Annotated in this window: 198 protein-coding genes, 2 tRNA genes and 4 pseudogenes (2 of these 204 only partly in view); 117 read left to right on the top strand and 87 right to left on the bottom strand. The window is 73.2% G+C overall.

All coding sequences use genetic code 11. From position 1 onward, the window contains the following. Positions 1-737: the 3' portion of an FHA domain-containing protein gene (locus AC0OO9_RS09300; protein WP_421454286.1), read on the top strand. It extends 415 nt beyond the left edge of the window; the window shows 737 of its 1,152 coding nt (coding positions 416-1,152); its start codon lies off the left edge, out of view; it ends in the stop codon at positions 735-737. Positions 738-802: 65 nt separating this feature from the next. On the opposite strand, the gene rocD is transcribed toward AC0OO9_RS09300, so the two are convergent. The 4 genes from rocD to AC0OO9_RS09280 form a co-directional block, all read right to left on the bottom strand. Then, entirely contained in the window at positions 803-2,017 is a 1,215-nt protein-coding gene (gene rocD / locus AC0OO9_RS09295; protein WP_484516967.1) for an ornithine--oxo-acid transaminase, read from the bottom strand. Then, positions 2,014-2,829, bottom strand: coding sequence for a dimethylargininase (gene ddaH / locus AC0OO9_RS09290; protein WP_484517897.1), 816 nt, complete (start codon positions 2,827-2,829; stop codon positions 2,014-2,016). Before ddaH ends, rocD begins: the two co-directional genes overlap by 4 nt. Before the next feature lie 341 nt (positions 2,830-3,170). After that, positions 3,171-4,040, bottom strand: a complete 870-nt coding sequence (locus AC0OO9_RS09285) for a thrombospondin (protein WP_484516966.1) — start codon at positions 4,038-4,040, stop codon at positions 3,171-3,173. A gap of 165 nt (positions 4,041-4,205) precedes the next feature. Then, positions 4,206-4,769, bottom strand: coding sequence for a hypothetical protein (locus AC0OO9_RS09280; RefSeq protein ID WP_484516964.1), 564 nt, complete (start codon positions 4,767-4,769; stop codon positions 4,206-4,208). Positions 4,770-5,213: 444 nt separating this feature from the next. Here AC0OO9_RS09280 and AC0OO9_RS09275 point away from each other — a divergent pair, with 444 nt between their 5' ends. Next, a complete protein-coding gene (locus AC0OO9_RS09275) occupies positions 5,214-6,023 on the top strand; it encodes an Fpg/Nei family DNA glycosylase (RefSeq protein ID WP_484516962.1) in 810 nt (269 codons plus the stop codon). Between the two features lie 214 nt (positions 6,024-6,237). On the opposite strand, the gene AC0OO9_RS09270 is transcribed toward AC0OO9_RS09275, so the two are convergent. The 6 genes from AC0OO9_RS09270 to AC0OO9_RS09245 form a co-directional block, all read right to left on the bottom strand. Continuing rightward, positions 6,238-7,116 carry an aminoglycoside phosphotransferase family protein gene (locus AC0OO9_RS09270; RefSeq protein ID WP_484516960.1) on the bottom strand — a complete coding sequence of 293 codons (879 nt, stop codon included), beginning with the start codon at positions 7,114-7,116 and terminating at the stop codon, positions 6,238-6,240. A 177-nt stretch (positions 7,117-7,293) separates the two neighbouring features. Further along, positions 7,294-8,712 carry a WGR domain-containing protein gene (locus AC0OO9_RS09265; RefSeq protein ID WP_484516958.1) on the bottom strand — a complete coding sequence of 473 codons (1,419 nt, stop codon included), beginning with the start codon at positions 8,710-8,712 and terminating at the stop codon, positions 7,294-7,296. A 154-nt stretch (positions 8,713-8,866) separates the two neighbouring features. Further along, positions 8,867-10,246, bottom strand: a complete 1,380-nt coding sequence (locus AC0OO9_RS09260) for an FAD-dependent oxidoreductase (protein WP_484516956.1) — start codon at positions 10,244-10,246, stop codon at positions 8,867-8,869. A gap of 13 nt (positions 10,247-10,259) precedes the next feature. Further along, the gene (locus AC0OO9_RS09255) at positions 10,260-11,408 is read right to left on the bottom strand and encodes a carboxylate-amine ligase (protein WP_484516954.1); all 1,149 of its coding nucleotides are present in this window, start codon (positions 11,406-11,408) and stop codon (positions 10,260-10,262) included. A 148-nt stretch (positions 11,409-11,556) separates the two neighbouring features. Then, a complete protein-coding gene (locus AC0OO9_RS09250) occupies positions 11,557-11,904 on the bottom strand; it encodes a hypothetical protein (RefSeq protein WP_484517896.1) in 348 nt (115 codons plus the stop codon). 38 nt (positions 11,905-11,942) lie between these two features. Further along, positions 11,943-12,413: a hypothetical protein gene (locus AC0OO9_RS09245; RefSeq protein WP_484516952.1), complete on the bottom strand. Its 471-nt coding sequence runs from the start codon at positions 12,411-12,413 to the stop codon at positions 11,943-11,945. A 316-nt stretch (positions 12,414-12,729) separates the two neighbouring features. Here AC0OO9_RS09245 and AC0OO9_RS09240 point away from each other — a divergent pair, with 316 nt between their 5' ends. The 4 genes from AC0OO9_RS09240 to AC0OO9_RS09225 all read left to right on the top strand — a co-directional run bounded on the left by AC0OO9_RS09240 (position 12,730) and on the right by AC0OO9_RS09225 (position 16,911). After that, entirely contained in the window at positions 12,730-13,023 is a 294-nt protein-coding gene (locus AC0OO9_RS09240; RefSeq protein ID WP_311413083.1) for a DUF6412 domain-containing protein, read from the top strand. A gap of 92 nt (positions 13,024-13,115) precedes the next feature. Beyond that, positions 13,116-13,865: a YidC/Oxa1 family membrane protein insertase gene (locus AC0OO9_RS09235; RefSeq protein ID WP_484516949.1), complete on the top strand. Its 750-nt coding sequence runs from the start codon at positions 13,116-13,118 to the stop codon at positions 13,863-13,865. Positions 13,866-13,936: 71 nt separating this feature from the next. Further along, positions 13,937-15,361 carry a carbohydrate-binding protein gene (locus tag AC0OO9_RS09230; protein ID WP_484516947.1) on the top strand — a complete coding sequence of 475 codons (1,425 nt, stop codon included), beginning with the start codon at positions 13,937-13,939 and terminating at the stop codon, positions 15,359-15,361. Between the two features lie 146 nt (positions 15,362-15,507). Beyond that, positions 15,508-16,911 carry a chitinase gene (locus AC0OO9_RS09225; protein ID WP_421454252.1) on the top strand — a complete coding sequence of 468 codons (1,404 nt, stop codon included), beginning with the start codon at positions 15,508-15,510 and terminating at the stop codon, positions 16,909-16,911. A 217-nt stretch (positions 16,912-17,128) separates the two neighbouring features. On the opposite strand, the gene AC0OO9_RS09220 is transcribed toward AC0OO9_RS09225, so the two are convergent. The 3 genes from AC0OO9_RS09220 to AC0OO9_RS09210 form a co-directional block, all read right to left on the bottom strand. Continuing rightward, a complete protein-coding gene (locus AC0OO9_RS09220) occupies positions 17,129-17,785 on the bottom strand; it encodes a DedA family protein (protein ID WP_311412091.1) in 657 nt (218 codons plus the stop codon). A gap of 86 nt (positions 17,786-17,871) precedes the next feature. Then, on the bottom strand, positions 17,872-18,474 hold the full coding sequence (locus AC0OO9_RS09215) for a DUF1349 domain-containing protein (RefSeq protein WP_484516944.1): 603 nt from the start codon (positions 18,472-18,474) through the stop codon (positions 17,872-17,874). Between the two features lie 104 nt (positions 18,475-18,578). Then, complete coding sequence (locus AC0OO9_RS09210) at positions 18,579-19,133, bottom strand: hypothetical protein (protein ID WP_484516942.1); 555 nt, start codon at positions 19,131-19,133, stop codon at positions 18,579-18,581. A 203-nt stretch (positions 19,134-19,336) separates the two neighbouring features. Between AC0OO9_RS09210 and AC0OO9_RS09205 the strand changes: the two genes are divergently transcribed. The 3 genes from AC0OO9_RS09205 to AC0OO9_RS09195 all read left to right on the top strand — a co-directional run bounded on the left by AC0OO9_RS09205 (position 19,337) and on the right by AC0OO9_RS09195 (position 24,190). Then, the gene (locus tag AC0OO9_RS09205) at positions 19,337-20,929 is read left to right on the top strand and encodes a class I SAM-dependent methyltransferase (RefSeq protein ID WP_484516940.1); all 1,593 of its coding nucleotides are present in this window, start codon (positions 19,337-19,339) and stop codon (positions 20,927-20,929) included. A gap of 118 nt (positions 20,930-21,047) precedes the next feature. Continuing rightward, complete coding sequence (locus tag AC0OO9_RS09200) at positions 21,048-22,385, top strand: M23 family metallopeptidase (RefSeq protein ID WP_484516939.1); 1,338 nt, start codon at positions 21,048-21,050, stop codon at positions 22,383-22,385. A gap of 152 nt (positions 22,386-22,537) precedes the next feature. Further along, entirely contained in the window at positions 22,538-24,190 is a 1,653-nt protein-coding gene (locus tag AC0OO9_RS09195; RefSeq protein WP_484516937.1) for an alpha-amylase family protein, read from the top strand. A gap of 49 nt (positions 24,191-24,239) precedes the next feature. Here AC0OO9_RS09195 and AC0OO9_RS09190 read toward each other — a convergent pair whose 3' ends face one another. After that, positions 24,240-25,823 (bottom strand): DUF4139 domain-containing protein, encoded by a 1,584-nt coding sequence (locus AC0OO9_RS09190; RefSeq protein WP_484516935.1) that lies wholly within the window; start codon positions 25,821-25,823, stop codon positions 24,240-24,242. Between the two features lie 112 nt (positions 25,824-25,935). On the opposite strand from AC0OO9_RS09190, the gene fabG reads away from it, so the two are divergent. Continuing rightward, positions 25,936-26,694 carry a 3-oxoacyl-ACP reductase FabG gene (fabG, locus tag AC0OO9_RS09185; protein WP_484516933.1) on the top strand — a complete coding sequence of 253 codons (759 nt, stop codon included), beginning with the start codon at positions 25,936-25,938 and terminating at the stop codon, positions 26,692-26,694. Between the two features lie 142 nt (positions 26,695-26,836). On the opposite strand, the gene AC0OO9_RS09180 is transcribed toward fabG, so the two are convergent. Next, positions 26,837-27,256, bottom strand: a complete 420-nt coding sequence (locus AC0OO9_RS09180) for a hypothetical protein (protein ID WP_484516931.1) — start codon at positions 27,254-27,256, stop codon at positions 26,837-26,839. After that, positions 27,249-27,644, bottom strand: a complete 396-nt coding sequence (locus tag AC0OO9_RS09175) for a hypothetical protein (protein WP_132231162.1) — start codon at positions 27,642-27,644, stop codon at positions 27,249-27,251. The genes AC0OO9_RS09180 and AC0OO9_RS09175 overlap by 8 nt, the downstream gene beginning before the upstream one ends. 303 nt (positions 27,645-27,947) lie before the next feature. Here AC0OO9_RS09175 and AC0OO9_RS09170 point away from each other — a divergent pair, with 303 nt between their 5' ends. The 3 genes from AC0OO9_RS09170 (at position 27,948) to AC0OO9_RS09160 (ending at position 31,600) form a co-directional block, all read left to right on the top strand. Next, on the top strand, positions 27,948-29,357 hold the full coding sequence (locus AC0OO9_RS09170; protein ID WP_484516929.1) for a glycosyltransferase family 2 protein: 1,410 nt from the start codon (positions 27,948-27,950) through the stop codon (positions 29,355-29,357). 90 nt (positions 29,358-29,447) lie between these two features. Continuing rightward, positions 29,448-30,674, top strand: coding sequence for a glycosyltransferase (locus tag AC0OO9_RS09165; RefSeq protein ID WP_484516928.1), 1,227 nt, complete (start codon positions 29,448-29,450; stop codon positions 30,672-30,674). Positions 30,675-31,375: 701 nt separating this feature from the next. Continuing rightward, positions 31,376-31,600: a GntR family transcriptional regulator gene (locus AC0OO9_RS09160; RefSeq protein WP_484516926.1), complete on the top strand. Its 225-nt coding sequence runs from the start codon at positions 31,376-31,378 to the stop codon at positions 31,598-31,600. Between the two features lie 59 nt (positions 31,601-31,659). Here AC0OO9_RS09160 and AC0OO9_RS09155 read toward each other — a convergent pair whose 3' ends face one another. Next, positions 31,660-33,030, bottom strand: a complete 1,371-nt coding sequence (locus AC0OO9_RS09155) for a pentapeptide repeat-containing protein (RefSeq protein WP_484516924.1) — start codon at positions 33,028-33,030, stop codon at positions 31,660-31,662. Between the two features lie 895 nt (positions 33,031-33,925). Between AC0OO9_RS09155 and AC0OO9_RS09150 the strand changes: the two genes are divergently transcribed. Further along, positions 33,926-34,255 (top strand): hypothetical protein, encoded by a 330-nt coding sequence (locus AC0OO9_RS09150; protein ID WP_484516922.1) that lies wholly within the window; start codon positions 33,926-33,928, stop codon positions 34,253-34,255. A gap of 234 nt (positions 34,256-34,489) precedes the next feature. Here the strand turns inward: AC0OO9_RS09150 and AC0OO9_RS09145 are convergent, their stop codons facing one another. Further along, complete coding sequence (locus tag AC0OO9_RS09145; RefSeq protein ID WP_484516920.1) at positions 34,490-34,744, bottom strand: hypothetical protein; 255 nt, start codon at positions 34,742-34,744, stop codon at positions 34,490-34,492. A gap of 515 nt (positions 34,745-35,259) precedes the next feature. Then, positions 35,260-35,709, bottom strand: coding sequence for a mycothiol transferase (locus AC0OO9_RS09140; protein ID WP_484516919.1), 450 nt, complete (start codon positions 35,707-35,709; stop codon positions 35,260-35,262). Between the two features lie 63 nt (positions 35,710-35,772). Here AC0OO9_RS09140 and AC0OO9_RS09135 point away from each other — a divergent pair, with 63 nt between their 5' ends. Next, entirely contained in the window at positions 35,773-36,678 is a 906-nt protein-coding gene (locus AC0OO9_RS09135; RefSeq protein WP_484517895.1) for a Gfo/Idh/MocA family protein, read from the top strand. Between the two features lie 2 nt (positions 36,679-36,680). On the opposite strand, the gene AC0OO9_RS09130 is transcribed toward AC0OO9_RS09135, so the two are convergent. Continuing rightward, on the bottom strand, positions 36,681-36,872 hold the full coding sequence (locus AC0OO9_RS09130) for a DUF2795 domain-containing protein (protein WP_132231166.1): 192 nt from the start codon (positions 36,870-36,872) through the stop codon (positions 36,681-36,683). Between the two features lie 90 nt (positions 36,873-36,962). Between AC0OO9_RS09130 and AC0OO9_RS09125 the strand changes: the two genes are divergently transcribed. After that, complete coding sequence (locus AC0OO9_RS09125) at positions 36,963-38,219, top strand: erythromycin esterase family protein (RefSeq protein ID WP_484516916.1); 1,257 nt, start codon at positions 36,963-36,965, stop codon at positions 38,217-38,219. A gap of 112 nt (positions 38,220-38,331) precedes the next feature. Here the strand turns inward: AC0OO9_RS09125 and AC0OO9_RS09120 are convergent. The 4 genes and pseudogenes from AC0OO9_RS09120 to AC0OO9_RS09105 all read right to left on the bottom strand — a co-directional run. Beyond that, positions 38,332-39,468 (bottom strand): annotated as a pseudogene (locus tag AC0OO9_RS09120) (MMPL family transporter); the annotation flags it as partial. Positions 39,469-39,486: 18 nt separating this feature from the next. Next, positions 39,487-40,554: pseudogene (locus AC0OO9_RS09115) on the bottom strand (MMPL family transporter); the annotation flags it as partial. A gap of 38 nt (positions 40,555-40,592) precedes the next feature. Beyond that, positions 40,593-41,138, bottom strand: coding sequence for a TetR/AcrR family transcriptional regulator (locus tag AC0OO9_RS09110; RefSeq protein ID WP_484516914.1), 546 nt, complete (start codon positions 41,136-41,138; stop codon positions 40,593-40,595). 98 nt (positions 41,139-41,236) lie between these two features. Next, entirely contained in the window at positions 41,237-41,689 is a 453-nt protein-coding gene (locus AC0OO9_RS09105; RefSeq protein WP_484516912.1) for a winged helix-turn-helix transcriptional regulator, read from the bottom strand. 153 nt (positions 41,690-41,842) lie between these two features. Here AC0OO9_RS09105 and AC0OO9_RS09100 point away from each other — a divergent pair, with 153 nt between their 5' ends. The 4 genes from AC0OO9_RS09100 (at position 41,843) to AC0OO9_RS09085 (ending at position 46,925) form a co-directional block, all read left to right on the top strand. Beyond that, complete coding sequence (locus tag AC0OO9_RS09100) at positions 41,843-42,640, top strand: isocitrate lyase/PEP mutase family protein (RefSeq protein ID WP_484516910.1); 798 nt, start codon at positions 41,843-41,845, stop codon at positions 42,638-42,640. A 31-nt stretch (positions 42,641-42,671) separates the two neighbouring features. Beyond that, a complete protein-coding gene (gene ligD / locus AC0OO9_RS09095; RefSeq protein ID WP_484516908.1) occupies positions 42,672-43,631 on the top strand; it encodes a non-homologous end-joining DNA ligase in 960 nt (319 codons plus the stop codon). 359 nt (positions 43,632-43,990) lie between these two features. Further along, a complete protein-coding gene (locus AC0OO9_RS09090; RefSeq protein ID WP_484516906.1) occupies positions 43,991-44,542 on the top strand; it encodes an anthrone oxygenase family protein in 552 nt (183 codons plus the stop codon). A gap of 151 nt (positions 44,543-44,693) precedes the next feature. Beyond that, positions 44,694-46,925, top strand: a complete 2,232-nt coding sequence (locus AC0OO9_RS09085; RefSeq protein ID WP_484516904.1) for an outer membrane protein assembly factor BamB family protein — start codon at positions 44,694-44,696, stop codon at positions 46,923-46,925. A gap of 282 nt (positions 46,926-47,207) precedes the next feature. Here AC0OO9_RS09085 and AC0OO9_RS09080 read toward each other — a convergent pair. The 4 genes from AC0OO9_RS09080 to AC0OO9_RS09065 form a co-directional block, all read right to left on the bottom strand. Continuing rightward, positions 47,208-47,282: transfer RNA gene (locus AC0OO9_RS09080), tRNA-Arg, on the bottom strand. A 264-nt stretch (positions 47,283-47,546) separates the two neighbouring features. Continuing rightward, positions 47,547-48,239, bottom strand: coding sequence for a winged helix-turn-helix domain-containing protein (locus tag AC0OO9_RS09075; protein WP_484516902.1), 693 nt, complete (start codon positions 48,237-48,239; stop codon positions 47,547-47,549). A gap of 231 nt (positions 48,240-48,470) precedes the next feature. Next, positions 48,471-49,133 carry a DUF305 domain-containing protein gene (locus AC0OO9_RS09070; protein WP_484516900.1) on the bottom strand — a complete coding sequence of 221 codons (663 nt, stop codon included), beginning with the start codon at positions 49,131-49,133 and terminating at the stop codon, positions 48,471-48,473. An 8-nt stretch (positions 49,134-49,141) separates the two neighbouring features. Then, complete coding sequence (locus AC0OO9_RS09065) at positions 49,142-50,008, bottom strand: thioredoxin-like domain-containing protein (RefSeq protein WP_484516898.1); 867 nt, start codon at positions 50,006-50,008, stop codon at positions 49,142-49,144. Positions 50,009-50,108: 100 nt separating this feature from the next. On the opposite strand from AC0OO9_RS09065, the gene argS reads away from it, so the two are divergent. The 6 genes from argS to AC0OO9_RS09035 all read left to right on the top strand — a co-directional run bounded on the left by argS (position 50,109) and on the right by AC0OO9_RS09035 (position 60,633). Beyond that, positions 50,109-51,773, top strand: coding sequence for an arginine--tRNA ligase (gene argS, locus AC0OO9_RS09060; protein ID WP_132231177.1), 1,665 nt, complete (start codon positions 50,109-50,111; stop codon positions 51,771-51,773). A 7-nt stretch (positions 51,774-51,780) separates the two neighbouring features. Then, the gene (gene lysA, locus AC0OO9_RS09055) at positions 51,781-53,166 is read left to right on the top strand and encodes a diaminopimelate decarboxylase (RefSeq protein WP_484516896.1); all 1,386 of its coding nucleotides are present in this window, start codon (positions 51,781-51,783) and stop codon (positions 53,164-53,166) included. A gap of 8 nt (positions 53,167-53,174) precedes the next feature. Beyond that, positions 53,175-54,488: a homoserine dehydrogenase gene (locus AC0OO9_RS09050; protein WP_484517894.1), complete on the top strand. Its 1,314-nt coding sequence runs from the start codon at positions 53,175-53,177 to the stop codon at positions 54,486-54,488. A gap of 215 nt (positions 54,489-54,703) precedes the next feature. Then, complete coding sequence (thrC, locus tag AC0OO9_RS09045) at positions 54,704-55,753, top strand: threonine synthase (RefSeq protein WP_357577226.1); 1,050 nt, start codon at positions 54,704-54,706, stop codon at positions 55,751-55,753. A gap of 217 nt (positions 55,754-55,970) precedes the next feature. After that, positions 55,971-59,276 (top strand): efflux RND transporter permease subunit, encoded by a 3,306-nt coding sequence (locus tag AC0OO9_RS09040; protein ID WP_484516893.1) that lies wholly within the window; start codon positions 55,971-55,973, stop codon positions 59,274-59,276. A 112-nt stretch (positions 59,277-59,388) separates the two neighbouring features. Further along, positions 59,389-60,633 (top strand): MFS transporter, encoded by a 1,245-nt coding sequence (locus AC0OO9_RS09035; protein ID WP_484516892.1) that lies wholly within the window; start codon positions 59,389-59,391, stop codon positions 60,631-60,633. A gap of 11 nt (positions 60,634-60,644) precedes the next feature. On the opposite strand, the gene AC0OO9_RS09030 is transcribed toward AC0OO9_RS09035, so the two are convergent. Further along, on the bottom strand, positions 60,645-61,175 hold the full coding sequence (locus AC0OO9_RS09030; RefSeq protein WP_484516890.1) for a hypothetical protein: 531 nt from the start codon (positions 61,173-61,175) through the stop codon (positions 60,645-60,647). A 139-nt stretch (positions 61,176-61,314) separates the two neighbouring features. On the opposite strand from AC0OO9_RS09030, the gene thrB reads away from it, so the two are divergent. From thrB to AC0OO9_RS09015, 3 genes are all read left to right on the top strand, one after another. Then, positions 61,315-62,259: a homoserine kinase gene (gene thrB, locus AC0OO9_RS09025; RefSeq protein ID WP_484516889.1), complete on the top strand. Its 945-nt coding sequence runs from the start codon at positions 61,315-61,317 to the stop codon at positions 62,257-62,259. A gap of 295 nt (positions 62,260-62,554) precedes the next feature. Beyond that, positions 62,555-64,732, top strand: coding sequence for a transcription termination factor Rho (rho, locus tag AC0OO9_RS09020; protein WP_484516887.1), 2,178 nt, complete (start codon positions 62,555-62,557; stop codon positions 64,730-64,732). Positions 64,733-65,680: 948 nt separating this feature from the next. Further along, positions 65,681-69,178 (top strand): phosphodiester glycosidase family protein, encoded by a 3,498-nt coding sequence (locus AC0OO9_RS09015; RefSeq protein WP_484516885.1) that lies wholly within the window; start codon positions 65,681-65,683, stop codon positions 69,176-69,178. Positions 69,179-69,248: 70 nt separating this feature from the next. Here AC0OO9_RS09015 and AC0OO9_RS09010 read toward each other — a convergent pair whose 3' ends face one another. Further along, complete coding sequence (locus AC0OO9_RS09010; protein ID WP_484516883.1) at positions 69,249-70,145, bottom strand: phosphatase domain-containing protein; 897 nt, start codon at positions 70,143-70,145, stop codon at positions 69,249-69,251. Positions 70,146-70,444: 299 nt separating this feature from the next. On the opposite strand from AC0OO9_RS09010, the gene rpmE reads away from it, so the two are divergent. Both rpmE and prfA read left to right on the top strand, forming a co-directional pair. Then, positions 70,445-70,669 carry a 50S ribosomal protein L31 gene (gene rpmE / locus AC0OO9_RS09005; protein ID WP_088998650.1) on the top strand — a complete coding sequence of 75 codons (225 nt, stop codon included), beginning with the start codon at positions 70,445-70,447 and terminating at the stop codon, positions 70,667-70,669. Positions 70,670-70,768: 99 nt separating this feature from the next. After that, positions 70,769-71,857 carry a peptide chain release factor 1 gene (gene prfA, locus AC0OO9_RS09000; protein WP_484516882.1) on the top strand — a complete coding sequence of 363 codons (1,089 nt, stop codon included), beginning with the start codon at positions 70,769-70,771 and terminating at the stop codon, positions 71,855-71,857. Positions 71,858-71,884: 27 nt separating this feature from the next. Here the strand turns inward: prfA and AC0OO9_RS08995 are convergent, their stop codons facing one another. Further along, positions 71,885-73,435: a GGDEF domain-containing protein gene (locus AC0OO9_RS08995; RefSeq protein WP_484516880.1), complete on the bottom strand. Its 1,551-nt coding sequence runs from the start codon at positions 73,433-73,435 to the stop codon at positions 71,885-71,887. 81 nt (positions 73,436-73,516) lie between these two features. Between AC0OO9_RS08995 and prmC the strand changes: the two genes are divergently transcribed. From prmC to AC0OO9_RS08975, 4 genes are all read left to right on the top strand, one after another. After that, positions 73,517-74,455, top strand: coding sequence for a peptide chain release factor N(5)-glutamine methyltransferase (gene prmC, locus AC0OO9_RS08990; protein WP_484517893.1), 939 nt, complete (start codon positions 73,517-73,519; stop codon positions 74,453-74,455). Then, positions 74,455-75,099, top strand: coding sequence for an L-threonylcarbamoyladenylate synthase (locus AC0OO9_RS08985; RefSeq protein WP_484517892.1), 645 nt, complete (start codon positions 74,455-74,457; stop codon positions 75,097-75,099). The genes prmC and AC0OO9_RS08985 overlap by 1 nt, the downstream gene beginning before the upstream one ends. Next, positions 75,100-75,711 carry an arsenate reductase/protein-tyrosine-phosphatase family protein gene (locus AC0OO9_RS08980; protein ID WP_484516879.1) on the top strand — a complete coding sequence of 204 codons (612 nt, stop codon included), beginning with the start codon at positions 75,100-75,102 and terminating at the stop codon, positions 75,709-75,711. Positions 75,712-75,827: 116 nt separating this feature from the next. Beyond that, on the top strand, positions 75,828-77,939 hold the full coding sequence (locus AC0OO9_RS08975; RefSeq protein ID WP_484516877.1) for a transglycosylase domain-containing protein: 2,112 nt from the start codon (positions 75,828-75,830) through the stop codon (positions 77,937-77,939). A gap of 29 nt (positions 77,940-77,968) precedes the next feature. Here the strand turns inward: AC0OO9_RS08975 and AC0OO9_RS08970 are convergent, their stop codons facing one another. Beyond that, positions 77,969-79,462, bottom strand: coding sequence for an SDR family oxidoreductase (locus AC0OO9_RS08970; protein ID WP_484516876.1), 1,494 nt, complete (start codon positions 79,460-79,462; stop codon positions 77,969-77,971). Positions 79,463-79,497: 35 nt separating this feature from the next. Here AC0OO9_RS08970 and AC0OO9_RS08965 point away from each other — a divergent pair, with 35 nt between their 5' ends. The 13 genes from AC0OO9_RS08965 to AC0OO9_RS08905 all read left to right on the top strand — a co-directional run bounded on the left by AC0OO9_RS08965 (position 79,498) and on the right by AC0OO9_RS08905 (position 90,445). Continuing rightward, positions 79,498-80,784 carry a serine hydroxymethyltransferase gene (locus tag AC0OO9_RS08965; protein ID WP_484516875.1) on the top strand — a complete coding sequence of 429 codons (1,287 nt, stop codon included), beginning with the start codon at positions 79,498-79,500 and terminating at the stop codon, positions 80,782-80,784. Continuing rightward, positions 80,781-81,212 carry a Cg1360 family ATP-synthase-associated protein gene (locus tag AC0OO9_RS08960; RefSeq protein ID WP_484516874.1) on the top strand — a complete coding sequence of 144 codons (432 nt, stop codon included), beginning with the start codon at positions 80,781-80,783 and terminating at the stop codon, positions 81,210-81,212. The genes AC0OO9_RS08965 and AC0OO9_RS08960 overlap by 4 nt, the downstream gene beginning before the upstream one ends. Before the next feature lie 164 nt (positions 81,213-81,376). Further along, positions 81,377-81,598, top strand: a complete 222-nt coding sequence (locus AC0OO9_RS08955) for a hypothetical protein (protein ID WP_132231195.1) — start codon at positions 81,377-81,379, stop codon at positions 81,596-81,598. Beyond that, a complete protein-coding gene (gene atpB / locus AC0OO9_RS08950; protein WP_357577212.1) occupies positions 81,599-82,420 on the top strand; it encodes a F0F1 ATP synthase subunit A in 822 nt (273 codons plus the stop codon). A 93-nt stretch (positions 82,421-82,513) separates the two neighbouring features. Next, the gene (atpE, locus tag AC0OO9_RS08945; protein WP_088998660.1) at positions 82,514-82,741 is read left to right on the top strand and encodes an ATP synthase F0 subunit C; all 228 of its coding nucleotides are present in this window, start codon (positions 82,514-82,516) and stop codon (positions 82,739-82,741) included. Between the two features lie 31 nt (positions 82,742-82,772). After that, on the top strand, positions 82,773-83,303 hold the full coding sequence (locus tag AC0OO9_RS08940; RefSeq protein WP_088998661.1) for a F0F1 ATP synthase subunit B: 531 nt from the start codon (positions 82,773-82,775) through the stop codon (positions 83,301-83,303). Beyond that, on the top strand, positions 83,303-84,124 hold the full coding sequence (locus tag AC0OO9_RS08935; protein ID WP_132231198.1) for a F0F1 ATP synthase subunit delta: 822 nt from the start codon (positions 83,303-83,305) through the stop codon (positions 84,122-84,124). Before AC0OO9_RS08940 ends, AC0OO9_RS08935 begins: the two co-directional genes overlap by 1 nt. A gap of 92 nt (positions 84,125-84,216) precedes the next feature. Further along, positions 84,217-85,872, top strand: a complete 1,656-nt coding sequence (atpA, locus tag AC0OO9_RS08930) for a F0F1 ATP synthase subunit alpha (protein ID WP_357577210.1) — start codon at positions 84,217-84,219, stop codon at positions 85,870-85,872. Positions 85,873-85,882: 10 nt separating this feature from the next. Beyond that, positions 85,883-86,812: a F0F1 ATP synthase subunit gamma gene (locus tag AC0OO9_RS08925; protein WP_151452879.1), complete on the top strand. Its 930-nt coding sequence runs from the start codon at positions 85,883-85,885 to the stop codon at positions 86,810-86,812. After that, positions 86,812-88,248: a F0F1 ATP synthase subunit beta gene (gene atpD / locus AC0OO9_RS08920; RefSeq protein WP_132231204.1), complete on the top strand. Its 1,437-nt coding sequence runs from the start codon at positions 86,812-86,814 to the stop codon at positions 88,246-88,248. The genes AC0OO9_RS08925 and atpD overlap by 1 nt, the downstream gene beginning before the upstream one ends. Positions 88,249-88,460: 212 nt before the next feature. Then, positions 88,461-89,603 carry an LCP family protein gene (locus tag AC0OO9_RS08915; protein WP_484516869.1) on the top strand — a complete coding sequence of 381 codons (1,143 nt, stop codon included), beginning with the start codon at positions 88,461-88,463 and terminating at the stop codon, positions 89,601-89,603. An 89-nt stretch (positions 89,604-89,692) separates the two neighbouring features. Then, positions 89,693-89,977 carry a F0F1 ATP synthase subunit epsilon gene (locus AC0OO9_RS08910; protein WP_132231208.1) on the top strand — a complete coding sequence of 95 codons (285 nt, stop codon included), beginning with the start codon at positions 89,693-89,695 and terminating at the stop codon, positions 89,975-89,977. 12 nt (positions 89,978-89,989) lie between these two features. Then, positions 89,990-90,445: a DUF2550 domain-containing protein gene (locus tag AC0OO9_RS08905; RefSeq protein WP_484516867.1), complete on the top strand. Its 456-nt coding sequence runs from the start codon at positions 89,990-89,992 to the stop codon at positions 90,443-90,445. A gap of 204 nt (positions 90,446-90,649) precedes the next feature. On the opposite strand, the gene AC0OO9_RS08900 is transcribed toward AC0OO9_RS08905, so the two are convergent. Next, a complete protein-coding gene (locus tag AC0OO9_RS08900; RefSeq protein ID WP_132231212.1) occupies positions 90,650-91,222 on the bottom strand; it encodes a cob(I)yrinic acid a,c-diamide adenosyltransferase in 573 nt (190 codons plus the stop codon). On the opposite strand from AC0OO9_RS08900, the gene murA reads away from it, so the two are divergent. Both murA and AC0OO9_RS08890 read left to right on the top strand, forming a co-directional pair. Next, the gene (murA, locus tag AC0OO9_RS08895) at positions 91,221-92,660 is read left to right on the top strand and encodes a UDP-N-acetylglucosamine 1-carboxyvinyltransferase (RefSeq protein WP_132231214.1); all 1,440 of its coding nucleotides are present in this window, start codon (positions 91,221-91,223) and stop codon (positions 92,658-92,660) included. The genes AC0OO9_RS08900 and murA overlap by 2 nt on opposite strands. 168 nt (positions 92,661-92,828) lie before the next feature. Continuing rightward, entirely contained in the window at positions 92,829-93,677 is an 849-nt protein-coding gene (locus tag AC0OO9_RS08890; RefSeq protein WP_121399583.1) for a 3-hydroxyacyl-CoA dehydrogenase family protein, read from the top strand. A 15-nt stretch (positions 93,678-93,692) separates the two neighbouring features. On the opposite strand, the gene AC0OO9_RS08885 is transcribed toward AC0OO9_RS08890, so the two are convergent. After that, a complete protein-coding gene (locus AC0OO9_RS08885) occupies positions 93,693-94,877 on the bottom strand; it encodes an MFS transporter (RefSeq protein ID WP_484516865.1) in 1,185 nt (394 codons plus the stop codon). 58 nt (positions 94,878-94,935) lie between these two features. Between AC0OO9_RS08885 and AC0OO9_RS08880 the strand changes: the two genes are divergently transcribed. Beyond that, positions 94,936-95,892, top strand: a complete 957-nt coding sequence (locus AC0OO9_RS08880) for an ArsR/SmtB family transcription factor (RefSeq protein WP_484516864.1) — start codon at positions 94,936-94,938, stop codon at positions 95,890-95,892. A 49-nt stretch (positions 95,893-95,941) separates the two neighbouring features. Here AC0OO9_RS08880 and AC0OO9_RS08875 read toward each other — a convergent pair whose 3' ends face one another. After that, on the bottom strand, positions 95,942-96,787 hold the full coding sequence (locus AC0OO9_RS08875) for an ABC transporter permease (RefSeq protein WP_484516863.1): 846 nt from the start codon (positions 96,785-96,787) through the stop codon (positions 95,942-95,944). Continuing rightward, positions 96,784-97,632, bottom strand: coding sequence for an ABC transporter ATP-binding protein (locus AC0OO9_RS08870; protein WP_484516861.1), 849 nt, complete (start codon positions 97,630-97,632; stop codon positions 96,784-96,786). Before AC0OO9_RS08870 ends, AC0OO9_RS08875 begins: the two co-directional genes overlap by 4 nt. Positions 97,633-97,782: 150 nt before the next feature. Between AC0OO9_RS08870 and AC0OO9_RS08865 the strand changes: the two genes are divergently transcribed. Next, positions 97,783-99,789, top strand: a complete 2,007-nt coding sequence (locus AC0OO9_RS08865; RefSeq protein ID WP_484516859.1) for a protein meaA — start codon at positions 97,783-97,785, stop codon at positions 99,787-99,789. Positions 99,790-99,918: 129 nt separating this feature from the next. Here the strand turns inward: AC0OO9_RS08865 and AC0OO9_RS08860 are convergent, their stop codons facing one another. Together AC0OO9_RS08860 and AC0OO9_RS08855 are read right to left on the bottom strand one after the other, a co-directional pair. After that, entirely contained in the window at positions 99,919-100,221 is a 303-nt protein-coding gene (locus AC0OO9_RS08860; RefSeq protein ID WP_484516858.1) for a DUF1540 domain-containing protein, read from the bottom strand. A 61-nt stretch (positions 100,222-100,282) separates the two neighbouring features. Continuing rightward, a complete protein-coding gene (locus AC0OO9_RS08855; protein WP_484516856.1) occupies positions 100,283-101,218 on the bottom strand; it encodes a polysaccharide deacetylase family protein in 936 nt (311 codons plus the stop codon). A gap of 959 nt (positions 101,219-102,177) precedes the next feature. On the opposite strand from AC0OO9_RS08855, the gene AC0OO9_RS08850 reads away from it, so the two are divergent. Then, on the top strand, positions 102,178-102,774 hold the full coding sequence (locus tag AC0OO9_RS08850; RefSeq protein ID WP_484516855.1) for a hypothetical protein: 597 nt from the start codon (positions 102,178-102,180) through the stop codon (positions 102,772-102,774). 79 nt (positions 102,775-102,853) lie between these two features. Here the strand turns inward: AC0OO9_RS08850 and AC0OO9_RS08845 are convergent, their stop codons facing one another. Then, the gene (locus AC0OO9_RS08845; RefSeq protein ID WP_421454047.1) at positions 102,854-103,471 is read right to left on the bottom strand and encodes a DUF4126 domain-containing protein; all 618 of its coding nucleotides are present in this window, start codon (positions 103,469-103,471) and stop codon (positions 102,854-102,856) included. A 71-nt stretch (positions 103,472-103,542) separates the two neighbouring features. On the opposite strand from AC0OO9_RS08845, the gene nucS reads away from it, so the two are divergent. Further along, positions 103,543-104,202 (top strand): endonuclease NucS, encoded by a 660-nt coding sequence (gene nucS / locus AC0OO9_RS08840; protein WP_421454045.1) that lies wholly within the window; start codon positions 103,543-103,545, stop codon positions 104,200-104,202. A 53-nt stretch (positions 104,203-104,255) separates the two neighbouring features. Here nucS and AC0OO9_RS08835 read toward each other — a convergent pair whose 3' ends face one another. After that, positions 104,256-104,933 (bottom strand): methyltransferase domain-containing protein, encoded by a 678-nt coding sequence (locus AC0OO9_RS08835; RefSeq protein ID WP_393167953.1) that lies wholly within the window; start codon positions 104,931-104,933, stop codon positions 104,256-104,258. A gap of 68 nt (positions 104,934-105,001) precedes the next feature. Continuing rightward, a complete protein-coding gene (locus AC0OO9_RS08830) occupies positions 105,002-106,498 on the bottom strand; it encodes an aldehyde dehydrogenase family protein (protein WP_484516852.1) in 1,497 nt (498 codons plus the stop codon). A gap of 263 nt (positions 106,499-106,761) precedes the next feature. Here AC0OO9_RS08830 and AC0OO9_RS08825 point away from each other — a divergent pair, with 263 nt between their 5' ends. The 7 genes from AC0OO9_RS08825 (at position 106,762) to AC0OO9_RS08795 (ending at position 113,210) form a co-directional block, all read left to right on the top strand. After that, positions 106,762-107,226, top strand: a complete 465-nt coding sequence (locus AC0OO9_RS08825; protein ID WP_484516850.1) for an FHA domain-containing protein — start codon at positions 106,762-106,764, stop codon at positions 107,224-107,226. 99 nt (positions 107,227-107,325) lie between these two features. Then, positions 107,326-108,384 carry an alpha/beta fold hydrolase gene (locus AC0OO9_RS08820; protein WP_484516848.1) on the top strand — a complete coding sequence of 353 codons (1,059 nt, stop codon included), beginning with the start codon at positions 107,326-107,328 and terminating at the stop codon, positions 108,382-108,384. A gap of 189 nt (positions 108,385-108,573) precedes the next feature. Further along, on the top strand, positions 108,574-110,361 hold the full coding sequence (locus AC0OO9_RS08815) for a 3-hydroxyacyl-CoA dehydrogenase family protein (RefSeq protein ID WP_484516846.1): 1,788 nt from the start codon (positions 108,574-108,576) through the stop codon (positions 110,359-110,361). A 40-nt stretch (positions 110,362-110,401) separates the two neighbouring features. Further along, a complete protein-coding gene (locus AC0OO9_RS08810; protein WP_484516844.1) occupies positions 110,402-110,896 on the top strand; it encodes a SigE family RNA polymerase sigma factor in 495 nt (164 codons plus the stop codon). Further along, complete coding sequence (locus tag AC0OO9_RS08805; RefSeq protein WP_484516842.1) at positions 110,893-111,942, top strand: hypothetical protein; 1,050 nt, start codon at positions 110,893-110,895, stop codon at positions 111,940-111,942. Before AC0OO9_RS08810 ends, AC0OO9_RS08805 begins: the two co-directional genes overlap by 4 nt. 65 nt (positions 111,943-112,007) lie before the next feature. Continuing rightward, a complete protein-coding gene (locus AC0OO9_RS08800) occupies positions 112,008-112,334 on the top strand; it encodes a hypothetical protein (protein WP_484516841.1) in 327 nt (108 codons plus the stop codon). A gap of 66 nt (positions 112,335-112,400) precedes the next feature. After that, positions 112,401-113,210, top strand: a complete 810-nt coding sequence (locus tag AC0OO9_RS08795) for an alpha/beta hydrolase (RefSeq protein ID WP_484516839.1) — start codon at positions 112,401-112,403, stop codon at positions 113,208-113,210. Between the two features lie 12 nt (positions 113,211-113,222). Here AC0OO9_RS08795 and AC0OO9_RS08790 read toward each other — a convergent pair whose 3' ends face one another. The 5 genes from AC0OO9_RS08790 to mce all read right to left on the bottom strand — a co-directional run bounded on the left by AC0OO9_RS08790 (position 113,223) and on the right by mce (position 121,033). After that, positions 113,223-114,494 (bottom strand): AI-2E family transporter, encoded by a 1,272-nt coding sequence (locus tag AC0OO9_RS08790; RefSeq protein WP_484516837.1) that lies wholly within the window; start codon positions 114,492-114,494, stop codon positions 113,223-113,225. Positions 114,495-114,798: 304 nt separating this feature from the next. Further along, complete coding sequence (locus AC0OO9_RS08785; protein ID WP_484516835.1) at positions 114,799-117,096, bottom strand: coiled-coil domain-containing protein; 2,298 nt, start codon at positions 117,094-117,096, stop codon at positions 114,799-114,801. Between the two features lie 186 nt (positions 117,097-117,282). Beyond that, a complete protein-coding gene (locus AC0OO9_RS08780; protein ID WP_132231256.1) occupies positions 117,283-118,545 on the bottom strand; it encodes a coiled-coil domain-containing protein in 1,263 nt (420 codons plus the stop codon). Positions 118,546-118,855: 310 nt separating this feature from the next. Beyond that, complete coding sequence (gene ccrA / locus AC0OO9_RS08775; RefSeq protein WP_484516833.1) at positions 118,856-120,211, bottom strand: crotonyl-CoA carboxylase/reductase; 1,356 nt, start codon at positions 120,209-120,211, stop codon at positions 118,856-118,858. A gap of 348 nt (positions 120,212-120,559) precedes the next feature. Then, on the bottom strand, positions 120,560-121,033 hold the full coding sequence (gene mce, locus AC0OO9_RS08770; protein WP_121399562.1) for a methylmalonyl-CoA epimerase: 474 nt from the start codon (positions 121,031-121,033) through the stop codon (positions 120,560-120,562). Between the two features lie 61 nt (positions 121,034-121,094). On the opposite strand from mce, the gene AC0OO9_RS08765 reads away from it, so the two are divergent. From AC0OO9_RS08765 to AC0OO9_RS08740, 6 genes and pseudogenes are all read left to right on the top strand, one after another. Then, the gene (locus tag AC0OO9_RS08765) at positions 121,095-122,294 is read left to right on the top strand and encodes an acetyl-CoA C-acetyltransferase (protein ID WP_484516831.1); all 1,200 of its coding nucleotides are present in this window, start codon (positions 121,095-121,097) and stop codon (positions 122,292-122,294) included. Between the two features lie 102 nt (positions 122,295-122,396). After that, entirely contained in the window at positions 122,397-123,332 is a 936-nt protein-coding gene (gene meaB / locus AC0OO9_RS08760; protein ID WP_393168171.1) for a methylmalonyl Co-A mutase-associated GTPase MeaB, read from the top strand. A gap of 75 nt (positions 123,333-123,407) precedes the next feature. Continuing rightward, complete coding sequence (locus AC0OO9_RS08755; RefSeq protein WP_311412026.1) at positions 123,408-123,821, top strand: Asp23/Gls24 family envelope stress response protein; 414 nt, start codon at positions 123,408-123,410, stop codon at positions 123,819-123,821. Between the two features lie 108 nt (positions 123,822-123,929). Continuing rightward, a complete protein-coding gene (gene icmA / locus AC0OO9_RS08750) occupies positions 123,930-125,618 on the top strand; it encodes a coenzyme B12-dependent isobutyryl-CoA mutase large subunit (RefSeq protein ID WP_311412025.1) in 1,689 nt (562 codons plus the stop codon). Positions 125,619-125,857: 239 nt separating this feature from the next. Continuing rightward, positions 125,858-126,775: a tetratricopeptide repeat protein gene (locus tag AC0OO9_RS08745; protein ID WP_311412024.1), complete on the top strand. Its 918-nt coding sequence runs from the start codon at positions 125,858-125,860 to the stop codon at positions 126,773-126,775. 87 nt (positions 126,776-126,862) lie between these two features. Further along, positions 126,863-127,805: pseudogene (locus AC0OO9_RS08740) on the top strand (arginase family protein); the annotation flags it as partial. A gap of 1,539 nt (positions 127,806-129,344) precedes the next feature. Here AC0OO9_RS08740 and AC0OO9_RS08735 read toward each other — a convergent pair. Continuing rightward, a complete protein-coding gene (locus tag AC0OO9_RS08735) occupies positions 129,345-131,306 on the bottom strand; it encodes a penicillin-binding transpeptidase domain-containing protein (RefSeq protein WP_484516829.1) in 1,962 nt (653 codons plus the stop codon). Between the two features lie 287 nt (positions 131,307-131,593). Here AC0OO9_RS08735 and AC0OO9_RS08730 point away from each other — a divergent pair, with 287 nt between their 5' ends. Then, positions 131,594-136,672: an NAD-glutamate dehydrogenase gene (locus tag AC0OO9_RS08730; RefSeq protein ID WP_484516827.1), complete on the top strand. Its 5,079-nt coding sequence runs from the start codon at positions 131,594-131,596 to the stop codon at positions 136,670-136,672. Between the two features lie 85 nt (positions 136,673-136,757). On the opposite strand, the gene AC0OO9_RS08725 is transcribed toward AC0OO9_RS08730, so the two are convergent. Both AC0OO9_RS08725 and AC0OO9_RS08720 read right to left on the bottom strand, forming a co-directional pair. Beyond that, positions 136,758-137,441 carry a class F sortase gene (locus AC0OO9_RS08725; protein WP_484516826.1) on the bottom strand — a complete coding sequence of 228 codons (684 nt, stop codon included), beginning with the start codon at positions 137,439-137,441 and terminating at the stop codon, positions 136,758-136,760. Between the two features lies 1 nt (position 137,442). Continuing rightward, positions 137,443-138,510, bottom strand: a complete 1,068-nt coding sequence (locus tag AC0OO9_RS08720; RefSeq protein WP_484516824.1) for a hypothetical protein — start codon at positions 138,508-138,510, stop codon at positions 137,443-137,445. Positions 138,511-139,080: 570 nt separating this feature from the next. On the opposite strand from AC0OO9_RS08720, the gene AC0OO9_RS08715 reads away from it, so the two are divergent. After that, positions 139,081-140,859, top strand: a complete 1,779-nt coding sequence (locus tag AC0OO9_RS08715; RefSeq protein WP_484516823.1) for a glycoside hydrolase family 6 protein — start codon at positions 139,081-139,083, stop codon at positions 140,857-140,859. Between the two features lie 111 nt (positions 140,860-140,970). On the opposite strand, the gene AC0OO9_RS08710 is transcribed toward AC0OO9_RS08715, so the two are convergent. The 5 genes from AC0OO9_RS08710 to AC0OO9_RS08690 all read right to left on the bottom strand — a co-directional run bounded on the left by AC0OO9_RS08710 (position 140,971) and on the right by AC0OO9_RS08690 (position 145,237). Further along, positions 140,971-141,336 carry a hypothetical protein gene (locus AC0OO9_RS08710; protein WP_151453314.1) on the bottom strand — a complete coding sequence of 122 codons (366 nt, stop codon included), beginning with the start codon at positions 141,334-141,336 and terminating at the stop codon, positions 140,971-140,973. Positions 141,337-141,423: 87 nt separating this feature from the next. After that, the gene (locus AC0OO9_RS08705; RefSeq protein WP_421453982.1) at positions 141,424-141,732 is read right to left on the bottom strand and encodes a hypothetical protein; all 309 of its coding nucleotides are present in this window, start codon (positions 141,730-141,732) and stop codon (positions 141,424-141,426) included. 16 nt (positions 141,733-141,748) lie between these two features. Then, on the bottom strand, positions 141,749-143,407 hold the full coding sequence (locus AC0OO9_RS08700) for a sodium:solute symporter family protein (protein ID WP_484516820.1): 1,659 nt from the start codon (positions 143,405-143,407) through the stop codon (positions 141,749-141,751). Between the two features lie 236 nt (positions 143,408-143,643). Then, the gene (locus AC0OO9_RS08695; protein WP_484516819.1) at positions 143,644-144,633 is read right to left on the bottom strand and encodes a hypothetical protein; all 990 of its coding nucleotides are present in this window, start codon (positions 144,631-144,633) and stop codon (positions 143,644-143,646) included. Between the two features lie 10 nt (positions 144,634-144,643). Beyond that, on the bottom strand, positions 144,644-145,237 hold the full coding sequence (locus AC0OO9_RS08690; protein ID WP_484516817.1) for a hypothetical protein: 594 nt from the start codon (positions 145,235-145,237) through the stop codon (positions 144,644-144,646). Positions 145,238-145,434: 197 nt separating this feature from the next. Between AC0OO9_RS08690 and AC0OO9_RS08685 the strand changes: the two genes are divergently transcribed. The 9 genes from AC0OO9_RS08685 to AC0OO9_RS08645 all read left to right on the top strand — a co-directional run bounded on the left by AC0OO9_RS08685 (position 145,435) and on the right by AC0OO9_RS08645 (position 156,618). Next, on the top strand, positions 145,435-145,890 hold the full coding sequence (locus tag AC0OO9_RS08685; protein ID WP_484516815.1) for a Fur family transcriptional regulator: 456 nt from the start codon (positions 145,435-145,437) through the stop codon (positions 145,888-145,890). Continuing rightward, on the top strand, positions 145,887-147,377 hold the full coding sequence (locus AC0OO9_RS08680) for a catalase (RefSeq protein ID WP_484516813.1): 1,491 nt from the start codon (positions 145,887-145,889) through the stop codon (positions 147,375-147,377). Before AC0OO9_RS08685 ends, AC0OO9_RS08680 begins: the two co-directional genes overlap by 4 nt. Positions 147,378-147,607: 230 nt before the next feature. Continuing rightward, the gene (locus AC0OO9_RS08675) at positions 147,608-150,484 is read left to right on the top strand and encodes a sensor histidine kinase (protein ID WP_484516811.1); all 2,877 of its coding nucleotides are present in this window, start codon (positions 147,608-147,610) and stop codon (positions 150,482-150,484) included. Then, positions 150,484-150,903: a roadblock/LC7 domain-containing protein gene (locus tag AC0OO9_RS08670; protein ID WP_421453967.1), complete on the top strand. Its 420-nt coding sequence runs from the start codon at positions 150,484-150,486 to the stop codon at positions 150,901-150,903. Before AC0OO9_RS08675 ends, AC0OO9_RS08670 begins: the two co-directional genes overlap by 1 nt. After that, positions 150,893-151,282: a DUF742 domain-containing protein gene (locus tag AC0OO9_RS08665; RefSeq protein ID WP_357578797.1), complete on the top strand. Its 390-nt coding sequence runs from the start codon at positions 150,893-150,895 to the stop codon at positions 151,280-151,282. Before AC0OO9_RS08670 ends, AC0OO9_RS08665 begins: the two co-directional genes overlap by 11 nt. Beyond that, complete coding sequence (locus AC0OO9_RS08660; RefSeq protein WP_421453964.1) at positions 151,263-151,865, top strand: GTP-binding protein; 603 nt, start codon at positions 151,263-151,265, stop codon at positions 151,863-151,865. Before AC0OO9_RS08665 ends, AC0OO9_RS08660 begins: the two co-directional genes overlap by 20 nt. Before the next feature lie 116 nt (positions 151,866-151,981). Beyond that, on the top strand, positions 151,982-153,019 hold the full coding sequence (locus AC0OO9_RS08655; protein ID WP_484516808.1) for a lactonase family protein: 1,038 nt from the start codon (positions 151,982-151,984) through the stop codon (positions 153,017-153,019). Between the two features lie 143 nt (positions 153,020-153,162). Next, entirely contained in the window at positions 153,163-154,923 is a 1,761-nt protein-coding gene (locus AC0OO9_RS08650; protein WP_357578800.1) for a substrate-binding domain-containing protein, read from the top strand. Between the two features lie 213 nt (positions 154,924-155,136). Continuing rightward, a complete protein-coding gene (locus AC0OO9_RS08645) occupies positions 155,137-156,618 on the top strand; it encodes a sugar transferase (protein WP_484516807.1) in 1,482 nt (493 codons plus the stop codon). A gap of 12 nt (positions 156,619-156,630) precedes the next feature. On the opposite strand, the gene AC0OO9_RS08640 is transcribed toward AC0OO9_RS08645, so the two are convergent. Then, positions 156,631-157,761 carry a PP2C family protein-serine/threonine phosphatase gene (locus tag AC0OO9_RS08640; protein ID WP_484516805.1) on the bottom strand — a complete coding sequence of 377 codons (1,131 nt, stop codon included), beginning with the start codon at positions 157,759-157,761 and terminating at the stop codon, positions 156,631-156,633. A gap of 57 nt (positions 157,762-157,818) precedes the next feature. Between AC0OO9_RS08640 and AC0OO9_RS08635 the strand changes: the two genes are divergently transcribed. Then, positions 157,819-158,391, top strand: a complete 573-nt coding sequence (locus AC0OO9_RS08635) for a MarR family winged helix-turn-helix transcriptional regulator (protein ID WP_484516804.1) — start codon at positions 157,819-157,821, stop codon at positions 158,389-158,391. 118 nt (positions 158,392-158,509) lie between these two features. Here the strand turns inward: AC0OO9_RS08635 and AC0OO9_RS08630 are convergent, their stop codons facing one another. Beyond that, positions 158,510-160,180, bottom strand: coding sequence for a PP2C family protein-serine/threonine phosphatase (locus tag AC0OO9_RS08630; RefSeq protein WP_484516803.1), 1,671 nt, complete (start codon positions 160,178-160,180; stop codon positions 158,510-158,512). Positions 160,181-160,307: 127 nt separating this feature from the next. Next, the gene (locus AC0OO9_RS08625; protein ID WP_484516801.1) at positions 160,308-161,546 is read right to left on the bottom strand and encodes an ROK family protein; all 1,239 of its coding nucleotides are present in this window, start codon (positions 161,544-161,546) and stop codon (positions 160,308-160,310) included. A gap of 75 nt (positions 161,547-161,621) precedes the next feature. Between AC0OO9_RS08625 and xylA the strand changes: the two genes are divergently transcribed. The 4 genes from xylA (at position 161,622) to AC0OO9_RS08605 (ending at position 166,903) form a co-directional block, all read left to right on the top strand. Continuing rightward, positions 161,622-162,809, top strand: a complete 1,188-nt coding sequence (gene xylA, locus AC0OO9_RS08620; RefSeq protein WP_484516799.1) for a xylose isomerase — start codon at positions 161,622-161,624, stop codon at positions 162,807-162,809. Positions 162,810-162,820: 11 nt separating this feature from the next. Beyond that, a complete protein-coding gene (xylB, locus tag AC0OO9_RS08615) occupies positions 162,821-164,272 on the top strand; it encodes a xylulokinase (protein ID WP_484516798.1) in 1,452 nt (483 codons plus the stop codon). 40 nt (positions 164,273-164,312) lie between these two features. After that, on the top strand, positions 164,313-165,416 hold the full coding sequence (locus AC0OO9_RS08610) for a DUF5925 domain-containing protein (RefSeq protein WP_484516796.1): 1,104 nt from the start codon (positions 164,313-164,315) through the stop codon (positions 165,414-165,416). A 62-nt stretch (positions 165,417-165,478) separates the two neighbouring features. After that, entirely contained in the window at positions 165,479-166,903 is a 1,425-nt protein-coding gene (locus tag AC0OO9_RS08605) for an MFS transporter (RefSeq protein ID WP_484516794.1), read from the top strand. A gap of 52 nt (positions 166,904-166,955) precedes the next feature. Here the strand turns inward: AC0OO9_RS08605 and AC0OO9_RS08600 are convergent, their stop codons facing one another. The 5 genes from AC0OO9_RS08600 to AC0OO9_RS08580 form a co-directional block, all read right to left on the bottom strand. Continuing rightward, a complete protein-coding gene (locus AC0OO9_RS08600; protein WP_484517891.1) occupies positions 166,956-168,632 on the bottom strand; it encodes a glycoside hydrolase family 13 protein in 1,677 nt (558 codons plus the stop codon). A 60-nt stretch (positions 168,633-168,692) separates the two neighbouring features. Continuing rightward, the gene (locus tag AC0OO9_RS08595; RefSeq protein ID WP_484516792.1) at positions 168,693-169,739 is read right to left on the bottom strand and encodes a LacI family DNA-binding transcriptional regulator; all 1,047 of its coding nucleotides are present in this window, start codon (positions 169,737-169,739) and stop codon (positions 168,693-168,695) included. 61 nt (positions 169,740-169,800) lie between these two features. Further along, positions 169,801-170,769: a carbohydrate ABC transporter permease gene (locus tag AC0OO9_RS08590; RefSeq protein WP_484516790.1), complete on the bottom strand. Its 969-nt coding sequence runs from the start codon at positions 170,767-170,769 to the stop codon at positions 169,801-169,803. A gap of 1 nt (position 170,770) precedes the next feature. Beyond that, positions 170,771-171,820 (bottom strand): carbohydrate ABC transporter permease, encoded by a 1,050-nt coding sequence (locus AC0OO9_RS08585; RefSeq protein WP_132239431.1) that lies wholly within the window; start codon positions 171,818-171,820, stop codon positions 170,771-170,773. Positions 171,821-171,889: 69 nt separating this feature from the next. Continuing rightward, positions 171,890-173,230 (bottom strand): ABC transporter substrate-binding protein, encoded by a 1,341-nt coding sequence (locus AC0OO9_RS08580; RefSeq protein WP_484516788.1) that lies wholly within the window; start codon positions 173,228-173,230, stop codon positions 171,890-171,892. 247 nt (positions 173,231-173,477) lie between these two features. On the opposite strand from AC0OO9_RS08580, the gene AC0OO9_RS08575 reads away from it, so the two are divergent. Then, positions 173,478-174,254 (top strand): peptidoglycan DD-metalloendopeptidase family protein, encoded by a 777-nt coding sequence (locus tag AC0OO9_RS08575; protein WP_421453925.1) that lies wholly within the window; start codon positions 173,478-173,480, stop codon positions 174,252-174,254. 92 nt (positions 174,255-174,346) lie between these two features. Here AC0OO9_RS08575 and AC0OO9_RS08570 read toward each other — a convergent pair whose 3' ends face one another. The 5 genes from AC0OO9_RS08570 to AC0OO9_RS08550 form a co-directional block, all read right to left on the bottom strand. Beyond that, positions 174,347-174,841, bottom strand: coding sequence for a TspO/MBR family protein (locus AC0OO9_RS08570; protein WP_484516785.1), 495 nt, complete (start codon positions 174,839-174,841; stop codon positions 174,347-174,349). A 158-nt stretch (positions 174,842-174,999) separates the two neighbouring features. Further along, positions 175,000-175,143: a GPGG-motif small membrane protein gene (locus AC0OO9_RS08565; RefSeq protein WP_165947907.1), complete on the bottom strand. Its 144-nt coding sequence runs from the start codon at positions 175,141-175,143 to the stop codon at positions 175,000-175,002. Further along, the gene (locus AC0OO9_RS08560) at positions 175,134-175,910 is read right to left on the bottom strand and encodes a metallophosphoesterase family protein (protein ID WP_484516783.1); all 777 of its coding nucleotides are present in this window, start codon (positions 175,908-175,910) and stop codon (positions 175,134-175,136) included. The genes AC0OO9_RS08565 and AC0OO9_RS08560 overlap by 10 nt, the downstream gene beginning before the upstream one ends. A 9-nt stretch (positions 175,911-175,919) precedes the next feature. Next, complete coding sequence (locus AC0OO9_RS08555) at positions 175,920-176,195, bottom strand: hypothetical protein (protein ID WP_132239421.1); 276 nt, start codon at positions 176,193-176,195, stop codon at positions 175,920-175,922. After that, positions 176,192-176,830 carry a nucleotidyltransferase gene (locus AC0OO9_RS08550; RefSeq protein WP_484516781.1) on the bottom strand — a complete coding sequence of 213 codons (639 nt, stop codon included), beginning with the start codon at positions 176,828-176,830 and terminating at the stop codon, positions 176,192-176,194. The genes AC0OO9_RS08555 and AC0OO9_RS08550 overlap by 4 nt, the downstream gene beginning before the upstream one ends. Before the next feature lie 101 nt (positions 176,831-176,931). Here AC0OO9_RS08550 and AC0OO9_RS08545 point away from each other — a divergent pair, with 101 nt between their 5' ends. The 4 genes from AC0OO9_RS08545 (at position 176,932) to AC0OO9_RS08530 (ending at position 181,283) form a co-directional block, all read left to right on the top strand. Next, the gene (locus AC0OO9_RS08545; RefSeq protein ID WP_484516780.1) at positions 176,932-177,699 is read left to right on the top strand and encodes a dTMP kinase; all 768 of its coding nucleotides are present in this window, start codon (positions 176,932-176,934) and stop codon (positions 177,697-177,699) included. A 283-nt stretch (positions 177,700-177,982) separates the two neighbouring features. Further along, positions 177,983-178,897 carry a MurR/RpiR family transcriptional regulator gene (locus AC0OO9_RS08540; RefSeq protein ID WP_484516778.1) on the top strand — a complete coding sequence of 305 codons (915 nt, stop codon included), beginning with the start codon at positions 177,983-177,985 and terminating at the stop codon, positions 178,895-178,897. Continuing rightward, positions 178,894-179,850, top strand: coding sequence for an N-acetylmuramic acid 6-phosphate etherase (locus AC0OO9_RS08535; RefSeq protein WP_484516776.1), 957 nt, complete (start codon positions 178,894-178,896; stop codon positions 179,848-179,850). Before AC0OO9_RS08540 ends, AC0OO9_RS08535 begins: the two co-directional genes overlap by 4 nt. 443 nt (positions 179,851-180,293) lie before the next feature. Next, positions 180,294-181,283, top strand: coding sequence for a sigma-70 family RNA polymerase sigma factor (locus tag AC0OO9_RS08530; RefSeq protein WP_207914530.1), 990 nt, complete (start codon positions 180,294-180,296; stop codon positions 181,281-181,283). A 71-nt stretch (positions 181,284-181,354) separates the two neighbouring features. Here the strand turns inward: AC0OO9_RS08530 and AC0OO9_RS08525 are convergent, their stop codons facing one another. Next, positions 181,355-182,329 (bottom strand): C40 family peptidase, encoded by a 975-nt coding sequence (locus AC0OO9_RS08525; protein ID WP_484516774.1) that lies wholly within the window; start codon positions 182,327-182,329, stop codon positions 181,355-181,357. A 496-nt stretch (positions 182,330-182,825) separates the two neighbouring features. On the opposite strand from AC0OO9_RS08525, the gene AC0OO9_RS08520 reads away from it, so the two are divergent. After that, a complete protein-coding gene (locus AC0OO9_RS08520; protein ID WP_484516772.1) occupies positions 182,826-183,350 on the top strand; it encodes a DUF6232 family protein in 525 nt (174 codons plus the stop codon). 6 nt (positions 183,351-183,356) lie between these two features. Here the strand turns inward: AC0OO9_RS08520 and AC0OO9_RS08515 are convergent, their stop codons facing one another. Together AC0OO9_RS08515 and AC0OO9_RS08510 are read right to left on the bottom strand one after the other, a co-directional pair. After that, entirely contained in the window at positions 183,357-183,686 is a 330-nt protein-coding gene (locus AC0OO9_RS08515; protein WP_311411988.1) for a DUF3817 domain-containing protein, read from the bottom strand. A gap of 26 nt (positions 183,687-183,712) precedes the next feature. Next, complete coding sequence (locus AC0OO9_RS08510; protein WP_484516770.1) at positions 183,713-184,150, bottom strand: hypothetical protein; 438 nt, start codon at positions 184,148-184,150, stop codon at positions 183,713-183,715. Positions 184,151-184,273: 123 nt separating this feature from the next. Between AC0OO9_RS08510 and AC0OO9_RS08505 the strand changes: the two genes are divergently transcribed. From AC0OO9_RS08505 to AC0OO9_RS08495, 3 genes are read left to right on the top strand one after another with little or no spacing between them, the layout of a single operon-like run. After that, positions 184,274-184,600 (top strand): DUF6158 family protein, encoded by a 327-nt coding sequence (locus AC0OO9_RS08505; RefSeq protein ID WP_132239489.1) that lies wholly within the window; start codon positions 184,274-184,276, stop codon positions 184,598-184,600. Then, positions 184,600-184,920 (top strand): hypothetical protein, encoded by a 321-nt coding sequence (locus AC0OO9_RS08500; protein ID WP_311411986.1) that lies wholly within the window; start codon positions 184,600-184,602, stop codon positions 184,918-184,920. The genes AC0OO9_RS08505 and AC0OO9_RS08500 overlap by 1 nt, the downstream gene beginning before the upstream one ends. Before the next feature lie 35 nt (positions 184,921-184,955). Beyond that, positions 184,956-185,492 carry a DUF1360 domain-containing protein gene (locus AC0OO9_RS08495; protein ID WP_132239401.1) on the top strand — a complete coding sequence of 179 codons (537 nt, stop codon included), beginning with the start codon at positions 184,956-184,958 and terminating at the stop codon, positions 185,490-185,492. A 56-nt stretch (positions 185,493-185,548) separates the two neighbouring features. On the opposite strand, the gene AC0OO9_RS08490 is transcribed toward AC0OO9_RS08495, so the two are convergent. The 3 genes from AC0OO9_RS08490 to AC0OO9_RS08480 form a co-directional block, all read right to left on the bottom strand. After that, positions 185,549-185,758 (bottom strand): hypothetical protein, encoded by a 210-nt coding sequence (locus AC0OO9_RS08490; RefSeq protein WP_132239399.1) that lies wholly within the window; start codon positions 185,756-185,758, stop codon positions 185,549-185,551. 133 nt (positions 185,759-185,891) lie between these two features. Then, positions 185,892-186,140 (bottom strand): hypothetical protein, encoded by a 249-nt coding sequence (locus AC0OO9_RS08485; RefSeq protein ID WP_207914538.1) that lies wholly within the window; start codon positions 186,138-186,140, stop codon positions 185,892-185,894. 579 nt (positions 186,141-186,719) lie between these two features. Then, on the bottom strand, positions 186,720-187,817 hold the full coding sequence (locus AC0OO9_RS08480; protein WP_132239395.1) for a 3-deoxy-7-phosphoheptulonate synthase: 1,098 nt from the start codon (positions 187,815-187,817) through the stop codon (positions 186,720-186,722). A 449-nt stretch (positions 187,818-188,266) separates the two neighbouring features. Here AC0OO9_RS08480 and AC0OO9_RS08475 point away from each other — a divergent pair, with 449 nt between their 5' ends. Further along, the gene (locus AC0OO9_RS08475) at positions 188,267-188,482 is read left to right on the top strand and encodes a hypothetical protein (RefSeq protein WP_101415193.1); all 216 of its coding nucleotides are present in this window, start codon (positions 188,267-188,269) and stop codon (positions 188,480-188,482) included. Here the strand turns inward: AC0OO9_RS08475 and AC0OO9_RS08470 are convergent. Beyond that, positions 188,449-189,189, bottom strand: coding sequence for a phosphodiesterase (locus AC0OO9_RS08470; protein ID WP_484516768.1), 741 nt, complete (start codon positions 189,187-189,189; stop codon positions 188,449-188,451). The genes AC0OO9_RS08475 and AC0OO9_RS08470 overlap by 34 nt on opposite strands. 89 nt (positions 189,190-189,278) lie before the next feature. On the opposite strand from AC0OO9_RS08470, the gene AC0OO9_RS08465 reads away from it, so the two are divergent. From AC0OO9_RS08465 to AC0OO9_RS08415, 11 genes are all read left to right on the top strand, one after another. Then, the gene (locus AC0OO9_RS08465; protein WP_484516767.1) at positions 189,279-190,571 is read left to right on the top strand and encodes a M16 family metallopeptidase; all 1,293 of its coding nucleotides are present in this window, start codon (positions 189,279-189,281) and stop codon (positions 190,569-190,571) included. Beyond that, positions 190,571-191,917, top strand: a complete 1,347-nt coding sequence (locus AC0OO9_RS08460) for a M16 family metallopeptidase (RefSeq protein ID WP_484516765.1) — start codon at positions 190,571-190,573, stop codon at positions 191,915-191,917. The genes AC0OO9_RS08465 and AC0OO9_RS08460 overlap by 1 nt, the downstream gene beginning before the upstream one ends. Positions 191,918-192,174: 257 nt before the next feature. Next, entirely contained in the window at positions 192,175-193,200 is a 1,026-nt protein-coding gene (locus AC0OO9_RS08455) for an aspartate-semialdehyde dehydrogenase (protein WP_484516763.1), read from the top strand. A gap of 156 nt (positions 193,201-193,356) precedes the next feature. After that, on the top strand, positions 193,357-193,797 hold the full coding sequence (locus tag AC0OO9_RS08450) for a PPOX class F420-dependent oxidoreductase (RefSeq protein WP_484516761.1): 441 nt from the start codon (positions 193,357-193,359) through the stop codon (positions 193,795-193,797). A 77-nt stretch (positions 193,798-193,874) separates the two neighbouring features. Continuing rightward, positions 193,875-194,291 (top strand): CBS domain-containing protein, encoded by a 417-nt coding sequence (locus AC0OO9_RS08445; RefSeq protein WP_088998745.1) that lies wholly within the window; start codon positions 193,875-193,877, stop codon positions 194,289-194,291. 84 nt (positions 194,292-194,375) lie between these two features. Next, complete coding sequence (locus AC0OO9_RS08440) at positions 194,376-195,071, top strand: hypothetical protein (RefSeq protein WP_484516759.1); 696 nt, start codon at positions 194,376-194,378, stop codon at positions 195,069-195,071. Between the two features lie 121 nt (positions 195,072-195,192). Further along, positions 195,193-195,570: an SCP2 sterol-binding domain-containing protein gene (locus tag AC0OO9_RS08435; protein ID WP_484516757.1), complete on the top strand. Its 378-nt coding sequence runs from the start codon at positions 195,193-195,195 to the stop codon at positions 195,568-195,570. Beyond that, positions 195,570-197,627: an amylo-alpha-1,6-glucosidase gene (locus tag AC0OO9_RS08430; RefSeq protein ID WP_484516755.1), complete on the top strand. Its 2,058-nt coding sequence runs from the start codon at positions 195,570-195,572 to the stop codon at positions 197,625-197,627. Before AC0OO9_RS08435 ends, AC0OO9_RS08430 begins: the two co-directional genes overlap by 1 nt. A gap of 165 nt (positions 197,628-197,792) precedes the next feature. Continuing rightward, positions 197,793-198,551, top strand: coding sequence for a lysophospholipid acyltransferase family protein (locus AC0OO9_RS08425; RefSeq protein ID WP_421453880.1), 759 nt, complete (start codon positions 197,793-197,795; stop codon positions 198,549-198,551). Between the two features lie 125 nt (positions 198,552-198,676). Next, positions 198,677-199,285, top strand: a complete 609-nt coding sequence (locus tag AC0OO9_RS08420) for an isochorismatase family protein (RefSeq protein ID WP_484516753.1) — start codon at positions 198,677-198,679, stop codon at positions 199,283-199,285. Between the two features lie 4 nt (positions 199,286-199,289). Beyond that, positions 199,290-200,270, top strand: coding sequence for a GlxA family transcriptional regulator (locus AC0OO9_RS08415; protein ID WP_484516752.1), 981 nt, complete (start codon positions 199,290-199,292; stop codon positions 200,268-200,270). Here AC0OO9_RS08415 and AC0OO9_RS08410 read toward each other — a convergent pair. The 5 genes from AC0OO9_RS08410 to AC0OO9_RS08390 form a co-directional block, all read right to left on the bottom strand. After that, a complete protein-coding gene (locus tag AC0OO9_RS08410) occupies positions 200,152-200,874 on the bottom strand; it encodes a hypothetical protein (RefSeq protein ID WP_484516750.1) in 723 nt (240 codons plus the stop codon). The two genes, AC0OO9_RS08415 and AC0OO9_RS08410, sit on opposite strands and share 119 nt — an antisense overlap. A gap of 74 nt (positions 200,875-200,948) precedes the next feature. After that, positions 200,949-201,662 (bottom strand): response regulator, encoded by a 714-nt coding sequence (locus tag AC0OO9_RS08405; RefSeq protein WP_484516748.1) that lies wholly within the window; start codon positions 201,660-201,662, stop codon positions 200,949-200,951. Beyond that, complete coding sequence (locus AC0OO9_RS08400) at positions 201,635-202,801, bottom strand: hypothetical protein (RefSeq protein ID WP_484516746.1); 1,167 nt, start codon at positions 202,799-202,801, stop codon at positions 201,635-201,637. The genes AC0OO9_RS08405 and AC0OO9_RS08400 overlap by 28 nt, the downstream gene beginning before the upstream one ends. After that, on the bottom strand, positions 202,791-203,969 hold the full coding sequence (locus AC0OO9_RS08395) for a sensor histidine kinase (RefSeq protein ID WP_484516744.1): 1,179 nt from the start codon (positions 203,967-203,969) through the stop codon (positions 202,791-202,793). The genes AC0OO9_RS08400 and AC0OO9_RS08395 overlap by 11 nt, the downstream gene beginning before the upstream one ends. Before the next feature lie 183 nt (positions 203,970-204,152). Beyond that, positions 204,153-205,046: a septum formation family protein gene (locus tag AC0OO9_RS08390; RefSeq protein ID WP_484516742.1), complete on the bottom strand. Its 894-nt coding sequence runs from the start codon at positions 205,044-205,046 to the stop codon at positions 204,153-204,155. Between the two features lie 182 nt (positions 205,047-205,228). On the opposite strand from AC0OO9_RS08390, the gene AC0OO9_RS08385 reads away from it, so the two are divergent. Further along, complete coding sequence (locus tag AC0OO9_RS08385) at positions 205,229-205,846, top strand: hypothetical protein (protein WP_484516741.1); 618 nt, start codon at positions 205,229-205,231, stop codon at positions 205,844-205,846. Between the two features lie 143 nt (positions 205,847-205,989). Here AC0OO9_RS08385 and AC0OO9_RS08380 read toward each other — a convergent pair whose 3' ends face one another. The 3 genes from AC0OO9_RS08380 to AC0OO9_RS08370 form a co-directional block, all read right to left on the bottom strand. Then, positions 205,990-207,330 (bottom strand): DUF7507 domain-containing protein, encoded by a 1,341-nt coding sequence (locus tag AC0OO9_RS08380; protein ID WP_484516739.1) that lies wholly within the window; start codon positions 207,328-207,330, stop codon positions 205,990-205,992. Between the two features lie 169 nt (positions 207,331-207,499). Further along, positions 207,500-208,315 carry an NHL repeat-containing protein gene (locus AC0OO9_RS08375; protein WP_484516738.1) on the bottom strand — a complete coding sequence of 272 codons (816 nt, stop codon included), beginning with the start codon at positions 208,313-208,315 and terminating at the stop codon, positions 207,500-207,502. Positions 208,316-208,706: 391 nt separating this feature from the next. Continuing rightward, positions 208,707-208,779, bottom strand: a tRNA-Arg gene (locus AC0OO9_RS08370). Between the two features lie 164 nt (positions 208,780-208,943). On the opposite strand from AC0OO9_RS08370, the gene AC0OO9_RS08365 reads away from it, so the two are divergent. Further along, positions 208,944-209,645 carry a hypothetical protein gene (locus AC0OO9_RS08365; RefSeq protein ID WP_484516736.1) on the top strand — a complete coding sequence of 234 codons (702 nt, stop codon included), beginning with the start codon at positions 208,944-208,946 and terminating at the stop codon, positions 209,643-209,645. A gap of 34 nt (positions 209,646-209,679) precedes the next feature. Here AC0OO9_RS08365 and AC0OO9_RS08360 read toward each other — a convergent pair whose 3' ends face one another. Continuing rightward, on the bottom strand, positions 209,680-210,717 hold the full coding sequence (locus AC0OO9_RS08360) for an alpha/beta hydrolase (RefSeq protein ID WP_484516734.1): 1,038 nt from the start codon (positions 210,715-210,717) through the stop codon (positions 209,680-209,682). Between the two features lie 97 nt (positions 210,718-210,814). After that, the gene (locus tag AC0OO9_RS08355) at positions 210,815-211,231 is read right to left on the bottom strand and encodes an HPF/RaiA family ribosome-associated protein (protein WP_132239353.1); all 417 of its coding nucleotides are present in this window, start codon (positions 211,229-211,231) and stop codon (positions 210,815-210,817) included. 374 nt (positions 211,232-211,605) lie between these two features. Here AC0OO9_RS08355 and AC0OO9_RS08350 point away from each other — a divergent pair, with 374 nt between their 5' ends. The 3 genes from AC0OO9_RS08350 (at position 211,606) to AC0OO9_RS08340 (ending at position 215,125) form a co-directional block, all read left to right on the top strand. After that, entirely contained in the window at positions 211,606-212,403 is a 798-nt protein-coding gene (locus AC0OO9_RS08350) for a single-stranded DNA-binding protein (RefSeq protein ID WP_484516732.1), read from the top strand. A 167-nt stretch (positions 212,404-212,570) separates the two neighbouring features. Next, positions 212,571-213,584 (top strand): cobalamin biosynthesis protein, encoded by a 1,014-nt coding sequence (locus tag AC0OO9_RS08345; RefSeq protein WP_484516730.1) that lies wholly within the window; start codon positions 212,571-212,573, stop codon positions 213,582-213,584. Then, the gene (locus tag AC0OO9_RS08340) at positions 213,581-215,125 is read left to right on the top strand and encodes a cobyric acid synthase (protein WP_484516728.1); all 1,545 of its coding nucleotides are present in this window, start codon (positions 213,581-213,583) and stop codon (positions 215,123-215,125) included. The genes AC0OO9_RS08345 and AC0OO9_RS08340 overlap by 4 nt, the downstream gene beginning before the upstream one ends. A gap of 86 nt (positions 215,126-215,211) precedes the next feature. On the opposite strand, the gene AC0OO9_RS08335 is transcribed toward AC0OO9_RS08340, so the two are convergent. Then, positions 215,212-215,613 (bottom strand): rhodanese-like domain-containing protein, encoded by a 402-nt coding sequence (locus AC0OO9_RS08335; RefSeq protein WP_484517890.1) that lies wholly within the window; start codon positions 215,611-215,613, stop codon positions 215,212-215,214. Here AC0OO9_RS08335 and AC0OO9_RS08330 point away from each other — a divergent pair. The 4 genes and pseudogenes from AC0OO9_RS08330 to AC0OO9_RS08315 form a co-directional block, all read left to right on the top strand. Next, a pseudogene (locus tag AC0OO9_RS08330) lies at positions 215,548-216,535 on the top strand (hypothetical protein); the annotation flags it as partial. The gene AC0OO9_RS08335 and the pseudogene AC0OO9_RS08330 overlap by 66 nt on opposite strands. After that, positions 216,528-217,880: a M20/M25/M40 family metallo-hydrolase gene (locus tag AC0OO9_RS08325; protein ID WP_484517889.1), complete on the top strand. Its 1,353-nt coding sequence runs from the start codon at positions 216,528-216,530 to the stop codon at positions 217,878-217,880. The pseudogene AC0OO9_RS08330 and the gene AC0OO9_RS08325, both read left to right, overlap by 8 nt. A 77-nt stretch (positions 217,881-217,957) precedes the next feature. Then, on the top strand, positions 217,958-218,164 hold the full coding sequence (locus AC0OO9_RS08320; RefSeq protein WP_121399432.1) for a hypothetical protein: 207 nt from the start codon (positions 217,958-217,960) through the stop codon (positions 218,162-218,164). An 84-nt stretch (positions 218,165-218,248) separates the two neighbouring features. Further along, positions 218,249-219,829, top strand: a complete 1,581-nt coding sequence (locus AC0OO9_RS08315) for an ATP-dependent DNA ligase (RefSeq protein WP_484516726.1) — start codon at positions 218,249-218,251, stop codon at positions 219,827-219,829. Positions 219,830-219,848: 19 nt separating this feature from the next. Here AC0OO9_RS08315 and AC0OO9_RS08310 read toward each other — a convergent pair whose 3' ends face one another. Then, a complete protein-coding gene (locus AC0OO9_RS08310; protein WP_484516724.1) occupies positions 219,849-220,676 on the bottom strand; it encodes an SURF1 family cytochrome oxidase biogenesis protein in 828 nt (275 codons plus the stop codon). Positions 220,677-220,887: 211 nt separating this feature from the next. Between AC0OO9_RS08310 and AC0OO9_RS08305 the strand changes: the two genes are divergently transcribed. Continuing rightward, entirely contained in the window at positions 220,888-222,276 is a 1,389-nt protein-coding gene (locus AC0OO9_RS08305) for a cobyrinic acid a,c-diamide synthase CobB (protein ID WP_484516722.1), read from the top strand. After that, on the top strand, positions 222,273-222,842 hold the full coding sequence (locus tag AC0OO9_RS08300) for a GNAT family N-acetyltransferase (RefSeq protein WP_484516720.1): 570 nt from the start codon (positions 222,273-222,275) through the stop codon (positions 222,840-222,842). Before AC0OO9_RS08305 ends, AC0OO9_RS08300 begins: the two co-directional genes overlap by 4 nt. Positions 222,843-222,896: 54 nt before the next feature. On the opposite strand, the gene AC0OO9_RS08295 is transcribed toward AC0OO9_RS08300, so the two are convergent. After that, on the bottom strand, positions 222,897-225,029 hold the full coding sequence (locus tag AC0OO9_RS08295; RefSeq protein ID WP_484516718.1) for a transglycosylase domain-containing protein: 2,133 nt from the start codon (positions 225,027-225,029) through the stop codon (positions 222,897-222,899). Between the two features lie 121 nt (positions 225,030-225,150). On the opposite strand from AC0OO9_RS08295, the gene cobC reads away from it, so the two are divergent. Then, the gene (cobC, locus tag AC0OO9_RS08290) at positions 225,151-226,224 is read left to right on the top strand and encodes an Rv2231c family histidinol phosphate aminotransferase CobC (protein ID WP_484516716.1); all 1,074 of its coding nucleotides are present in this window, start codon (positions 225,151-225,153) and stop codon (positions 226,222-226,224) included. Then, on the top strand, positions 226,224-227,367 hold the 5' portion of the coding sequence (locus AC0OO9_RS08285; protein ID WP_484517888.1) for a nicotinate-nucleotide--dimethylbenzimidazole phosphoribosyltransferase. Its footprint extends 50 nt past the window's final position; 1,144 of the gene's 1,194 nt are visible here — the first part of the coding sequence; its start codon is at positions 226,224-226,226; its stop codon lies off the right edge, out of view. The genes cobC and AC0OO9_RS08285 overlap by 1 nt, the downstream gene beginning before the upstream one ends.

Genomic DNA, 227,367 nt, shown 5'->3' with positions numbered 1-227,367 from the left:
CCGGCCGGGTGCTCGCCCCGGTGCCCGGCGCCGGCGGGCCGGCCTTCGTCGCCCACGTCGGCGGCGGGCACACGCCCGTCGCCGGTGACCGGTCACCGGCCGGCGTGAAGCTGCTCGCCCGGCGCTGGCGCTGCGCGGAGCCCGGTTGCGCGCTCTTCGGCGGTGGTGGGGGCGGCGGGGCCTTCGCCGACCTGTCCCGGGTGGTGGAGCGCAGCCCGGCCGGCCAGCCGCCGCCCACGCTGCGCGGCGGCGTGCCGACCTGCCCCCGGCACGGCACCCGGCTCGGCGACGCCGGTCCGCGACCGCGGAGCGCCGTCCTGGCCGTGCGGGTGGGTGGGCTGATCCGCCGACGCTTCGTGCTCACCGAGGACGAGCCGGCGGTGGTCGGCCGCGCCCCCGACCAGGCCGGCGGGATCACGCTCGGGCAGTGGCTCAACGACGAGGCGCGCCGCTGGATCAGCCGCAGCCACGTCCGGTTCGAGCTGCGGGTCGGCGAGGTGATCGTGACCGACGTGAGCACCAACGGCTCGGGCATCCGCCCGGGCGGGTCGATGGCGGAGCCCGACCGGGTCCCGCTGGCGCCGCAGCAGTCCCGGGTGCTGGCCGAGGGCGACATGGTGGAGCTCTACCCCGGGGTGCAGATCGGCCGGCCCGACGAGCTTCCCACCGGCGCCCCCTACACGCCCACGTCGGTCATGGCCGAGGCACCCACGATGGCGATGCGCCTGCCCCGCTGAGCCGCCGGGAGACGACGGCGGGCGCCGGGACCGTGGTCCCGACGCCCGCCCGTGTCGTACGGGGCTCAGCCGGCCAGCACCGCGGCGAGCTGGGCGACCGCGTGGTCGATCTCCTCCTCGGTGATCACCAGCGGCGGGGCGAGCCGGATGGTGGCGCCGTGGGTGTCCTTGGCGAGCACCCCGCGCTCGGCGAGCCGCTCGCACGCCTCCCGGCCGCTCATCAGCGCCGGGTCGATGTCGAGGCCGGCCCACAGGCCCCGCCCCCGCACCGCGACGAGGCCCCTGCCGACCAGCGACCGGAGGCCGGCGTGCAGCCGGGCGCCCAGCTCGGTCGAGCGGCGCTGGAACTCGCCGGTGGCCAGTAGCCGGACGACCTCGGTCGCGACGGCGCAGGCCAGCGGGTTGCCGCCGAAGGTGGAGCCGTGCTGGCCCGGCCTGAGCACGCCGAGCACGTCGGCGTTCGCGGCCACTGCGGAGACCGGCACGATGCCGCCGCCGAGGGCCTTGCCCAGCAGGTACATGTCGGGCGTGACGCCCTCGTGGTCGCAGGCGAAGGTGTCCCCGGTCCGGCCGAGGCCGGACTGGATCTCGTCGGCGATGAAGAGCACGTTCTGCTCGGTGCAGACCCGGCGTACGCCCGGCAGGTAGCCCGCCGGCGGCACGACGACGCCCTGCTCGCCCTGGATCGGCTCGATCAGCACCGCGACGGTGTTCTCGTCGATGGCGGCGGTCAGCGCCGCCAGGTCGCCGTAGGGGACGACCGTGAAGCCCGGGGTGTACGGCCCGAAGTCGGCCCGCGCGTCCTCGTCGGTGGAGAAGCTGACGATGGTGGTCGTCCGGCCGTGGAAGTTCCCCTCGGCCACCACGATGTTGGCCTGCCCCGGCGCGACGCCCTTGACCTGGTAGCCCCACTTGCGGGCGACCTTGATGCCGGTCTCCACGGCCTCGGCGCCGGTGTTCATCGGCAGCACGAGGTCCTTGCGGCACAGCTCGGCCAGCTCCCGGCAGAAGTCGGCGAACTGGTCGTGGACGAAGGCCCGGCTGGTGAGCGTCAGCCGGTCGAGCTGCGCGTGCGCGGCGGCGATCAGCGCCGGGTGGCGGTGGCCGAAGTTCAGCGCCGAGTAGCCGGCCAGGCAGTCGAGGTAGCGGCGGCCGTCCACGTCGGTCAGCCAGGAGCCCTCGGCGGAGGAGATGACCACCGGCAGCGGGTGGTAGTTGTGCGCGGTCCACCGCTCCGCGTCGCGGATCGCCTCCGGCGTCCGCAGCATGTCGTCGATCACTGGCTCGCCTTTCCCTGACGGAGTCGCAACGTGCAGCACTTCGGTCCGCCGCCGGCCTTGCGCAGCTCGGAGAGGTCGACACCGATCGTCTCGTAGCCCCGGTCGCGCAGCTTCGCGGCCAGGCCGGTGGCCTGCTCCGGCAGCACCACGTGCCGGCCGTCGCTGACCGCGTTCAGCCCGAAGACCTCGGCGTCGGCGAGGGTGGCGTGCACCGCGTCGGGGAAGAGCCGGCGCAGCACCGCCCGGCTGCCCGGCGAGAACGCCTCCGGCAGGTACGCCACCGTCCGCTCGTCGAGCACGGTGAGCGCGGTGTCCAGGTGGTAGAAGCGCGGGTCGACCAGCTGCATGGTCACCACGGGGTAGCCGAAGACCTCCTGGAGCTGCGCGTGCGAGGCGTGCGCGGTGCGGAAGCCGGTGCCGGCCAGCAGGAAGTCGCCAGCCAGCAGGATGTCGCCCTCGCCCTCGTTGACGTGCTTCGGGTCGTGCATCTCGAAGCCGGCGGCCTCGAACCAGGCGTGGTAGGCGGGGGCCTCGTCGGCGCGCTGCGGGTCGCGGAACTGCACGGCCATGGCCTTGCCGTCGATCACCGTGCCGCCGTTGGCGGCGAACACCATGTCGGGCAGGCCGGGCACCGGAGCGATCTCCTCGACGGTGTGACCCAGGTCCCGGTAGGTCTGGCGCAGCTGCTCCCACTGCCGAACGGCGAGGTCGGCGTCGACCGGCGCGGTCGGGTCCATCCACGGGTTGATGGCGTAGTCGACGGCGAAGTACGTCGGCCGGCACATCAGGAAGCGCTGGCTGGTGGCGTCCATCGTCATTGTCCTGCTCCCAGGGGTCGGGCGCGCCCGGCCACCTTCGGCCCACGGGCTGGCGCCGTTGCTCAACGTTATGCGCCGTCGATGGTGGAATCCACCGCTGGAAGTTGCGCAGGCCGACGAAACGTTGCGTCTGGGGAGTGCTGGACGATGGTTCGTTGCGTATCGAGCCCTGTCGGTGTGCGCGACCGGAAGGCGGGCCCGGCAAACACTTCGGGGGCGGCGAACCGCCGCCCCCGAAAAAGGGTTGCCCGGCTGGTGAACCACCAGGCTGGTCGGGCGTCGCCGGTGAACCACCGGCGCTGCCGGCGCACCGCCGGCGAGCCGGACAGTGCCCGCTAGAAGCGGTCCACAAACTGTGAGTCAAGCCACTCGCGGAACCGCTGCACCCAGTCCCCGTCGGTGGTCGGCCAGTCGAACTGGCCGGTCATCGCCAGCACGCCGAGCACCACCGCGCCGAGGCCCAGCGCGATGCCGAGCAGCGCGTCGGTCTTGCCGGCGATGTGCCGGCGACGGGTGGCCATCAGGCCCAGCACCGCGAGGACCGCGCCGAGGGCGCCGAGGGCGATGCCGTACCCGGCGAGGCTGCCGGTGAGCACGAAGAGCGCCCCGGCCACGCCGACGATCAGCCCCAGCGTGGCGAGGACGCTGGCCCGGGGCTTCGGGCCGGCGACCACCGCCCGCTCCGGCTCGCGGTCGGGAACGCCGTCGCCGTCGCGGTCGACGGGCCGCTCCACGGTGCGGTCCCGGTCGACGGGCCGCTCCACCGTGTCCCTGTCGAGCGCGCGGTCCCGGTCCGTCCGGGCGCCCAGCGCCGCGTTCCGGTCCAGATCGGTCGTCCGACCGTCGAGGGTCCGTTCGAGGGTCGGGTCGGGCTCGGTGGTCCGGGGGACGCGTCGGTGGTCGTCGTCGGTGGGCCGGGCCGTGGCCGCCCGGGCGACTGCCGCCCGCTCGGCCGCCCGCCGCTCGGCGGCGCCGTCCCGCCCGGCGCCGTCGGGCGCGGCGCTGCTGCGGTACGTCGTCTGCTCGCCGTCGCGGTCGGTGACCACCGGACGGCTGGGCCCGCTGCCGCCGTCCGCGTCGGCCCGCGGTACGCCGTCCCGGCCGGTGCCGGCGGGAGCGTCACGGTCGTCGACGCGGCCGTCGAGGTTCTCGTCCCGTGTCGGCGCCTCTTCCGACCTGCGGGACAGCGAGGGAATCTTCACCACACACACCTCCTCGTGAATGCGTGGTGGCCGATGCAACGACTGCCGCCCACGCGGTACGCCTCTGCAATACCCAGGCGGTCGTTCCGCGACACCGGGCGCGCGCGGCGGGGGGCCGGGTCGGTGCGGAGGACGTTCCGGTCCACGCGTGCAGCCGGGCGCGGCGTCCTACCGCTGCCACGTGTCGAGGGCGCGGACGGCGGTGCGGGCGAAGTCGTCCATGAGGTCCGGGCTGCCGCTGGTGCCCTCCCAGCCCTGGTCGTGGAGCACCGTCGTGGCGTCGTCGACACGGATCACGGCGATCTGGCTGACCGCGTCGCCGCCATTGCGGTCGCCCTGCAGGTCCGTCTGCGGCCAGGTCTGGGTCACGAGCAGGGCCTCGTCGCCGACGCCGGGCAGCGGGCGGGTCCGGACCTCGACGGTGGCCCCCGACCGGCGGAAGGACTGGCACGAGTCGAGCGAGCCGCGCACCCGCCGCAGGTAGTCCGAGGCGCCCTCGCCCTCGAAGGTGAAGATGGTCTGCGTGACCGTGCCGTACGGCACGTTCTCGGGCGGGTCCTCGATCTGCTTGTAGACGTTCAGCATCGAGGCGCTCGCGGTCACCGCCCGACCGCCGGTGCCGAACTCCTCGCCGCACAGCCTGGGTAGGGCGTTCGCGACGGGCGTCGTCGTCCGGGGCGACTTCCGATGCTCCGGCGGCAGTTCGAGGAAGGCCGAGGTGGGAATGGTCACCGGCGCCTTCCCACTGGGCGAGGGCGGCGGAGTCGTGGCGGTGGGCGTCGACGCGGTCGCCGAAGGGGTGGGTGCCGGGCTCTGACCCTGATCGTCGGCCGGGGCGGTGCAGCCACCGCCGAGGCCGATGGCACCGAGCAACGACACACCGAGGGCGGTGGATCGCCGCAGTCTGGTGGCAGGGCGCCGTGGGGTGCGGTGATCCATCGTGGTGCCTCCCTGTGTCGGCCTGTCCGGACCTCTTCCCGGCAGCGGGTCGACCGAAACGAGGGGGCGCCGCCCGGCAGGCGGGCGGCACCCCACGCCGGGGCAGGCCGTATCTATTAGAAGTCGACGAATTCCTCCGCGCCTCCGTCCGGCCCCGCCGACCGACCGGGTGGGGCGCGAGCACCCGCAGCACGCCTCGGTCAGCGGTCCCGCGAGCCGCACGTATCCTTGGCACCCGTGCCAGAGGGACACACCATCCACCGCCTGGCGGCGCGGCACGCCGAGCTGTTCGGCGGGGACAAGCTGCACGCCGCCAGCCCGCAGGGCCGCTTCGCCGAGGGCGCGGCCCGCCTCTCCGGCACCGTCCTGGAGGCCACCGAGGCGTACGGCAAGCACCTGCTGCACCACCACGCGGGCGAGCTGACCCTGCACGTGCACCTCGGGCTCTACGGGAAGTTCGCCGACGGCGTCGGGGAGCCGCCGGAGCCGGTCGGCCAGGTGCGGTTGCGGCTGACCAGCGACCGGCACTGGCTCGACCTGCGCGGCCCCACCGCCTGCGAGCTGCTCACCCCGCCCGAGGTGGCGGCGCTGCGGGCCCGGCTCGGCCCCGACCCGCTGCGCGCCGACGCGGACCCCGAGCGGGCGTACGCCCGGATCTCCCGCAGCCTCACGCCGCTGGCCGCGCTGCTGCTCGACCAGTCGGTGGTGGCCGGCACCGGGCTGATCTTCGTCACCGAGGCGCTGTTCCGGGCCGGACTGCCGCCGACGCTGCCGGGCCGGCGGCTGACCCGCGCCGGCTGGGACGCGCTCTGGGCCGACCTGGTGGCGCTGATGCGGCTCGCCGTCGGCCGCGGCCGCATCGACACCGTCCGCGACGCGCACCTGCCCGAGGCGATGGGTCGCCCCGCCCGCGTCGACCGGCACGGCGGCGAGGTGTACGTCTACCGCCGCCCCGGCGACCCCTGCCACGTCTGCGCCACGCCGGTCAGTCGGGGCGCACTGGCCGGCCGCAACCTCTACTGGTGCCCCACCTGCCAACCGTCCTGACCGCTCCGCCCGCTGTCGCACGCTTCGCGGCACCTCTGTCGAGCTGCCCCGTCCGTGCGGGCGGCTCTGGTGGGTGGCGGCTGGTGGTGGTTGCGCTCCTGTCGAGCTGCCCCGTCTGTGCGGGCAGCTCGACAGGGACGGATGGCAGTGGCCGCGCCATGGCCGGGGTCCGACCGAGGACGGCAGGGACCGGCATCGCCGGGCTCGTCCAGGTTCAGGCCCCGTCGAGCAGCCAGCGGACCACCTCGACCTGGTTGGGGAAGACCTGCCCCTCGCCGATGCTCCAGGCCACCGTCTGCCCGATCGTCCAGCCCCACACCCGCTCCCGGTCCAGGCCCAGCTCCGCGCTGAGCCGGTCCAGCCGGTGCCGGACGGCGTCCGGCGAGTGCCCCAGCTCCGCGCCGCGCACCAGCGGCACCACCCCGAACTCGCGCTCACCGGTCAGCGGCTTCGGGTCGATGACCAGCCACGGCTCCCGGGTCGCCCGCAGCATGTTGCCGGCGTGCAGGTCCTGGTTGACCAGCACCTGCTCGCCCTGGCTGTCGACGAGGTCGGCCAGCAGCCCGAGCGCCGTGTCGATCAGCCGCCGCTCGTACGGCCGCCCGGCCCGCTCCCAGTTGGCCGGCATCCGTTCCCGCCAGCCGGCGGCCTCCTCGGCGAGTGGGGTGAACGGCGCACCGGCCGGTTGCCACAGCCGGGGCAGCAGCCCGACCGCCGCGTCCAGCGCCGCGTCGGCGGGCAGGGTGTGCAGCGGCGTGCCGGGTAGGCACCGCTCGACCAGCAGCGCCCGCCGCTGCGGGTCGTGGGCGAGCAACCGGGCCGCCCCCACCCCGGCCCAGCGCTCCAGTGCCGTCGCCTCGTGGACGCTGTCGGGGTCCGGGTACTGGAGTTTCAGCACCGCCGGGGTGCCGTCGGGCAGCTCCGCCGGCAGGGCCAGCGAGGCGAAGGCGTACGGGAAGGGCGGCCCGAGCCGCAGCGACCAGCGCTCGGCGCAGGCGGCCAAGCGCTCCGGCAGCACCGCCAGCCACTCCCGCCCGGCCGGCGTGCCCCGCACCCAGCCCAGCCCGTCGGGGATCAGGAGTCCGGAATCCACCCGGCCATCCTTCACCAGCGCCCGCCCACCCCGCACCATCGATTCCCCGCCCACCGCCGGTGGTGGTGATCAAGAGGTCCTGGTCCGCAACGGAGATCGAACCGGACGCAAACCTCTTGATCACCGCGTCGGGGAAGAGGCGGGCGGCGGAGGGGAGGAGCGGGGGAGGGAGCGCGGTCAGCGGAGGCGGCGGATGTCGCCGTGGGCGCGGTAGAAGCCGCCCCGGCCGGACTCGCGGACCTGGGTGACCAGGTAGCGTGCGCCCGGCTCGCGGATGCCCTTCGGGAACTGCACGGACCAGTCCCGGTGGTAGCCGGGGGAGACCACGTGCACCCGCAGCCGGCCCCGGTCCTCGACGCACTGCACGACCACGCCGCCGTCGACGTCGCTGGTCACCTCGACCGTCGTCCAGGCCGCCGGCTCCGGCATCCGGGGCGGGGCCTTGACGTCGACCACCTCTGGCACGCTGCCGGCCTCCGCCGCCCGGATCGCCGGCTCGCTGGCGTCGATGCAGGCCAGGTGGCCGCTGGTGGTGACGACGTAGAGCCGATCCTCGTGGTACTGCATCGAGTAGGCCGAGCCGCAGCCGGTGCCGAGCTTCCACAGCCGGTTGCCGGCCGCGTCGAAGCAGTAGATCGAGGACTGGCTGTCGCCGGCGAAGACGAACCGGCCGCCCTCGGCCGTGGCGCAGGAGAAGACCGGGGCGTCGCAGCGGTAGGTGCGCTCGGCGCGACCGTCCTTCGCCAGCCGCACCACCTCCCGGGTGCCGGTGCCCGCGAAGACCGCGTCGCGCTCCTGCCAACCGAAGAGCACCGATCCGGTACGGGTGTGCCACCGCTCCTGGCCCGTCCGCCAGTCGTAGCTGGTCACCCCCTGGGAGTGGCCGTGGTAGAGCGCGTCGGCGTCGCAGCGCACCATCCACGCCGACCGGCCGCGACCCTGCCGGCGCCAGAGGAACTCGTCCTCGTGGTCGACGGCGACGATGCCGCCGCCCGCGTCGGAGACGCCCAGCACCCCGTCGTGGATGTCCAGCCAGTAGATGTCGATCTCCGGCGCGATCTCGTAGGCCACCCGGGGCACCTTGCCGGACAGGTCGTAGACGTTGCCGTCGTCGCAGCCCGCGTAGATCCAGGCGTCGTCGGCGACGATGCACTTCACCCCGTCGGGGAGGCGGACCTGGTCGAGCACCCGGGCGTCGTGGCCGAGCGTGGTGATGACCCCGCGCTCGTTGCCGACCATGCAGCTCTGCCCGTCGACGAAGATGCCGAAGGCGGGGGCGCCGGAGTCGTAACGCCACAGCACCGGGGCGGTGCGGGCGGTCGAGCGGGTGCTGACGATCTGCCGCCGGGAGACGGCGCGCTTCTGCCGCACGCCGCGCACGGCCGGGGCGTACCCCTTGCGGACCTTCTCGCCGATCTTCTTCGCCGCCGCCGCGCGGGCCTTGGCGTTGTCGGCGTAGGCCGTGGTCTTGACCTGGCCCTGGTCGCCGATCCGGCCGTAGCGGACGGTCAGCGCGGCGTCGTCGACGACGACCTCGTAGAACTTGTGCGCACCATCCGCTTCGGACAGTTCGAGGTAGGTCGTCTCCTGCGGCATGGGGGGCCTCCGAGGGGGGTCAGCGACCGGCCTGGCGTGACCGGTGGGGCGCGAGCGGGCACACGCTAACCCCCACCCCCGACAGCCGCACGCGAGGAAGGGCCCCTTCCTACCGCGTACGCGACAGGAAGGGGCCCTTCCTCACACCTGACGCTCAGCGGCCGACGGCGGCCAGGGCGTCGACGGCCTTGCGGGCGGCGATCAGCACCGGATCCCAGACCGGGGCGTACGGCGGGGCGTAGCCCAGGTCGAGCGCGGTCATGTCGTCCACCGTCATGCCGTTCCACAGTGCCACCGCGAGGGTGTCGATCCGCTTGGCCGCCTCGGACCAGCCCACGATCTGCGCCCCGAGCAGCCGCCCGCTGGGCTTCTCCGCGATCAGCTTCACCGTCATCGACCGGGCGCCCGGGTAGTAGCCGGCGCGGTTGGTCGACTCGGCGATCACCGAGACGAACTCGAACCCCGCCGCCGCGGCGTCCTTCTCGCGCAACCCGGTGCGCCCGACCTCCAGCTCACAGACCTTCGTGACGGCGGTGCCGATCACCCCGGCGAAGGTGGCGTACCCGCCGCCGATGTTGATGCCGGCGACCCGGCCCTGCTTGTTGGCGTGGGTGCCCAGCGGCACGTGCACGGGCAGCCCGGTGACCCGGTGCACGGTCTCCACGCAGTCGCCGGCGGCCCACACGTCCGGCACCCCCTGCACCCGCATCCTGCGGTCCACCCGGATCCCGCCGGTGGTGCCCAGCGGCAGCCCGGCCGCCTCCGCGAGCGCGGTGTTGGGGCGTACGCCCAGACCGAGGACGACCACGTCGGCGGGGATGGGCCCCTCGGCGGTGACCACCGCGGACACCCGGCCGTCGGTCTCCTCCAGGCCGGTCACGCCGAGGCCGGTGCGGATGGTGACGCCGATGCCCCGCATCGCGTCCGTGACCAGCTCGGCCATGTCCGGGTCCACGGTGGCCATCGGCTGCTCGGCCTGCTCGACCAGGGTGACGGCGAGCCCGCGCTGGATCAGCGCCTCGGCCATCTCCACGCCGATGTAGCCGCCGCCGATCACCACCGCCCGGCGCGGCCGGGGCTCGGCGTCCAACCAGTCGCGCAGCGCGGCGCCGTCGTCGAGGGTCTGCATCCCGAAGACCCCGCCGGCGTCGGTGTCCGCCCAGCCGGGCTTCTTGGGCACCGCCCCGGTGGCGTACATCAGGGTGTCGAAACGCTCCCGGACCTCGCCGCCGCCGTCGAGGTCCCGGGCGGTGACCTCGCGCCGGTCGAGGTCGATGGCGGTCACCTCGTGGCGGAGCCGGACGTCGATGTCGAACTTCTCCCGGAACGTCTCCGGGTCGCGGGCGATCAACTGGTCCCGTTCGGGCACCAGCCCGCTGATCCAGTACGGAATGCCGCACGCCGAGTACGACGTGAAGTGCCCCCGCTCGAAGGCGACGATCTCCAGGTCGCCGCGGTCCCGCCGGCGTCGCGCCTGCGACGCCGCCGCCATTCCCGCGGCGTCCCCACCGATGACGATCAGCCGTTGCGCCACGTTCACCATCCTGTCACGAGCGGCCCGCGCCACGGGTCTGCCGCGCGACGTCCTCCACCACGTCCACGAGCCTGCCGGTACGCCCGAAGACGGCGCGCTGCCGGGCCGCCCCGGTGCCGTGCCGGCGCAGCCCCGCGACGAGCCCGGTCACCTCGTCGAGGTCGCCGTGCCGTTCCAGCGCCGGGCGCAGCCGCTCGATCAGCTGGTCGAACAGCTCCCAGGCCGGCCGCAGCTCGCCGTCGGTCAGGTCGACGCCGTCCCCCTCCAGCCCGTCGTGGGCCGCCCGCCAGTGCGCGGCGACCAGCAGGTGGTGGTCGGTACGCAGGGCCGGCCGCCCGGCGGCGATGTCGTCCATCGCGGTCGCCACCATGGCCCGGACCAGCGCGGCGACGAGCACCGCGTCGTCCACCGACGGGCAGACGTCGCCGATGCGGATCTCCACCGTCGGGTACTTGGCCGACAGGCGGGCGTACCAGTAGAGCATCCCCTCGTCGAGCATCACGCCGCTGGCGATGAGCTGCCGGATCAGCCGTTCGTAGTGCTCGTGGGACTCCAGGTACGGGGTGGGCGCCACCGACGGCCAGCGCTCCCACTCCACCGACCGCCAGCTCGCGTACCCGGTGTCCTCGCCCCTGGCGAAGGGGGAGTTGGTGGTGACCGCTTGCAGCACCGGCAGCCAGGGCCGGACGTGGTTGAGCACCTGCGCGCCGGTCTCCGGGTCGGGCACCCCGACGTGCACGTGCATGCCGTTGTTGCCGGGGCCGGGGACCAGCAGGCGGAACCGCTCGATCATCCGGTCGAAGCGGGGCTTGTCGACCACCGGGGGCACCGGACCGTCGACCGGACCGGTGCCGATGGCGAGCAGCCGTACGCCGGCCCGCTCGGCCGCGTCGGCGAGCGCGGCCCGCAGCACGCCGAGGGAGTGCCGGATCGAGGAGAGTTCCAGGCCGGGCGGGCTGCCGATCTCGATCTGGCTGGTCTGGAACTCCCGCTCCACCTGACCGCGCAGCTCGGGCGGCACCTGCTCCATGACGAGGTCGACAGCGGGCACCGCGGCCCCGGTGTGCGGGTCGACGAGCAGGAACTCCTCCTCGACACCCACCGTGAGCAGGTCGGTCCCCTCGGCCGTACCGCTCGGAGCCTCCGCCACCTGGCCGGTCATCGTCACCACCGTCCGTTCACGCCCGGCAGCGGTCCGTCCGCGCCGGGTCGGTCAGTGGTTACCCACCGTGCGGAGGCGGAGAAACGCGGCCCGGGCGTGTCGCCCGCCGCGCGCGGGCGAGGGGATCACGCCGCGCGCCACCCGCGGGTCATCGTGGCCCGCGGTCCTCGCCGTCGCGCACCAGGGCGCGGACGCGGCGCAGCGTGGCGTCCGGGGCCAGGATGGCCTCCCGCCACCGCTCCAGCGTCCGGCGCAGGTCCCAGACCGTCGCCCGCAGCTGCCGTTCCTGCTCGCGCGCCGAGTCGAGCTGCGCCCGGGCGAGCAGCGCGGCCTCCTCCAGCTCGGCGACCCGGGTGCGCAGCGGCTGCACCAGCGTGAGGGCGGCGTCGGTGAGGGTGTCGGCGGCGTCCGCCTTGAACTTGCCCCGCTGCACGATGACGGTGGCGATGACGGCGAGGCCGCCGGTGCCCCCGAGCACGCCGAGGACGGAGAGCAGGACCTGCACCCAGTGCGGGGCGGACGGTGCCGAGGTGGTCACGTCCCACCCCTGGCGGAGAAGGTGCCACCGACGGCCACCCCGGCGAGCTGGGCGGCCTGGCCGGCCCGGGTGAGCCGGCGCAGGTCGAGCGCGATCTGGACGGCGCGCCACCCGGAGCCGGCGGCCACCGCGACGACGAACGACATCGCCGCGACCCCCTGCGGGCCGGTGACCACCGCCAGGGCGACGGCGTACATGCCGGTGATCGTGCCCAGCATGAGCACCGACGCGAGTTCGATCCCGAGGCCGGTGGAGAGCCGGCCCGGCCAGAGCACGCCCAGCAGCCCGGCGACGCCGGCCACGATGAGGCCCGACTCCCACCCCGCCTGGATGGGCCCCGGCATCGCCATCTCCACCGACTGCGGCCGGACGTCGAGGACGATCAGGAGGACCCCGCAGACCGGGGCGGTCGCCATGATGGCGATCTCGAAGGGCTGGTGCCTGGAGCGGATTCGGTTGTGGGGCACGGCGGCTCCTAACGATGGCCCGCCACCTCGTCGAGGCGGCCCGTCGGCCGGGGCGGGCGCCCGGTGCCGACGGTGTACCGGGAGGGCCCGCTCCCATCGCCCGGGTCGGCGCGGCATGCCCGACGACGCGGAGGCACACCGGCGACCGAAAAGGACGACATACCGACGTTGGCTGTCGACGCACCAAGTCGTACCACCTCCGCCGCGCCTCCGTCCACCCCGGACCTGTCGTATAAGCGCAGGTCAGGGCCGGTGCGGCGAGGCTTGTCGCGCGAACGGGCCGGGTGGCGTGACAGCGGGTCCTAGGCTGGTCGGCGTGCCGGGGCTGCTGGGGATCGTGCTGGGGACGTGGGCGTACGCCCTCGCCCACCTGACCCTGCTCGCCGACCGCCCGGCCGGGTTGCTCGCCGGGGCCGCGCTCGCCGCGGTGGCGCTGCTCGCCGTCGCGCTCGCGGCGCACGCGGCCGGCGTCGTCGACACGCCCCGGGCCGGCCGCGCCGCCGCCCTGCGGGCCCGGGCCCGCCGCCGCCGGGTGCCGCGGCAGGTCGACCCGGACGCCGCCGGGCGTCCCCGTCCCCGCGCGCCCGGGCCGTTCCCCTCGGCCGCGTAGCACCGCCGCGCGGCTGATTCCGCCGCCATCCGCCCGTCCGGCGACCCGCCTTCCCGCCGGACCGGCACCCGGAATCGACCGAGGGGTCACCCATGCTCGCCTTCGCACCTCTGCACGACGCCGTCGGCGCTGCCGGCCGCGCGCTCACCTGGTTCACCACCCTGCTGGAACCGTTGGCCGGCGACGCGGCCACGGCCGCCGCCATCGTCGCCCTCACCGTCGTCGTCCGGTTGCTGATCTCGCCGCTCACCCTCATGCAGGTCCGCGGGGAGCGGCGTCGCGCGGCGCTCGCCCCCGAGGTCCGCGAGCTTCAGCGGCGGTACGCGGACGAGCCCACCCGGTTGCAGGGCGAACTGTTCGCGCTCTACCGGGCCAACGGCGCCAGCCCGGTGGCCGGCTGCCTGCCGCTGCTGCTCCAGGCCCCGTTCCTGCTGGTGATGTACCGGCTCTTCACCACCGCCGAGGGCGGCACCGGGCTGCTGGCCGAGCGCCTGGCCGGTGTGCCGCTGGGTCACCACCTCGGCGACGGGCTGGTCGGCGGCGCGCTGCCGCTGTTCGGCGCCCTGCTGGCGGCCCTGCTCGGGCTCGCCTGGTGGACGTCGCGGCGGATGCGGCGCGCGGCGGCGGCGACGGGAACGGTGGCCGGTACGCCGACCGAGGGGCCCGGCGCGGCGGTGCTCGGCCGGCTGCTGCCGCTGCTGCCGTACACGACGGTGCTGGTGGCGCTGGTGCTGCCGCTGGCCGCGGTGATCTACCTGGTCACCACCACCGCCTGGTCGGCGGGGGAGCAGGCGGTGCTGCGCCGCCCGCGGCACGAGCCGGCTCGCATCGATGGGCGTTGACATCTGCGGAGCCGGCACGTACAACTCCTGAGAGAGCGCTCTCTCGCCCGTTCCCGCAGAGAGGCACGTCAATGACACCTGCCCCGGCGGCGCCCGCCGCCCTGCCCCCGCGACGCCGGCTGACCCTGGCGTTGACCCTCCTCACCGCCGCCGCGACCGCACTGGTCGGCACGACCGTGACCGCGAACGCCGCCGTCCCGGCGCCCGCGCCCGGCTGGAGCCTGGTGTGGAGCGACGACTTCACCGGTGCGGCCGGCACCCTGCCGTCCGCCGGCAACTGGATCATCGACACCGGCACCAGCTATCCCGGCGGCCCGCCGAACTGGGGCACCGGGGAGATCCAGACGTACACCAACAGCACCGCCAACGTCAGTCACGACGGCGGCGGCAACCTGCGGATCACCCCGCTGCGCGACGCCTCGGGCCGCTGGACCTCGGCCCGGATCGAGACCGTGCGCAGCAACTTCAAGCCGCCGTCCGGCGGCGTGCTGGCCATCGAGGGCCGCATCCAGATGCCCAACGTCACCGGGGCCCAGGCGTCCGGCTACTGGCCGGCGTTCTGGGCGCTCGGCTCGCCGTACCGGGGCAACTACCAGAACTGGCCGGGCATCGGCGAGTTCGACGTGATGGAGAACGTCAACGGCCTCAACTCGGTCTGGGGCGTACTGCACTGCGGCGTGGCCCCCGGCGGGCCGTGCGACGAGTTCAACGGCATCGGCGCGTCCCGGGCCTGCCCCGGCAGCACCTGCCAGTCGGCCTTCCACACCTACCGGTTCGAGTGGGACGCCTCGGCCAGCCCGCAGCAGCTGCGCTGGTACGTCGACGGCCAGCTCTACCACTCGGTCAGCCAGTCCCGGGTCGGCGAGCCGTACTGGTCGCAGATGACCAGCCACGCCGGCTACTTCCTGCTGCTCAACGTGGCGATGGGCGGGGCCTTCCCGAACGGGGTGGCCGGTGGCGCCACGCCGACCGCCGCCACCGTCCCCGGCCGTCCGATGCTCGTCGACTACGTGGCGGTGTACAGCCGGGGTGGCGGCACCACGCCTCCGCCCACGACCCCGCCGCCGACGACGCCGCCGCCCGGTGGGGTACGCGACGCGTACGCGACGATCCAGGCGGAGTCGTTCAACGCGCAGAACGGGGTGCTCGTCGAGGCGTGCGCCGAGGGTGGGCAGAACATCGGCGCGCTGCGCAACGGCGACTGGGTGCGGTTCGACAACGTCGAGTTCGGGGCCACCCCGCCACGCGACTTCGTCGCCCGCGTCGCCTCCGGCGCGGCGGGCGGGGTCAGCGGACTGGTGGAGGTGCGGCTGGACAGCCCGACCGGCCCGACGATCGGCAGCTTCGCGATCGGGAACACCGGTGGCTGGCAGAGCTGGCGTTCGGTTCCCGGCAACGTCGCCGGCCCGACCGGCCGCCGGACGGTCTACCTGACCTTCAGCAGCGGGCAGCCCGCCGACTTCGTCAACGTCAACTGGTTCACCTTCCGCCGCTGAGCCCGTTCCTGCCCGCTGGGTCCCGTGGAGCCCCCGGCCGTCGCCGGGGGCTCCCGTCGGCCTGCTCTGGACAGAAACAGTTAACACTCCTAATAATGGGCGTCAATGTCGATGCCGATGGATGGCGTCCGGGTGTGGAGGGTGTCGTGAAAAGACCTAGATCTCTGGTGTTCTCGCTGGTCACAGCGGTGGTGGCGGCGCTCGGCGCGGTGTGGGTGGCGATGCCCGCGTTCGCCGCCGGGGTGACCGCCAGCTTCGTCAAGACGTCCGACTGGGGATCGGGCTGGGAGGGGAAGTACACGATCACGAACGGCGGCGGGTCCACCGTCGACGGCTGGACCGTCGCCTTCGACCTGCCGGCCGGCACCACTCTCGGCAGCTACTGGGACGCGCTGCTGACCTCGTCGGGCCAGCGGCACACGTTCACCAACCGGTCCTGGAACGGTCGCCTCGCCCCGGGCGCCTCGGTCTCGTTCGGCTTCCTCGCCGCCGGGCCGGGCTCGCCCACCAACTGCCAGCTCAACGGCACGGCGTGCGGCGGCGGCACCAGCCCCACCACCGCGCCGCCCACCACCGCGCCGCCGACGACCGCACCCCCGACCACCCCGCCACCGACCACGCCGCCCCCGACGAGCCCGCCGCCGAACACCGGCCTGCCGAAGCACATCCTCACCGGGTACTGGCACAACTTCGACAACCCGGCCGTCGAGCTGCGGCTGCGTGACGTGCCGGCCGAGTACGACGTCGTCGCGGTCGCCTTCGCCGACGCCACCGCCACCCCCGGCGCCGTCGCCTTCGCCATCGACCCCGGCCTGTCCGCCGCCCTCGGCGGCTACACCGACGCCGACTTCTCCGCCGACGTGCGGACCCTCCAGTCCCGGGGCAAGAAGGTGATCATCTCCGTCGGCGGCGAGACCGGCCGGGTGGCGGTCAACGACGCCGCCTCCGCCGCCGCCTTCAGCGACAGCGTCCACGCGCTGATCCAGCGGTACGGCTTCGACGGCGTCGACATCGACCTGGAGAACGGGCTCAACCCGACCTACATGGCCCAGGCGCTGCGCTCGCTGCGGGCCAAGGTGGGCGCCGGACTGATCATCGCGATGGCTCCGCAGACCATCGACATGCAGTCCCCGGCCACCAGCTACTTCAAGCTGGCGCTCGACATCAAGGACATCCTCACCGTCGTCAACACCCAGTTCTACAACTCGGGGGCGATGCTGGGCTGCGACCGCAACGCCGCGTACGCCCAGGGGACGGTGAACTTCATCGTCGCGCTGACCTGCATCCAGCTGGAGGCCGGGCTCCGCCCGGACCAGGTCGGCCTCGGCCTGCCGGCCGGTCCCGGGGCGGCCGGTGGCGGCATCGTCGCGCCCAGCGTGGTCAACGCGGCGCTGGACTGCCTGGCCCGGGGCACCAACTGCGGCAGCTTCCGCCCGCCGCGCACCTACCCGGGCATCCGCGGCGCGATGACCTGGTCGGTCAACTGGGACGTGAGCAACGGCAACACCTTCGCCCGCACGGTGGCCCCCCACCTGGACACCCTCCCCTGACCCATCCCCACCCTTCCTGACCCTGCCCGCCCCTCCTCCCCGCGTGAAACCGCTCAACAGGGTCGATCATGCAGTTGTGGTGGTCCGTATAAGCCGCTGATGCGGTCACTTCCGGCACCACAACTGCATGATCGGCGCGGCGCGGCGCGGCGCGGCGCGGCGGGGCGGGGTGGGGCGCGGCGGGGCGGGGTGGGGTGGGTGCGGCGGGTGGTGGGAGTCAGGGGGTGGCGTCGGCGTGGGCGCGGCGGCGGCGGGTCTTCTTGATCACCCACCAGGCGATCATCACGACGAAGACGGCGATGATGCCGTAGTCGAACCACTTGCTGTACTGCTCGATCTGCTGCCAGCGGGAGCCGAGCGCGTAGCCCAGGCCGACGAAGAGCGCGTTCCAGATGCCGCTGCCCAGCGTGGTGAACACGATGAACTCCGGCAGCGGCATCCGGTTGGCCCCGGCGGGGATGGAGATCAGGCTGCGGACCACCGGCATCATCCGGCCGAAGAGCACCGCCCACCGGCCGTGTCGCTCGAACCAGCGGTCGGCCTTCTCCAGGTCGTCCAGGTCGACCAGGGGCAGCCGGTCGAGCCAGCGCTTGAGCCGGTCCTCGCCGGCAGCCGCGCCCAGCCAGTAGAGGACGAGTGCCCCGCCCAGGGAGCCGGCGGTGGCGGCGAGCCCCACCAGGACGACGTTGAACCGTCCCTCGCTGGCCAGGTAGCCGGCCATCGCCAGCACGATCTCGCTCGGGATCGGCGGGATGATGCTCTCCAGGGCGACCAGCAGGGCGACGCCGACGGCGCCGGCGGCGTCGATCACCCCCGCCACCCATCCGGTCAGGCCGCCGAGTTCGGTCGGGTCGACGTTCTCGGCGAGTGCCATCGCGATCCTTTCGGCCGGGTCCGATCAGAGACATCTACCCTGCGGCCCGGCCGCCACACCTGCCCGTGAGCCGGGCCACCCCGGGTTCATCCCTCCGGGTGCAGCGCCGCGTCGGCCAGCCCGCGCCGCCAGCTGGTGAACCGGACCCGCAGGCCCGTCCGGGTGGGGGAGCAGCAGTACGGCCCGGCCGTCGCCACCGCGTCCGGGGCCAGCGGTGCGAGCCGGACCAGCCGCCACGGCTCGTCGTCGGCGCGGGCCCGTACGGTGAGCGCGTCCCCGTCGCGGCTGACCCGGACGGTCACCTCCCGCCCGGCCCACCTCGGCACGCCGGCGACCGACCAGTCGGAGACGTCCCGGGTCACCACGGCGCCCACCTGCGGCTCGCCGTCGCTGACCTCCACCCCGGCCTTGATCCAGTTCCGGTCGTCCACCCGCACCAGCACGCCGGCCTGGTCGAACTGCTCGCCGTAGTCGAGCACGAAGGCCACCTCCATCGCCTCGCCGGCGGGCAGCGGCGCGAGCAGCGCCGGGGCGTCGTCGTGGACGAAGCCGTACGAGGTGTGCCGCCACAGGTCGCTGCCCTCGGGCGGCTGCACGAGCAACTCGCCCGCCGGCCCGTTCTCGACCCGCACCGGCTCGTTCCACCACTCACCCTCGGCCCAGTCGACCGGTCGCTCCGCGTCACCCATGCCGGCGACCGTACCGCCGTGGCCCGCCCGGACGCCGGCACGGGCCCGGTCGCGTCGGGTGGTTGCCGGCCGGGGTGACCGCCCGGGGCCGCGTGGCGGTGCCGTCAGCCCGCGTCGCACACGTCCCGGAGGTGCTGGGCGTCGCGGTCCGTCCTGGCCTGCACCGCCTCGTAGTCGCTCGCGACCATGCCGGACAGGATGAAGCGCAGCTCGGAGAAGTCCTGCGACAGTGCCACCGTGGCCTGGTGGACGCCGCCCTCGGCCTGGAGGCTCGCGCCCATCATGCCCTGGTACGCGGTCGTGGCGGCGGCCTGCCGGCTCTGCCTGGTCGAACCCGAGGTCCGGTAGAACCGGTCGACGACGGCGAGCGCCTCTTCACAGCCGGCCGGTTGCAGCGGCGCCAACGACGGCAGCCGACCCGGGGCGGGCGGCCGCGGCGTCCTGGTGACGGGGTGCTCCTTCGTGGCGTCCGCCGTGGGCGTCGTCGTCTGGTCCGGCGGGGTCCGGTCGGGCCTGGCCTGGGCGGGCGTGGTCGGGTCGGGCCCCGCTGACGGCCCCGCTCCGGCTCCCGGGGCCGGCGGCGGCGCGGAGGGCTCCCGTGGCAGCACGTACGTGAGCAGGGTGAGCACGGTGGCCACCACACCGGCGATCGCGCCCACCGCGGCCCAGTCCGGGCTGCGCGACGCGGAGCCGGCTCCGGACGGGCTGCGCCCAGATCGTTGACTGCTGATGTCTCCACAGTAGCGGCGGGCCGGTCCGACGGCGGTCCCCGTTCTCCGCCCGGGGGCTCCCGGCCCGCGGCCGGGTCGATGCCACCCACCCTGCCGCGCGCCGCGCGCGGGGCATCGGCTAGGAACGTGCCATGCCCCGCTACCTGCTCTTTCCCGGCCGCCACCACCTGTTGACCCGCTTCCAGGCCGGGTACCTCCGGCAGCTCGCGGCGCAGGGCGACGACCCCCTCGCCGACGGTGACGGCGCGACCGGGAGCCGGGACGCGGGCGGCGCGACCGGGAGCGAGGACGCGGGCGGCGCGACCGTGGTGTGGGCGGTCACCTCGGCCAATCACGAGAACACCCGGCGCAACCCGGTCCCGTACCACCGGCGGGAGGCGGCGATCGAACGGTTCAGCGTGCTCGCCAGGCTCCGGTCGGTGGTGGTGCCGGTGTTCGACACCGTACCGACCGACAGGTTCGCCGAGGTCACCCTGAAGACCGTCGCGGCGTCCACCGGGTTGGAGCTGACCCCGGCGGACACGGTGGTCGCCTGCTCCACGCCGGAGGTCGCCGCGATGTACGAACGGCTCGGTTTCCGGATCGCCGGGGTGGAGGCCGACGTCGAGCCGACACCGGTCCGGCCGTGGGACGTCCTGCTGCGGCTGGCCGACGACGACCCGTCGTGGCGGGACCTCACCCACCCGGCGACCGTCGACGTGTACCGCCGCTACCGGCTCGACGACCTGGTCCGCTCCGTGGTGAACGACCCGGTGGTCGGCGACGAGGGCGGACTGACCACCACCCGCGACTACCGGACGTACGCCGAGGCGTTCAGCGACGCCGCGCAGCGCAAGTGGGACGCGGTGCGCGAGCACGTGCGACCGGGACGGATCGTCGACGTCGGCTGCGGCGCGGGCGCCGTCCTGGAACTGGCCGACCGGGAGCCGGCCCTGCGGGAGAGCGACCTGATCGGCGTCGAGGTGGCCCGGCACCTGTTCGAGGAGTGCGTCCACAAGAAGGCGCAGGGCGTCTTCGCCAACCCGAACGTCTTCTTCTACCGGCGCAACGTGCTCGGCGGGGCGGTGTTCGCGCCGCGCTCGGTGGACACCACGATGACCTTCGCGCTGACCCACGAGATCTGGTCGTACGGCGAGCGGATGGCCTCGCTGCGCCGGTTCGTGCAGGCCCTCTACGACCACACCGTGCCCGGCGGGGTGTGGATCAACAGCGACGTGTGCGGGCCGGACGGCCAGGACCGGACGGTGCACCTGCGGCTGGCCACGACGGACGGCGTCAACCCGCCGACGCCGCGTGCCGACCTGGCCGCCCTGCCGGCCGGTGAGGTGACGGCGTACGTCGACGCGCTGTCGACCCGGGCCCGGCTGGACCAGTTCGCCGTCGACTACCGGTTCCCGTTCGCGTACCGCCCGGTGGACGGGGCGGACGGCGTGGTCGAGCTGACCCTCGGCGCGGCGATGGACTTCCTCACCCGCAAGGACTACACCGACAACTGGCTGTCGGAGACCCAGGAACAGTTCTGCGGCCTGGAGTACGCCGACTGGAAGTCGCTGCTCACCGACGTCGGCTTCGAGATCGACCCCGCGAGCGCGACGTCCCGCAACGACTGGATCGTCACCAACCGCCTCGCCCCGGTGGCCGCCCTCAGCACCCCGGCCGGCGAACCGCTCGACTGGCCCGTCACCCACGTGCGCCTGATCGCCCGCCGCCCGGTCAACACCTGACGCCCCCGACCCGGACGTCCTCGCCGTCACAGCACGGGCGCGGGGAGGACGCCGGCGACCGCCTCGTCTATCTTGTCTCCGCAGTTGTATCGATGTCGATGAGATCGCGAGGCGTGGCGTGGGCAAGGAGACAGCGGGTAGGCGGCTGCGGGCGCTGACGGTGGCCGCGGCGGTCCTGTGCGGACTTGCGCTCGTGCCGGCGCAGCCGGCGGCCGCGCAGACCGGGGCCATGATCCAGCCGGTGGGCGGGCGGGTCACGGGGGTGTTGTCGAACAGGTGCGGCACCACCGACAGCGACCACTACGGGGTGGACGTCGCGGGGAACGCCGGGATGGCGATCGGGGCCGCCTATCCGGGCACTGTCGCGTTCGCCGGTTGGACCTCCGGCGGGGGCAACTCGGTGACGATCTCGCACGCCGGCGGCTACCAGACCCGCTACCTGCACATGGTGCAGCCGGCCTCGGTCGCGCTCGGGCAGCAGGTCGGGCAGGGGCAGGTGCTCGGGTACGTCGGCAGCACCGGCAACTCGACAGGCCCGCACCTGCACTTCGAGATCCGCCGTAACGGCGCGGTCCACAACATCGCCCCGGCGTACGCCTGCGGCGCCACGGTGACCAAGGGCGCGCCGATCAACCTTCCGTTCCCGGACCTGACGCCGGCCGGGGCCGCTCCCGACCGGTTCGCGTTCGTGAACTCGGCGGGGGTGTTGTACGCGAAGGACGGCGCGTACTCGACGTGGCAGGCGGTCAACGCCGGTGGGGCGACGAGGGTGGTGCTCTCGGGTAACCGGATCGGTTGGGTGCAGGGCGGCAACTTCTATGTCAAGGAGGGTGTCTACGGGCAGTGGTTGACGCTGGCCGGGGGCGGGCAGGTGCGGGACATCGCGGTCAGTGGTGACCGGTTCGCGTTCGTGAACTCGGCGGGGGTGTTGTACGCGAAGGATGGCCTGTACTCGTCGTGGCAGGCGGTGAACTCGGGTGGGGCGACGAGGGTGGTGCTGTCCGGTAACCGGATCGGTTGGGTGCAGGGCGGCAACTTCTATGTCAAGGAGGGTGTCTACGGGCAGTGGTTGACGCTGGCCGGGGGCGGGCAGGTGCGGGACATCGCGGTCAGTGGTGACCGGTTCGCGTTCGTGAACTCGGCGGGGGTGTTGTACGCGAAGGATGGCCTGTACTCGTCGTGGCAGGCGGTGAACTCGGGTGGGGCGACGAAGGTCGTGCTCTCGGGTAACCGGATCGGTTGGGTGCAGGGCGGCAACTTCTACGCCAAGGACGGCATCCAGGGCGGGTGGCTCACCCTGGCCGAGGGTGGGCAGGTCAGCGACGTCGCGGTCGGCGGCGACGACTGGTTCGCGTTCGTCGGCGGCGGGAACTTCTTCGCCAAGCAGGGCGTCTACGCCGGGTGGCTGACGATGGCCGGCGGCGGGCAGGTCGGCGACGTCGACATCGCCACCTGACGGGCCGCGCCCGACGGCCGGGCGGTGCGGGCGAGGTCGTGCCCGCACCGCCCGGCCGTCGCGCTGCCGGCCCTCCTGCCGGGCCACCGGGGAACGCGGAGCGCCGGGCCCCGGTGTTTGCGGGCGGCCGGGATCGGAGACATTAGCCCGGCATGGCTGACAGGTGGTACTCGGAGGCGGTCGTCTACTGCCTCGACATCGACACGTACGCGGACTCCGACGGCGACGGCGTCGGCGACATCCGGGGGCTCATCGGCCGGCTGGACTACCTCGCCCGGCTGGGCGTGACCTGCCTCTGGCTGCACCCCATCCACCCGTCGCCCAACCGCGACGACGGGTACGACGCGACCGACTTCTACAACATCGACCCGCGCTTCGGCACCCTCGGCGACTTCGCGGAACTGCTGCACCAGGCACAGAACCGCGGCATCCGGGTGATCATCGACCTGGTCGTCAACCACACGTCGAACGAGCACCCGTGGTTCCAGTCCGCCCGCTCCTCGCCGGACTCGCCGTACCGCGACTGGTACGTCTGGGCCGACCACGAGCCGAGCGACCGGCACCAGGGCATGGTCTTCCCCGGCGAGCAGCACGAGACGTGGACCTACGACCGGACCGCCAAGGCCTGGTACTACCACCGGTTCTACAAGTTCCAGCCGGACCTGAACTTCACGAACCCCGCCGTCCGCGAGGAGATCAAGAAGATCGTCTCGTTCTGGCTCCAGCTCGGCGTCTCCGGCTTCCGGATGGACGCGGTGCCGTTCATCATCGAGCTGACCGAGCCGGGCAACCCGAACTCGCCGAAGGACTTCGAGTTCCTCACCGAGCTGCGCCAGCACGTGCAGTGGCGCCGGGGCGACGCCGTCCTGCTCGCCGAGGCCAACGTCGAGCCCGACCAGCTGCCGACCTTCTTCGCCGACAGCGGCGGCTCGGGCAACCGCCTGCACATGCTCTTCGACTTCATGCTCAACGGGCGCCTGATGCTGGCCCTGGCGCGGCAGGACCCGGAGCCGATCATCGAGGCGCTGCGGGACACCCCGGCGCTGCCCGAGGGCGGGCAGTGGGCCACCTTCCTGCGCAACCACGACGAGATCGACCTCTCCCGGCTCACCGCCGAGCAGCGCAACCAGGTGTACGCCGAGTTCGGCCCCGACGAGGACATGCGCATCTACGACCGGGGCATCCGCCGCCGGCTCGCCCCGATGCTCGGCAACGACCGCCGCCGCATCGAGCTGGCGTACGCGTTGCAGTTCTCGCTGCGCGGCACGCCGGTGCTGCGTTACGGCGAGGAGATCGGCATGGGGGAGGACCTGTCGCTGCCCGGCCGGGAGGCGATCCGTACCCCGATGCAGTGGTCGTACCAGCCGAACGCCGGCTTCTCCACGGCCGACCCGGAGAAGCTGATCCGCCCGGTGATCGACAAGGGTGAGTTCTCGTACGAGAAGGTCAACGTGACCGCCCAGCGCAGCGACCAGAAGTCGCTGCTCGCCTGGTTCGAGCGGATGATCCGTACGCTGCGCGAGGCCCCCGAGGTGGGCTCGGGCTCGACCACCCACATCGACGTGGCGATGCCGCCGGGCGTGCTGGCGCACCGGGCCGACGGGCGGACCGGCACGATGCTCTTCGTGCACAACCTCGGCACCACCGACGCCGAGGTGGACCTCAGCATGCTGGAGCCCGAGGCGGACCTGCCCATCGACGTCCTCGCCGACCGCAACTACGGCGACGTCGGCAAGCTGGACCGGCTCAAGGTGGCCGGCTACGGCTACCGGTGGATCCGCCTCTGCCGGGGTCGCGGCCTCTGACCCGGTCGCCACGTCGACGGCCGTCCGCCCCACCCCGGCGGACGGCCGGTCACTCCCGCCAGCCGGCCAGCTCGACCCCCTTGGCGATCTCGACCCGGAAACCCATGGCGATCTCGCCGCTCTCGCCCGGCCCGAGCCGGAGCCGCCAGGTCAGCTCGCCCAGCTCGGTGCGCTCGGCCGGCGGCGGGACGAGGGTGGACTCCCGCACGACCACCGCCTCGTCCCGGGACACCGGCAGCTGGTCGCGCACCTCCACGCTCGCCGGCCGGGGCGTGTGGTTGGCCACGCTGATCCGGTACTCCACGTCCCGCCGCCGGGTCGAGCCGAGCGTGGCCCGGGTGTCGGCGCGCCGGCCCAGCTTCCGCTCCACCCGTACCCGGTCGTCCACCCCGAGCGCCAGCTCGGTCTCCTCGCCGGGCGCCCACACCGGCAGCCGGGTGGCCGCGACGAAGTCGGCGCCGTGGAAGACCGCCGCCGGGCCGGGTAGCAGCGTGTGCTCCGAGGTGTTGCGCACCGTCGCACGCAGGTGTGCCTCGGTCGCGCGGACCGGCACGGTCACGTGGTCCAGCCGGGCCGGCAGCTCCAGCACGGCGATGGTGGCCCGGTGGGCGCTGCCGTCCGCCGGCACCGCGACCGGGCGGGCCGGCCGGTAGGTGGCCGCCGTGACCCCCTGCTCGACGGTGGCCACGCTCTCGCGCATCTCGGGGCGCGGCGCGCCGGACCGGGCCACGGCCCCGGCGGGCGGACCGCCGGGCGCCGCGGGGGCCGGCATCGCGCCGAAGCTGGCCGCCCGCGGCATCGGCGGCGGCACCGGCCGGAGCCGGTCGAGATACCAGGGCGTCAGTTCGGGTACGCGGGTCGCCGCCGCCGGCCGGGCCGTCGAGAGTTCGAGTACGCACTCCGGCCAGTCCTCGCCGGTGTCCTGGCTGACCAGCCCGAACCAGGTGACGGTCATGGTGTCGTCGACCAGCCGCAGGTCGTAGGAGGGCTGCCAGCGGGCCCCGTCGACCAGGTAGCTCAGCTCCAGGTCCAGCTCGTCGTCGTCGGCGTCCACCGACACGGTGACCTCGGCGACCAACTGGTCCGGTCTCCGCTTGCCGCGCGTGGCGTCCAGTTGCCGCTCGACGGCCGCCAGCTCCTCGGTCAGGTCGGTACGCTGCCGGGCCAGCGCGCGACGGCGGCGCTGGGAGTCCGCGAGCTGACCGGCGACCGAGTCGGCGAAGGCGGCCACGTCGGTCGGGGCGGCGTCACCGGAGGCCAGCGCGCGGGCGTACGTGCCGCCGGCCCGGTCGGCCAGCCGGGTGAGGAACTGCCCCCGCTGCGTCTCGACCTCGCTCGCGTCGTCGACTTCGGCCAGCGCGTCGGCAAGTTCCCGGCTCCGCTGCTCCAGCTCGTGGACCTGCCCGTCGGTGCTGCGCGCCTGCCGCCACGTCGTGACGTCCACGCCGAGCACGGTGGCGGCGCCCCGGCCGCCGACCCGCAGCGAGTCCCGCCGCAGGCCCATCGGCAACGGTGCGACACGTACGCGGTGCTCACCTGCGGCCAACCGGGTGCTGCCCCGGCGCGTGACCCGGGCGCGGTCCGGATAGACGGTGACCCCGACGACGGGTGCTTCGATCTCCACTGCCTCCACGGCGGCGAGAGTAGCCGGGCGATGCTCGTGACCGGCGTCCCGCGCCGGGCCGGCGTCGGCGTACGGCTGGGTTAAGCTCCTTCGATCGAGCGTAAGTTACCGGGAGGTAGGCATGTCGGAGGAGCAGCGGGTCGCCATCGTCACGGGCGCGGCGCGGGGGATCGGGGCGGCCACCGCCCGGCGGCTGGCGGCCGACGGCCTCGCGGTCGCCGTGGTCGACATCGAGGAGTCGGCGACGAAGGAGACCGTGGACGCGATCGTGGCGGCCGGCGGCCGGGCGCTCGGCGTCGGCGCGGACGTGTCCGACCGGGCCCAGGTCGGGGCGGCCGTGGCGCGGGTCGCCGCCGAGCTGGGCGCCCCGACGGTGCTGGTCAACAACGCCGGCGTGCTCCGCGACAACCTGCTGTTCAAGATGACCGACGCCGACTGGGACACGGTCATGGGCGTGCATCTGCGCGGCGCGTTCCTGTTCAGCCAGGCCGCCCAGAAGCACATGGTCGAGGCGAAGTGGGGCCGGATCGTCAACCTCTCCAGCACCTCGGCGCTGGGCAACCGGGGCCAGGCGAACTACGCCGCCGCGAAGGCCGGCCTCCAGGGCTTCACCAAGACCCTCGCCATCGAGCTGGGCCCGTTCGGGGTGACCGTCAACGCGGTCGCGCCCGGCTTCATCGTCACCGACATGACCGCCGCCACCGCCGCCCGGATGAAGGTCGACTTCGAGGCGCTCCAGAAGCACGCCGAGTCGGAGATCGCGGTACGCCGGGTCGGCCGCCCCGAGGACGTCGCGCACGCCATCTCGTTCCTGGCCAGCGAGGGCGCCTCCTTCGTCTCCGGCCAGGTGATCTACGTAGCCGGCGGCCCCAAGGACTGACCCACCCCCGGCCCCGGTGCCGTCGATCATGCAGTTGTGGTGTACCACGGAAGTGGCGAAGGTGGCCGTAACGGGCGCCATGACTGCATGATCGACGCCGAAAACTCGGGGCGGCGAGGGCGGGGAAGGGTGGGCGGGCGGGTCAGGGTGGGGTGGGGCGGGTGCGCCAGAGCCAGAGCAGGCCGAGGACCGGCAGGACCAGCGGGATGTAGCCGTACCCGCTGCCGAACTGCGACCAGACCGTCTCGTCGGGGAAGAGCTCCGGGTCGGCGAGGCTGAGGGCCCCGACGCCGAGCACCCCGACCAGCTCCACGGCGCAGCACGCGAGGGCGACGCGCCGGCCGGCGGCACCGGCGCGGGCCAGCCCCACCGCCGCGACGATGTAGATGGCGGCGGCGAGCGCCGAGAGCAGGTACGCCACGGGCGCCTCGTCGAACTTCGTGGCGATCTGGAGGCCCGCGCGGCTCGTCGCGGCGATCGCGAAGAGCAGGTAGACCGCGATCAGCAGCCGCCCCGGGCCGGCGTTGGTCCGCGTCGCCTCCGGGGCGCGTACGTCAGCCACCCAGCACCTCCCAGGTCTGCTGGAGCCGTACGACGACCACCGGCGTGACCAGGCAGACCGCGCAGACGATCGCCGAGCCCCAGCGCGTCGGCTCCATCCGGGCCAGCACCCAGGCCAGCGGCGGCAGGCAGACCACCGTGGCGACGTACCCGAAGAAGGCCCCCGGCTCGCCCGGCCGCTCGCCGCCGCCGATGGCCACCAGCGCCACCGCCGCGAGCGCGAGCAGCGCCACCTCCAGCACGGCCAGGCCGGCGAACTGCACCCGGTCCGGTGCGCGGTGCCGCAGCGTGGCGACCAGCGCCCACGCGGCGACGAGGAGCGACAGCACGATCGAGGCGGTCGCGAGGAGCCCGTCCACCGGCGAACCCGCCGACGCCGCGCTGGTCATCGGGGTCGTCCGGGGTGTGTCTCGGTCACCGGCACAGCCTACTAACCCGCGTAGTACACCCCGTCACCCGCCGCCTCCTGTCAGGGGTCCACCCTCCGTCCGTCCCGGCTCCCGGTGGTCCGACGGCGTCGGGCCGGCGGGCGTGGGAGCGTGTTCCGCCGAGGCGGCGACGAATGTCGCCAGAGGACAGTGGGGTACCCCTATTGACCCCTACTCACGGGTAAGCGGAACGTCGCGGACCGTTATTCTCGGGCCATCGTCGCCACACTCGGACGGCACGTTCGTCTGACGGAGAGGATCGCCATGTCGCTGCCCACCATCCCCCCGGCGCTGAGCGTGGTGATGCCGACCTACCAGGATCCGCAGTGCCTCGCGCTGACCCTGCGGGCGCTGACCCGGCAGACGCTGCCGCCGGAGCGCTTCGAAGTGATCGTGGTCCGGGACGGTGGATCGTCCGACGGGTACGCCGCGGCCCTCGCCGAAGGTGCCGGCCTCCGCCTGCGCGTGGTGGAACTCCCCCGGCGCAAGGGCCGCTCCACCGCCCGGAACGAGGGGGCACGGGCTGCCACCGCACCCCTGCTCGTCTTCCTCGACGCCGACTCGTGGGCCGTGCCCGACCTGTTGGAGAGGCACCTGGCGTGGCACAACACGCCCGGCAACGCGGCGGTGCTGATCGGCCGGCGGGACGAGATCGGCCTCGCGGACCTCCCGGCCGTGCTGGCCGGCGAGTCGGACACGATCGCGCGTGCCTTCCCGCACGGTGGCGACCTGCGGTTCGCGACGGGACTTCCGGACGACGGCGGCGACTGGCTGCGGGCCGGCTGGGTGATCGCCTACACGCACAACATCTCGCTCTCCACCGCGCTCTTCACGAAGGTCGGTGGCTACCGCGAGGCGTTCGGTCTCAGCTACGGCGTGGAGGACGTCGAGCTGTTCTACCGCGTGGACCAGAGCCTGCCGGACGGCGTCAACTTCGGCTACGACGACGAGGCCCGGGTCGTCCACCTGCCGCACCACAAGAACATCACCCGCAACTGGATGGAGATGAAGGCCAACTTCCAGCAGGCGGCCAGGTTGTACCCCTGCCTCGAATGGGAGTTCCTCACCGCGGTCATGGGGTACGAGGCGATCCGGCGGATCCTCTACTACCGGTCGCTCGTCGACGAGTGCGTCGAGCGCTCGGCCTGCGCCATCGGGCCCGCCGTCGCGCGCCTCGCCGGCAAGTTGCGGGGACCCAAGGCGCTCTGGATCGGCACCGGCCGCGCCGAGGCGAGGCTGCCCGCCTCGGCGCTCACCTACGACTACTCCGCTCCCGTCGGGCCGGCCAACTTCCACCTGCTCGGCGTGGCCCCACCCATGCCGGCGGGCAGCATGGACGCGGTGGTCAGCGTCGACTTCTGGCGGTACCTGCTGTGGCCGGAGCTCTGCCAGTTCATCTCGGCCTCGGTGCAGTTGGCCGGCGAGGTCCACCTGGTCGCCACCGCCGACGCGACGCCGGGAATGTGCGCCGCCGACCCGCAGACGCTGGACTACCTGCGCCAGGCGCAGGCCGCCGAGTACGTGGCCGAGCTGCGCGCGGTCGAGGGGCTCGGTGACGTGTTGACCCTACGAGCCCGCCAGCCCGTGACCGGCGTCACGCGCCGGGTGCCCGGCCAGGTCCCCGCCAGGACACGACCCACGGCACAGGCGCCGGGGCGTCCCCCGGCGAGGTAGCAGATCGACGGTGCGGCCGGGCCCGACGTGCGGGTCCCGGCTCGCTGCACCGTGCCCGGATCCGTCGCTACAGCCGGAAAGGCGAGCATCATGCGCGTACTGTTGTCGACCCTCGGATCACGCGGCGACGTCCAACCACTGGTGGCGCTGGCATCGCGGTTGAAAGCTCTCGGTCTGCAGGTTCGCCTCTGCGCCCCACCGGACTTCGCCCGGTGGGTGGCCACCTTCAAGATCCCCTTCGTGCCCGTCGGCCCGCCCTGGCGCAGGTCGGCGGCGCCCAGGCCGCGGGCCGCCGTACCCCGCCCGTCGCCGGCGCAGGTGCGTCAGCTGGCGGAGTCCTCCATCGGCATCCAGTTCGAGGTGTTGTCGGCGGCTGCCCGGGACTGCGACGCCGTCGTCGCGTCGACCGGCCTCCAGATCGCCGCCCGCACCGTGGCGGAGAAGCGGGGCATACCGTACGTCTTCTCGGCGTTCTGCCCGGCGGCCCTTCCCTCACCGCACCACGCTCCGCTGCCGCTGCCCGCCCTCGGGGAGGTGCCCGCGCCCGCGTCCGCGGACAACCGCGAGCTGTGGGCCGCCAACCAGCGGCACGTCAACGACACCTTCGGCGAGCCGCTCAACGCGCTCCGGGCGACGATCGGGCTGGTTCCGGTCGAGGACGTCAGCGCCCACATCCACACCGACCAGCCGTGGCTGGCGGTCGACCGGACGCTGGCGCCCTGGCCGGACGCCGCCGACCGGAGCGTCTACCAACCGGGCGCCTGGCTCCTGCCGGACGAGCGGGCGCTGCCGCCCGAGTTGGCGACCTTTCTGGACGCCAGCGACGAGCCGTGCGTCTACGTGGGATTCGGCAGTGTCGCCGCACCCCCGGGCCTGCTGGAGACGGCCGTCAAGGCGGTGCGCGCGGTCGGCTGCCGCCTGGTCGTCTCCCGGGGCTGGGCGCCCCTCTCGCTGGCCGTCCGGGCGCCCGACTGCCTGGTCGTCGGCGAGGTGAACCAGCAGGAGCTGTTCAAGCGGGTGGCCGCGGTGGTCCACCACGGCGGCTCGGGCACCACGACCACGGCCGCGCGGGCCGGGACGCCGCAGGTCGTCATCCCGCAGGTCTACGACCAGCACTACTTCGCGCGACGCGTGTCCGCGCTCGGCATCGGCGGGGCACACTCCGGCGCGGTACCGACCGTCGAGTCGCTGACTGCGGCCCTCAGCGCCGCGCTGCGGCCCGAGGTGGCCGCCCGCGCCCGGGCGTTCGCCGCCGCCATCAGCACCGACGGAGCCCAGCTCGCCGCGGAGCGGTTGACCACCACCCTGCGGAGCTGAGGCTCGCGACCTTCAGGATCGCCGTCCGACAGGAGGAGACCCGACGCGACGGCATGTCACCGGCGGATGGTCCGCGACGACCCGGCGGCGGGGGTGGGCACGTGCCGGCCGGGCGCCGCCGGGAAGCAAGCGGCGCGCGGCCGAACCAGCCGCCACCCTGACCACCGCGCGAAGTGGGCAGTTGACGACAGGCCCCCACTCATCAGGAGGACGCACGCTGAGTTGATCTTGGACTATAGCAGGTCACCGCTTCTGCAACATGATCGACGCAAAGTGTGCGTAGCGCTCCAAAGCCCAATCAAGCTGGGAGCAGGTGTGCGAGTCTTGACACTGTATGCATCCGCCTGCTCGCCACGGCCGATCAGGCGAGGAAGACCAGTGAACGCCCAGGATGCGATGAACTTCAAAGATTTCCCGCGCTGTGGAGACCGGCTCATCGATCGGCATAGCGGGCACCTCTCCCGAGTGATCACAGGTAGGCCGCCGCAGGGGGCAGAGTCCGTGCGTCGTGCTCCCCCACGGCGGAACGACCGGAAGCCCTCGGATTGCTGAAGTCCAGGAGCAACCGACCACTGTCTCACTGTATCCACTGTCTCAGTGTAGTCAAGTTCTCACTGTCTCTACTTCGCTGGGTTGTCGGCTTGTCCTGATCACGTCCGGGCTGGAAGCATGATCACTGCTGAAGTCCAGGAGAGCTGATCATGCCCACCAGACCACCGCACTACCGGCGCGTTGCCGACGACATCGAGCGAAAAATCAGGTCAGGCGAGTTCCCGCCTGGCCGCCAGTTGCCGTCCGTCTCTGAGATCGGAGAGCTTTACAACGTTGCTCGCTCAACTGCGTATCGCGCCGTCAAAGAGCTGCACGCCCGAAATCTAGTTTACGGGCAACAGGGGCAGGGCGTGTTTGTCGCCGGGCCCGAGTAGACAGGGCTAGCGGTCATGCCGGCCCAGCAAAGGCCGGCATGACCGGCACACATAGGGAATTACTGTTCCTGTGACTCGGGATCCGGAATCTTCTCTTCGAGGCCAGGGTCGTCGTCTTCGGATCGCGCAAGGGTCATAGGGCTGACCTTGGGTTCTTCTGAGTCATCCTCCCACCATCCACGATCGGTCGTCTTGAGAACCTCCCCGAAGCCCTCCTCAGCTTCATCGCTAAGGGTGAAATCTCTTGGCCAGCTATGATTGCCAGGCGCATCCACTGCCGCTCTGGCCCCTTGGAATTCCCACACAAACGCTCTAGCCCCGCTGAAGGACACCACCCTATTGAAGGCCACACCAATGAAGTGGCTGTAGGTCAGCCTAGCTGTGTGAAAAATCGCCTCTCCATCAAAGCGAGATCCCTCACAGATGAAGCCGTCGAAGACCGCGCTTGTAAAATTTGCGGTGCCACCAAACCTCATCTGCGAAAAGACCCCCGATTCTTGACAGAAGAACTCGGAGAACTCGGACCGCCCGAATACTCTAGCCCGACTCATGTTTATAGAGGCGACCGCACAACCTCCAAAGTTGACGTGGGTCAAAGCAGCGCCGGTGAGATCCACATCAATTCCCGACCAAAATGCCGGTGACCCAGCGGCCCTGCGAGAACGGCCCTCACCAACAATCTCCGAATACCTCAGGTGTCTTGTCAGAATCTTTTGCGCCGCTAACCGAACCTGGAGTTCATGGTGACGCTTCTCGTCTTCCTCGTCGCGCTTCCCATTGACATACCGAATCCCGTCATGCTGCGGCACGTCGTAGGGCATCCTGAGGTAGGCACAGATCAAATCCACAATTGTTTGTCGGTGTTCAGAATTGTCCTGGGCAACACGTTCAAGTGCGTAGAGCGCAGCCAAGCGAACCGCAGCCTTCTCCGAACCTAGTTGTTCAGCAGCCTTCACGTAAAGCTCAGTAACCCGCTTTTCCGCGGCATCATGCTTGGTATCTTCTGCGATCCGGTTTTTGTACTCCTGGTCGGCATGGTCTACACGCTCTTTGACGTACTGGCGCCGCAGAGCAAGAAAGAGAGCGATAAGGCCACCGGTTCCAGCGCCCACAGCGAGGATGTTGCGGATAACGTCAACGCGAAGCTGCGCCTCACGAACGGCAAGTTCCGGCGAGCTGGGAAGACTCGCCGGAACCTTTGCTGCATCCCACATCAGCCATGCTGCAAAACCCGTGACTATAAGCGCAGCGATCGACAGGATTAGCAAAGTTGCTATATGAATGGGCTTGTAGGTTCGCGGCTTCGGGGTCTTCTCTGGCTTCTTGCCCTGCTTCTGCATTTTCGCCTCGTCAGCAGCACGCTCAGACCAATGCTTACGTAAAGCCATAATCGGCTTAACGCGCTCGTACCACGGGGGACGTTCGAACATTCCTAGATTATCGCGCAAGAGCACAACATCGGTCTAGCTAACCGTCGGTTCGTCCACAGCGGGCGGTGGAGGTATCTCCGCATGCGTGTCGTTTGGCGGAGCGGGCAACTCTTGCAAGCCAGTTCGATTCACTAGCCCACCACGCTCAAGGTTGGCAATCCGCCTTTCCAATGCCCTCATCACGTCGATTAAATCTGGCGCACTTAGATAAGCTGCGCACTTTCATTGCTGCCCGTGACCGGGTGTTGGAGTTTACCTCCCGCCCTGACGGCGTGCGCTTTACGTGACCGGAGTGCGGAGAGCGGGCAGCCCTTCTGTCCGAGGGCCGCCACTTTCTGGGTCACCCACACGCTGAAGTCGGGGGTGCTGTACGGACGCTTCCAGGACTACAGCGGTGCACGCCCCTTGGCGCGTGAGGAGTACAGGAGCCCGACCATCGACGCGTCGATGCTCCCCACTACCCCCCCCGGCTGAACTACCCGGGGGACGACGCGATCACGCTCCAGCGGGTCACGGATACGACCTGTCCGCGCCTCACCTGTCCACGCCTGTCCGCGTCGATGCATGGTCCTCATGTTCACCCAGGTCAAAGTGGGCGTCCGGACAGGCGCGGACAGGTGACATGCCCGGAGCTGTCCGAACAGCTACTCCGGCCAGAGAAGAAAGCCCAGTTCAGCCCCTGTTTTGGCTGTCCCGGACAGCTGCACCTGTCCGGGAGGAGGGGAGCTACGTAGTACTCCCCTCCGTCCGTCCGGGGACAAAGGGACAGGACGGAGCCGGCCAGAGAAGAACAACAAGATCCACACCGACGCGGCGGCCAGAGGGCACCTCTCTCCTGGCCGCCGGGCCATACCCTGGCCGCCTGTGTCAGCACCGTCCGAAGGAGACAGACCGCATGACCGATCCCATCGTGATCTCCGTAGCCAAGCCGCTCTGGACGACCTGGGGGGCGGACCGGAAGCTAACCAGGATGAGCCGACAGGGGCTTGCCATGCGGTCCACGGACCAGCTCCGCGAAGACCTCTCATTCATGGAGGAGACGGCGGAGGACGTGAAAGCGGAGGTGGTATACGGCCTCTGGATGGACGGCTCGCAGAACCTCCCCCGGCCCATCACGGAGAAGGGCCTGGTGCCCGAGGAGGAGTTGTACGCCCTAGGCGAGACGCCGGAAGAGGCCCTGAGGAAGGGCCAGAAGATGCGGGCCAACCTGGCGGCCCGCATCTAGGAGGAGCTGGATAACCGGAACTGACTCCTCCCTGGCCGCCTGGCCCGCTGAGGGGCGGGGCTGGGCGGTCGCCCAACGAATTCCCCAGGCCAGGGACCTTCTTCTTCTGGTTCGGCCCTGGCTAGGCGGGAGGCCTTCCGGGGCCGGAGAGGAATCTCCGGCCCGGGTAACCCCGGCATGATGATGACGTTGGTGAAGCCGGGGCCGGAGATGAAGTCCGGCCCCGGCTCCAGGCTAGGTGCGCCTCCTGCTGGGCCGCCTCCGCAGCATCACCGTGATGGCGCTGATGGCAGCAACACCAACCCCGCCGATCGTGGCGATGGCGGCCTGCCCGACGGCGTCGATCTGCGGGCCGTGCGCCAGGGCAATCCAAAGCACCGCCCCGACCGGCACGAACACCACCAGCACAAGCGCCCAGATCGGGATGTTCTCCGGGCTCAGCAGCCCCCCGGGCTGGTCCTGCCCGGTCTCTCTCGTTACCGTGGTCACCTGGTCTCGTTCCTCCTGATAGCTGGTCCTTGGCTCGGACATTGGTGGACGCGACCGTTCAAGGCGGCCCCCGGGTTGCACCCCGGGGGACCCGCCGCCTTGACCCACTCATGCGGGCCGATCGCTCTGTCCGGAGACTGTATCGCCCGGGTATTACTGAAATCCCGCCCCGCGCGTTCGGCAGATGCCGCCGAACAAACTGCCGAACAAGCGCCGAACACGAGTCACCCCGCTCCGTGCTGGTCAGGTGAGTGCGCTTTGACTGGTCGGGACGCCTCTCGCCATGTCGAAAACCTCCTCCTTCGGGTGGGTGAGCCTGCCCGGGAAGGTCACCTGATGGACCTCGCCGAAGGGTCACCCGGTGGTCGTTTGGATCGCGCCATCGCCACTGATGCAGGCACTGCCTGGGACGCCCATGAACACCTTGCACGTCCCACCCCTGCCGCTGGCGGGCCAGTCGTCCGTCATCGGCGGTTGACTTTCACCACCCACTGCGCTCAGCGCATAACCACAGCTCAGCGCGCCTCGGGACGGGACCGCCTCGCGTGACCGTCCACGGCATCCCCCACGACGACGCCCCGCTGCTCCGCGCCGGCCCGGTCCTCATCGCCGCCATCGTGCGCCTGCCGGGGGCGCCGGAAACCTAGCCGGTTGCCGGCGTCGAGGGCAGCCTGCTCCACCCGCTGGCGGTGGTCCCGCCACCACGGCTCGTCAGCGGGTGGCAGGTTGTCGTTGCCGGGTAGCAGCCCGGCCGCGCCGTCGACCAGCTCGCGCACGATGTCCGCGTGGCCGGCGTGCCGTTGTGTCTCCGCGACGACGTGGACCAGGACGCGGTGCAGCGTGACCGTGGCATCGCCCCACCACGGCACCCGGCCGACGTCGTCGAGCGTGAGGGCTTCGATGGTGGTGTCGGCGTGGAGGCTGGCGCGACGGTACAACGCGGGCGCGCCGACGACATCAGGCACAGGGTCCGGCGTGGCGCATGGCCGCGGGTACCGTGGTGTGACGCGACGACGGTGGAGGTGCTCGTGGTGCGGTTCGGGTTGTTCGGCACCGGTCACTGGGCGGCCGAGACGCACGCCGCGGCGCTGCACGCGCACCCGGGCGTCGCGTTCGCCGGCGTGTGGGGCCGGGACCCGCGCAAGGCCGCGGCCCTGGCCGAGCGCTACGGAGTGCCGGCGTTCGACGACGTCGACGCGCTCATCGACGCCTGCGACGCGGTCGCCGTGGCCCTCCCACCGGACGTCCAGGCCGACATCGCGGTCCGCGCGGCCACCGCCGGCCGGCACCTGCTGCTGGACAAGCCGCTCGCGTTGAGCGTGGCCGACGCCGACCGGGTGGTCGACGCCGCGCAGGCGGCGGGCGTCGCCTCGGTGGTCTTCTTCACCGGTCGCTACCGGCCCGACGTGGCCGCCTTCCTCGCCTCGACGGCCGCCGTCGGCGGGTGGCACACCGCCAGGGCGCTCTGGTTCGCGTCCATCTTCCGGCCCGGCAGCCCCTACGGCGCCTCGTCCTGGCGCCGGGAGCACGGCGCGCTGTGGGACATCGGCCCGCACGCGCTGTCGTTCGTCCTGCCGGTGCTCGGTCGGGTCACCCGCGTCGCCGCGATGGACGGGCCGCGTGGGCTCGTCCACCTGCTCCTCACCCACGACGGGGGCGCGACCAGCACGGTGTCGCTGACCCTGGACGGCCCGCAGGAGGCGGTGGCCCGGGAGTTCGTCTTCTACGGCGAGAACGGCGTCGAGACCGCTCCGGCGGGCCAGGGCGACGCGGCGACCGCCCTCGGGGTGGCGATCGACCAACTGCTGGAGGAGATCGGCTCGGGCACCCGGGACCACCGCTGCGACGTGCGCTTCGGCCGCGAGGTCGTGGCCGTGCTCGCCGCCGCCGAGACCGCCCGCGCCGAGGGGCGCACCGTCGACCTGCCGAGCTGAGGTCAGGCCAGCGTGTTCAGGGCCTCGCTCAGCTCGGCGGGGGAGTCGAACTCCTCCGCCGGCAGGGCCCGGAGCGTCTGGAGCATCGCCGTGCTGACCCCGTTCTCCTGGCCCCAGCGGACCAGGTCCTCCCGGGAGACCGGGTAGTCGAGCCCGGCCAGGTACTCCTGCAACTGCACGCCGGTGACGGTCATGCCGGCGGCCTACCCGCTCAGCCCGCCGGCACACGCCCGCCGATCGACGTTCGGCGGTTTGCTCCGGCGGCGCGCCGGGTAGCCGCCGGCATGCTGGTTCAGCGGCTCGGCGCGCCGAGCGACTTCGACCCGTTGCTGGAGCGCGTCCGGGACGCCCGGATCGTGATGATCGGCGAGGCGACGCACGGCAACTACGACTACTACCGCCTGCGCGAACAGCTCACCCGCCGGCTGATCGCCGAGTGCGGGTTCTCCTTCGTGGCCGTGGAGGGGGACTGGCCCGACTGCGACCGGGTGCACCGCTCGGTGACCGCCGCCCCGGGCGGGGCCGCCGACCCGCGCGTCGCGCTGGAGCGCTTCGAGCGCTGGCCGACCTGGATGTGGGCGAACGCCGAGGTGACCCGCTTCTGCTCCTGGCTGCGGGCGTGGAACGTGGAGCGGCCCCAGGACGCCCGGGCCGGCTTCCACGGCCTGGACGTCTACAGCCTGTGGGAGTCCATGCAGGCGATCTTCGACTACCTCGGCGAGGAGGACCCGGGATCGCTGGAGGCGGCACAGGACGCGTACCGCTGCTTCGAGCCGTACGGCAAGCGGGTCGAGGAGTACGGCATGGCGAGCCGGTTCGTCTCCGCCCGCTGCGAGGAGGAGGTCGTGCGCCTGCTGGCGCGTACCCGCGAACAGGCCGTCGCGGACGGCCCGGACAGCTTCTCGGCCTGGCAGAACGCGGAGGTGGTGGCCGGCGCGGAACGCTACTACCGGGCGATGGTGGGCGGCGGGCCGGAGTCGTGGAACATCCGGGACACGCACATGACGGACACCCTGGACCGGCTGCTGGAGCGCTACGGCCCGGGCGCGCGGGGCGTCGTCTGGGCGCACAACACGCACGTCGGCGACGCCCGGGCCACCGACATGGCCGCCGACGGGATGGTCAACATCGGCCAGTTGGCCCGCGATCGGCACGGCGCCGACGAGGTGGTCCTGGTCGGCTTCGGCGGCTACCGGGGCACGGTGATCGCGGCGCCCCGCTGGGGCTCGCCGGCCGAGGCGATGGTGGTGCCGCCGGCCCGCCCCGGCTCGGTCGAGCACCGGCTGCACGAGTTGATGCCCGAGCGGGCCGTGCTGGTCTTCGGCGGTGACGACCAGCCCGGCTGGGTCACCGGAACCGCCGACCACCGGGCGATCGGGGTGGTCTACGACCCGTCCTTCGAGTCGTGGGGAAACTACGTGCCGACCCGCCTGGGGGAGCGCTACGACGCCCTCATCTGGTGCGACGAGACCACGGCCCTGCACCCCCTCCCGGCCCTCACCACCCCGGGCGAGATGGAGACCTACCCGGCCGGCGTCTGACCCGGGCCCGCCCAGGTCCCGGCGATCATGCAGTCGTGGTGCCCGTTCCAACCGGGTTCGCCGGTTGTGCGGGGCACCACGACTGCATGATCGACCCAAGCGGTGGGGTGGGTCAGGGGTGGGCGGGGGACTTCTCGTCCAGGTGGGCGCGGAGGCCCTCGCCCTCGATGTCGACGTTGGGCAGGATCTTGTCCAGCCAACGGGGGAGCCACCAGGCCCGCTTGCCGAGCAGCGACATCACGGCCGGCACGATGGTCATCCGGACCACGAACGCGTCGATGGCGACGCCGATGGCGAGCGCGAAGCCCATCGACTTGATGACCGGGTCGTCGAGGAAGACGAAGCCGCCGAACACCGAGATCATGATCAGTGCGGCGGCGGTCACCACCCGGGCGCCGTGCCCCATCCCGTTGATGGTCGCCTGCTGCGCGGTGTCGCCGTGCACGAAGTCCTCGCGCATCCGGGAGACCAGGAAGACCTCGTAGTCCATCGCCAGGCCGAACAGGATGCCGATCAGCAGGATCGGCAGGAAGCTGACCAGCGGGCCGGGCGTGTCCAGGCCGACCAGGTCGGCGAGGTGGCCCTGCTGGAACACCGCCACGGTGATGCCGAAGGTGGCGGCGACGGTGAGCAGGAAGCCCAGCGCGGCCTTGACCGGCACCAGCAGCGAGCGGAAGACCAGCATCAGCAGCAGCACCGACAGGCCCACCACCAGCAGCAGGTACACCGGCAGGGCGTCGGAGAGCTTCTCGGAGACGTCGATGCCGATCGCGGTCGCCCCGGTCAGCAGCACGTCGACGTCGGGGAACCCGCCCACCTCCGCACGGATGTCGTTGACCAGGGTCTCGGTGGCCTCGTCGGTCGGGCCGGTCTTCGGCACCACCCCGAGCAGCGCGGTGCGGCCGTCCGGGCTGAGCTGCGGCGGGGCCACCGCGAGGACGTTCTCGGTGCGCTGGATCAGCGCGGTGACCTGCGGAATGGCGGCCGAGGTCGCCTGCGGCGTGTCACCGGCGACCACCACCGCGAGCCGGCCGGTGAAGCCGGGCCCGAAGCCCTCGGTGATCACGTCGTTCGACTCCCGGGCGGCCGAGCCGACCGGCGCGGTGCCCGCGTCCGGCAGCGCCAGCCGCATGTCGGGCGCGGGCAGGGCGAGCAGCCCCAACCCGATCAGCCCGACCAGGATGACCGGCACCCGGAACCGGGTGACGAGGCGCGCCCAGCGGAACCCGAAGCCCGACCGGTCCTCGGCCGGCGGGGTGACCGCGTCGGCGGCGGCGTCGCCCGCCCGGTCCCCGGCCGGGGCGTCCCCGGTCGGCACCGTCGAGCGCAGCTTGCGGGGCAGCACCCGGCGGCCGGCGAAGCCGAGCAGGGCCGGCTGGAGAGTGATCGCGACAAGCACCGCGACGGTGACCGTGCCGGCGGCGGCCAGACCCATCACCGTCAGGAACGGGATGTTCACCACGGCCAGCCCGGCCAGCGCGATGACTACGGTGGCGCCGGCGAAGACCACGGCCGAGCCGGCGGTGCCGACCGCGCGGCCCACCGCCTCGTCCGGTGGCAGCCCCTCCATCAGGTTCTGCCGGTAGCGGGAGGTGATGAAGAGCGAGTAGTCGATGCCGACCGCGAGGCCGAGCATCAGGGCGAGGATCGGCGCGGTGCTGCTCAGGTCGACCACGCTGCTGATCGCGAACAGACCCGCCATGCCGACGCCCACGCCGATCAGCGCGTTGAGCATCGTCATCCCGGCCGCCACCAGCGAACCGAAGGTGACCACCAGGACGATCGCGGCGACCGCCACGCCGATGGCCTCGGTCGAGCCGACCTCCGGCACGCTGCTGAGCACCTCGCCGCCGGGCGCGACCTCCCAGCCCTGGGCCTCGGCCCGCTCGCCGACCTTCTCGTACGCGTCGCGCTGGGCGTCGGTCACCTCGTCGGCGCCGGTGGCGAACTGGACCTGGACCAGTGCGTACCGGCCGTCGGGGGAGACCGCCCCCACCTGGAACGGATCGACGGCGCCGACGACGCCGGGCAGCGTGGCGGCTTCCTGGGTGAGTTCCTTCACCACGGCCTGCCCCTGCGGGCTGGCGAGCGCGCCGTCGGCCGGCGCCTTGAGCGCGATCGTGCCGGTCGCGCCGCTCGCCGCCGGGAACTGCTCGGCGAGCAGGTCCAGGGCGCGCTGCGACTCGGTGCCGGGCATGGTGAAGTTGTCGGCTATCGGGCCGCGCAGGGTCGCGGCGGCGAGGCCGAGACCGACGAGTACGACGAGCCAGATCGCCGCGACGAGTCGCCGCCGGCGCATCGAGCCCCGGCCGAGCCGGTAGAGCAGGGTGGCCATGAGTTCCTTGTCCTCGGTCGTGGATGGTTGGGTACGGATCAGTCGACGGGCTCCAGTGCCCGCCGGGCGAGTGCCAGCAGGGCGGCGCGCAGCTCCTCGTCGGGTATGTCGGCGAACTCCCCGCAGGTCTCGGAGATGCCGGCGAGCAGCACCAGCGCCACGATCCGGGCGGACGGGCGTTCCGGGTGCCCGGCGAGCGCGTCGACCAGGCGCTCGGACATCCGCTGGATGTGCGCGAAGGCGGGCTGCTTGAGCAGCTCCGGGAACTCGCCCCGGAGCAGGGCGATCTCGCGGCGGAAACGGACCGCGAGGTCGACGAAGCCCTCGGCGGCGACCCGTTGGGCGTCCGCGCCGCGATGCGCGCGGATCTGCTCGTCGAGCGCCTGGAGGACGTCGATCGCCGGGGCCATCAGCTCGGTGAGGATGGCCTCCTTGTTGGCGAAGTGGTAGAGCACCGCCGCCTTGGAGCAGCCCACCTCGCGGGCGATGTCCTGCAACGAGGTGCCCCGGTAGCCGGTCGTCGCGAAGCGTCGGGCCGCCGCCGCAAGGATCTCGTCGTGCGTCTCCGGAACCATCCGCGCCATGCCGGCCCACCTCCCGGACCAGCATGCCTGACCGATCGGTCAGACCCTGACCGATCGGTCAGATCGAGGGCGTGGCGTTCCCCACACGCGCCCGAGGTTTACCCCTCCGGGACGGGCGGAAGGTGCCCGCCGTGCGCCCGGTCGTACCTGGCCCGGGCGTCGGCGATCGCGCTGCGGTGCCGTTCCGCCCAGTGGGTCAGGGCCACCAGCGACTCGTGGAGTTCCAGCGCGATCGGGGTGGCGGTGTACTCCACCTTCGGCGGGACGGTCGGGTGGACCTTCCGGTGCAGCAGCCCGTCGCGCTCCAGGTTGCGCAGGGTCAGGGTGAGCATCCGCCGGCTGATCCCCTCCACCCGGCGTTCCAGCTCCGTGAAGCGCACCGGGCCCTGGGAGGCCGCCACGAGGATGCCGATGCTCCACTTGCCGCCCACCCGGTCGAGCACCTCGCGGACCGTGCAGGCCGTGGCCTGGCCGGGGGCGAAGGCCCCGTCGACCGCCCCGCACGCCTCGGACGCCCGCCCGCCGGTGCCGTCGCTGTTTCTCTGCGGCACGCCCATGCCTCCTCACGCTCCGCCCTCATGGTCACAGAGGGTGTTCCCCGCCGACAAACCGCGTCGCCCGTGCGCCGTCGGCGGCGGAGCGGCAAGTCCATCGACACGGATCCGGGGCTGCGGCCCGGGCGCCGGTCCGCCGAGAATCGCCGTATGACCGACGACCTCGCCGTCCGGGCGGCGGCGCTGCGCACGCTGCACCGGCCCGGTGACCCGCTGATCCTGCCCAACGCCTGGGACGCCAGCTCCGCCCGCCAGGTCGCCGCCGCCGGCTTCCCGGCCGTGGCCACCAGCAGCAGCGCCGTAGCCGAGGCGCTCGGCCACGCCGACGGCGAGGCCACCCCGCCGGGGGAGATGTTCGCCGCCGTGGCCCGCCTCGCCCGCGCCGTCGCCGTCCCCGTCACCGCCGACCTGGAACGGGGGTACGGGCTGCGCCCCGCAGAGCTGGTGGAGCGCCTCCTCGACGCCGGTGCGGTCGGGCTCAACCTGGAGGACTCCGACCCGCGTACCGGCCGGTCGGTGGACGCCGGGGCGCAGACCGACCTGCTCGCCGAGGTCCGGGCGGCGGCCGACGCGGCCGGGGTGCCGGTGGTGCTCAACGCCCGCATCGACGTCTTCCTCGCCGGCGGCGACGACCCCGCCGCCCTGCTCCCGGAGGCGGTCCGCCGGGCCACCCGCTACCTCGCGGCCGGCGCGGACTGCGTCTACCCGATCCTGCTCGCCGACCCGGCGATCCTGTCCGAGCTGGTGGCCGCCGTGCCCGGGGCGGTGAACGCGCTCGCCCGCCCCGGCGTCCCCACGGTGCCGGAGCTGGCCGCGCTCGGCGTGGCCCGGGTCAGCTACGGCGGGGGCCTGTACGCCGCCGCCCGCGGGCACACGCAGCGGATGCTCGACGTCGTCCGTGCCGGCGGCGATCCGTTCGCGGCGGTTCGCCCCGCCGCGTCCGGTTGACCGTCGGCCCCCGGGCCGCGAAGGTGGTCGGATGAGTGGCGCTGACGAGACCCGGGACGGGGTGTCGCTGACCAACCTCGACCAGCCGTTGTTCGACGGCGCCGACGCGACCAAGCGGGACCTGGTCGACTACCTCGACGCGGTGCACGAGCGGATCCTGCCGCAGCTGCGCGGCCGGCCGCTGTCGGTGATCCGGGTCCGGCCGGGGCAGCCGCCGTTCATGCAGAAGAACCTGCCGAAGTACACGCCGGACTGGGTGGCCCGCACGCCGGTCTGGGCCGAGGCGTCGCACCGCGAGATCTCGTACGCGCTCTGCGACGACCGGCGCACCCTGCTCTGGTTCGCCAACCAGCGCGCGGTGGAGTACCACCCCACCCTGGCCACGGTCGACGACCTGCACCGCCCCACCCACCTGGTGCTGGACCTCGATCCGCCGGAGGGGGACTCCTTCGCGCTGGCGGTCGCCGCGGCACGGCTGGTCCGGCAGGCGCTCGCCGACGCCGGGCTCGCCGGCGCGGTCAAGACCAGCGGGGCCAAGGGCGTGCACGTCTTCGTGCCGGTCGCGGAGGGCGCCACGGTGGAGGACATGGCCGCCGCGACCAGGGCGGTGGCGGCCCGCGCCGAACGGCTCGATCCGGCGCTGGCCACCACCGCCTTCATCCGCGAGGACCGGGGCGGCAAGGTGTTCGTCGACTCGACCCGGGCCGGCGGGGCGACAGTGGTGGCCGCCTACAGTCCCCGGCTGCGGCCGGGCGTGCCGGTCTCCTTCCCGGTCGACTGGGCCGACCTGGGCGACGTGACCCCGGCCGACTTCACCATCCGCACCGCCCCGGCGCTGACCGCCGGACGCGACCCCTGGGCCGAGCGGCTGCCCGCGCCGCAGCGGCTCCCGGCGGACCTGGTCGCGGAGGGGCACACCATCCCGGTGGCCCGGGTGCAGGCCATGCACGAGGGCAAGCGCCGGGCCCGCGCCCGCCGTGCCGCCGGCTGACGTACGCGCATCAGCCCCGCCCGTCACCGTCGGCCCCTGCCGGTGCCCGCCGCCGTCGCTCGTCCGTCGCCTGTCGCCCGCCGCCGCCGCTCGTCCGTCGCCTGTCGCCCGCCGCCGCCGCTCGTTCCGTCGTCCGTCGCCCGTCGCCCGCCCGGGCTACGTCGGGAGGCGACGGCCCGCCGCGTAGACGGGCGACCGGTCTACGTCGCCGTACGTCCACAGGCGACCCCGCCCTCGCGCCGTCGGGCGGCAGACGGGCCGCGGCGGCCGACCTAGCGTCGACGACGACCCAGCGGACGGCGCCGGGCCGGCCCGGCCGACGGCGCCGGGACGGCGTCGACGGATCGGCAGGAGGACCCATGACCCGCGACAGGCTCACCTGGACGGTGCTCGTCGTTCTGGTGTGGACGGCGATGATGTCGTTCGGCGGCGTCGCCGCCGAGACCGTGATGCTCTACCCGAACATCTTCGGGGACCCGCCGGCGTCGCTGGACCGGGCCCGCGAGTTCCTGGTGGCGGGCGGCCCTAGTGACTACTTCCCGCCGCTCGGCGCGACCGTCGTGCTCGCCTGCCTCGCCGCGGCGGTGCTGACCTGGCGCGACCGCCGGCTGCGCTGGTGGATCGCCGGCGCGGCCGTGGTCTTCGTCGCCTGCGAGTTCCTGTTCTCCGTGTTCTTCTTCTGGCCGCGCAACGAGATCATGTTCGTCGACCCGGTCGGCACGCACTCACCGGAGTACCTGCGTCAGGTCGCGGCCGAGTTCGTCGCCGGGCACCGGGTGCGTCTGGTGGGCGGGGCGGTGACCGCCGCGCTGGCGTTCGTCGCGCTGCTGCGCTGGGCGGGGCGGCCCGGCACGGACCAGGCCGGCCGGGCGGGACGGCGCGCCACGGCCCCGGCCGACCAGATGGCGTGATCCCGGTCCTGCAAGGAAACGAACATTTTTCCGGCGATGTTGACGATCTCCTGCGGATCTCGGCGAGATGTGCAGGAGATCGCTGGTTCGGCGGTCGTGGCCCATGCCACACTTCCCGGCATTTCCCGCGCCCGTCGGAAGGACCGCACCCATGCCATCGCCGACCGCCAACGAACCCGCCCGTCTCCCGATGGACCGCCGCCGTCTGCTCGGCCTGGGCGTCGGCGCGGTCACCGCAGCGGCCACCGGCGCGACGGTCGGCGCCGCGCCCGCGACCGCCGGCCGGCCCGCACCCCGGCCCGGTGGGCCCTGGTCGCCGGGGTTCGCGCTGCTGGGCGACACGCAGATCGACGTGGACCTGCCCGAGCGGACCGAGGGCGTGCGCTGGACGTACGAGCAGATCGCCGCCCGGAACCCGGAGGTCGTCTGCCACGTCGGGGACATCGTCGAGCACGGCTCCGTGGCCGAGTACGACACCTACCTCGACACCATCCCGGCGGCGCTGCGACCCCGGATCCGGCACGTGCCGGGCAACCACGACTGGCGCTGGGACAGCACGGCCGGCGAACGGTACGGGTCGCTGTTCGGGCCGAGCCGGTACTCGTTCGACCACGACGGCCTGCACTTCGTCGCGCTGGACCCGAGCCACCTGCTCCAGGAGCCGGGCGGGTTCGGCGAGTCCGGCATCCGGTGGCTGACCCGCGACCTGGACCGGGTGCCGCGCGGCGTGCCGATCGTCATGCTCTGCCACTTCCCGTTCGGCGGCGACAACTACTACGTCTCCGACCAGGAGCGGCTGCTGCGGCTGCTCGACCGCTACGACGTACGGGCCATGTTCGCCGGGCACGTGCACGCCGAGCAGGTGCAGCGCTTCAACGGGGTGACCCAGTTGGCGGTCGACGACACCCGCGGCTCGGCGATCTACTACTGGGTGCAGCGCACCGACGGCCCCGAGGGTGAGGTGCTGAAGGTCACGGCCGTGCAGCGGGCCGCCGACGGCAGCGCCGAGTCCCGGGCGGTGCTGGACATCCCGATCGCCGGCCCGCGTACCGCCGCCGCGCAGCGACCCCAGGCGGTCTCGCTCGACCCGGCGGGCGCGGCGCTGGCGGTGTCCGTGCGGCTCGCCCCGCACGCCCGCACCGCCAACGTGAAGGCCCAGCTCTATCCGCAGCACACCTACGGGCTCAAGGACGACGGCCAGTGGCGCAACCTGGCCCCCGACGGGGCCGGCCGCCGCTACACCGGCGGGCTGGACCTCACGTCGCTCCCGCCCGGCGAGCACCGGATGACCGTACGGGTCACCGACACCGACGGCGCCTGGCACGAGCAGACCCGCACCTTCGCTCTGCCCGACACCGCCCGGCGGCTGCGCTGGAGCGAGCAGCTCGGCGCGCCGGTGCAGGCGGGCCTGGCGGCCCGGGACGGCCTGCTGGTCGCGGCGACCACCGGCGGGAACGTTCTCGGCGCCCGGCCCACCCGCCGGGGCCTGTCCCGGCGCTGGCAGACCCGGATCGGCGCGGTGTACGGCCGGCCGGCGTTCGCCCCCGACGGCGGGACCGTCTACGTCCCCTCCGACGACCACCGCCTCCACGCCCTCGACGCGGCCACCGGCCGGCGCCGGTTCACCCACGACGCCGGTGCCCCGGTGCTCGGCAGCCCGCTGGTCACCACGGTCGACGGCCGTACCGTGGTGGTGATCTCCGCCGGCGAAACCCGGCAGGCCGTCGACGCGCGCACGGGCGACCCGGTGTGGCGGGTGGCCGGGGAGGGCATGTTCGCCGGGCGCGCCGCCAGCGACGGCACGCGGGTCTACGCCGGCGCAGGTGACGGCAACGTGTACGCCCACGACGCCCGGACCGGTGCCGTGGTCTGGTCCTTCTCCACCACCACCCGCACCACCGCCTACAGCCGCCTCATCTACGGCCCCTGGGCGGACAACCTGGAGGTGCTGCCCAACGGGCTGGTCCTGGTGTCCACCGTGGCCAGCGCGTTCGCGCTGGACCCCGCGACCGGGGAACCCCGCTGGTCGATGGCCGGCTCCTACGTCTACGCCCCGAAGCTCATGCTGGACGGCGGCGACGTGCTGATGTTCGACGACGGCGGTCGCACCGCCTCCCGGGTGGACCCGGCCACCGGCCAGGCCCGCTGGTCAGCCGGGCTGGGTGCCCGCCCGGTCAGCACCGGCGCGGCGATCCACGACGGCGTCGCGTGGACCCCGACGACCACGGGACTGCTGGTCGGGCTCGACGTGGCCACCGGGGCCGTCCGCTCCCGGTTGCAACTGACGACCAGCGCCTACTGCTACAGCCCGCCGGTCGTCATCGGCGACCTGCTGCTGGTCGGCGACCAGGACGGTTTCCTGCACGGCCTCGCCGCCGACTGACCCCCGTGGCGGTGCGGCACCGCATGCTCGACGCGGTGCCGCCCGCCCGCACCCGGTCCGTGGCCGGGTGTCCGCGCGGACGGCGGCTGTGGGCGGCCCGGGTGACACCGCACCCCGGGCCGCAGCAGTGCATCGCTGCGCGGGGAACGGGCTTGCCGCAGCCCCGGACACGGAAATGCCCGACGACACCTGTCGTCGGGCATTTTGCGTGATGGTCGTCGTTCGAAGATCGACGGAGGGGACGGTCAACCTCGGATGAGCGAGACGTTGACTGGTGTGGTGTGGTGCCCCCGGCAGGATTCGAACCTGCGCCCCCGCCTCCGGAGGGCGGTGCTCTATCCCCTGAGCTACGGGGGCTCAGCGACTGGAGAAGACTAGCAAACGTCTCCCCGGAACGCCGAATCGGTGCCGGGTGCCCGCCCTCGTGTCGCCCCGCCCTGCTGGTGTCAGTCGCCGCAGGCCGGTGACGGGTGCCGCCCTGTTCCACCCGCGTCGAATGTCGCTGCCGGAAAGCCCTCCGGCCGGCACGAGTGGAACCTCACGGGTTCCTCCGGGCGCCGGATGCACCCATGACGTTCCACTCGCCGATGCCGCTGGCTGGTGCGGGGGCGGCGCGGGTGGTCAGGCGGCGATGGCGCGGCCGCAGCTCGGCAGCGGGTGCAGCACGATGCGGCGGGGCAGGCGCCGGGGCCATTCGTTGCGGGGCCAGGAGCCGTCGACGATCAGGTGCACGGTCCGCTGCTCCTCGCCGCTGAGCCGCAGCACGAAGTCGCGCGGGAGCGGCGGGTCGACCGACGGGGTGGTGATCATGAAGCGCACCCGGCCTCGGGAGGAGACGGCGGAGATGACGTCCGCCGCGGGCATCGTGCCCCGCAGGCGTACGCGGCCGATCCAGTAGACCTCGGCGAGGTGTTCCTGCGCCGCCCGGGTGATGGCCGGGTACTCGCTGCGCACCCAGCGTTCCACCGCGCCGACGCAGAGGCCGCAGGCCCGTTCCCGGGGCTCCCGGGGGCCCAGCCCCCAGGCCCGCAGGTACGCACCCACGGCCCCGGCGTCCATGGACGGCTCGAAGCGGTGCTGGATGAGTGTGTGCAGGCTCTGCCGCGTCCACAGCTCCTCGTCCAGGCCCAGCTCGTCGGGATGGACGCCCCGCAGGATGTCGATGAGTTCGAGCTCCTGTTCGCGGCTGAGCGTTCCCGGCTCGCCCTGCCGCTGTCCGCGACGGACGGCTGCCACCGCCCCGTCACCGCCGATGGTGTGGCGCCGGCACCAGCTGGTGACCGAACGCCGTGCGTCTCTCAGTGCAACCCCCACGTCCTGCGCAACGAGCCCGAATCGCAACTGGTCACGATATGTGTGGAGAAAACTCTCTTAGTGTCGCAATAGGGTGGATCGTGCATGACCCCGCATACCGCTCAAAGCGGACAGAGGGTGACGGGTGGCCGGCACCCTGAGGGGGCCGGGATGACGAGAGGTCCGCGTCGGCCGGGTGAAGCGGCGGCGACGCGGACCTCTCGATCGGACGACGGTGCGGTGGCGGCGGGGTCAGCCGCCCACCCGCTTCAGCGCGTTCTGGAGATTGGTGAGGTCGTTGCGCTGGGTGTTCTTCATGGTCTGCGCGGTCCTGACGACGTCGGGCTCGTCGCTGACGTCGAGGATGCCGTCGATCATGTGGATGCCGCCCAGGTGATGCTTGATCATCAGTTGCAGGAAGAGGACGTCCAACTCCCGGCCCTCGGCCGCGTGCAGCTTCGCCATCTCCTCGGGGGTGGCCATGCCCGGCATGAGGCCGTTCCTGACCAGACCGGAGCCGTCGGACATCCACGACATCGGCGGCTCGCTACCCGCCGGGTCGAGCCCCCACGAGCGCAGCCACGTGTGCATGGTGCCGATCTCGCCCTGCTGGGAGGTGGCGATGTCGCCGCCGATGCTGCGGACCTCCGGGTCGCTGCCCTCGTCGAAGGCGACCAGGCCCATCTCCACCGCCTGCGCGTGGTGGGTCAGCATGTCCCGGGCGAAGCCCGCCTCCGCCGAGGCGTCGCCCGGCCGGGTGAGCCGGGGGGTCAGCATGCCACCGGCGTACCCGAGGAGCAGCCCGACCACGACGGCCAGGGCCAGCGCGGCCGTGCCCCAGCGGGCCGGCGACCGCCGCTCCTCCGGAGCCGGGCTGGCCGGCTCGCTGGTCTCGGTCATGGTCGGGATGCTCATCGCTCTCCTCAGCCCTGCGGCATCTGCTGGGCGTCGTCGCGCGGCGTGGTGCCGGTGGCGGTGATGCCCTGGCTGCACAGCGCGGTCGGCCCCTCGATCGAGGCGTTGACCCGCAGCGTCTTGATGAACTCGTCGATGCGGCCGTCGTCGGCGTTGTCGACCTTGAGCTGGTAGCCCCAGGCCTGGAGGGAGATCGGCTTGTCCAGCCCCTCGAACGGGCTGAGCATCAGCTTCTCCTTGCCCCGCACCTTGTCGGCGAGCTTCGTCACCTGGTCGGCGGGCAGGTCCGGGCGGTAGGTAATCCAGACCGTGCCGTGCTCCAGGCTGTGCACCGCGTGCTCGTTGGCGATCTGGGCGGGGTAGACGTCACCCATGCAGTTCTGCCAGGCCGCGTTGTGCGGGCCGGCCACCGGCGGAAGCACCGTGTAGGTGAGGGGCCCCGTCTTGTGGTTGCCGCCGGACACGAGGTCCTTGTCCTTCTCGCGGTAGTTGACGATGCCGTCGATCGCGTCCGCCCGGTCCTCCCAGGGCTTGGCGCCCTGGAACGTCGCCCAGGCGCCGTAGCCGATGATCGCCACGGCCAGCACACCCACGGCGACGAAGAGCGCGATCGGCCCCCACGAGCGGCCCTGGCTCACCTTCACCGGGGCGATGGGCTTGCGGCCCTTGCCCCCGGCGCCGGGGCGGGTGCCCGTCGGCTTGCCGGACCCGGCCTTGGCGCCGGTGGAACCGGTCTTCGCGCCGGTGGAACCGGGCTTGGCGCCGCCGGACCCGGTCTTGGCGCCTGCTGCCGGCCGGCCCGCTGCCGGCTTCTTGCCGGTGCTGACCACGTTCGGGCGCCGCTCGGGGCCGCCACCCGGTGTGCTGATGCTCATCGTGCCTCGTCAGGTCGGTCGGTCAGGGGATCCGGCGGGCCGGTCTCACACACTGGGTCGCCGCCGCGGGTGCCGAGTCTACCCCCGATAACATGGATCAGTGACTCCCGCAGAACTCGCCGAGGTCGTCCTATCCGCAGCCCACGCCGTCTTCACCGAGCGTGGCCTGGACCGCTCCGCCCTGCCGGAGCGGACGGCGGTCGAGCGACCTCGCAGCCCCGAGCACGGCGACTACGCCTCCACGCTGGCCCTCCAGCTCAGCAAGAAGGTGGGCGTCCCGCCGCGCGAGCTGGCCACGGCCCTCGCCGAGCAGCTCGGCCGGGCCCCGGGGGTCAAGTCGGTGGAGATCGCCGGCCCCGGCTTCCTCAACATCCGGCTCGACGCGGCTGCCGCCGGCCAGCTCGCCCGCACGATCGTCGAGGCGGGCGAGGCGTACGGGCGCAGCGACCGGCTCGCCGGGCAGCGGATGAACCTGGAGTTCGTCTCGGCGAACCCGACCGGCCCGGTGCACATCGGCGGCGTCCGCTGGGCGGCCGTCGGCGACGCGCTGAGCCGGCTCCTGCGCGCCACCGGCGCCGAGGTCGGGACGGAATACTACTTCAACGACGCGGGCTCCCAGATCGACCGGTTCGCCCGGTCGCTGCTCGCCGCCGCCAAGGGCGAGCCGGCCCCCGAGGACGGGTACGCCGGGGCGTACATCACCGAGATCGCCGACGCCGTCCGGGGCGTCCGCCCCGACGTGCTGGAGCTGGACGACGCCGCCGCCCAGGAGGTCTTCCGGGTCGAGGGCGTGCAGCTCATGTTCGCCGAGATCAAGTCCTCGCTGCGCGGCTTCGGGGTGGAGTTCGACACCTACTTCAACGAGAAGGACCTGCACGACCGGGGCGAGCTGGACCTGGCCCTCCAGCGGCTGCGGGACCAGGGCCACCTCTACGAGTCGGACGGCGCGACCTGGCTGCGCACCACCGACTTCGGCGACGACAAGGACCGGGTGCTGCGCAAGTCCAACGGCGAGTGGACCTACTTCGCCGCCGACTGCGCCTACTACCTGGACAAACGGGAGCGCGGCTTCGACCGCGTCGTGATCATGCTGGGCGCCGACCACCACGGCTACATCGGCCGGATGAAGGCGATGGCCGCCTGCTTCGGCGACGACCCGGAGCGCAACCTGGAGATCCTGATCGGCCAGCTGGTCAACCTGGTCCGCGACGGCGCCCCGGTCCGGATGAGCAAGCGGGCCGGCACGGTGGTGACCCTGGAGGACCTGGTCGACGCGATCGGCGTGGACGCCTCCCGCTACGCGCTCGCCCGCTACTCCAGCGACTCCCCGATCGACATCGACGTCGAGCTGTGGACCCGGGCCACCCGGGACAACCCGGTCTACTACGTGCAGTACGTGGCGGCCCGGACGGCCAGCGTGGGCCGCAACGCCGCCGAGGTGGGGCTGACCCGGGGCGACGCCGAGGCGTTCCGCCCCGACCTGCTCGGCCACGAGAAGGAGAACGAGCTGCTCAAGGCGCTCGCCGAGTTCCCCGCCGTGGTCGCCGCGGCGGCCGAGCTGCGCGGCCCGCACCGGGTGGCCCGCTACCTGGAGGAGCTGGCCGGGGCCTACCACCGGTTCTACGACGAGTGCCGGATCCTGCCGCGCGGCGACGAGGAGACCACCGACCTGCACCGGGCCCGGCTCTGGCTCAACGACGCCACCCGCACCGTGATCGCCAACGGCCTGCGCCTGCTGGGCGTCTCGGCCCCGGAAAGGATGTAGATCGCTGATGCGTGCTCACGAGGCCGGTGCGCTGCACGGTGACATCGGCAGCCGGGGGCCGTCCTGGCTGCGTACCCCGGTCGACGTCAACGCCCTGGTGCCGCAGCTGTGGCCGCGCAACGTCACGCGCGACGGCGACGGCGTGCTCACCGTGGCCGGCCTCGGCGTCCACGACGTCGCGGCCGAGTTCGGCACCCCGGTCTACGTCCTCGACGAGGACGACCTGCGGTCCCGGGCCCGGGACTTCCGCACCGCCTTCGACGGCGTCGACGTCTACTACGCCGGCAAGGCGTTCCTCTGCCGGGCCGTGGTCCGGATGATCGCCGAGGAGGGCCTGCACCTCGACGTGTGCACCGGCGGCGAGCTGGCCACCGCGCTGTCGGCCGGGATGCCGCCCGAGCGGATCGGCTTCCACGGCAACAACAAGTCGGTGGCCGAGCTGACCCGGGCGCTCGACGCCGGGGTCGGCCGGATCATCCTCGACTCGTTCGACGAGATCGGCCGCCTCACCGCGCTCGCCCGCGAGCGGGGCGTCCGCCCCCGGGTGCTGATCCGGGTCACGGTCGGCGTCGAGGCGCACACCCACGAGTTCATCGCCACCGCGCACGAGGACCAGAAGTTCGGCTTCTCCCTCGCGGGCGGGGCGGCGGCCGAGGCTGCCTTCCGGGTGCTCGACGAGGGCGTCCTGGAGCTGCGCGGCCTGCACTCGCACATCGGCTCGCAGATCTTCGACGCCAGCGGCTTCGAGGTCTCCGCCCGCCGGGTGCTCGGCCTCCAGGCGCAGATCCGCGACGCGCGCGGGGTGGAGCTGCCCGAGCTGGACCTCGGCGGTGGCTTCGGCATCGCGTACACGACGCAGGACGACCCGGCCGCCCCGCAGGACCTGGCGAAGCGGCTGCGCCGGATCGTCGAGGCCGAGTGCGCCGCCGAGCGGCTGGCGGTCCCGCACCTGTCGATCGAGCCGGGGCGGGCGATAGTCGGGCCGGCCGTGTTCACCCTCTACGAGGTCGGCACGGTCAAGGACGTCGACGGGATCCGGACGTACGTGAGCGTCGACGGCGGGATGAGCGACAACATCCGTACCGCGCTCTACGACGCGTCCTACTCCGCGACGCTGGCGTCCCGGGCGTCGACCGCCGAGCCGATGCTCGCCCGCGTGGTGGGAAAGCATTGTGAGTCCGGGGACATCGTGGTGAAGGATGAATTCCTGCCCGCCGACGTGCAGCCCGGAGATCTTGTCGCGGTGCCGGGCACCGGCGCCTACTGCCGGAGCATGGCCAGCAACTACAACCACGTACCCCGCCCCCCGGTGGTCGCGGTGCGCGACGGCCAGGCGCGCCTGATCGTCCGGCGGGAGACCGAAGAGGACCTGCTGGCATTGGACGTGGGATGACATCACCTGTGCGCCTGGCACTGCTCGGCTGCGGCACGGTCGGTAGCGAGGTGGTCCGGCTGCTGCACGAGCAGGCGGCCGACCTCGCCGCCCGGATCGGCGCCCCGCTGGAGATCGCCGGCATCGCCGTACGCCGTCTCGGCCGCGACCGGGGCGACCTGCCCGTCGACCCGGCCCTGTTCACCACCGACGCGCTCGGCCTGATCAAGCGCGACGACGTCGACGTGGTGGTCGAGGTGGTCGGCGGCATCGAGCCGGCGCGGGGCTGGCTGGTGGAGGCGCTGCGGGCCGGCAAGAGCGTGGTCACGGCAAACAAGGCGCTGCTCGCCGAGGACGGCGCCGCCCTGCACGACGCGGCGGCCGAGGGCGGCGGCGACCTCTACTACGAGGCGTCCGTGGCGGGGGCGATCCCGCTGCTGCGCCCGCTGCGCGAGTCGCTGCACGGCGACCGGATCAACCGGGTCACCGGCATCGTCAACGGCACCACCAACTTCATCCTCTCCGCCATGGACGCCACCGGCGCCGGCTTCGCGGAGGCGCTGGAGGAGGCCACCGAGCTGGGCTACGCCGAGGCCGACCCGACCGCCGACGTGGAGGGCTTCGACGCGGCGGCGAAGGCGGCCATCCTCGCCTCGCTGGCCTTCCACACCCGGGTCGGCGCGGCCGACGTGCACCGCGAGGGCATCACCGACGTCACGGCGGCCGACGTGGCCAGCGCCAAGGCGATGGGCTGCACCATCAAGCTGCTCTGCATCGCCGCCCGGGGCGCCGACGCCGCCGGCCGGGAGACGGTCAGCGTGCGGGTACACCCGGCGATGATCCCGCTGGGCCACCCGCTGGCCAGCGTCGGCGACGCGTTCAACGCGGTCTTCGTCGAGGCCGAGGCGGCCGGGCCGTTGATGTTCTACGGCCGGGGCGCGGGCGGCGCGCCGACCGCCAGCGCGGTGCTGGGCGACGTGGTGGCGGTCTCCCGCAACCGGCTCGCCGGGGTGCGGTCGGCCAGCGAGAGCGCGTACGCCGACCTGCCGGTGCGGCCGATGGGGGAGGCGCTGACCCGCTACCACATCAGCCTCGACGTGGCCGACCGGCCGGGTGTGCTGGAGGCGGTGGCCGGCGTGTTCGCCCGGCACGACGTGTCGATCGCCACCGTGCGGCAGGGCCCGGCGGGCGGCGGCGCGGCGGGCCGGGGCGAGGACGCCGACCTGGTCATCGTCACCCACGTGGCGCCGGACGCGGCGCTCGCCGCCACCGTGCGGGAGCTGCGCGGGCTGGACATCGTCCGCTCGGTGGCGAGCGTGCTGCGGGTCGAGGGCGGGCTCTGAGCGGTCCGCCCGCGGGGCCCGGTGACGCGCGCGGGACCGCTGGCGGTGCGGGTCGGGCGGGCCTGGGCCCGTCCGCCGCCCCGGCCCGGCGGGGCGAGCGCTTCCGCGTCTCGCCTGATGGTTAACTGCGGGTGCGCCGGCGGGCACACGGCGAGACTGGTCCAGGCTGGAGGCGTGCCCGACTCGGCGGGACGGTAGAGGCGAGGGAGAACGACATGTGGCGGGGTCTGATCGACGCGTACCGGGACCGGCTGCCGGTCACCGACGCCACCCCGGTCGTGACCCTGCACGAGGGGAACACGCCGCTGCTGCCCGCGCCGGTGCTCTCCGCCCGGCTCGGCTGCGACGTGCACCTGAAGGTGGAGGGCGCCAACCCGACCGGCTCGTTCAAGGACCGGGGCATGACCCTCGCGGTCTCCAAGGCGGTCGAGGCCGGCAACAAGGCGATCATCTGCGCCTCCACCGGCAACACCAGTGCCTCCGCGGCGGCGTACGCGGCCCGCGCCGGCCTGACCTGCGCGGTGCTCGTGCCGCAGGGCAAGATCGCGCTGGGCAAGCTGGCCCAGGCGCTCGTGCACGGGGCGAAGCTGCTCCAGGTCACCGGCAACTTCGACGACTGCCTGTCGCTGGCCGCCAAGCTCGCGCAGGACTACCCGGTCGCCCTGGTCAACTCGGTCAACATCGACCGGCTGCACGGCCAGAAGACGGCCGCGTTCGAGATCGTCGAGGCGTTGGGCGACGCGCCCGACATCCACTGCCTGCCGGTCGGCAACGCCGGCAACGTCTCCGCCTACTGGATGGGCTACTCGGAGGACCTGCGGGACGGCAACGCCACCCGGGCCCCGAAGATGTACGGCTTCCAGGCCGCCGGCGCCGCCCCGATCGTCACCGGGGAGGTGGTCCGCGAGCCGTCCACGATCGCCACCGCCATCCGGATCGGCAACCCGGCGAGCTGGACCAGGGCGCTCGACGCCCGGGACTCCTCGGGCGGGCTGATCGCCGCCGTCACCGACCGGGAGATCCTGGCCGCGTACCGGCTGCTGGCCCGCGAGGTCGGGGTCTTCGTCGAGCTGGGCAGCGCGGCCAGCGTGGCCGGCCTGCTCCAGCAGGCCGCCGCCGGTCGGGTCCCGGCCGGCTCGACGGTGGTCTGCACGGTCACCGGCCACGGCCTGAAGGACCCGGAGTGGGCGATCTCCACCGCGCCCGTGCCCACCACCATCGCCAACGACCCGCTGGCCGCCGCCCGCTGCCTCGACCTCGCCTGAGCCGCCTGCTGCCTCGACCTCGCGTGAGCCGCCGGCGGATCGGCCTCGCGTGAGCCGCCGGCGGGTCGGCGCCGGTCGGGTCGACGGGAGGAAGACCGGGGCGGCGCAGGCGAGTCCTGTGCATCGGACTGGGGCAGGGGCGACCGGGGCCGGTCGGGCCGGGTGGGGGAGAATCCGTACCCCCGCCAATCGCCTTTTCCAGGAGTGAGTCACGCCGATGTCGCTGCTCGCCAGATTCAGCCTCGCCAACCGAGGGCTGATCGCCCTCATCGCGGTGGTGACCACGCTGTTCGGGGCGTTCGCCGTACCGTCACTGAAGCAGCAACTCCTGCCGTCGCTGGAGTTCCCGGCGGCCTTCATCGTGGCGGTCTACCCCGGCGCCGGGCCCGAGGTCGTCGAGTCGCAGGTCACCGAGCCGATCGAGAACGCCCTCCAGGGCATCCCCGGGCTGGACCAGGTCACCTCGACCTCCCGCGAGGGCTCCACGACCGTCCAGGTCCAGTACGAGTTCGGCACCGACCTGGACGACGTGGTCAACAAGATGCAGACCGCGCTCAACCGGATCGACGCGCAGCTGCCTGAGGGAGTCGACCCGCAGGTCATCGCCGGCAGCACCGACGATCTGCCCGCGGTGGTGCTCGCCGCCTCCGGCGGTGACGACCAGCGCGTCCTCGCGGAGAAGCTGCGCGCCACGGTGGTGCCCGAGCTGGAGGCGATCGAGGGGGTGCGGACGGTCGACCTGACCGGCGCCCGCGACGACGTCGTGGTGGTCACCCCGGATCCGGCCAAGCTGGCGGCGGCGAAGCTCCAGCCGACCGCTCTCGGCGCGGCGTTGAAGACCAACGGCGTGACGGTGCCGGCCGGCGCGGTCACCGACGGCACCCGCGCGCTCCCGGTGCAGGTCGGCACCCGGCTCGCCACGCTGGACGACCTCCGGGGCGTCGTGGTCGCGCCGGCGGCGGGCCGGGCGGCCCCGGTCCGCCTCGGCGACGTGGCCACCGTCGAGCAGCAGCTCGCCCCGGCCACCGCGATCACCCGCACCAACGGCAAGGACAGCCTGGGCATCGCGGTCACCGCCTCCCCGGACGGCAACGCGGTGGAGATCTCCCACGAGATCCGGGACCGCCTCGCCGACCTGCGGGAGGCCTCCGGCGCCGAGCTGACCGTCGTCTTCGACCAGGCGCCCTTCGTCGAGAAGTCGATCGAGAGCCTGACCACCGAGGGCCTGCTGGGCCTGGTCATGGCCGTCATCGTCATCCTGGTCTTCCTGCTGTCGGTCCGCTCCACCGTGGTCACCGCGGTCTCCATCCCGCTCTCGGTGGTGGTCGCCCTGATCGCCCTCTGGATCGGCGACTACTCGCTCAACCTGCTCACCCTCGGCGCGCTCACCATCGCGGTCGGCCGGGTGGTCGACGACTCGATCGTCGTGCTGGAGAACATCAAGAGACACCTGGAGTACGGCGAGCCGAAGCGGCAGGCGATCCTCGCCGCCGTCCGCGAGGTGGCCGGCGCGGTGACCGCGTCCACCCTCACCACGGTCGCCGTCTTCGCGCCGATCGCCCTGGTGGGCGGCTTCGTCGGGCAGCTCTTCGCGCCGTTCGCGATTACCGTCACGGTGGCTCTGCTCGCCTCGCTGCTGGTCTCGCTGACCGTCATCCCGGTGCTCGCGTACTGGTTCCTGAAGCCGCCGAGCGGCACGGCGGACGACGCCGCGGTGCGTCGGGCGGCCGAGGAGAAGGAGCTGCGTAACCCGTTGCAGCGGGCGTACCTGCCGGTGATCGGGTTCGCCACCCGCAAGCGGGCCACCCGGTGGATCACGCTGGGGCTCGGCGTGCTCGTGCTGTTCGGCACCTTCGGCCTGTCCCGCCAGCTGGAGACCAACTTCATCGACGACTCCGGCCAGGACACCCTGAGCATCACCCAGGAGCTGCCGGCGGGCACCGGCCTGCTCGGCACCGACGCGGCGGCCAAGCAGATCGAGGCGGTGCTGGAGCGCACCGAGGACGTCGAGACGTACCAGGTCACGGCGGGCGGCGGGGACAACCCGTTCGGCGGCGGCGGCAACAACGTCGCCAACTGGTCGCTGGCCCTCGGCGACGGGACCGACGCCCGGGAGATGCGGGAGAAGCTGCGTCGGGAGTTCGACGCGCTGGGCCCGGCCGTCGGTGAGGTCAGCTTCGGCGCCGGCCAGGGCGGGGCGGCGGCCAACCAGATCGAGGTGGTCGTCCAGGGCACCGACCCGGAGGCGCTGACCCGGGCCGCCGAGGAGGTCCGGTCGGCGATGGCCGGGCTGGCGGGCGTCGAGGACGTCTCCACCAGCCTCGCCACGCGGGTGCCGCGCGTAGACGTCACCGTCGACCGGGTCGCCGCCGGCCGGGTCGGGCTCACCGAGGCCGCCGTCGGCCAGGTGGTGGCCCAGGCGTTCCGTGGTTCGCCCCTGGGGCAGGTCACGCTCGACGACGGGCAGCGGGACGTGGTGCTGCGGTTCGCGGGCAAGCCGCCGACCACGGTGGAGGAACTGCGCGCGATGCCGGTCGGGCCCGTGAAGCTCGACGACATCGCCGACGTCACCCAGACCGAGGGTCCGCAGCAGGTGAGCCGGATCGACGGCGAGCGCAGCGTCTCCGTCACCGGTACGGCCACCGGCTCGAACCTTGGCGCCATCACGCAGGAGTTGCAGAAGAAGCTGGACGGCATCGACGTGCCGGGGGCGTCCTTCGCCATCGGCGGCGTCAGCGCCGACCAGGAGGAGGCCTTCGCCGACCTGGGCCTGGCCGTACTCGCCGCCATCGCGATCGTCTTCCTGATCATGGTGGCGACGTTCCGGAGCCTGGTCCAGGCGCTGATCCTGCTGATCTCCATCCCGTTCGCGGCGACCGGCGCGATCGGCCTGCTGCTGGCCACCGGCACCCCGATGGGTGTGCCGGCGCTGATCGGCGTGCTCATGCTGGTCGGCATCGTGGTGACGAACGCGATCGTGCTGCTGGATCTCGTCAACCAGTACCGGGCCCAGGGCATGGGGGTCCAGGAGGCGGTGGTCGAGGGCGGCCGGCGCCGGCTGCGACCGATCCTGATGACGGCGATCGCCACCATCTTCGCGCTGCTGCCGATGGCGCTCGGCCTCACCGGGGAGGGCGGCTTCATCTCCAAGCCGCTGGCGATCGTGGTGATCGGCGGGCTGCTCAGCTCGACGCTGCTCACCCTGATCCTGGTGCCGACGCTCTACGCCATGGCGGAGAACACCAAGGAGTCGTTCCGCGCCCGCCGGGCCCGCCGCTCCGGCGGGGTGGCCCCGGCCACCGGCACGGGCGACGGCGACCCGGCCGGCGACGACGGTGGGACGCCCGCCGCCGAGCCGGTCCCGGTGCCCGCCGGGGGCGCCCCGTCCACCGCCGGCGCGGAGGCCACCGACGCCCCGGCGTCCCGGCCGCAGCCGTCGGGCGCGCTGGTGGACGGCACCGACCAGTTCGAGGTGCTGCGGCTGCCGAAGAGCCGCACGTCCCCGCTGCCGCCGGCCGAGTAACGGCAGTGCGCGAACACCCCCGACGGGTCCCCACCCGCCGGGGGTGTTCGCGTTCGGTCAGGTACCCGCCGTACGCCCGGCCCGCCGGTCACCGCCCGGTAGGGTCCCGAACGTGCCGTCCACCGTCTCGGTCCTCAGACACAACCGCAACTTCCGCAATCTGTTCCTCGCCGAGCTGGTGGTCTTCGGCGCCGACTGGTTCGTCATGGTGCCGCTGCTGGTGCTGCTGCCGGACCTGACCGGCAGCGGCGTGTGGGGCGCGCTGGTGCTCGCCGTCGACACCGGGATCGTGGCGCTGCTGCTGCCGTACACGGGCACGATCGCGGACCGGTTCGACCGGCGCAAGATCATGATCATTTCGAACGTCGCAGCCCTGCTCGGCGTGCTGCTGCTGCTCGGCGTCCGCAGCGCGGGGACCGCCTGGCTGGCGATGGCCGGGATCGGCGTGGTGGCGGTCGCCAAGGCGTTCTACTCCCCGGCGGCCCAGGCGGCCCTGCCCAACGTGCTCGACCCCGACGAGCTGGCCGCCGGCAACGCCGTCGCGGGATCGGCCTGGGGCACCATGACCGTCGTCGGCGCCTCCCTGGGTGGCGTGCTCAGCGCCGCCGTCGGCCCGTACGCCTGCTTCTGGGTGGCGGCGGTGGGCCTGGTGGTCGCCGCGGGCCTGGCCACGCTGATCCGCCGGCCGTTGCAGGCGCCCCGCGACGCGGAGCTGCCCGTGCAGCGGACCTGGCCGGCGATCCGGGAGGCGCTTGGCTACATCGGGCACCGGCCGAGGGTGCTGGCGCTGGTCACCGTGAAGTCGGCGGTGGGCCTCGGCAACGGCGTGCTGACGGTGTTCCCGCTGCTCGCGGCCGTGTACGGCGTGGGCCCCGTCGGTACCGGGCTGCTCTTCGCGGTCCGCGGGGCGGGGGCGCTCGTCGGGCCGATCCTGATGCGCCGGGTGCTGACCAACCGCGCCTGGCTGCTGCCCGGGCTGGCGCTGTCGATGTCCCTCTACGGCCTGGCCTACCTCGGCACCTCGGTCGCCAACTGGTTCCCGCTGGTGCTGGCCCTGGTCTTCGTCGCCCACTTCGCGGGCGGCAGCAACTGGGTGATGTCGAACTTCGCCCTGCAAGGGGAGGTGCCGGACCGGCTGCGGGGCCGCGTCTTCGCCACCGACATGATGCTGGCGACCCTCGCCGTCTCGGTCAGCCAGCTCGCCGTGGCCGCGGTGGTGGACACCGTGGACGAGCGGGTGGTGCTGGCCAGCTGCGGCCTGGTCACGGTGGTCTACGCGGTCGGCTGGCGGATCGCCACCCGCCGGCTCTCGCTCACGGACCCGGCCGCGCAACCGGCCCCGAGCGCCGCCCGCTGACCCGCCCGGGGTCAGGCTTGGTCGGTCCCGGCGCCCGTCGGCGCGTCCGGCCGGGACCGACCGCCCCACTGCGCCGGCACGTCGGCCCCGCCCCCCACGGTCCACCCCGGGTCGGCCGGCGGCACCGGCTGGGCGGCGGGCGCCGGCGCGGTGGTCGGCACCGGCCCGCCGCCGGCGAGCGGTCGTCCGCCGAACGGGCCGGCCGCCGCGCCGCCCGCCCGCCGCCCGACCAGCACCGCCGCGATCAGCAGACCCGTCCCGATCGGGTACGCCAGGGCCTGCACCCCGCCGTGGACCAGGTTCATGAGCCGGAAGTTCGAGTAGCCCCAGTCGAAACTGAACGCGCGGGGCAGCAGCAGGGTCCAGGCCACGCTGAGCAGTGCGCTGACCAGCAGCACAGCGAGCCCGGACAGCGCCAGCAGCCGGGGCTTGCGGGGCAGCCGCCCCCCGGCCGTCGCGGCCAGTACGAGTCCGACCAGCAGCACCAGCACCGAGGGCGCCTCGAAGACGACCGCCGTCGCCAGGTACCCGAATTCGCGCATTCCCGCCTCCAGCCGCCGTCGGTCGGGTCAGGCTAACGGACCGGCGCTGCCACCACCGTCCGGTGACGAGGCCGTCCGGCCCGGTCCCATCCGTCGGGCGGCGGTCCGCCCCGTCGGTGCGCAGCCCTACCATGAGCCCGTGCCGACGAACTTCATCTCCGGCCCGGTCCGGGTCCGGGTCCCCGCCACCAGCGCCAACCTGGGGCCGGGGTTCGACGCCCTGGGGCTCGCCCTGGCGCTGCACGACGACGTGGCCGCCGAGGTGACGGCGGGGGGCGTCACGGTGACCGTGGCCGGGCAGGGCGCCGGGGAGTTGCCGGCCGACGACCGGCACCTGGTCGTCCGCGCCATGCGGGCGGCCTTCGACGGGCTCGGCGGGCAGCCGCCCGGGCTGGCGGTGGAGTGCGTCAACCGCATCCCGCAGGCCCGTGGGCTGGGTTCCTCGTCCGCGGCGATCGTCGCCGGCGTGCTGCTGGCCCGTGCGCTGGTCAGCGACGGCGAGACCCGGCTCGACGACGCCGCCGCACTGCGCCTCGCCGCCGAGATCGAGGGCCATCCGGACAACGTGGCGCCGTGCCTGCTCGGCGGCTTCACGCTGGCCTGGACGGAGCCCTCCGGCGCCCGGGCGGTGTCGCTGCCGGTCGCCGACGGCGTACGACCGACGGTCTTCGTGCCGGCGGAGCGCGGCCTGACGGCCACCGCGCGGGCCGCGCTGCCGGCCACCGTGCCCCACGGCGACGCGGCGCTGAACGCCGGCCGCGCCGCGCTGCTGGTGCATGCGCTGACCGCCGACCCGGGTCTGCTGCTGCCGGCCACGGTCGACCGGCTGCACCAGGACTACCGCGCCGACGGCATGCCGGGCAGCGCTGCCCTGGTGAAAGCGCTGCGTGAGGTCGGTGTGGCCGCCGTGATCAGTGGTGCGGGCCCGACCGTCCTGGCCCTGACCGGCCCGCCCGAGGGCTTCGACCCGGGAACAGGCTGGGAGGTCTGGCGGTTGGATCCAGACGGGCGCGGAGCACAGGTTGCCCGGGGTAGACTGGGACACGCAGAGCGGGACCCTGTTGCCGCAGGTCGGAAGAGTTGATTACGCTCTAGACTTAGCACAGCCGCGAAGCATGCGATCTCCCTGCGGGTCGGCGCACCCCCGAAGCTTTCGGCGGTCAGCCCGTCACCCCTGCCTAGGCCCACGCCGCACCGCAGTCTTCACAGGTCGCCGCAGACGGCGAGACCTGCTCACCGACCTTCGGTGAGTCGGGAAACCGACCGGCTGCTGTGTCACAGACTCCCGCGACGCGTCCATGCGAGGCGGGTGCACCGAGGCCGCCCGGCCACCTTGTTTCGACTCCGGGCAGTCCCGGCCTATCGAGGGAAGGAATCCATTGAGCGACACCACCGACGTGACGTCGGATGTTTCCAACGTCGCTGGCGATGCCACCACCGCCGCCACCCCCGCCCGTCGTCGGCGCAGCGGCACCGGCCTGTCGGCGATGCTGCTGCCGGAGCTGCAGAGCCTGGCCGCGTCGCTCGGCATCTCGGGCACGGCCCGCATGCGCAAGGGCGAGCTGATCAGCGCGATCTCCGAGCGGCAGGGCGGCGCCACCGCCGGGACCCCTCGACCGCGGGCCGAGGCCGCTGCCGCTCCCGCCCGTGAAGAGGCCCACGCCGAGGTCCGTGAGAGCACCGAGCGGCCGGCGGCCGGGCGGCGTACCGCGGAGCAGGCCCCGGCGGAGCCGGCGGCGGCCGAGGCCGAGCCCCGTGGCCGGACCCGGCGCAGCCGGGCCGCCACCTCCGAGGCGCGGGCCGCGGAGGCCCGTCCGGCGGAGGCTCGTGAGGCGGAGGCTCGTGGGGCGGAGGCCGTCCGTCCGGCGGAGGCTCGTCCGGCGGAGACGCGCGCGGACGAGGCCGAGGCCGGCGAGCGTGCCGACCGTGGCCGTGAGCGCGGCGATCGTGCCGAGCGGGGCGACCGTGCCGAGCGCGGCGACCGTGCCGAGCGCGGCGACCGTGCGGAGCGGGGCGACCGTGCCGAGAGGGGTGACCGCAACGAGCGCGGTGACCGCGGTGACCGCGCTGAGCGGGGTGACCGTGCCGAGCGTGCGGAGCGGGGTGACCGCGGCGAGCGCGGTGACCGTGCCGAGCGGGGTGACCGCAACGAGCGCGGTGACCGCGGCGAGCGTGCGGAGCGCGGTGACCGCAACGAGCGGGGCGAGCGTGCCGATCGGGGCGACCGTGACCGCAACGAGCGCGGCGACCGGGGCCAGCGCGTCGAGCGTGACAACGACGGCGACGACGACGAGAGCGGTGGCCGGCGTGGCCGGCGCAGCCGGTTCCGGGACCGCCGCCGTGGCCGTGGTGAGCGCGCCGAGGGCGGCGACGGTGGCCGTGATGGTGGCCGCGACGGCGGGCGCGAGCCGCAGGTCGGCGAGGACGACGTGCTCGTTCCGGTGGCCGGCATCATCGACGTGCTCGACAACTACGCGTTCGTACGGACCACCGGCTACCTGGCCGGCCCGAACGACGTCTACGTCTCCATGTCGCAGATCAAGAAGTACGGCCTGCGGCGCGGCGACGCCATCACCGGTGCGGTACGCGCCTCGCGCGACGGCGAGCAGCGGCGGGACAAGTACAACCCGCTGGTGCGGCTCGACACCATCAACGGGATGGAGCCGGACGAGGCGAAGCGCCGGCCCGAGTTCTACAAGCTCACCCCGCTCTACCCGCAGGAGCGCCTGCGGCTGGAGACCGAGCCGCACATCCTCACCACCCGGGTCATCGACCTGGTCATGCCGCTCGGCAAGGGCCAGCGCGCGCTGATCGTGTCGCCGCCGAAGGCGGGTAAGACGATGGTGCTCCAGGCCATCGCGAACGCGATCACGCACAACAACCCGGAGTGCCACCTGATGGTGGTGCTGGTGGACGAGCGGCCCGAAGAGGTCACCGACATGCAGCGGTCGGTGAAGGGCGAGGTCATCGCGGCGACGTTCGACCGTCCGCCGCAGGACCACACCACGGTGGCCGAGCTGGCGATCGAGCGGGCGAAGCGCCTGGTCGAGCTGGGCCACGACGTGGTCGTGCTGCTCGACTCGGTGACCCGCCTCGGTCGCTCGTACAACCTGGCGGCGCCGGCCAGCGGCCGGATCATGTCGGGTGGTATCGACTCCACCGCGCTCTACCCGCCGAAGCGCTTCCTGGGTGCGGCCCGCAACATCGAGAACGGCGGCTCGCTGACCATCCTCGCCACCGCGCTGGTGGAGACCGGGTCCATGGCGGACACGGTCATCTTCGAGGAGTTCAAGGGCACCGGCAACGCGGAGCTGAAGCTGGACCGGAAGATCGCCGACAAGCGCATCTTCCCGGCCATCGACATCCACCCGTCCGGCACGCGCAAGGAGGAGATCCTGCTCGCGCCGGAGGAGTTGGCCATCATCCACAAGCTCCGGAAGGTCCTGCACTCGCTGGACTCGCAGGCGGCGCTGGACCTGCTGCTGGACAAGCTCAAGCAGACCCGCACCAACATCGAGTTCCTGATGCAGATCGCCAAGTCGACGCCGGGGGAGTGATCCTCCCCGGGTGAGACAGCGGGAAGGGCACGGCCACGAGGCCGTGCCCTTTTCGCGTCCCTGCCCGTCGGTCTCGTGGGTGAGCTTCGGTGCCGCGTGCCGCATGCCGCATGCCGCATGCCGTAATGCCGGGCGTCGGGTGCCGCGTGCCGGACGTCGGGTGCCGCGTGCCGGGCGTCGGGTGCCGCAGACGGGCAGCCGGACGATCCACCTTGCCAGCTCACTTCCGTCACGATCGGTGACGTTGGTCTCGAAGAGCCTTTGTTGTGACTCTAGGTGACCGAATTTGGGTGCGTGAAGAGCTTGCCCACCTTGGCCGTCGCTGGCGAGGGTCTGTGACCAGGTAATTCGTCGTGAAGGCGTGATCCGGCCGCACCATCCTCCAGTCCCCTTTGCTCTGCATCCACATAGGCACCGCTTACACGGCGTGTCCGGTGCGGATATGGGTGCAGAGCAAAGGGGACGGAGCGAGGGGTGGAGCGGCGCAGAGTCGCCCACTCTCCGTGATCGAACGTGGGTGGCCGTGCGGCCCCGGGCGCACGGCGCAGGGTGGTCCCCGAGCGCACGCCGCAGGGCGACCCCTGAGCGCACGCCGCAGGGCGACCCCCGAGCGCACGCGCGGTGTGGGTGGCCGAGCTGCCCCGAGCACACGCTGCGGTGGGCCCCGAGCGCGCGCTGCGCGGACCCGTGGGGTGCGGCGGTGAGGTCCGTGGGTGTGGCGGCGGGCGCGCGCATGCGGCACGTGCTGCCGGGTTGTGGCTCCGCTTGCGTGCTGCGGGGAGGCGTGCAGTGCGGGGAGGCGCAGCGCGGGGAGGCGCAGTGCGGGGAGGCGCGCTCCGGAGGACGGTACCGGCAATGGCGGGGACGACCGCCGGAAGGGTGGAGTTTTCCTTCGGTTTGGTCGGCAGCTATTGAAACTTCTATTCACCGTCCGGTTGACTGTCGCCCATGCGTACCCGCAGACGATCCGCCCGGCTCGCAGGCGTCCTGCTGCTGACGCCGCTGCTCACCCTGGCCGGCACTGTGCCGGCGAACGCCGGTGCGCCCGCTCCGGCCACCGACCCGTCCCTCACCGCCGCGGAGGACGCACCGCGCGCCTCCTCGTACTCCGCAGGCTCCGTGACGCTCGCCGGCGACCCGGCCGCGAGCATGTCGTCCACCGCGGCCCCGACCGGCGTCGAGCCGGCCGGCGGGCTGGAGACGGCGAAGACCACCCGCCCGGTCGCCCCGGGCCTCAACCTGACCTCCTTCGACCGGTACGACGCCGACGGCTGGCTGCGCGCGGACGCGCTGACCGCCGACCTCACCGGCGGCCTCACCGTGGACTACGTCAACTCCGGCGCGGTCAGCCGGGCCGAGCCGCTGCGCGGCACCGTCGACGCGGCCCGTGCGGTCGCCGCCGTCAACGGCGACTTCTTCGACATCAACAACTCCGGTGCCGCCCAGGGCGTCGGCGTCCGTGACGGCCAGCTGGTCCAGTCCGCGGTCAGCGGGCACCGCAACGCCGTCGCGATCACCACCGAGGGGCTCGGCCGGGTCATCGAGGTGAACTTCGACGGCACCGCGACCCTGCCGACCGGTCCGGTGACGCTGACCCAGTTCAACAACATGATCCAGGCGAACGGGATCGGCGTGTTCACCGCGCTCTGGGGGTCGTACACCCGGCAGCGTGCGGTCGAGGGCGCCGCCCGCGTCACGGAGGTCACGGTGGTCGACGGCCGCGTCGCCACCGTCGCCGGCACGGCCGGAAGCGGGGCGGTCCCGGCCGGCACCACCGTGCTGCTCGGCCGCGACGCCGGCGCGGACGCCCTTGCCGGGCTGCGTCCCGGCGACGCGGTGACCGTCGCCTACCGGCCGAAGCCGGCCGACGGCAGCAACCTGCACGCGGCTGTCGGCGGCGGCAACGTGCTGGTCCGCGACGGGGTGGTGCAGAGCATCGCCGACGCGTCGCTGGCCCCGCGCACGTCCGTCGGCTTCTCCGCCGACGGCCGGCGCATGATCATGTTGACGGTGGACGGCCGGCAGGTCGACAGCCGGGGCGTCACCCAGACCGAGATGGGCCGCATGATGGCCGAGCTCGGCGCGCACCACGCGCTCAACCTCGACGGCGGCGGCTCCTCGACGCTGCTCGCCCGGGAACCGGGTGCGGCGGCCGTGCAGGTGGAGAACAGCCCGTCCGACGGCAGCGAGCGGGCCGTGCCCAACGGCCTGGCCATCTACGCGCCCAAGGGCAGTGGCCGGCTCACCGGGTACTGGCTCGAGACCGCCAGCGACCCGACCATCGCCCCCGGCGTCGCGCCGGTGCGCGGCGGCCGGCCCGACCGCGTCTTCCCCGGCCTGACCCGCCAGCTCACCGCCGCCGGCCACGACGAGACGTACGGCCCGGCGGCCGGCGCGCCGACGTGGCGGGCCAACCCGGCGGCGCACGGCGTCGTCGACGGCAAGGGCCGCTTCCGGGCCCTCCTGCCCGGAAGCACCACGGTCACCGCCTCGCGGGGCGCGGCCCGTGGCACTCTCGACCTGACCGTGCTCGGGCCGCTGGCCCGGATCGACTCCACGGTGGAGCGGGTCGGCCTGACCGGCGCGCAGGGCAGCGCGCTGTTCGGCGTCGTCGGCTACGACGCCGAGGGCAACACCGCCCCCATCGAGCCGGCCGACCTGAAGCTCGACTACGACAAGGACCTGCTGAAGATCGCCCCGACCGCCGACGGCAACCTCGCCGTCACCGCCCTGCGGGACACCGGCTCGGCGCTGGTCACCGTCCACGTCGGCCGGAGCAGCACCGTCCTGCCGGTCACCGTCGGGCTGACCGACGTGCCGGTGGCCGGCTTCGACGACGCGGCATCCTGGAAGTTCAGCCAGGCGCGGGCCAGCGGCGCGGTCGCGCCCGCGCCGGGCCGCACCGGCACGGGCCTGAAGATGACGTACGACTTCAGCCAGTCCACCGGCACCCGGGCCGCGTACGCGGACCCGCCCGCCTGGATCGAGGTCGCCGGCCAGCCGCAGGCGTTCGGCATGTGGATCCACGGCAACGGCACGGGGGAGTGGCCCAGCCTGCACCTGCACGACGCGCAGGACACCCAGCACGTGCTGCGCGGCCCGCTGATCACCTGGACGGGCTGGAAGTACGTCGAGTTCGCCGTCCCCGCCGGGGTGCAGTACCCGGTGCGGATCCGCCGGTTCTACGTGGCGGAGACCAACGCCGCCGCGCAGTACCGCAGCGAGGTCATCATCGACGACCTGGTGGCGAAGGTGCCGCCGACGGTCGACGTGCCGGCCGAGAAGCCGCGCACCGACCGGGTGGTGCTGCGCGACGGCACGGTGGACGGGGCGCCCTGGCGCTTCGCCGTCCTGTCCGACGCGCAGTTCGTCGCGGCGAACCCGGACAGCGACCTGGTCGCCCAGGCCCGCCGTACGCTGCGCGAGGTCAAGGCCGCGAAGCCGGACTTCCTGGTGATCAACGGCGACTTCGTGGACACCGCCTACCCGGCGGACTTCGCGCTGGCCAAGCGGCTGCTCGACGAGGAACTCGGCGGCGAGGTGCCGTACTACTACGTGCCCGGCAACCACGAGATCATGGGCGCCCCGATCGCCAACTTCCGGGCCGCCTTCGGCGACACCGAGCGGACCTTCGACCACAAGGGCACCCGGTTCGTCACGCTCAACTCGTCGACGGGCTCGCTGCGCGGCGGCGGCTTCGACCAGGTACGGATGCTGCGCGAGGCGCTCGACTCGGCGACCGGTGACCCGGCCGTCAACTCGGTGGTCGTGCTGCACCACCACCCGCCGCGCGACCCCAGCCCGGCCAAGGCCAGCCAGCTCGGTGACCGGAAGGAGGCGGCGCTGCTGGAGCAGTGGCTGGCCGACTTCCAGCACCGCACCGGCAAGGGCGCCGCGTTCGTCGGCGGGCACGTCGGCACCTTCCAAGCCGACCGGGTCGACGGGGTGCCGTACCTGATCAACGGCAACTCGGGCAAGAACCCCTCCACCCCCGCCGACCAGGGCGGATTCACCGGGTGGACCGAGTTCGGGGTGGACCCGGTGAGCCCGGCCGAGGCCGACCGGGCCCGCCGCAACCCCCTCGTCGAGGGCCCGCGCTGGGTCGCCGCCGAGATGCACGCGCACGTCGACGCGCTCACGCTGACCGCCCCGGCCAGCGTCGCGGTCGGCACCCCGGCGACGGTCACCGCCACGGTGACCCAGCCCGGCGGGCGTACGGTGCCGGTGGCGGCGCCGGTGAGCGCGGACTGGTCCGCCTCGCCGAACGTGCACGTCGGCTCGATCCTCGGGCTGAAGCCCTGGCACGTGGCCCGCTTCGACCCGGCCACCAACAGGCTCACCGCCCTGCGCCCCGGCGCGCAGGTCAAGCTGGCCGTCGCGGTCAACGGCGCGCGGGCGGAGGCGACGATCACGCTGACGGCCGCCGCCGCGGCTCCCGCCGCCTGAGGTGTAAGGAAGGGCACCTTTCTATCGTCCAGGCGATAGTGAAGGTGCCCTTCCTTACATCCGCGACCGCTCAGAAGTCGCCCTCGGCGACCTGGAAGACGGTGAGGCCGAGGGCGCGCCACATCCGCACCACCTGCTGGCGGTCGTCGAAGACGCCGACCACCCGGTAGCGGTCGGCGATCTCGCGCTCGTAGATCTCCCGCTTGACCACGGAGTCCTTGCGGTTGTCGCCGACGGCGCGCAGGTGCAGCCCGAGGTGGGGGACCCGGACGTGCCGGGCCAGCCACGCCTCGGTGGCGGCGCGGGCGGTGGCGTCCCGGCCCGAGCAGAACACCACCCCGTACCCGGCGGCGTGCATCGCCCGGACCGCCGCGATCACCGCCGGGTTGGGCTCGTCCTCGGCGACCCGGGTCATGTCGTACGGGCTGCGCGAGACGTTCAGTGCGACCGTGCCGTCGATGTCGACAAGCACGATCTCCGGCGGCTCGGTCGACGGGGCGTGCACCGTGGCGGGCCGCCCCGTCCGGGCCTGCGGCACGGGCAGCGGCAGCGTACGACCCTCCAGGTAGCGCTCGTGCAGGCGGCGGATCCACGCCTCGCCGACCCGGTCGGCCTCGGGGCGGGCGGCGTCGCGGCGCAGGCACTCCGCGAGCGGCACGTCGGTGAAGTCGTGCACCTCGAACCCGGCGCCGTGCCGGGCGGCCAGGTCGGCCCAGTCGCGCAGGGTCCGCGAGCGCAGGTTGGTGTCGTCGACGCAGACGTCGGCGCGGGCCCGCAGCAGCGCCTCGACCTGTGCCCGCTGCACGACGGTGACCTGCCACTCCGCCCACTGGGTGAACAGCCGCTCGCCGTGCAGCATGCGGCGCAGGTCATCGCGGTTGACGCGGACCACGGAGGGCTGGAGGGTCCGGGCGAACGTGGTCTTGCCGGAGGCGGGCAGTCCCCGGGTGGCGATCAGGCGGGCCATCGGCTCCTCCGTGTCCTACGTCGTCGGCGGTCCCGCCGTCCGCGCCGCGTGCCCCGGCCGGGGCACGACGCCGACGGCGGCCGTGCCGGGACGAATGCCCGGCCAGGCGTCGGGAATGCGGGAGGTGGGGCGTGCGTTGTCGATGCCGGACCAGCCGTGCGGCCCGACTGCCGGGTCGGCGTACGCCCATGGCACACTGGTCAATCGGCCACCGGTTCCGGTTCACGCCCGAGCCCGTCGCGCGCCGCGACGGACACCGACGGCGACCCGGCGACCATCCACGAGAGGACCGAGGCGAGATGAAGTCCAACATCCACCCGGAGTACGTGACCACCGAGGTCAGCTGCTCCTGCGGTAACACGTTCACCACCCGCAGCACCGCCAAGGGCGGCTCGATCCACGTCGAGACCTGCAGCGCCTGCCACCCGTTCTACACCGGCAAGCAGCGCGTCCTGGACACCGCGGGCCGGGTGGCGAAGTTCCAGCAGAAGTACGCCAAGGTTCAGGCCAAGAAGGCCAAGTAGCTCCTCGTTCGGCGCCCGCGTCCGGTTTCGTGCCGGACGCGGGCGCCGTCCGTATTCCCCCTGGTCCTGCCCCGTACCCGTCGAAGGAGCCTCCCCCGCATGAGCAGCGAGCGCCTGGCCGCCCTCCTCGACGAGTACGCCGAGCTGGAGAAGCGGCTGGCGGATCCGGCCATCCACGCCGACCAGAACACCGCCCGCCGGGTCGGCCGCCGGTACGCCGAGCTGGTCGGACTGCACAAGGCGGCCGGTGAGCTGGAGCAGGCCCGCGCCGACCTCGCCGCCGCCCGGGAGCTGGTCGCCGAGGACGCGTCCTTCGCGGCCGAGGCCGAGTCGATCGCGGAGAGCCTGCCGGCGCTGGAGCAGCGGCTGGCGGAGCTGCTGATCCCGCGCGACCCGCACGACGCCAAGGACGTGATCGTCGAGATCAAGGCCGGCGAGGGCGGCGAGGAGTCCGCGCTGTTCGCCGGTGACCTGCTGCGGATGTACACCCGCTACGCCGAGCGGCGTGGCTGGCTCACCGAGGTGATCGACGCCCAGGACTCGGACCTGGGCGGGGTGAAGGACGTCTCGCTGGCGATCAAGACCAAGGGCGTGCCCGAGGGCGGCAACGGCGTCTGGTCCCGGCTGAAGTGGGAGGGCGGCGTGCACCGGGTGCAGCGCGTACCGGTCACCGAGTCGCAGGGCCGCATCCACACGAGCGCCGCCGGGGTGCTGGTGCTGCCGGAGGCCGAGGACGTCGACGTCACCATCGACCCCAACGAGCTGCGCATCGACGTGTTCCGCTCGTCGGGGCCCGGCGGCCAGTCGGTGAACACCACCGACTCGGCGGTACGGATCACGCACGTGCCGACCGGCATCGTGGTCTCCTGCCAGAACGAGAAGTCCCAGTTGCAGAACCGGGAGCAGGCGATGCGGATCCTGCGCGCCCGGCTGCTGGCGGCGGCCCAGGAACAGGCCGACGCGGCCGCCTCGGACGCCCGCAAGGCGCAGGTGCGCACCGTGGACCGTTCCGAGCGGATCCGCACCTACAACTTCCCGCAGAACCGGATCACCGACCACCGGATCGGCTACACCGCGTACAACCTGGACCTGGCGCTCGCCGGCGACCTGGACGGGGTCCTCGACGCCCTCGCCGAGGCCGACCGCGCCGCCCGCCTGGCCGGCGACACCGAGCTGACCCGCCGCTGACCCCCGGGGCCGACGGGGCGGCCGGGGTCAGGAGGCGCGGGGGCGGGTCTTCGCCGCCAGCATCGCGCGGTCGGCGGCCTCGAACGCGGTGCCGAGGGCATCGCGCAGGCCGGGACCGGTGGCGCCCACCTCGGCGAAGCCGACGCTGACCCCGACCGGTGTGCCGGGGACCAGCGACTCCCAGTCCTCGGTGCGCACCGCGGCGTCGATGCGGCGGCCCACCTCGGCCGCCTCGGTCATCCCGGCGCCGGGCAGCACCACCACGAACTCGTCCCCGCCGTAGCGGGCCACGAAGTCGCCCCGGCGCATCACCCGGTTGATCACCCCGGCGATGCGCTGGAGCACCAGGTCGCCGGAGTGGTGCCCGTGCCGGGTGTTGACGGCCTTGAAGCCGTCCAGGTCGCAGACGCCGATCACCACCCGGTCGCCGTGGGCGACCAGGGTGGCGATGTAGCGCTCCAGCCGCCGCCGGTTGGGCAGCCCGGTCAGCGGGTCGGTCAACGCCTCGCCCTCGAAGCGGGCCGCCTCGCGGCGCATCTCCTCGTGGTCGATGCGGGCGGCGATGCCGTCGATGTAGACGTCGCGGAGCCGGTCGTTGCGCTGGGCGGCCAGCCGGAACGCCAGCCGGTCGGCCCGGTGCGCGCCCGCGTGGTCGCCGGCGCGGGCCAGGGCGATGCTGCGCAGCCGGGCCGGTTCGGCCGCGCCCAGCGTCTCCGTGGAGACCTGGACGGTGTCCAGCCGGGTGACGGCCTCGATCGGCCGTCCCTCGGCGACGGCCAGGCAGACCTGGCCGAGCTGGCGCATGTCGCGGGCGCGGGCGCTGTCGCCGCCGTGGCCGAGCAGCCGGGCGGGGCGGGCCTTCGGGTCGACGTCCCACCGGTCGCCGAGGGCCGCCCGCCGGGCGGCGGCGTAGCCGTACGCGGCCAGGCTGCTGGGGCGCAGCTTCCCGGCCCGCCCGCTGCCCAGGAACCGGTCCAGGTCGGCGGCGACGTCGCGCAGCACCCGCAGGCAGCCGTCGCTGTCGCCGTTGTGGTCGAGGGCGACGGCGTTGCGCAGCCGGATCCCGGGGGCGGCGAAGGTCTCCTCCGGGATCTCGGCGGCGCTGCCGAGCTGCCGCGCCCGTTCGATGGCGCCGAGGGCGTAGCCGTGGAAGCTGAGGTACGAGTAGGCCATCGCCAGGTCGTGCCAGCCCCACGCGGTGTCCCGGTCGGGGTCCGCCACGGCGCCCAACGCCCGGGCGGCCTTCACCAGGTGGGTGACGCAGCGGTCCAGCGCGCCCTGGTGGTGCGCGGCGAGGGCGGCCAGCGCGTTGAGGTGCCCGAGCAGGTAGGGCTCGGCGAGGTCGCGGACGGCGGTGGAGGCCTCCTCGACGGCCCGGGTGTACTCCGCCGTCCGCCCGAGGTTGATCACCGCGGAGAGGCGCTGCACCAGGGCGTCGGCCCGCGCGTACGGGTCGGTGGTGGTGGCGACGACCCGGTCGAGGATCGCGTACGCCTCGGCGGAGCGGCTGGACTCCTGGAGGGCCCGCGCCCGCGTCAGGGCGTCAACCTGGTCGGTGACCCGGTCGAGCCAACCCACCGCGACCTCCTGTCGGTGTGCGTCCGGACGCATCCGCTCGTGATGTCCAGCGCGACGCCCCATGATTATCTCGTGACCACCGTGCCGCAACACCCGTCCGAAGGGACGAGACGGCAGCGTCCTTCCGTGGCGTTGGCCCGGGCGTCCCGGGCCCTCGCCGACGCCGGTATCGCCTCGCCCCGCGCCGAGGCGGAGCAGTTGGCCGCGTACGTGCTGGCGGTGCCCCGGGGGCGGCTGGCGCTGGCCGACGACCTCACGGCCGACCAGCTCGACCGGTTCGACGAGCTGGTCGCGCGGCGGGCCGGGCGGGAACCGTTGCAGCATCTCACGGGCAGCGCCGGCTTCCGGCACCTGGAACTGGCCGTCGGGCCGGGCGTCTTCGTGCCCCGGCCCGAGACGGAGCTGCTCGCCGGTTGGGGGATCGGGCAGGGCCGGCGCCTCGGCGCCGCGCTGGTGGTGGACCTGTGCAGCGGCTCGGGGGCGATCGCCCTCTCGGTGGCCCAGGAGCTGCCGGCGGCCCGGGTGGTGGCGGTGGAACGGTCGGCGGCGGCGCTGCCCTGGCTGCGGCGCAACGCGGCGGCCCGCGCCGAGGCGGGGGACCGGCCGATCGAGGTGGTGGCGGCGGACGTCACCGCCGCCGACCTGCTCGCCGACCTGGTGGGCCGGGTCGACGTGCTGCTCTGCAACCCGCCGTACGTGCCGTCGGGGGTGGCCGTACCTCCGGAGGTGGGCCGGCACGATCCGGCGAACGCGGTCTTCGGCGGTGGGGACGGCCTGGCGGTGATCCGCCCGGTGATCGCGCGGGCGGCGGCGCTGCTGCGCCCGGGTGGCGTCTTCGGCGTGGAGCACGACGACACGCACGGCACGGCGGTGCCCGACCTGCTCGCCGCGGACGGCCGGTTCGAGGCGGTCGCCGACCACCCGGACCTGACCGGACGGCCCCGCTTCGCGACCGCGTCCCGCCGGGCGGACGGCCAGCACGCCGCCGTCGCCGCGACGTGGCAGACTGACTCCTCGTGATGCTCTACGACTGCCGGTCGCCCGCCGACCGGGACCGCGGCATCGCCGCTGCCATCGAGGCGGTCAAGAACGGCGAGCTGGTCGTCCTGCCGACCGACACGGTCTACGGGATCGGCGCGGACGCGTTCACCCCGTACGCGGTCAAGGCCCTGCTGGACGCCAAGGGTGGCCGTCAGGTGCCGCCGCCCGTGCTGATCGGCTCCCGGCACACCCTCGACGGCCTGGTCTACTCGCTGCCCCAGGCGGCCCGGGACCTCGTCGAGGCGTTCTGGCCCGGGGCGCTGACCATCATCGTGGCGCACTCGCCGAGTCTGCGCTGGGACCTCGGCGACTCCTCCGGGACGGTGGCGGTGCGGATGCCGCTGCACCCGGTTGCGCTGGAGGTGCTGCGCGAGACCGGCCCGATGGCGGTCGCCTCGGCCAACAAGACCGGCCAGCCGGCCGCCCTCACCGCCGAGGAGGCCCGCGACCAGCTCTCCTACTCGGTGCGGGCCTACCTGGAGGCCGGGCCCTGCCCGGATCCGGTGCCGAGCACGATCGTGGACCTCACCGGCGAGGTGCCGCAGCTCCTCCGCCAGGGCGCCATCGGGTTGGAGAAGCTCCGCGACGTGGTGCCCGACATCCTCGTCGGCCAGGGGGTCTGAGTGCCTCCGTTCACCGTGCTGCACGTGTGCATGGGCAACATCTGCCGCTCCCCGATGGCCGAGCGGCTGCTGGCCCTCGCCGTCCGGGAACGGCTGGCCCGCCGCGAGGTCGACCCGGCGCGCGCCGACGAGTTGCTGCACAGCCACAGCGCCGGCACCGGTGGCTGGCACGCCGGCGAGGAGATGAACCCGCCGGCGTCGCGCCAGGTGCTCTCCCGGGGCGGCAGCGTCGCCGGCTTCGCCGCGCGCAAGCTGCGGTCGGACCACATCGACGCCGCCGACCTCGTCCTGACCGCCACCGCCGACCAGCAGGAGTACGTGGTGGCGCTGCGTCCCGACGCCGAGTCGCGCACGTTCGTGCTGGGCGAGTTCGGCCGGCTGCTCGCCGGCGTGGACGCCGCCGGGCTGCCGGCGGCCGGGGCGACCCCCGACGCGGTGTACGCGCGCGGCGTGGCCCTGGTGGAGGCCGCCCACGCCGCCCGGCTGGGCACCACCTCGCTGCCCACCGACGATCTCGACGATCCGTGGGGGCGCGGCGACCAGTGCTTCAGCCGGGTCGCCGACGAGATCGAGGAGAGCGTCCACCCCCTCGCTGCGGTGCTGCTGCCGTAACCCGCCCGGGTTACCCGCCCGCGTGAGTTTCCTGCGGGTTTGGGGGAAAGGGGCGGTCCAGAGGGGCTTTCGGGTCATTCTGAGTGGGTCCTGACCGGCTCCTGCGGGGAGAGCTGATGACCCGGGCACGCCTCGACAAAGTGTTCACCGTCCTGCTCGCCGGCTCGCTGGCCGGGCTGGCGCTCGCGGTGGCGGCCCTCCCGGCCGCGCTGGTCTTCGGGATCGGGTTCTCGGCGCTCGCCGCGCCGTACTCGGAGTTGCCGAACACGCTGCGCACGCCGCCCACGCCCCAGCGCTCGAACCTCTACGCCAACGACGGCAAGACGCTGATCACCTCCTTCTACCAGGAGGACCGGGTGGACGTGCCGCTGGCCGAGGTGGCGCCGGTGATGCGGCAGGCGGTCATCGCCGCCGAGGACACCCGGTTCCACGAGCACAGCGGGGTCGACCTGCGCGGCGTGGCGCGGGCCTTCACCGTGAACCGGGGGGCCGGGGAGACCCGGCAGGGCGCGTCCACGCTGACCATGCAGTACGTCCGCAACGTGCTCAGCAACGACCCCCGGCTGAGCGAGCGGCAGCGCGCCGCCGCCACCGAGCTCAGCACCGCGCGCAAGATCCAGGAGATGCGGTACGCGCTGGCCCTGGAACGCGAGCTGAGCAAGGACGAGATCCTCGCCCGCTACCTGAACATCGCCTACTTCGGCGCTGGCGCGTACGGGGTGGGCGCCGCGAGCCGCCGCTACTTCTCGAAGCCGCCGGCGGACCTCACCCTGGCCGAGGCGGCGCTGCTGGCCGGCCTGGTCCGCTCCCCGCACACCGACGACCCGATCAACGGCGACGCGGACGCGGCGGTCGCCCGCCGGGCGTACGTGCTGGACCGGCTGGTGGAGTCCGGGCAGGTCCCGGCCGAGGCGGCGGACCGGGCCAGGGCGGAGCAGTTGAAGCTGCGCCCCAGCCAGACGCCGAACGACTGCACGGCGGTGCCGGCGGAGCACAACGACTGGGGCTTCTTCTGCGACTGGTTCACCCGCTGGTGGAACGCCCAGCCGGCGTTCGGCGCGACGGTCGACGAGCGGCAGCTCACGCTGCGCCGGGGCGGGTTCTCCATCGTCTCCTCGCTCGACCCGGCGGTGCAGCGCGCCACCACCGAGCAGGTGCGCCGGATCTACTCTGTGGACGACCGCCGGGCGGCGCCGACGGCGGTGGTCCAGCCCGGCACGGGTCGGGTCCTCGCGATGGCGGTGAACCGCAACTACGGCGTGGCCGCCAACCCGGCCGGGCAGAAGAACCACCCGAACACGGTCAACCAGCTGGTCGCCGGGGGCGGGGCGATCGAGGGCTACCAGGCCGGTTCCACGTTCAAGGTCTTCACGATGCTGGCCGCGCTGGAGTCCGGGCTGCCGCTGAGCACGGAGTTCGACGCGCCGGAGCGGATCGTGACCGACTACTCGGCGAGCGGGGCGGCGAGCTGCGACGGGTACTGGTGCCCGCGCAACGCCAGCGACCGGATGGACGGCCGGCACACCATGTGGACGGCCTTCGGCGAGTCGGTCAACACGTACTTCGCCTGGCTGACCGAGCGGGTCGGCGCGGACCGGGTGGTGGAGATGGCCGAGCGGCTCGGCATCGTCTTCCGTGCCGAGGACGACGCGCGGCTGGCCCGCCACGGCGCGCGCGAGTGGGGGCCGTTCACCCTCGGGGTATCCGCCACCACCCCGCTCGACCTGGCCGGCGCGTACGCCGCCGTGGCGGCCGAGGGCTCGTGGTGCGCGCCGCTGCCGGTCGTCTCGATCGCCGACGCGGCCGGCCGGCCGATGGCCGCCGCACGGCCGCACTGCCGCCAGGCGGTGGACGCGGACGTGGCCCGGGCGGCGGCGGACGCGGCCCGCTGCCCCGTGGGCGACCAGTCCATGTACCGGGAGTGCAGCCTCGGCACCGCCGAGGGGCTGCGTCAGCAGCTCGGGCGGCCGGTGGCGGGCAAGACGGGCAGCTCGGACGGGTACGCGACGGAGACCGTCGTCGCCTTCACCCCGCAGCTCGCGATCGCCTCGATCGCCGCGAACCCCGACGACCCGCGCGACCCGGTGGGCCAGCGGGTGCAGGGGCAGATGGTCGAGGCGGTGGGGGAGGTGCTCGCCTTCGCGCTGCGCGACGAGCCGGTGCGCGACTTCGTGCCGCCCAGCGAGACGACCGCATTCCGGCTCACCGACTCCCGCGCCGGCAACTGAGACCGGCGGGCCGCAGGGGTGCGGGCGGCTCAGCGACGCAGGAACGCGGCGGCGGGCCGGCGGGCCGACTGCTCGGCCTGGCGGGCGATGTTGCGGGCCATCCCGCCGAAGACCACCGCGTGGAAGGGCGCCACCGCCCCCCAGTACGCGTGCCCGGGCAGCCCGCGTGGCAGGAACACCGCCCGCTGCTGGTAGCGGCTGCCGCCGCCATCCACCCGGAGCACCCGCATCTCCAGCCAGGCCCGGCCCGGCAGCCGCATCTCGGCGCGCAGCCGCAGCAGCTCGCCGGGCACGATCTCCTCCACCCGCCAGAAGTCCAGCGCCTCGCCGACCTGGAGGCGGTGCGGGTCGCGCCGGCCACGGCGCAGCCCCACGCCGCCGATCAGCCGGTCCAGCCAGCCGCGGACCGACCAGGCCAGCGGGAACGAGTACCAGCCGTGCTCCCCGCCGACGCCCTCGACGACCCGCCACAGCTCCTCCGGCGGTGCGTGCACCGCCCGCTCGCGGACGTCGGTGTAGGCGGTCCCGCCGGACCACTCCGGGTCGCTGGGCAGCGGCTCGGCCGGCGCGTCGGGGCCGCTCGCGGTCGACCAGCGGGTCTCCACCTCGCCGTCGCGGACCTTCGCCAGGGCCGCCGCGACCGCCTGGTCGAAGCCGGTCAGCCCCTCCGGCGGGTCGGGCACGTAGGCGGCGATGTCGTGCTCGTGGGCGACGGCCTCGTGGACCAGGCTCTCCACCAGCGGTCGGGCGATCGCGTTCGGCACCGGCGTGACGAGCCCGACCCAGTGCGAGGAGAGCGACGGCGTCAGCGGTCGTACCGGCACGATCGTCCGCCGGCGCAGCCCGGCCACCCGCGCGTACCGCTGCATCATGTCCTGGAAGGTGAGGATGTCCGGCCCGCCGATGTCGAAGGCGCGGTTGACCTCCGGCGGCAGGTGCGCGCAGCCGGCCAGATAGCGCAGCACGTCCCGGACGGCGATCGGCTGGATCCGGTTGCGGACCCAGCGGGGGGTGACCATGGCCGGCAGGCGCTCGGTCAGGTAGCGCAGCATCTCGAACGAGGCCGACCCGGACCCGATGATCACCGCGGCCCGCAGCACCGCCGTCGGCACGCCGCTGTCGAGCAGGATCCGTCCCACCTCGGCCCGGGAGCGCAGGTGCGCCGACGGGACCTCCCGGTCCGCCGCCGGCTCCGGCCCGCCCAGGTAGACGATCCGGCGTACGCCGGCGGCGCGCGCGGCCTCGGCGAACCGGGTGGCGGCCTCCCGGTCGGCGGCCTCGAAGCCGGCCTGGCCGAGCGAGTGCACCAGGTAGTAGGCGACGTCCACGCCCGCGAACGCGGCGGGCAGCGTCTCCGGCGCGCGCAGGTCGCCCTCGACGATCTCCGTCCGCGCCGCCCACGGCACGTCCCGCAGCCGCCCCGCCTTGCGGGCGAGGCAGCGCACCGTGTGCCCCTCGGCCAGCAGCCGGGGCGCCAGCCGCCCGCCGATGTAACCCGTAGCTCCCGTGACCAGGCATCTCACGGTCTCCAGTGTGCGGCCCAATAGACTCTGGCGTCGTGGCTACTGAGACGAGCACCTTCTGGGGGCCGGACTTCGACCAGCTCCGCGCGACCGACCCGGAGATCGCCGGGGTGGTGCTCGGCGAGCTGGACCGGCTCCGGGGCGGCCTGCAACTGATCGCCAGCGAGAACCTCACCTCGCCGGCGGTGCTGGCCGCGCTCGGCTCGACCCTGACCAACAAGTACGCCGAGGGCTACCCGGGCCGGCGCTACTACGGCGGCTGCGCCGAGGTCGACCGGGCCGAGGAGATCGGCATCGCGCGGGCGAAGGAGCTCTTCGGCGCGGAGCACGCCAACCTCCAGCCGCACTCGGGGGCGAGCGCCAACCTGGCCGCGTACGCGGCGCTGGTCCAGCCGGGGGACACGGTGCTCGCCATGGACCTGCCGCACGGCGGCCACCTCACCCACGGCAGCCGGGTCAACTTCTCCGGCAAGTGGTTCCACACGGTCGGCTACACGGTGCGGCGGGACACCGAGCTGATCGACTACGACGAGGTACGCGACCTGGCCCTCGCCCACCGGCCCAAGATGATCATATGTGGGGCGACGGCGTACCCACGGTTGATCGACTTCGCGCGGTTCCGCGAGATCGCCGACGAGGTCGGGGCGTACCTGATGGTCGACGCCGCGCACTTCATCGGGCTGGTCGCCGGGAAGGCCGTCCCGTCACCGGTGCCGCACGCCGACGTCGTCTGCCTCACCACGCACAAGGTGCTGCGCGGGCCGCGCGGCGGCATGATCCTGTGCCGGGAGTCGCTGGCCCAGCGCATCGACAAGGCGGTCTTCCCGTTCACCCAGGGCGGCCCGCTGATGCACGCCGTCGCCGCCAAGGCGGTCGCGCTGCGCGAGGCCGCCCAGCCCGAGTTCCGGGCCTACGCCGAGCGCGTGGTGGCGAACGCGCGGGCGCTCGCCGCCGGGCTGGCCGACGAGGGGATGCGCCCGGTCTCCGGGGGCACCGACACCCACCTCGCCCTGGTCGACCTGCGCGAGGTCGGGGTCACCGGCGCGGACGCCGAGGCGCGCTGCGACGCCGCCGGCATCACCCTGAACAAGAACGCGATCCCGTACGACCCGCAGAAGCCGATGGTGGCCTCGGGCATCCGGGTGGGCACCCCGAGCGTCACCACCCAGGGCATGCGCGAGCCGGAGATGCGGCAGGTCGCCTCGCTGATCGCCCGCGCCGTGCGCACCGATCCGGCCGCCCCCGGGGGCGCCGACACCCTCGCCGGGCTCGCCGGCGAGGTCGCCGAGCTGGTCGCCGCCTTCCCGGCGTACCCCCGATGAGCGAGCCGCGCGCGGGCGAGCCGGGCGCCATCCGGTCCCGGCTGCCGCACCTGCGCCTGCCGCTGCTGGCCTGCGCGGTGCTCGCGCTGGTCGGGGTCCCGGCCGCGGCGGTGCTGCGGGGCGGCACCGGCGCGGCCGGGGTGGCCGCCGGGATCGCGCTGGTCGTCGTCAGCTACCTGGTCTCCGGCGTCTCGGTGGCCTGGGCCGACGCCGTCAACCCTCGGATGATCATGTCGGTGGGGCTGGTCACCTACGCCACGAAGATCGTGGTGCTCGGGGTGGCGATGGCCGCCGTGGCGGCCACCGGCTGGCCCGGCCTGCCGGACATGGGGGTGGCCATCATCGCGGCCGTGGTGGTCTGGACGGGCGCCCACCTGGGCTGGGCCATGCGTACGCCGCTGCCCACATTCGAGCGACGCGGTGAGTGAGCGTTCTGTCGGATCTGCGTCCGGCATTTCGGGCTGCCGCGGCGGGCCGCACGGGAGTAACCTGACCAACGACTTTCGCGCCCGCGCCATGGCCCGCACGCTGTTCGCAGTGTGGGGGGTGCCGCACACTCCCGCGCGCCCCTGCTGATATCGTTCGCCACGTCATGGCCGAAGACCCACACCCCCGCAGGTCCGACGACCCTTCGTCGGAAGGCGCGGCAGGTGCCGTTCTGGGCTACCTACTCGCCGGCATCGTGGTGTGGGGCTTCCTCGGGTGGTTGGCGGAGCGTTTTCTCGATCTGCGAACCGGCGTCGGGGTCGCCCTCGGCATGATCTTCGGCGCGGCCGGAGCGATTTACCTGATCATGAAGAGGCTCAGTGCTTGAGTGCCAGCACGCGCGGGTCTGTCGAGTGCGGAGGATGACACGGTGAGTGGACAGCTCGTCGCCGCCGAGGGGCTTCCCTGGCCCCCCAGCGTCGGAGATTTCTACCCGCCGGACGTGGCTGGCCCCTGGGTCACCAAGTTCGGGATCATGGTCTGGCTCGCGGTCGCGTTGCTGATCATCTTCTTCATGGTCGCCTACCGGAAGCCCAAGCTGGTCCCCGGTAAGGCCCAGTGGTACGCGGAGTCGGTCTACGGCCTGGTCCGGGACAACATCGCCCGCGAGCAGATGGGCAATGCGGGCATCCGCTTCGCGCCCTACTTCACGGTGCTGTTCAGCTTCATCGTGCTGACCAACCTCTTCGCCATCGTGCCCGGGTTGCAGATCTCGCCGAACTCGCACATCGCGTTCCCCATCGTGCTCGCCGCGATCTCCTACGTGATGTACCTCTACATCGGCGCCCGCAAGCACGGCCTCGGCAAGTACCTCAAGATGAGCCTGATCATCCCGAACGTGCCGTGGCCCATGCACATCCTGCTGATCCCGATCGAGTTCATGCAGACGTTCATCGTCCGGCCCGTCACGCTGGCCCTGCGGCTCTTCGCGAACCTGTTCGCCGGCCACCTGCTGCTGCTGGTCTTCACCATCGGCGGCTTCGTGATGCTCAACTCGAGCAGCCTGTTCATCCAGGTGACCTCGGTCTTCTCCTTCCTGATGGCGATCGTGATGGCCTTCTTCGAGGTGCTGGTCGCCGTCCTGCAGGCCTACGTCTTCGTCACGCTGAGCGCGAACTACATCGGAAGTTCGCTCGCCGACGAGCACTGATCGGGCTCGGCGGGCCACCCGGCCCGACCAAGCTTCTGGTACCGACCCGCGTACGCGTGAGACCTCACGCGTCGAACAGGAGGAATACCCGCAATGACTGTTCTTGCCGAGATCGGCGGTAGCGTCAACACCATCGGCTACGGCCTCGCCGCCATCGGCCCCGGTATCGGTGTCGCCCTGGTCTTCGCGGCCTACATCCAGTCGAGCGCGCGCCAGCCGGAGTCCGCCGGCTACAACCGCACCTGGCTGATCCTGGGCTTCGCTCTCGTCGAGGCGCTCGCACTCTTCGGCCTGGTGCTCGCCTTCGCCGTCGGCGGCTGACGAGAGTTCTCTCCCGACCCGGAGGTCTGACATGTTCATCGCCGCAGAAGGTGTGGAGCACAACCCGATCCTGCCCATCTGGCAGGAGATGGTCGTCGGGACCATCGCCTTCGCCCTGCTCTGCTTCGTCCTGCTGAAGTTCGTCATGCCCCGCATGGAGGCGATGTACCAGGCGCGGGTCGACGCGATCGAGGGTGGGCTCAAGCGGGCCGAGGCCGCCCAGGCCGAAGCGAACCAGGTGCTCGAGCAGTACCGGGCCCAGCTCGCCGAGGTGCGTACCGAGGCGGCCCGGATCCGGGACGACGCCCGGGCCGACGCCGAGGGCATCCGCCAGGACATCCTCGCCAAGGCGCGGGAGGAGTCCGACCGGATCATCGCCGCGGGCAAGGAGCAGCTCGCCGCCGAGCGCGCCACCATCGTGCGCGAGCTGCGCACCGAGGTCGGCACGATCGCGGTCGACCTGGCCAGCAAGATCGTCGGGGAGTCCCTCGCCGACGAGGCGCGCCGCAAGGGCACCGTCGACCGGTTCCTGAGCAACCTCGAGAGCGCGGGGGCCCGCTGATGCAGGCCGCCAGCCGGGAGTCGTACAAGGTCGCGGCCGAGCGCCTCGACACGTACGTCCGCGGTGCGGAGCCGTCGGCGGTGGCCACCACCGCCGACGCCATCCTCTCCGTCGCCAACCTGCTGCGGCGCGAGCCGCGGCTGCGCCGGGCGCTCTCCGACCCGGCCCGCACCGGTGCCGACCGTGCCGGGCTGCTCGGCGAGCTGCTGCGCGGCAAGGTCGACGCCGAGGCGCTGGACCTGATCGCCTCGCTGGTCGCCGGCCGCTGGTCGGCGCCCTCGGAGCTGCTCGACGCCGCCGAGCGGCTGGGCGTCGACGCTCTCCTGGCGGGCGCCGACTCCGCGGGCGAGCTGGGCGAGGTCGAGGACGAGCTGTTCCGCTTCGGGCAGGTCGTCGCCGGTTCGCCGGGGCTGTCCAGCGCGCTCTCCGACCCGACCGTCCCGGCCGAGCGGCGGGCCACGCTGGTCGACCAGCTGCTCGCCGGCAAGGCCCGGCCGGTCACCGGCTACCTCGTCGGGGTCGCGCTCGCCGGGTTCGGCGGACGCAACTTCGCCGGGGCGCTCACCCGGCTGGTCGAGCTGGCCGCCGACCGGCGGGACCGGCAGGTGGCGTACGTGACCGCCGCGGCCCCGTTGAGTGAAGAGGACGAGCGCCGGCTGGGCGCGAGTCTCTCCGCGATATACGGTCGGGAGGTCTCCGTCAAGCAGACGGTGGACCCCTCGGTTCTCGGTGGCGTGAGCGTACGGGTCGGTTCCGACCTGTACGACGGCACCGTCCTGCGCCGCCTCAACGAGAGCCGCAACGCGCTCGCGAAGCGCTGAGGCGGCAGCACCGCTCAGCGCCTGTGAATAGACGCCATTCGGACCGGTCGGTACTAGGTATCCCGGGCCCCTGATACTTAAGGAAGCAGAGGATGGCCGAGCTGACCATCTCGACGGAGGAGATCCGCGGCGCCCTGGAGCGCTACGTCTCCTCCTACTCGTCCGAACTCTCCCGCGAGGAGGTCGGCACCGTCGCCGACACCGGCGACGGCATCGCCCACGTCGAGGGCCTCCCCTCGACCATGACCAACGAGCTCCTGGAGTTCGAGGACGGCACGCTGGGTGTGGCGCTGAACCTCGACGTCCGGGAGATCGGTGTCGTCGTTCTCGGTGACTCCGCCAAGCTCGAAGAGGGGCAGCGCGTCAAGCGCACCGGCCGGGTGCTCTCCGTGCCGGTCGGCGACGCCTTCCTCGGCCGCGTGGTCAACGCGCTCGGCCAGCCGATCGACGGGCTCGGTGACATCGCCAACGAGGGCTTCCGCGAGCTGGAGCTCCAGGCCCCGAACGTGATGGCCCGGCAGTCCGTCGACGAGCCGCTGCAGACCGGCCTCAAGGCCGTCGACGCCATGACCCCGATCGGCCGTGGCCAGCGTCAGCTGATCATCGGCGACCGGAAGACCGGCAAGACCACCGTCGCGCTGGACACCATCCTCAACCAGCGGGACAACTGGCGCTCCGGCGACCCGAAGAAGCAGGTCCGCTGCATCTACGTCGCCATCGGCCAGAAGGCCTCCACGATCGCCTCGATCAAGGGCGTCCTGGAGGAGGCGGGCGCGATGGAGTACACCACCATCGTCGCCTCCCCGGCCTCCGACCCGGCCGGCTTCAAGTACCTCGCCCCCTACACCGGCTCGTCCATCGGGCAGCACTGGATGTACGGCGGCAAGCACGTCCTGATCGTCTTCGACGACCTGAGCAAGCAGGCCGAGGCGTACCGCGCCGTGTCCCTGCTGCTGCGTCGCCCGCCGGGCCGCGAGGCGTACCCGGGCGACGTCTTCTACCTGCACTCCCGCCTGCTGGAGCGCTGCGCGAAGCTCTCCGACGAGCTGGGCGGCGGCTCGATGACCGGCCTGCCGATCATCGAGACGAAGGCCAACGACATCTCGGCCTTCATCCCGACCAACGTCATCTCCATCACCGACGGCCAGATCTTCCTCGAGACCGACCTGTTCAACCAGGGCGTCCGGCCGGCCATCAACGTCGGCACCTCGGTCTCCCGGGTCGGTGGCGCCGCGCAGGTGAAGCCGATGAAGAAGGTCGCCGGTTCGCTGCGGCTCAACCTGGCCCAGTTCCGCGAGCTGGAGGCGTTCGCCGCCTTCGCCTCCGACCTGGACAAGACCTCCCGCGCCCAGCTGGACCGTGGCTCCCGCCTGGTCGAGCTGCTCAAGCAGGCGAACTACTCGCCGTACCCGGTGCAGGAGCAGGTCGTCTCGGTCTGGGCCGGCACCGAGGGCAAGCTGGACGACGTCCCGGTCGGCGAGATCCGTCGCTTCGAGTCGGAGTTCCTCCAGTACCTCCGGCACAAGCACGAGGGTGTCCTGGCGAGCATCGCCGACCACCAGTGGAACGACGACATCATCAACTCCCTGGACTCCGCCATCACCGAGTTCAAGCAGGTCTTCCTCGGCAAGGAGGACGAGCGGCGGATCAACGACGCGCCGGCTGCGCCGCTCGAGGGCGAGCAGGACCGCGAGACGGTGAGCCGCTACCGCGACGGCACGGGCGACCGCCCGGCCGAGAACCGGTAAGGGCTGATTCATGGCGGCCCAGGTTCGCGTTCTTCGTCAGCGGATCCGCTCGGCGAAGGGGATGAAGAAGATCACCAAGGCGATGGAGCTCGTGGCGACGAGCCGCATCGCCAAGGCCCAGGCCCGGGTGGCGGCGTCCCTGCCGTACGCCCAGGCGGTCACCGGCGTGCTCACGGCGCTGGCGTCCAACGCGCGGATCGACCACCCGCTGCTCACCCCGCGCGAGCGGGTGCGGCGGGCGGGCGTCCTGCTGGTCACCTCCGACCGCGGCCTCGCCGGCGGCTACAGCTCCAACGCCATCAAGATGGCCGAGTCGCTGATCGCCCGGCTGCGCGCCGACGGCAAGGAGCCGGTGCTCTACGTCATCGGGCGCAAGGGTGTCGGGTTCTTCCGGTTCCGTGACCGGCCGATCGAGGCCAACTGGACCGGGTTCTCGGAGCAGCCGACCTTCGCCGACGCCCGCGCCGTGGGCGAGACGCTGATCAAGGCGTTCACCGCCGGCGCGGACGACGTCGACGGCGGCGCCGGTGCGGACGGGGTGCTCGGCGTCGACGAGCTGCACATCGTCTACACCGAGTTCCACTCCCTGATGACCCAGACCCCGGTCGCCCGGATCATGGGCCCCATGCAGGTGGAGGACCGGCCCCGGTCCGAGGGCGCGCTGCCGGCCTACGAGTTCGAGCCGGACGCGGAGGCGCTGCTCGACGCGCTGCTGCCGAAGTACATCAACACGCGGATCTACGCGGCGTTGCTGGAGTCGGCGGCGAGCGAGTCGGCGGCCCGTCGGCGGGCGATGAAGAGCGCCACCGACAACGCCGAAGAGATGATCGAGAAGTACACGCGTGAGATGAACTCGGCCCGCCAGGCCGGGATCACCCAGGAGATCAGCGAGATCGTCGGCGGCGCTAACGCGCTGGCCGCGTCGGGAAGTGAAGTGTGATGACTGCCCCAGTAGAGACCAAGACGGCCACGGGTCGCGTGGTCCGGGTCATCGGCCCGGTCGTCGACGCCGAGTTCCCGCGCGACGCCATGCCCGCCCTGTTCAACGCCCTGCACGTGGACGTGACGCTCTCCGGCGGCGAGAAGACGCTGACCCTGGAGGTCGCCCAGCACCTGGGTGACAACATGGTCCGCGCCATCTCGATGCAGCCGACCGACGGCCTGGTCCGTGGCACCGAGGTGCGCGACACCGGCTCGCCGATCACCGTTCCGGTGGGCGACACGGTCAAGGGCCACGTGTTCAACGCGATCGGCGAGTGCCTCAACCTCACCGAGGGCGAGACGCTCCAGCCCGACGACCACTGGGGCATCCACCGCAAGGCCCCGGCCTTCGCGGACCTGGAGCCGAAGACCGAGATGCTGGAGACCGGCATCAAGGTCATCGACCTGCTCGCCCCGTACGTCAAGGGCGGCAAGATCGGCCTGTTCGGCGGTGCCGGCGTCGGCAAGACGGTGCTCATCCAGGAGATGATCACCCGTGTGGCCCGGAACTTCGGTGGTACCTCGGTCTTCGCCGGCGTGGGTGAGCGCACCCGTGAGGGCAACGACCTCATCGCCGAGATGACCGAGTCCGGCGTCATCGACAAGACCGCGCTGGTCTACGGCCAGATGGACGAGCCGCCGGGCACCCGGCTGCGGGTCGCCCTGTCGGCGCTGACGATGGCGGAGTACTTCCGCGACGTGAAGAAGCAGGAGGTGCTGCTCTTCATCGACAACATCTTCCGCTTCACCCAGGCCGGCTCCGAGGTCTCCACCCTGCTCGGCCGCATGCCGAGCGCGGTGGGCTACCAGCCGACCCTGGCCGACGAGATGGGCGAGCTCCAGGAGCGGATCACCTCCGTCCGGGGCCAGGCCATCACCTCGATGCAGGCGATCTACGTGCCGGCGGACGACTACACCGACCCCGCCCCGGCCACCACGTTCGCCCACCTCGACGCCACCACCAACCTGGAGCGGTCGATCTCCGACAAGGGCATCTACCCGGCGGTTGACCCGCTGGCGTCCTCGTCGCGGATCCTCGCCCCGGAGTTCGTCGGCGCCGAGCACTTCGCGGTCGCCACCGAGGTGAAGCGGATCCTGCAGAAGTACAAGGACCTGCAGGACATCATCGCCATCCTCGGTATCGAGGAGCTCTCCGAGGAAGACAAGATCACCGTGCAGCGCGCGCGGCGCATCGAGCGCTTCCTGTCGCAGAACACCTACGCGGCGGAGCAGTTCACCGGCGTGCCGGGCTCGACGGTCCCGATCCAGGAGACCATCGAGGCCTTCCGGAAGATCAGCGAGGGCGAGTACGACCACTTCCCCGAGCAGGCCTTCTTCATGTGCGGCGGTCTCGAGGACCTGGAGCGCAAGGCAGCCGAGCTCATGAAGAGCTGACCTGTCGGTCCTGACGAAAGGCCGCCCCGGCAACGCCGGGGCGGCCTTTCGTCCGTTTCCGGGTCCGGTGGCCGCCGCTGGCCGGTTCCGCGTGGTCGGCGATCATGCCGTACGCGAGGTACCGTCGATCCGCCCACCCACCACGTGGGCGTCGATCCGCAACGAATCGGCCGCATGCGCCCGTCTCCTGATCGTGGGCGTGACGAACGGAGATGATCGTGGGTAAGGCCGACAAGGGCGGCGGCAAGCCGTCCAGGTGGTCGGGGGTGCCGCGCTGGGCCCGGGTCTGCACCGTGTTCGGTGCCGTCCTGATGCTGCTCAGCGGGGCCGTGCTGGTCGGTGCCGAGGCGCTGATGGCCCGTTACGAGGGGGCCGTCGGCAAGGCCGACCTCTTCGGCGACCAGGCCGCCGGGGCGAAGGAGCGCAAGAGCGACATCAAGGGGCCGCTCAACATCCTGCTGGTGGGCATCGACCCGCGCAACCCCGAGATGCCGCCGCTGGCCGACTCGGTCATGGTGCTGCACGTGCCGACGGAGCTGGACCGGGCCTACCTCTTCTCGATGCCGCGTGACCTCATCGTGGAGATCCCCGAGTTCAGCCGGGCGGAGTTCAACGGCGGCACCGACCGGCTCAACGCGGCGATGTCGTACGGCAGCCGGGTGCCCGGCGGCAACCCGGACGCGGCCCGCGGCTTCGAGCTGCTGGCGACGACGGTGCAGAACGTCACCGGCATCACGCGCTTCGACGCCGGCGCGATCATCAACTTCAACGGCTTCAAGAAGATCGTCGACGCGATGGGCGGCGTCGACATGTACATCGAGCGCGAGGTGCGCTCCGAGCACCGCGAGCCGGACGGCAAACACCGCAAGGCCAACCCGAACGGCGAGGGCTACGTCGGCCCGCAGGCGGTCTACAAGAAGGGCAACCAGCACCTCAACGGCTGGCAGGCGCTCGACTACGTCCGCCAGCGCTACCCGAAGAACGGCGTCCCGGACGGCGACTACGGGCGGCAGCGGCACCAGCAGCAGTTCGTCAAGGCCATGGCCGGTCAGGCGCTCAGCGCCGACGTGGTCACCAACCCGGTCAAGTTGGACCGGGTGCTGCGCGCGGCCGGGCAGTCGCTGATCTTCAGTGGCCGGGGCCACGGCGTGGTCGACTTCGGCCTGGCGCTCAAGGACATCCGCCCGGAGACGATCCAGATGATCAAGTTGCCGGGTGGCTCGGTCATCCAGAACGGCGAATACCGGGGCGAGAAGTTCCAGCCCGCCGTGGACGACTTCTTCGCCGCGCTGCGCCAGGGGCAGCTCGACGCGTTCCTGGTGGAGCATCCCGACTTCCAGAACAAGGCGAAGTAGTCGTGGCGCAGGTCTCGCCACCCGCGTTGGGGGCGGGTCGGCGGCACGACTAGACTTTCGACAATCCGCCGCCGCAGCAAGGAGACAGCGTGGCAAAGCAGCTTCACGTCGAGCTCGTAGCCGTCGAGGAGAAGGTCTGGTCCGGCGAGGCCGAGATGGTCGTCGCCCGCACGACCGAGGGCGAGCTGGGTGTGCTGGCGGGGCACGCGCCCCTGCTCGGCCAGCTTGCCGAGCCCGGCGAGGTGCGCATCAAGCTTCCCGGCGGCGAGCAGGTCTCCTACGAGGTGGCCGGCGGCTTCCTGTCGGTGACCGCCGAGGGCGTCACCGTCCTGGCCGAGAGCGCCACCCCGGTCTCCGCCGCGCAGAGCCGCTGAGCCCAAGCGTCGATGGAGATCGTCGGGGGGATCGGAATCGGCGTCGCCGTCATCCTCGGCGCACTGCTGATCCTCTTCGCCCGGCGGGCCGTCGTCACCCGTAGCGGTGGCATCATCCGGCTCGGCGTCCGGACCTCCACGATGCTCGACGGCCGAGGCTGGTCTCCCGGCTTCGGCCGCTTCGTGGGCGACGAACTCCGCTGGTACCGGCTGTTCAGTTTCGCCATCCGCCCCGCCCGGGTGCTCTCCCGCGAGGGGCTTGCCGTCGAGCGACGGCGGCTGCCCGAGGGGCAGGAGCGCCTCTCGATGCCCGCCGACTGGGTCATCCTCCGCTGTACGAGTGACCACGCCCCGGTGGAGATCGCCATGGCCCGGTCCACGGTCACCGGATTCCTCTCCTGGCTCGAGGCCGCCCCTCCGGGGGCGGTCTCGCCGCGTCTGGCCTCCCAGGACTGGCCCGCTGCCTGACCAGGTGTGCGGTGGGGGGTTTCCGGGGAGCCCACCCGCTCCGGGCGGTCAGGCTTGAACCACCCGGGTGGTGAGGCGACGAGTTCGACAGCTCGCCGAGCAGCCAGTCCCAGCTGCGTACGGCGGCGGCCAGACCGGGTATCCGGACCTCGACGTGGTGCAGCGTGCCCACCGGAACATCCGGTGGGCACTGACGACGGGCGGTCAGCGGTTGCCGCCCGGCACCCATAGCACATCTCCGTCCGGATTTGCCGTTCTTGACAGGATAAAGAGCAGATCCGATAGCCGGTTGAGATACTTTGCCGGGAGCGAGCTGGTCCGCTCGGGGTCGTGCGCGACCAGGGCCCACGCCGCCCGCTCGGCGCGTCGGGCGACCGTCCGCGCCACGTGCAGCAGCGCCGCACCCGCGGTGCCGCCGGGGAGGATGAAGGAGTCGAGCTTGCTCAGGCGTGCGTTGTACTCGTCGCACCAGCCCTCCAGGCGCTCGACGTACGCCTCGGTGACCCGCAGCGGCGGGTACTTCGGGTCGGGTTCGACCGGGGTGGCCAGGTCGGCGCCCACGTCGAACATGTCGTTCTGGATCGACGCCAGGACGGCCCGCAGCTCCTCGTCGAGCTGTCCCAGGGCGAGCGCCACGCCGATCGCGGCGTTGCACTCGTCGACGTCCGCGTACGCGGAGATGCGCGGATCGGTCTTCGGCACCTGCTCGTTGTTGCTCAGCCTGGTCATGCCGGCATCGCCGGCCTTGGTGTAGATGCGCGTGAGGTGGACGGCCATGACGCACAGCCTACGGATACCGGACCTGACGATCCCGGAGCGGCCGGGCGGCACCGCCGTCCGGGCGGCCGGGGGCCCCGGCGACGCCGGTGACCCGGCGGTCCACGACCTCGACGTCATCCGGGTGCGCGGCGACGCGCGCCTGGCCGGCTCGGTGCACGTCGTGGGAGCCAAGAACTCGGCGCTGAAGCTGATGGCCGCCGCGCTGCTCGCGCCGGGCCGCAGCGTCATCACCAACGTGCCGCGCATCACCGACATCGCGATCATGGGCGAGGTGCTCCGCCGGCTCGGCTGCGGCGTCCGGTTCGACGCCGACGACCCGGTCGACCCCATGGTCGCGTACGGCGGGGTGGCCCGCTCCCGGTCGGTCGTCATCGACGTGCCCGAGCAGCCCGGCGCGGAGGCGGACTACGACCTCGTACGCCGGCTGCGCGCCTCGATCTGCGTGCTGGGCCCGCTGCTGGCCCGCCGGGGACACGTGCGGGTGGCCCACCCGGGCGGCGACGCCATCGGCTCGCGGGGCCTGGACATGCACGTCTCCGGGCTGACCCGGATGGGTGCCGAGATCTCCGGGGAGCACGGCTTCGTGATCGCGTCGGCGCCGCACGGGCTGCACGGCGCGGAGATCGTGCTCGACTTCCCCAGCGTCGGGGCGACCGAGAACCTGGTCATGGCGGCGGTGCTGGCCCGGGGGCCGAGCGTCATCGACAACGCCGCCCGGGAGCCGGAGATCGTCGACATCTGCACGATGCTGAACCAGATGGGCGCCCGGATCTCCGGCGCCGGCACCTCCACCCTGCACATCGAGGGGGTGCCGGGGCTGCGGCCGGTGCGGCACGCGACGGTGGGGGACCGGATCGTCGCCGGTACCTGGGCGTTCGGCGCGGCGATGACCCGGGGGGACGTCACCGTGACCGGGGTGGAGCCGGCGTTCCTGGAGGTGGCGCTCGACAAGCTGGTCTCCGCCGGGGGCCTGGTGGAGACCCGGGGCGACGCGTTCCGGATCCGGATGGACGACCGGCCGAAGGCGGTGGACGTCGTGACGCTGCCGTACCCGGGCTTCGCCACCGACCTGCTGCCGATGGCGATCGGGCTGGCGGCGGTCAGCGACGGGGCCTCCTTGATCACCGAGAACATCTTCGACGGCCGGTTCATGTTCGCCAACGAGATGATGCGGCTGGGCGCGGACATCAAGACCGACGGCCACCACGCGGTGGTCCGGGGCCGGGACCGGCTCTCCGGCGCGCCCGTGCGCGCCACCGACATCCGGGCCGGCGCCGGGTTGATCATCGCCGGGCTCTGCGCCGAGGGGGTCACCGAGGTCTCGCACGTGCACCACGTGGACCGGGGCTACCCGGACTTCGCGGCCGACCTGCGCGCGCTCGGGGTCGAGGTGGAGCGGGGCACCGCGCCGGAGGAGCCGGACCTGAGCATCTGAGCCTGCCGCGCCCGAGCGGCACCTCGCCCTCCGGGGCCGACGGCCCCCGGCGGGGCCGCGCACGTGGGCCGGCACCTGGAGGGCCTGCCCCGCCCGGCCGCCTTAGCATCCGTTCAGGCTCGCCGACTAGGGTGCTGGCAGACACTCAATCAGGCGAGGGAGAAGCAGATGGCGGGTCGACTCGCGGTCGTCGGAGCCGGGCTGATGGGCTCGGGCATCGCCCAGGTGGCGGCGCAGGCGGGCTGGCAGGTGACGCTGCGGGACCTGGACGACGCGGCCACCGGGCGGGGCATGGACGGCATCCGGAAGTCGCTGACCAAGTTCGCCGAGAAGGGCAGGATCGAGGCGTCCGAGGTCGAGGCGGCGCTGGGCCGGATCACCCCCACCACCGACCTGGAGGCGGCGGCCGACGCGGACATCGTGGTCGAGGCGGTCTTCGAACGGCTGGAGATCAAGCACGAGGTGTTCCGCGCGCTGGACAAGATCTGCAAGGCCGACGCGGTGCTCGCGACCAACACCTCGGCCATCCCGGTGACGCAGATCGCCGCGGTGACCGAGCGCCCGGAGGCGGTCGTCGGCACCCACTTCTTCTCGCCGGTGCCGATGATGAAGCTCTGTGAGCTGGTGCGCGGCTACAAGACCAGCGACGAGACCCTGGCCACGGCGAAGTCGTTCGCCGAGGAGATCGGCAAGACGGTCGTGGTGGTCAACCGGGACATCGCGGGCTTCGTCACCACCCGGCTGATCGCCGCCCTGGTCGTCGAGGCGGTCAAGCTCGTCGAGTCGGGCGTGGTGTCGGCCGAGGACCTGGACACCGCCTGCCGCCTCGGCTTCGGTCACGCCATGGGCCCCCTGGCCACCACGGACCTGACCGGCGTGGACGTGCTGCTGCACGCCTCGAAGAACATCTACACCGACACGGCGGACGAGAAGTTCTTCCCGCCGGAGCTGCTCCAGCGCATGGTCACCGCCGGCGACCTCGGGCGCAAGAGCGGCAAGGGCTTCTACACGTACTGACGGGCAGCCAGCCGCTCAGCGGACCGCCTCCACCGGCGCGGGGGCGGTCCGCCGCAGCCCGGCGGTGAGCATCAGCGTGGCCGCCAACGCCGCCGTGGCGAGCAGCGCGACGGCCCAGCCCGCCGGGACCAGGTCCGCGACCGTGCCGGCGAGCACGGCACACAGCGCCTGCGCGGCCATCATCCCGTTGTGGTGCAGGCCCAGCACCTGGCCCCGGATCTCGGTGGGTGAGTGGGCGATCAGCCGCTCCTGCAACGGCAGCCCGGCGGCGAAGCCCACCGAGGCGACGACCGCGACCAGCATGGCCAGCGGCAGCGCCGGCGACAGCGCGAAGGCCAGGTAGGGCAGGACGAGCAGCAGCCGCAGGGCGGGGACCAGCCGGTTGCGCCGGGCCGGGGGCAGGAACCGTCCCACCACGACGTCGCCCGCCAGCATGCCGAGGGCCGCGGCGGCGTAGAGGAAGCCGGCGCGGTCCCCGGCGTACGGCACGAACAGCGCCTCGCAGCCGACGACCAGGCCGGGCGGCAGCCACAGGTTGAGCAGGAGCGAGCGGCGGCCGGGGTCCGCCCACAGTTCCCGGTTCACCCGGAGCGTGCGCCCGACCGTCGTCCGGGCGGTGGTCCGGGCCGGGCGCTCCGAGATCCCGAACCACCCGACTGCCGCCGCCACCGCCCGCAGCACCGCCGCGAGCAGGAACACCTCGTACGGGTCCAGCCAGAACAACAGGACGCCGCCCAGCCCGAAGCCGGCGATCTGCATCGCCCCGACGCTCGTGTTCATGGTGGACCTGCCCAGCACGTAGGCGTCGGTCGGCAGGATGTCGGTGAGCAGCGCCCACCGGGCCCCGCCCGTGATCGAGCCGACGTACGCGCCGGTGAAGATGATCGCGAAGCGGACCCACAGCGGCAGGCCGGGCACCGCCTGGAGTGCCGCTCCGGCGGCGACCAGCACGGCGGCGAAGGTCAGCGCCCGGCGGGGCGGCAGGCTGTCCGCGGCCGACAGCAACGTCAGGCTGCCGAGCACGCCGGCGAGCGGCGCGCCGAACATGCTCAGCGCGGTGAGCAGCGCCGAGCCGGTCGACGCGTAGGTCAGCGAGCCCAGCGCCAGCGCCGACGTCGTGTGCGCCGCGATGCCCGCGCAGTTCGCCAGGAACAGGTTGCGGAACTCCCGGACCGCGAGCAGATCTGCGTACGTTCTCACGGGCCCGATCGTGTGGGGTGCCGGGTGGATCTCCTAGAGTTACGTCTGGAGGCGAAACATGGCCGTCTGGCAGGTGCCGTCGGATCTCCTCGCGCGCAGCCGCTTCACGGTCTCGCCGATGGTCGACACGGTCGCCGCGCTGCGCGCGCTGCACGACCCGCGTAACCCGTGGCAGCGGGCCTGGCGGGAGCCGCACGTCGCGGCGTTCCGGCGGATGCTGGCCGGTCGGCCGGTGGTCCGGGCGCTGCTGCCCGCCTCGTTCCACCCCCGGTGGACCGCCGACTTCCTCACCGTCGCGCCCGCCGCACCGGAACCGACGTTCGCGGCGGAGCTGGCGGCTGTCGGGCGGTTGTCCGACGAGCGCATCCGGGCCGACCTGCGCGCCACCCGCCCGGAACCGATCGCCGCCGAGCTGCTGGCGGACGGTCTCACCGGGCAGGTGGTGGAGCTGCTCGACTGGGTCTGGACGCACACCGTCGAGCCGGAGTGGCCGGAGCGGGAACGCCGGCTCCGGGCGGACATCGTGGCCCGCACCGCCGCGTTGAGCGCGGGCGGCTGGGCCGGGGTGTTCGCCGACCTCAACCGCAACGTGTGCTGGCTGGGCGACGGTCGGCTCCAGGTCAACGACTACCCGGAGCCGCCGCTGTCGCTGGACGAGGCAGAGCAGTTGGTCTTCCTCCCGGCGCACTGCCGTCGCGGCTGGGTGGTCTGGGACAGGCCGACCCGGTTCGGGATGGTGTACCCGGTGCGCGGGATCCTCGTCGATCCCACCTCACCGGCGCCCGACGGGCTCGCCCGGCTGATCGGCGCCAACCGGGCTCACATCCTGGCCAGGCTGGACACGCCGCTGAGCACCTCGCAACTCGTGGCGGTGACCGGGCTCTCCCTCGGGACGGTGGGCGACCACCTGCGGGTGCTGCTGGACGCGGGCGCCGTCGGCAAGCGGCGGTCCGGGCGCGAGGTGCTCTACTGGCGTACGCCGCTCGGTGTCGCCCTCACGTCGTCCGCGCGTTAGCCGGGGGCCTTCCCCTACCGGAGACGTTGACGGGGCCCTTGCTCGCACCTCAGCCGTCGCGCTTGGTCGTCCAGCGGAACGTGGTCAGGCAGAGCACCAGGCCGATCACGCACCACGCGACGAGGACCAGGGCGACCCGGTCCAGCTCGAACGAGCCGCCCGGCTCGCGGGCGCCGAAGCCGTCCGGCAGGAAGACCGAGCGCAGGCCCTGGCACATCCACTTCAGCGGGAAGAGCGCCGCCACCTGCTGCATCCAGGTCGGCAGCTCGGTGAAGACGAAGAACACCCCGGAGATGAACTGGAGCACCAGCGCGACCGGGGTGACCACCGCCGAGCCGCTGCGGGCGGTGCGGGCCAGCGACGAGATGGCGATGCCGCACAAGGTGCAGGCGGTGACGCCGAGCACCGACACCCAGCCGAAGGTCAGCCACTTCGCGGCGGTCCCGGGCAGCTCCAGGTCGAACAGCGCCACCGAGACCGCGAGCAGCAGCACGGTCTCGGCGATGCCGATCGCCACGACCATGATCACCTTGCCGGCGAACCAGACCCACTTCGGCATCGGCGTGCCCCGGTAGCGCTTGAGCACCCCCCGGTCCCGTTCGATCGGGATCCAGATGCCCAGGTTCTGGAAGCTCACCGTCATCAGGCCGGTGGCGATCATGCCGGTGATGAAGTACTGCGTGTAGCTGACGCCGGGGGCGATCTCGTCGTTGAAGATCGCCGCGAAGATCAGGATCATGATGACCGGGAAGCCCATCGTGAAGACGACGGACTCCCGGCTGCGCAGGAACTGGGTGATCTCCAGCCGGCTCTGCCGCAGGCTGAGGGTGACCGGACCGGGTCGCCGGGCCGGTGCCGTGGTGGCCGGCGCGGCCGGCTTCGTCGTGGTGGTCATCGGTGTCCGATCATGCGCAGGTAGATGTCCTCCAGGGTCGGCCGGGTCACCGTCAGGCCCGGGACCTCGCCGCCGAAGCGCGCCGCCAGCTCCGCCACCAGCGCCGTCGGCGTCGCGCTCTCCGCCGTCTCCCGCGTCCCCTCCGGCGTACGCCAGGAGACCGTCGCCAGGGCCTCGCGCCGGTTGCCGAGCTGGTCGGGCGTGGCCACCTCGACCACCCGGCCACCCGCGATGACGCCGACCCGGTCGGCGAGGGACTCCGCCTCGTCGAGGTAGTGGGTGGTGAGCACGATGGTGGTGCCGGCGGCGGCCAGGTCGCGGATCAGCTCCCAGAACTCGCGGCGCGCCTCCGGGTCGAAGCCCGTGGTCGGCTCGTCGAGGAAGAGCAGCTCGGGGCGGCCCACGATGCCGAGCGCCACGTCGAGCCGGCGCTTCTGCCCACCGGAGAGGGTGTGGGTACGCGCCTTCGCCTTGCCGGCCAGCCCCACCCGCTCGACGACCTTGTCGGGGTCGTCCGCGTCGGCGTAGAAGCCGGCGAAGTGGCGCACCACCTCGGCGACCGTCAGCTCGTCGAACTCGCCGGTGCCCTGGAGCACGATGCCCACCCGGGAGCGCCAGTCGGCGGCCGGACGGGCCGGGTCGCTGCCGAGGACGCTCACCTCGCCGGCGTCGCGCCGCCGGTAGCCCTCCAGGATCTCCACGGTGGTCGTCTTGCCGGCGCCGTTGGGGCCGAGGAGGGCGAAGACCTCGCCGCGGTGGACGTCGAGATCCACGCCCGCCACGGCGACGTTGTCCCCGTACGCCTTGCGCAGTCCCCGGACGGAGATCGCCAGCTCGTCATGCATGCGTCAAGTGTGCGACCTGGCCGCGGCGGCGGGCCGGCCGGGGTGTGGTGGTCGCGCCCATGTCGGGCGCTTCGCACCCGGGTTTCCGCTCCATGGAGCTGTGTGGTTTTCCACAGCTCTGGTGACTGAACGGTAACTTAGACTCCCGCCATGGACGAGAAGGCTCTCCCCGGCCGGCTGCCCGAGCGCGACCGCCCCTGGGTGATGCGCACCTACGCCGGGCACAGCTCGGCCGCGGCGACGAACGCGCTCTTCCGCCGCAACCTGGCGAAGGGGCAGACCGGCCTGTCGGTCGCCTTCGATCTGCCGACGCAGACCGGCTACGACCCCGACCACGAGCTCGCCGCCGGCGAGGTGGGCCGGGTCGGTGTGCCGGTGGCGCACCTCGGCGACATGCGGGCCCTCTTCGACGGCATCCCGCTGGCCGACATGAACACGTCCATGACCATCAACGCGCCGGCGATGTGGCTGCTCGCCCTCTACGGCACGGTCGGCGAGGAGCAGGGCGCGGAGCTGTCCCGCTGCGCCGGCACCACGCAGAACGACATCATCAAGGAGTACCTCTCCCGGGGCACCCACATCTTCCCGCCGGCCGCGTCGCTGCGGCTGACCGCCGACGTCGTCGCGTACACGCTGCGCGAGATGCCGCGCTGGAACCCGGTGAACATCTGCTCGTACCACCTCCAGGAGGCCGGCGCGACGCCGGTGCAGGAGGTCGGCTTCGCGCTCTCCACCGCCGTCGCGGTGCTCGACGCGGTCCGCGACTCGGGGCAGGTGCCCGCCGGGCGGATGGGCGACGTCGTGCAGCGGATCTCCTTCTTCGTCAACGCCGGGGTGCGCTTCGTCGAGGAGATCGCCAAGATGCGGGCCTTCGGGGCGCTCTGGGACGAGATCACCCGCGAGCGCTACGCGGTGGAGAACCCGAAGCAGCGGCGGTTCCGCTACGGCGTGCAGGTCAACTCGCTGGGCCTGACCGAGGCGCAGCCGGAGAACAACATCCAGCGCATCGTGCTGGAGATGCTCGGCGTGACCCTCTCCCGGGACGCCCGCGCCCGCGCCGTGCAGCTGCCTGCCTGGAACGAGGCGCTCGGCCTGCCCCGGCCGTGGGACCAGCAGTGGTCGCTGCGCATGCAGCAGGTGCTCGCGTACGAGTCGGACCTGCTGGAGTACCCGGACCTGTTCGAGGGCTCGCACGTGATGACGGCGCTGGTCGAGGAGATCGTCACCGGCGCCCGGGTCGAGCTGGAGAAGGTGCTGGAGATGGGCGGCGTCGTCGCGGCCGTCGAGACCGGCTACCTCAAGAGCGCGCTGGTCGCCTCGCTGGCCGAGCGCCGCCGCCGGATGGAGTCCGGCGCCGACGTGGTGGTCGGCGTCAACCGGTTCACCGAGACCGAGCCGTCGCCGCTGACCGCCGCCGGCGCCGAGTCCGTCGAACAGGTCGACCCGGCCGTCGAGGCGGCGGCCACTGAGGCCGTACGCCGGTGGCGATCCGGGCGGGTCGACGCGGCGGTCGACGCGGCACTGGCCCGGCTGCGCGCGGACGCCGCGACCACGACGAACCTGATGCCGGCGACGCTGGAGTGCGTGCGGGTCGGGGTGACCACCGGCGAGTGGGCCGGCGCGCTGCGCCAGGTCTTCGGCGAGTACCGGGCGCCCACCGGCCTGACCGGCGCCGCCGGGGCCGGCGGGGACGCCACCCTGGCCGCCGTCCGGGCGCGCGTCGCCGCCACCGCCCGCGAGCTGGGCAGCGGGCGGCTGCGGCTGCTCGTCGGCAAGCCCGGCCTCGACGGGCACTCCAACGGCGCGGAGCAGATCGCGGTACGCGCCCGCGACGCCGGCTTCGAGGTGGTCTACCAGGGCATCCGGCTGACCGCCGGGCAGATCGTCGCCGCCGCCGTCGAGGAGGACGTGGACCTGGTCGGCCTCTCGGTCCTCTCCGGCTCGCACCTGGCGGCGGTACCGGCGGTGCTGGACGGCCTGCGCGCCGCCGGCCGGCCGGACCTGCCGGTGGTGGTCGGCGGGATCATCCCCGCCGGCGACGCGGAGCAGCTCCGCGCCGCCGGGGTGGCCCGGGTCTTCACGCCGAAGGACTTCGCCCTGACCGGGATCATCGACGACCTGGTCACCGTGGTCCGGGAGGCCAACGGCCTGCGCTGAGGGAAGGCCCCCGGCGAGGGCACGCGTCGCCAGGGGCCTGTCCGTCGGCTGGTCCGGTCTCAGGGGACCCTGGGTCGTCCTGCCCGGGGCGTCGCGGCTCGGCGTGACGCCGGTGCGACCGTGCCCAGGTCAGCGGCTGACGTAGGTCATGCAGTCGGCCATGTCGTTGTCGGGACCGACCTTGATCGCCGGCGCGTGGCATTCCAGCTGCTCGTTGTGCTGGCAGTCCGCGCGCTGGCAGGCGCCCACCTGCGCGGTCATGCCGCCGTCGACCCCGCCACGGACCGCCGGCATCTCGATGAAGGTGTGGCAGTGCGCGTGGTCCGGGCTGCCGATGGTGATGGCGAAGGCGTGGCAGTCGTTGGTGTGGTTGTACGAGCACGCCGCCACGACACATTCCTGGACGCGGGGCATCTCCACTGCTGCGGTCATGGTGACCTCCTATAGAGTCGTGCCCCGATTTTAGGCTTTTGTGGGTTTTGTCGAGCCTGGTTCAGCCCACTCCGAGCACCTCCGACAGCGGGGCCGGCTCGAGGCCGCGCTCGGCCAGCCCGGCCAGGATGTGCGGCAGCGCCTCGTCCGTCATCGGCGCGTTCGCCTCCGTCACGTGCAGGACGATCACCGATCCCGGACGCACCCCGTTCAGCGAGGCACGGACCACCGGCCGCCACGACTTCGCGAACGGGTCGCCGCTGACCACGTCGCCGTCCACCACCGTCACCCCCAGCGGCGCCAGCGCGGCCAGCGCCTTCCTGTCGTGGCACAGCCCGGGGAAGCGGAAGTACCGGGTCTGCCGCCCCCCGTACGCGGCCACCACGTCGAACGTACGAGCCACGTCGGCCGTCATCTCCCGCTCCGCGATGCGGGGCAGGCCGTAGCAGTCCGGGGTGAAGGCCAGGTGCCCGTACGTGTGGTTGGCCAACTCGAAGCGCGGGTTCGCGGCGAGTCGACGGGTCACGTCCGGGTACTGCTCCACCCACTTGCCGGTGAGGAAGAAGGTGGCCGGCACCCGCTCCCGCTCCAGCAGGTCGATGATCTTCAGGTTCGCGTACGACCGCACCGCGCCGCTGCGCAGTTGGTACCGCATCGCGTCCGTCATGTCGGCGTCGAAGGTGAGCGCCACCTTGTTCCCCGTACGCGGTCCGTGGTCGACGACGGGCGGCCTGGTCCCGACCGGGGTCGCGCCGGGGACCGTCGCCGCGGGCGTGGCGGCACCCGTGGTCTCCGGGGCGGCCGGGGTCACCGTTCCCGCGGGCGCGGCGGAGGCCGTGGTCTCCGGGGCGGTCGGGGCACGATCCGTTGCCGCGATGCGGACGATGCCGGCGTCGGCCGGCGCGCGCAGCGGGCTCGGGAGGGCGAGGAGAGCCGCGGCGGCGACGACGGCGGTGAGGGTCGCGACGAGCGGAACGCGGGGGATCTTCACGTGCACCGGGAGATGATGTCAGCGCGTGACGTTTCCTGCGCGCCCGCTGTCGAGCTTGCTGCCTGAGCAGGCTGCGCGCGTGGACCCTGTCCGGGTTGGTTGCGCGGCCTTGTCCCGGGCGGGGCGGTGCCCGTCGGGTCCCCGAGCTCTACCTGCCTGCCCGCCATGAGGCGGGCACTGGTGATCAGGACGTCATGGACGTTACCGGGCGGTTTTGACGTCCATGGCGTCCTGATCACCAGTGGGTGGACGCCGCTCGTCCGCCGGGCTCAAACCGGAGATCTTGGCAAGAAAACGCCCCTATAGAGGCACTCTCCTACCAAGATCTCCAACGGACGGGGTGACTGCGGACCCGTTTGTGGCCGGTGTCCGTTTTGAGTGGCCATCTGGGGCGGCTTAAGTGAGTGGGTCGTCGGTGGGTGGCCCAAGGCGGGGCAATTCGGGCGGGGTGTCACGGGTCACCCACCTTGCCGCCTGTCTGCTTCGGTGTCCGGTCTCGTCGCCGGGGTCCGATTGTGTCCGCGTTGGGCTTCACCTGACGCCCCGTGCTGGATGCTTTGTCCGGTTTTTTTGGGTGTGGCCGGAGGCATCGTGGGGGCGGAATCGTGGCGGGGGCGGGGTCGTTACACCCTGCGTACGACCGAGCGAGACCGCCGGCCGACCCCGTCCCAGTGGGCCAGGCCACGTTGTCCGACGGCTGGCGGGCCTGGGCCCCGGAATGATGGCGGGTCGGCGGTGGTTACACATGGTCACGGCCCGCGTAAGGGCATCCCGTGAGGGGTCCCCGCCCCGCGAGACAGCTTCGACCTTCGCGGTCAGGCATCCGGCGGGCGTGGCCGATCCGATCTTCCTCCGGACGAGTTGCCGGAGATCCCCCGTGAGTTCATGAGCGCCGGACGGTGCTTGCACCCGCGTGAGCCGATCCCCCTCGGTGCGGGTGCCGACCCCCGAATGGAGCGTTTCCGATGAACACGATCATGCGTAAGAGCGTTCTTGGTATTGCTGGCCTGGCGGTCGCCGGTGGTCTTGCTGCCGGTCCGCTGAACCACGCCAACTCCGGTGTCGAGGTCGAGGCGGGCTCGCCGATCACGGCGGTTGCGGTGCAGGCCGACAAGCCGGACATGGGCAAGCTGGTGCCGCATGGCGTGCAGGGCGCGCAGTCGCGTATCGACCTGTCGGATGAGCAGGTGGCGAACGTGAAGGCGATCATCGCGGCGACGAAGAAGGCCGGCATGGACGAGCGTGCCGCCGTCGTGTCGATCGCCACCGCGTTGCAGGAGTCGAAGCTGGAGAACCTGGGTCATCTGGGTGACCGCAACGACCACGACTCGCAGGGCCTGTTCCAGCAGCGTCCGTCCTCGGGTTGGGGCACGGTGGAGCAGATCACCGACCCCGAGTACTCGACCACGGCGTTCCTGAAGGGCCTCAAGCAGGTCGACGGGTGGCAGGACATGCCGTTGACGAAGGCCGCGCAGACGGTGCAGGTGTCGGCGTACCCCGACCACTACGCCCAGTGGGAGCAGCAGGCCGCCGACCTCGTCGCCGAGCACTGGAACAGCTGACAGCAGGACACCAACCGCGCACGTACGCCGCTGGCCGGCACCCCAACCGGGGTGCCGGCCAGCGGCATGTCCGGATGCGTCAGACGCGGAAGCCGGCGGCCCGCGCCGCCTGACGCTCCCGGCGGCGGTCGGAGCGGCGGCGCACGAACCAGAAGACGAAGACGACCAGCCCGAGCAGGAACGCCAGCACCAGCACCGGCAGGATGATCGCCACCACCGACATGGCCACGCTGGTGGCGTCCTCGGCGGTGCTGGCCACGGGTGCGCCGACGCCGGCCGTGGTCGCGTTGATGACCGGTCGGGCGGCGGACTTCAACAGGTGTACGCCGAGGGCGATCACCACCCCGGCCACCACGGGGACCCACTGGCTGGACGAGAAGAAGGTGCCCGGGTCGCTGACCGTCACCGTCTCCGACGACGAGCCGGCGCCGAACGCCAGGCCGCCGGCGGTCGGCCGGACCACGGTCTGCACGACGTCGTTGACGTGGTCGACCACCGGGACCTTGTCGGCGACGACCTCGACGACCAAAAGCACCGCCAGGATCGCGATCACCCAGCCGTTGCCCAACCACTGCCAGCCTCCGGGCAGGTCGATCAGGCTGGTGTAGCGGGCCAGGAGACCCATGGTGAGCAGGGGGATGTACGCGTTCAGCCCCGCCGAGGCGGCGAGACCGGTACCGGTGAGAACTTCGAGCACCGTCTCAGCATCGCACCGGCACGCCAGTGCCGCTCGGTGGCGCGGGCCGGGGTCTCGGCTACCCTCGTCGGGTGCGGTTGGTCATTGCGAAGTGCTCGGTGGACTACGTCGGACGGCTCTCGGCCCACCTGCCGCCGGCCACCCGGTTGCTCATGGTGAAGGCGGACGGGTCGGTGTCGATCCACGCCGACGACCGGGCGTACAAGCCGTTGAACTGGATGAGCCCGCCCTGCCGGTTGGAGGAGGCCCCCGGCGTCTGGCGGGTCGTCAACAAGGCAGGGGAGGAGCTGCGGATCACCCTGGAGGAGATCTTCCAGGACACCTCGTACGAGCTGGGTGTCGATCCGGGCCTGCGCAAGGACGGCGTGGAGGCGCATCTCCAGGAGCTGCTGGCGGCCAACCCGGAAGCGCTCGGCGAGGGGTTCACGCTGGTCCGCCGGGAGTACATGACGGCGATCGGCCCGGTTGACCTGCTCTGTCGGGACGCCAACCAGGGCGCTGTGGCCGTGGAGGTGAAGCGGCGCGGCGAGATCGACGGCGTGGAGCAGCTCACCCGGTACCTGGAGCTTATGAACCGAGACCCGCTGCTCGCGCCGGTCGCCGGGGTCTTCGCGGCACAGGAGATCAAGCCGCAGGCCCGGGTGCTCGCCACGGACCGGGGCATCCGCTGCGTCGTCGTCGACTACGACAAGCTGCGCGGCATCGAGCGCGACGAGCTCACCCTGTTCTGACGGACCTTCCTCGCGGCATTGCGGGGAGGCCGGAGGACGGGCCCGCCGCAACGTCAACGGGGCGGCTCCGGCGGGCCGTCCGCGCGGACGGCGATCAGCGACTTGGGCAGGCCGGCCACCCGTTCGACGAGGATCCGCGAGTCGGGGAAGTAGTGCCGCATCTGCGAGCGGTCCAGCAACTCCGTCCAGAGCACCTGGTGGATGGCGGCCTCGTGGCTGCGGGTCGGCTTGTGCCCGAGCGGCCAGCGGCGGGCGAACGCGGTCCGCAGTCGCACGGGGAGGAACTGCATCCCCGGCGCGATCCAGTGCGGCTCGATGGGGAAGTAGCGGTAGGGCGTCTGCACCCAGTGCCGGTCGCCGAGGTTGCGCACGGCGTCGGCGAAGCGCAGCCGCCGCTCGTGCCCGCCGACGTGCTCCAGCACGGAGTTGGAGAAGACCAGGTCGTAGCGGCGCGCGGTGATCCGGGCCGGCAGGTCGCAGGCGTCGGCCCGGTCGACCTCCGCCCACTCCGGCACGTCCGTGGGCGGTCGCTCCAGGTTGACCACGTGTACGCGCGCCGGCCGCACGTCGGCCCGGGTCCAGGTGCCGAGCCGGCCGCCCAGGTCGATGACGTGCATCTTCTCCAGGTCAGGGAACGTCCGGACCAGCCAGTCGGCGCGGCGACGCCGTTGCCGGGCACTCCACGACCGGTCACTGTCGACGAGGTGGAAGCGCAATCGATGGGGGCGCATTTAACGCAATGTACCGCTCCCACCACGTTGGACACATGTGAGGGTGTTCATGATCGGTTATCCGACAGTCACCTGCCGTACATGACCTTGATGGCCTTCACGAGTCGTGCGACGTCGGCCGGCGTCCGCTCGAAGGTCGTCGAGGGCAGCAGCGACCGGGCCCGCCGGCGGGTGATGGCCTTGGCGCGGCTGAACTCGCGTAGCCCGTCCTCGCCGTGGATGCGCCCGAAGCCGGAGTCGCCGACGCCGCCGAACGGCAGGGTGGACATCCCGGCGAAGGTCAGCGCCGAGTTCACCGACGCCATGCCCGAGCGCAGCCGCCGGGCGATCGCCACCGCGCGCCGCCGGCCGAAGACCGAACCCCCCAGGCCGTACGACAGGGCGTTGGCGCGGGCGACGGCCTCGTCGGCGTCGCGGACCCGGTTGATGGTCAGCGTCGGCCCGAACGTCTCCTCGCGTACGGCGGCGGAGTCCTCCGGGACGTCCACCAGCACGGTCGGCCGTACGTACGGCGGCTGCACCGCGTCCGCGCCGCCGAGCACGGCCCGGCCGCCCCGGGCCAGCGCGTCGTCGATGTGCCGGCGGATCACGTCGACCTGGCTGGGCATGGTGATCGGGCCGATGTCCGCGTCGTCCGGGCCGACGGTCAACCGGCCGGCCCGCTCGACGACCTTGCCGACGAAGGCGTCGAAGACCGGCTCGACCGCGTAGACCCGTTCGATGCCGATGCAGGTCTGGCCGGCGTTGGTCAGCGCGCCCCAGACGCACGCCTCGGCGGCGGCGTCCAGGTCGGCGTCGGCGTCGACGATCATCGCGTCCTTGCCGCCCGCCTCCAGCAGCACCGGCGTCAGCGACTCGGCGCAGGCCGCCATCACCTTCCGCGCGGTGGCCGACGAGCCGGTGAAGGCCACCTTGTCTACTCCGGAGCGGCAGAGCGCCGCCCCGACGTCGCCGAGCCCGTGCACGGCGGTGAACACCGGCTGCTCCGGCACCACCTCGGCGAACGTGTCGACCAGCCACTGCCCGACGACAGGGGTGTACTCGCTGGGCTTCAGCACCACCGCGTTCCCCGCCGCCAGCGCGTACGCGGCGGAGCCGATCGGGGTGAAGACGGGGTAGTTCCACGGACCGATCACGCCGACGACGCCGTACGGCTGGTATTCGAGGTGGGCGGAGAACTCGGCCAGGACGAGCCGCGAGCGGACCCGGCGGGGACCCAGCACGCGGCCGGCGTTGCGGGCCGCCCAGTCGACGTGCTCGACGGCGCTGACGAGTTCGACGACGGCGTCGGCGATCGGCTTGCCGCCCTCGACGTGCACCAGCTCGGCGATCTCCTCGATCCGCCGGGCGAGCAGGGTGCGCCAGCGCAGCAGCCGCTCCCTGCGCCCGCCGAAGCCGAGCCCGGCCCACCACTCGCCGGCCGCTCGGGCCCGCTCGACGGCCCGCCCGACGTCCTCGGCGGTGGCGACCGGCAGGCGTCCGGCCTCCGCGCCGGTCGCCGGGCTCGTCGACACCAGCCGACCGTCCTCGATGACCGGGGTACCCGGGACACGCACAGCCGTCATGGCGGAAGTCTAGACCCGAGAATTACTCGCCGGTAGGGCCGCGACGGCCGGGTCCCGCCGGTCGGACCGGCCGCGGGACGGCGGAACGGGGTGGACGCCGGTCGGCCGGACTTGTGATGATTCTTCCGCCGGAGGGCGCCGAATCGCCGAACGCGAGGTGTCCGGCCGGGGACGCGGAGGTGACCATGCGGCGGTGGGAGCGACTACCGTGTGGTGGCAGGCTGACGCGCGGGGTGACCGCGCGGGGTGGAGGCTGACATTCCATGGAGGAACATCCGGAACTGAGACCGTTGTTGACGGTGGCCGGTGGGTCGATGCGGGGGCTGAGCGTCCGGGTGGGCCCTGAGCGGCAGGTCATCGGCCGGGGGTCGACCGCCGACATCGTGGTGCACGACGCCCACCTGAGCCGCCGGCACGCCGAGGTCTGGCTGACGGGCGAGGGGGCGGCCCTGGCGGATCTGGGTTCCACCAACGGCACCTGGCTGAACGACCGGCGGATAACCGGCGTGGAGCGGCTGGCCGACGGGGACGTGATCCGACTCGGCCGCACCGAGCTGCGCGTCTTCGACCCCGGCGTGGCGCGGACCGACCCGGTGGGCTTCAGCTTCGGCGAGCCGCGCCGGGACCGCCGCCCGACCCTGCCGCTGCCGATCGCGGCGCAGGCCACCCCGGCAGTCGACGCGGCGTCGCCGCTGGCGCTTCCGGCGGTGTCGTCCGCGCCGTCCTGACCGGCACCGACGGCGGATGCCGGCGCACACCTCCGGGCCGGGGAAGGTGGCGGGCCGGCCCATGGACGCGTCCGGCGCCCTCGTGGCAGCATCCGGCGGATGGAGACCGGACAGCGGCAGGTGTCGGCGAACGGCATCACCCAGGCGATACGGGTGGCTGGGCCGCCGGACGGCGTTCCCGTACTGCTGATCCACGGCAACTGCTCGTCGGCGGCCTTCTGGGAGCCGCTCCTGCGGCGACTGCCGGCCACCCTCCGGGTGGTCGCGCCCGACCTGCGCGGCTACGGGCTGACCGACACCGTCGGAGTGGACGCGACCCGGGGGCTGCGCGACTTCGCCGACGACGTCGCCGCGCTGCTCGACGAGCCGTCCCTCTTCGCCCCCGGCGTCCGGCCGGTGGTGGTCGGCCACTCGCTCGGCGGCGGGGTGGCCATGCGGCTGCTCGTCGACCACCCCGACCGGGTGGGCGCGCTGCTGCTCGCCGCTCCGGTCTCGCCCTACGGCTACGGCGGCACCCGGGACCTGGCGGGGACGCCGACCACCCCCGACTTCGCCGGCACCGGCGGCGGCACCGCCAACGGGGACTTCGTCAGGCGGCTGGCCGCCGGCGACCGGGGTGTGGACAGCCCGGCCAGCCCGCGCGCCGTGCTGCGGGCCACCTACGTGGCGGACCCGGCCTCGCTCGGCGACGACGAGGAGCTGCTGCTGGACAGCCTCCTCTCCACCGCGACCGGTGACGACAACTACCCCGGTACGGCGGTGGCCTCGACGAACTGGCCCGGCACCGCCCCGGGACGGCGCGGCGTGCTCAACGCCCTCTCCCCGGCGCACTTCCGGATCGCCGACGAGCTGGTCGCCGTGCCCGGGAAGCCGCCGATCACCTGGATCCACGGGGACGCCGACGTGATCGTCTCGGACACCGCGATGATGGACCTGGCCCACCTGGGCTCGCTGGGCGTGGTGCCCGGCTGGCCGGGGGAGGCAGCCTGCCCGGCGCAGCCGATGGTGGCGCAGACCCGGGCGGTGCTGGAGCGTTACGCGGCGGCCGGCGGGGCGTACCGCGAGGTGCTGCTGCCCGGCTGCGGGCACAGCCCGCACCTGGAGCGGCCGGCCGAGTTCGTCGCCGAACTGCTGGGGCTGACCGACACGCTGGCCTGACCGGCGGGCGAGCCGGCGAGCGACCGACCGGCCGCGAGCCGACCCGCCCCGCCGGACGGTGCGCGCGCAGCCCGCTGGGCTCGTGAAATTTCCCACGGCGCCTCGACAACACAACGTCACGTGGCAGACTCGCGCGCATAACCTTAATGGTCGTTAACGTGGCTGTGCGGAGCATCGAGGAGGCTGGTCGTGGCGCGTGATTTCACCAGCGTGGGCGTTGTGGGTCTGGGCACCATGGGTGCCGGCATCGTCGAGGTATTCGCGCGCAACGGGGTCGACGTCGTCGCGGTGGAGGTCTCCGAGGACGCGCTGGAACGCGGCCGGGCCATCCTCACCGGGTCGACGGACCGGGCCGTGGCCAAGGGCAAGCTCGCCGAGGCCGACCGGGACGCGCTGCTGAGCCGCGTACGGTTCGCCGTCGGGCTGGACGCGCTGCACGCGGTGGACCTGGTCATCGAGGCGGTGCCCGAGCACCTGGACCTCAAGCAGCGGATCTTCGCCGAGCTGGACCGGGTCTGCAAGCCCGAGGCGATCCTGGCCACCAACACCTCGTCGCTGAGCGTCACCGAGATCTCCGTCGCCACCAGCCGTCCCAACCAGGTGATCGGCATCCACTTCTTCAACCCCGCCCCGGTGATGAAGCTGGTCGAGGTGGTCCGGACGGTGGTCACCTCCGCCGACGTGGTCGCCGACGTGGAGGCGCTCTGCAAGCGGCTCGGCAAGGTCGACGTCACCATCAGCGACCGGGCCGGCTTCATCGCCAACGCGCTGCTCTTCGGCTACCTCAACCACGCCGTCGGGATGTTCGAGGCGCACTACGCCACCCGCGAGGACATCGACGCGGCCATGAAGCTCGGCTGCGGCCTGCCCATGGGCCCGCTGGCGCTGATGGACCTGATCGGCCTGGACACCGCGTACGAGATCCTCGACACCATGTACCGGCGCGGCGGGCGGGACCGCCGGCACGCGCCGGTGCCGCTGATCAAGCAGATGGTCACCGCCGGGCTGCTCGGCCGCAAGTCCGGCCGGGGCTTCTACACCTACGAGCGGCCGGGCTCCCCGGTCGTCGTACCCGACGAGCAGACGCCCGTGGCGGCGGAGGCCGCGCTCGCCGGCGCCGCCGCGATCGCGAAGGTCGGCGTCGTCGGGTCCGGGACGATGGCCACCGGCATCATCGAGGTCTTCGCGAAGGCCGGCTACGAGGTCGTCTCGGTGACCCGGGGCGCGGAGAAGTCCGCAAAGGTCTTCGAGGCGGTCAAGACCTCGCTCAACAAGGGCGTGGTGCGCGGCAAGCTCAGCGAGGCGGACCGGGACGCCGCGCTCGGCCGGATCAACTGGTCGGCGACCCTGGACCACCTCGCCGACGTCGACCTCGTCGTCGAGGCCGTGGTCGAGGAGTTGAGCGTCAAGAAGGCCCTCTTCGCCAGCCTCGACGAGATCTGCAAGCCGGGCGTCGTGCTCGCCACCACCACCTCCTCGCTGCCGGTGATCGACGTCGCGATGGCCACCCAGCGGCCCGCCGACGTGATCGGGCTGCACTTCTTCAACCCGGCGCCGCTCATGCCGTTGGTCGAGGTCGTGGAGACCATCCGCACCTCGGCGGAGACCACCGCCACCGCCCGCGCGGTCTGCGCCGCGCTGGGCAAGACGGGCGTGGTCTGCGGCGACCGGTCCGGCTTCATCGTCAACGCGCTGCTCTTCCCGTACCTCAACGACGCCGTGAAGATGCTGGAGGCGAGCTACTCCACCGCCGACGACATCGACCACGCCATGAAGCTGGGCTGCGGCTACCCGATGGGCCCGTTCGAGCTGCTCGACGTGGTCGGCCTGGACGTCTCGCTGGCCATCCAGCGGGAGCTCTACCTGGAGCTGCGGGAGCCGGGCTTCGCGCCCGCGCCGCTGCTGGAGCACCTCGTCACGGCCGGCTACCTGGGGCGCAAGAGCGGCCGGGGCTTCCGCGACCACACCCGTCGTTGACCCGGTCAACACCGTCCGCCGGTGACGGCGTCTGCATGGTGTGACCTTCGAGGAGTACGTCGGCAGCCGAGGCCCCGCCCTGATGCGGCTGGCCCGGCTGCTGACGGGCGACGAGCACCGGGCCGAGGACCTCACCCAGGACGTCCTGACCCGCGCGTACGTGCACTGGCGGAGGATCGCCCGGGTGGACCGGCCGGACGTGTACGTGCGCCGGATGCTGGTCAACGCCAACAACTCCTGGTGGCGTCGGCGGACGAACCGGGAGCTGGCCACCGCCGACTTCGCGGAACGGCCCCAGCACGGCGACCTCGGCGGCGAGACCGCCGACCGGGACGCCATGTGGCGGCTCATCCTCGGGCTGCCGGACCGCCAGCGGGCCGTGCTCGTGCTGCGCTACTACGAGGACCTCGACGACGCGACCATCGCCCAGATCCTCGGCTGCTCGCCGGTCACCGTCCGCACCCATGCCATGCGGGCGCTCAACCACCTCCGGGAGCGTTACGGCGTCCCGGCGACGAACGGGAGCCGGGCGTGACCGACCTCGACGAACGGATCGTACGGACGCTGCGGGAACGCGCCGAGGGAACGGTCGACACCGACCGGCTCACCGCCCGTGCCGTCGCCGGGGGACGGGTCCGCCGCCGTCTCCGTCGGGCCGGCGCGGGCGTCGCGCTGGGCGTGGCGGCGGTGCTCGGGTTCACCGTCGCCACCGGCGCCGGCCTGCCGGAGCGGGTACGCCCGCCGAACGCCGCCGCGCCGGACGCCGCCACCGCCGCGCCGCCCCGGCTGGAGAAAGTCCCCGGCGCGGCCGCCCGGCCCGACCTGGTCGGCACGGATCCGCAGGTGCTGCACTTCGGGTTCGACCCGGCCCGCGCCCGCTACCGGGGCTGGCACGTCGGGTTCGGCGTGGAGAGCATCCGCGTCGAGGTCGGCGGTGGCCGGCCGGTGAGCGTCGCGCTGGCCCGTTCCGCCGACGCGCTGTGGGAGTACGCGGTCGAAGGGCTGCCGCCGGGGGTCACCGGAATGACGGGCGGGACGGTCTTCGACGGCACGGACCGCCTGCACCGGGAGGGCGGCACCTCCGTCTGGATCCGGCTCTGGCAACCGGCCCCCGGCCTGTACGCCCGGGCCGCCGTTTCCGCCACGACCGCCGAGGAGATCGAGGTGGCGGTCGGCGCCCTCCGGTTGGGTGAGGCGCGCCGCTGCGTCGCGCCGGTGCGGCTCACCACGCTGCCCACCGGTGCCCGGCTGGACCAGTGCACCGTCGATGCGGGGTCCTTCCCCGCCACCTTGCACGTGTCGCTGGTGGTGTACGGGCCCGGGGAAGCGCAGACGCGTGTCGCGTTCGACTACGCGCGCTCGATGGTCACCGGCCGTACTGCGGGCAACCGGACGATCGGGGGCCGGGCCGCCTACCTCTACCCGCGGGGCGACCAGTTGGAGCTGCTCGGCATCCCGAAGGCCCACCTGATAGTCGATTTCAGCTGGTCGCACGGGGACTTCACCGAGGCGGACGCCGCTGTCCTGCTGGGCGGGGCGCAGGTCGCCGCCGATCCCGGTGACCCGCAGACCTGGGACTGACCGGCGGCGGGGCCGGCCCGCCACCCCCGGGCCGGTCCCGCCGCCGGCACGTACGCTTGGCAAGCGTGAGCCCCCGTCGCAACCGACCCCGCCGCGATGACGCCGCGCACCTCGACCCCGACCGGGCCCGCCAGGGCGTCGCCTCGGTGCAGCAGTGGCGCGACGGTGACTGGCAGGTCCGCGGCATCAGCGGCGGCGCCTCCACCAAGACGTACCGCTGTCCGGGCTGTGACCAGGAGATCCGGCCCGGGGTGGCGCACCTGGTGGCGTGGCCGGCGGACGGGCGGGGCGACCTGACCGACCGGCGGCACTGGCACAGCGGGTGCTGGCGGGCCCGGGACCGGCGCGGTCCGGTCGTCCAGCGCGGTCGCGGTGCTCCCCGCTACGGCTGAGCGATCTGGATCACGCTGTTTCCGCCCCGCCCGGCGGTTCCCGGCCGCACCGGCGAGACTGGTGGGGTGAGCACACCGATCCGCGCGTCCTCCATCCTGCCCGGGCACCGCGAGGACATCGAGCTGCACACCGCGGACGGTCTGCGGCTGGTCGGCGAGTTGGCCCGCCCGCTGGACCGTGACCCGGTGGGCACCCTCGTCTGCCTGCATCCCCTGCCGACGCACGGCGGGATGATGGACAGCCACGTGTTCCGCAAGGCGGCGTGGCGGCTGCCGGCCCTGGCCGACCTGGCGGTGCTCCGCTTCAACACCCGGGGGACCACCAGCCTGCGCGGCACCAGCGAGGGGGCCTTCGACAACGCGGTCGGCGAGCGCTTCGACGTCGCCGCCGCCATCGAGTACGCCGAGTTCCACGAGCTGCCGAACGTCTGGCTGCTCGGTTGGTCGTTCGGCACGGACCTGACCCTCAAGTACGGCTGCGACCCGGCCGTCGTCGGGGCGATCCTGCTCTCCCCGCCGCTGCGCTTCTCCGCCCCGGCCGACCTGAAGCACTGGACGGAGTCCGGCAAGCCGCTGACCGCGCTGGTGCCCGAGTTCGACGACTACCTGCGCCCCGACGAGGCCCGGGAGCGCTTCGCGGCGGTGCCGCAGGCCGAGGTGGTCGGGGTGCCCGGGGCGAAGCACCTCTGGGTCGGCGACGCTGAGACCGTGCTGGACGAGGTGGTCCGCCGGGTCAACCCGGCCGCCGCCGTGCCGCTGCCGACCACCTGGGACGGCCCGATGGAGACCGGCGACGTCAGCGCGTACGCCGACCGCACGGTTGCCTCCTTCGCGGACCGCCCGGTGCCCGGCCCGCCCGCCGGCCAGGCCGGCTGAGGCCGGGCGGGGTCAGCGGGACTCCTGCCGGGGCAGGACCACCTCCCGCAGGATGAGCTGGAGCGCGGCCACCGCCGGGATGGCGATCAGCGCACCCACCACGCCCAGCAGGGAGACCCCGAGCAGGGCGGCCACCAGGGCGGCCACCTCGTTGACCGACACCGACCGGCGCATGATCTTGGGGTAGATCAGGTAGTTCTCCACCTGCTGGTAGATCAGGAAGAACACCGCACAGGCGATGCCGATCGGCAGGTCCGTGGCGAACCCGACCAGGCTGACGATCACCGCGCCGAGGGTCGCGCCGATCTGCGGGATCAGGTCCGTCACCGCGACCACCACGGCCAGCGCGAACGGGTACGGCAGCCCGACGATCAACGCGAAGACGTACGTGGAGATCCCCGCCAGCACCGCGATGCTCAGGGCGCCGACCATGTAGGCGCCCACCTTGGTCAGGATCTCGTCCCCGATGAGCTGCACCCGCTCCCGGCGTGAGCGGGGCACCAGCGAGTAGCCCAGGTCGCGGAGGCGGTCGAAGTAGGCCAGGAAGTAGATGGTCAACACCAGCACGGTCAGCCCCCGGAAGACCGTGCCGAAGATCAGTTGGGCGCCGCCGAGCACCCCGCCGAGGGCCTGACCGACCGTGTCCGCGTTCGCCGCGCTCTGCACCCGCTCCATCAGGTCGTACCGCTCCACCAGGTCGTTGACCGTCTCGTTGCGGCGCAACGACTCCAGGTAGCTCGGCAGTTGGTCGATGAACTGCCCGGTCTGCGTGACGATCGGCGGCACCAGGGCGAACAGGCCACCGCAGAGGAGCAGCACGACCGTCAGCGCGACCACCGCCACGGCGAGCCCGTGCGGCAGCCCCCAGGACCGCAACCGGACCACCGCGGGGTGCAGGCCGACGGCGAGGAAGAGCGCGATGACCACCAGGACCAGGATGCCGGCCGCGTTACGCAGGCCCAGATAGAGGGCGTACGCGAGCAGCACCCCGGCCGCGCCGGTGAAGCCGACCAGGAAGCTGCTGCGCTTCAGCGGCCGCCCCGGCGTACCGAACCGGCTCGACCCGTTGCCCGCCGGCTCGCCGTCGTCCGACCTGCCGGTCGTGCCGGTCGTGCTCGTCGTGTCTCTCGTGCCCGCCGTGCTCGTCGTGCCTGCCGTGCTCGTCGTCCTGTCGGCGTGTTCGGGCGCGGTGGCGTGCTCCGGCTTCCGGTTCCTGTCGCCCGGTGCCGGGGCGCGGCCGGGCTCCCGGTCGCCGCTCGACGCCATCGGTCCGTCGTCCGCCATCGGACCTCCCTGGATCGATTCCCGCGGGACGGCCCGACCACGGCTCACGTCGGCGGATCCCACCGGGAGCGTACGCCGCAGGCCCGACCGTGCCACCCGCCCGAGCCGTACCACCCGCCCGAGCCGTGCGATCTGACCCGGCCGTGCCACCGGGACCAGCCAACGCCACCTCTCCGCGCACCCTCTGAGACGCGGGCACGACCGAGGTCCTGAGATCTTGGTACGGAACGGCCCCTATAGGGGTCCGATCCTGCCAAGATCCGCCCGACGCACCCGAATCGTCGGGCGGGGGAGCGGCCAGGGGTCAGTCCTTCTCGACGACGACCTTGCTCGGCTTGGCGCTGCGCTCGTCGGTGGTCGGCTTCGCCGGGCGCTTGCCGTTCTCGCCGGTGCTGGTGATCTTCGTCGGGGTGGCGCCCCGACCTCCCTCGCCGGGCACCGCCGCCACGGTCGGCTCCCCGTCCACGCCGGCGCTGGCCGTACCCCCGTCGACGGTGGTGACGGTGGCCTTGCCGTTGGCCGGCTGCCCGGCGTCGGCCGGCTCGATCCGGCCCTTGGCCGGCTGCCCGGCGTTCTCCGGCTCCACCTTGCCGGCGGCGGGCTTCCCGTCCGAGGAGGACGGGGCCGCATCCGCCTTGGCCGCTTCCGTCGGGGCCGTGCCCGCTCCCGCCGTGGCCGCACCCGCGCCCGCCGGGGTCCTGTCCGCCTTGTCCGTGTCCGCGGCGACCGGGGTCGTGTCCGCGGCGACCGGGGTCGTGTCCGCGCCGACCGGGGTCGTGTCCGCGCCGACCGGGGTCGTGCCCGCGCCGACCGGGGCAGTGCCCGCACCCGCCGGGGTCTTGTCGGCCGTGGGCTTGTCCGTGTCGGGGCGGGGCCTGCCGCCGTTCGCCGTGGCCGGCTTGCCGTCCGCGACCACCGGGGCGGCGGCGCCGTCCGTCCCGCCCGGCCGGTCGGCCGCGGCGAGCCGACCCAACCGCAGCTCCGCCACCTGTCGCTGGAGCTCGTCGGACTCCTGCCGGGACTTCCAGGTCTCCTGCCGCAGGTCGGCCAGCTCCTGCTGGGCCTGGGCGATCTCCAGCATCACCTGGGCGAGCTGCTGACGGCTGGCGGCGGCCTCCTGCTGCGTGGCGGCGAGGTGCTGCTGCGTGGTGGCGAGGTGCTGCTGCGTCGTGGCCGCGTACTCCTCGAACTGCCGCCGCGACGTCGCCACGTGCTCGTCGGCCTTGCGGCGCTTGTCGGCCGCCTCCGACTCGGCCCGGCCGAGCAGCGCCGCGGCCTCCTCCTCGGCCTGCCGGCGCATCGTCAGGGCGTCCTGCTCGGCGGCCTGGCGGACGGCGGCGGCACCCTGCTCGATCTCGTTCTTCCGGGCGGTGTACTCCGCCTCCAGCGCGGCGCGGCGCGACTCGAACCCGGACTCCAGCTCGTCGTGCCGGCTCGTGTGCTGCTTCTCCAGCTCGGCGAGCCGGGTCTTGTACTGCTTCTCCAGCTCGTCGCGGCGCTTGGTGAACTCCTGCTCGGCCGTCGCGCGGCGCTGGGTCAGCTCTCGGTCCGCGGCCTCGCGCCGGCTGTTGACCTCCTGCTCGACCCCGGCCCGCCAGGCGCCCAGCTCCTGCTGCGTCTGGGCCCGGGCGTGCTGCACGTACGCCTCGGTCTCGCTGCGCATCCGCTGCACGTACGCCTCGGTCTCGGCGCGGTTGCGCTTGGCCGTCTCGGCCGCCTGGGTGGTGAGCCGCTCGGCCTCCTGGCGGGCCTTCTCGCGGGTGGCCCGGCCGGCGCTCGCGGCGTCGTCGATGATCTGCTTGGCGTCCCGCTGCGCCTTGGCGTGGGTGGCCCGGCCCGCCTCGGTGGCCTGGTCGACCAGGCGCTTGGACTCCTGCTGGGCCTTGGCGTGCACCTCCTTGGCGGCCTCCCGCAGCTGGGTGGCCTCCTGCTGCGCCTTGGCGTGCACCTCCTTGGCGGCCTCGCGCAGCTTGGTCGCCTCCTGCTGGGCCCGCTGGTGGATCTCCTTGGCCGCGTCCCGCAGCTGGGTGGCCTCCTGCTGGGCCTTCGCGAGCGCCTCCTGGGCGGCCTTGCGCAGCCGGGCGGCCTCGTCCTTGGCGGTCCGGACGGCGGCGTCCGCCTCGGCCTTGCGGGCCGCGGTGTGCCGTTCCTCCTCCGTCCGGCGGGCGGCCAGCGCGATCTCGAAATCCTTGAGGGCGGTGGCGGCCTGCTCGCGGGCCTCGTCGACGATGTGCTCCGCGGCGGCCCGGCGAGCCTCGATCTCCTCGTTGGCGGAGGCCAGGATCGCGTCGGCCTGCTCCTCGGCGATGGTGAGGATCTGCTCCACCCGCGGGCCCAGGTGCCGGTAGGAGACGTTCTCGAGCGCCCCGGACGACTTGCGCGCCTGGGCGAGGTCGCGTTGGAGCACCTCGACCTGGCCGGCCAGCTTGTGGATCTGTGTGTAGGCCTGTTCCCGCTCGGCCGCCAGGGCCGCGATCTCGTGCTCCGCGCGAGCGACGTACCGGTCGACCTGTCGTTTCTCGTACCCCCGCAGAGCGGACTCGAAGCTGGGCTCCGTGGTCACATCCCCGCCGAGAGCGAACAGTTCCTCGCCGTGCGACATGCCCCCATCCTCACACGCCTCCAGTCCGGCTGGGGCGATACGGACGCCCCGGATAGGACCTACTTCACTGCCGACACGCCCGGGCAATTCGGTTGGCGGGAAAAAGCGTACGGCGCGGGGCGCACCGGTCACCCGGTGTCACCCCGCGCCGTGGAAATCATGCCCCGGTCGGGTGGGTCGGTCGGGTCAGTTGGCGGTCTCCGCGGCCACCCGCTCGTCGGCGTTGTCGGCCTTCTTCGCCTCCGGCTTGGCCGGCGCGGCCGGCGGCGTGGCCGGCACGCCCGGCACGATGCCGGCGAGGCCGGAGAGCATCTGGCCGAGCTGCGAGGTGACGGCGTCCTTCTGCCGGGTGAGGTCCTCGACCTCGCGGCGGGCCGCCTGGGTGGTCAGCTCGGCCTCGGTGCGCGCCTCGGTGAGCAGGCGCTTCGACTCGGCCTTCGCCTCGGTGAGGGTCTTGTCGGCCAACGCCTTGGCCTTGTCGACCGTCTCGTTGGCGGTGCGCTCCGACTCGACCCGGCGGGCCTCGGCGCGCTGCTCGATCTCCTTGGCCCGCTCCTGCGCGGCGTGGGCCCGCTGCTCGGCCTCGCTGACCAGCTTCTGGGTCTGGGCCACCTGCGCGGCGTGCCGCTCGGACTCCTCGCGCTCGGCCTTCTCCCGGCGCTCGGCCAGCTGGAGCTCCAGGGCCTGGAGGTCCTTGTCGCGCTTGTCGCGGGCGTCGGTGAGCAGCTTGGTCGCCTCGGCGCGCTTCTCCTCGGCCTCGCGGGCCGCCTTCGCCCGCTGCTGGGTGATCTCCCGCTCGGCGGTGGCCCGCAGGGTGGCGACCTCGCGCTCGACGGTGGACTTCAGCTCGGCGACCTCGTGGGCGGTGACCGTGCGCAGCTGCTTGGTCTCCCGGTCGGCGTCGGCGCGCAGCGTGTCGGCCTCGCGCCGGGCCTGGACGCGGACCTCGGCGGCCTCGCGCTCGGCGGCGGTGCGGACGCTGCCCGCCTCCCGCTCGGCGTTGGCCTTCATGGCCGCCGCCTCGGCGCGCGCCTTGTCGGTGATCTCGCGCGCCTCGAGGCGGGCGGCGGAGAGGATGCCCTCCGACTCGCGCTTGGCCTCGTTGCGGTGGTCGTTGGCCTGCTCCTCGGCCAGCCGCAGGATCTGCTCGACGCGGGTGCCGAGGCCGGAGAGGGTGGGCCGGCTGTTCTCCTCGAGCTGCTTGTTGGTGTCGGCGAGCTTCTGCTCCAGCGCGCTCATCCGCTGCTCGGCCTGGCGGAGCCGTCGCTGGGCGTCGTTCATCCGCTGCTCGGCCTCGGCGCGGGCCTGCTCGGACTGGGTCAGCGCGGCCGTCATCCGGCCGATGAAGTCATCGACCTGGTGGGTGTTGTAGCCGCGCAGGCCAACGGTGAAATCGGGCTGCGAGTTCGCGTTATCGAAGAACGCAAGAGGGGAGGACTGCTGGGGCATTGGGACATACTCGCAGACCCCCCAGGGTGCTTCGCAAGAGCGGTGCCGAGCTTTCGTGTCCTCATTACATGGTCAACTGCGGGTCCGCCGAGGACCGGGCAGATCGCCGATCTTGGCAGGTCCCGGGCGGGTCGGACGGCACGGAGCGTGACAGGGGAGAGGGCACGGAGCGTGACATGGAAAAGGGCCGCGGGAGTGCCCCGCGGCCCTTTGTCGCGCCATGGTCGGCATCGCTCGAATGAGCGTCCGACACTAGGCGGAAAGGCAATCGCCGTTCACCGCAATGGTTGACGGCGCCTCGTCCCTCGGGTCAGTGGCCGCGGAACCGGTTGATCGCGTCCTCGTGCCGGGAGCGCAGCTCGCGGTCGCGTACGCCGAGGCCGTCCGTCGGGGCGAGGCAGCGGACGCCGACCTTGCCCTGGTGCGCGTTGCGGTGCACCTCGTACGCGGCCTGGCCGGTCTGCTCCAGCGCGTAGGTCTTCGACACGGTGGGGTGGACCTTGCCCAGTGCCACGAGCCGGTTGGCCTCCCACGCCTCGCGGTAGTTGGCGAAGTGGCTGCCGATGATCCGCTTCAGGTGCATCCAGAGGTAGCGGTTGTCGTACTGGTGCAGGTAGCCGCTGGTGGAGGCGCAGGTGACGATGGTGCCGCCCTTCTTGGCCACGTAGACGCTGGCGCCGAAGGTCTCCCGGCCGGGGTGCTCGAAGACGATGTCCGGGTCGTCGCCGCCGGTCAGCTCGCGGATGCGCTCGCCGAAGCGGCGCCACTCGTCCTGGTCCTGGGTCTGCTCGTCCTTCCAGAAGCGGAAGCCCTCGGCGGTGCGGTCGATCACCAGCTCGGCGCCCATCTTCCGGCACAGCTCCGCCTTCTCCGGCGAGGAGACCACGCAGACCGGGATCGCGCCGCCGTTGAGCGCCATCTGGGTGGCGTAGCCGCCGAGGCCGCCGGAGGCGCCCCAGATCAGCACCACGTCGCCCTGCTTCATGTTCGCCCCGTGGTGCGACACCAGCTGCCGGTACGCCGTCGAGTTGACCAGCCCCGGGCTGGCCGCCTCCTCCCAGCTCAGGTGGCGCGGCTTGGGCATCAGCTGGTTGGCCTTGACCACGCACAGCTCGGCCAGGCCGCCGAAGTTGGTCTCGAAGCCCCAGATCCGCTGCTGCGGATCCAGCATGGTGTCGTCGTGCCCGGCCGCGTCCTCCAGCTCCACGGAGAGGCAGTGCGCGACGACCTCGTCGCCGGCCTTCCACTTCGTCACCCCGGGCCCGGTGCGCAGCACCACGCCGGCGGCGTCGGAGCCCACCACGTGGTACGGCAGGTCGTGCCGGCGGGTCAGCTCGGAGAGCCGGCCGTAGCGCTGGAGGAACTTGAAGGTCGGCAGCGGCTCGAAGATGCTGGTCCAGACCGTGTTGTAGTTGATCGCGCTCGCCATCACCGCGACCAGCGCCTCGCCCGGGCCCAGCTCCGGCGTCGGCACCTCCTGCACGTGCAGCGCCTTGCGCGGGTCCTTGTCCCGGGTGGCCAGGCCGTCGAACATCCGGGTCTCGTCGGCGCGCACCACCACGCCGCGGTACGTCTCGGGTACCGGCAGGCCGGCGATCCCGGCGAGCTCCCGTGCGGGTTGGTCGGATCCCTCCGCCGCCATGATCGCTTCGAGGATGTCCTGCACGTCGACCTCCCGTTCGTCCGCACCCCGCCCACGCGGGCCTGGGTGCTGCCATCGTCGGCGTCGGTGCGGCCCACCGCCATGTCGGCATCCGACACATCCGGTACCGGCCGCGCTCCCGTGGGGCGGGACGTTACTGAACAGTAGGTAGGGCCGGAAGTCCTCTGTGAAAAACTGCATTGGCCGATGCGTGGAGGTGCCCGGGCGGCGGTGGAACCACGCACCAGCGTGCTCGCAGGGGCCTCCGGCCCCTCTCCCACCAGCCGGGGAGGGCCCCCCGGCCCCTCTTCCGCCAGCCGGGGGAGTGGCCTCCGGCCCCCCGCCCGGTCGGCGGGGGCCGGAGGTGGGGGATCAGTGCCCGGCGGCGGGCTCGACGAGTTCGACCAGCACCCCGCCGGCGTCCTTCGGGTGGACGAAGTTGACCCGCGAGTTGGCGGTGCCGCGCTTCGGGGTGTCGTAGAGCAGCTTCACGCCCCGCTCGCGCAGCTTCGCGCAGGCGGCGTCGATGTCCTCGACGGTGTACGCCACCTGCTGCACGCCCGGGCCCTTCTTGTCGAGGAACTTGGCGATGGTCGACTCCGGGGTCAGCGGGGCGAGCAACTGCACGCAGCCGCCCTCGGCGTCCGGGCCGACGGCCAGCATCGCCTCGCGTACGCCCTGCTCGGCGTTCACCTCGGTGTGCACGCAGCGCATCCCGAAGGTGCGCTGGTAGAAGTCGATCGCGGCGTCCAGGTCGGCGACGGCGACCCCGACGTGGTCGATGCGGCGCAGGCCGATGTCTGTGACATAGTCGGCAGCGGTCTCGACGGGGGAGTTCTCAGCCATGGCGCTAGTCTGACCGAACAATCGTTAAGGCGTACAGGTCGGCACCCCCTCGGAGGCAGGCATGGCTTCGGTGATCGTCAGCGGCGCGCGGACCCCGATGGGGCGCCTGCTGGGCAACCTCAAGGACCTCCCCGCGACCAGGCTCGGCGGCATCGCGATCAAGGCAGCGCTCGAGCGGGCCGGCGTCGCCCCCGAGCAGGTCCAGTACGTGATCATGGGGCAGGTGCTCCAGGCCGGCGCCGGACAGATCCCGGCCCGCCAGGCGGCGGTCGAGGCCGGCATCCCGATGTCCGTGCCGGCGCTGACCGTCAACAAGGTCTGCCTCTCCGGCCTGGACGCGATCGCCCTGGCCGACCAGCTGATCCGCGCCGGCGAGTTCGACGTCGTCGTCGCCGGCGGCATGGAGTCCATGACCAACGCCCCGCACCTGCTGCTCGGCCAGCGCGGCGGCTACAAGTACGGCGACGTGGTGGTCAAGGACCACATGGCGCTCGACGGGCTCACCGACGCCTGGGACAGCTGCGCGATGGGCGAGTCCACCGAGCGGCACAACGGGCGGCACGGCATCACCCGCGAGGAGCAGGACGCGTTCGCCGCGACCAGCCACCAGCGGGCCGCCGCCGCGCAGAAGAACGGCCACTTCGCCGACGAGATCACCCCGGTGGTCATCCCGCAGCGCAAGGGCGACCCGTTGGTGATCAGCGAGGACGAGGGGATCCGCCCGGACACCACCGCCGAGTCGCTGGCGAAGCTGCGCCCGGCGTTCGCCAAGGACGGCACCATCACCGCCGGCAGCGCCTCGCCGATCTCCGACGGCGCCGCCGCGGTGGTCGTCATGAGCAAGGCCAAGGCCAAGGAGCTGGGGCTGTCCTGGCTGGCCGAGATCGGCGCGCACGGCAACGTCGCGGGCCCGGACAACTCCCTGCACTCGCAGCCGTCCAACGCGATCCAGCACGCCCTCAAGAAGGGCGGGCTCGGCATCGAGGACCTGGACCTCATCGAGATCAACGAGGCGTTCGCCCAGGTGGGCATCCAGTCCACCCGTGACCTCGGGATCAGTCCGGACAAGGTCAACGTCAACGGCGGGGCGATCGCGCTGGGCCACCCGATCGGCATGTCCGGCGCCCGGCTGGTGCTCACCCTCGCGCTGGAGCTCAAGCGCCGGGGCGGCGGCACGGGCGCCGCGGCGCTCTGCGGCGGCGGCGGCCAGGGCGACGCGCTGATCATCCACGTCCCGGCCCCCGGCGAGAGCGGTCACTGACCGCCGGCCGGCCGATCCCGTAGAGGCAGCACAGTGAGCGAGATCGTCGACAACGTCCCGGCGGCGGGCGCACCCCCGGTGCGCCGCAGCCGGGACGTGCCGATGCTGGTCGAGCGGGCCCGCGCGGGCGATCCGCGAGCGGTGGCCCGGCTGATCACCCTGGTCGAGTCGGGCGACGAGACGCTGCCGCGGATCGCGGCGGCCCTCGCGCCGTACGCCGGCCAGGCCCAGGTGGTCGGGCTGACCGGCTCGCCCGGGGTGGGCAAGTCGACCACCACCAACGAGCTGGTCCGGGCGCTGCGCGCCCGCGGCCACCGGGTGGGCGTGCTGGCCATCGACCCGTCCAGCCCGTTCACGGGCGGGGCGATCCTCGGCGACCGGGTCCGGATGCAGGACCACGCCACCGACCCGGGCGTCTACATCCGGTCGATGTCCAGCCGGGGCCACCTGGGCGGGCTGTCGGCCGCCACGCCGCAGGCGGTGCGGGTGCTGGAGGGCGCCGGCTGCGACGTCGTGCTGGTGGAGACCGTGGGCGTCGGGCAGGCCGAGGTGGAGGTCGCCTCGCTGGCCGACACCACACTGGTGCTGCTCGCCCCCGGCATGGGCGACGCGATCCAGGCGGTCAAGGCCGGCATCCTGGAGATCGCCGACGTCTTCGTGGTCAACAAGGCCGACCGGGACGGCGCCGACGCCACGTACCGCGACATCCAGGGCATGATCGCCCTGGGCGAGCGTGGCCCGGGCGACTGGCGGCCGCAGGTGGTGCGCGCGATCGCCTCCCGGGGCGAGGGGATCGACGACATCGCCGCCGCCATCGACAAGCACCGCGCCTGGCTGGTCGAGCACGGCGAGCTGCGTCGCCGCCAGGAGGCGCGGGCCGCCGCCGAGGTCGAGGCGATCGCGCTGGGCGTGCTCCGCGCCCGGATCGGTTCCCTGCGCGACGGTACGGAGCTGCCGGCGCTCGCCGCGAAGGTGGCCGAGGGCGCCCTCGACCCGTATGCGGCGGCCGACGAACTGCTCTCCCAACTCGGCTCCTGAGGGGCCCCGTCGAGCTAGTACGCTCGCACCGCTCCACGGTCGGCGTGGGGCGGTGCGCGGCGGAGTGGGGAGACGATGGGCGACGAGGCGACGCAGGAGCTGTCGGTGACGCCGGACGCGGTGCCGGGCGGGACGACGCTCGTCTCCGACGAGGTGGTGGAGAAGATCGCGGTGGCCGCCGCGCGGTCCGTGCCCGGGGTGGTCGAGCTGGGCGGCGACGTGGCCCGGTTCTTCAACGCGGTGCTCGACAAGGTCGGGCTCGACCAGGTCGGCGACGCCCGGCGCGGCTGCTCGGCCCACGTGACGAACGGCGCGGCAGTGGTCAACCTGGTCATCGTGATCGAGGCCGGCCGGGCGGTGCCGCAGGTGACCGCCGAGGTCCGGGCGCAGGTCGCCGGGGCGGTCGAGGCGTACGGGCTGCGGGTCGACGAGGTCAACATCAGGGTCGACGACGTGGCCCTGGGCGGTCCCGCCGCGCCCGTCGCGTGACGCGTCCGGCGGCTCAGGTTACCTGCCGGTACGAACTTACTTAGCGATCGTTCAGGTCTGGGCTCTACACTCGCAGTGCAGTCGAGGACTCGAGGAGGAGCCCCGCCGATGAACGCCGACGAGATCGCCGCCGGACGGGCGCGCTGGCAGGCCCGCTACGACGCCGCGCGCAAGCGGGACGCCGACTTCACCACGCTCTCCGGGATGCCCGTCGACCCGGTCTACGGGCCGCCGGAGGGCGTGCCCTACCCGGGCTTCGAGCGCATCGGCTGGCCGGGCGAGTACCCGTACACCCGGGGTCTCTACCCGACCGGCTACCGCGGGCGGACCTGGACGATCCGGCAGTTCGCCGGGTTCGGCAACGCCCAGCAGACCAACGAGCGCTACAAGATGATCCTGGGCGCCGGCGGCGGGGGCCTCTCCGTCGCCTTCGACATGCCCACGCTCATGGGCCGGGACTCCGACGACCCGCAGGCGCTCGGCGAGGTGGGCCACTGCGGCGTCGCCATCGACACCGCCGCCGACATGGAGGCCCTCTTCGACGGCATCGACCTGGCCGGGGTCACCACGTCGATGACCATCTCCGGGCCGGCCGTGCCGGTGTTCTGCATGTACCTGGTGGCCGCCGAGCGGCAGGGCGCCGACCTGTCCACGCTGGACGGCACCTTGCAGACGGACATCTTCAAGGAGTACATCGCGCAGAAGGAGTGGCTCTTCGACCCGGAGCCGCACCTGCGCCTGATCGGCGACCTGATGGAGTACTGCGCCCGGGAGATCCCGCGCTACAAGCCGCTCTCGGTCTCCGGCTACCACATCCGCGAGGCCGGCTCGACCGCCGCGCAGGAGTTGGCGTACACCCTCGCCGACGGGTTCGGCTACGTCGAGCTGGGGCTCTCCCGGGGGCTCGACGTCAACGTCTTCGCGCCCGGCCTGAGCTTCTTCTTCGACTCGCACGTCGACTTCTTCGAGGAGATCGCCAAGTTCCGGGCCGCCCGCCGCATCTGGGCCCGCTGGCTGCGCGACGTCTACGGCGCGACCAGCGAAAAGGCGCTCTGGCTGCGGTTCCACACGCAGACCGCCGGGGTGTCGCTGACCGCCCAGCAGCCGGTCAACAACGTGGTGCGTACCGCCGTGGAGGCGCTCGCGGCGGTGCTCGGCGGCACCAACTCGCTGCACACCAACGCCCTGGACGAGACCCTGGCGCTGCCCACCGACGAGTCCGCCGAGATCGCCCTGCGTACCCAGCAGGTGCTGATGGAGGAGACCGGGGTGACCAACGTGGCGGACCCGCTGGGCGGGTCCTGGTACGTCGAGGCGCTCACCGACAAGATCGAGGCCGAGGCGGAGGAGATCTTCGCCCGGATCCGGCAGCTCGGCGGGGAGGGTCCGCACCAGATCGGCCCGATGACCTCCGGCATCCTGCGCGGCATCGAGGACGGCTGGTTCACCGGCCACATCGCCGAGTCCGCCTTCGTCTACCAGCAGGCGCTGGAGAAGGGCGACAAGCGGATCGTCGGGGTCAACTGCCACACCGGCACGGTCGCCAAGGACCTGGAGATCCTGCGCATCTCGCACGAGGTGGAGCTGGAGCAGCGCCGGGTGCTGGCCGAGCGGAAGGCCGGCCGCGACGAGGCCGCCGTCAAGGCCGCCATCGAGCGGATGGTCGCCGTCGGCCGGACCGACGGCAACATGATCCCGGCCATGCTGGACGCCGTACGCGCGGAGGCCACCCTCGGCGAGATCTGCGACGCCCTGCGCGCCGAGTGGGGCGTCTACCGCGAACCCGCCCGCTTCTGACCCCGTCCCCCCTCGACCCCGCGATCCCGCTCCACCGCGATCCCGCACCCCGTGTCCCGGCAGCCGCCGGGCAGGCCTCGTACCGGGGACCGGAGGTGCGGGATCGCGCGATGCCGGGCGGGAGGTCGGGCAGGGACGCGGGGACGGGGTGGGGAAGGGCGGGAGCAGCCGTGACAGTCGCAACTGTCGCCGTCGCGGTTGATCTGAGTTCCGTGGGTCGCGTGCGAGACTAGGTAACCATGAGCGACCCACGGATCACCTCGTCGATCTTCACCCGCGGCGCGGTCGACCTCAGCGCGCTGCGCACCCCCGCACCGGCCCCTGCCCGCCCCGCCACCCCGGCACAGTCCGCCCCCTCCGCCGATTTCCCCGGCGCCGCCGGTGGCGGCGTCGCCGTCATCGACGTGAGCGAGGCGACATTCCAGTCCGAGGTTCTCGAGCGCTCGCTCACCACACCGGTGATCGTGGACTTCTGGGCCGAGTGGTGCGAGCCGTGCAAGCAGCTGAGCCCCGTGCTGGAGCGGCTGGCCGCCGAGGGCGGCGGCGCCTGGGTGCTCGCCAAGGTCGACGTGGACGCCAACCCCCGGATCGCCCAGATGTTCCGGGTGCAGGGCATCCCGATGGTCTACGCGGTGGTCGGCGGCCAGCCGATCGACGCCTTCTCCGGCGTGGTGCCCGAGGCGCAGCTGCGGCAGTGGATCCAGGCGGTGCTCAAGGCCGGTGGCGTGAGCGTCGCCGAGCCGGAGGACCCGCGCCTCGACGAGGCCGACGACGCCCTGATGAGTGGCGACCTCGACGCGGCCGAGCAGGCGTACCGCAAGATCCTCGCGGAGTCGCCCGCGGACGCCGCGGCGGAGGCGGGCCTCGCCCAGGTCGGGCTCGCCCGCCGGGTGGCCGGGGCCGACCCGGGCGCGGCCGTCGCCGCCGCCCAGGCGAACCCCGACGACGTCGAGGCCCAGCTCCTGGCCGCCGACATCGAGGTGCTCAGCGGTCAGGCCGAGGCGGCGTACGCCCGCCTGGTGGGCCTGGTCCGTCGCACCGCCGGCGAGGAGCGGGAGAAGGTACGCCAGCACCTGGTCAGCCTCTTCACGGTCGCCGGGCCGGAGGATCCCGCGGTCGCCGCGGCGCGCCGGGCCCTGGCCAGCGCCCTGTTCTGAGCACCACGCCCTGCTTGTGAGTACGTAGCACGCCAGCGCGGGCCGGCGTTCCGGCCGGCCCGCCCGACACCTCGAGGACGGGAGCCCATGATGCGCCGGATCGCCGTCCTCGACGCGCCCAGCAACCTCGGCCTGCGCCCACCCACGTCCACCTCGGTCCCCGGCTGCGGCAAGGCCCCGGGGGCGCTGCGCGACCAGGGGCTGCTCGCCCGGCTGCGGGCCCGCGACGCGGGCTGCCTCACCGCGCCCCGCTACGACCCCGGCGACTGGCGACCGGGCGACGGGGTCTGCCACGCCCGTGAGATCGCCGACTACTCGGTGGCGCTCGCGGAGCGGATCGGCGCCATCATCGACCGCAGCGAGTTCCCGCTGGTGCTCGGCGGCGACTGCTCCATTCTGCTCGGTTCGGCACTGGCCATGCACCGGCTCGGCGAGGCGGTCGGCGGGCGCATCGGGCTGGTCTTCGTCGACGGCCACTCCGACTTCCGGCACCCCGGCAACGCCTCCTACGTGGGCGCGGCGGCCGGCGAGGACCTCGCGCTGGTCACCGGGCGGGGGCAGGCCGACCTGGCCGCCATCGAGGGGCGCCGGCCGTACTTCCGGGACATCGACGTGGTGGTGCTCGGCATCCGGGCGCAGGACGAGTACCGCCTCGACCTCCAGGCCGCCGGGATCACCACCCGACCGGTGCCGGCGCTGCGCGCCGAGGGCGCCGCGCGTACGGCACAGTGGGCGCACGAGCAGCTCGCCGACTGCGCCGGCTACTGGGTGCACATCGACGTGGACGTGCTGGACCCGGCCGTGATGCCGGCGGTCGACGCCCCCGACCCGGGCGGGATCGCCTTCGCCGAGCTGGAGATCCTGCTCGCCGGCCTCGTCGACACCCCGCACTGCCTCGGCGTCGAGCTGACCGTCTTCGACCCCGACTACGACCCGGACGGCGCGTACGCGGCCGAGATCGTCAACACCGTGGTGGCCGGGCTGCGCCCGGTCTCGGCGCCGACGGCTTCGCCGCCCCGACTGCTGCCGGGCCCGTCGGCGTCCGCCGCCCCGTCCGCGCCGTCACGCTCTGCCGCCCCGACCAGGCCCTCCGCCCCCACCACGCCCTCTGCCCCCACCAGGCCCTCCGCCCCCACCAGGCCCTCCGGCCCCACCACCCCCTCTGCGTCCGCCGCGCCGAGCGTGCCGTCTGCGTCTGCCGCCCCCGGCGTGCCGTCTACCTCTGCCGTCTCGTCCGGGCCGTCTGCTGTCTCGTCCGGGCCGTCTGCCGTGTCGGCTGGGCCGTCTGTGTCTGCCGCCCCTGCCACGCGCTCGGCGTCTGCTGGCTCGGTTGGGCCATCGGCGTCTGCGGATTCGGCCGGGCCGTCGGCGTCTGCCGGCTCGGTCGTGCCCTCGGTCCAACGGAGCAACGGTCGTCCCGAGGTGCCGATCATGCCTCTGTCGGCCTCCGCCCCGGCGCTCGTTTCCGCCCCCGTTCCACGCAGTGACGGCGACGACCGGCACCCGGGCGGCGCCGAGGAGCGTGCCGAGAACGTTCCGCCAGCCCCGCTCCGGCCGCTCGGGCCGGTGGCCCCGGTTGCCGCCGCCTCCGACGGTCTCGCCGTGCCGGAACCCGTCGGCCCGCCCGTCTCCGCAGGCCCGGGCCTGCTGCGCCGGGCACCGCTCGCGGGCCTCGACCCGGGCGACCCGCTGCCCCCGCCCGAGGACGGCACCTCGCCATCCGCCGCCGGTATCGCCTGACCCCCTGTCGAGCTGCCCCATCTGTGCGCCCACCTGCCGGGCCCGGTCGCGCCGGGACGGCTGACCGCACGTGCCCGGTTCAGGTCGAGGCGGGGTGGGGCGGCTGGTGGCGCGTGCCCGTTCGGGGCGAGGCGGGGCGGCTGGTGGCGCGTGCCCGGGGCAGGTCACGGCCGGGCGGCGGTGGCACGTGCCCGAGACGGTCGAGGTGGGCCGCAGTCAAGGCAGGGCCAATTGCTCTAGAGCCGGCGCGCCTGCCGGGTCCGGTCGCGGAGGCTGGTGGCACGCGAGGTGACGAGTGGAACGTCATGGGTGTCACCGGAGGTCTTTGACAACCATGACGTTCCACCGGTGGATCGCCGGACGTGCGCCCGGCTGCGTCGGCGCCTGCCTCGTCGGTAGGGGCAGCTCCACAGCGTCGCGCAGGAGCCTCCGCCACCCGGTGATCAGGACGCCATGGACGTCAAAACCGCCCGGTGGCGTCCATGGCGTCCTGATCACCAAAGCTCGCTTCATGGCGGCAGGCAGGTGGGGCTCCCGGTGCGGCGACCGGCCCTTTGTCCGACCGGCTTGGGCCGAGCTTGGGCTGGCGCAACTTCGCGTCGCCCTTGCCGACACGTGACGGACGACGCCGACCGGGACGTGACCGCGTGAACCGCGAAGCGGCGGTGCCCACGGCTACCCGACGCCGCCGGTCAACGCCAACGCCAATACCGCCGGCACCGGCAACGCCAATACCGCCCGGCAACGCCAATACCGCGGGCACCGGCAACGCCAATACCGGCGGCCTCGGCACGGGCACCGGCCTCGGCACCGAGGCCGGTGGGGCTGGTCAGCGGGAGAGGGCGCGGAGGAAGCGTTCGGTGGCGGGGACGGCGGTGGCGGTGCTGGCTCCGCCCTTCTCGACGAAGACCGCGAACGCCACGTCGCCCTGCCAGCCGACGAACCAGGCGTGCGTGTGCGCCGGGTTGTCGTCGTACTCGGCGGTGCCCGTCTTGCCGTGCACCGGCGCGCCCGGCACGTCCCGCAGCGCGCTGCCGGAGCCGGCCGTGACCACCTCCCGCATCATCGCCCGGACCCCCTCGACCGACTCCGGCTTGAGCTGCGGGCCGGGGGCGGCGGGCTGGGCCGGGGCGGGGTCGAGGACCAGCTTCGGCTGCTCGAATCGACCCCGGGCGACCGCCGCGGTGGCCGACGCCATGGCCAGCGGGCTGACCAGCGTGGTGCCCTGGCCGATGGCGGCGGCGGCCTGCTCGGTCGCCCCGCCGTTCGCCGAGACCTTGCCGGTGAAGGCGTCGAGGCCGACGTCCCACTGCCCCTCCAGCCCGAGGGAACGACCGGTCACGGCCAGTCCGTCGGGGCCGAGCTTCGGCGCCAGCGCGGCGAACGCGGTGTTGCAGGACTTGGCGAAGTCGGTGCGGAAGGGCACCGGCCCCAGCACGAAGTTGTCGGAGTTCTTGAACGGCTTGCCGTCGACCGTGAACGTCTTCGGGCAGTCCACCGTCGCGGCCGGCGTGACCGCGCCCCGGTCGAGCAGGCCGAGCGCGCTGACCATCTTGAAGGTGGAGCCCGGCGGGACCTGGGCGGTGAAGGCCAGGTTCTCTCCGGCCGCGCCGGGACCGTTGGCCGCGGCGAGCACCGCGCCGTCGCTGATCCGCACCGCCACCAGCGCCGCCCGGCGCTTCTCGCCGCGCAGGGCGGTGTCGGCCGCGTTCTGGGTGGCGACGTCGAGCGTGGTCTTGACCGGCTGCCCCGGCTTCGGCTCGCTGCGGAACACCTCGGTGCCGGTGGGCACCAGAGTGCCGTCCGGGCCGGGGCGCTCGGTGATCACGGTCAGCCCAGCCGCGCCGCGTAGCCGCTCGTCGTGGCGTCCCTGGAGGCCCCCGTGACCCACCAGGTCGCCGGCCTGGTAGCGGTCGGGGTGCTGGGCGAGGTCGTCGGCCTGGGCCGGGTCGACGGAGCCGAGCACCGCCCGGGCGAACTCGCGGGTGGGAGCCAGGTCGAGCTTGTCGCTGCGGAACTTGGTGCCCGGCAGGTCGTAGATGCGTTGTTTGATCTGCCGGTACGCCTCCTCGCGCAGGGTCACCACCTCGACGAACGCGCCCGGATCCGCGTCGTCGAGCCGCTTGCGCAGCCCGGAGAGGTCCACCGGCGGGGTGATCGCCGGTCGGATCGCCCGGAAGGCCGCGTCCAGCCTCCGGGTCAGGCCAGGGAGGTCGGTGACCTCGCCCGGTTGGAGCCCGACCCGCACCACGGGTCGGGGCGCCACGATCGGCTGGCCGGCGGCGTCGAGCACCGCGGCCCGGGTGGCGGTGTCGCGGCGCAGCCCGAGCCGGTCGCCCCGGGTGAGCTGCTCCTGCACCACCTGCGGCTCCCAGATCACCCGCCACTCGTCGCCGCCGCGGGTGAGCCGCACCGGACGCTCGTACGCCCAACGGGTCCCGCCCGGGAGGGCCCAGTCGACCTTGACCACCGCGGTCGCGACGTCCTTGGTCACCTTCGCCTCGCCCCGGCGGGTCAGCGTCGGCGGCGTGGCCGCCAGCTCGCCGGAGAGCTCCTTGAGCTCGCGGGCGACGTCGGCCGCCGGCACCTTGGCGCCGGTCGGGTCGACGAAGCCGACGGCCTGGAGGTCGCCCGAGCGCCAGCCGGACATGAACGCGTCGACGCTGCGCTCCGGTCCGTCACCGCCCGAGCACGCGGTGAGGGCGCCGGCTGCGAGCGCGGTCGCGGCGAGCAGCGCCAGCGACGGGCGGAGCCGGTTGCGGCGGGGGCGGCGGGGGTACGACAGGCGCATGGAAGCGGATCTCCGATCTCGGAACTGCCCTGCACGCTAGTACGGCGGCGCCGTTCGTACCGTCCCCCCGCACCGGGACGTGCGGAAAGAGAGCCGCTGCCCGGGTGATGAACGACTGGTGGCGGGGTACTCCCGAACCGGCCAACCTCGTACCCGCAACGGGTGAAAGGACGAAGTCCGGAACCGGACGTCCGCACTGTGGTCCGCCGAGCAAGGGGCGGAACGGCAGGGCCTAGGCTGGGCGGCAGAGTGACCCACAATGCGGTGGGTCGAGGGGAGTGGCACCGATGGACCGGCGTCCGGCGATCAAACCGGGACCCGACCTCCGGCAGGATGACACCGGCCGGGACGACAGCTTCGATTCGGCGACCGACGGGGACGGCTTCGGCCGCCTCGACACAGGAGTGACCGGGATGACCGGTTCGAGTATCGACACCCTCCACGATCTGGGCCTGCCCGTTGACGCGCTGGCCGACGACGTGGAGGACAACGAGCTCGACGAGCCGGTTCCCAACGTGGAGCGCCTGGTCGCCCAGGCGGTCGCGCTCGCCGGCGACGACCACGACGCGGCGACCCTGGTCAGCCGCTTCTGGCGGTTCGCGCCGGACGAGGAACTGATCGGCTTCACCGCCGAGGAGATGCTGGAGGCGGCCCGCGCGCACCGCGACCTCGCCCAGCAGCGCGTACCGGGCGAGTTGAAGCTGCGCATCCACGAGCCCGACGCCGAGCAGCACCACTCCGTCATCGAGATCGTCACCGACGACATGCCGTTCCTGGTCGACTCGGTGACCGCCCTGCTCAACTCGCACCACCTGGACGTGCACCTGCTGGTCCACCCGCTGGTGGTGGTCCGGCGCGAGCCGCTGGGCCAGCTGGTCGAGGTCTCCGCCGACGTCGAGCCCGACGACGCCATCGCCGGCGACCTGGTCGAGAGCTGGATGCACATCGAGATCGACCCGGTGCGTGACGCCGCCGAGCGGGACCGGCTGCGCCGGGAGCTCCAGCGGGTGCTCACCGACGTGCGGGAGGCGGTGGAGGACTGGCCGAAGATGCGCCAGCGCGCCCTCGCCCTCGCCGACGAGCTGGCCGCCGCGCGGACGTCGGACAACCGGCCGCCGGTGCCGGAGAAGGACATCACGGACTCGGTGGAGCTGCTCCGCTGGCTCGCCCACGACCACTTCACGTTCCTGGGCTACCGGGAGTACCGGCTGGTCGACACCGGCGAGTCGGGTGCCGCGGACGGGGAGCGGGGCAGCGGCCAGGCCCTGGAGGCGGTGCTCGGCACCGGGCTGGGCATCCTGCGCCAGGACTCCCCGGAGGCCCGGCCGCTGTCGTCGATGACGCCCGAGGCGCACGACAAGGTCACCGAGAAGCGGCTGCTGATCATCACCAAGGCGAACTCGCGGGCCACCGTGCACCGCTCCGCCTACCTCGACTACATCGGCTTCAAGATCTTCAACGAGGCCGGCGAGGTGATCGGCGAGCGGCGCTTCCTGGGGCTGTTCTCGACGGCCGCGTACCGGACGAGTGTGCAGGAGTTGCCCGTCGTCCGGCGGAAGGTGGCCGAGGTGCTGGACCGCTCCGGCCTGAGCCAGCGCAGCCACTCCGGCAAGGACCTGCTCCAGATCCTGGAGACCTACCCGCGCGACGAGCTGTTCCAGATCAAGACCGAGGACCTCTACCACGCGGTCATCGGGGTGCTGCGGATGGCCGGCCGCCGGCAGCTGCGGGTGTTCCTGCGCCGGGATGCGTACGGGCGGTTCATCTCCTGCCTGATCTACCTGCCCCGGGACCGGTTCACCACCCAGAACCGCCTGCGGATGCAGGACATCCTGCTGCGCGAGCTGAACGGTGTCGGGGTCGACTACACGACCCGCGTCACCGAGTCGATGCTCGCCCGGGTGCACTTCATCGTCCGGACCGACCCGAGCCGGACCCCGGGCGACATCGACGCCGACCTGCTCGCCGAGGAGCTGGCCGACGCGACCCGGCTCTGGGACGACGACTACCGGCTGGTGCTGGAGCGCAAGCTCGGCGACGAGCAGGCCAAGCACCTGTTCACCCGCTACGCCGACGCCTTCCCGGAGGGCTACAAGGACGGCCACACGCCGTACGAGGCCATGAAGGACCTGGCGAAGCTGGAGCTGCTGGAGGAGCCCGGCCAGCTGGAGATGCACCTGTTCCGCAAGCAGCTCGCGCCGCGGGCCGGCGGGCGGGGGCCGGACGTCGACGAGGCGATGGACGTCCGCTTCAAGGTCTACCGCTACGGCGAGCCGATGATGCTCTCGGCCGTGCTGCCGGTGCTGCACTCGCTCGGCGTCAAGGTGGTCGACGAGCACCCGCACGAGGTGGACCGGATCGACGGTCGGGTCTACCTCTACGACTTCGGGCTGCGGCTGCCGGAGGTCCACCAGGAGCTGTCCGAGGTGCGCCCGCACGTGGAGAACGCCTTCGCGGCGGCGTGGCGGGGCGAGGCCGAGGTGGACGGCTTCAACGAGCTGGTGCTGCGGGCCGGCCTCACCTGGCGGCAGGTCGTGGTGCTGCGCGCGTACGCGAAGTATCTGCGCCAGGCCGGCACGGTCTTCTCCCAGGAGTACATGGAGCAGACCTTCATCGCGTACCCGAGGATCGCCGCCCTGCTGGTGGAGTTGTTCGAGGTGCGGTTCGCGCCCGGCGAGGACGGCCACGAGCAGCGGCAGCAGCACAGCGCCGAGCTGGTGGGCGACATCCGGGCCGCGCTGGACGATGTCGCCAGCCTCGACCAGGACCGGATCCTGCGCGCCTACCTGACGATGATCCAGGCCACCCTGCGCACCAGCTTCTACCAGAAGCGCACCGACGGGCGGCCGAAGTCGTACGTGGCGCTCAAGCTGGACCCGCAGGCGATCCCGGACCTGCCGGCGCCGCGGCCGAAGTTCGAGATCTTCGTCTACTCGCCGCGCTTCGAGGGCGTGCACCTGCGGTTCGGGCCGGTGGCCCGGGGCGGGCTGCGCTGGTCCGACCGCCGGGAGGACTTCCGCACCGAGGTGCTCGGCCTGGTCAAGGCGCAGATGGTGAAGAACGCCGTCATCGTGCCGGTGGGCGCCAAGGGCGGCTTCGTGCTCAAGCAGAAGCCGGGGGACCGCGACGAGGCGGTCGTCTGCTACAAGGAGTTCATCTCGGCGCTGCTGGACGTCACGGACAACATCGTCAGCGGCGAGATCGTGCCGCCGGAGGACGTGGTCCGGCACGACGGCGACGACCCGTACATGGTGGTCGCGGCGGACAAGGGCACGGCGACGTTCTCGGACATCGCCAACGAGATCTCCACGGCGCACCAGTTCTGGCTCGGCGACGCGTTCGCCTCCGGCGGCTCGGCCGGCTACGACCACAAGAAGATGGGCATCACCGCCCGGGGCGCCTGGGAGTCGGTGAAGCGGCACTTCCGCGAGATGGGTCACGACACCCAGACGCAGGACTTCACCGTGGTCGGTGTCGGCGACATGTCCGGCGACGTGTTCGGCAACGGGATGCTGCTGTCGGAGCACATCCGGCTGGTGGCCGCGTTCGACCACCGGCACATCTTCCTCGACCCCGACCCGGAGGCCGCCGCCTCGTACGCCGAGCGGAAGCGGCTGTTCGACCTGCCCCGCTCGTCGTGGGAGGACTACGACCGGGGACTGATCTCGGCCGGTGGCGGGGTGTACCCGCGTACCGCCAAGTCGGTGCCGGTCTCGCCGCAGGTCCGCGCGGTGCTGGGCCTGGGCGACGACGTCACGCAGATGTCGCCGCAGGAGCTGATGAAGGCGATCCTGACGGCACCGGTCGACCTGTTCTGGAACGGCGGCATCGGCACCTACGTGAAGGCCTCCAGCCAGACCAACGCGGAGGTGGGCGACAAGTCCAACGACGCGATCCGGGTGGACGGCAGGAACCTGCGGTGCCGGGTGGCCGGCGAGGGCGGCAACCTGGGCTGGACCCAGCTCGGCCGCATCGAGTACGCCCAGACCGGCGGCCGGATCTACACGGACTTCATCGACAACGCGGCCGGGGTGGACTGCTCCGACCACGAGGTGAACATCAAGATCCTGCTGAACACGGCGGTCGCCGACGGCGCGTTGACGGTCCCCGAGCGGGACGAGCTGCTCGCCGCGATGACCGACGAGGTCGCCGAGTTGGTGCTGCGGGACAACTACGACCAGGCCCGGGCGATCAACAACGCGCAGGCGCAGGCCGCCTCGCTGCTGCCGGTGCACCGGCGGATGATCACCGATCTGGAGCGCTCGGGGGCGCTGGACCGGTCCCTGGAGGCGCTGCCGCCGGACGACGAGATGGCGGTGCGGACCGAGTCCGGGCTGACCGCGCCGGAGTTCGCGGTCCTGCTCGCGTACGTCAAGATCGTCCTTGAGACGGAGATCCTGGCGGAGGGGCTCGCGGACGAGGAGTGGACGACCGAGGTCCTGGTCAACTACTTCCCGACGCCCATGCGCGAGCGGTTCGCCGACCGGATGGGCCAGCACCGGCTGCGCCGGGACATCGTGACGACGGTGCTGGTCAACGAGGCGATCAACCGGGGCGGCATCTCGTTCGTCTTCCGGGTGGTCGAGGAGACGGCCGCCTCGGCGGCGGACGTGATCCGGGCGTACGTGGTGGTCCGCGAGGTGTTCGGGTTGCGCGCGCTGTGGGACGCGGTGGAGGCCCTGGACAACAGGATCGACCCCGAGTTGCAGACCAGCGTCTACCTGGACACCCGGCGCCTGCTCGACCGGGCGGTGCGGTGGCTGGTGACCAACCGCCGTTCGCCGATCGACGTGCCGGCGGAGATCGCCCGGCTGCGCGACGGGGTGGCCCAGCTCCTGCCCGACCTGGAGGAGCGCTTCTACGGCAGCGAGCGGGACTCCCTCGCGGCGCACATCGACTCGCTCACCGAGCGGGGGCTGCCGCGTGACCTGGCGGAGCAGGCGACCCGGCTGATGTACAGCTTCGGCCTGCTCGACGTGGTGGAGACCGCGGCGAGCAGCGGGCGGGACGTGGGCGAGGTGGCCTCGGTCTACTTCGTGCTCTCCGACCGGTTCCGGGTCGACTCGCTGCTGTCGAAGATCTCCCTGCTGCCGCGCGAGGACCGCTGGCAGACGCTGGCCCGGATGGCGCTGCGCTACGACCTGTACGCCGCGCTGGCCGCGCTGACCGCGGAGGTGCTCGACTCCACCGCCGGCAGCCTGTCGCCGCAGGAGCGGGTGCTCCAGTGGGAGCAGTCGAACGCCACGTCGATCCACCGCGCCGAGCGGGCGATGGGCGAGTTCGACGAGTCCCGGGCGGACCTCGCCGCCCTGTCGGTGCTGCTGCGCCAGATCCGCACCCTGGTGCGGACCTCCGCCGCCGCCTGACGCGTACGGCACGCGGCCCGGCCGGTCTCCCGACCGGCCGGGCCGCGTCGTGTCCCCCGGTGGAGGCTGCCGCGCGGGTGCCGGCTCACGCCGGCATGGAGGCGAAGACGACCACGTTGTCGGGGTAGCTGCCAGCGGCCTGGTCGAAGGCGCCGCCGCAGGTCACCACGCGCAGGCCGGGCCGGTCGCTGGGACCGTAGACCTGCTCGGTCGGGAACTCCGTCTTCGGGTACGCCTTGACCGACTCGACGGTGAAGGTGGCCTGCTGCCCGTCCTCCCGGGTGACGGTGATGGTGTCGCCCGGTTGCAGGGCACCGAGGGAGAAGAAGACCGCCGGCCCGATCTTCGCGGAGTCGACGTGCCCGACGATGACCGCGTTGCCGATCTCACCCGGGCTCGGCCCCGGCTCGTACCAGCCGGCCAGCTGCGCCTGCTCGAGCGGGGGCACCTGGACGGTGCCGTCCGGGTTGGTGCCGAGCGACATGATCGAGGCGTCGACCCCGATCCGGGGGATGGCGATGGTGGTGGGGGCGGAGCGCGCCAGGCCCGTGCCGGCGACGTCCGGGTCCGCGTCGGGGTTCGGCACGTCGGGGTCCGCCGGCCCGGTGCTGGCGGGCGCCGCCAGGGGCTGCGGGGGGCGGGGCGCGGGCGCGGTCTTGACCGAGGCGCCGACCAGACCGGCGCCGACCATGGCGACCACGACGACGACGGCCGCGCCGGCGGCGCGCCACGGTCTCCCGTGACGGCCGCCGGCCGGTGTCGCCGTCATGTCAGACGAAGGACTCATCGGTCCGACGCCGGCGCATCAGCACGAGGCCGCCCAGGGCCGCCGCGCCGATCAGGCTCGCCCCACCGGCGGCCAGGCCCCGGTCGGTGCCGACGCCGACGCCACCGTCACCACCGTCGACCCCACCGCGCGGCAGCACGACCAGTTCGCCCTCGCCGCAGGAGCCCTTGAGCTCGTAGCGGCCCGGCTTGGCGTCCTCGGAGACCTCGGCCTCGCCGTAGTAGATGAAGTCCCGCTTGTGCTCCCAGCGGCCCTCGTCCTTGCCGTTGCCGTTGCCCTCGGACTCCTCGTCCGACCAGCCGCCGTGGTGGCCCTTCCGGTCGTACTCGTCCGAGCCGTTGCTGTCCGAGCCGTACCCGTCGTGGTCCTTGCGGTCCTCGCGGTCGTACTCGTCCGAGCCGTTGCTGCCCGAGCCGTACTTGTCGTCGCGGCCCTCGTGGCCCTCGCGGCCCTCGTGGTCGCCCTTGTCGTGGCCCTTGTCGCGGCCCTCGCGGTCGCCCTCGGCGTCCTGGCCGTGCTCGTAGCCCTTCCAGTCGCGCTCGCCCTCGGCGCCGGCGTCGGCGGCGCCGCCACCCTGGCCGTTGGCGGGCGGCTGGCCACCGTTGGCCGGCGGCTGCGGCTGTCCGGTGGCGGTGTTCGACGGCTGCGGCTTGGGCGTCTCGTCCTTGCCGTTGTCGCGGCCCTTGTCGTGGTCGCGGCCCTTGTCCTCGTGGTCCTTGCCCTTGTCGTGGTCGCGGCCCTTGTCCTCGTGGTCGCGGCCGTTGTCGCGGGAGTCCTCCTCCCCGCCACGCCAGTCGGTGCGGCCCTGGGCCGGCTTGAGCTTGACCTTGCCGGTGACCTTCGACCACACGAAGGCGTGCTCCTGCCGGTCCGGGCAGACCTCGAGCAGCTTCACCGTCTCGCCCGCCCTGACGACGTGCGGCTTGGCGTAGACCTTGCCCTCGTCGTTGTGGTGGCCGTCCGCGAACGCGATCCCCGGCGTGAACACGAGCAAGGAGGCGCCACCGAGGGCCGCGCCAGCAACGACCTTCCCGAGCATCTTGTTTGCCATGACCTGCGTCACTCCATCCCTGTTGTCCTGGAGCCCGGTGACAACCGAGCTACGGACGACGTTAGACCGTTTCACGAGCTATGCAGGGAAAGATTCGTGTTTTGGTATTTGCGGAGGCTACGGGCGATAGGAGAGCTACGCCGCTTTGGCGGCGTGTCCGGTCGGCTCGGGTGGTTCCCGCCCTCGCGGCACCCGGTGAGTCGGTCGCGCGGCGCGTGCCCGCGCCGGTGGTCCCGTCCCGTCCCGTTCGCCCCGCCGGCACCGGCCGTCGCCCCCGGGCGTTCCCCGACACATCGAGGCATTGCCATGGAAGCGCTCCCATGCAAGAATCGCTGCACGCGGTTCGGGGAGCCACACCGCGCAGGCAGGAGTCGAGGGCACCGGTCCGCCGGACGACATCCCGCCTCCCGACCGGCCCATCGTCGCCGGTCGGACCACCACCAAACGCCCGTCCGGGTCGGGCACCCCCCGAAGAACCCCGTGGTACCGGCGGACGTCCGCGCAGGACGCCCATCGGGCCGTATCGCCGGGCCGTTAGCGGGTCCGGTCTCGCCCAAGGAGATCAGTGGCATGAATGTGTGGAGAAGGCTGTCCGGCCCCCGCCGGGCCCTCGCGCTCGGTGGCGCGGGCGCTCTGGTCGCGGGCGGACTGGTGACCCTGCCGGTCACCGTGGCGCACGCCGCCACCCAGTGCGACGTGTCGTACACGACAAGCGACTGGCAGGGCGGGTTCACCGCCTCCGTCAACATCAAGAACACCGGCGACGCCCTCAACGGCTGGACGCTGGGCTTCACCTTCCCCGACGGCAACCAGCGGGTGCAGCAGGGCTGGTCGGCCCGCTGGTCCCAGAGTGGCCGCAACGTCACCGCGCAGAACGAGTCCTACAACGGCGCGGTGGCCAGCGGCGCCACGGTGAGCCTCGGCTTCAACGGCGCCTGGAGCGGCAGCAACCCGAAGCCGACGTCGTTCACGCTCAACGGCGTGACCTGCAACGGCGGTGGCCCCAACCCCACCACCCCGCCGCCCAGCACCCCGCCGCCGTCGACGCCGCCGCCGACCACCCCGCCGCCCACGACCCCGCCGCCCCCCGGCCAGCGGGTGGACAACCCGTACCTCAACGCCAAGGGGTACGTGAACCCGGAGTGGAAGGCCAAGGCCGAGTCCGTGCCCGGCGGCAGCCGGGTGTCGAACAACCCGACCGCCGTCTGGATCGACCGGATCGCCGCCATCAACGGCACCCCGGACAGCAGCTCCAACGGCGCGATGGGCGTCCGTGACCACCTGAACAAGGCGCTCGAGCAGGGGGCGAACTACATCCAGTTCGTCATCTACAACCTGCCCGGCCGCGACTGCGCCGCGCTGGCCTCCAACGGTGAGCTCCAGGCTCACGAGCTGCCCCGCTACAAGGCCGAGTACATCGACCCGATCGCCGCGATCCAGGCCGACCCGAAGTACGCCAGCCTGCGGATCGTCAACATCATCGAGATCGACTCGCTGCCGAACCTGGTGACCAACACCTCCGGCAACCCCGGTGGCACCGCGATGTGCGACACGGTGAAGGCCAACGGCGCCTACGTCAACGGTGTCGGCTACGCCCTGTCGAAGCTGGGCGCGATCGGCAACGTCTACAACTACATCGACGCCGCCCACCACGGCTGGATCGGCTGGGACAGCAACTTCAGCCCGACCGCGCAGATCCTGAAGGACGCCGCCGTCGCCTCCGGCAGCACGGTGAACAACGTGCACGGCTTCATCGTCAACACCGCCAACTACTCGGCGCTGCGCGAGCCGTACATCAAGATCACCGACAACGTCAACGGCACCAGCGTGCGGCAGTCGAAGTGGATCGACTGGAACTTCTACGTGGACGAGCTCTCGTTCGCCCAGGCGTTCCGCAACGAGCTCGTCGCCAAGGGCTTCGACTCGAAGATCGGCATGCTGATCGACACGTCCCGCAACGGCTGGGGCGGCACCGCCCGGCCCACCGGCCCGGGCGCGACGACCAGCGTGGACACGTACGTCAACGGCGGTCGGGTGGACCGTCGGATCCACGCCGGCAACTGGTGCAACCAGGCCGGGGCCGGCCTGGGCGAGCGCCCGAAGGCCGCGCCGGAGCCGGGCATCGACGCCTACGTCTGGGTGAAGCCCCCGGGCGAGTCGGACGGCTCCAGCAAGGAGATCCCGAACAACGAGGGCAAGGGCTTCGACCGGATGTGCGACCCGACCTACACCGGCAACGCCCGCAACGGCAACAGCATGAGCGGCGCCCTGCCGGACGCCCCGATCTCGGGCGCCTGGTTCCCGGCGCAGTTCACGCAGCTCATGCAGAACGCGTACCCGGCGCTCTGAGACTGGAGCCCACCCGCCGCTGGCAGTAGGTGAGGCGCTCCAGCGGCAGGTTCCCCGGGCCCCCGGTCCGACCGTCCGACGGTCGGGCCGGGGGCCCCTCGCGTACGCCGGTCAGGGCACCGTCTTCTCGATCGCCGCGCGGCCCAGCTCGGCCAGGTCCCGGCGGGCCCGCTCGACGTTCTCCGGCGTGACGTCCTGCCCCCGGGCCGCGACCAGGTCCTCCGGCTCCCAGGGCTGCTCCGCCCCGGTACGGATGTCGTCCGGGGCCGCGCCCGTGCCGGTGCCGGTCGCGCCGGTGCCGGCGGCGTACGGGTCGCCGATCAGCTCGTCGCCGCCCGACCGGTCCCCGGTGAACGACGGAGTGTCGCGGTCGGCGCCGCCGCCGGTCCTCAGCTGCGGGATGCCGGTGTCGTCCTCGACCGCCGCGGCCACCTCCGGGCTCTCCTCCAGCGGTCGGTCACGGTCACGATCCGTCATGTCGCTGCCCTCCTGTCGCCAGGTGGTCTCCTGATCCTGCTCGCGTACCCGGCGGGGCGGTGCCCATGCGGGTGCCGGCGGGGCGGCTCAGCGCTCCTCGTCGGAGGTCTCCGGCGGTTCGACCGGATTGCGCCACTGCCAGAGCAGCATCAGCACGCCGAAGGCGAGCATGCCGAGACCCGCCCAGAGGTTGATCCGGACCCCCTGCGCCTTCTGCACGGCGGATTCGCCGTCGAAGACGCCGATCAGGGTGACGATCGCCCCGTACGCGGTGAAGAGGCCACCGATCACCCGGCGGATGTCGAACAGCCGGGCGGCGGCCGAACGGCGGCGGGCCTCCTCGGTGGCCTCGACCGACCGGTCGTGCCCGTGCGGGTTGAGGTTTTCCATGCTCATGGCCGAGCGCCCCTTCCTAGAAGAACGGCACGTAGAGGAGGAGGGACAGCGTCACCGCGATCAGGCCGAGCAGCACCGGGGAGCGCCACCAGACGGCGTCCCCGGTCAGCAGGTCGCCCTTCACGTCGACGGCGCCCATGCCGTAGACCAGCCCGCGCAGGTCCTCGTCCTGCTTCTTCGCGGTGAACGGGGTGACGACGGCGGCGACGACGGCCGCCGTGACGAACGCGATGCCGGCACCCCAGAAGCTCTCCTCCAGGTCGGAGTTGAAGTGCACCACCCCGGCCTTGTAGAGCAGGTAGGTGGCCAGCGCCGCCAGGGTGCCCAGCAGCAGGGAGAGGAAGCCGGCCGCCGCGCTCATCCGCCGCCAGAACATGCCGATGATGAAGGTGGCGAACAGCGGCGCGTTGAACAGCGAGAACAGCGCCTGGATGTAGTTCATGATGTTGCTGAAGCCGGCGGCGATGAACGCCGTGCCGATGCCGACCAGCACGCCGCCGACCGTCGCCCACCGGCCGATGCGGATGTAGTAGTCGTCGGGGCGGTCCCGGCGCACGTACTGCTGCCAGATGTCGTAGGTGAACACGGTGTTGAAGCCGCTCACGTTCGCCGCCATGCCGGCCATGAACGACGCGACCAGGCCGGTCACCGCGATCCCGAGCACGCCGTTGGGTAGCAGGTCACGCATCAGCAGCGGGATCGCGTTGTTGTAGACTAGGTCGCCGCTCTCCGCGCCGAGCCCCTGCACCGTCACCAGGGCGACCAGGCCGGGGATCACCGTGACCACCGGGATGAGCAGCTTCGGGTACGCGGCGATGATCGGCGTCCGCCGGGCGGCGCTCATGTTCTTGGCCGACAACGCGCGCTGCACCTCGGCGAAGTTGGTCGTCCAGTAGCCGAAGGAGAGCACGAAGCCGAGCCCGAAGACGATGCCGATCCAGTGCGCGCCGAGCGGGTTGTCGGTGCCGCCGGTGTCCTGCCAGGTGTGCAGCCCCGCCTCGCCCAGCTTGGACTCGCGCACCGCGTCCATCAGGCCGGACACCCCGCCCACCTTGACCAGCCCCAGGATCGTGATCGGCAGCAGGCCCGCGATGATCACGAAGAACTGGAGCACCTCGTTGTAGATCGCCCCGGAGAGTCCACCCACGGTGATGTACGCCAGCACGATCAGCGCGCCGACCACGATGGCGACCCAGAGCGGCCAGCCGAGCAGCGCCTGCATGATCAGTGCCAGGGCGTAGAGGTTCACGCCGGCGATGAGCACCTGGGCGACGGCGAAGCTGAGCGCGTTCAGCAGGTGGGTGGGGCGGTTGAAGCGCAGCCGCAGGTACTCGGGCACGCTGCGGACCTTGGAGCCGTAGTAGAACGGCATCATCACGATGCCGAGGAAGACCATCGCCGGCACGGCGCCGATCCAGTAGTAGTGCAGCGTCATCGCGCCGTACTGGGCGCCGTTGGCGGCCATGCCGATGATCTCCAGCGCCCCGAGGTTTGCCGAGACGAAGGCCAGGCCGGTCACCCAGGCGGGCAGCGAGCGGCCGGAGAGGAAGAAGTCGACGCTGGTCTTGATGGCCCGCCGGGCGGCGAAACCTACACCGAGCACCGTGACGAAGTAGAGCGCCAGGATGCCGTAGTCCAGGACGTTCATGTTCAGCCGCAGGCCATCGCCGTCCATCCCGGTAACCCTTCGTCGACCGTCCGTGCCCGTTGAGTGTGCGCGCGGGCAATTACCCCGGACGCGCAGTTTCACGCCTGTGGGGGCCAAACCCGCCCGCACCCCGCTTCCCGGCCCTGGTGGGCACGGACGGGACGGCCCTCACCGGAGGCGTCGGAGGGCGGCCGCCGGCAGCGGGGTCCGGACGCACAGGCGCCCCCGGCCGGTCGACCGGGGGCGCCTGTGGGGAACCGGGGTCAGCGCCCGAGCACCCGGTCCAGGAAGTCGCGGTAGTGGCGGACGGCCATCCGGAGCTGTTCGGTGTCGGCGGAGCCGGCGTCCTGCCAGCCGCCCAGCTTGTTCTTCTGCGCGGACAGCGCCGAGGAGAGCGCCTGGATGGCCTCGTCGACAAGCGACTGGGCCTCCCCGGCCGCCGCGCGGGGATCGTCCACGAAGCGCAGCTGGACGTTGCGCCAGCGGTCCCGGAAGCCCTGCGCCGTCGCCGGGTCGAAGAGGGTGGCCGGTTCGGCGGCCACCGTCGCGCCCGCCGGCCGGTCGGTGCCGGCGGCCCCCAGTTCCCCGGTGGCCGGGCGCCCCGCCGGCGCGTGCTCGGCGTCCGGGTCGACCATCGCGGGCGCGGCACTGCCGTACCCGGCTGCCCCGGCCGCACCGCCCTCCGGGTCGCCGGCCCACCCGGTGACGTCGGCCCGGCGCTCGGGACGGCCGTCGGCGGCGTCCGGCGGCAGCACCTCGGCGCCGTCCCGGCGGGCCAGCCGGTCGTCGGAACGGTCGTCGCCGAGACCGACGGAACGGTGGAACTCGGCGGTCGGGTCCGCCCGGCGGCCCTCCCGGGGGCCGTCCACGGCACCGTCGCCCGGCCGCGCGGTCGACTCCGTACGCGGGTCGGGCTCGTCCTCCGGCAGGGGGCTGGCCAGGGCGGACGCGGCGACCGCGCCGCCGACGCTGCTGGCCCCGAAGGCGGTCGGCACCGGCCCCGGCTCGTGGAACCCGCCCTCGCGGTCGGCGTCCCGGTCGTCCGGCCGGGCCCGGCCGCGCGACGGCTCGTCGTCGCGGTCGGCCCGGTCGCGGTCGGCGACCGCCGGATCGTCGAAGGTGCCCCGGTCGTCGAGGACGTCCTCGGGTACGTCGGCCCGGCCGGACCGGTCGCCCGGAGGCGGTACCGGCACCGGCTCGGAGCGGACGGCCTCGGGGTGCTCGTTGCCCACCCGCTGCTCTTCCTGGCGCATGGTCATCCTCCTAGCGGCTCGTGACGTCGTGCTGGCTGTCCGGGTCGTGCTGCGCGGACGGTCGGGCTTCGACCGGCTCCTCGCCGAGCAGGTCCGCGAAGAGGGCGCGGTAGTGGACGACGGCCTGGCGGAGTTCCTCGGTGCTCGCCTCGCCCCGGGAGTTGCGCAGGTGGATGTCGTGGGCGTCGCGGTAGTGGCCGAGCGTGCGGGCGTGCTCGACGGAGAGGTGGGCGATCTGGTCGGAGAACTCGCCGGTGGGGTAGCCACGTTCCGCGATGAGCCGGGTGACCAGTTCGTCCGCCTCGCCCACGGTCTCGGCGGGGGAGTCGACGAAGCGGACCTGGAGCTCCTCCCACGCGGCGGAGTACCGGGCCCGGGACTCGGGGGCGAGGGGGGTCAGCGTGAGCTCCGCGTGGCGGCGCTCCCGCTCCCGCAGCTCCCGCTCGGCGGCGGTCCGGCTGTCCTGCTCGGCGACGGCACGGTCGTACTCGGGACCGAACCGCGACCGCAGCGCGCGGCGGCGGGCGTACGACCGGGCGGCCACGGCTACGGCCGCGATCACCAGCACGACGAGAACGATGACGACTATCTGCGTGGGCGACATGGCTCCTCCTTCGTCAGGTGGTATTCCCTCCGCTCACTGCCCGCCAATCCCGTTCCGGGGCACTTTCCTGACGGAACCCGACCCCGCTGCCCGACGGACCCGACCCCCGCTGATTCCCCGCCACGGCATGACGAGTCACACAGCGTGACCGGCCACCAAAACTTGACTCGTTCCAGAAAACGCGCTTGGGTGGGGTGATGCCGGTCGGACCCGACGTCGAACGCCTGCGGGCGGCGGGGCTGCGCGTCACGCAGCCCCGGCTCGCGGTGCTCGCCACGGTGCGCGACCGGCCGCACCTGGACGCCGACACGATCACCCGACTCGCCCGGGCCAGCCTCGGGCGGATCTCGGGCCAGGCGGTCTACGACGTCCTGCACGCGCTCACCCGCGCGGGCCTGCTGCGCCGGTTCGCCCCGGCCGGCGGACCGGCCCGGTACGAGCTGGGCGGGGACGACCACGACCACCTGGTCTGCCGGGACTGCGGCGCGATCGTCGACACCCGACGCGGCCGGGCCCCCGGGCCCTGCCTCGACCCCGGGGCCGCCGCCTTCGCGGTGGAGTTCACCGAGGTCACCTACTGGGGCCGGTGCCCCGGGTGCCAACCGCAGCACGACCGACGCCAGCCGCCACACCGATCAGGAGGAGAGCCATGAGCGACCCGCAGGCCAACAGGCCGATCCTCACCACCCGTCAGGGTCACCCCGTGCACAACAACCAGCAGCAGCGGACGGTCGGTTCGCGCGGCCCGGCGACGCTGGAGAACTACCACTTCCTGGAGAAGATCAGCCACTTCGACCGGGAGCGCATCCCGGAGCGGGTGGTGCACGCCCGCGGCTTCGTCGCGCACGGCGAGTTCGAGGCGTACGGGACGATCGGCGACCAGCCGGCGTCGACGTACACCCGGGCCAAGCTGTTCCAGACCAGGGGCAAGAAGACGCCGGTCACCATCCGCTTCTCCACCGTCATCGGCGGCCGGGACTCCTCCGAGGCGGCGCGCGACCCGCGCGGCTTCGCCGTGAAGTTCCGCACCGAGGACGGCAACTGGGACATGGTGGGCAACAACCTCCAGGTCTTCTTCATCCGCGACGCGATCAAGTTCCCGGACGTGATCCACGCGCTGAAGCCGGACCCGGTCACCTTCCGCCAGGAGCCGAACCGGATCTTCGACTTCATGTCGAACACGCCCGAGTCGATGCACATGCTGACCTGGCTCTTCTCCCCGTACGGCATCCCGAAGAACTACCGGACGATGCGCGGCTCCGGGGTGAACACCTACCGCCTCGTCAACGCCGAGGGCGAGGGCGTGCTGGTCAAGTTCCACTGGCTGTCCCAGCAGGGCGAGCACAACCTCACCCAGGCCGAGGCGGACGCCATCCAGGCCACCGAGCTGGGCCACGCCTCGAAGGACCTCTACGAGGCGATCGAGCGCGGCGACCACCCGAAGTGGGAGCTCAACGTCCAGGTGATGAGCGACGACGAGCACCCGGAGCTGGACTTCGACCCGCTCGACGACACCAAGATCTGGCCGGAGGAGGACTTCCCCTACCTGCCGGTCGGCATGATGACGCTCAACCGGAACATCACCGACCACCACAACGAGAACGAGCAGATCGCCTTCGGCACCGGCGTGCTGGTCGACGGCATCGACTTCTCCGACGACAAGATGCTGGTCGGCCGGACGTTCTCCTACTCGGACACCCAGCGTTACCGGGTCGGTCCGAACTACCTTCAGCTGCCGGTCAACCGGCCGCGCGAGGACGTGCGGGTCAGCACCAACCAGACCGGCGGCCAGATGTCGTACGGGGTGGACGACCGCGGCGCCAACCCGCACATCAACTTCGAGCCGTCCTCGGTCGCCGGTCTCCAGGAGGCCGACGAGTCCTACCGGGAGTACCGTCCGTTCGTCTCGGGCCAGGTCATGAAGGCCCCGATCGAGCGGCAGAACAACTACGCCCAGGCCGGCCGGCGCTACCGCGAGATGGCCGACTGGGAGCGGGACGACCTGGTCCTCAACCTCACCACCCTGCTGGCCCAGTGCGACAAGCACATCCAGGAGAAGATGGTCTGGCACTTCAGCCAGTGCGACGCCGACTACGGCCGCCGGGTCGCCGAGGGCCTCGGCATCTCCGTCGACGCCTGATCCGCACCGCCCACGAACGCCCCGCCGGCCTCCGGCGGGGCGTTCGTCGATCATGGACGTTCGTCCGGTAGGCCCGGCGCGACGGACGGTAGTGCATCGGGCGAGGATTACGTATCCTGCCCAAGGCGTCAGCCGGACCTGCCCGGCACCGCGGGCCGGAACAGTCCGACCGCGACGCTGCCCGGCCGGCGCCGGCGCCCCCGCAGCCACACCTTTCGGGCGAGGTCTGATTGAACACCCGCGACTGGCCGATCCGCTCGAAGCTGACCGCATTGGTCGTCGTGCCGGTGACCGCGCTGCTGGCACTCTGGATCTTCGCCACCACGCTCACCTTCGGGCCCGCCCTCGACCTGCTCGCCGCCCGGACGCTCCTCTACGACCTCGGCCGTCCCGGCGAGACGGTGGTGGCCGAGCTGCAACGGGAACGCCGGCTCTCGGTGGTGCGGTTGGCGGGCGACAGCGACGCGCCGGGGCTCGCCGAGCAGCGGCAGCGGACCGACCGGGCGATCGCGGAGCTGCGCCGGCGGGTCGGCGGGGAGGAGTTGCGCGACGCCGCCGACGACATCCTCGACGCCCGGCTCGACCAGCTGGTCACCGCGCTGGACGCGCTGCCCGCCGGGCGGGGGTTCATCGACCGGCGGGCCGTGGACCGGGCCGGCGCGGTCGGGCTCTACAGCGGAATGATCAACTCGGCCTTCCAGGCGTTCTCCGCGATGGCCAACCTGCCCGACCGGGACCTCAACCGGCAGGCCCTGGCCGTCACCGGGCTCGGCCGGTCCCGGGAACTGCTTGGGCAGACCGACGCCCTGCTCGCCGGGGCGTTCACCGCCGGCCGGTTCGCCGACGGCGAGCACCTCCAGCTGGTGCAGACCGTCGCCAACCAGCGGTTCCTCGCCGAGACGGCGATCGCCGACCTGCCGGACGCCGAGCGCGCCGCGTTCCAGCGACTGACCGAGGGGGCGGCCTTCGCCCGGTTGCGGGCCATGCAGGACGAGCTGGTGGGCGCCGGCTCCGCCACCCGGCCGACCGTGGACCCGAGGGCCTGGCAGGAGAACTACCAGGCGGTGCAGCAGGCGCTGCGGGAGTTCGAGCTGGCGCAGGCCGACGGGCTCGCCGAGCGGTCGGTGCCGTCGGCCGTGCGCATCCTGGTCCGCCTCGGCGCCGCCGGGCTACTGGGCCTGGCCGCCGTCGTGGTCTCGGTCCTCGTGTCGCTGCGGGTCGGCCGCAACCTCGCGCACCGGCTCTCCGGCGTACGCACGGCCGCGCTGGAGACGGCCGAGCACCGGCTGCCCGACGTGGTGGCCCGGCTGCGCCGGGGCGAGCAGGTCGACGTCGCCCGGGAGGCGCCCCCGCTGGAGTACGGCGGCGACGAGATCGGCCAGGTGGCGCGGGCGTTCACCGCCGTGCAGCGCACCGCCGTGCAGTCGGCCGTCGACGAGGTGACCCTGCGCCGGGGGCTCAACGAGGTGTTCCTCAACATCGCCCGGCGCAGCCAGGGGCTGGTGCACCGGCAACTCGCGCTGCTCGACCGGATGGAGCGGCACACCGAGGACCCGGACGAGCTGGCGGAGCTGTTCCGCGTCGACCACCTCGCCACCCGGCTGCGGCGGCACGCCGAGGACCTGGTCATCCTGGCCGGCGCGGCCCCTGGGCGGGGCTGGCGCAACCCGGTCGCGACGGTCGACCTGGTCCGGGGCGCGATCTCCGAGGTCGAGTCGTACGACCGGGTGGACATCACCACCGTGGCACCCGCCGGCGTGCTGGGACGGGCCGTCGGCGACGTGATCCACCTGCTCGCCGAGCTGATCGAGAACGCCACCGCGTTCTCGCCGCCGAAGACCCGGGTGGAGGTCTCCGGGCAGCACGTGGCGAACGGCTACGCGGTGGAGGTCACCGACCGGGGCCTGGGCATGTCCGCCGCCGCCCTGGAGGACACGAACCGGCGACTGGCCCGCTCGCCCGACTTCGAGCCGTCCGAGACCGCCCGCCTCGGACACTTCGTGGTGGCCCGCCTCGCCGCCCGGCACGGGGTCCGGGTGCGGCTGCGCCCGTCCGACGGCGGCGGGCTGACCGCCGTGGTGCTCATCCCCGCCGACCTGGTCACCGACGAGCCCTCCCTGCCCCCGACCGGCGGCCCGCCGGTGGCGCCCCGACCCGCCTCGACGTCTGAGGAGCGGCGGCTCGCCCGGGCGAGCCGGCTGGGCACGCTGCCCCGCCCGGCCCGCTCCACCGGGCCCGCCACGCCCCGTTCCGCCGGTGCTCCGGCCTCCTCCCGCCCGCACGCCGGCACGGGCCCCGCGCGGCCGACCCCGGCCGGCGTACCGTCCGCGGGCCTGCGGGCCGGCGCGGCGCCCGATGGTCCGGCCCCGAGTGGCGCGGCTGTCGGTGACCCGGCTCCGGACGGCGCGGCCTCCGTTGGTCCCGCTCCGGACGGCGTGGCCTCCGGTGGTCGGGCCTTGGACGGCGCGGCCTCCGTTGGTCCCGCTCCGGACGGCGTGGCCTCCGGTGGTCGGGCCTTGGACGGCGCGGCCTCCGTTGGTCCGGTCCCGGACGGCGCGGCCTCCGGTTCGGCCCCGGGTGGGGCGGCCGCCGGCGGTCCCGCCCCGGTCGAGGCCGTCGGGGAGATCGACGGGCTGCCCCGGCGGGTGCGCCGGCGGCCGCCGGCGGTCCGGCCTCGACACCCGGGCCCGGACATGACCGGGGAGCACTCGTCCGCCGGGGACGCCTCGGGGCGGCGGTCCGCGCTGGACGGCCCGACGCTGCGGCAACCGGTGATCGCCAGTCCCGCCCCGCGTAGCCCGGAGGAGGCGCGGCGGATCATGTCCGCCCTGCAGGCCGGCACCGCCCGTGGCCGCGCGGCGGCCACCGGGACGCCCCCGCGACAGGCCGCGCCCGCCGCCGCCGACCGGCCGGACCCGCCTCGTGCGGCCCCGAGCCCGACGCCGGCCGACCCGCCGAGTGCGGACCCGAACCCGACACCGGCCGACCCGCCGAGTGCCGACCCGAACCCGACACCGGCCGACCCGCCGGGTGCCGACCCGAACCCGACGCCGGCCGAGCAGCCGGTGGACACCGAACCCAGGACCGCGACTGAGAGGGACGCCTGATGCATCCGACAAGGCAGAGCGCCGATCTCGACTGGTTGCTCGACGAGCTGGTGGAACGGGTGCCGCCCGCCCGGCAGGCGGTGGTGCTCTCGGCGGACGGGCTGCTGATCGGCGCCTCCGCCGGGATGGACCGTGCCGACGCCGAGCACCTGTCCGCGCTGGCGTCCGGCTTCTCCAGCCTGGCCCGGGGCGCGAGCCGGCAGGTGGCCGGCGGGGCGGTCCGGCAGACCGTGGTGGAGATGGAGTCCGCGTACCTCTTCGTCACCGCGGCCGGGCAGGGCGCCTGCCTGGCCGTGGTCGCCGACGCGGACGCGGACATCGGCCTCGTGGCGTACGAGATGGCGATGCTCGTCACCCGGGTCGGGGAGTACCTCAGCGCCCCGGCCCGGACGACGGCGGGGACCGCCGATGCGGGCTGAGTCGCCCGGGCCGCAGCACGAGTGGCTGGACGACGACGCCGGCCCGGTCGTGCGGCCCTACACCCTCACCGGCGGTCGGGTCCGCTCGGGCGCGGTCGGCTTCGACCTGGTCGCGTACGTGCTGGCCGAGGCGGCCGCCGACCCGACCGTCCACCCGGAGCTGCACCCCGAGCACCGGCGCCTGGTGGAGCTGGCCGCCCGACCGGTCCCCGTCGCGGAACTCGCGGTCGACCTCGACCTCGCGGTGGGTGTGGTCCGCGTGCTCCTCGGCGACCTGCTGTCGCGCGGGTTGGTCGCGGTGCACCAGCCGACGGCCGCCGCATACCTGCCCGACGACGACATCCTCAAGGCGGTGGTCAGTGGACTCCGTGCGTTATGACCGAAACGGATCCGACGCCCGGATCCCGCTCGCGTTGAAGATCCTGATCGCCGGGGGGTTCGGCGCCGGCAAGACGACGCTGGTGAGCGCGCTCAGCGAGGTCCGGCCGTTGCAGACGGAGGAGGTGCTGACCGGTGCCGGCATCGGCACCGACGACCTCTCCGGCGTCGAGACGAAGTCGACCACCACGGTGGCGATGGACTTCGGCCGGATCACGATCAACGACGACCTCCAGGTCTACCTCTTCGGCACCCCGGGCCAGGACCGGTTCTGGTTCCTCTGGGACGAGCTGGCGTTCGGCGCGCTCGGGGCCGTGGTGCTCGCCGACACCCGCCGACTGGCCGACTGCTTCCCGTCGATCGACTACTTCGAGCAGCGGGGCGTCCCGTTCGTGGTGGGGGTGAACTGCTTCGACGGCGCCCGCCGGTTCAGCCTGGAGTCCGTACGCCAGGCGCTGGACCTCGACCCCGACGTGCCGCTGGTGCTCTGCGACGCGCGGGACCGGCAGTCCGGCAAGGAGGTGCTGATCGCGCTGGTCGAGCACGTGGCCCGGCAGCGCGGCGAGCCCGTGCCGGCGGCCTGAGCCGGCGGGCCTCTTCCGGCGGGCCACCACGATTCGGTGGGGGTTTCGGGGCTAAGCGGGCGGCCCAGTGGGAACGCTTGTGGGATCGACGGTGGAATCGGCGGAAGGCGGACGCGGTGACAGGTCAGGGCGAGATCGTCCACATCGGCGGCTACACGGCGCACAGCGGGGGCCGGGCCGCCGGCATCGTCGCGGCGCGGCGGGACCCCGTCTCCGGTGAGCTGACCCCGCTCGGCACCGTCGCGGTCACCCCCTCGCCCTCGTTCCTGGCCCGGCACCCGCGGCTGCCCGTGCTCTACGCGGTGAACGAGCTGCCCGACGGGCAGGTCAGCGCCTTCCGCGTCGGCGCCGGCGGCGAGCTGACCCCGCTCGGCACCCGGTCCACCGGGGGCGCGGAGCCCTGCCACCTGGCGGTCGTCCCGGACGGCGGCCACCTCGTGGTGGCCAACTACGGCGGCGGCAGCGTGACGGTGTTCCCGCTCGACCCCGACGGGGCGCCCGGCGAGCGCAGCGACCTGGTGCAGCACGAGGGGCACGGGCCGGACCGGGAGCGTCAGGAGAGCGCGCACGCCCACATGGTGAATCCCGACCCGGGCCGGGGCCCGTTGCTCGCGGTCGACCTGGGCACCGACTCCATCTACCGCTACGACCTGGACGCGGCCTCGGGCCGGCTGGTGCCCCGGGCGCCCCGGGTGCGCACGGCCGCCGGCGTCGGTCCCCGGCACCTGGCCCGGCATCCGGACGGGCGGCGCTGCTGGGTGGCGGGGGAGCTGGACGGTTCGGTCACCGCCTACGAGCTGACCGGCGACGGCGCGCTGCACCAGCGGGGCCGCGTCGAGGCCAGCGACCGCACCGGGCCCGTCCAGCCGTCGGAGATCGCGGTCGGCCCGGACGGACGCTTCCTCTACGTCGCCAACCGGGGAGTGGGCACCGTCGCGGTCTTCGCCGTGGCCGGCGAGCTGCCGGAGCTGGTCGCCGAGGTGGACACGGGCGGGGAGTGGCCGCGGCACTTCGCCCTGGCCGGGGAGCACCTCTACGTCGCCGACGAGCGGGCCGACATGATCCGGGTCTTCCGGGTGGACGGGGGCACCGGCGTCCCGGCCCCGGTCGGGGAACCGGTGGCTGTGACGTCCCCCACCTGCGTACTGCCCTGACCAGCCAATATCTCCGCGACATCGACGCGACGGGGCGACATAATCACCCACCGTAGCAATTCGGTGATCAACTATTTCTTCTGCGTAACTTTCGTCCGAACGGCCCGTGGCAGTCGTCCCGACAGGTCCGCAAGATGGTCACCGTGTCAGCAGGCCGCCATCGCATGCGTACGAATTTCCACGCAGCCACCGCCGCCGCTGCCGTGGGCGTCCTCGCCGTCACGGCCGGTGGCTGGTTCGGCTACCAGCAGCTGGCGCAACCGAACTGCTCGGGCCGGACCGAGCTGTCCGTCGCGGTCGCGGCCGAGCTCGCCCCGGCGGTCGACGCCGCCGCCGCGCGCTGGGTGAAGGACGGTGCCGCGGTGGGCGGCACCTGCATCGCGGTGAACGTCACGGCGGCCGATCCGGTCGACGTGGCCGCGACGGTCGCCGCCAAGCACGGCGTCACCCTGGCCGGCGTGGGGCAGGCCAGCGGCACCTCGGTCAGCCCGGACGTCTGGGTGCCCGACTCCTCCACGTGGCTCCTGCGGCTCAAGACCGGTGGCGCCACCGCCTTCGAGCCGGGCAACGGGGCGTCCATCGCCCGCAGCCCGGTGGTCGTGGCGATGCCGGTGCCGATCGCCACCCGGCTCGGCTGGCCGCAGAAGAAGTTCAGCTGGACCCAGCTCCTGCAGCAGGTGCAGAGCGACAAGCCGTTGCGCACCGGGATCGTCGAGCCGACCCGCGACGCCGCCGGCCTGTCCGGCCTGCTCTCGCTGACGGCCGCCGCCAGCGCCTCCGGCGGCCCCGACGCGGAGAAGGAGAAGGTGGCCGCGCTGCGGGCGCTCGCCACCGACCGCTCGGCGCTGCGGCCGGACCTGCTCGCCCGGTTCCCCACCGCCTCGGATCCCACGACGATCGCGAGCAGCCTGGGTGCGGCGGCGCTCTCGGAAGAGGACGTGATCCAGTACAACAGCAAGAAGCCGCCGGTGCCGCTGGCCGCGCTCTACCTGGAGCCGGCGCCCGCGCCGCTGGACTACCCGTACGCGGTGCTGCCCGGCATCGAGCCGGCCAAGGCGGCCGCGGCGAGGGTGCTCTACGAGGTGCTCGTCACCGACGACTTCCGTGACCAGTTGGCGAGCCGGTCGCTGCGCGCGCCGGACGGCAACTGGGGCGCGGGCTTCGACGCGCCGCAGGGCGCGCCCAGCCCGGCCGGCGGCGCACCCGCCCCACCCGCCAACGGCGGCGGATCGGCTCCGGGCGGGCTCGACCCGCAGGCCATGGAGCGCGCCGTCTCCAGCTGGTCGATCGCCACCCAGTCCGGCCGGATGCTCGCCGTCATCGACGTCTCCGGGTCGATGAAGGAGAAGGTGGCAAACGCCGGCAACGCGACCCGGCAGCAGGTCACCGTCGAGGCGGCCCGGCGCGGGCTGAACCTCTTCGACGACTCCTGGTCGATCGGTCTCTGGACGTTCTCCACGCAGCTGGTGGGTGCCCGCGACCATCGGGAGCTGCTCACCATCGGGCCGTTGTCCCGCCAGCGCGGCAAGCTGGAGCAGTCCCTGGGCTCGATCCGCTCGTCGAACGGCGACACCGGCCTCTACGACACCGTGCTGGCGGCGTACCAGGAGGTGCAGGACAACTGGGAGCCCGGCCGGGTCAACTCGATCGTGCTGTTCACCGACGGCAAGAACGAGGACTCCGACGGCATCACCCAGCAGAAGCTCCTGGCCGAGCTCAACAAGCTCAAGGACCCGGAGCGGCCGGTGCAGGTCGTGATCATCGGTATCGGCAGCGACGTGAGCAAGGCCGAGCTGAAGTCGATCACCGACGTCACCGGCGGAGGCGCCTTCGTCACCGAGGACCCGACCAAGATCGGCGACATCTTCCTCAAGGCGATCGCGCTGCGCAAGGCCCCGGCCTGAGCCGCAACGCAGCGCGGGGCGCACCCGCCGCACGGGATCCGGTGCCGTGGGCCCTTTCCCCGCAAGGGGTTCCTCGGGGAAAGTAGTGACGGTAATGCGTCCGAAGCAATCGGCGAGCGGGGTTGTCGGGGCACGATGTCCTGGTGCCCCTACGGCCGGCCCGCGATCCGGGCCCGGCGTACGGGCCGTCGGCGACCGAAGTGGGGAGGGCCGGTGACCTCAGCGACGCTGTTGACCCCCGCCAGCACGTCGTCGAGACCGGACGAACCACGGCCAGGGCCGGCCCGCACCCGCGAGCGTGCCTACGTCCGCTCCCTGGTGGTGCTGGACACCACCGTCCTGACCATCGCCGTGCTCGTCGGGTACGTCGCCCGGTTCGGCGACGACGCCCCCGGCGGATCGAAGATCCCGTACGTCCTGGTCGCCCCCGGGCTGGTCCTCGCCTGGCTGGTCTCGCTGCGGGTGCTGCGCTGCTACGACGACCGCGTCCTCGGCTACGGCGCCGACGAGTACCGGCGGGTCGGCACCGCCAGCCTGCGCCTCGCCGGTGGCATCGCGATCGCCGGCTACATCGCCGACGTGGGCGTCTCCCGGGGGTTCCTCGGCATCACGTTCGCCGTCGGCATGCTCGGCCTGGAACTGGCCCGGTTCGCCGCCCGCAAGCGGCTGCACCGGGCGCGCTCCGAGGGCGCCGGCTGGTCGCGCAAGGTGCTGGTGGTCGGCGACACCGCACACGTGCTGGAGCTGGTGCACACCCTGCGGCGCGAGCCGTACGCGGGCTACCAGGTGGTCGGGGCCTGCATCCCGGACGCGCTGCTCGCCCCGGTCGCGCAGCGGCTGGGCGACGTGCCGGTGGTCGGCTCGTTCCGGGGCATCCCCGAGGCGGCCACCGCCATCGGCGCGGACACCGTCGCGGTGACCGCCTCCGGCGAGCTGACCGCCACCCGCCTGCGCCGGCTGGGCTGGCAGTTGGAGGGCACCGGCATCGACCTGGTGGTGGCCCCGGCGCTCACCGACGTCGCCGGCCCGCGCATCCACACCCGGCCGGTCGCCGGCCTGCCGCTGATCCACGTCGAGGCGCCCGAGTTCCGCGGGGCCCGCAAGCTGGTCAAGGGCTTCGTCGACCGGGCCGTCTCGTCGGTGGCGCTGACGCTGCTGCTGCCGCTGCTGGCCGTCGTCGCGCTGGCGATCAAGGTCGACAGCCGGGGGCCGGTGCTGTTCCGGCAGACCCGGGTCGGGCAGGGCGGGCGGGAGTTCGGCGTCTACAAGTTCCGCACCATGGTGGTCAACGCCGACGCCCTGCTGGCCGCGCTGGCCGCCCGCAACGAGACCGACGGCCTGATGTTCAAGATGCGCGACGACCCCCGGGTGACCCGCATCGGGCGGCTGCTGCGCAAGTGGTCGCTGGACGAGCTGCCGCAGTTGGTCAACGTCCTGCTCGGGCACATGAGCCTGGTCGGCCCCCGCCCGCCGCTGCCGTCGGAGGTGGCCCGCTACGACGGCGACGTGGCCCGCCGGCTGCTGGTCAAGCCGGGCATGACCGGGCTCTGGCAGGTCAGCGGCCGCTCCGACCTGAGCTGGGAGGACGGCATCCGGCTCGACCTCTACTACGTGGAGAACTGGTCGCTCGCGGCCGACCTGACGATCCTCTGGAAGACCTTCGGCGCGGTGGTCAACAGCCGCGGGGCGTACTGAGCGGCCGGACGCTCAGTCCTGCGGGCCCGTCCAGTCCAGGCACACCACCACCGCGTCGTCGGTCAGGTCGCCGGCGACGAACGCGCGCAGGTCGCCGATCAGCGAGCGGACGGCGTCCAGCGGCTCCATCGGTCCGGTCCGGCGCAGGAACCGGTCGAGCGCGGTCTCGCCGTACCGGACGTCCTGCCCGGTGGCCTCGATGACGCCGTCGCTGACCACGAAGAGCCGATCGTCGCGGCACAGCTCGAAGTGCTGCTCCCGGTAGTCGGTGGCCTCGAACATGCCGAGCGGGAACTGCGCTTCCAGCGGCAGCTCCCGGACCTGCCCGTCACGCAGCAGCACGAGGCGGGGCGACCCGGCGTCGACCACGGTGAGGTGCCCCGAGCGCAGGTCCAGCTCCATCAGCAGCACCGCGAGGTGCTGCTCCCCCCGGTGCAGGTCGTAGACCGCCTGGTCGGCGAGGGCCGCCTGGTCGGCGAGGGCGAGCCCGGACCGGCGGGCGTTGCGCAGCGCGTGGGTGGTGAGCGAGGTGAGCATGGCGGCGGCCACCCCCTCACCCGTGCCGTTGATGGTCGCCAACCAGACCCGGCTGCCGTCGTCGGACCAGTCGAAGCTGTCGCCGCGCACCGCGTACGCCGGTTCCAGCTGCCCGGCGAGGCTGAACGACGGGCGGGTCCGGCTGCGGCCGGGAAGCAGCTCCCACTGCATCTCGGCGGCGAGGGTGAGCCGCCTGCTACGCCGCGCGCTCCGGTACACGTCCGTGCCGTTGGTGACCGCGGCGATCTCGTGGGCGAGCGCGGTGGCGATCTCCGTCAGCTCGTCGAGGGCGGCCGGCCGGGCCGGCGAGGGGGTCACCACCAGCACGCCGCGGCGTTCCCCGCGCATGGACACCGGGAGGTATCCGGTGCCGTCGGCGACGATCGGGGTCTGGTGGTCGAAGCAGCGCCAGGCGGGATGCCCCGGCGCGGTGACGGGCTCGTCCCCGCCGAGCGGCAGCAGCGCCGCCAGCCGGTAGTCGACCTGGAGCAGTTCCACGCGGACGATCCCGTAGTCCGCGGCCACGACGTCGGCGATCCGGTCCAGCAGCAGGTCGGCGGGCGCCTCGTTGAGGGCGCGCCGTGCCCGGTTGACCGGTTCGCTCATCATCGCTCCTTCGTCACGAGCCCAGACTTGGGGATTCGGAGTAGTCTCGGCCCCACCATGGCGGAACTGCACGGTCCCTCCGGACCCGAGACGAGTATGGCGGTCGAGCTCGACGCGGTGGCCGATGCCCTGCTGACGGTCTGGGAGGCCGCGCGGGAGCGGACGACCAGTCGGGTCTCCGGCGCGCAGTTGCGCGCGATCATGCTGGTCGAGCAGCACGAGGGCATCAACCTCCGCGGCCTGGCCACCGGGCTCGACATGCTGCTCTCCTCCGCCAGCCGGCTCTGCGACCGCCTGGTGGCGGCGGGCATGCTGGAACGGGAGCCCGGCCGGTTCGACCGGCGGGAGATCTCGCTGCACCTCACCCCGGAGTCCCGCCGGCTCCTCGCCGAGCTGCGGGACGACCGGCGCCAGCAGCTCGCGGCGATCCTCGCCGACATGACCGCCGAGGGGCGGCAGGCTCTGCTGCGGGGCATGCGGGAGTTCGACGAGGCGGCGCGGCACCGGAACGCCTCCGTGCAGTCCGTCGAGGCGGCCGGCCCCTGGCCGGCGGTGCCGCGGGAGCGCCCGGTCGGCCTTCCGGCGCAGGAGCGGCCGGGGAACGAACCGCGGGTGGCCAGGACGGCCTGACCTGGCTGGAGTGGGCCCGGGTTCCGTCGACGGGGCCTGCCGAAGGATCGGGCGAGGCAACGGGTTGTTTTGACGATCCGTCCAGTCCGGCGGCGCCCGGCCTCGACGGTCCGGCCGGTCAGGGCGCTGCCGCCGCGACGGCCAGCATCGCGATGTCGTCCTGGCTCTGCCCGTCGAGCCACTCGTCGACGGCATCGAGGAGCCGGTCGACCAGCGCGGCCGGGGCCAGCCCGGCGGCCGAGGCCAGCGCCGCGCGTAGCCGTTCCTCGCCGAACATCTCCTGGCCGCCGGGACCGCCGCGCGCCTCCACGACCCCGTCGGTGTACGCGAGCAGCAGCTCGCCGGGGCCGAGGCACAGCTCCGCCTCGGCGAACCGGGCGGCGGCCAGCGCGCCCACCGGCATCCCGCCGACCGCGACCGGGGCGACCCCACCGTCGGCGCGGACCAGCAGCGGGGACGGGTGGCCGCCGCCGGCGATCCGGACGGTGCACCCGCCGCCGGGCGCGGCGTGGAGGGTGCCGAGCAGCAGGGTGGTGAACTGGCTGCGGCGGGCCGCGTCCGGGGAGTCGAAGAGCGCCTGGTTGAGCAGCCGCATCAACTCCAGCGGCCGCTGCTCGACCAGGCGCAGGGTCCGCAGGGACTGGCGGACCCGCCCGGTGAGGACGGCCGCGCCGACGCCCTTGCCGGCCACGTCCCCGAGGGCGAAGATCGCGCCCCGGGGGATGGGGAAGACGTCGTAGAAGTCGCCGCCGATGCGCAGCCGGTCCCCGGCCGCCCGGTACCCGCCGGCGAGGGTGGCGCCCGGCACGGCCGGCAGGTCGGGCGGGAGCAGGCTGTTCTGCAGCACCCGGGCCAGGTGGACCTGTTCGCCGTAGAGTTCGGCGGCGCCGAGGGCCGCGCCCGCGCGGGCGGCGAACTCCCGGGCCAGCTCGATGTCGCGCCGGGCGAAGCCGGCCCGCCCGGCACGACGGACCAGCACCAGGGCGCCGGTGGTGCGGCCGGCGCCTCGCATGGGGCTGGCCAGCACGGTGCCGGGCCGGCCGAAGCCGGGCGGAAGCACGGTGGACAGGACGTCCTTCTCCTGGTCCGGCCACGGGGCCGGGTTGGCCGCGTGGCCGGCCAGCGCCTCGGCCAGGCCGGGCAGCGAGTCGGTCAGCGACCAGGTCGCCAGCCCGGTCGCCGGGGCGGGATCGACCCCGTCGTACCGGATCCAGTGCGGCTGGCCCTCCGCGGGCGGGGGCGGCAGGTGGACCACCATGGCCAGGTCGGCCAGGTAGGGCACGGGCAGGGTCGTGGCGGTCCGCAGCGTCTGCTCGCGCTGGAGGGACAGCCCGAGGCGGCTGCCGGCCTGGGCGAGGAACGTCGTCCGGGACCGCTCGACGCTCAGCGCCTCGGCGCGCGCGTGTTCGTCGGTGACGTCCCGCACGTACCAGGCGTGCCGCCCGTCGGCCAGGCCGCGTCGTACGCCCCGCAGCCGGCGACCGCCGTGTTCGGCGTCGAAGCTGTCCGCCCCGGCCCCCGCCGACCGGGCCATGGCCGGTATGGGACAGGTGCGCAGGTCCGTGCCGGGCACGAGCTCGGGGAGCAGGGCGGTCGCCATCGCGTTGACCAGCGTCACCAGCCCTGCCCGGTCGGTCGTCACGACCGCCTCGGTGAGCCCGTCGAGCACCTCCCGGCTCAGCCGGGAGTCGACCGGGCGCGCGGGGCCGGGGGAGAGGCCGGAGCGGAGGCGGGCGGGCTGCCCGCCGTCGGCCGGGCGCGTGCCACCACCCCCGGGAACGGTGGTCACCGCCGCTCGCCGGGCGCCCCGGTCTGTCGACCTGTGCGCATGCTGGTCGTGCTCTCCTCGGATGGGGGTCGTTGCCTCGGGACAAGCGTACCGAGGCGCGGCGACTCCGCCGTCGGGGGAATCCGGCTCAGGCCGCCCGGGCCAGCCAGCCGGCCGGGCGCGCCAGGATCCGGCGTACCACCGAACCGGCCCCGCCGACGGCCGCGGCGGCGGCGCCGAGGGACGCCGGGCGGACGGTGACCGGCGACCAGGCCGCGGTGAGCACCCGCCGGGAGATCTCGGCGAGCACCGGCGGGCGCAGCCACGGCGCCAGCGGGGCGTACCCGCCGCCGAGCACCACGGTGTCCAGGTCCAGCAGGTTCACCACGCCGGCGACGGCGACCCCCAGGGCGGTCCCGGCCTCGGCCAGGGCCCGCAGCGCGCCCGGGTCGCCGGCCCCGGCCAGCTCGGCCAGCCGGGTCGTCGCGGTGTCCGCCGGCAGGTCCGCGCCGGCGAGGCCGGCCGCGGCGAGGATCGCCTCCTGACCGGTGTACGTCTCCAGGCAGCCTCGCCCACCGCACCGGCAGGGCGGGCCGTCGGGCCGGATCGGGAGGTGACCGATCTCCCCGCTCCAGCCGCGCGCGCCCCGGAACAGGGCTCCGTCGAGCACGATCCCGGCACCGATGCCGACCTCGCCGGAGATGTGCAGGAAGCTGGCCCGGCCCGCCGGCCCGGCGTGCAGCTCGCCCAGCGCGGCGAGGTTGGCCTCGTTGTCGACCACCAGCGGCGGTACGCCGTCGACGTGCGCGGTCAGCGGCGGCCCCTCGGCGAGCAGCGCGGGGACGGGCACGTCGCGCCAGCCGAGGTTCGGCGCGAGCCGGACCAGGCCGGCGTCGTCGACCAGGCCGGGCACCGCGAGGGCCGCGCCGGCCAGGGTGAGCCCCTCCCGGGCGGCGTCGGCGCGGGCGCGGGCGGCCAGGTCGGCCAGCCGGGCGAGCGCCTCGGCGGGGGAGACGGGCCGCAGGTCGGCGCGGTGCACGGTGTGGTGGCGGACCCGGCCGGCGAGGTCGACCACGCAGGCGGCCAGGTAGTCGACGTTGACCTCCAGGCCGAGCCCGGCCGGGCCGTCCGTGGCGAGCACCAGGCCCCGCGAGGGCCGTCCCGCCCCGGTCCGGGGCGTCGGCTCCGACTCGGCGACCAACCGGCCGGCGAGCAGGTCCTCCACCACGGCCGAGACGGTGGCCCGGGTGAGGCCGGTGCCGGCGGCCAGCTCGGCCCGGGAGGGCGGGCGGTCGGCGGCGGCGATCCGGCCGAGCACCACGGCGAGGTTCCACTCGCGCAGGCTGCCCTGGCGTACGGCCCCGGGCGGGGCGTCGGGTCGGGTCACCCCTTGACAGTGCCACAGGCCCGCCAAATAATTCAACCACTGAACAAATAGTGGACGACACCTCGGAGGTCTGCCATGGCACCCCGTCCCACCCCCGCCGACAAGTTCTCCTTCGGCCTCTGGACGGTGGGCTGGCAGGCCCGCGACCCGTTCGGCGACGCCACCCGCCCCGAGCTGGACCCGGTCGAGGCCGTGCACCGGCTCGCCGAACTCGGCGCGTACGGGATCACGTTCCACGACGACGACCTGGTGCCCTTCGGCGCGGACGCCGCCACCCGCGACCAGCACGTGGCCCGCTTCCGCAAGGCGCTCGACGAGACCGGCCTGGTGGTCCCGATGGTGACCACCAACCTCTTCGCCCACCCGGTCTTCAAGGACGGCGGCTTCACCAGCAACGACCGCGACGTCCGGCGCTACGCGCTGCGCAAGGTGCTGCGCAACGTCGACCTCGCCGCGGAGCTGGGCGCCCGCACCTTCGTGATGTGGGGCGGCCGGGAGGGCGCCGAGTACGACCTCGCCAAGGACGTCCGGGCCGCGCTGGACCGCTACCGGGAGGCCGTCGACCTGCTCTGCCAGTACGTCGTCGACTCCGGCTACGACCTGCGCTTCGCCCTCGAACCCAAGCCGAACGAGCCGCGCGGCGACATCCTCCTGCCCACCGTCGGGCACGCCCTGGCCTTCATCTCCACCCTGGCCCGCCCCGAGCTGGTCGGGCTCAACCCGGAGGTGGGGCACGAGCAGATGGCCGGCCTGAACTTCGCCCACGGCATCGCCCAGGCGCTCTGGCAGGGCAAGCTGTTCCACATCGACCTCAACGGCCAGCGCGGCGTCAAGTACGACCAGGACCTCGTCTTCGGCCACGGCGACCTGCTCAACGCGTTCGCCCTCGTCGACCTGCTGGAGCACGGCGGCCCCGGCGGCGGGCCCGCCTACGACGGTCCCCGGCACTTCGACTACAAGCCCTCGCGCACCGAGGACATGACCGGCGTCTGGGCGTCGGCGGAGGCGAACATGCGCACCTACCTGCTGCTCAAGGAACGGGCGGCGGCGTTCCGGGCGGACCCGGAGGTGGCCGAGGCGCTGGCGGCGAGCCGGGTCGCCGAGCTGGGCACGCCGACGCTGGCGCCGGGGGAGGGCTACGCCGAGCTGCTCGCCGACCGTTCCGCGTTCGAGGAGTTCGACGTCGACACCGCCGCGGCGAAGGGCTTCGGCTTCGTCCGGCTCAACCAGCTCGCCGTCGAGCACCTGCTCGGCGCGCGCTGAGGCCGCCGGCGATGCCGATCGTCGCGGGGGTCGACTCCTCGACCCAGTCCTGCAAGGTGGTCGTCCGGGACGCGGAGACCGGCGCCCTGCTCCGGCAGGGCCGGGCGCCGCACCCGGACGGCACCGAGGTCGACCCGGCGGCGTGGTGGTCCGCGCTGGGCGCGGCGGTCGATGCCGCCGGCGGGCTGGCCGATGTGGCGGCGGTCTCCGTCGCCGGCCAGCAGCACGGCATGGTGTGCCTCGACGAGGCGGGTGACGTGGTCCGGCCGGCGCTGCTGTGGAACGACACCCGTTCCGCCGGGGCCGCCGCCGAGCTGGTCGAGGAGGCCGGCGGCGGGGAGACCGGCCGCCGCTTCTGGGCCGACGCGGTGGGCAGCGTGCCGGTCGCCAGCTTCACCGTCACGAAGCTGCGCTGGCTGGCCCGGCACGAGCCGGAACACGCGGCCCGGGTGGCGGCGGTCTGCCTGCCGCACGACTGGCTGACCTGGCGGCTGGCCGGCGCGCCGGGCCTGCCGGCGCTGCGCACCGACCGGGGCGACGCCAGCGGCACCGGCTACTGGTCCCCGGCCACCGGCGACTACCGCCTCGACCTGCTGGAACGGGCGTTCGGCCGGCGGCCGCACGTGCCGACCGTGCTCGGCCCGGCGGAACCGGCCGGCACCGTACGCCCCGACGCCCTGCCGGGCCTGCCCGCCGCTGGGGCGGTGCTCGGCCCGGGCACCGGGGACAACGCCGCCGCCGCGCTCGGCGTCGGCGCGGGCCCGGGCGACGTGGTCGTCTCGATCGGCACCTCGGGCACCGTGTTCAGCGTCGCCGACGCCCCGGCCGCCGACCCGGGCGGCACGGTCGCCGGCTTCGCCGACGCCACCGGCCGCTTCCTGCCCCTGGTCTGCACGCTCAACGCCGCGCGGGTGCTCGACGCCGCGGCGGCGATGCTCCGGGTCGACCTGGACGAGCTGGCCCGGCTGGCGCTCTCCGCCCCCGCCGGCGCGGACGGGCTGGTCATGGTGCCCTACCTGGAGGGCGAGCGGACGCCCGACCGGCCGCTGGCGTCCGGGGCCGTGCACGGGCTGACCCTGCGCACCTCGACGGCCGCCCACCTGGCGCGCGCCGCCGTCGAAGGGCTGCTCTGCGCCCTCGCCGACGGCCTCGACGCGCTCACCGCCCAGGGCGCCGCCGTGCGCCGGGTGATCCTGGTCGGCGGGGGCGCCCGCTCGGCGGCGGTGCGCCGCATCGCGCCGCAGGTCCTCGGCGTGCCGGTGGTCGTCCCGCCGCCCGGCGAGTACGTCGCCGACGGCGCCGCCCGCCAGGCCGCCTGGGTCGCCCTGGGCGGCGCGGCGCCCCCCACGTGGTCCGTCGACGGCACCGAGGAGTACGCCGCCGCCGCCGTCCCCGCCATCCGGCAGCGGTACGCCGCCGCCCGCGAGCACTTCATCGACCGGGTCGACGCCGTGGCGGGGTAAACGGCTGTACGGGCGCGCCCCGGCTCGCGATCATCGACGGATGCGAACCACCCCCGAAGCGGACGAGGCGCCCGGCACCGGCATTCCCTCGATGCTCCAGTACGACGACGCGGACACCCCCTGCGACGTCATCGACGCGTTGGTCCTGGCGGACTTCGTCACCGGCCGCCACCCGTGGTCGCACACCGTCCGGCTCTCCCGGGTGCGCCCCGACGCGCCGCTGACCGCCCCGGATGGGCGACTGCTCCGCACGGCCGTGGAGAACCGCCAGCTGTCCCGCCTGCTGGCCGGCGACGGCTGGACGGCCCGGGTGGTCACCTGGAAGGGGCGCGGCGCGGAGGTGACGGTCACGGCGGTCTCGGAGGAGGTGGGCCGGCCGGCCCTGGACCGGATCGTCGACGGGGCCGCCGAACCGGAGGATCCGGGCGCCGGCCGGATCGGCTTCTGGCACCAGAACCCCCGCCGGGGCAGCCAGCGCGACGTACGCTCCATCGCCGCGCCGGAGTGGGCGGCGATCCGGCCGAACTACGCCGCCGCCGCCCGCGACGCGCTCGACGAGCTGATGGCGACCACCCCGGAGCGCCTCTCCGGCCGGCTGGTGCTGCTGCACGGGGCGCCCGGAACGGGGAAGACCACCGCGCTGCGCGCCCTCGCCCGCCAGTGGCGCGACTGGTGCCAGGTCGACGCCGTGCTCGACCCGGATGTGCTCTTCGCGGACACGGCGTACCTGTCCGAGGTGGCGGTCGGGGACGAGGACGGCGAGCAGGGGACGGGCCGCCGGTGGCGGCTGCTCATCCTGGAGGACTGCGACGAGCTGATCCGGGGCGAGGCGAAGCAGGCCGCCGGCCAGGCCCTGTCCCGGCTGCTCAACCTGACCGACGGGCTGCTCGGGCAGGGGCGCGACGTGCTCGTCGCGATCACCACGAACGAGGACCTGTCCCGGCTGCACCCGGCGGTGGTCCGCCCGGGGCGCTGCCTGGCCCGTATCGAGGTGGGCCCGCTGTCGTACGAGGAGGCGACCGGGTGGCTGGGCACGGCGGCGTGGGTGCCGCCCCAGGGCGCGACCCTCGCCGAGCTGTACGCGCTGCGGGCGGGCACGCCGGCCGCGCCCGCCGCCCCGCCCGCGATCGGCGGCTATCTCTGAGCGCCCCGGCGCGCCCGCGCGTCGTCACCCGCTCGTGACCTGATCCTGGTTGGCTGCCGCACATGACCTTGACCAGGGGCGGGCCGGCGCGGGCCCGGGGCGGGACGCCCACGCACCGGTTCTACAGCGTCGTGGTCTTCGTGCTGCTCGCCTCGCTGGACAACGTGGCGATCGGTCTGGTGCCCCCGCTGTACGGGCCCATCTCCGCCGCCTTCGACGTGCCGCAGCGGCTGCTCGGCCTGGTCACCGCCGTGAGCTTCCTGGCCAGCGCGGTGGCCGCCGTCGGCTGGGCGTACGTGGGCGACCGCGCGAACCGCAAGCCGCTGCTGATGGTCGGCACCCTGATCTGGGCGCTGGGCACGGGCGGCAGCGCGGTCGCGGCGAACTATCCCGCCTTCCTGGCGGCGCAGATCCTGGCGGCGGTCGGCCTGGGCGCGGTCGGATCGGTCGGCTTCTCGGTCGTCACCGACCTGATCTCGCCCCGCCGCCGGGGGCTGGTGATGAGCTTCTGGGGGCTGTCGCAGGGCGTCGGCACGCTCGCCGGCACGCTGGTCGGGGGGCTGCTCGGGGCCGCCGACTGGCGACGCCCGTTCCTGCTGCTGACCGTGGTCGGCGTCGCGGCGACCGTCGCCTACCTGTTCACCTACGACATCCGGCGCGGGCAGAGCGAGCCGGAGTTGGCCGACGCGCTCGCCACCGGCGCCGAGTACGACTACCGGATCAGCCGGGCGGACCTGCCGAAGATCCTCGGCCGGCGGACGAACCGCTGGCTGATCCTCCAGGGCCTCACCGCCCAGGCGGCCTTCGGGTCGCTGGTCTGGCTGCCGGTGCTCTTCGCCCAGCGGGCCGAGGAGCAGGGCTACTCCGTCGCCACCGCCGTGATCGTGGGCAGTGTCTTCGCCACCCTGTTCCAGCTCGGCGGGGTGCTCTCCATCGTGGGCGGGCTGGTCGGCGACGCGCTGCAACGGCGTACGCCCCGGGGCCGGGCCCTGGTCGCGGCGGTCGGCATCCTCGCGGCGCTGCCGTTCTACCTGGTGCTCTTCTTCGTGCCGGTACGCATCGACGTGCCGGACGGCGCCGGCGCCGGCGCGGTGGTGCGGGCGGTGCTGACCAGCGTGTTCACGGAGCCGACGGTCGGGCTGAGCCTGCTCACCGCCGTCGTGGCGCTGGCGCTCACCTCGGCGAACTCGCCGAACTGGTTCGCCCTGATCGCCGACGTCAACCCGCCCGAGCACCGGGGCACCGTCTACAGCCTCGGCAACCTGGTCAACGGCGTCGGCCGGGCGGCCGGAAACGGGCTGGTGGGGGTGGCCTTCCACGGCCTGCGGGCGGCCTTCCCGCCGCCGCTGAACTACGCCGTCGGGCTGGCGGCCTTCCAGCTCTTCTTCATCCCGACGGGCATCATGTACTGGCTGGCCTCGCGGACCTCGCCGGGCGACATCGACGACGTCCGGGACCTGCTGCACGACCGCGCCGAACGGCTGTAAGGAAGGGCACCTTCCTAACGCTGTGCGTCAGGAAGGTGCCCTTCCTTACACGTCAGGCCGGGCGGACCCAGACCGTCACGTCGGTGGGCACGGCGCCGTCGGCGTCCAGCGGGGCGCTGGCGTGCACCAGCTCGGACCCGGCGGGCAGCGGCACGGCGGCGTCACCGAAGTTGGTCAGCACGGTCAGCCCCCCGTTGCGGAACGAGAGCACCTCGTCGCCGGAGGCGAGCCACTCCAGCGGGCCCTCGCCGAGCCGGTGTTCGCGGCGCAGCCGCAGCGCCGTCCGGTACAGCTCGTACGTCGAGCCGGGCGTGTCCCGCTGCCGGTCCAGGGCGTACTCGGCCCAGAGCGACGGCTGCGGCAGCCAGCTCGCGTCGGTCGGCCCGAAGCCGTACGAGGGGGCGTCGGCCTCCCACGGGATCGGCACCCGGCAGCCGTCGCGACCCCGCTCGGTGTGCCCGCTGCGCGCCCAGGTCGGGTCCTGACGGGCCTCGTCGGGCATCGTGGTGTGCTCCGGCAGGCCCAGTTCCTCGCCCTGGTAGAGGTAGGCCGAGCCGGGCAGGGCGAGCATCAGCAGGGTGGCCGCCCGGGCCCGGCGCAGGCCGAGCGCGGCGTCCGGCTGCGGGTCGCCGATGCCGATGCCGTTGGGCCGTTTGCCGCCGATCGGCAGCCCCAGCCGGGAGGCGTGCCGGACCACGTCGTGGTTGGAGAGCACCCAGGTGGTCGGGGCGCCGACAGCGTCGGTGGCCTCCAGCGAGCGGGTGATCACCGCGTACTGGGCCGGGGCGGTCCACGCGGCCAGCAGGTACTCGAAGTTGAACGCCTGGTGCATCTCGTCCGGGCGGACGTAGCGGGCCAGTCGTTCGGCCGGCTCGACCCACGCCTCAGCGACCAGGATCCGCTCGTCGGGGTAGCCGTCCAGCACGCGCCGCCAGTCCCGGTAGATCTCGTGCACGCCCTCCTGGTCCCACATCGGCGGGCGCGGCTTGTCGATCTCCTGACCGGAGAGGATCTCCTGCGGCTCCTGCCAGTCGGCCAGGTCGGCCTGCTTGATCAGGCCGTGCGCCACGTCGACGCGGAAGCCGTCGACGCCGCGGTCCAGCCAGAACCGGAGCACCTCCAGGAACTCCTCCCGGACCTCGGGGTTGTCCCAGTTGAGGTCGGGCTGACCCGAGTCGAACAGGTGCAGGTACCACTGGCCGGGGCGGCCGTCGGCCCCGTCGACGCGGGTCCAGGCCGGCCCGCCGAAGACGCTCTGCCAGTCGTTCGGGGGCTGCGCGCCGTCCGGCCCCCGGCCGTCGCGGAAGACGTAGCGGTCGCGCTCCGGGCTGCCGGGTGCGGCGGCGAGCGCCGCGGCGAACCACTCGTGCGCCGACGACGTGTGGTTGGGCACCAGGTCGACGATGACCCGCAGCCCGCGCGAGTGCGCCCCGGCGATCAGCCGGTCGGCGTCGGCGAGGGTGCCGAAGAGCGGATCCACGTCCCGGTAGTCGGCCACGTCGTACCCGGCGTCGGCCTGCGGCGACGGGTAGAACGGCGACAGCCAGAGCGCGTCCACGCCCAGCTCCACGAGGTGGTCCAGGCGGGCGGTGATGCCGGGCAGGTCACCGATCCCGTCGCCGTCGGAGTCGGCGAAGGAGCGCGGGTAGACCTGGTAGATGGTGGCCCTGGTCCACCAACCGGTGGCCGGGCCGGCGGGCGTGTCCTGGTGCGTCGGGTTGCTGTTCAGGGCCTTCTCCCGTGTGTCGAGCCGGACGGTCGGATGCTGCCGGGCGTGGCCGGTTTCCCGTTAGTGTGCCCGGGGCGGTGCGGTCGATTCACGCACGATCAGCCGAGTGGGCAGGATCACCGGTGATCCCGGCGTGTCGAGGTAGGGGGTGCTCCCCGGCGGCAGGGCCCGGCCGTGCAGCGGGTCGAGCAGGATCCGTGTGGCGAGCCGGCCCTGCTCCGCCGCCGGCTGGGCGATCGTGCTCAGCCCGAGGACGCTGGCCAGGTCGTGGTCGTCGACGCCGATCACGCTGACGTCCTGCGGCACCCGCAGGCCGGCGTCGCGCAGCGCGGTCATCGCCCCCATCGCCATCTCGTCGCAGGCCGCGAAGATGGCCGTCGGCGGGTCGCCGCGCCGGAGCAGTTCCTCGGTGGCCCGCGTGCCGCCGCTGATGGTGAACTGCGACTCGACGTCGAGGCAGGGATCCGGGTCGATTCCGGCGTCGCGCAGCGCCTCCCGGTAGCCGCGCCGCCGGTCGAGGTGGGTGGTGTAGGCCAGTTCGTCGTCCGGGTCGCCGGAGATGTGGGCGATCCGCCGGTGCCCCAGGTCGAGCAGGTGCCGGGTGGCGGTCCGCGCGACGCCCACGTCGTCGATGCGTACGCAGGGCCAGCCGGGCACCACCGTGCCGGAGCTGATGGTCACCCCGGGCAGCTTCAGCTTAGTCAGGGCGGTCAGGTCGGCGGGCCGCAGCGGCGTGGCGACCAGCATGATCGCGTCGACGCGCTTGTGCAGGTTGGCGGTGCGCAGCACCCGCTGACGGATCTGCTCCCGCCCGCCGAGGTTGTAGAGCAGCAGGTCGTAGCCCGCCTGCTGGAGGATGTCCTCGACCGCCTCGACGACGGTGCCGAAGAACCACCGGGTGATGCGGGGGACCACGACGGCGACCGTGCCGGTGCGCCCGCCAGCCAGCCGCGAGGCGCTCGGCGAGACGGCGTACTCCAGTTGCTCGGCCGCCGCGAGCACCCGGCGCCGGGTCGCGGCCGAGACCGTCGGCAGCCCTCGCAGCGCCCGGGACACGGTGGCGGTGGAGACCCCGGCCAGGCGTGCGACATCATCGATCCTCGTCACGCTATCCCCCCGCTCCGCGCAGCTCCGCCGCCGCCGGGTCACCGGCGGCGGCGGAGACGCCTCAGCCCTTGACGCTGCCGGCGAGCAGGCCGCGCACGAAGTAGCGCTGGAGGGACAGGAAGACGATCAGCGGTACGACGATCGAGACGAACGCGCCGGCGGTGAGCCGCTGCCACTCGTTGCCCCGGGTGCCGGCCATCTCGGCCAGCCGGACGGTGAGCGGGGCGGTCTCGTCGCCGCCACCGGCGAAGATCAGCGCGACCAGCAGGTCGTTCCAGACCCAGAGGAACTGGAAGATGCCGATCGCGGCCAGCGCCGGGGTGATCAGCGGCAGCACGATGCTGCGGAAGATCTTCGGGTGGGTGGCCCCGTCGACCCGGGCCGACTCCATCAGTTCACCGGGCAGCTGCGCCATGAAGTTGTGCAGCAGGAAGACCGCGAACGGCAGCGCGAAGCAGGTGTGCGCGAACCACACCTGCGCGAACTTCTGTTCGTCGACCAGGTCCCAGGCCGGCAGGACGGTGATCCCGCCGACGGTGACGCCGGTGGAGAAGAACTTCAGCAGCGGCACCAGGGCCATCTGCAGCGGCACGATCTGCAACGCGAAGATCGCGATGTAGAGCCAGTCCCGACCCCGGAAGTTGATCCAGGCGAGGGCGTACGCGGCCAGGGCCGCGAAGGCGATCGGGAAGAGCACCGACGGGATGGTGATCGCCAGCGAGTTGATGAAGTAGCTGGCGAGCTGCCCGGACGACGAGGAGCGCCCGAACAGCACCTCCTGGTAGTTGTCCAGGGTGAACGACGGGCTGGTGAAGAAGTTCCACCACCCCGTGCTCTTGATCTCGTCCTCGGGCCGGAAGGAGGAGATGAACAGGCCGAAGGTGGGAATGGTCCAGAACACCGCGATGACGATCGAGACGAGCGTCGCGGTACGGCTGTTCAGCCGCCTGCGGACCCGCCCGGCGGTGCTGGTGCCCCGCCCGCCGGTCTTCTGGGTGCCGGCGGCGACGGTGGGCGTCGCGGTGGTCATCTCAGCCCTCCCGCTGCTGACGGATGTTGCGGATCTGGTAGATCACGATCGGGATCACCAGGACGAACAGGAAGACCGCCAGGGCGGAGCCCTGCCCGTTCTCGCCGTAGCGGAACGCCTGGTTGTACATCTCGTTGGCGATCACGCTGGTGTCGTAGTTGCCGTTGGTGGACGTCCGGACGATGTCGAAGACCTTGAGGGTGGCGATCGACAGCGTCACCACGACCACGATCAGCGCCGGCCGGATGCTCGGCATGGTGATCTGCCAGAACATCTGCCACGGGGTGACCCCGTCGAGCCGGGCCGCCTCCACGATGTCGGCGGGGATCGCCTTGATCGCGGCGGAGAGCACCACCATCGCGAAACCGGCCTGGATCCAGACCATGATCACGATCAGCAGCAGCGTGTTCAGCGGTGGGTTGAGCAGCCACTGCTTCGGCTCGCCGCCGAGGCTGACCACGATCTGGTTGAGCAGACCGATCTGCTCCTGCCCGTCACCGCGGTAGGCGTAGACGAACTTCCAGATGATGCTGGCGCCGACGAAGGAGATCGCCATCGGCAGGAAGATCAGCGACTTGGCCACCGCCTCGAACCGGGCCTTGTCCACCAGCACGGCGTAGAGCAGGCCGAACGTGGTGGCCACCAGCGGGACGAGGAGCACCCAGATCAGCGTGTTGATCAACACGCGGACGATGGAGTCCTCGGAGAACATCCAGCCGTAGTTGCGCAGCCCGACCCAGTTGTCGCTGCCCTGGTCCATGAACGACAGCAACAGGGTGCGGACGGCCGGGACCACCAGCCCGATGGCGAGCAGCAGCAACGTGGGCAGCAGGAAGAAGAGCGCGAAGACACCCTCGCGCGGCTTGCGCCGGCGGGGGATCGGGGCGCCGCTCGCGGAGGCAGCGACGAGCTGCGCCTCCCGGCGGCGGGCGAACCAGGCCGGCACCACGTCGAGGAGCAGGAGCAGACCGCCCACCACCGCGACGAAGGCGATCAGCCCGTACATCAGCATGAGGAACTTCGGCTGTTCCGCAGCGAAGTCGAACTCCATCGACCCTCCCAGGTCCTTGACCGGCCGGTGGGCCGGCCCGCGTCCCCGCGGACCGGCCCACCGGTCAGATCACTTCCAGCTGGTCTCGACGTCCCGGAGCACGGTCGCGGTGTCCTTGCCGTTGATCCACTGGACCATGGCCTTCCAGAACGTCCCGGAGCCGACGGCCGCCGGCATCAGGTCCGAGCCGTCGAAGCGGAAGACGCTGGACTTGTCCTGGAGGATCTGCACGGAGAGCTTGTCGACGGGGTTGGGGACGTTGGCCAGGTCGAGCTTGTTGTTGGCCGACACCCAGTCGCCGATCTTGGCACGGCTGTTGGTGTACTCACCGGACGCGAGGTAGGTCTGCACGGCCTGGACCTCGGGCCGGTCGTTGAAGGCCGCGACGAACTCGCCGCCACCCAGCACCGGCTTGCCCTTGCTGGCGTCGATCGCCGGGAAGTAGAAGGCGAAGACGTCGCCGTCCTCGGCCACCTTGGTGCCCTGCGGCCAGTTGTTGGCGTAGAAGGACGCCTGGCGGTGCAGCGCGCACTTGCCAGTGGTGATCGGCACGCCGGCCTCCTGGAAGGAGGTGGTGGCGATGCTCTTCACGCCGCCGAAGCCGCCGTTGACGTACTTCTCGTTCTTGAGGATGGTGCCGGCCTTGTCGAGGGCCTCGGCGACCTTCGGGTCGTTGAACGGGATGCCGTGGGTGACCCACTGGTCGTAGACCTCGGGGGTCTGCGTCCGCAGCATCAGGTCCTCGATCCAGTCGGTGGCCGGCCAGCCGGTGGCCTCACCCGACTCGATGCCGGCGCACCACGGCTTGGTGCCGGTGGCCGCGATCTGGTCGCTGAGCTTGATCAGCTCGTCCCAGCTGGTCGGGACCGTCCAGCCCTTCTCCTTGAAGGTCTTCGGCGAGTACCACACGAAGGACTTCACGTTGGAGCCGAGCGGGGCGCCGTAGAACTGGCCGTTGACGGTGCTGTACTTCAGCCAGTCGGCCGGGTAGTTCTCCTCGGCCATCTTCTTGGTCTCGGCGCCGACCGGCTTGAGCTTGCCCGAGTCGACGAAGCGCTTGAGCAGGCCCGGCTGCGGGATGAACGCGAGGTCGGGGGCGTTGCCGCCGTCGACGAGGACGTTGAGCTGCGCCTCGAACTCGCCGCTGCCCTCGTGGTCGATCTCGATGCCGGTGCAGTCCTCGAACTGCTTCCAGGACTGGTCGAGGCGGTCGGCCTCGATCTCCCGGATGGACGAGTAGATCTTGACCTTCTTGCCGTCGATGTCGCCGTACTTCTCGTATGCGGCACACTCCGCGGAGCCTGCGGTGTCACTCTTCTTGTCGCTGCCGGTGCCGCAGGCGGTGGCGCTCAGCGCCAGCCCCAGCACGCCGGCGATCGCGAGAGCCTGGCGTGATCTGGCAAACGCCATGCCGTTCTCCTTCCTTGCCGGCGCGTCAGGGATCGAACCCGCGCCGGTCCGATGGGCGTCACCACATGTAAGCGCTTGCATCTGGCCTGGTCCACCCCTATCCGGACACGAGCGAGTAACAATCCGGAAACCCGTAAACCCCCTGTTGGGCACGCTCCCACACGGGAATTCGACCCCTTTCCATCGATGTCATTTTCTGACACTCTGGAGGTCAGTGATCGAAGGATTTCGACATAGGAGGTGTTGGATGGGCAAGCGGTGGTTGGGCCTGCTGGCGGCCGGTCTGCTGGCTGTGGGCGCGCTGGTCGTCCCGGCGGCCCCGGCGATGGCGGCCCCCACGTTCAAGGTCCCGTTCCCGTGCGGGCAGTCCTGGTCCGGGCAGACCCGGACGAACCACAGCCCGGCGTACTCGATCGACTTCAACCGGACCGACGACCTGGGCGACCCGGTGGTGGCGAGCGCGCCGGGCACCGTCGACCGGGTCACGGACCTCGGCGGCACCAGTTACGGAAAGTACGTCCGGATCAGCCACGCGGGCGGCTACCACACCTACTACGCCCACCTCAACGGCTTCAACGTCTCCGTGGGCCAGGCGGTCGGCTACGGCAAGGTGATCGGCTGGGTCGGCAGCACCGGCGGCTCGACCGGCCCGCACCTGCACTACGAGCAGCGGCTCAACGGCGCCGACATCCAGGTGCGGTTCAACGGCGCGCTCGCCCTCTACTGGGGCACCAAGAACTACTCCAGCGACAACGGCTGCGGCAGCAGCTCCGGCTCCGGCACGGTCAACACCGCCGGTACGCCGCTGACCGTCCGCTCCGGCCCGGGCACCGGCTACGCCGCGGTGGGCACCGTCGCCGACGGCACCCGGGTGACCATCCAGTGCCAGACCAGCGGCACCAGCGTCACCGGCACCTACGGCACCAGCACGATCTGGGACCGGATCGGCGCCGGCCGATTCATCGCCGACGCGTACGTCTACACCGGCTCCGACGGCTACATCCCCGGCGTACCCCGCTGCTGAACGGATGACGGGGCCCGGGCTGCACGCCGGGGCCCCGTTCCGTCGTCGTGCCCTCCGTCGCCCGGCTCAGCTGTTCAGGCGCCAGCTGGCGCTCAGCCGTTCAGGCGCCAGATGGCGAAGTTGAGGGCGGCCGCGAAGGTGACCCACGCCCAGTAGGGCAGCATCAGCAGGGTCGCCGGGCGGGACACCCTGCGGAAGAGCGCGACCGTCACGCCGATCGCCACCCACATCAGCAGGATCTCGAAGAACGCCAACCCGTAGCGGCCGGCGCCGAAGAAGAGCGGCGTCCAGACGGCGTTGAGCACCAGCTGGGCGATCCACGCCCACAGGGCCGGGCCGAAGCCGACCCGCCGCCAGACCAGCCAGCCGGCCACCGCGATCATCGCGTAGAGAAGGCTCCAGACCGGTCCGAAGAGCCAGGACGGGGGAGCCCAGACGGGCTGTTCGAGGCTCGCGTACTCGGCCGAGGTGCCCTGCACACCCAGCCCGCCGATCGCCGCGGCGACGAACACCGCCGCCCCGAAGCCGAGCAGCGCCCACCACTGCCGGGCGCCGCCGGTCCGTTCAGCGCTCCTGGACATCTCCATGGTGGGGATATGTCCGCTGGGGGTGGACGGTAAACCCGCGCTCACCAACCGGCAGGCATGACACCGGGGTCGTCGTGTCCGGATGCTCCTGTCGGGAGGACGGAGTTCCGGTCACGACGACCCCGGTGGGTCCTGAACGGCGGCCTGTAGCCGCCTCGTCAATTGAAGATGCTCACACCACCCGGCCCGACGAGCAGGCCGACCACGATGAGGACGACGCCCCACAGGATCTGCCGCCGGAACAGCGCGAGGATGCCGGCGACCACGAGTACGACTGCGAGAATCCAGAGAATCAGCTCCATGTTTGCTGAATACCCGACCCGCCGACGCCGGAAACCTGCGCGTGATCGAGCTGGTCGCCCAGGTGGAAGACGCTGTACGCCTGCTTGATCACGGGGTGGGCGACGTTGCGGACGCGTACCCCGCCGGGCGTGGTGCCCCGCTCGGAGCCGGCGTGCGCGTGCCCGTGCAGGGCCAGCGCGGTCGGCGCCGAGTCGATCGCCTGCCCGAGCTGGTACGAGCCCAGGAACGGGTAGATCTCCAGCGGCTCACCGGCGAGCGTGTCGGGCACCGGCGCGTAGTGGGTCAGCGCCACCACCACGTCGCACTCCAGTCCCCGCAGGGCGGCGGACAGGGCGTCCGCGCTCTGGGTGGTGGTCCGGACGAACGCCTTCATCTCCGGCTCGCCGAAGTCGCTGGCGCAGCGGCCGGCGAACCCCCCGCCGAACCCCTTCACCCCGGCCACACCCAGCCGGCCGCCGGCGCAGTCCAACACGACGCCGTTGCCCTCCAGCACGGTGATCCCGGCGTCCTCGAGCACCTTGACCACCTGCGGCACCTGGTCGCACTGGTGGTCGTGGTTGCCCAGCACGGTCACCACCGGCACGCCCAGCCCGCCGAACTCGGTGGCCACGCACCGGGCCTCCGACTCCGTCCCGTGCCGGGTCAGGTCGCCGGCGAGCAACAGCACGTCGGCGTGCTCGGGCAGCTCGTCCAGTGCCGGCCGGAACCGGCCGACCACGTCCTCGTCCAGATGCACGTCGCCCACGGCGGCGATCCGGATCACCATGGAACCTCCTCAGGGCAGTTGCTCGATCTCCGTGGGCGCCTGCGCGCGGATCACCCCGATGTCGCTGGTGACCGGCACGTCGGGGAAGCGTTCGGCCACCCGGCGCAGGATCTCCTCGCGCCGGTGCGGGCTCTCGACCTCGCCGTAGAGCACGAGGCCGCGCTCCCGGCGGACCACGGTGATCCCCTGCTCGGCCACGTCCGGGTCCTCGGCGAGCAGCCGGTGGATCTCCGCCTCGACGTACTCGTCGGGCGGGCCGGTGGCGACGTCGCGGTGCTCGGTCACGGTGTCCCCTCTCCCTCGCCGGTGCCGGAGTGCGGCACCACTTCCAGCCGGTCCAGCAGCACCAGGAACGCCTCCGCGTACGGGGAGTGCTGCGTCTCCTTGCGTACCCGTTCCCAGTCGATCTGCTCCCGCAGGGAACGGGCCAGCGGCAGGCCACGGGCGAAGTCGCAGTAGTGCTGCGAGAAGCTCAGCAGCTTGTGCACCATGAGCTGGCTGGCCGAGAGCACCGGCATGTGGATCGCGTCGACCGGCCGTACGACCGTGTCGGCGAACGTCTCCTCCGTCACCGGCGTCTCGATCGGCCGGTGGATCAGGTCCACCATGCGGCCGTCGTCGAACACCTTGACCAGCCAGTCCTCGGGCGGCCGCTCGGCGGTGAAGCCCGCCGCGACCAGCGCCTCGAGGGACCGTTCCACGTCGGCCTCCCGGATCAGGAAGTCGACGTCGTGGTCGCTGGAGTGACCGCCGTGGGCGTACACCGCGAAGCTGCCCCCGAGCGCGAAGGGAATCTCTTCCTGCTTGAGCACGGCGGCGACCTTCTTCAACGTGTGCACCAGGCTCTCGTCCCCGCGCTCTGCCATTGGCGTCTCCCGTCGATGGTGGTGGGCGGCTGATCCAACTCCGGTACCCGGCATCCCGGCGGGCCACACCTGGCAGGTGGCACGGTCGGGGTCAACCGGGAGGACACGGCACAAATCTCCGGGTACGCGAGCGCGGGTCGGATAGCCTGTGCAGAGTGTCCAGATCACCGGGGGCGCGGCGCGGCAGGGCCCGATTGCGCGCCGTCGCCCTGATCGGCATCGACGGCTCGGGCAAGACCACCCAGGCGCACCGGCTCGCCGACGCGCTCACCGCGGCGGGCCGCCCCGCCACCTACCACCGCAACGCCGGCGGGCGGCGCTGGCTGGGCCGCCTCGCGCACCGCCTCGGCCGCCCGGACGCGCAGCGGCTCGTCGGGCGCAGCGGCATGCTGGCGGTGGAGTCCGTGCTCCGCTGGCTGGCGATCGCCCTCGCCCTGCTCAGCTGCCTGGCCACCGGCCGGGTCGCGGTGATGGACCGCTACTCCGCGTGCCAGTACGCGAGCATCCGGGCGCACGGGGGCCAGCGCTGGGAGCGGCTGGCCCGCGCCGGCTACCGGATGTTCCCGCGACCGCAGTTGACCTTCCTGCTGACCGTCGATCCCGCCGAGGCGTACCGGCGGATCGAGCAGCGCGGCACCGACCACGAGAGCATGCGCTACCTGACCGCCGCCGACACCGCGTACCGGACCCTGCCGGAGTATCCGACCTTCGTCGTGGTGGACGCCGGGCGCCCGCCGGAGGAGGTCTCCCGGCAGATCCAGGCCCACCTGGCGGGTTGGCTGGGGTCGTCCGCCGACGGTCGCGACGGCCGGCTGACCGACGGTCGCGACGGCCCGTCGTCCGACGGGCGGGACGTGCGCTCCGCCGTCGTGCCCGGGTCGCCGGGCGGGGAGCCGGTCGCGATCGGCCGGCTGAGCACCTGAGCCGACGGGCCCCCGGCCGGCTGCCTGGGGATCCGGCCGGGTGGCGGGGCGCCGCGGGAGGCGGCGGGATGGCATCGTCTGCACGGGGGCCGAGCGGGGGCCGGCGGCGACCGGGTGGCCTCCCCACGCAGGTCCGGCGGGGGAGGCGACGTCCTCGGTGGAATGGCACGCTGGGCGGTACGGATGGCACGCTGGGCGAAACGGCACGTCCGGGCGGGCGGTACTTTCCTCAATACGCGCAGTCATGGTTGACGCTCACGCCTCGTGAAAGTAAGTTTCATCCGTGGCGAAGAGTCCGAAGATTTCTGCGAGTCACGAGCCGGGTGGGCTGATCGTCCACATCAGCGGCCTGCTCCCGTCGTTGTCGCCGGCCGAGCAGCGGGTCGCCCGGCTGGTGGTCGCCGACCCGGCCGCCGCCTCGCGTCGGACCATCACCGACCTCGCCACCGCCGCCGAGACATCCGAGGCGACCGTCATCCGCTTCTGCCGATCGGTCGGCATGGACGGCTACCCGCAGCTGCGGATCCGGCTCGCCGCCGAGGCCGCCCGCCGGGTCGAGCCGCCCGACGCACGGGTCGTCGGCGGCGACATCCCGCCCGGGGCCGACCTCGCCCAGATCATCGCGACCATCGCCTTCAACGACGCGCGGGCCGTCGAGGAGACGGCCGAGCAGCTCGACCCGGCGATCTGCGAGCAGGTCGTCGACGCCATCGCGGGCGCTGGAAGGATCGACGTCTACGGGGCGGGCGCCAGCGGCTTCGTCGCCTCGGACTTCCAGCAGAAGCTGCACCGCATCGGCCGCACCGCCTTCTACTTCCCGGACGTGCACACGGCGCTGACGTCGGCCGCGCTGCTCGGGCGGGGCGACGTCGCGGTCGGCATCTCGCACACCGGCACCACCTCCGACGTGATCGAGGTGCTGGAACAGGCGCGGGCCCGGGGGGCGGCCACGGTGGCGCTCACCAACTTCCCCCGGTCGCCGATCACCGAGGTGGCCGACTTCGTGCTCACCACGGCCGCCCGCGAGACCACCTACCGCTCGGGCGCGATGGCGAGCCGGCTGGCCCAGCTCACCGTCGTCGACTGCCTCTTCGTCGGGGTGGCCGCCCGCAACCGGTCCAAGGCCAGGAAGGCCCTCGAAGCGACAGCCGAGGCGGTCCGGTCGCACCGGGTCGGCCCTGGACGGAGGCGGGCATGACGGCGGGCGCGGTGGAACCCCACGAGGTGACGGCCCCGGTGACGGCCCGGCCGGTGATCCGGGTCGGCGCGCCCACCGAGCGGCGCAACCCGCTCAGCGCGGACCTCGACCTCATGTCGACCCGGGACGTGCTCACGGTCATCAACGAGGCGGACCGGCGGGTGCCCGGCGCGGTGGCGGCCGTCCTCGACGAGATCGCCGCGACGGTGGACCTGGCGGTGACCGCCCTGCGCGGCGGGCACCGGGTGCACTACTTCGGCGCCGGCACCTCCGGCCGGCTCGGCGTGCTCGACGCCGCCGAGCTGGCACCCACCTTCAACTCGCCCCGGCACTGGTTCTGCGCCCACATCGCGGGCGGGCCGGAGGCCATGTGGCGGGCGGTCGAGGACGCCGAGGACGACGACCGGGGCGGCGCGGCGGAGGCCGCCGACTGCGTACGGGCCGGGGACCTGGTGGTCGGGCTCGCCGCCAGCGGACGCACACCGTACGTCCTGGGGGCGCTCGCCGCGTCGAGTGCCAAGGGGGCCTCGACCGTGCTGCTCTGTGCCAACCCGGAGGCGCAGGCCGCCCGGTCGGTGGACGTCTTCATCGGGGTGGACACCGGACCGGAGGTCGTCACCGGCTCGACCCGGATGAAGGCGGGCACCGCGCAGAAGCTGGTGCTGAACACGTTCTCCACGGCCGTGATGGTCCGGCTGGGCCGGGTCTACTCGAACCTCATGATCGACATGGTCGCCACCAACGCCAAGCTCCGGGGCCGGATGATCTCGATCCTGATCGAGGCGACCGGCTGCTCGGAGGAGATCTGCCGGCGGGCCCTCAACGAGGCCGACGGCGACATGAAGGTGGCGCTGGTCTCGCTCGTCTCCGGGGTGGAGGTGTCCGCCGCGCGGGCCGCCCTTTCCCGTTCCGCCGACCAGGTCCGCGGCGCCCTGGCCCTGCTCGCCTCCTGAGCCGACCCCACCCCCGCTCCCGCCGCACCCGCCCTGCGATCCCCGTCACGTACGGGCACGGGTCCGCGGTGCGGATTGTTCACCGGGGGGTGGGGTATTACCACGGGCGTGGATGAACCGACCGGTCCAGCCGTGCGTGACTCCGCAGTGACGAGGATCGCAGCCCGACGGTGACCCGGGTCGCTGCGTGTGCGGGCGGGGCGATGCTGCCATGGACCGGGACACGGCGACACGTCGATCCGCCGCCCCTGGCGTGGTGCCCATCGGAGAGCCGCCACCCGGGGTGCTGACAGCAAACATGGACCGCGCTCTCAGCGGATTATCAGGCATTCGTGACACTTTCGACTCACGACATGGAATCCCCGGCGCGTCTCAACTGTTGTGTAGGTGTCAGCACCGGTGGGCACAGCGGAAGTTACGGGGGAGGGCTGATGGACGTGGGGATGGCAAGGAACCGGGCAACCGGCGCGAGCGAGGGGACCGTGGGCAACGTGGACAAGAACATCGGCATGCGAACCGACGAGGTTGCCGAGGAGCGCGACCTGGTCGGCGTCTACCTTCACGAGATCTCCCGGACGCCACTGCTGGACGCCGCCAAGGAGGTCGACCTCTCCAAGGCCATCGAGGCCGGCCTCTACGCCGAGCACCTGCTCGGCGAGGACCGCGTCCCCGCCGGTGCCGACCGGGACGACCTGGAGCGGCTGGTCGCCGAGGGCGAGCGGGCCAAGGACCTGTTCATCCGGGCCAACCTGCGACTGGTCGTGTCGATCGCCCGCCGTTACGTGCGTTCGGGCATGCCCATGCTGGACCTGATCCAGGAGGGCAACACCGGCCTGGTGCGGGCGGTCGAGAAGTTCGACTACGTGCGCGGCTACAAGTTCTCCACCTACGCGACCTGGTGGATCCGTCAGGCGATCAGCCGGGCGATCGCCCAGCAGGAGCGCACCGTACGACTGCCGGTGCACCTGGTCGAGGACGTCAACCGGATGCGCAACGTGGCCCGGCAGCTCACCCGTGAGCTGGGCAGCGACCCCGAGCCGGAGCAGATCGCGGCGGCCCTCGGGGTCACCGTCGAGCGGGTCAACGAGCTGGTCCGCTGGTCGCAGGACACCGTCTCGCTGGACACCCCGGTGGGCGACGACGGCGACACCAACCTCGGTGACCTGGTCGCCGACAGCGACGCGCCGTCGCCGGAGGAGATCGTCCTGACGGGGCTGGAGCGGCAGCGGATCGAGGGTCTGCTCAACCACCTCGACGACCGTTCGGCCGGCATCATGCGGGCCCGCTACGGGCTCGAGGACGGCCGGGAGCACTCCCTCACCGAGGTGGCCTCGCGGTTCTCGCTCTCCCGGGAGCGGATCCGGCAGCTGGAGATCCAGGCACTCGGTCGGCTCCGCGAGCTGGCCCGGGCCGAGGGCCTGCAGGCGGCCTGAGCAGGGTAGGAACAACGCGAACGGCCGGCGTCCGATAGGGGGACGCCGGCCGTTCGCGTTGCCGGTGTGGGTCAGCGGACCCGACCGTAGCCCTGGATGGGCATCAGGTTCATGCCCCGTTTGAGCACGTTGCGCCCGGCGCTCGGCGCGTCGATCACCTGACCGCCGCCGACGTAGAGGCCCACGTGCCCGAGCCCGCTGTAGAAGACAAGGTCGCCGGGGCGCAGCTCGCTGCGGCTGATGTGGGCCACCGCCCCCCACTGCATCCGGGTGTTGTGTGGCAGTGACTTGCCGGCCGCCCGCCAGGCCGCCGAGGTCAGGCCCGAGCAGTCGTAGCCGTTCGGACCGTCGGCGCCCCAGACGTACGGCTTGCCGAGCGCGCCGTACGCGTACCGCACGGCGACGCCGGCCTTGCCCGAGACCGTCGGCGCCTCCTTCGCGCTGTCGGACCGGGCGGCAGGCTTCTCCGTGGCCCGGCCGTACGCCTGCCGGCGCAGCTCGTAGAGCTCGGCCAGGTCGCGCTCGATCCGCTTCTTCGTGGCGGTCATCTCGCGGGCCTGCGCCGCCTGCCGGCCCAGCGTGACCTCCAGCCGGGTCTTCTCGTCGAGCAGCCGGCGCTGGTTGCCCGTGAAGTTCGAGATCTTCGCCTGCCGCTGCCGCGTGAGCTGGTCGAGCATGCTCAGCCGGTCGAGCAGGGTGTCGGCGCCGCCGGGACGCAGCAGCGCCTCCGCGGTGCTCAGGTTGTTGCCGGTCTTGTACGCGGTCACCGCCATCGCGCCGACGTCCGCCCGGCTCCGTTCGGTCTCCTGCTCCAGCGGACCGATGCGGCTCTGCACCCGCGCCACGGCGGCCTGGTTGGTCTTGATCTCCTCCCGGAGCTTGTTGTACGCCTCGACGACGTGCTCCAGCTGGGATGAGGAATTCTCGATCCGCCGGGTCAGCTCGGCGGGGGACGGTTCGGCCCGGGCGGGTATCGCCGGGGCGAGCAGCGTGGCCGACACCACGGCGACCGCCAGGGCGCGCAGCGTGTTCCTGAGGGACGACAAGAGCGGAAGGCTCCTCTCCCATCGGCCGCCGTGGGCTGCTGACGCTCCCGGCGGCACCGGGCCGGTGCCGTCCGGGTGGACGGCGATCGACCGGGCCGACCGGGACAACCTATCCCGGGGCAGGAGTGATGCGCAGTTGAAGCAGGGTCGAATGTTGGCCGAGTGACGGAAATTGCGGATCACGACGGGTGCGGCGCGTGATCGACTCCTCCGGCTCGCTGCGGCGGGCAGCGGCTATTGTCGGCGATCGGGCGATCCGTGCCGTTCGTCGTTGTCGGCGTATGCCGGCGGACAGTGAGCCGTTATGACCGACAAGACCGACATGGCGGCCGGAACCGGCGGGCCACGCGACCGCGGCCCCCGGACGCGAGCCAAAATCGCCCTCCGGGCTGGCACGTGCGCCACACAATGAAGCGCGCAGCCGGGAATCCCGTCGACCGGCGATGCGAGACCGTCGACGGGAGCCGACCCGGCACCAGCCGCGGGAGGTAGAACCGTGAACCCTCAAGGCGCCACCCGACAGACGCGGTCATCGCGGACGACCGCGCAGAAGAACACCCTCCTCTACGCCCGACCCGGGATCGTCGTGACGGTCGACCGCTTCACCGTCGGCCGCAACAGCTGGCAGGTCACCGAGCTGACCCACCTGCAGACCGGCCGCGGCCCGCACGACCGCGTCGCGGTACGGGCCGTCCTGGTCACCGGCGCCATGATCGGCGGCGTCGGCCTGCTGCTCGGCTTCACCGGCGGGCTGCAACGGCTCACCGCGGGGGCGTACCTCGTCCTGGGCCTGGTGTTCCTGCTGCCGGTGCTGGTCGCGCTGGCGGGCGACCGGTGGCGGCCGCCCGCGTACGAGCTGTGGGGCCGACGCCGGGGCGACCGGGTGCTGTTGTTCAGCAGCGACGACGAGCGGCAGTTCGGCCAGGTCTCCCGGGCCCTGCGCCGGGCCCGGGAGATGAACCGGTACGGCGGCTGGGAGGACCCGCTCGCCTCGGCAGACCCGTGGCGGCCCACCCGGTGACCGGCGTCAGCCGGCGACCGGCTCCGGGGTGCGCTCGGACTGCTCCGCCGTCACCCAGTTGCTGACCCGGCGCTCCGCGTAGAAGGAGACGAACGGCACCGTGCCGGCCAACATCACCAGGACCATCCGCTTCAGCGGCCAGCCGGCCCGGCGGGACAGGTCGAAGGCGGCCACCAGGTAGAGCATGTAGAGGAAGCCGTGCGCCTGGCCCACGGTCTCCACCAGGATCGGGTCGTCGAAGCCGTACTTCATCGGCATGCCGATCACGACCAGCAGGATCAGCGCCACGCCGACGATCCAGGCGATGACTCGGTACCGGGTCAGGGCTGCGCCCACCGTCGTCCGTCCTTTCGCGTCCGGCCTCAGCCGGGGTAGTCACCGGGCTTGGCGCCCGGGTTGTCGTTCAGCCATTGCAGGTAGTGGTTGTAGGCGGCGAGGTCGCCGTCCTCGCCGCCGCCGGCAGCCGCGGACACGCGGGCGACCCGCACGGGTCGGCGTACGACCGGGCGCGTCGCGGCGGCCTGCGGGGCGTCGGCCGGTCGCGTCCCGGCGGCGGTCGACGCTTCCCCCGGCGCGTCGGCCGGCGCCGCCGGCCCGCGCAGGGCGTGCCGGACCTCACGCCACCAGACGAAGACCACGAAGCCCGCGAAGATCGGCCACTCGACCGCGTAGCCCCAGCTGATCGCGTTGCCGGCGGCGGCCCGGCTGACCTGCCACCAGCCCAGCGCCAGGAAACCGGTGACGAGCACGACCATGGCCACGTGGCGCGCGATCCACGCCGGGGTCCAGAGCCGTTTCATGGCATCGAGAGTACCGGGGACCACCGGGGTCTCCGACGCGGCGTCGTAGGTGCGGGGATTGGTTTGGTGCCTGCCGGTGTGGGCATCCGTCTAGACGCGAGCCCAAACCAGAGCAGGGGGTCGATCATGACGGGATCGGTACGGCAGGACGACTTCGGCAGCCCGGAGCAGCGGATGCCCGAGTGGGACGGCGACCATGTCCACGACAGGGCCTCCGGCGAGGCCGATCCGCCCGACGGCGAGCTGCTCGGCGTCGACCCCGCCGAGCTGGCCGACGAGGACCTGATCCGGGAGATGCACAGCCTGCACCGGACCCGCCTGGACACCCTGCGCCACGCGGCGGACTCCGCGCTCGCCAACCACCTGCGGCGCACCGCCGAGCTGGAGACCGAGTACCTCGCCCGGCACCCCGGCCGCGAGGTCGACCCGAGCCGGCTGCGGGACGCCTGATGGCGTCCGCCGAGCGCGGGATGTCCGCGCCGCCGGAGGTCGTGTTCAACACCGCCACCGACCCCGCCCGGGCGTCGGCGTGGCTGCCCGAGCCGCTGCGGGCCGACGGCAGCCCGGCGGACGAGGTCAGCGCCGAGGAACTGCGGGCCCGGTGGAGCGCCGCCGAGGACTGGTCGGCGGAGATCCTGGTGGAGCCCGCCCAGGCCGGTGGCGCCCGGATGCGGCTCGACCTCACCGGCGGGCCGGACGCCGGGCGGCTGGCCGACGAGGCGCTGGACAGTCTCGCCCGCGAGGTGGCCGACAACCTGCAGGCCGGCTGAGCCGGACCGCCCCCCGAGAGGATCGAGGAGACCGGGTGACCGCCCTGAAGGAGAAGGTGGCGCGGCTGCGCCAGGCGTACGCGCCGCACGAACACCGGCCGCTGGGCGGGTACCTGGCGGCGATGGGAACCTACGCCGGGGTGACCGCCGGCATCGCCGGTCTGGTCAGGGCGACCGGCCGACCGGTGCCCGAGCGTCCGGCCCCGGCCGACGTGGTGCTGCTCAGCATCGCCACCCACAAGCTGAGCCGGCTGCTGACGAAGGACGCGGTGACGAGCCCCCTGCGGGCGCCGTTCACCCGGTACGACAAGCCGATCGGCAGCGGCGAGGTGATGGAGCAGGTCCGCGACCAGGGCAGCTCCACCCGGCACGCGATCGGGGAGCTGCTGAGCTGCCCGTTCTGCCTCGCCGTCTGGGTCGCCACCGGGTTCACCGGCGGCCTGGTGCTCGCCCCCCGGCTCACACGCCTGGTGGCGACCGCGCTGACCGCCGTGGCCGCCTCGGACTTCCTCCAGATGGCATACGCGGTGGCCCAGCAGGCCGCCGAGGGCGGCGACCACGACGAGGACTGACGACGTACGACGAAGGGGGCCGGCGCTTGCGCCGGCCCCCTTCGTCGTGGCTGTCCTCAGGTCGGGGTCGTGCCGTGGTCCTGGCCGGCCCAGCCGCGGGAGGCCTCCGGCTCGCGCTCGTCGGCGTCCGCTCCGGTGATGACGTCCCGGTCGACGGCGGTGCGGTCGTGCTCGTTGGCGAAGTCGGGCTCCGGCAGGGTGTCCCGGCCCTCGGGGGGCTGACCGAGCGCCGGCAGCTTCTCGTGCTCTTCCTCGTGGTGGGACATCTCGCTCTCCTCACTGCTCGTCGGCCTCCGGTGCGGAAGGCCGTCCGCCGCCGGGGGACGGGTGGGCGGCGGTCCCACCCCACGACGGGTCGTCACGGCCCGCCGGGGCCGTGCCGGTCCCGGCCGCCGGGCGTCAGGTGACCGAACCGCCGAGCAGGTCGGCCACCTCGTCCACGGCGTACTCGCCCTCGGGCAGGGCGGCCATGCGGGTGAGGAGCTGCGCGGGAAGCTCGGCGGCGACGGCCCGGCGGTAGATGTCCGCCTGACTGATCCGCTCCTGGCCGTGGTAGAGATCCTCGAGGAGGTCGTCGAGGCGCCGGATGTCCGGCTCCTCGATCACGGGCGCGTCCGTCACGGGTGCGTCGTCGGTCACGACGGTCAGCTACCCGCGTCCGAACCGGTGAAACGTCGCCGGGATGGGCCGCGCCGTGCCCGGCCGGGCTGTGCCGGCGCGCTGGGCCGGGTCGCGCCCGCGCCGTGCCAGGTCGACGCGGAGTGGTCACCGGGGCTGTGACGGCGGTCATGGCGCGGGCCGGAACACCGGCAACGGGTTCCCGGTTAGGTCAGGTGTCGGTGTGGCCAGTGTCCCCGGGCCTCACCTAAATTGCCTTCGCGTAATACCGTCCGGCTGGAGCCGCGTCGCGCCACTCGCCGAGAGGCGACCTGCACACCGACATCGGTGCCGCCCCCGAGCCCTAGGGCCCGGGGGCGGCACTGTCCATCTCCACCTCCCGCCCGGCTCCCGCCCGGCTCCCGCCCGGCTCCCGCCCGGCTCCCGCCCGGCTCCCGCCCGGCTCCCGCCCGGCTCCCGCCCGGCTCCCGCCCGGCTCCCGCCCGGCTCCCGCCCGGTTCCCGCCCGCCCCCGTTGATCATGAGGTTGGCGGCAGTGATGAAGATCGACTTCGCCGGTAACCTCATGATCAACGGGGGCGGGGCGGGGCGGGCCCGGTCGGGGTGGGCGTCAGGCGGGGGTGGGGGCCGGGGCGCGGCGGCGGGTGCGGACGGCGGCGGCCAGGTGGCTGAGGACCTCCTCGGTGGTGTCCCAGCCGATGCAGGCGTCGGTGACCGACTGGCCGTACGTCAGCTCGCGGGTCGGGTCGAGGTCCTGACGGCCGGCGAGCAGGAAGCTCTCCAGCATGATCCCGACGATGCCGCGCTGGCCGGCGTCGAGCTGGGCCGCCACGTCGGCGGCCACCCTCGGCTGGTTGCGGTGGTCCTTGCCGCTGTTGGCGTGACTCGCGTCGATCACCACGCGCTCGGGCAGGCCCGCCGCCCGCAGCAGCTCCAGGGCGCCGGCCACCGACTCCGCGTCGTAGTTCGGCCGCCCGCCGCCGCCGCGCAGCACCAGGTGCCCGTCGGCGTTGCCCCGGGTGTGCAGGATCGCCGGCGTGCCGGAGACGTCGATGCCGGGGAAGACGTGCGGTACGCCGGCGGCGCGGATGGCGTCCACGGCGGTGCCGATGCTGCCGTCCGGGCGGTTCTTCATGCCGATCGGCATCGACAGGCCGGAGGCGAGCTGCCGGTGCACCTGGCTCTCCACCGTGCGCGCGCCGATCGCGCCCCACGCCACCGTGTCGGCGATGTACTGCGGGGTGATCGGGTCGAGGAACTCGCAGCCGACGGGGAGCCCCAGGCGCAGCACGTCGAGCAGGAGCGCCCGGGCGGTACGCAGGCCCGTGTTGACGTCGCCGGAACCGTCCAGCCCGGGGTCGTTGATCAGGCCCTTCCAGCCCACCGTCGAGCGCGGCTTCTCGAAGTAGACCCGCATCACCACCAGCAGGTCGTCGGCGACCCGGGCGGCGGCGTCGCGGAGCAGGTGGGCGTACTCCAGGGCGGCGGCCGGGTCGTGCACCGAGCACGGGCCGACCACCACCAGCAGGCGGTCGTCGGCGCCGTCCAGCACCCGGCCGACCGCGCGTCGCCCGGCCAGCACGGCCGAGGCGAGCGTGTCGTCGAGGGGCAGGTCGTGGTGCAGCAGGGCCGGGGTGGTCAGCGGCACGACACGGTCGATCCGCTGATCGCTGACCCGAACGGTCTCCGGGGTCGTCACGGTGGGAATCCTTCCGCCGACCGTGCCCCGGGGCCGGTGCCCGGGTCGAGCCGGCTGCTCGTACGCAAAAGGGCAGGAACGAGAGCTCCTGCCCGGCCGGCTCGAATGTGGTGACGTCAGATCATGGTGAAGTCACCGGCGTGCGAGCCGGCTGCCTAAACCATCGATACGAACGCGTCACGCGGCCCAGCGTACCCGTTTGCGCGGGAAGGTCCACCCGGTCGCCGGGAAAGACCCGCTTCATGTTGGCCTTCATCGATGCGTGCGACGGTAGTTTCACGACACCGGTCGTCGTACACCTGGCACGACGCGCCCGACGGCGGTGCCTGCTCCGTCGCCGGCACCGGCTGGATCCACGTCTCGAACTCCGAGATCCCGAGCACCGGTGAGGCCGGTCGCGATCATCCGGGCGCGATCATGCGGCGTGCCGGAGGCGGCGGCGGGGTATGTGGGCGGTCATGAGTCACGAGCAGAGCGACCAGGAACGAGTGGAGTCCCGCGCACACCTGCTGCCGGAGGAGGCGGCGGCCGGCAGTGACGACCCCCACGCGCAGGCGGAGGCCATCCTCGCCGAGTCCGACCTCCGGGAGGAGGACCGCAACGCCGCCCCCGACACGGTGCTGGAGCGGCGTACCTCCGATCAGACGGTGACCCCCATCGAGCCCCCCGACTGAGCCACGGCCCCCCGGGCCCGTCGCGAGCCCCGGTAGCTGTGCTCCCGCAGCCAGGCGATCGGGCCGACCGCCCGCAGCCCCGGCGGCAGGTTGCCGATCGGGTCGAAGGCCAGCGCCGCGTCCTCCCGGGCGCTGAGCTGGGCACCGAGGCTGACCTGCCCGAACGGACGCCACGGTCCGACGGCGGACGCGACCGCGAGCACCAGGCGCGGCGCGTCCGCCCGGGCCGCGGCGGCCACCTCGGCCAGGCTGCGGCCCAGGCCGGGCGACTCCGGGTCGGCCAGCGCGGCCAGGAAGAGCCGCCGCCGGCCCGCGCGAAACGGCATGATCGTGCTGTACGTCCCCGCGAATCGCCGCCGGGGCAGCGGCAGGTTCCGCAGCAGCGGCGCGGCCCCGCTGGAGCTGACCAGCAGGTCGAACGGCCGGTCACCGTCGCGGTGCAGCCGCACGGCCAGCCCCAGCACGTCCGGCCAGGCTCCCGGCGTGGGCACGCCCTTGGAGAGCCGGACGGTCGCCCGGAAGCGGCCCGGGCCGTCCAGCAGCGGCACCCCGGTCGGCGGTCCCGGCGTACCCCAGACGACGACCTCGCCCGCGAACGAGCGGCCCGCGGGATGCAGCAGGCGGGCCCGGCGCAGCCGGGTCAGGGCGGCGGTCGCGCGGTCGACCGCGACGGCGGCCCGGTCGGTCACGGTGGCGGCAGGCGGCATGCCTCCCCGGTACCCGGCGGCCGGCGGTCGATGCCTCGCCGCGTGCGGCGCGTCCCCTTCCCGCGTACCTGATCGGATAGCGTCGTGCCATGCCCGACAGCGGTTACCCCTGGCCCATCGAGACCACCCGCCTGGACAACGGCCTGCGCGTGGTGGTGAGTGAGGACCGCACCGCCCCGGCGGTCGCGGTGAACCTCTGGTACGACGTCGGTTCCCGCCACGAGCCCGAGGGGCAGACCGGCTTCGCCCACCTCTTCGAGCACCTCATGTTCGAGGGCTCGGTCAACGTGGCGAAGACCGAGCACATGAAGCTGGTGCAGGGCGCGGGCGGCTCGCTCAACGCCACCACCAACCCGGACCGCACCAACTACTTCGAGACCGTCCCCGCCGAGCACCTGGAACTGGCGCTGTGGCTCGAGGCGGACCGGATGGGCGGCCTGGTCCCCGCGCTGACCCAGGAGACGCTGGACAACCAGCGGGACGTGGTCAAGAACGAGCGGCGCCAGCGCTACGACAACGTGCCCTACGGCGACGCCTGGCTGCGGCTGCTGCCGCTGCTCTACCCGCCGGGGCACCCCTACCACCACGCCACGATCGGGTCGATGGCCGACCTGAACGCCGCCGACCTGGCCACCTTCCAGGCGTTCCACCGGACGTACTACGCGCCGAACAACGCGGTGCTCACCGTCGTGGGCGACGCCTCGGCGGCCGAGGTGTTCGCGCTGGCCGACAAGTACTTCGGCGCCATCGCGCCGCGCGCGGAGATCCCGCCCGCCCCGGACGGCCGGACCGTCCCGGCCACCGGCCGACCCGCCGTGGAGACGGTCACCGCCGACGTGCCGGCGCCGCGCGTCTACGTCGCCCACCGCACCCACCCCTTCGGCAGCCCCGGCTACGACGTAATGACGGTGCTCGCCACCGTGCTGGGCAGCGGCCGGGGCAGCCGCCTCTACCAGCGCCTCGCCGACGGCGAGCGGATCGCCCAGCCCGACCTGGTCGGGGCGTACGGGGTGGACCTGGCGCACGCCCCCGCGCCGCTGATCGCCACCGCCACGGCCCGCCCCGGGGTGAGCGCCGAACGGCTGGGCGCCGGGCTGGCCGAGGTGGTCGACGAACTGGCCACGGTCCCGGTCACCACCACCGAACTGGACCGGGCCAAGTCCCTGCTGAGCACCTCGTGGTGGCGGCAGATGTCCACGGTGGACGGCCGGGCGGACACGCTCGGACGCTACGCCACCCAGTTCGGCGACCCGGCGAAGGCCGCGGAGCGGCTGCCGGCCTGGCTCGCGGTGACCGCCGAGCAGATCGCCGAGGCCGCCGCCGAGGTGCTCGCCGCCGACGACCGGGTCACCCTGACCTACCTGCCCGAGGAGAAGCCCTGATGACGCTGATCGCCGACCGTCCCGGGCCCGGTGCCGCCCGCCCGTACCGGTTCCCGCAGGTGGTCCGCCGCACGGTGGCGGGTGGCCAGGTCGTCGCCGCGCACCTGCCCGGGCAGAACCTGGCCGTGGCGCTGCTGCTGCTCGACGCGGGCGCCGTCCGCGAGCCCACCGGCAAGGAAGGGCTCGGCGCGGTGCTCGCCAAGGCCTTGGAGGAGGGGACCGCGCAGCGCGACGCGACGGCGTACGCGCTGGCGATCGAAGGGCTCGGCACCGAGCTGGTGATCGGGCTGGACTGGGACTCCTTCCAGGTCAGCGTGCAGGTGCCGGTGGAGCGGCTGAACGCCGCCGTGGAGCTGCTCGCCGAGGCGGTGCGCACCCCGAAGCTGGACCCGGACGACGTACGGCGGGTCCGCGACGACGAGGCGACCGCGCTGCGGATGGACTGGGCCAGCCCCGGCCCGCGGGCCGACGCGGCGCTGCGCGCGGACCTGTTCGGCGCCGGCAACCGCTGGGGCCGTCCCCTCTACGGCGACCCGGAGTCGGTGGCGGCGCTGGACGTCGAGGACGTCACGGTCTTCCACTCCGAGTGGTTCATCCGCCCCGGCACGCTGGTCGTCGCCGGGGACCTGGACCGGCTGGATCTGGACGCGCTCGGCGCGGCGGCGTTCGCGGGCACCGGCGGCGGGCCGGTCGACCGGGGCGACCCGATCGAGGTGCCGACCCGGCCCGGCCGACGGATCATCCTGGTGGACCGGCCCGGCTCGGTGCAGTCCACGCTGCGGATGGGCCATCCGTCGCCGCACCGCTCCCACCCCGACCACGTGCCGATGACGCTCGCCGGCACGGTGCTCGGCGGAGCGTTCACCTCCCGGCTCAACCACCTGATCCGTGAGGTGCGCGGCTACACGTACGGCATCCGGGGCGACTTCGCCTCGTCCCGCCGGTTCGGCCGGTTCGGGGTCAGCTCCGGGGTGCAGACGGCGGTCACCGCGCCGGCCGTCGTCGAGTCGGTCGGCGAGATCACCCGCACCCGGGAGACCGGGGTGACCGAGGAGGAACTGGCGGTCGCGCGCTCCTGGCGGGCCGGGCAGCTCTCGGTCGAGTTGCAGAGCCCCCGGTCGATCGCCTCCGCGCTGACCACCCTGGTCGTGCACGACCTGCCCGACGACTACCACGCCCGGTTGCGCGAGTCGCTGCTCGCCGCCGACGTGGCGGAGGTCTCCGCGGCGGCCGCCACGTACCTGCGCCCGGAGGACCTCACCATCGTGGTGGAGGGCGACGCCGCGGTGATCCGCGACGAACTCGTCGCCACCGGCCTGGGCGAGCTGGTCGACCACGCCTCCTGACCGGCCCGGGGCGGTGTGACATGGGTCGCGCCGCCCCGGTCGGCTCGGGTGGCCCGTCCGGGGCGGCCGGCGTGGATGCTCCGGCGGGTCGCCCCGCCGGCTGACGATCCTCCCGTCCCACCGGCCCCTCCGGCGACGTCGTTGCGTCCCGGCGCGTCCCGGGGTGACCACGGCCACCGCCGGGCGGGAGCGCCGCCGGCCCCGGTGGGTGGGAAAGCGTTCCCGGTCGGGTCGCCGGGCTGGGTAGCCTCGCGGGCATGAGGATCGGCATTGTGGGGGCCACCGGCCAGGTCGGTGGCGTGATGCGGCAGGTGCTGGCGGAGCGGGAGTTCCCGGCGGAGCAGGTGCGGTTGTTCGCCTCGGCGCGGTCGGCCGGGCGCACCCTGCCCTGGCGGGACGGCGAGGTGACCGTGGAGGACGCGGCCACCGCCGACTACTCCGGGCTCGACATCGTGCTCTTCTCCGCCGGCAAGGGCAGCGCCAAGGAACTCGCGCCCCGGGTCGCCGCCGCCGGCGCCGTCGTCATCGACAACTCCTCGGCGTTCCGCATGGACCCGGAGGTGCCGCTGGTCGTCGCCGAGGTCAACCCGCACGCCGCCGCCGTACGCCCCAAGGGGATCATCGCCAACCCGAACTGCACGACGATGGCCGCGATGCCCGTGCTGCGCCCGCTGCACGCCGAGGCGGAGCTGGTCAGCCTGGTCGTCTCGACGTACCAGGCGGTCTCCGGCGCCGGCCTGGCCGGCGTCGCCGAGCTCGACGAGCAGGTCCGCAAGGTCGCCGAGCACGCCAGCGGCCTCGCCTTCGACGGCGCGGCCGTGGAGTTCCCGGCCCCCCGCTCGTTCGCCCGGCCGATCGCGTTCAACGTGCTCCCGCTCGCCGGCTCGATCGTCGACGACGGCAGCTTCGAGACCGACGAGGAGCAGAAGCTGCGCAACGAGAGCCGCCGCATCCTGGAGATCCCCGGGCTGCGCGTCTCCGGCACCTGCGTGCGGGTGCCCGTGTTCACCGGCCACTCGCTCCAGATCAACGCCCGGTTCGCCCGCCCGATCAGCCCGCAGCGGGCCCGCGAGCTGCTCGACGGCGCCCCCGGCGTGGCGCTCGCGGACGTGCCGACCCCGTTGCAGGCCGCCGGCCAGGACCCGACCTTCGTCGGGCGGATCCGCGCCGACGAGACCGTCGAGCACGGCCTCGCCCTGTTCTGCTCCAACGACAACCTGCGCAAGGGCGCCGCGCTCAACGCGGTGCAGCTCGCCGAGCTGGTCGCCGCCGAGCGCCGCTGACCGACGCGCTGCGTGGGCCTCCGCCGGCATCGGCGGGGGCCCGTCGCGTCTCCCGGTGCGGCCCGCCGCGTCGGCGCACGGCGGGCACACGGGCGCGGGCGGGGCGTGCGCCGTGGTTCGATGGGTACGCCGTGACAGGTCGAGCGGGAGGTTGCCGTGGCGGACGACGAGACCCAGCGGGCGTTGACGGAGCTGATCGCCGGCCACCGGCTGGGGGTGCTGGCCACGCTCAAGCGGGACGGTCGCCCGCAGCTCTCCACAGTCATCTACGCCTTCGACAGCGGCTCGGCCCTGATCCGCGTCTCGGTGACCGACGGCCGGGCCAAGACCGCCAACCTGCGCCGGGACCCGCGCGCCTCCTTCCACGTCGCCAGCGACGACGGCTGGGCGTACGCGGTCGCGGAGGGGCGCGCCGAGCTGACGCCGGTGGCCGCCGACCCGGACGACGCGACCGTGGCGGAGCTGGTCGACCTCTACCGGGCGATCCAGGGGGAACATCCGGACTGGGACGACTACCGGCGGGCGATGGTCGCCGAGGGGCGCCTCGTGCTCCGGCTGCACGTCGAGCGCCTCTACGGCCTCCCGCCGCGGGCCTGACCCGGGCCGGTGGTCGCGGGCGTTACCCCGTGCGGTCGGCGGGTAGACGGCGGTGCCGACACCGAGAGGGGAGCACCATGACAACGGTCGGAGAGTTCATGACGACCCGGTTGGTGACGATGGACGGCAACGACACGCTGACCGCCGCGGCGCAGGAGATGCGCGACAGCGCCATCGGCGACGTGGTGGTGACCGACGGCGACGACGTCATCGGCATCGTGACGGACCGGGACATCACGGTCCGGGGCGTGGCCGAGAACATGGACCCGAACTCGACCCCGCTCAACCGGATCACCAGCAAGGACGTGATCACGGTCAGCCAGTACGACGACGCGGTCGCCGCCGCCGACCTGATGCGGACCTACGCCGTACGCCGGTTGCCGGTCATCGACGACGGGCGGCTGGTCGGCCTGGTCTCGATGGGTGACCTCGCCGTGGAGCGGGAACCGCAGTCGGTGCTCGCCGACATCAGCGCCGACGAACCGAACAACTGACCGTACGCGTCGGCGCGCCGGCTCCCCCGAGGTGGGAGCCGGCGCGCCGGCCCTCGGCTGGACCGCCGGAACTATGATCATGGCGTGCCCGTAGAGCCCCCCGCACCAGGCCGGATCACGCCGACCGGCTGGCGTGCCGACGTCCGACCCACCCTGCCGCCGAGCGGACCCGTGCCGGTGGCGGGAGCGTGGTCGGCCGGCAGGTCGACGGCGATGACGGTGCTGCTGGTCCTGTTCGGCCTGGCCGTGGTCGGGGTGAACACCGCCATCGCGTACGTGGCGGTCGGCGCGACGGCTGTCCCGATCGTCACCGGGCTGCTCCTCTGCCTGGTGTTCGTGCTCGCCGTACGTCTGCTGCACCGGGCCGCGTGGCTGGCGTTCCTGGCAATGGGGCCGGCCCTGTTCGTCCTCGTGGGCTCGGTGCAGCTCGCCCCGGAGGCGGTGCTGGAGGCGCGCGGCGTCCGCCAGGAGGTGACGATCGTCGACGTGTCGGTCGTCGGCAAGCGGCATGCCTTCACGCTCCAGGGCGCCGACGGGCGCCTCGACGAGCCCCTGGTCCACCAGGGCAGCAACCCCAGCTACCGGGTCGGCGACCGGCTCGCCGTGCTCACCGATCCGGACGGGGTGGTGGAACTCGAGGCCGCCGACCGCGTCGACTCCCGCGGCATGGTCGGGGCACTGCTCTTCGGCGGTGCCGGCTGGGCCTTCATCGCACTGCTCGCCGGGTGGCGCGGCCACGTCCGCCGCCGGCACGACCGCCACGACACCCTCCTGATCTAGCCCGTCCCGCGGAAGGGCCACCCCGTCGGGCGGGCGACTCACCCGGTCTGGGCGAGGTTGGCCCGGCACCGGACGGGGACCCCGGGCAGGGACATTGCCCGACGGGGGAGGAGAAGACCCGATGGTGGACGCGACGACGAGGTTCTTCGAGGACCTCGACCGGCGGGGGTACGACCCCCTGCTGGCGAAGTCCTCCGGGACCCTGCGCCTGGACCTGCACGAGGGGGCGCACACGACGCACTGGCTGCTGCGGATCGACCGCGGGCGGCTCCAGGTCAGCCAGGAGGACCAGGATGCCGACACGGTGGTCGGGACCAGCCCCGAACTCTTCGAGGAGATCGCCGCGGGCCGCGAGCACGGGGTGGCCGCGCTGCTGCGGGGGGACATGACCGTGAGCGGGGACCTGCGGCTGGTGGTGCAGATCGAGCGGCTCTTCCCCAGCCATCCGGACACCCGTGGACCGCGTCGGCACTTCGAGGCCCGTCAGGAGGTGCGGTGATGGCGCAGAACACGATCCGGATCCTGGACGGCAGCACCTTCGTGGTGTCGGAGGACACCGGGGACATCGAGGCGACGCCGAGCGAGCCGACCGGGTTCTTCGCCCTGGACACCCGCTTCCTGTCGACGTGGGTGCTGACCATCAACGGGGACCGGCTCACCCCCCTGTCGTACGACGACCTGCAGTACTACGAGGCCCGCTTCTTCCTGGTGCCGGGGATGGCGACGCACTACATCGACGCGAAGCTGTCGATCGTCCGGGAGCGGGCGGTGGGAGGCAGTTTCCGGGAGACGATCACCATCCTCAACCACGACGAGAAGCCGATCGACCTGGAGATCAGGATGGAGGCGGCGTCCGACTTCGCCGACCTGTTCCAGGTCAAGGACGAGATCCTCAACAAGAAGGGCGAGATCTACACGGAGGTCGAGCCCGACCGGCTGCGCCTGGGCTACCGGCGGGGCAACTTCATCCGGGAGACGCTCATCTCCGCGTCCCCGGCTCCGCGCTACGACCGTAAGGGCTTCGCCTACTCGATCCACCTCCAGCCCAACGAGCAGTGGGAATCCGAGATCGACGTCAAGACCATGGCGATCTCCCCGGGCGGGCGGGACCTGCGGATGGGGCTGCGGGCGCACACCACAGAGCGGCTCGCCCTCCAGCAGGACCTCGAGGAGTGGATCGCCAGGGCCCCCAAGGTCAACAGCCAGCACGACCGGGTCGCCTCGACGTACCGGCGCAGCCTGATCGACCTGGCCGCGCTGCGCTTCTCGCCGCTCTCCCTCGGCGGGGCGACGCTGCCGGCCGCCGGCCTGCCCTGGTTCATGACCATGTTCGGGCGGGACAGCATCCTGACCTGCCTGCAGACGCTGCCGTTCACACCGGAGCTGTCGAAGACCACGCTGCGGATCCTGGCCTCGCTCCAGGGCACCCGGTTCGACGACTTCCGGGACGAGGACCCGGGCCGGATCCTGCACGAGATGCGGTACGGCGAGACCGCCGCCTTCGAGGAACAGCCGCACTCGCCGTACTACGGGTCGGTGGACGCGACCCCGCTGTTCCTGGTGCTGCTCGACGAGTACGAGAAGTGGAGCGGGGACGTCGAGCTGGTCAGGGAGCTGGAGCGGGAGTGCCGGGCCGCGCTGGAGTGGATCGACGACTACGCCGACCTGGTCGGCAGCGGCTACATCTGGTATGAGCGGCGCAACACCGACACCGGCCTGGAGAACCAGTGCTGGAAGGACTCCTGGGACTCCATCTCCTACCGGGACGGCACGCTGCCGCCGTTCCCCCGGGCCACCTGCGAGGTGCAGGGGTACGCGTACGACGCGAAGCTGCGGGCCGCCCGCCTGGCGCGCGAGTTCTGGGGTGACCCGGACTTCGCCGACCGGTTGGAGCGGGAGGCGGCGGCGCTGAAGGAGCGGTTCAACCGGGACTTCTGGGTGGCCGACGGCGAGTACTACGCCCTCGCCCTGGACCCGGACGGCCGCCAGTGCGACGTGCTCAGCTCCAACATCGGTCACCTGCTGTGGAGCGGCATCGTCGACGACGACCGGGCCGAGAAGATCGCCGAGCACCTGGTCGGGCCCCGGCTCTTCACCGGCTGGGGGGTGCGGACGCTGGCCGAGGGCGAGGTCCGCTACAACCCGATCGGCTACCACAACGGCACGATCTGGCCGTTCGACAACTCCTTCATCGCCTGGGGCCTGCGCCGGTACGGCTTCGCCGAGGAGGCGGCGGTCATCGCCAACGGCATCCTCGACGCGGCCACCTACTTCGAGGGCCGGCTGCCGGAGGCGTTCGGGGGCTACCCCCGCGAGCTGACCAAGTTCCCGGTGGAGTACCCGACCGCGTGCAGCCCGCAGGCCTGGTCGACCGGCACGCCGCTGCTGCTGTTGCGGACGATGCTCGGCCTGGAGCCGCACGAGGGGCACCTCGCGGTGGAGCCCCGGCTGCCGATCGGGATGGGCCGGATCGAGGTGCTGGACATCCCGGGCCGGTGGGGCCGCGTCGACGCGTTCGCCCGGGGCCGCCTCGACCTGCACCGCCTCGGCGACTAGCAGGAGTTCCGGCTCCCGTGGGAGGCCGGCGGCGACCGGGCGGACCGGGGTGCCGCCGGCCGGCCGCCGCGACCGCGGGGGCCGGCGCGGGCGGGCGGGCACCGGCCGGCGTGGTGAACCCGGCGGGCCGGCGTGGGGCTCAGCCTGGCAGGGTAAGTTCGCGCCATGCCGGAACTCGTGTACCCGCCCGTGATCGCCGCCGCCAAGACGATGTTCCGGGTCCTCGACCTGAAGATCACCATTGAGGGCGCCCACCACGTGCCGCGTACGGGCGGGGCGGTGCTGGCCAGCAACCACGTCAGCTACCTCGACTTCATCTTCTGCGGGCTGGGCGCGAACCCCGCGAAGCGGCTGGTGCGGTTCATGGCCAAGAAGTCCGTCTTCACGCACAAGGTGTCCGGCCCGCTGATGCGGGGCATGCGGCACATCCCGGTGGACCGGCGGGCGGGCGCCGGGTCGTACGCGACGGCGGTCAGCGCGTTGAAGCGCGGTGAGGTGGTCGGGGTCTTCCCGGAGGCGACGATCAGCCGGTCGTTCACGGTCAAGTCGCTCAAGAGCGGGACGACCCGGATGGCGACCGAGGCCGGTGTACCGGTGCTGCCGGTGGCGCTCTGGGGCACCCAACGGCTCTGGACCAAGGGCCGGCCGCGCACCCTCTCCCGCCGGCACACCCCGATCACCATCCTGGTCGGCGAGCCGATGGACCCGGCGGCCTACCCGGACGCCAACGCGATGACCGTCGACCTGAAGGAGCGGCTGACGGCGCTTGTCGACCGGGCCCAGCGGGAGTACCCCGACGCCCCCGCCGGCCCCGACGACACCTGGTGGCTCCCGGCGCACCTGGGCGGCACCGCGCCCACCCTGGAGGAGGCCGCCGACCTGGAGGTCCGCCGCAAGGCCGCCGCGGTCGACCCCGACGCCTGAGCGGGGCCCCCGATCGACCCGATGCCCGAGGGAGGTCCCCCGGGCATCGGGGGCGGCCGGATCGTTCCGCAGCGGGGCGGGATGGTGCCTGCCGCGCCGGCGCGTCCCCGGCGAGGATTCAACCCATGAGCAGAGCAGCACTCGTCGTCATCGACGTGCAGGAGTCCTTCCGCCGCCGCCCGATCTGGGCGTACGCCTCCAACCCCGACATCGTCGGCCGGGTCGACCGGCTCGTCGCCGCCGCCCGGGGACGCGGCGACTTGGTCGTCTGGGTCCTGCACGCCGAGCCGGGCACCGGCGGGGTCTTCGACCCGGCCAACGGGCACGTCCGCCTGATCGAGGGGCTCGCGCCCGCCCCGGGCGAACCGACGCTGGTGAAGACGTCGCACAACGCCTTCACCACCACCAACCTCCAGCAGGTGCTGACGACCGCGGGCGTCCGCGGGATCACCGTCTGCGGCATCCGTACGGAGCAGTGCGTCGAGACCACCGCCCGGGTCGGCTGCGACCTCGGCTACGAGGTGACCTTCGTGACGGACGCGACGGTCACCTTCCCGACCCCGCACCGGGACCTGCCGGCCACGGCCACGCCGGAGGAGATCCTCGCCGACCCGCGCACCCTGTCGAGCGAGGAGATGACCGCCCGCACCGAGTACGCCCTCGCCGGCCGCTTCGCCACCATCCGCAGCGTGGCCGAACTGACCGGCGCGGCCCCCGCCGGCGCGCGGGCCTGAGCCGATGGCCCGGGTCGTCTTCCTGCTCGTCCCGCAGCTGCACCTGCTGGACCTCGCCGGCCCGGCCCAGGTCTTCTCCACCGCCGCCGACCTCGGGTACGACTACCGGCTGCACTACGTCGCCGACCGGGAGATCGTGCCGACCGTGCAGGGCGTACCGCTGGTGGCCGGCCTCCGGTGGCCCGAGCTGACCCGCGACGACCTGGTGGTCGTACCCGGATGGCGGCTGCGCGCGCACGGCCCGCAGGGGCCGGTCGGGCCGGACGACCTGCGGCGGCTGGCCGACCACCACGCCGGCGGCGGCACCGTCGCCAGCGTCTGCGCCGGCGCGTACGCCCTCGGCCGGGCCGGCCTGCTCGACGGACGCCGCTGCACCACCCACCACGACGTGCAGGACGAGCTGGCCCGCCGGTTCCCGTCGGCGCGGGTGGTCCGCGACGTGCTCTACGTGGTCGACGAGCGGGTGGTCACCTCCGCCGGCATCGCCAGCGGCATCGACGTGGCACTGCACCTGGTGGCCACCCGGCACGGGCCGGCGGTGGCGGCCCGGATCGCCCGCGCCCTGGTCCTGCACTCCCGGCGCAACGGTCACGAGCCGCAGGCCGGCGCCATGTTGCGGCACCGGTCCCACCTCTCCGACGCCGTGCACCGGGTGCAGGACCTGATCGACCGCCGGTTCGCCGAGCCGCTGCCGCTGGCCGACCTCGCCGCCGTCGGCGGGGTGGCCGAGCGGACGCTGACCCGGCTGTTCCGGCGGGCCACCGGGCTGACCCCGCTCGGCTACCAGCAGCTGCTGCGGGTGGAACGCGCCGAGCACCTCATCGGGCACGGTGCCACCGTGGAGGGGGCCGCCCGTAACGTCGGCTTCACCGATGCCCGGATGCTGCGCCGGCTGCGGGCCCGTGCCACCCGCGATCGAAGCGTCCCGGCCGGTAGTAGTCGTCCCGGGAGTGGAACTCGACCGGCAGCGACCCGGGCAGGGTGATCCGGGTCTCGCCAGCGCCCGGCCCGCCCCCGGCCCGCACCGCCAACACGTCCCGCTCGGGCGGCGACAGGTCCACCAGCTCGGGATGGGCCAGCCGGAACCCGGCCACCGCCCGGCGCACCTGGCGGGCCAGCCCGGTGATCTCCCCGGCGGGGCCGGTGAAACCGAGGGCCGGCTGCTGGATGGTGCGCAGCGCGTCGCAGACCACCAGCAGGCGGGCCTGTGCTCCGGGCCCCGCCAGCAGCTCCAGCCGGGACGGCCACTGCCAGCGGATCTGACCGCTGATCAGACCCGGCAGCCGGACGCCCCGGCGGTGCCGCGCGCCGTCGCCGACGCCGTCGACCAGGGCGAGCTGCGGACTGCCGCCGGCGTACGCGATCCGCCGGTCGGTGACGGTGACCGCCACCGGCTCGGGCAGCGTCCACCGCCGCCGTGCCTCGGTCGGGCCGAGCAGATGCCCCGACGCGTGCAGCCGGTGCCGGGCGAGCACCCGCTCACCGGCCTCGACGACCAGCTCGTGCCGCCGGTCCAGCGCCGGGGCCAGGTCGTCGTCCGCGTCGAAGCGGTGCGGGGCGATGAAGAAGGGGGACGCGTCATCGTGCATCGTCATGACCTCCGGTGCCGACGGCATCTCACCATGAGCGTCGCCGACCCCCGGGCCGGCTGTCATGACGCCCGTTAGGGGGTCGGCCGGTCGTAGGAAGCCTGTGACCGATAGATGCCGATCTCCTCCGGCCGGACTAGGCCGTCCTCGATCGCCCGGGCGAGCAGCGCCGCCTTGGTGGCGGCCGGCCGCCCCGCTCGGGTGTACTTGATCCGCGCCCGGTCGACGTACTGCTTGACGGTGTGCTCGCTGATCCGCATCCGACGGGCCACCGACGCCTTCGACATCGACTGGAACCACAGCAGCAGCGCCTCGCGTTCCTTGTCGGACAGGGCGGGCCGGTCCGGGCGGGGGTCACCCACGATCGCCCCGGCGAGCGCTGGCGGCACGTACGGGCGGTCGCTGGCGGCGGCCAGCACGGTGGCCACGCAGTGTTCCCGCCCCTCGTGCTTGGCCAGGAACGCGACCGCCCCGGCGTCCAGGGCGGCGAGGATCGTCTGCGGGTCGGTATGTTCCGAGTAGACCACCACCCGCCGGCCGGCCGCGCTCAGCTCGGCGAGCTTGTCCAGGGCCATCCGCCCGTGCAGCCGCAGGTCGAGCAGGACCACGTCGGCGTCGGGGGCGGCCCGCAGCACGGCGTCCGGGTCGTCGCCGGTCGCCAGCACCGTCAGCCGGGGCTCGGCGGCCAGCCAGACGCGGACCCCCTCGATCACGACCGGGTGGTCGTCGACGATCGCCACGCCGACCGGCCGATCGGCGGTCACCCCCGCCACCGCGTCTGCGCCCATCTGATCTCCCCGTCCCGCTCGTAGAGGTACTCCACCCGCCCGTCGTCGCCCGGCGGTCCAGCGGTGTCGGGACCGGCCCGGTCGGGCGTGACCAGGCTGACCACCACCTCGTCGGGCCCGGCGACCACGGTCAGCCGGGCCCAGCCCCGGGCGTCGGCCAGGAGCGCGGTGAGCGGATCGGCCAGCCGGCGGCGCACCTGCACCGGCAGCGGCGGCGGGTCGCCGATCGTCACCAGGTCGATCGGCAGCCCGTTGCGGTCCGCCAGGTCGGCGGTGGCCCGCAGCTCGTGCAGCAGCGGGTCGGGCACGTCGTCGGACTCGGCGATGAGCCGGCGCAGCCGGGCGGCGGCCAGCACCGCCCGCCGCTGCACGTCCGGGTCGGCCGGGTCCGCCCGCCCGTCGGCCAGCTCCGCGAGCACCTCCTCGGCGGCGCCGCTGACAAGCGTCAGGCGGGCGCGCCGCTCCTGCCGGGCCCGTTCGGCGGCGTCCCGCTCGGCCGCCGCCGCGTGGGCGTCCGCCGCCGCGCCGGCCCGCTGCCGGGCCAGCCTCGCGATCGCCGTGCCGCCCACGAAGACCGCCACCTGAAGGGTCGACGTGGCGTAGACGGACATGGCGTACCGGGCCAGGTCGGCGGGGGCGGTCGCGCCGTGGCCGAGCACCCCGGCCAGCGCGATCAGCGCGTGCACGCCCAGCGCCGCGATCAGCCCGTGGGCCCGTCGCCCCCACAGCACCATGACGAAGAACCAGCCGAGCGTGCCCCACACCCAGTTCGCGGCGGTGAAGAGGTGCCGCTCACCGGCCGCCGTGACAACCACCGCGTCGACCACCAGCAGCAGCGCGGCCAGCGGCCAGGCCGGCAGGGCGGCGCCGCGCAGCAGCCGGAGGCCGGCCAGCACCCCGACCGCCGCCACGAGCAGCCAGCCGGCGAGGACGACCGCCGGCGCGGCCAGCTCCGCCCACGCGCCCAGCACCGCGGGCAGCGCGATCGCCGTGTGCCAGGCCAGCGCGATGACCACCGTCACGATCCGGGCGCCGCCGTCGGAGGCGGCGGCCACCGCCGCCGCCGGGTCCACCGGGGACCGGCCCTCGTCCGGCGTACGCGCCGCCGGCACCAGGGCGGTCGTCGTCTCAGTCGACACCGGACCACTCCAACCGGATCCGGGTACCGGCGCCGGGGCGCGAGTCGATCCGGGCGCGCCCGCCGACGGAGGACATCCGGCCGCTCACCGACTCGCGTAGCCCGTACCGGTGCGCGGGAACGGCCGCCGGGTCGAAACCCGGACCGTCGTCGGCGAGCTCGACCACGACGGTGCCGGCGACCCGGCTCAGCCGCAGCGCGGCGGACGCGCCCGGCGCGTGCCGGACCACGTTGGACAGCGCCGCATACGTGCTCTCCGCGAGCGCCTCCGCGACCGGGGCGGGCACGACGCACGGCGCCAGCTCGGTGGTGACCAGCAGCTCGGGCAGCCGGTCGCGCACCGCCCGCAGCCGTCCGTCGAGCGGCACCGCCCCCTCCTCGGGCGCGGACCGCGCGTCGGCCAGCGCGGTGAGGGTACGCAGGTCGGCGGCGCACCGCTCGCGCAGCGCGGCGGACGGGCCGGCGACCGCGCCCAGCCCCACCATCGTCAGGGTGGCCAGCACCGTGTCGTGCAGGTCCCGGTTCTGCCGCCGCTCCGCGTCCCGCGCGGTCCGGGCGACCAGCGACTCCCGGGTGAGCCGCTGGTGCGCCACGAAGGCGTCGTCGGCCCGGCCGATCCGCCGCCGCATGATGGCGGTGATCAGCGCGCCGCAGGCCGTCTGCACCAGCAGCGTCACCGCGTGCGCGACGGCCTCGTCGGGCTGGCCGGCGGCGTGCGCGCCGGTCGCGTACGCCGCCGTGACCAGCAGCCCGGCCGGAACAGACCAGCCGATGGGAGCGTTGGCCTGCGCGTTGAGGACCGTGGTGCTGGCCAGCACCGCGATCCAGCTCACCTCGCCGGGGAGCACCTCCGGGGCGACCAGCACCGGCATCGCCAGGCAGGCGGCGGCGGTCAGCGCCACGTCGCCGAGCACCATCGGGCGACCGATGCCGTGGCGCAGCGCGCGGAACGCGTACCAGACCGACCAGCCGGTCAGGGCCGCGACGGCCGGAAACAGCAGCGCCGGTTCGACGGGCGCGGTGCGCACCGACAGGGCGACCACCGCGCCGGCCAGGCCGCAGGCCAGGCGCAGCAACGCCGGCAAACGGGTGAAGATGAGGGTGAACGCGCCACCGGCCGGGTTGTCCAGCGCGGTCGGCGACGTGGTCGGGGCGGCAACGGCCGGCATCGGGAAAGTGGGTCCTTCTGCGACAACGACCCGATCCGGGCCAAAACGGGGGATCGACGCCGGAGAATAGCATGAGCACCGGCCCGCGATCACCCTCGGTGCGTGCCGTGTCGCCGTCCGGTCAGCTCTTTTGGCGCCGTCGGCAGGACGCTGACCTGCCCACCCGCCCCTGCGGGCACCCGGTCAGTTGATCGGGAGGACCTTCGTTCCGCCGCCGGCGATCGACCGGGTCAGCTTCTTCCCGCTGGACCAGTACCAGCAGCGCACCCCCCGGTCGCCGCGCTCCCACGCCTCCTCGGACGGGAACCGGTACGTGCTGCCCGTGCGGTAACGGAGCATCCCGTCGACCGGTACCTTCGCGTAGCGGGCGATGACCGGCCGGCACTTCGCGTGCACGGCGTCCTCGTCCTTCGTCGCGTCCTCGTACGACACGTCGGGCGCGGTCCAGACGCCCACGTACTCGAAGCGGTGGACCTTAGTGCACGGCACCGCCAGCAGGTTCGACCACTCGTCCTCCTCGGCGCAGCCGTACCGCAGCGGGGTGGCCGCCTTCAGCGCGCCCCGCAGGCTGCCCGCCCGGTTGACGGCCGAGTCGTTGTCGCCGTTGGCGCCGCTCACCGCGTCGAGCTCGAACAGGTCGCACCGGTACCACCGGCTGCCGCCCGTCCAGCCGGCCGGCGACGTGGGCGCCACCTGCACCGACAGCCGGGCGTCGCGCCACTCGCCGCCGACGAACTCCTTCGCCTTGGCGTCGCACTCGGCGAACGCGGACCGCATCGCCGCCGACCCGACGCGGGGCGGGATCGGGCGGGCCGCCAGGTCGCCGGTGAACGTGCCGATGTGGAACGTCTCGACGAGGTGCGCCTTCGCGCAGTCGACCGGCTGGTGGCTGGTGAGGTAGGCGGTCGGCTCGGCGACGACGTGGCACTCGCCGGCCTGCGGCGCGAACTGGCGGGCCTCGGCCACGGGCCGCCAGTCGTCGGTCAGGTCCCCGTCCGTGCCGGCCGGCGTGCCGCACCCGCTCACCGCCGCCGCGACCAGCGCGGCCGAAGCCGTGACGCCCAGCCACCGTCGCATGTGGTCCTCCCCGCGCCCCCGTGACAACCGGCGCAGCATATGGCACCCGGCGCGGAGCCGGGTGCCCGCGGGCGCCGACCTGCCCGTGCCATGGCTACGCCGCGCCACTGACGAGCCGCCGACCTTGGACGGTGGTGCTACCTTCGCGCCGTCGCCGTTCTCACCGCCGTCGGGAGCCCACCGTGACGAAAAGGTACGTCGGTCTGCTCGCCCTCGTCGCCGTGACGGCGTGCCTCGCCGTGGTCGGCACCCTCGGCGGCTGGTTCCTGGCCGGCCGGGGCGACTCCGGGCGGGCCGACCCGACGCCGTCCGCGCGGGACGCGGCCACCGCCGGCGCCGTCGGCGGCCCGTCGACGGGCTCCCCGGCTGCCGGCGGGTCGTCGGGCTCCCCGGGCGCCGGTGCGTCGCCGACGAAGGAGCAGCCCGAGGGCCGGACGTACCAGCTCGACCGGTCGGTCTACAGCCAGTCGGGCCTGACGGTCACGCTGGTCAGCGCGGCAACCACCGGCGGCAAGCTGCGGCTGAACCTGACGTACCGCAACGGGTCGCCGGTGCCGTGGCCGGTGAGCTGCCCGACCGCCGAGGTCGACCGGACCTCCTCCGAGATCGTCCTGCCGGACGGCCGGACGGTGCGTCCCGAGTCCACCTGGTGCACCACCACGCGGCCTGACGAGTCCTTCAGCATCGCGCCGGGGGAGCGGGTGGAGAGCTGGGCCGTCTTCCCGGTGGTGCCGGAGAGCGGTTCGTCCTTCGAGCTGACCTGGTACGACTTCCCGACCCTCGACGTCCGGCTCAGCTGACCGTCCCGGCAGAACAGGCACGGCCGGCACGGGCACTGTGAGTTCAGTGTCCGTGCCGGCCGGCAGGTGACGCATCCGGTCACCCGGTCCGCCGACGGTGGCTCACCAGGCCGAACGCGCTGCCTGGAGTGCCGCCGTACGCGTCAGGCCTGAGTCTCCCTGCGGCGCAGCCGGCTGGCGCCGACCATGAGAGCGCCCGCGGCGAGCAGGCCGCCGCCCAGCGAGAGGGCCTGGGTGGAGTTGACGCCGGTGACCGGCAGGTGGGGCTTGCCGTCCTTGTCCTTGTCGTGCTTGCGGGGGTCGTACTTGCCGTGCCGGATGCAGACGGTGACGGTGGCCGGGTCGGAGGTCACGGTCTCGCTGCCGAACCTGCCGGTCGCCCGGGCGGTGTTGACCACCTTGCCCTTCTTGACGTCAGCCGCGGTCACCACGTGCGGGTCGACGGCGTGGCAGTCGGTGCTCGTGCCCGGTGCCAGGGTGGTGTTGTTGCAGACCACCGGTCCGGCGGTCGGGTCGTTGACCGCGACGTTGGTGATGGTGACGGTGCCGGTGTTGGCCACCCGGTAGGTGTAGAAGATCTTGTCGCCCTTCGCCGCGAAGCCGTCCTTCTCACACTTGTCGCGGCAGTCCGACTCGACCCGGGCCTTCTTGTCGATCGACAGGCTGGCCTGCGCCTCCTGGGTCGTGACGGTGAACGTGGCGTTGTTCGACGGCACCAACTGCTGGCCGAGGAATCCGGTCGCCTGGGCGATGTTGACGATCCTGCCGTTGGCCACGTCGGCCTTGGTGACGGTGTACGTGCCGGTGCAGGTGGTGCTCGCCCCCGGCGCGAGTGAGGTGGCCTGGCAGGTGATGCCGGTGACCGTGTTGTCGTTGACGGTGATGCCGGTGATCGGGTTGACCGTGCCGGTGCTCTGGTTCGTCACCGTGTACGTGTAGGTGACCTCGTCACCGGCCTGGAGACCGCTGGTCGGCGTGCCGGTCTTGGTCAGGGTCAGCCTCGGGTTCACCTCGGGGCTCGACGCGGCGCACGTGTGGGTGAGCACGAAGAAGTCGGCGGTGCCGGAGATGACCGCCGTGGCGCCGGTCAGCGTCCAACCAGCCGGAACCCTGATCCAGGCCTTGCTGGTGCCCATGTCGTTGACGATGGCGCTGTTGGGGTCGGTCGGGATCGTCCGGGTGACGGTGCCACCGGGCGTGCTGAACGTCGCCGTGACCGACAGGAACGTGCCAGTGGTCTGCGGGTTGCCCGGCAGGTCGAACACCCAGACGTCCTCGTTGGCGAAGGGCCCGCCGCCCAGGTTGGGATCGCAGTTCTGCGTCGCCTGGGTTGCCGTCCTCGGCACGTTGCCTGGATTGATGCTGATGGTCTCCACCGCCAGGGCCGGCGAGCCGCCCAGCAGCAGGGCACCGGCCAGCAACGCGAAGGCGGCCAGCCGGGCGCAGAGCCGGGCGGGTCCGTTCGTGGTAGAGGTTCTGCTCATGTAAATCCCCCGTGCCGTGATCGTTGACAACGGTGGCAACGAGGGGTAAAGGCATCCGTCACGTCGGGCAAAAAAGAATCCCCCGCTAGGGGTACTGCCACGTCGACCCTGAACGCTCACCTCTTATCCGGCCGGGGATGCCCCCGGCCGGATGGTGCAAGATGGGTGATCAGTCGCGCACCCGTACGACGCAGTAGGTGGTGTCGGGGGTCGCCGGGACGGACAACCGCGCGTTGACCGCGTACAGGCTCGAGCCGAAGGAAACCACAGCCGACGGCTCGTCGAGGTCGCGGTCACGGATCACGTCGACCGGCGTGGCCCGCGTCAGCCGCTCGTTGAGGCGGAACTTGGCGATCACATTGTTCCGGTTGCGCACCACGTACAGCGTGCGCCCCTCGAGCAGGAGACCGTCGCCGTTGGACACCGACACGCCGCACGTGCTGATCTGGGCGGCCATGCCCGCGCGGGGATCGAAGCAGTAGAGCCGGCCGGTCCTGGCCTGCACGACGATGAGCTTGCCCGCCCAGGCGGCGACGATGCCGGTGTTGCAGGCGGTGGGGTCACCGAGCCCGCCCGGCAACCGCAGCGCGCGTACTCCCGACTGTCCGGGCAGCGACCCGTTGCGGCCGAACTCGACGCAATAGATCTTCGCCTTCTCCGAGTCGGTGAAGAACACGGCCTTCTTCGTGGCGGTCACGCCGTCGATGAACCCGCCGCCGAAGTCGTACGTCGCCAGGCATTCGCCGGTCGACTCACGGTAGACGGCCGCGCCGCCCATGTTGCCGCAGGCCGCCCAGATCCGCCCTCGTTCGACGTCCAGACCCGTTGCCTGGGTGCCGGACACGGGCGGCACGAGGAGCATCCCCCTGCCGGTGCGCAGGTCGGCACACCAGATGCATCCGTCGGCCATGGAGCTGACGTAGATCTTCGTGCCGGTTCCGCGGGCGATCCCCTCCGGGCAGAACCCGTTCGGCAGATTGATCACTGAGGGATACCGGCCGTGCCCGTGGTGGGCCGAGGCCGGAGCGGCGGCGATGGCGGCCCCGATGGGCGCCGCGACGGCTGCGGCCAAGAGCGTTCGTCTGTGCACTGTCGTGCCCCTTCCAATAGGCGAACACCTATATGGGACCCGTGGATCAAGCGCCGTGGCCACTCCGCCGTTGCTCGACAGGTGACCGGACGGAGGCCGCGTGCCAAAGCCGCCGGTTGCGGCCGCCGGAGGAGCCCGCGAGCCAAGGATCCGAAGAGACCGGCCCGAGCGGGTGATCGCATCGAGACTGCAGGGTTCGTGACCATGTCGGTGACCCGGGCAGGTAGTGCCGCTTGCGGCTGGCCGGATAGCTCCACGGGAGCCGTCCGGCTGAGAGAAGTACCTGTGCGCCCGGCAGGATTCGAACCTGCGGCCTTGGGATTAGAAGTCCCCTGCTCTATCCGCTGAGCTACGGGCGCGCGCGTGCGTGTCGCGCGAGAAGGGTACCGCCGCCCACCGGGTGACCGGTGGAACGGGTGGTCGCGTCTCACGTCGCACAAGAGGGTCGCATGCGACTCCGGTGCCGGTCACCCCTGTTCCGGCGTCCGCGCGGCCCGGGGCCGTCGGGTCGTACCCTCGGCTGGTGCTGCTTGATCCGGAGACCGAGAACGACGTCGCGTACGAGTTGTGCCAACTCCTCGGCCGCGCGATCCTGCCCATCCGCCGGACCGACGCCGGGGCGGGGGACGGCGACCGGGGCGAGGGGACCGCGTTCCTCTTCGTCGGGCAGGGGCGCGAGTACCTGCTGACCGCCGACGCGCTCGCCCGGTCCGGGGCGGGGGAGATCGGGCTGCGGGCGAGCGTGACCGAGCCGGCGGGGATCGCCGCCGACGCCGTCGCCCTGCCCGACCTCGCCGACGGGTGGCGGCACCACGAGGACATCGGCGTCGCCGTCATGCCCACCGGCGGCCTGCACGAGCACGCCGCCGGGGAGGGCTGGCGGTGGCGTACCCAGCAGGTGCCGGATCCGATCGCGGCCGATCGGGACGCGATCGCCCGGATCGGCGTGGAGCCGGGTTCCGCCGTGGTGCTCGCCCACGGCGTCGGCGCGGGCGGCGCCCGGCCGCTGGAGGTGGCGATCGAGCGGGTGGCGCGCGTGGGCGGCGACGTCCGGCTCCTGGCGGAGCTGCCGACCGGCTACGTGGGGGCACCGGTGTTCGGCGTGCAGGCCGGCGGCGACGGCGAGGTGGGGCTGCGCTGCCTGGGCCTGGTGCTGCCGGCCCGCGACGGCGGCCACCCGTTGGCCACCTTCGACCGCATCCGGGCGGCCGTCGACGCGGCGTGAGGCCGGCGACGCGCAGCGGGTGGGCGACCTGTGCTCAGCCGCCCTGCGTGGGGGCACCAGCGGGGTCGGCGTCGTCCGCCGGCAGCCGGCTCGCCGGTGGGCGCTCCCCGGTGCGGACCGTCGGCCCGGCGTCGAAGAACGCGTCGGCCCAGCGTCCGACCTCCTGGAAGACCTTCTCCCGTACGGCGGTGCCGGAGAGCGTGAGGTCGTGCATCCCGCCGTCGAAGCGCGCCACGGTGACGTGCCGGCCGAGGCGGGGCGCCCAGCGGACCATGTGCTCGACGTCCAGGACCGCGTCGGCGAGGGCCGCCGACTCGTGCCACTTCTTTCCCCTGAACGAGCGGGTCGAGCAGGCGAGCAGCACCGGCACCTGGATGTCCAGGCCGGCGCGCAGCTGCCGCTGGGCGCTGCGGATGGCGTTCAGCCAGCCGGCCCGGACGGGGAACCCGGCCAGCGGCTTCCAGGTCAGGTCGTAGTTCCACTCGCCGTGGTGCTCCGCGTGGATGCTCTCGCTGTAGACCGTGCCCAGCCCGAACGGCAGCACCCGGCGGGGCGCCCGGCGGCCCAGCCGGCTCACGGCGGCGGCGAGGGGGCGGCGCACCAGCCAGGGGGCGTTGATGTCGAAGAAGGGGCTGTTCAGGAAGAGCCCGTCAATGATCCCGGCGTCGCGGCGGGCGTCCGCCCACAGCGGCAGGACCAGCCCGCCGGTGGAGTGGCCCATCGCGAGCAGCGTGTCGTGCCCGTCGTCCTCGCGGATGATGCGCGCGGCGGCGTCCAGCTCGGGGAAGTAGTCGCTGAGGTCGCGGCAGAAGTTCGGCGTCTGGTGGGGGCGCAGGCTGCGTCCGTACTTGCGCAGGTCGAGGGCGTAGAAGTCCCAGCCCCGCTCCGCGAAGAAGTCACCGAGGTGGCCCTGGAAGAAGTAGTCGGTGAAGCCGTGCACGTAGAGCACGGCCCGTTTCGTCGGGCGGTCGGCCCGGCGACGGACCAGGGTGGCGACCACCGGCCCCTCGTCGTCGGTGCCCAGGTCGATCGTCTGCCGCTCGTACGGCGGGCCCAGCACGTCCGGTTCCACGACCGCGACGGTACGCCGGGAAGCTACCGGGCGGTAGCCCCGGGTGCCGTCCGGCCCCGCCCGCCCGCACCCGGCGGACGGGGCCTCGGCGTACGCGTCAGACGGTCTCGGCCTCGGCGCGGGCCGGGTCGGTGTCGGGCTCGACCTCGGCGACCGGCGGGGGCACGTCGCGCAGGTGCTTGTTGTGCCGCGGCTCCTGCTTGGTCTTCGAGTCGTTGAGCCGCCGCCGCAGGTCGTCCCGGACGTCGTTGAGCGCGGCGTGCAGGTCCTCCTCGGCGGAGGTGGTGACGATCTTCTGGCGACCGGCGATCCAGCACTCCAGGGTGACCTTCTGGCCCCTGGCCTCCCGGTCCTTGACCGACACCTCCAGCTCGGTGGCGTCGGCGTGGAATCCGGCCAGCCGGGAGTCGAGCGTGGCGAACTGCTCCGCGATCCAGTTCCGGTCACCCTGGGAGAACCCCGCGCCGACCCGCAGGCACTCCGCCACGGTGGCCGGGTTGGCGACGGCGCTCATCGCCGCACCTCGCCGGAGACGATGGCGGCTGCGGTGCTGGTCATCTTCATGATCGCTGACCTCTCGTTCGTCGTGCTGTCGGCGGTGCGGTTGATCGAATCCATACCCCGCCGGGCTCCGTCCGGAACGTGACATGTCGCCCCGCCCGTGGCGGTGCCGGAAGCGTGGCCCCGCCTCCCGATCATCGAGCCGGTCGGGCGGGCTCCCCAGGGTCGCCCGGCCCTAGCACACCGGGACCTTGATCAGGTCTTTGTCCACAGGCGGTCCGGTTGTCCACAGGCCGGGGCGGGGTGCTGGCGGCGCCCGCGCCGAGGGCCCAGGCTCGGCACCGAGTCGACTCGCGATGGCAAGCCCGATCTCCCCCTGGAGGGACGATGTTCGACACCTACGTCACGGTTGTGGGCAATGTGCTGACCGCGCCGGAGTGGCGGCGCACCACCCAGAGCAACACCCTGGTGGCCAACTTCAAGGTCGCCTCGACCGCCCGCCGGCTCGACCGCGACAGCGGGCGCTGGGTCGACGGCAACAGCCTGCGCGTCCGGGTCAACTGCTGGCGCAAGCTCGCCGAGGGGGTGGCCGCCTCGGTGATGGTCGGCGACCCGGTGGTGGTCTGCGGCCGGCTCTACACCCGCGACTGGACGGACGACGCCGGCAACCACCGCTCGCTCTACGAGCTGGAGGCGGTCGCCGTCGGCCACGACCTGTCGCGGGGCCGAGGTCGGTTCCAGCGCAACCGGCCGACGATGACGACCAGCACCGTCGAGGACACCGAGGCCGAGCACCGGGTGCACGGCGAGGCGACCGAGCCGGTGCCCGACGAGGAGGCCCCGGTCCTGCCGGACCGCCGTCCGCTCGACGACGACTTCGAGCCCGACTTCGGCGCGTACCCCGCCGGCCGCGGCCTGCCGGCCGACGCCGCAGTCGACGGCTCGCTCGACCCCTTCGACGACCCGGCGGACGACCCCCACGGCGGGGAGCCCGACGGGCCGGAGCCGGAGGCCGACGGCCCGACGCCGGTGAGCGATGCACCTGAGGACGCCCGGAGTGCCCGGGATGGTCGGGGCGACGCGGCCGTGGGGGAGCCGGGCCCGTCGTCCGGGGAGGCCGAGCCGGGCGTCTCGCCGGCCGGCCGTGGCCGCCGGGGCCGGGGTCGGGTGCCGCAGCCCGCGTGAGCACCGGTCGCGGGCGGCACGAACGGGGGCGGGGTGGCGTCGGCAGCACGGCGTCACCCCGCGTGCCGCCGGGCGGCGCGCGGGTCACCCCGCCGGCGGCACGGGTCGCTGAGTGCCGGAGGCCGGCCGGGCGCTCGGCTAGGCTGGCCGGCCGGAGGTGGTGACGGGTGCGACAGGCGACGCCGGTGGCGACCGCGGCGGGACTGGTCGCGGGGTACGCCCTCGACGCGCTCCTCGGAGACCCCCGCCGGTACCACCCCGTGGCCGGCTTCGGTCGCGCCGCCGGGGCACTGGAGCGGCGGACGTACCGCCCGGACCGGCTTGCCGGAACGGCGTTCACCGCGCTGGCGGTCGGCGCACCCGTGCTGCTCGGCGTGGCGGCCACCATCGCCACCCGGCGCCGGCCGGTGGCCCGGGCCGTCCTGGTCGCCGCCGGCACCTGGACGGTGCTGGGCGGGCGCACACTGCGGCACGAGGCCACCGTCATGGGGCGTGCGCTGCGCGCCGGCGACCTCCCGGCGGCCCGGCAGCGGCTCGGCCACCTCTGCGGCCGGGACCCGTCCGCGCTCGACGAGCCCGAGCTGGCCCGCGCCACCGTGGAGTCGCTCGCCGAGAACACCTCGGACGCCGTCGTCGCCCCGCTGCTGTGGGGCGCCGTCGCGGGGCTGCCCGGCCTGCTCGGGTACCGCGCGGCGAACACCCTCGACGCGATGGTGGGCCACCGCTCGCCGCGGTACGCCCGGTTCGGCACCCCCGCCGCCCGCCTCGACGACCTGCTCAACCTGGTGCCCGCGCGGCTGACCGGCCTGCTCACCGTCGCGGTCGCGCCGACCGCGCACGGCGACCGGGAGCGGGCGTGGCGCGTGTGGCGCCGGGACCGCAACGACCACCCCAGCCCGAACGCCGGGCAGTGCGAGGCGGCGATGGCCGGCGCCCTCGGCGTACGGCTGGGCGGGCGCAACGTCTACTTCGGGCGCTCCGAGGTGCGCCCGTTCCTCGGCGACGGCCCCCGACCGGAGGCGCGGCACCTCAAGCGGGCCGCCCGGATCTCGGGTGCGGTCGGGCTGGCCGCGCTCGGGCTGGCCGCCACGTACCCGCTGACCCTCGGCCGGCTGGTGGGCGCCGTCGGCCGGCGGGTCGCGCAGCGGAGCGTCGCCGCCGGGCGGGAGGGGCGCCGGTGAGCGGTGGCCTGCTGGTCGCCGGCACCACCTCCGACGCCGGCAAGAGCGTGCTCACCGCCGGCATCTGCCGCTGGCTGCACCGCCGGGGCGTGAAGGTGGCGCCGTTCAAGGCGCAGAACATGTCCAACAACTCCGCCGTCGTCGTCGGCCCCGACGGCCGGGGCGGCGAGATCGGGCGGGCGCAGGCGATGCAGGCCGCCGCCTGCGGACTCACCCCCGACCTGCGGTTCAACCCGGTGCTGCTCAAGCCCGGCAGCGACTTGGCCAGCCAGGTGGTGCTGCTCGGCGAGGCCGTCGACACGGTCACCGCGGGCAACTTCCGCGAGCTGCGTCCCCGGCTCGCCGAGACCGCGTACGCGGCGCTCGCCGAGCTGCGGGCCGCGTACGACGTGGTGATCTGCGAGGGCGCCGGCAGCCCCGCGGAGATCAACCTGCGGGCCGGCGACTACGTGAACATGGGCCTGGCCCGGCAGGCCGGCCTGCCCACGATCGTGGTCGGCGACATCGACCGGGGCGGGGTCTTCGCCTCGATGTTCGGCACCCTCGCCCTGCTGGACCCGGCCGACCAGGCGCTGATCGCCGGCTTCGTGATCAACAAGTTCCGGGGCGACCTCGGGCTCCTCCGGCCGGGGCTGGACATGCTGCGCCAGGTCACCGGCCGGCCGACGTACGGGGTGCTGCCCTGGGCGCTCGACCTCTGGCTCGACGCGGAGGACTCGCTCGCGTACGGCCGGGTGCTCGGCCGGCCGGCGGCCCCGCGCGGCACCGACTGGCTGGACGTGGCCGTGGTCCGGCTGCCCCGGATCAGCAACGCCACCGACGTCGAGGCGCTCGCCACCGAGCCGGGCGTGCGGGTCCGGCTGACCGTCGAGCCGGCCGAACTGGCCGCCGCCGACCTCGTCGTGCTGCCCGGCTCGAAGTCGACCGTGGCCGACCTGGCCTGGCTGCGGCAGACCGGCCTGGCCGACGCCGTCCTGGCGCACGCGGCGGCCGGCAAGCCGCTGCTCGGCATCTGCGGCGGCTTCCAGATGCTGGCCCGGGCGATCCACGACCCGGTGGAGAGCCGGCAGGGCAGCGTGCCGGGGCTGGGCCTGCTGCCGATCGAGGTCACCTTCGACCCGCGCAAGACCGTCCGGCAGTCGACCGGCACCGCTGGAGGGGAGGTCCCGGTCCACGGCTACGAGATCCACCACGGGTGGGTCTCACACGCCGACCCGGCGCTGACCCCGCTGCTGACCTGCGCGGACGGCAGCGGCGAGGGGGCCGTGGTCGGCGCCGTGCACGGCACCCACTGGCACGGCGCCTTCGAGTCCGACAGGTTCCGCCGCCGGTTCCTGACCGAGGTGGCCCGGCTCGCCGGCCGGAGAGGCTTCACGGTGGCCCCCGACACCGCCTTCGCCGCCGCCCGCGAGCGCTCCCTGGACCTGCTCGGCGACCTGGTCGAGGAGCACCTCGACACCGGCGCCCTCTGGCGCCTCGTCGAGTCCGGCCCGCCCGCCGGCCTCCCCTTCATCCCACCCGGAGCCCCGAAAACCCCCTGACCGAACCCAGGGCTCCCCGGCGGGCGGCGGGCTGCGGGACTGCGGGGGCGGGGGATGGGCTGCGAGGGGCCGAGAAGGGCCCTCGGTCAGAGGCGGATGTCGGCGGGGCGGTCGGACATGGGCAGCCCCGCCTCGCGCCAGGCCTGCACGCCGCCGATCATGTCCGTCGCGAGGTGCAGCCCGAGCGCCCGCAGGCTCGCGACCGCGAGGCTGGAGCTGTAGCCCTGGCGGCACACCACCACGATCCGCTGGTCGTACGCCGTGGCCTCCGGGATCCGCCACGCGCTGGCCGGGTCGAGTCGCCACTCCAGCACCGTCCGGTCGATCACGATGGCGCCGGGCAGGTCGCCCTGCTCCTGCCGCTGCGTGTCGGTGCGGGTGTCGATCAGCAACGCCCCGGTACGGACCGCCTCGACGGTCTGGTGCGGGGTCAGCCGGCGTACCCCGGCGCGGGCCTGTTCCAGGAGGGCGTCGACGCCCGGACTCATCACGCTGTGGGACACCAGCAGATCATCCCGCCCCGTCGCGGAGTCCGCCCGCCGAATGCCCCGCCGCACCCGACGAACGCTCGTTCGGGCGACCCCCGATCGGAGCGTCCCGCGCGATCCGCCGACGCCGGGCCGCCCGCCACCGCAGGCCCGCCCCGTGGCGGAGGGACCGGCCTGGTTACCGTCGGGCGGTGGCGGTGGCGGTGGTCGAGGCGTACGACCGGCTGGCCCGGCGGGTGCTCGCCGGGCCGGCGCGGTTGGGGCGGACCCGGCTGGTGGCGGTGGACGGGCCGAGCGGCGCGGGCAAGAGCGCGTTCGCGGCGCGGCTCGCGGACGCCCTCGCCGCCCTGCCCGACGGCAGCCCCCCGCCGGTGGTGCACACCGACGACCTGCTCGACGGCTGGGACGACCAGCTCACCTTCTGGCCCCGGCTGGAGGAGTGGGTGCTCGGACCGCTGCGCGCCGGTCGGCCCGGGGCGTACCGCCGGTTCAGCTGGGTCCGGCGGGCGTTCCTGCCGCGTCCGGTGCCGGTCCCGGTCGCGCCCGTGCTCCTCGTCGAGGGGGTGAGCTCGGCGCGGGCCGCCGCCACCGCGGACCTGACCCTGGCCGTCTTCGTCACCGCCCCGGCGCCGCTGCGGCTGGCCCGGGCGATCGAGCGCGACGGCCCGGAGATCCTGCCGGAGCTGCGTCGCTGGCACCTCGGGGAGCGGTCGCACTTCGCCGCCGACGGCACCGAGGCCCGCGCGGACCTGGTGGTCGACGGCGCCCCGGGCCTGCCGCACGACGCCGACCGCTACTACGTGCGCCGCCGCTGAGCGGTCGGGCCGCCCGGGACCGAAGCGTCACTCCGGCCTCGGGCGGGATGGGATGGTCGGTAAGGCCGGCATACGATGCCGGTCATGACCACACCCCTCATGTCCGAGTCCGAGATCCGGGCCGCCGTCGAGCGGGAGCTGCCCGGCGTCCGCGCCGACCTGGAACGCCTCGTCCGCATTCCCGGCGTCGCGTTCGAGGGCTTCGACCACTCGCACGTGGAGCGTTCCGCCGAGGCGGTGGCCGAGCTGCTGCGCGGCTGCGGTCTCGATGTCAAGATCGTGCGATCCGGCGGCCAGCCGGCCGTGATCGGGCGGAAGGCGGCCCCGCCCGGGGCGCCGACGGTGCTGCTCTACGCCCACCACGACGTGCAGCCGGTCGGCGACCTGACGCTGTGGGAGTCGGACCCGTTCGAGCCCGTGGAGCGCGACGGCCGGCTCTACGGCCGGGGCGCCGCCGACGACAAGGCCGGCATCATGGCGCACGTGGCGGCGCTGCGCGCGTACGGTGACGCGCTGCCGGTCGGCGTGGTGCTCTTCGTCGAGGGCGAGGAGGAGTACGGCTCCGACTCGTTGGAGCGGCTGCTCGCCGAGCACCGCGACGAGATCGCCTCGGACGTCATCGTGATCGCCGACTCCACCAACTGGGACATCGGCGTACCGGCGCTGACCACGTCCCTGCGCGGCATCGTCAACTGCTTCGTGGAGGTGCGCACCCTCGACCACGCCGTGCACAGCGGCGTCTACGGCGGTCCCGTGCCGGACGCGCTGACCGCCCTGGCGCGGCTGCTGGCCACCCTGCACACCGAGGCCGGGGACGTGGCCGTCGACGGGCTGGTCGCCCGGGAGGGCGCGAGCGTCGACTACCCGGAGGACCGGTTCCGCGCCGAGGCGGGGCTGGCCGAGGGCGTCAGCCTCATCGGCACCGGACGGATCACCGAGCGGCTCTGGACCAAGCCGGCCCTCGCGGTGCTCGGCATCGACGCCCCGTCCACCGCCGAGGCGCCGAACGCCCTGGTGCCGGCGGCCAGGGCCAAGCTGAGCGTGCGGCTGGCGCCGGGCGACGACCCGAAGCGGGCGTACGGGGCCCTGCGCGCCCACCTGGAGAAGCACGCCCCGTGGGGCGCGCGGGTGAGCGTCACCTTCGAGCACGACGGCGCGCCGTGCGTCATCGACGCGTCCGGGCCGATGTTCGACGCGGCCCGCTCGGCGTTCCGGACCGCCTGGGACGGCACCGAACCGGTGGACCTCGGCATCGGCGGTTCGATCCCGTTCATCGCCACCTTCCAGGAGATGTTCCCGCGCGCGGCGATCCTGGTGACCGGCGTGGAGGACCCGCAGGCCCGGGCGCACGGCCCGAACGAGAGCCTGCACCTCGGGGAGTTCGCCCGGGTCTGCCTGGCCGAGGCGCTGCTGCTGAAGAAGGTCGCCGAGGCGGGCGTCGACGGGCGTTAGGTGTCGGAACCGTAACTTCGGGGCCGATGTGGGAGTTTGCGGTGTGTCGCCGGTCGGGTTGTTATAGCCTCTCGAACATGCGTACGAATGAGGTGATGGGCCGGCTCGAGGCCGCCGTCAGCGCCCTGGGGGACGTCGACGTCTCCGCGTGGTCCGAGGACACGCTCAAGGAACAGCTCGGCGACCTGTCCGCCGCGCTTGTCGCTCTCGACACGGTGCTCTCCCGGGTCGCCGAGGAGATCCGCGCCCGCGGCCTGCGCATCGAGGAACCCGTCTCGGCCTGACCCGCCACCCGGCGGGCGGAGTTTTCCGGCGCCCGGGCACGGCAATGCCCGGGTCGTGTCGGAGGTGGCTGGCAGGATGGAGCCGTGCGGTTCCTCGACCTGGCAGCCACCTCCGCCGCCGTCGGCGCCACCCGGGCCCGGCGGACCAAGGTGGAGCTGCTCGCCGCCGCGTTGCGGGCGCTCGACCCGACCGAGGTTCCGGCGGGCGCCGGCTGGCTGGCCGGCGAGCTGCGCCAGCGGCAGACCGGGGTCGGCTGGGCGAGCCTGCGTGACCTGCCGCCGCCGACCGCCGAGCCGACCCTGACCGTCGCCGCCGTCGACGCGGCCATCGACGAGATCGCGTCCGTGCACGGGCCGGGTTCCCAGGCCCGCCGCCGGGCGCTGCTGGGCGCGCTCTACTCCGCCGCCACCGCCGAGGAGCAGCGGCTGCTGACCGGCCTGTTCAGCGGTGAGCTGCGCCAGGGCGCGCAGGCGGGGCTGCTCGCCGACGCGGTGGCCCGGGCGGCCGACGTGCCGCTCGTCGCCGTACGCCGGGCGCTGCTGCTCGCCGGCGACCTGCGCGCGGTCGCGGTCGCCGCGCTCGACGGGGGCGCGGCGGCGCTGGGCGCCTTCGGCCTCCAGGTCGGCCGCCCGCTCGCGCCGATGCTGGCCCAGAGCGCGCCCTCGGTGGACGAGGCGCTCGCGGCCACGGGCACCCCCGCCGTGGTCGACGTCAAGCTCGACGGCATCCGGATCCAGGTGCACCGCTCCGGCGACGACATCGCCGTGTTCACCCGCAGCCTGGACGACATCACCGCCCGGGTGCCGGAGGTGGTCGCCGCCGTGCGGGCGCTGCCCGCCCGCGAGCTGGTGCTCGACGGGGAGGCGATCGGGCTCGACGAGACGGGCCGCCCGCTGCCCTTCCAGCAGACGTCGAGCCGGGCGGCGCGGCGCGCCACGCCGAGCAGCACCGGCGCCGCCCCGGTCGCCCCGGCCGTGGCCGCCGCCGGGACGACGGGCGCGACAGTGCTGACGCCGTACTTCTTCGACCTGCTGCACCTCGACGGCGACGACCTGATCGACAGGCCCGGCCGGGAGCGCTGGGCCGCGCTCGACGCCGCGGTCGACGCCTCGCTCGTCGTCGGCCGGGTGGAGGTCGACGGCCCGGAGCGGGCCGGCGAGGCGTTCGCCGCCGCCATCGACGCCGGCCAGGAGGGGGTGGTGGTGAAGGCGCCCGACGCCCCCTACGACGCCGGCCGACGGGGATCCGCCTGGGTGAAGGTGAAGCCCCGGCACACCCTCGACCTGGTGGTGATCGCGGTCGAGTGGGGCAGCGGCCGGCGGGAGGGCTGGTTGTCCAACCTGCACCTCGGCGCCCGCGACCCGCGCACCGGCGACTTCGTCATGCTCGGCAAGACGTTCAAGGGCCTCACCGACGAGCTGCTGCGCTGGCAGACCGAGCGCTTCCTCGCCCTCGCCGTCGAGCACGGCGACTGGGAGGTGCGGGTCCGCCCCGAGCAGGTGGTCGAGATCGCCTTCGACGGGGTGCAGACCAGCTCCCGCTACCCGGGCGGGATGGCGCTGCGCTTCGCCCGGGTGGTGCGCTACCGCGACGACAAGACGGCGGCGGAGGCCGACACCATCGACGCCGTACGCGCCATCCACGCCGGCCGCGTCACCGGCTGAGCGGGGTCGGCGGGGCGGGTCAGGCGGCGCCCTGCGGCGCGGGCTCGGCGGCCCGGTCGACGGGCTGTCGCGGTCCCACGCCCGCCAGCCGACGGGCCTCCCGGCGGGCCACCCAGCCGTAGCCGAACAGGGTCATCGCGGCGAAGATCCACCACTGCACGACGTAGCCGAAGTTCTGCCAGTTGTTGTTGTATCCGACCGGCACGTCCTTGAACGCAGGGTCGGCCGCCGGGGTCTGCTCGTCGAGCAGCAGGTACGCGCCGTGCACGGGGTAGGGCAGCTCCCGGGCCAGCCGGGGCACGCCGATCCGCCGGGTCTCCAGCTTGCCGTCGCGCCGGGTCACGGCGACCGAGCCGCTCTCGCTCAGGTGCACCCGCCCCGTCACGGTGACCTCGCCGGGCGGGAGGGCCGGCACCTCCGGCTGGACGGTCGCGTCGCCGCCCCGGGCCGGCGGGATCCAGCCCCGGTCCACCAGCACGGCCGTGCCGTCGGCCAGCACGAGCGGGGTGACCACCTCGAAGCCGACCGTGCGGTCCACCGAGCGGCCCCGGACCAGGACCACGTTCGCCGGGTCGTAGCGGCCGGTCACGGTGACCTTGGTCCAGGCCTTCTCCGCTGCGGGGGCGGGGCCGGCCGTGCCGTTGCCGCCCGTCGGGGCGGGCAGCACGTCCCGCAGCGGCACCGCGGCCATCCGCAGGCCGGCGTCGATCCGCTCGTTGGCCTCCGTACGGCCGTGGTAGCGGTCCAGCTGCCAGTTGCCGAGCAGCACCATCACCGCCGAGGCGACCAGGGTCAGTGCGAGAATGCCCAGCCAGCGCGGCGTCAGCAGGAACCGGTACACGCCCACGAGGCTACCCCTGTGACCGGAGGCACTCGCTTCGACAGCCCCCATCGCGGCCCCGGGCGGGGTGCCGGTGACTCCGTCCGGCGGCGCCCGACACCGCCGGCGGGCCCGTTCGGCGGCGACCGCGCGCCGGCCGCTTCGGCTATCGTCACGCGGGCGGACCGCGCGGTCGGCCCGCCGCAGGTCCCCCCGCCGCCCCGCATGGGAGTCGATGATGACCGTCGTGCCGCGCCTGGTGCTCAGCGCGCCGTCCTCCGGCCACGGCAAGAGCGCGCTGGCGATCGGGCTGCTCGCCGCGTTCGCCGACCGGGGCGTCGACGTCGCCGGATTCAAGGTCGGCCCCGACCGCGTGGACGCCGCCTACCTCGGGCTGGCCGCCGGCCGCCCCGGTCGGATCCTCGATCCCCGGCTGGTCGGCGCCGACCGGATCGCCCCCCTCGTCGGCCACGGCGCGGCCGGCGCCGGGCTCGCCGTGGTGCAGGGCAGCATGGGCCTGTACGACAGCCTCGCCGGCCGCCCGGAGAGCGAGTCGACGGCCGCCGTGGCCACCGCGCTGCGCAGCCCGGTCGTGCTGGTGGTCGACGTCGCGGCGACGGGGCAGTCGGTGGCCGCCCTGGTGCACGGCTTCCGGTCGTACGACGAGCAGCTCTGGCTCGGCGGGGTGATCCTCAACCGGGTGGCGTCCTCCCGGCACGAGGAACTGCTGCGCGCGGCGCTGGACGACATCGGCGTGCCCGTCTACGGCGCGCTGCGCCGCCAGGATCTGCCGTCCGTGCTGCCCGCCCGCCGCTACGGGGCGGTGCCCGCGCTCGCCCGCACCGACGAGGCCATCCGCGCGGTCCGCCGGCTCGGCGAGGCGGTCGCCGCCACCGTCGAGCTGGACCGGCTGCTGGCCCTGGCCCGCTCCGCGCCGCCGCTGCCCGCGCCGCCCTGGACGCCGCAGGCTGGGCGGGAGGACGCCGGTACGCGCCCGGTCGTCGCGGTCGCCGGTACGCCGGGCGGCAGCTACAGCGATCCCGAGACCGTCGAGCTGCTCCGGGCGGCGGGCGCCGAGGTGGTGACGGTCGACCCGCTGCACGACGAGGCGCTGCCCGCCGGCACCGGCGCGCTGGTCGTCGGCGGCGGGCTGCCCGAGTCGTACGCCGGGCTGCTCTCCGCCAACCGCCGGCTCTGCATCGGGGTCGCCGAGCTGGCCCGCACCGGGCGGCCGGTCGTCGCCGAGGGGGCCGGCCTGCTCTGGCTGGCCCGGGAACTGGACGGGCTGCCCATGTGCGGCGTACTCGACGCGGTGGGGACGCGCCGCGACGGCCTGGTGGTGGGCTACCGGCAGGCGACCGCGTTGACCGACAGCCTCATGGGGCCGGCGGGCACGGTGGTGGCGGGGCACAAGGAGCACCGCGGCGTGCTCACCCCGCGCGCCGGGGCACGGCCGGCGTGGAGTTGGGACGGCGGGGCGCCCGAGGGCTTCGTCTGGCGGGGCGTGCACGCCTCGCAGCTCACCCTGCACTGGGCGGCGTACCCGCAGCTGGCGGCCCGCCTCGTGGACGCGGCGGTGGCGGCGGCCGACCCCGAGACCGCCCGGCCCGACGGGGTGCCCGCGTGATCGGTCAGGTGGCGGTCCGCCGCTTCCCGGCGCTGACCGTCTCCACGCCCCGCACCGAGGTGCGCGCGCTGACCGGGGCCGACGCGGCGGTGGCCGACGAGGTCTTCGCCGACCGGCAGACCCGGCGGTGGCTGCCGCTGGCCGACACCTCCGGTCAGATCGACGGGCTGGCCTGGTGCACCGACCTGGCGCGGCAGCGGCGCGACAGCGGCGACGGCGACCACTACGCGGTGGTACGCCGGGAGGACGACCTGGTGGTGGGCTGCCTGTGGACGCGGCGCACCGACTGGGGCGCCCGGTGCACCGAGGTCTCCTACGCGATGGCGGCGCATGCGCGGGGCTTCGGCCTGGCGGCCGAGGCGGTCGACGCGCTCGCCATCGCGCTGATCCTCGAACACGGCTTCCAGCGCGTCGAGCTGCGGGTCGCTCCCGGCAACCTGGCCTCCCGCCGGGTCGCCGAGAAGGCCGGGTTCAGCTACGAGGGCCTGCTGCGCAACGCCGGCTTCGTCCGGGGCGGCCGGGTCGACCTGGAGGTCTGGTCCCTCGTCTCCGCCGACCTGCGCTGACCCGCCCCCGGCCCCCGGCGGCGCCGCGACCGGGCGGGGGCCGCGCGGCCCGGCTCAGCCGACGATGCGGTCCGACGGTGGGGTGAACTGGCGGGTGGGCTGACCCTTGAGGCCGTCGCGGAGGGTCTGCGCCACCGCCTTGATCGGGATCTGCGACTGGCCGTCGCCGACCGCGTTGAACGGATTGTCCGGGTCGGAGATGAAGCTCGCCGCCGCCAGCTCCGGCGTGTAGCCGACGAACCAGGCCGACCGGGTGCTGTCGGTGGTGCCCGTCTTGCCGGCCACCGGGCGGCCGACGGTGCCCCGCACGCTGTCCGCGGTCGACCAGCCGCCGCAGCTGCCGCGGGCCGGGGTGTCGCCGGTCGGGCAGCGGGCGGCGTCGGTGGCGGCGCGGGCGGCGTCGGCGTTCACCACCTGCCGGCAGCGCGGCTTGGCGACCTCGCGTTCGATCCCGGAGGCGGTCTTCCAGGTGGTCGGCGTGCCGTCCCGGTTGTAGATCGCCTGCACTGGGATCGCCTCGCAGTAGCGGCCGTCCGCGGCGATCGCGGCGTACGCGTTGGCCATCTCCAGTGGCGTGGCGTCGGAGACGCCGAGGGTGAACGCGCCCCACTGTTTCGCCTTGGCCGGGGACGCGTGCTCCCGGTCGACGTCGGTGCGCCAGCGCAGCCCGAGCTGCTCGGCCAGGCGGACCGCCTTGTCGGCGCCGACCTGCTCCTCCAGCCACACGAAGTACGTGTTCACCGACTTGCCGAAGCCGGACCACATGGTCTGGTTGCCGCTCATCGCGCCGCTGGCGTTGGACGGAGACCAGCCGTCGTAGACCTCGGAGCGGTACCGGTGCGGTGCGTTGAACGAGGTGGACAGCGGCATGCCCGCGTCGAGCGCGGCCAGCATGGGGAACATCTTGAACGTCGACCCGGCCTGGTAGCCCGCCAGGTCGCCGCCGCCGAGCAGGGGTGCCACCGTGTTCGGGTAGTTCGCCTTGACCTTCGGCCCGGCCTCGGGGTTGGAGCTCTGCCCGTTCTCGCTCAGGTCCAGCGAGTACGTCCGGTTCACCGCCATGGCCTTGACCCGCCCGGTGCCGGGCTCGGAGACCACGATGCCGTTGGCGAAGGGGCTGCCGGTGTTCTCCTTGGTGCCGACGTTCTGCTCCGCCGCCGCCTGGATCTTGGGGTCGAGGCTGAGCACGATCCGGTAGCCGCCCCGGCGCAGCTTGTCCAACCGCTCCAGCCGGTTCTCGCCGAACGCGGGCTGCGTGCTCCACCAGTTCTTCAGGTAGTCGCAGGCGAAGCCCCAGCTGTTCCACTTCTCGGGCACGGAGGCGCAGTCGTTCGGCGGGTACGTCAGCTTCAGCCGGATCGGCTCGGTCTTCGCCTGCGTGACGGCGTCCGGCGAGAGGTAGCCGAGCTGGGCCATCCGGTCGAGCACGTAGTTGCGCCGGCCGGTGGCCTCCTTCTGGTCGGAGCTGGCCGGGTCGTACTCGGACGGGGACTTGACCAGGCCGGCGAGGGTGGCCGCCTCGACGGGGCTGAGGTCCTTGGGGGACTTGGAGAAGAAGATCTCGCTGGCCGCGTAGATGCCGTACGCGCGGTGCCCGAAGTACGCGGAGTTGAGGTAGCGCTCCAGGACGTCGTCCTTGCTGAGTTCCTTCTCCAGGTCCATCGCCATCCGCATCTCGCGGACCTTGCGCAGGCTGGTCTGCTGGGTGGCCTCCTGCACCTCCTTCGGCGTCTTCGCGCTGTCCCGCAGCGCCATCCGCACGTACTGCATGGTGAGCGTGGAGGCGCCCTGGGAGACGCCGCTGGAGCGGGCGTTGGCCACGAAGGCGCGGGCGACGCCCTTCGGGTCGACGCCCCGGTGCTGGTAGAAGCGGTTGTCCTCGGCGGCGACGATCGCCTGCTGCATGTTCGGGGAGATGTCGGCCAGCTTCGTGTACTGCCGGTACTCCTCGTAGAACATCGTCAGCACGGTCTTGCCGTCCGGCGCGTAGACGTACGACGTCTCGGCCGGCAGCGCGGTGGTGAGGATCTGGGTCTTGTGTTCCATGGCGTGCGCCGTGACCTTGGCGCCGAGGCCGGTGGCGGCGGCCACGGGGTACGCCACGGCGGCGACCACGATCCCGGCGATCAGGCCGGCGCGGAGGAGGGGAACGAGACGACCAGCGGCAGCAAGGGGTCGATTGCTCACCCGCTCAAGTTATGACATTTCCGATTCGTACTTGAGAAATATTCATAAACGCCCGTGTGGTGATGCGGCCCACGCCGGGATCCGCTGTCCCGCGCGGCACCTTCCCGGCAGGATCGCGGACATGCGTGGTCAGCCGACCGGGACCCTCCCCGAACCCGACCTCACCCACCACGGCGACGCCGAGGTGGGGCCGGGACTCGTCGACCTCGCCGTCAACGTGCGGCGCGACGCGATGCCCGACTGGCTGGCCGACCCGATCACCGCCGCGCTCGGCGACCTCGCCGCGTACCCCGACCCGGGGCCGGCACGGGCCGCCGTCGCGGCCCGGCACGGCCGCCCGCCGGCCGAGGTGCTGCTGACCGCCGGCGCGGCCGAGGGCTTCGTGCTGCTCGCCCGGGCGCTCGCCGGCGTACGCCGACCGGTGGTGGTGCACCCGCAGTTCACCGAGCCCGAGGCGGCGTTGCGCGCCGCCGGGCACCAGGTCGAGCGGGTGCTGCTCGACGCGGACGACGACTTCCGGCTCGACCCGGCCCGGGTGCCCGCCGACGCCGACCTCGTGATGATCGGCAACCCGACCAACCCGACGTCGGTGCTGCACTCCGCCGGCGACCTGGCCGCCCTGGCCCGACCCGGCCGGGTGCTGGTGGTCGACGAGGCGTTCGCCGACACCACCGTCGCCCCCGGCGTGGCCGGCGAACCGGAGTCGCTGGCCGCCCGGCGGGACCTGCCGGGCCTGCTGGTGGTCCGCAGCCTCACCAAGACCTGGGGCCTGGCCGGCCTGCGCATCGGCTATGTGCTCGGCGAGGCGGACCTGCTGGAGCGGCTGGCCGCCGCCCAGCCGCTCTGGGCCGTCTCCACCCCCGCCCTGGCCGCCGCGTCGGCCTGCGCCACACCCGTCGCGGTCGAGGCCGAGCGCGCCATCGCCGCCCGGCTCGCCGCCGACCGCGACCACCTGGTCGCCCGCCTGTCGACCCTGCCCGGCGTACGCGTCGCCGGCCGCCCCGCCAGCGCGTTCGTGCTGGTGCACGTCCCCGGAGCCGCCGACGTGCGGGTCGCCCTGCGGCAGCGCGGCTGGGCGGTACGCCGGGGCGACACGTTCCCCGGCCTCGGCCCGGACTGGCTGCGGATCGCCGTGCGCGACACGGCCACCACCGACGCGTTCACCGAGGTACTGGCGGAGATCCTGGAGGCATGATGCTGGAGACCACGATCGCGGCGATCCGGCCGCCGGACGAGTCGGCGATGACCGCAGCAAGAGAGTTGCAGGGACGGCTCACCAAGCCCGCCGGCTCGCTCGGCGCCCTGGAGGAACTCTCCGTACGCCTGGCCGGCCTGGCGGGGCACTGCCCGCCGCCGCTGCCCGAGCCGGCCGCCGTCGCGATCTTCGCCGGTGACCACGGCGTGCACGCCCAGGGGGTGACGCCCTGGCCGCAGGAGGTCACCGCGCAGATGATCGGCAACTTCCTGGCCGGCGGCGCGGTGGTCAACGCCTTCGCCCGGCAGGCCGGCGCCTCGGTCACCGTGGTCGACGTCGGCGTGGCCACCCCGATCCCCGCCACCGGCACCCCGGCGGGTGCCCCGCTCGCCGACGGCCCGGCGGGTGCCTTGGCTGCCGACGCCTCGGCGGGTGCCCCGGCCGCCGATGGCGCGCCGGCGATTCCGCTGACCCGGTCCCCGGCGGACAGCCTGCCGGCCCGCGACGCGCCCCGGCTGGTGGCGGCGAACGTCCGCCCCGGGACCCGGGACCTGGCGGTGACCGCCGCGCTCACCCGCGACGAGGCCCGCGCGGCCGTCGAGACCGGCATCCGGGTGGCCGACGAACTGATCGACGCGGGCGCCGGCATCCTGCTCACCGGGGACATGGGCATCGGCAACACCACGCCGGCCGCCGCCCTGATCGCCGCGTTCACCGGCATCGACCCGGCGGAGACGACGGGTCGGGGCACCGGGGTCGACGACCCGACGTACGCCCGCAAGGTCGACGTGGTGCGGGCCGCGCTGCGCCGGCACGACCCCGACCCCACCGACCCGCTGGGCGTGCTGGCCGCCGTCGGCGGGCTGGAGCACGCCGCGCTGGCCGGGCTGATCCTGGGCGCCGCCGCCCGCCGCACGCCGGTGCTGCTGGACGGGGTGATCGCGGTCGCCGCTGCCCTCGCCGCGGCGGCCCTCGCGCCGCACGCCGTGGCCGCCATGGTGGCCGGGCACCGCTCCGCCGAGCCGGGGGCCACGGTCGCGCTGCGCCGGCTGGGCCTGGAGCCGCTGATCGACCTCGGGCTGCGCCTCGGCGAGGGCACCGGCGCGCTGCTCGCGCTGCCGGTGGTCACCGGCGCGGTCCGGG

It is taken from the genome of Micromonospora sp. USAFONa4, from assembly GCF_057197825.1.
The sequence above is the reverse complement of the archived record's forward strand: the minus strand, read 5'-3'. Positions and strand labels throughout refer to the sequence as shown.

Excerpts from the sequence above, each read along its gene's own strand:
- AC0OO9_RS08410 (WP_484516750.1), bottom strand. The coding sequence starts at position 200,874 with ATGCACGATGACGCGTCCCCCTTCTTCATCGCCCCGCACCGCTTCGAC.
- AC0OO9_RS08335 (WP_484517890.1), bottom strand. The coding sequence starts at position 215,613 with ATGAGTCCGGGCGTCGACGCCCTCCTGGAACAGGCCCGCGCCGGGGTA.
- AC0OO9_RS08465 (WP_484516767.1), top strand. The coding sequence starts at position 189,279 with ATGCCCGACAGCGGTTACCCCTGGCCCATCGAGACCACCCGCCTGGAC.
- AC0OO9_RS09150 (WP_484516922.1), top strand. The coding sequence starts at position 33,926 with ATGACCGATCCCATCGTGATCTCCGTAGCCAAGCCGCTCTGGACGACC.
- AC0OO9_RS08790 (WP_484516837.1), bottom strand. The coding sequence starts at position 114,494 with ATGGCGGACGACGGACCGATGGCGTCGAGCGGCGACCGGGAGCCCGGC.
- AC0OO9_RS08635 (WP_484516804.1), top strand. The coding sequence starts at position 157,819 with ATGGCGGAACTGCACGGTCCCTCCGGACCCGAGACGAGTATGGCGGTC.
- AC0OO9_RS08350 (WP_484516732.1), top strand. The coding sequence starts at position 211,606 with ATGTTCGACACCTACGTCACGGTTGTGGGCAATGTGCTGACCGCGCCG.
- AC0OO9_RS08430 (WP_484516755.1), top strand. The coding sequence starts at position 195,570 with ATGGCGCAGAACACGATCCGGATCCTGGACGGCAGCACCTTCGTGGTG.
- AC0OO9_RS08890 (WP_121399583.1), top strand. The coding sequence starts at position 92,829 with ATGGCGGGTCGACTCGCGGTCGTCGGAGCCGGGCTGATGGGCTCGGGC.
- AC0OO9_RS08380 (WP_484516739.1), bottom strand. The coding sequence starts at position 207,330 with ATGAGCAGAACCTCTACCACGAACGGACCCGCCCGGCTCTGCGCCCGG.
- AC0OO9_RS08725 (WP_484516826.1), bottom strand. The coding sequence starts at position 137,441 with ATGACGGCGACACCGGCCGGCGGCCGTCACGGGAGACCGTGGCGCGCC.
- AC0OO9_RS09090 (WP_484516906.1), top strand. The coding sequence starts at position 43,991 with ATGACCCGCGACAGGCTCACCTGGACGGTGCTCGTCGTTCTGGTGTGG.
- AC0OO9_RS09070 (WP_484516900.1), bottom strand. The coding sequence starts at position 49,133 with ATGAGCATCCCGACCATGACCGAGACCAGCGAGCCGGCCAGCCCGGCT.
- AC0OO9_RS08710 (WP_151453314.1), bottom strand. The coding sequence starts at position 141,336 with ATGACGGATCGTGACCGTGACCGACCGCTGGAGGAGAGCCCGGAGGTG.
- AC0OO9_RS09220 (WP_311412091.1), bottom strand. The coding sequence starts at position 17,785 with ATGGCACTCGCCGAGAACGTCGACCCGACCGAACTCGGCGGCCTGACC.
- AC0OO9_RS08825 (WP_484516850.1), top strand. The coding sequence starts at position 106,762 with ATGGAGGAACATCCGGAACTGAGACCGTTGTTGACGGTGGCCGGTGGG.
- AC0OO9_RS08580 (WP_484516788.1), bottom strand. The coding sequence starts at position 173,230 with ATGGCGTTTGCCAGATCACGCCAGGCTCTCGCGATCGCCGGCGTGCTG.
- AC0OO9_RS08690 (WP_484516817.1), bottom strand. The coding sequence starts at position 145,237 with ATGTCGCCCACGCAGATAGTCGTCATCGTTCTCGTCGTGCTGGTGATC.
- AC0OO9_RS08700 (WP_484516820.1), bottom strand. The coding sequence starts at position 143,407 with ATGGACGGCGATGGCCTGCGGCTGAACATGAACGTCCTGGACTACGGC.
- AC0OO9_RS08415 (WP_484516752.1), top strand. The coding sequence starts at position 199,290 with ATGGCCCGGGTCGTCTTCCTGCTCGTCCCGCAGCTGCACCTGCTGGAC.
- rpmE (WP_088998650.1), top strand. The coding sequence starts at position 70,445 with ATGAAGTCCAACATCCACCCGGAGTACGTGACCACCGAGGTCAGCTGC.
- AC0OO9_RS08390 (WP_484516742.1), bottom strand. The coding sequence starts at position 205,046 with ATGCGACGGTGGCTGGGCGTCACGGCTTCGGCCGCGCTGGTCGCGGCG.
- AC0OO9_RS08405 (WP_484516748.1), bottom strand. The coding sequence starts at position 201,662 with ATGGGCGCAGACGCGGTGGCGGGGGTGACCGCCGATCGGCCGGTCGGC.
- AC0OO9_RS09065 (WP_484516898.1), bottom strand. The coding sequence starts at position 50,008 with ATGAGCATCAGCACACCGGGTGGCGGCCCCGAGCGGCGCCCGAACGTG.
- meaB (WP_393168171.1), top strand. The coding sequence starts at position 122,397 with ATGCTGGTCGAGCGGGCCCGCGCGGGCGATCCGCGAGCGGTGGCCCGG.
- AC0OO9_RS08490 (WP_132239399.1), bottom strand. The coding sequence starts at position 185,758 with ATGTCCCACCACGAGGAAGAGCACGAGAAGCTGCCGGCGCTCGGTCAG.
- AC0OO9_RS08530 (WP_207914530.1), top strand. The coding sequence starts at position 180,294 with ATGGCAAGGAACCGGGCAACCGGCGCGAGCGAGGGGACCGTGGGCAAC.
- AC0OO9_RS08735 (WP_484516829.1), bottom strand. The coding sequence starts at position 131,306 with ATGCGCCTGTCGTACCCCCGCCGCCCCCGCCGCAACCGGCTCCGCCCG.
- AC0OO9_RS09130 (WP_132231166.1), bottom strand. The coding sequence starts at position 36,872 with ATGACCGTCACCGGCGTGCAGTTGCAGGAGTACCTGGCCGGGCTCGAC.
- AC0OO9_RS09030 (WP_484516890.1), bottom strand. The coding sequence starts at position 61,175 with ATGCGCGAATTCGGGTACCTGGCGACGGCGGTCGTCTTCGAGGCGCCC.
- AC0OO9_RS08875 (WP_484516863.1), bottom strand. The coding sequence starts at position 96,787 with ATGACCACCACGACGAAGCCGGCCGCGCCGGCCACCACGGCACCGGCC.
- AC0OO9_RS09230 (WP_484516947.1), top strand. The coding sequence starts at position 13,937 with ATGACACCTGCCCCGGCGGCGCCCGCCGCCCTGCCCCCGCGACGCCGG.
- lysA (WP_484516896.1), top strand. The coding sequence starts at position 51,781 with ATGCGTGCTCACGAGGCCGGTGCGCTGCACGGTGACATCGGCAGCCGG.
- AC0OO9_RS08355 (WP_132239353.1), bottom strand. The coding sequence starts at position 211,231 with ATGAGCGCCGTCGCCAACCCGGCCACCGTGGCGGAGTGCCTGCGGGTC.
- AC0OO9_RS08640 (WP_484516805.1), bottom strand. The coding sequence starts at position 157,761 with ATGAGCGAACCGGTCAACCGGGCACGGCGCGCCCTCAACGAGGCGCCC.
- AC0OO9_RS08865 (WP_484516859.1), top strand. The coding sequence starts at position 97,783 with ATGGACGAGAAGGCTCTCCCCGGCCGGCTGCCCGAGCGCGACCGCCCC.
- AC0OO9_RS09255 (WP_484516954.1), bottom strand. The coding sequence starts at position 11,408 with ATGACCGGCCAGGTGGCGGAGGCTCCGAGCGGTACGGCCGAGGGGACC.
- AC0OO9_RS08860 (WP_484516858.1), bottom strand. The coding sequence starts at position 100,221 with ATGACCGCAGCAGTGGAGATGCCCCGCGTCCAGGAATGTGTCGTGGCG.
- AC0OO9_RS08570 (WP_484516785.1), bottom strand. The coding sequence starts at position 174,841 with ATGGAGATGTCCAGGAGCGCTGAACGGACCGGCGGCGCCCGGCAGTGG.
- AC0OO9_RS08425 (WP_421453880.1), top strand. The coding sequence starts at position 197,793 with ATGCCGGAACTCGTGTACCCGCCCGTGATCGCCGCCGCCAAGACGATG.
- AC0OO9_RS08500 (WP_311411986.1), top strand. The coding sequence starts at position 184,600 with ATGGCGTCCGCCGAGCGCGGGATGTCCGCGCCGCCGGAGGTCGTGTTC.
- thrC (WP_357577226.1), top strand. The coding sequence starts at position 54,704 with ATGTGGCGGGGTCTGATCGACGCGTACCGGGACCGGCTGCCGGTCACC.
- AC0OO9_RS08715 (WP_484516823.1), top strand. The coding sequence starts at position 139,081 with ATGAATGTGTGGAGAAGGCTGTCCGGCCCCCGCCGGGCCCTCGCGCTC.
- AC0OO9_RS08395 (WP_484516744.1), bottom strand. The coding sequence starts at position 203,969 with ATGCCGGCCGTTGCCGCCCCGACCACGTCGCCGACCGCGCTGGACAAC.
- AC0OO9_RS08850 (WP_484516855.1), top strand. The coding sequence starts at position 102,178 with ATGAACACGATCATGCGTAAGAGCGTTCTTGGTATTGCTGGCCTGGCG.
- AC0OO9_RS08915 (WP_484516869.1), top strand. The coding sequence starts at position 88,461 with ATGATCGTGGGTAAGGCCGACAAGGGCGGCGGCAAGCCGTCCAGGTGG.
- AC0OO9_RS09040 (WP_484516893.1), top strand. The coding sequence starts at position 55,971 with ATGTCGCTGCTCGCCAGATTCAGCCTCGCCAACCGAGGGCTGATCGCC.
- AC0OO9_RS08585 (WP_132239431.1), bottom strand. The coding sequence starts at position 171,820 with ATGGAGTTCGACTTCGCTGCGGAACAGCCGAAGTTCCTCATGCTGATG.
- AC0OO9_RS09015 (WP_484516885.1), top strand. The coding sequence starts at position 65,681 with ATGCGTACCCGCAGACGATCCGCCCGGCTCGCAGGCGTCCTGCTGCTG.
- AC0OO9_RS08435 (WP_484516757.1), top strand. The coding sequence starts at position 195,193 with ATGGTGGACGCGACGACGAGGTTCTTCGAGGACCTCGACCGGCGGGGG.
- AC0OO9_RS09205 (WP_484516940.1), top strand. The coding sequence starts at position 19,337 with ATGCCCCGCTACCTGCTCTTTCCCGGCCGCCACCACCTGTTGACCCGC.
- AC0OO9_RS08590 (WP_484516790.1), bottom strand. The coding sequence starts at position 170,769 with ATGACCACCGCGACGCCCACCGTCGCCGCCGGCACCCAGAAGACCGGC.
- xylB (WP_484516798.1), top strand. The coding sequence starts at position 162,821 with ATGCCGATCGTCGCGGGGGTCGACTCCTCGACCCAGTCCTGCAAGGTG.
- AC0OO9_RS08835 (WP_393167953.1), bottom strand. The coding sequence starts at position 104,933 with ATGCGCCCCCATCGATTGCGCTTCCACCTCGTCGACAGTGACCGGTCG.
- AC0OO9_RS08780 (WP_132231256.1), bottom strand. The coding sequence starts at position 118,545 with ATGCCCCAGCAGTCCTCCCCTCTTGCGTTCTTCGATAACGCGAACTCG.
- AC0OO9_RS08665 (WP_357578797.1), top strand. The coding sequence starts at position 150,893 with ATGCGGGCTGAGTCGCCCGGGCCGCAGCACGAGTGGCTGGACGACGAC.
- AC0OO9_RS08610 (WP_484516796.1), top strand. The coding sequence starts at position 164,313 with ATGCGAACCACCCCCGAAGCGGACGAGGCGCCCGGCACCGGCATTCCC.
- AC0OO9_RS08605 (WP_484516794.1), top strand. The coding sequence starts at position 165,479 with ATGACCTTGACCAGGGGCGGGCCGGCGCGGGCCCGGGGCGGGACGCCC.
- AC0OO9_RS08730 (WP_484516827.1), top strand. The coding sequence starts at position 131,594 with ATGGACCGGCGTCCGGCGATCAAACCGGGACCCGACCTCCGGCAGGAT.
- AC0OO9_RS08745 (WP_311412024.1), top strand. The coding sequence starts at position 125,858 with ATGAGCGACCCACGGATCACCTCGTCGATCTTCACCCGCGGCGCGGTC.
- AC0OO9_RS09265 (WP_484516958.1), bottom strand. The coding sequence starts at position 8,712 with ATGCCGCAGGAGACGACCTACCTCGAACTGTCCGAAGCGGATGGTGCG.
- atpD (WP_132231204.1), top strand. The coding sequence starts at position 86,812 with ATGACTGCCCCAGTAGAGACCAAGACGGCCACGGGTCGCGTGGTCCGG.
- atpA (WP_357577210.1), top strand. The coding sequence starts at position 84,217 with ATGGCCGAGCTGACCATCTCGACGGAGGAGATCCGCGGCGCCCTGGAG.
- AC0OO9_RS08325 (WP_484517889.1), top strand. The coding sequence starts at position 216,528 with ATGTCCGAGTCCGAGATCCGGGCCGCCGTCGAGCGGGAGCTGCCCGGC.
- AC0OO9_RS08320 (WP_121399432.1), top strand. The coding sequence starts at position 217,958 with ATGCGTACGAATGAGGTGATGGGCCGGCTCGAGGCCGCCGTCAGCGCC.
- AC0OO9_RS08420 (WP_484516753.1), top strand. The coding sequence starts at position 198,677 with ATGAGCAGAGCAGCACTCGTCGTCATCGACGTGCAGGAGTCCTTCCGC.
- AC0OO9_RS08705 (WP_421453982.1), bottom strand. The coding sequence starts at position 141,732 with ATGAGCATGGAAAACCTCAACCCGCACGGGCACGACCGGTCGGTCGAG.
- AC0OO9_RS09110 (WP_484516914.1), bottom strand. The coding sequence starts at position 41,138 with ATGGCGCGGATGGTTCCGGAGACGCACGACGAGATCCTTGCGGCGGCG.
- AC0OO9_RS09165 (WP_484516928.1), top strand. The coding sequence starts at position 29,448 with ATGCGCGTACTGTTGTCGACCCTCGGATCACGCGGCGACGTCCAACCA.
- AC0OO9_RS08755 (WP_311412026.1), top strand. The coding sequence starts at position 123,408 with ATGGGCGACGAGGCGACGCAGGAGCTGTCGGTGACGCCGGACGCGGTG.
- AC0OO9_RS08765 (WP_484516831.1), top strand. The coding sequence starts at position 121,095 with ATGGCTTCGGTGATCGTCAGCGGCGCGCGGACCCCGATGGGGCGCCTG.
- AC0OO9_RS09085 (WP_484516904.1), top strand. The coding sequence starts at position 44,694 with ATGCCATCGCCGACCGCCAACGAACCCGCCCGTCTCCCGATGGACCGC.
- AC0OO9_RS08940 (WP_088998661.1), top strand. The coding sequence starts at position 82,773 with ATGTTCATCGCCGCAGAAGGTGTGGAGCACAACCCGATCCTGCCCATC.
- AC0OO9_RS09195 (WP_484516937.1), top strand. The coding sequence starts at position 22,538 with ATGGCTGACAGGTGGTACTCGGAGGCGGTCGTCTACTGCCTCGACATC.
- atpE (WP_088998660.1), top strand. The coding sequence starts at position 82,514 with ATGACTGTTCTTGCCGAGATCGGCGGTAGCGTCAACACCATCGGCTAC.
- AC0OO9_RS08785 (WP_484516835.1), bottom strand. The coding sequence starts at position 117,096 with ATGTCGCACGGCGAGGAACTGTTCGCTCTCGGCGGGGATGTGACCACG.
- AC0OO9_RS08960 (WP_484516874.1), top strand. The coding sequence starts at position 80,781 with ATGAGCGAGCCGCGCGCGGGCGAGCCGGGCGCCATCCGGTCCCGGCTG.
- AC0OO9_RS08925 (WP_151452879.1), top strand. The coding sequence starts at position 85,883 with ATGGCGGCCCAGGTTCGCGTTCTTCGTCAGCGGATCCGCTCGGCGAAG.
- cobC (WP_484516716.1), top strand. The coding sequence starts at position 225,151 with ATGCGTGGTCAGCCGACCGGGACCCTCCCCGAACCCGACCTCACCCAC.
- AC0OO9_RS09175 (WP_132231162.1), bottom strand. The coding sequence starts at position 27,644 with ATGACCAGCGCGGCGTCGGCGGGTTCGCCGGTGGACGGGCTCCTCGCG.
- AC0OO9_RS09215 (WP_484516944.1), bottom strand. The coding sequence starts at position 18,474 with ATGGGTGACGCGGAGCGACCGGTCGACTGGGCCGAGGGTGAGTGGTGG.
- AC0OO9_RS08830 (WP_484516852.1), bottom strand. The coding sequence starts at position 106,498 with ATGACGGCTGTGCGTGTCCCGGGTACCCCGGTCATCGAGGACGGTCGG.
- AC0OO9_RS08460 (WP_484516765.1), top strand. The coding sequence starts at position 190,571 with ATGACGCTGATCGCCGACCGTCCCGGGCCCGGTGCCGCCCGCCCGTAC.
- AC0OO9_RS08900 (WP_132231212.1), bottom strand. The coding sequence starts at position 91,222 with ATGGCCGTCCACCTCACGCGCATCTACACCAAGGCCGGCGATGCCGGC.
- ddaH (WP_484517897.1), bottom strand. The coding sequence starts at position 2,829 with ATGGACGCCACCAGCCAGCGCTTCCTGATGTGCCGGCCGACGTACTTC.
- AC0OO9_RS08685 (WP_484516815.1), top strand. The coding sequence starts at position 145,435 with ATGCCGGTCGGACCCGACGTCGAACGCCTGCGGGCGGCGGGGCTGCGC.
- AC0OO9_RS08695 (WP_484516819.1), bottom strand. The coding sequence starts at position 144,633 with ATGCGCCAGGAAGAGCAGCGGGTGGGCAACGAGCACCCCGAGGCCGTC.
- AC0OO9_RS09235 (WP_484516949.1), top strand. The coding sequence starts at position 13,116 with ATGCTCGCCTTCGCACCTCTGCACGACGCCGTCGGCGCTGCCGGCCGC.
- AC0OO9_RS08985 (WP_484517892.1), top strand. The coding sequence starts at position 74,455 with ATGCTCTACGACTGCCGGTCGCCCGCCGACCGGGACCGCGGCATCGCC.
- AC0OO9_RS08565 (WP_165947907.1), bottom strand. The coding sequence starts at position 175,143 with ATGGAGCTGATTCTCTGGATTCTCGCAGTCGTACTCGTGGTCGCCGGC.
- murA (WP_132231214.1), top strand. The coding sequence starts at position 91,221 with ATGACGCACAGCCTACGGATACCGGACCTGACGATCCCGGAGCGGCCG.
- AC0OO9_RS08820 (WP_484516848.1), top strand. The coding sequence starts at position 107,326 with ATGGAGACCGGACAGCGGCAGGTGTCGGCGAACGGCATCACCCAGGCG.
- AC0OO9_RS08445 (WP_088998745.1), top strand. The coding sequence starts at position 193,875 with ATGACAACGGTCGGAGAGTTCATGACGACCCGGTTGGTGACGATGGAC.
- AC0OO9_RS08510 (WP_484516770.1), bottom strand. The coding sequence starts at position 184,150 with ATGAAACGGCTCTGGACCCCGGCGTGGATCGCGCGCCACGTGGCCATG.
- AC0OO9_RS08935 (WP_132231198.1), top strand. The coding sequence starts at position 83,303 with ATGCAGGCCGCCAGCCGGGAGTCGTACAAGGTCGCGGCCGAGCGCCTC.
- AC0OO9_RS09155 (WP_484516924.1), bottom strand. The coding sequence starts at position 33,030 with ATGTTCGAACGTCCCCCGTGGTACGAGCGCGTTAAGCCGATTATGGCT.
- AC0OO9_RS08680 (WP_484516813.1), top strand. The coding sequence starts at position 145,887 with ATGAGCGACCCGCAGGCCAACAGGCCGATCCTCACCACCCGTCAGGGT.
- AC0OO9_RS09125 (WP_484516916.1), top strand. The coding sequence starts at position 36,963 with ATGCTGGTTCAGCGGCTCGGCGCGCCGAGCGACTTCGACCCGTTGCTG.
- xylA (WP_484516799.1), top strand. The coding sequence starts at position 161,622 with ATGGCACCCCGTCCCACCCCCGCCGACAAGTTCTCCTTCGGCCTCTGG.
- icmA (WP_311412025.1), top strand. The coding sequence starts at position 123,930 with ATGAACGCCGACGAGATCGCCGCCGGACGGGCGCGCTGGCAGGCCCGC.
- AC0OO9_RS08475 (WP_101415193.1), top strand. The coding sequence starts at position 188,267 with ATGAGTCACGAGCAGAGCGACCAGGAACGAGTGGAGTCCCGCGCACAC.
- AC0OO9_RS08880 (WP_484516864.1), top strand. The coding sequence starts at position 94,936 with ATGGCCGTCTGGCAGGTGCCGTCGGATCTCCTCGCGCGCAGCCGCTTC.
- AC0OO9_RS08305 (WP_484516722.1), top strand. The coding sequence starts at position 220,888 with ATGACCGTCGTGCCGCGCCTGGTGCTCAGCGCGCCGTCCTCCGGCCAC.
- AC0OO9_RS09170 (WP_484516929.1), top strand. The coding sequence starts at position 27,948 with ATGTCGCTGCCCACCATCCCCCCGGCGCTGAGCGTGGTGATGCCGACC.
- ligD (WP_484516908.1), top strand. The coding sequence starts at position 42,672 with ATGAGTGGCGCTGACGAGACCCGGGACGGGGTGTCGCTGACCAACCTC.
- AC0OO9_RS08575 (WP_421453925.1), top strand. The coding sequence starts at position 173,478 with ATGGGCAAGCGGTGGTTGGGCCTGCTGGCGGCCGGTCTGCTGGCTGTG.
- AC0OO9_RS08870 (WP_484516861.1), bottom strand. The coding sequence starts at position 97,632 with ATGCATGACGAGCTGGCGATCTCCGTCCGGGGACTGCGCAAGGCGTAC.
- AC0OO9_RS08550 (WP_484516781.1), bottom strand. The coding sequence starts at position 176,830 with ATGCCGGGTACCGGAGTTGGATCAGCCGCCCACCACCATCGACGGGAG.
- AC0OO9_RS08955 (WP_132231195.1), top strand. The coding sequence starts at position 81,377 with ATGGCCGAAGACCCACACCCCCGCAGGTCCGACGACCCTTCGTCGGAA.
- AC0OO9_RS08975 (WP_484516877.1), top strand. The coding sequence starts at position 75,828 with ATGACCCGGGCACGCCTCGACAAAGTGTTCACCGTCCTGCTCGCCGGC.
- AC0OO9_RS08560 (WP_484516783.1), bottom strand. The coding sequence starts at position 175,910 with ATGGTGATCCGGATCGCCGCCGTGGGCGACGTGCATCTGGACGAGGAC.
- fabG (WP_484516933.1), top strand. The coding sequence starts at position 25,936 with ATGTCGGAGGAGCAGCGGGTCGCCATCGTCACGGGCGCGGCGCGGGGG.
- AC0OO9_RS09100 (WP_484516910.1), top strand. The coding sequence starts at position 41,843 with ATGACCGACGACCTCGCCGTCCGGGCGGCGGCGCTGCGCACGCTGCAC.
- AC0OO9_RS08470 (WP_484516768.1), bottom strand. The coding sequence starts at position 189,189 with ATGCCGCCTGCCGCCACCGTGACCGACCGGGCCGCCGTCGCGGTCGAC.
- AC0OO9_RS09010 (WP_484516883.1), bottom strand. The coding sequence starts at position 70,145 with ATGGCCCGCCTGATCGCCACCCGGGGACTGCCCGCCTCCGGCAAGACC.
- mce (WP_121399562.1), bottom strand. The coding sequence starts at position 121,033 with ATGGCTGAGAACTCCCCCGTCGAGACCGCTGCCGACTATGTCACAGAC.
- AC0OO9_RS08535 (WP_484516776.1), top strand. The coding sequence starts at position 178,894 with ATGACGGCGGGCGCGGTGGAACCCCACGAGGTGACGGCCCCGGTGACG.
- AC0OO9_RS08905 (WP_484516867.1), top strand. The coding sequence starts at position 89,990 with ATGGAGATCGTCGGGGGGATCGGAATCGGCGTCGCCGTCATCCTCGGC.
- AC0OO9_RS08455 (WP_484516763.1), top strand. The coding sequence starts at position 192,175 with ATGAGGATCGGCATTGTGGGGGCCACCGGCCAGGTCGGTGGCGTGATG.
- AC0OO9_RS08670 (WP_421453967.1), top strand. The coding sequence starts at position 150,484 with ATGCATCCGACAAGGCAGAGCGCCGATCTCGACTGGTTGCTCGACGAG.
- AC0OO9_RS09160 (WP_484516926.1), top strand. The coding sequence starts at position 31,376 with ATGCCCACCAGACCACCGCACTACCGGCGCGTTGCCGACGACATCGAG.
- prfA (WP_484516882.1), top strand. The coding sequence starts at position 70,769 with ATGAGCAGCGAGCGCCTGGCCGCCCTCCTCGACGAGTACGCCGAGCTG.
- AC0OO9_RS08720 (WP_484516824.1), bottom strand. The coding sequence starts at position 138,510 with ATGGCAAACAAGATGCTCGGGAAGGTCGTTGCTGGCGCGGCCCTCGGT.